Below are 230,686 nucleotides of genomic sequence, written 5' to 3'. Positions count from 1 at the left end.
GAAATACAGCAGCTGTTTGCTTTGTTTCTCCGCCAGAATTAGAAGCAACTGCTTCAATTTGATATAGCCCGTCAGTTAAAGGAGTGCCATCTGCTTTTGTACCATTCCATTTGAAAGGTTTATACCCAGGAGTTGCATTTTTAGCTTGATGGATAATCCCTTGATACGTTACATGTTCTTTCGTAACTAAATTTGCATGCAATGTGATATCATCCACAGGCGCAACTAAATAGTAGTTGATGAGATTATCATCTAGTACGTGGTCGCCATTTGGGCTAAAAGTAGAATTAATAATTTCAAGTCCATCGATACGTTTATAATCTTTAGGATCGATACTAAATGTGAATGGAATTCGAATTTCTTCTTTTGCCCCTTGTTCTTTTACATATACATTTCCAGTATATACACCTTGTTGTAGTGAGTTATCTACAGTGATAGTAAATGGTTTTTCGGTACTACTATTCGGTTGTATGCTAATCGATGAAGGGACAGAAGCTTTTACTTTTGTTTTTGTGTTTGCATCTAGTAATTCCACACGAGTTGAAAAACTTTTCTTTTTACTAGAAAGGTTTTGTAATGTAACATTTTGCGTCAGTTTTACTTTTCCGCTATTGGGCTTAATAAGACCGAAGCTGACATTGTTAGGTTTTACTAATATATTTGTTTGAGCTGCTTTCGGAATGTTAATTAAACCAGATCCTTGTGCCATAACAGGGTATGTATTTTCATTGACATCATGTAATGTTTTGGCATTGTTGGCAAGAGCCGCTTTCAATTGTTCTGTCGTCCAATCAGGATGCATTTGACGCAAGAGGGCAACCGCTCCAGCTACTTGCGGAGCAGCCATACTTGTTCCGTTATGCGATTCATAGCCGCCTCGCGGTACTGTACTAGTAATTTGTACTCCAGGTGCAACAACATCAGGCTTTATTAGCCAACTTCCTTGTGATGGTCCTCTTGAACTAAAGTTACCGATAAGTTCTGTTTGCTTTGGTTGTCCAATTTTTATGTTTTTCTTTCGTTTTGTAATTAAAGTTTTTAATTCTTCCCCATTTGTATTTGATAATTGCGTTACTGGGACAGCTAGATGTTCACGTGAAAAATATTCCGGCATCATATTAATTTCTTTTTCGCTAGAGATTAATAACACACCAAGTGCACCAGCTTGCTTCGCTTGTTCTGCTTTTACTAATGTACTAGAAGTACCTTGTAAAATAAGTGCGAATTTCCCTTTTACATCTTGTTTTGCATAATCACTTGGATTGCCATAACCAACATATACAAGAGGGGAATCATTTCCTATTGGAAAATCGGATTTTGATAACGGTAACCCTTGATATGTTTTGCTGGAACCAGCTACTTGGAATGTTGGAAACGGGATAGAAACCGTAGATGCTCCAACAGAAATGACACTACTTGCGTTACCGGGAGCATCAACAGACCAAGGTTTTGGTCCGTCATTTCCATTTGAAACGACAGCAGTAACACCAAGTTTCGCTGCTCGTTCTAACGTTAATGTTACAGGCTGATCAGGTACATTTAAATCCTGCCCAAGGGAGAGGTTTAACACATCCGCACCATCTTGAATCGCTCGCTCAATCCCTTGGATAATATCATCTGTTGTACCAGTTCCACCGTCATTCATTACACGATAGGCTAGAATAGAAGCGTTTGGAGCAACGCCTTTAATTTTTCCGTTACCTGCAATAATTCCAGCTACATGAGTACCATGTACGTTACCATCCATTGGATCGTTATCTTCATCAACCGTGTCATATCCACCGATATAATTTGCCTTTAAGTCAGGGTGTGTATAGTCTACGCCAGAGTCGATAATGGCTACTTTCATGCCTTTTCCATCAAGCGGTTTGCCAGATGGATCTTTTAAATTCCACGCTTCAGGTGCACCAATTGTCGGTCCACCGATATTTGGTGCTTCTTCGTTAGTAGCACTTTTTGATGTTTCATGCAATTTATATGTTAAGTTCGGATAGACTGCTTTTACTTCAGGTAAAGAGGCAAGAGAGGTAATTTGATCTCCAGGAACTGAAATAGAGAATCCGGAAAATAACGTATTATACACTTCTTTAATTTTTGCACCAGGTGCTTTTTCTTTTATTTTCTTAGTCGTATCTTCTTGTGCTTTTTTTAGCTCAGCATGATAAGACTGCGCATTACTATTTTGGAAATCTGGAGCATGCTGAATATTACTTTGAGCAGCGAGAGGTGCGTGTTGCAATTCTACAATTACTGATATTTCTTTTGTTGTTTTCGTTTCAACATTTTGAGCAATTTTATGTTCTCCCCACTGTTCAATCGTTGTTTTTAATTGTGGACTAAATTGCTTTTCCTTTTGTAGTGATTCAGCATGAGCGCTTAAAGCTCCAAAACTAGAAAAGACAAGCGCCATGCTTAATAGTGTAGATGTAGTTTTTTTCATTGATACTCCCCCTAATAAAAGTGCTAATATTCAGAAATAAAATCTTGCATTTTAGTTAAAAATTATAAATATAAATGTTGGATAAACTATACTTTCGACACAATTCATACCAATCCTCTATGAATTGAAAATTTCTTGGGAAATTTTTTCTGATTATGTCGAATCGATATTTTTCACATATTGTAGGGAGAAAGTGAGGAATGCTATGAGGGAAATGGAGTGATGGTATGAAAAGGCTAATAGTAAGTGGTAGTGTAGTGTTGTTTATGTTTTTATTTTCTATCACTATTACTAGTGCAGAAAATAATAGTGTGAAAGTTGCTTTTATTCGTCATCATAACCTTTGGATTAAAGTTGATGGGAAAGAAATACAGATTACAAAAGGAGAGTACATAACAGGGCCGAAGTGGTCACATGATGGAGAATGGCTAGCATATGTAAAAGGGAAGAAACAAAGTATTCTTGAGTTATATCGGATGAAAGATGGAAAGAAAGTTACGCCGTTTCACTCAGAAGCATCAAATTATCAATGGTCACCAACAGAAAATATAATTGCATTTATATTTACAGGTACATTAAATACATTTGATGTAGAAAAAAAGAATGCAGATTTTGAAAATGTATCGGCTGGTGTAGGGGATTATGCATGGTACCCCGATGGAAAGAACTTTCTTGTATCCTCTGAAGCGCACTTACTTCCAACAGGATGGACAGGTGCTCAGCTATATGAAGTGCAAAAAGATGCACATATGAATCCTCACAAAATGAAGCATTTGTATGCATTGCCAAATGAACATGATGATTTCCTAGCGCTAGTAGCAAGTGGCTTTAAGTGGTCACCAGACCAAAAGTGGATTTCATTTTTAGCAGTACCGACAGCTTCATGGTCAGCTGATAGTAATACGCTTTGCTTAGTTCGTGCAGATGGCAGTCGGTTTGAAAAAGTAGATCAAATGTTATTAAACGCACAATGGTTTCAATGGGCACCATCAAAAAATATATTAGCTTATATTGAAGGGAGCGGAAGAGTTGCATTAGAAAATAAGCATTTAAAAGTAAAGGAATTGCCAGCACTTCAGCAGAACATATTTACGCCGAAAGGATATGTTGATTGGGATTTTGTATGGAAGAACGATAGAGTAATTATCGTTTCACGAGCAAAAGAGGCAGGGATAGAAACTCCACCAGAAAAAAGGCCACTACCATCTTTGTATGAGGTCGATAGTACAAGTAATGCACAGCATCAAATCACAAAGAAAACGAACAAGCAAGGGGATTACCACCCGATCTTCATGAAGAAGAGTAATCAATTAATTTGGATACGTTCAGACCGTAAGAAAGCGGATGTATGGCTTGTTCATAAAGATGGGAAACAGGAAAAGAAGTGGATTGAAAATATAGATGTACCAGCGTGGTATTATGAGAAATGGAATTGGGAAAATGTCATCTCGGTGAAATAACAATAAAAAACTGCCTAAAAGATCATTTTAGGCAGTTTTTTATTGTTATTTATGCGTTTTATTTGGCTTTTTTTTCGCTGGGTTTCCGTTCCCTTGGCGCTTTCTATTTTGTTCATCTTTTGCTTGTTTTTCATGCAGTGTATCTAAAAAGTCATTCGAGTTACTCATTTTTCTATCGCTCCTTTCATTTCGTCCTAATTACTATAACCATTTAGGAGGATAATCATGAGTTAGAAGTTAGGCACTTAATTTTCTTCGATAATGTAAGTAAAATATTCCATACATAACAAATAGCATGAGTAAAACTTGTAACTCTACATTTTCCTTTAAAATAGCTGCGATAGGGTCTGGTAAGTACGGTGATTTATCGTTTGTGCTTAAACCTAACCATTTATTTAAGAGGCTAATGGTACAAAACATAAAAACACCGGACCAGCTTGCCGCAATTGCTTTTTGTTTAATTTTTGTTTCACGTTCATCATCTGTAATCCAAGGATTAGCAGTTTTATCACTACTAAAGAAGCCGTTTATATATCCCCATACAATCATTCCAATAAAGACAATTATCCATTTCATATATGTAATTCTCCTTTCGGTGTAAAAAGTATTTTACATGTGATATTGTAATATTTTACAAAGATTAGTGTCAAACCTTTTTTACATATCGTTTTTTATACAGCAGGAATAAAGAATGCAATAGGGAAGAAATATGTGTGAGGATTTTATAGTAAGAGGAGGCTGAATATGAAACTTGTTTTTGTTCGGCATGGTGAAGGTGAACATACAACGGATTTACCGGAAAGCTTGCAAATGTTGGATCCATCATTGACGAGAGTAGGAAGGGCTCAAGCTAAATTACTTCAACTTGATGTACCATTGCAAGAAACGGATATATTAATTGTTAGCCCTACACTTCGAACTTTGCAAACGGCGACAATATGGAGTGCGAAAGTTGCTTGTCAAAAAATCGTCCATCCATATGTATCTCCGCGTATTTTTCCTTATCGAGAAGGAGCGAAAACATTACCGTGCGATTATATAGTAGATCAGGGAATGATAACAAAGTTATTTCCGCATTTTTCGATAGAGAAAAGCTCAAATAATCAGTTATGGAAGGAAGGTATAAACACTATTTCAGAGAATAGTTTTCAGCAAATAGTAAATGAATTTCTTCTTTGGTGTTATGAACTGGGTGCTGAAAGAATTTGCATTGTATCTCACGATGGAACAATTACAGCATATAGGCAATATTTACAGAAAGTCGTTTTAACTAGATCAGATTTTTTGAAAGAAACGGGCATATATGAAATGGATTTATCCCATAAAATTCTGATTGATAAGGGCTGATTATAGGATGGGGGTTGTATGTTGAATATTGCATTAGTAGTTGGTTTTAATTCGGATTTAGAGGCGCAATCAATCCGAGCATCTCTTGAATATTTTGGTGCAAGGGTTGTGACATATTGGATTGGTAGACCGAAAGATTTTGTGGAAGTTCTTTCTGGAAAGAACTTATTTAACGATATTAATTATATTATTTTTTGCTTTCATGGTGAAGAAGGGAAGTTTGTCATGGAAGAGTTAGGCGAAGAAGTATATGAACAAGATGAACCGAGAGGGTATTTTGGTACAGAAGAAATTTATAAATATGCAAAATTGCATAATACACATATTGTAAATAGCGGGTGCACGTTAGGGGAGAAAAATCTAGCAAAATCTTTTTTACATAGTGGGGCGAAATCATATATTGGATCGATTGATTATGTAGATGGAAATGCAGCACTTATGTTTACTATACGCTTATTTTATGGGGTTATTAACCATGGGAAAACGTTAGAAGAAGCGTTTCAAGAAGCGAGTTTAATTGATGAGGAGACACATACATTTCGATTCTATAATTAGTGTGAAACACATTTATTCTATATTCGAATAAACGTGTTTCACATTTAACTCACATTTTTTTTACATTTTTTTCAATGAAAATGATTATCACTTGTGGTATGATATGTTCAAGTTTTTACAGGTAATAAAAGTTACTATATAAACATTAGTTTTTAATGTTTCATACGCATGTCACAGATTATTCATAATTAACATTTGAAAAATAAGTAACTAATGTTATTATATAATCTGTAACTAACTTAATTACAACTTTAGGAGGAAGATATGGTTATTCAATTTTTAAGAGAAAACAAAGCAGTTTCTTTTGTATTAGCAGTAATTCGAGTATATCTTGGTTACACATGGTTAATGGCAGGAATCGGTAAACTACAAGGAAAAGGATTCGATGCAACAGGTTATTTGCAAGGGGCAATTGAAAAATCTAAAGGTGCACAACCGGCTGTTCAATCTTGGTGGGCATCATTCTTACAAGAATTTGCAATTCCAAATGTAGATTTGTTTAATACACTTGTAACATGGGGAGAAATTTTAGTCGGAATTGGTTTAATTGTAGGCTGTTTAACAAAAACAGCGGTCTTTTTTGGCCTTGTAATGAACTTTTCCTATATGTTTAGTGGGTCAATTGGTGTGAACCCTGAGATGGTTATCTTATCTATGTTTGTTCTTGTTTCCGGTATGAACGCTGGGAAATTTGGAATGGATGGCTTCGTTATCCCGAAAGTATTAGGATCAAAAACTCAAAAACGCCAAAAGCAAGCTGCTTAATATATGAAAACGGGTATCTCAAAATGAGATACCCGTTTATGTTATTTTTCAACTTTGATCGGATTGTTCTTAAAGAAATCTTTTACATACCCGACAAATTCTTGTGGTTCTTGGCGAAATGGTGCATGATAACCTTTTTCAATAATATGTAAAGTGCTATTTTTTAAGAATTGATGATACGTTTCTCCTTCTTTCCAGGATACGCTACTATCATTTCTGCCCCATATAATTAAAGTTGGCTGTTTTATTTCATTTGCATTAATTTTAAGACGTCTAGGCCATAATTTCATTTTATTATAATGCTCTTCATCATTACGTTTGAATTTCACTTTGCTTTCATCATAATCTGTAATAGAAGAAACGGCATTTAAATCAGTCGACAATTGTAGTTTTGGTGAGCCTTGTTTATTAACGAATGTATGAGGGCCACCTGTAGCATCAGTTAAAATAAGGTGAGTAACTGCTTCAGGATATAAATATGTTAAATTTAGAGAAATTTCTCCCCCCATGGAATGCCCCAGTATTGCGAATGAATCATACCCAAGTTTTTTCATTAATTTATAATACAAATTTGCATGAGTTGGAAAAGAATAATAAAAATCCATTGGCTTAGATGAGCGCCCGAATCCTAAAGCATCTACAGAAATAATTGTATGATCTTTTGCTAAATCGGAATAAATCTTTTGAAAACCATCTGATGACCCTCCAAAGCCATGAATCATAAGTAAAGGTGGTTTTTCATTACCAATCTTTTTAAAGTAAATGGTTTGACCATCTATTTCTACCATTTTTTCCTCGGTAGCTAGTTTCGCTGTAATTGTATTTTTAACTTGTTTTACTTGTTCTACTGGCTTTTCTGCTGCACTACATCCTACTAATAGTGTAAGAGTAAGACAACCTACCATAAAATAGCTAAATCGCTTCAATTAGGTGTCTCCTTTCTAACATAACGCTGTATCTATCATAGCAAATAGCATATTACGATTTCCAGGAAGTTGGCTACCATTTTTTATCATAAGAGGTGAAAGGAGCGTTTCTTGGAAATTTTCTGTTTGAAGAAATTTACGGAATGTAAATTGTGAGTGTGGGACATCAATTCGTATTATACCATTCCAACATTCACATATCTTTTTTAATAATTGAATAGCATCTTCTTCTTGCTTGGCGATAAGTGGATTGATACATAATATATTGCCCTTTTGTATGCATAATGAAAAAGCTTCTATACAGTTATTTCTTTCAATTTTAAAAGAGTGTACGGCCCTTGGTAATAGCAAAGAGTAAAGTAGAGAACGATTCATACCAGTTGCAATTTGATCCAGAGAAGTAAGAGATATAAGGTCTTCTTCTTGTACTTGTTGTAAGTGAGAAGGGTACGTCTTAATAGTTTGCTTTTCAAAACGATGAATCGTTGTTGCTGTTTGAAATCCGCATGATGTGTATAGAGGTTCGCCAGCTTTTGTCGCAATAAGTGCAGTGGGTTGTTTTGGATGAATTTGTTCCAAGCAATGATTTAGCAACATGCGCCCTATTCCGCGTCCTTGAAAATTAGGGTGAACGATTAACATACCAATGGAAGCGAAGTTACTTGTAAAGGGAAATACTCCTCCAGTCGCAATGAGTTTGTTTTCATGAATGTAACCTACAAGTGTGCCGATAGAAAGATACATTTCGAATTGTTTTTTCATAAAAATTTCATCGTGTAACCATCCAACAGATTTGCAAAGATTAAGTAATTCAAAAATAAAAGACTCATTTAGCTTTACTATTTTCATAAAGGCTCACCGCATTTCTATTTATTTTCATAAACATAGAGTCAAAATGTAAAAAAAGAGATTTACGTTAAATGAAATCCAACTTGTTTATATTTAAATTGTAAAGGGCGGAATGATTGATACAAAAAGACAAACTTATACAAATTATAACTGATATTTACATAAGTTAACAAAAAATTTACATACAGCTAATTTTCTCTTAATAGTCTTCCATTAAATTTGATAGTGGGAAATGAATAACCTAATTAGGGGGACAAGACAGTGAAAAAGTTTGTGAAAAAAGCATGGCCATTTGCAGTTGTGGCATCATTAGCAGTTACTTCGGTAGCAACATGGAATTTTACTCGTTCTAGTGAGGTTAATGCAGATGAGAACGGAAGCAATGCAAAGATTAAAAATGTTATCGTATTAATTGGGGATGGTATGGGCCCTTCATATATGACGGCTCACCGTTATATGAAAGATAATCCAAAAACCTTTGAAATGGAATCTACAGAATTTGATAAGCATCTTGTAGGAACACAAAAAACATACCCAGAAGATGAACATGAAAATATTACAGACTCTGCATCGGCAGCAACAGCTATGTCAGCAGGAATTAAAACATATAATGCTGCAATTGCAGTTGATAATGATAAAGCGGAAGTGAAAACAGTTCTTGAGCAAGCGAAAGAAAAAGGGAAATCAACGGGACTCGTTGCAACTTCTGAAATTACACATGCAACACCAGCTGCTTTCGGTGCGCATGACATTAGCCGTAAAAATATGGACGCAATTGCAAATGATTATTTTGATGAGAAAATTAAAGGGAAGCATAAGGTAGATGTTATGCTTGGCGGCGGCGTAAAGAACTTTGTTAGAAAAGATCGTAATCTTACAGAAGAGTTTAAGAAATCTGGTTATAGCTATGTAACGGATCGAGATCAATTGTTAAATGATAAAAATGATCAAATTCTTGGTTTATTTGCACCAGGTGGATTAGATAAAATGATTGACCGCAATGAGAAAACACCTTCATTAGAAGAAATGACTAATGCAGCAATTGAGCGTTTGAACAAAAATAAAAATGGTTTCTTCTTAATGGTGGAAGGAAGTCAAATCGACTGGGCTGGACATGATAATGATATTGTTGGTGCAATGAGTGAAATGGAAGACTTCGAAAAAGCTTTCAAAGCAGCGATTGAGTTTGCAAAAAAAGATAAAAATACGTTAGTTGTTGCAACGGCAGATCACGCTACTGGTGGCTTATCTTTAGGTGCCAATGGCGAGTATAACTTTAAAGTAGATCCAATTAAAGCTGCAAAACGCACACCAGACTTTATGGCAAATGAGATTGCAAAAGGTGCAAATGTAGAAGAAACATTGAAAAAGTATATTGATTTACAATTAACTCCAGAAGAAATTCAAGCTGTAAATGATATAGCTCCGTCAAAAGATGTAACAAAGATTGATAATGCAATTGAAGATATTTTCAATAAGCGCTCGGTTACAGGCTGGACAACAGGTGGACATACAGGGGAAGATGTGAACGTGTATGCATTTGGTCCAGGTAAATACTTGTTCTCTGGCGTTCAAGAGAATACAAATATAGCGAAACGTGTCTTTGATATTGTTGGCGGTGGCGATCCGAATAAAGGAAGACGCTAATTAAGAGCGAAAGTGAGGCGGAATGCCTCACTTTTCTTTTTAGGAGTTGGGAATATGGGGAAAATATTTAGAAAATTAAGGTTAATTTTAGTGTTTGTAGTACTACTAGTTGGATGTCAACAAGAAGAGAATAATGTAGCACAAAAATCTACTACTAAAAAAACTGAGGAAAAGGTACAAATAACAAAAGAAGAAGAGAGATCTATTCAAGATGTTATTCATACATTTGTGCGAACGACGAATGAAAAAAATCTTGCAGAACATATGGAGTTATTTTCAAAGAAGATGCCTAGTGCTGAAGACTTAAAAACACAAAAAGAAGCCGCATTTCAAAAGGGAAATAAGAAAATTGAATTGGAACATATAGATATGAAAGTTAGTAAAGTAGGGTATGTTATTGTTGAAACGAAAGAAAAGGAAGTAGACGACAGTATTACTCTTCAAAAGAAAGTACAGTATGCTCTTGGAAAAGAAGAGGATAAATGGAAGATTGAAGAGGTTCGAACGATAGAGAAAAAATAATGTGAAACTTTAATAAGTGTGGAGTCGTACTTCCCAAAAATGATAGAAAAAAGGTTCTCATTGGCGAGAACCTTTTTTATAGTGGTAGCATAATTTGATTTGAGCATGCCTCAATATCATCAATATCTTGACGAATAGTGGCCATTTTATTATCCAGATCTTCAGCTTTCATTGCTGCATCATGTAGTTCATCTTTTAAATACTCCGGTATTTTCCCTTCATATTTATAATAAAGTTTGTGTTCTAAACTTGCCCAAAAGTCCATTGCCAGTGTACGTAACTGAATTTCTGCAAATACATCTTTTGTACCAGAATTTAGTGATAAAGGGTATTTAATGATCATGTGTAAACTTTTATATCCGTTTCGTTTTGGGTTAGCGATATAATCTTTTACTTCTATGACTTCCATATCTTCGCGTTTTTGAATGACTTCTTTCAAATGATAGATATCTTCTACGAAGCAACATGTAATACGAATACCAATAATATCTTGTAAATGTGTTTGAGCATTTTCAACTGTTGGTAATAAGCTTTTGCGCTCTAGTTTTTTAATAATACTTTCAGGTTGTTTTAGTCTTGTTTTTATATGTTCAAACGGGTTGTAATCCTCTAGAAATTGAGCTTCCCGGTTCATAATTTCAAATTTAGTTTTTAACTCTTCTAAAGCAAATGTATATGGTAATACAAAAGCTTTCCAGTAGTTAACTGTTGATTGATTATATTCCATTTATATACACACCTTTTCCTATTTGCAAGTGAGGTCGTTATTATACTAAATACCAAATCATATAAGCGCAAGCAGCAAATGATGAGATCATAAAGCGATATTTAGTTTTCATACTTTCAACTCCTTTCGAGTAAGATTTTATATAAATAAACGTGATTGTTAATAAGTTCACTATGTACAGTTTCTATAGTAATAGATTCGTGTGAATTTCGTATGAACTAATTGTTTCAGCTTTTTGTCTTTTTTGCTGTTAATCATAATTATTATTCGGATTTAAAGTGTTTTTATTTGATTTATCTATTTGGATAAATTAATGTATATTTAAATTTACAGTTATCGAGGAGGATATATGGTGAACTTTGAAGAATTAGCAATTGCTAGACGTTCTGCAATGAAATTTATACAAGGTATAGAAATCTCTGATGAGGATTTTAAAAAAATATTTGAGTTAACTAAGCTTTCTCCATCTTGCTATAATTTGCAGCACACACATTATGTTGTAATTCGTGATCAAGAGCGAAAAGAAAGATTAAAAGAATTAGCTTTTGGTCAATATAAAGTATCGAGTGCATCAGCGGTAGTGCTCGTTTGTGGTGATAAAAAAGCATACCAAAATGTTGAAAATATTTACTTCGGTATGAAAGTTTTAAAAATGATTGATGAATGTGAATATGAAGATACAATTAGGCAAACGAAAGGTTTATATGAAGGAAAAGGAGAGCGTTTCATGGAGGATGAAGCGATTAGAAATGCTTCGTTAAGCGCGATGACTTTTATGTACGCAGCTAAATATTATGGCTATGATACATGTCCAATGATTGGTTTCGATGAAAAAGCAGTACAAAGTGAATTGAATATGCCGGAGCATATAGTACCTGTTTTAATGATTACGATAGGAAAAAGTGATACGACTAAAACTCGCCCACGAGGATATCGAAAGCCGATTAGTGAGTTTGTTACATACGAATCGTTTTAATAAAGTGAAACTTTTAATCAGTGGGGGTCTTACTGCCCGTTAATGCGGGAGAAAATTTATTTAACTATAAAAACAAGGGGATTTTAAATGGAATCTTCTTGTTTTTGCAATTGACAAATAGAATGAAGTTTTATAATATATAAATCGTAATCATTACGTTTTAGTTGCGATCTTTGAAAGAAAGGAGAAATAAATATGCGTGTAAATATTACATTAGCTTGTACGGAGTGCGGCGATCGTAATTACATTTCTAAAAAAAATAAACGAAACAATCCAGAACGCATCGAACTAAAAAAATATTGTCCACGGTTAAAGCGAGTAACGTTACATCGTGAAACGAAGTAGAAGACTAGAGATATCTCTAGTCTTTTTTGTTAATAAATTTTAGTTTTCTTTGTTATAATTACCTTAAATTGTAAGATTGAGGAGGGGAATAATGAATCAAAAAGATAAAGAGAGAAAAGAGCGAGTGGCTCATATTATTGATATTCCAGGTGATTATAGGCTTGTTGTAGATGATCAAGAAGGGGTTGATGACCCGTATCATTTATTGTGGTGGGCACATAAAGATGATGAGGAGAAACAGATACAAATTACATTAAATAGACATACTGGTAATTTAATTGAATTTAGGATAGATGATGAAAATTCTTTTTCAAGTGGCAAGGAAGCGATAGAGGAGAAGAAGGCAAGAGAGATTGCAAATGCGTTCTTGAAAAAATATACAAAAGAAGGATATGAATTCTATACATATGTAACGGTTAAGGACGACAGGCGCGGTTGGAAAGAAGTAAATTATATGCAAGAAGTGAATAGCTATCCATTGCCGAATACAGGGTGCGTTGTGCGAGTGCACCCTTCAGGTAATGTTGTGCATTTTCATTACAATGGACAAAAAGCTATAGAGAAAAAAACGTTATGGCCAAGTGAAATTGTTGAGGAGAATATCGTTTTAGAAAATTTGAAAGCTAGACAAGATATGAGACTTGTATTTGTAGATTTAACATACTCTTCATGTGAGTATGAAAGCGGGGAAGAAGTAAAAGGGTACCATCTTGTATATGAACCAGAGCCTAGTCATGCGTTTATTGATGCAAGTACAGGTAAAGATTTATTTGGACCAGATCATTATAAATTACCTTCGGCTGTAGCTGTTGAAAAATCGAAAAAAGGTAACGAACGAGGTGACGTATTCGAATTATTTGACTGGAATAAAGAAGGTTTTACAAAAGTAGATGAGACAGAAAATGATGATGAAATAAGGATGGAATTTGTTCCGAAAGAGGAATTACAAAAACAGAAAGAAGAAAAGGATCCATATTTAATGAATGAATTCTTTAAAAAGCATTTACCGATGTTGAAATATAATAATTTAGTTAGCGTTAAAATTGATAAATTAACCAATGAATTAACTAGTTTTATAAAACTGACAGATGATAAAGAAGTAAAGCAAATACTGTCTAGAGAGGAATGTTTACAAAAAGCACTTCAATTTTTAGAACGAGTTATTCCAGATATCACACAATATCTGCGTCTTTGGGAGGAACGTGAAGAAGCAGAAGATGGGATTGAAAGATTTATCTTTTCTGTATATATAAATGATATTCCGGCAGAGTATAACCAATTTATGATTAACATCAATGCAGAAAATGGTGCTGTTATGCACTACTCGGGGGAGTCTAGCAACTTTATAAAAGAATTGCTCACATATGAAATAACACCAAAAGTAACTAAAGAAAAAGCGTTAGAAATATACAGAGAGGCTATCCGAGTTAAATTAGAATGGTTTTTAGATCATGATGCAGAGGAAACGAAATACAAACTACTTTACAAACAAACGACAGATGAAAAACATAAAGAACCTTTTAATTGTAGGCGGGAAATTCGTTATATTGATGCCCAAGCGGGGAGAAAGATTTGGAGTAAGTAAAATAAAAAGAGTTATTTTTCAAAGAAAATAACTCTTTTTATTTTTATACTTTGCCTGTTCGTTTTTCAAAAGTAAATGTGATAGGAAGATTGGAATGAGAACTATCACTTTTAAATATTACTTTCCATTCTTTAGTATGGGCTTTAATTTCAAAATTAAGAAGATTCATCGCTCTACGTTTATCTATTTCTAAAAACATATTATGAATCTCTGGTTCTTGCTGTAAATTAAGAGCCTTTAGTGTGACTGTAAATGTGAAAAAATTCTGCCCTTCATATACTATTTTTGATATTTTTGTTTTTTGTTTATTTAACAGCACATAAAAACGGTCTGATGGAGTTAATTGTACAGAGTCATCAGTAATTTCATTCTCGCTATTATGAAGTTCAACTAAGAAAGATGTACTATGGGAAGAATCTTTTTTGCTTGTAATCTGTAATTCAGTAGGAATCATCGGTATTTCATAAAAATCATTCCTTATTATGTTGTTGTAATCCTCTGAAAATTTACGAACTTCTTTTGGAAAAGAGTCTTCTTGTGTACTTAAAAAAGTTTTGTTTTGCTTTGGAATTTTTTTACTAAAATTTAATGTTTCTTTAAAGTAATAATTGGATCCAGTTAAAAATAAACAACTACAGATTAATAAAAAAATTCGATACGGATTTTGAAAGTGAAAGAATAATAGTATACATGTAATAATTCCAATTACATAGAAAATAAAGATAAGTAGTTCTAGTTTTGAGTGAAAGGAGAAACCATAGTTATGAAAAAATTTTATTCCAGTTATAATTTGAGCTCCAAAAAATAAAGAAATTCCAAATTGAAAAAATAATAAATCAGGCCCTCTTTTAATAACAAAAGTAATGAACGAAATGAAAAGTAAAAACACCCCTAAATAAATTGTTACATTTAATAATCGTTCTAATGTAATCATGAATAGTGTCCCCTTTAATAGCATATTCATATATAAATAACAATTTTATTTAATTATAATATAACGATAAAATATTTTAAATGTTAGAAGTGTTGAGTTTTATAAATAAACTGTACAGACACAAACAACCTCACGCCCACATACACATAATAAAGACCACTATTTTGGCGGAGGTGAAAGGTTTGAGTCTATTCGCCGCAATTGGATATATGGTTCGAGAAGTGTTTGTCTTTGTTTCTTATGTGAAGAACAATGCGTTCCCGCAGCCGTTATCATCAGATGATGAGAGAAAGTACTTAGAGTTAATGGAGCAAGGTGATGCTCAAGCGAGAAATCTTTTAATTGAACATAATTTACGGCTTGTAGCTCATATCGTTAAAAAATTTGAGAACACAGGAGAAGATGCAGAAGATTTAATTTCAATTGGTACGATCGGGCTCATTAAAGCGATCGAGAGCTATTCTGCAGGAAAGGGAACGAAGCTTGCGACGTATGCAGCACGCTGTATTGAAAATGAAATTTTGATGCATTTACGTGTACTAAAGAAAACGAAAAAAGATGTTTCACTTCATGATCCGATCGGGCAAGATAAAGAGGGCAATGAAATATCGCTTATTGATATATTAAAATCAGAGTCTGAAGATGTAATTGATATGATTCAGCTTAGTATGGAGTTAGAAAAAATTAAAGAGTATATCGATATTTTAGACGAAAGAGAAAAAGAAGTGATTGTGAAACGTTTTGGACTTGGGCTAGATAAGGAGAAAACACAGCGGGAAATCGCTAAGGCGCTTGGTATTTCTAGAAGCTACGTATCACGGATTGAAAAGCGTGCTTTAATGAAAATGTTCCACGAGTTTGTAAGGGCAGAGAAAGAGAAAAAAGCGAAAGAGTAAAGTGTATTAGAAGCAGCCATATTTAAAATGGGCTGCTTTTCTTATTGTAAATAAGAAAAGAAAACGCGTTATGCTAAGAAGAAATACATGTTCACTGTTGAAAATGACGGATTCTATCTGTAATATTAGAAGGTGCTAAATAATTTAAGAATAATACCATACTTAGTTTTCTGTATATATAATAAGGCTGCTTTATATGATATGTGGGAATAAGAACCAATTTTACATATGATATAGAAAGAAAAGAAGGGAAAACTAAAGTTATAGACTGATTAGGGGGTTTCGCAATTTGCGACGTACATTATATCGACTTATGATAGAACTTACAAATGGTCGCTTTACTTCTTATATATTACGTAAATTTGCACAATCTCGTTTGAGCTCTATCATTATTCCATCGTACGCGAAAGTTTTTCAAATTAATCAAGATGAGATGGAAAAGGGTTTGAAGGAATATAGAACATTGCATGAATTATTTACGCGTAAGCTAAAAGAAGGAAAGCGTAGTATTGATACAGATGCATCGAGTATCGTTAGTCCTGTTGATGGTGTTTTTGCAGATCATGGTCCTATTGAGGATGCAAAAACATTTGATATTAAAGGAAAGCGCTATTCAATTGTGGATATGCTAGGTAATGAAGAACGTGCAACGCGATATGCAGGCGGTACATATATGGTAATTTATTTGAGTCCAAGTCATTATCATCGCATTCATAGTCCGCTTTCTGGTTCTGTGACTGAAAGATTTGTACTCGGTAGAAAATCATATCCGGTAAATGCAGCTGGTATGGAATACGGGAAAGAACCACTGTCAAAAAATTATCGTTCTGTTACAGAAGTAAGCAGTGATGGCGAGCATATGGCTCTTGTAAAAGTAGGTGCTATGTTTGTTAATAGTATCGAGCTTTTGCATGAGAGAGACACTGTTCAAAAAGGTGAAGAAATGGCATACTTTACATTTGGTTCAACAGTTGTGTTATTGTTTGAAAAAGATATGATAGAAGTAGTGCAGGAATTAAAGAGTGGACAAGAGCTTCGTCTTGGTGAAAAAATAGCTACTCGCTTAGCTCATAAATAAAGAAAAGCTTTTATAACCGTAAGTAAGAGTTATGGGCAAAGATACTTAATGATGAAATCCCCTAGATGGGAGTACTTGTTTATTCGAGAGCCATCGTAGATGGCTCTTTTTACAAGGCATCTAATAATTTATCCTGTAACTGTTTGATTGGTAAGGGCTGATTAAACTTTCACTTTATATGTAATCAAGATGATTTGACAAGCTTGTCCTCTAATGAGCGTCTAATGATTTCTTGTTTTATAAGTAAAATGAAGTCGGGATTTAATTTTAGTTCTTTTGCTTTATAATAAGACTCAGTGAGTAACTCAGTGGATAACTGTTCCATATGTTTTGTTTTCAAGGTGAGTCACCTCCTAATAATATAAGGATTGATTCGTTGATGCATTTAATGTACCAAAAAAATATGACAGTCACAAACGAGTGGTTATCCACATAACTAGGTGGATAAAGTGTGTATAGTTTGTTAGTAAATTCCAAATTAACTGAAAAATTAATGTGGAAAATGTGTACAATTTTATCCACAGGTTATATATCGAAAAATGTTGTCGAAAAATTTTATGAAAAATCCTCAAAGAGGTGAAAGAAATTGAAACTATTTTTACCAAATGAATATGTGAAAAATGTATATCATGTTCAACCAGAAGATTTAAAAAAACGTGGGATTAAAGGCGTTATTACTGACTTAGATAACACTTTAATTGAATGGGATCGTCCCAATGCAACGCCACAACTTGAAAAATGGTTCTTGGAAATGAAAGAGCAAGGCATTCAAGTAACGGTCGTTTCAAATAATAATGAGCAACGTGTGAAAGATTTTGCTGATCCATTAGGTATTCCATTTATTCATAGTGCACGTAAACCATTTGTTCGCGCATTTAAGCGTGCGATACAAGAGATGCGTTTGCAGCCAGATGAAGTTGTAGTAATTGGAGACCAGTTACTGACTGACGTGCTTGGTGGAAACCGAGTAGGCCTTCATACAATTTTAGTTGTACCGGTAGCACAAACGGACGGATTAGTAACGCGCTTTAATCGAAAAATTGAACGAAGAATTATGAAAAATATGAAGAAAAAAGGTTTAATTAACTGGGAGGAATAAAGTTTGACTGAAACAATTAAATGTATTGGTTGCGGTGTAGAAATTCAAACAGAAAATAAAAACGAAGTGGGGTATGCTCCTGCCTCATCTTTAGAGAAAGAACAAGTCATTTGTCAACGTTGTTTTCGCCTGAAGCATTACAATGAAATTCAAGATGTATCGTTAACAGATGATGACTTCCTACGCATTTTAAATGGAATTGGAAAATCAGATGCATTAGTAGTCAAAATTGTAGATATTTTTGATTTTAATGGTAGCTGGTTACCTGGCTTACATCGTTTCGTAGGGAATAATAAAGTATTACTTGTTGGAAATAAAGCTGATTTAATTCCAAAGTCAGTAAAACATGATAAAGTAAAACATTGGATGCGCTATAGTGCAAAGCAGCTAGGATTAAAACCAGAAGATGTCTTTTTAATTAGTGCAGCGAAGGGACAAGGAATTGCTGAACTAGCAGATGCTATTGAGTATTATCGCGGCGGCAAAGATGTTTATGTTGTTGGATGTACGAATGTAGGGAAATCGACATTTATTAATCGTATGATTAAAGAATTTAGTGATGAGACTGAAAATGTAATTACAACATCTCATTTCCCGGGAACAACACTGGATTTAATTGATATTCCATTGGACGAAGAGTCTTCTTTATATGATACGCCAGGTATTATTAACCACCACCAAATGGCTCATTATGTTGGAAAGCAAAGCTTAAAGCTTATTACACCAACAAAAGAAATTAAGCCGATGGTATTCCAATTAAATGAAGAACAAACGTTATTCTTTAGTGGATTGGCACGTTTTGATTATGTAAGTGGTGGTCGTCGTGCATTTACTTGTCACTTCTCGAATCGCTTAACAATCCATCGTACAAAGCTTGAGAAAGCAGATGAATTATATAAAAATCATGCCGGGGATTTACTAAGCCCACCAACGCCAGAAGAATTAGCAAATATGCCTGAGCTAGTGAAATACGAATTTAATATTCGTGAACCTAAAACGGATGTTGTATTCTCTGGATTAGGATGGGTTACTGTGAACGAACCAGGAGCAAAAATTGTTGCACACGTACCAAAAGGAGTAAGTGTTTCACTACGTAAATCTTTAATTTAATATGGAGAGGGATTTATGAAACAATTATATGGTGTAATCGGAAATCCAATTGGACATTCATTATCACCCGTTATGCATAACGATGCATTTGAACACTTGAATATGGATGCCCATTATCATGCGTTCCTTGTTGAAGAGGAATTGCTAGGGGAAGCAGTAAGAGGTTTAAAAGCATTAGGTATTTCAGGATTTAATGTAACAACTCCGCACAAGGTTGCTATTATGGAGTATTTGGATGAGATTGACCCATTGGCAAGGAAAATCGGTGCAGTAAATACAGTGGTTCATAAGGATGGAAGATTAATTGGCTATAACACAGACGGGATTGGTTTTGTTCGAGCGCTGCAGTCAATTAGTAATGAACCACTTCAAGGGAAACGTATTTTGTTACTTGGTTCAGGTGGTGCTAGCCGAGCTATTTATTTTTCTCTTGCTGATGTAGGTGTAAAAGAGATTGATGTAGCCAATCGTACAGTAGATAAGGCGAAGGAACTTATTGCTGCACGTACGGCCGATGTTAATTCTGTTGCTTTGTCGTTAGAAAAAGCGACAGAAGAACAAGGAAATTATGATATTATCATTCAGACGACAACGATAGGTATGCATCCGCACGTAGAATATACGCCATTACAAATTTGTTCGTTAAAAAAAGGAACGATTGTATCAGATATAATTTATAATCCATTTGAAACGAAAATTTTATGTGAGGCAAAAGAGCAAGGTGCAATCATTCAAAATGGTATTGATATGTTTGTTTATCAAGGAGCACTTGCATTTGAAATGTGGACAGGACGCACGCCAAATATCGAGAGAATGAAACAATTAGTTATAGAAAAGCTTGGAGGCTAACATATATGTTAACAGGAAAACAAAAAAGATTTTTACGTGCACAAGCACATCATTTAACACCAATTTTTCAAGTAGGAAAAGGCGGAGTAAATGAAAATATGATTAAACAAATTGCAGATACTTTAGAAGCTCGTGAGTTATTTAAAGTAAGTGTATTACAAAACTGTGAATTTGATCGCCGTGAGGTTGCGGAAGAACTTGCAAAAGGTGCACGTGCTGAAATCGTTCAAGTAATTGGAAGCACAATCGTTTTATACAAAGAATCAAGAGAAAATAAACAAATTAAGCTTCCTCGATAAAAAGATTAGCATGCGCTATTTTTATCGCTGATGCGTAATGATGTAGAGAGCGAAACCAATTGAACTTTTATTAATAGCAACTCTCTTCATTCCTAACCGAGGAGAGTTGCTGTATATAAAAGGAAGGGGCGTTTCTTTTGAGGAAAATTGGCATCATTGGCGGTACATTTGATCCGCCTCACTATGGACATTTGCTAATTGCAAATGAAGTATATCACGCTTTGAACTTGGAAGAAGTATGGTTCTTGCCAAACCAGATTCCGCCACATAAACAAGGGCGGAATATTACAAGTGTAGAAAGTCGTTTACATATGTTGGAGCTCGCGACTGAGGCAGAAGAACACTTTTCTATTTGTTTAGAAGAGCTAAGTAGGAAGGGCCCATCTTATACGTATGACACTATGTTACAATTGACGAAGAAGTATCCGGATGTGCAGTTTCACTTTATTATTGGTGGGGATATGGTTGAATATTTACCGAAGTGGTATAACATTGAAGCTTTACTTAATCTTGTAACGTTTGTTGGAGTTGCAAGACCTGGGTATACATTGCATACACCATATAAGATTACTACAGTGGAAATTCCGGAATTTGCAGTTTCTTCATCCTTATTACGTGAGAGATATAAAGAGAAGAAAACGTGTAAATATTTACTTCCTGAAAAAGTACAGGTATATATCGAGAGGAATGGGTTGTATGAATCGTGAGAATGCACTGCATATTGTCAAACAACAAATGCATGAAAAACGTTATATACACACAATTGGTGTAATGGAGACAGCGATTGAGCTTGCTAAGTTATACGGTGTGGACGAGAAAAAAGCAGAGATGGCAGCTATATTCCATGATTATGCGAAATGTAGAGCAATTTCAGAAATGGAAGAGATTATTAAACGTGAAGATTTGCCGAAAGATTTACTTTGCTATAACAAAGAGTTATGGCATGCACCTGTTGGGGCATACTTAGTAGAAAAAGAAGTAGGCATTACGGATTCTGAAATTTTGCAAGCTATTACATATCATACAAGTGGTCATGAGAATATGACGATGTTAGATAAAGTGATTTATGTAGCTGATTACATTGAACCTGGGCGAAAGTTTCCAGGAGTGGAAGAGGCTCGTAAACTCGCATATACGGATATAAATCAAGCCCTATTATTTGCGTTAAAGAGAACAATTCAATTTTTAATGGAAAAAGATCAGACGATTTATCCATTAACATTCCAAACATACAATGCAGTTATCAAGGAGGAAATGAGTAAATGAACGATAAAGAATTATTAGTATTAGCGGCAAAAGCAGCTGATGATAAGAGAGCAGAAGATATGGTTGTCCTAAATATGCAAGGTATTTCACCAATTGCAGATTATTTCATTATTTGTCACGGAAATTCAGATAAACAAGTGCAAGCAATTGCACGTGAAATTAAATCAAAAGCACATGAGTTCCAAATCGACGTACAACGTATGGAAGGGTTTGACGAAGCACGTTGGGTATTAGTTGATCTTGGAGATGTAGTTGCTCATGTATTCCATAAAGATGAGCGTAATCACTATAATTTAGAGCGTCTATGGGGCGATGTGCCACGTGAAGATATTACAGAAGAGTTAGGCCAATGAAATACGAACAATTTGCATTGTTGTACGACGAACTAATGAATGATGTCCCTTATGATAAATGGGTGGAATTTACAGAGGGAAGTTTACAGCAGGCAGGTATGAAAGAGGCAAAAATTCTTGATGTAGCATGCGGTACAGGTAATGTAACCCTGCCGCTTGTGCAAAAGGGTTACGATTTAATAGGTGTCGATCTTTCAGAAGAAATGTTAACAGTCGCTCAGCAAAAACTAGGCGGAGAAGGGCATTTTATTCCTTTTTACCAACAAGATATGCGCGAGCTTGATGTTCCGGGTGAGTTTGACTGTGTAACGATTTTTTGTGATTCATTAAATTATGTATTGCAAGAAGATGGAGTACAAGAAACATTTAGAAGAGTATTTCACCATTTACGTCAAGATGGTTTGTTTTTATTTGATGTACACTCTTTATATAAAATACATCATGTATTTCAAAATGAAACGTATACAGTGAATGGAGAAGAAATATCTCTTATTTGGAATTGCTTCCCTGGTGAAGAATCAAATAGTGTAGAGCATGATTTAACATTCTTTGTTCAAGATCCAGAAGAAGATGTGTACCATCGGTTTGACGAATGTCACGTGCAACGTGCATATCAAGTGGAAGAGTTAACGAAATGGCTTGAAGAAGCAGGCTTTACAGTGCTTCGTGTAACAGGTGATTTTGAGCGACTTGAAGTTACAGAACAAACAGAGCGTATTTTCTTCATGGCGAAGAAAAACGGATAAAAACAAAAGCAACCGAGAAGGTTGCTTTTGTTTTATAAAGAAGATGTATTTTTAGTTCTAGCATAATCTAAAGATCGTATGCGTAAAGTGTGGGAATAGTAGTTGAAGTGAAAATGTATTGTAAAAAAGTAAGTATTTATAAAAAGGATTTGGAATGAAAATGACGTATTTATTATGTGTGTTTATTGAATTGCTGATCAACGCATTCTAAATCTTCATCAAATTTTTCATGTGTTCGCTCGATTAACTTATGGAACATATCTCCAACGTGTTCTTCTAAAACCCGAATGCCTTCCCCAGTAACGCCGCCTTTCACGCAAACCTTTTCTTGTAAGGTAGGTAATGTGAAGATTTCTTTTTCAAGTAATTTCCCCATCCCCACGACCATTTCACTTACTAAAGTAGTAGCCTCTTCGTGTGTAATATTTGTTTTATCTACAGCAGCGTTAATGAAGCATTGTAGTAAATAACTAAAGAAAGCAGGACCGCAACTTGCTATATCAGATGAAACGCGCGTTATATCTTCTTTTATTACAAGAGGTGTAGAAATGTTTTTGAATAGACGAAGTAGTTTTTGTTGCCATTCTTCAGAGCAATTATCTCCAAATGTAAATAGTGAGGCGCCAGAGAGCGCGCGATTTGTGATACTTGGAATGATACGCGCGACGTGGCAAGGTACGAGAGTCTCTAATTGTGATGGAGATATTGGACTTGTAATAGAAACTAAGCACGTTTCATCAGAAAAATGTTCAGCGTATTTTTTTAGGATAGGGTATATATCTATCGGCTTAACACAAATAAAAATAAGTTGTGATTGTTCGATTACTTCCGGGATTGTTTTTGCTATCTGAACAGAAGGGTATTTTTCTTTTATATGATATGCTTTTGCAGGCGTCCGATTAATGATTGTAAGGCAAGAAGGTTTGACAGCACGGGTTTCTAAAAATGCATCGATTAGTATATTTCCCATGTTTCCTGTCCCTATAATTCCTATGTTCAAAGTTTCATCCCTCCTTCGTAACAGCTTTCTCCTAAACAATATGAATGATGTTATAAATTTATGATTAGAGGTGTAAAATGATGTGGGATTTTCCGAAAAAGTGGTTAGGTTTAGTAGCTATTATTGGAACTTTACTTTTTCTTGTTTTTTGGAAAACGAATCAGAGTGTAGAACGAACGCCTATTACAATGAATGTACAAGAGAAGGAGATAGAAAAAAAGGGTAAACCGAAAATATCGGATACAAAGGAACAGAAAAGAACAATTATAATTGATGTGAAAGGAGCGGTTAGTAAAGAAGGGGTATATGAAATGAAGGAAGGAGATCGCGTAAAGGATGCGGTTCAAAAGGCTGGTGGTTTTTTATCAGAAGTAGATATGAAAAAAGTAAATTTAGCACAAATTGTACAAGATCAAATGCTTCTTTATATACCGAGTAAAAATGAGTCAGAACAAGGGGTGCTTACTTCTTCTAAGGAAGATGGCAAGATTCGAATAAATACAGCGGCGAAAGAACAACTAGAAAAAATTACAGGGATTGGCTCTCGAAAGGCAGAAAGTATTTTGAAATATCGAGAAGAACATGGTCCGTTTCAGAAAATAGAAGATTTATTAGAGATTGATGGGATTGGTGCGAAGTCTCTTGAAAAGATAAAAGATCAAATTATTATTCCGTAAAAGATTGACGAAGTTTTTCTTCTTTCGCTACACTACAAGTAGACAAAAAAGTAGGTGAAAAATATGGAACGAATTTCATGGGATCAATATTTTATGACGCAAAGCCATCTACTATCTTTGCGTAGTACATGTACAAGGCTTGCGGTAGGAGCGACAATCGTTCGCGATAAACGAATTATTGCTGGTGGGTATAATGGTTCAATTAAAGGTGGCGTACATTGTATAGATGATGGTTGTTACGTAATCGATAATCATTGTGTTCGGACAATTCATGCCGAAATGAATGCTTTATTACAATGTGCCAAGTTTGGTGCGAAAACAGAGGAAGCAGAAATTTACGTTACGCATTTCCCTTGTTTACAATGTTGTAAGGCGATTATTCAAAGTGGTATTACAGCGGTTTATTATGCACAGGATTATAAAAATCATCCATACGCCATAGAGTTATTTGAACAAGCGAACGTAACAGTGAAGCACGTTCCGCTAGAATATGATATTGCTGCATTAGAGGAGCAAAAACGTTATACAGAGTTGAAAGAATTATTTGCGTCTTTAGAAAAAGATAATTTATCAATGGAAGAATTACAGCATGTATTCACGAAAGCAAAAATGATGCTATAAGGAGTGAGTATAAGTTGCAGGAACAATGGGGGTATGTTGCAATCTCGTTTATAATAGGGGTTGCAATTGCTTTTTCCTCGTCACTTTTATTGATAGTTTTTTGCCTCTTTTTAAATGTTTTCTTCTGTTTATATCGCACTTCGCGTAAAACCTTCATTTTTTGTATTGTAGCGTGCTTTAGTAGCGCTATATACACTTCCTATGTTCAAACGTGGAATAAGCCTCTAGGGGAGTCCTATGGAGTTACAAGAGGGGTTATACAAAATACACCGCTTGTTAATGGGGATCGCCTATCTTTTCAATTTGAAGATCAGAATAAAAATATAGTGCAGTTAAGTTATAGAATCAAATCAGTCTTGGAAAAGAAAAAAATGCAACAATTATACGCAGGGATATCATGTGTATTCGAGGGTGAGAGGAAAGAACCGGAAACAGCTCGGAATTTTCATGGTTTTAATTACCGTGATTATTTATACAAACAACATATTCATTTCACATTTGAGGCTACATATATTTCTGAATGCTATAAAACATCACTGTCGCTCACGCAATGGATTCTTCTTTTGAGGCAACAAGCAATCTCGAAAGTTACAGAAATGTTTCCAGAGCAATCAGGTGCTTTTATGAATGCATTACTATTTGGTGATAGACAACAAATGACGTTTGAAGTGGAAGAGCAATATCAACAATTTGGTCTTGTACATTTGTTAGCAATTTCAGGTTCGCACATTGTATTGTTAATGGTGATAGTATATTTTATTTTGCTAAGAAGCGGTGTGACAAGGGAGGTAGCAACAATTTGCCTTATCGTTTGTATTCCTTTGTATATGGTTTTAGCAGGGGCGTCACCCTCTGTTATAAGAGCTTCTATAACAGGAGTTTTGATGTTGATTGCTTTTATGTGCTCGATTCGTTTATCTAGTTTAGATGCTTTAAGTGTAACAGCTATATGTATGCTTATATATGACCCTTATCTTGTTTTTAATATTGGATTTCAGTTTTCATTTGTAGGTAGCTTCGCTTTACTTTTGTCTGCTCCGTTATTGTTAGGGAGTAGCAACGGAGTAATCCGAAATTCTATTTATATTTCTATCATTTCACAGCTCGTTAGTACTCCGATTTTGTTATATCACTTTGGTTATTTTTCTCCATATAGCAGTCTCCTCAATCTCTTATACGTTCCGTTTTTATCTATCATTGTATTACCATGTAGCATTATTATTTTACTGTGTATGCCAATTGTCCCGTTTCTCGCAAAAGGATTTGCGGATGTATTATCAATAGGCTTGAGTATGTCTAATGATTTTCTAAGTTATTGTGAAAGTTTACCATTTACCCAGCTTATCTTCGGGGAAACGCCCTTCAATCTTGTAGCTGTATATTGCGCGAGTATTGTCAGTATATTGATGGTTTGGGAACGGAGAGCGCCGAAAAAAATAGTTTGTATAGTTGCGAGTGTATTTCTTTTTATTAGCACATGTCATTATATATATCCATATTTTAGAGGAAGCGGAAGTGTAACATTTATTGATGTTGGACAAGGTGATGCAATATTAATTCGCCTTCCGTATGATAAAGGGATTTATCTTATTGATACAGGTGGAACGCTTCGTGTGAATAAGGAAGAATGGCAACAAAAAAAGCATGAATTTTCTGTTGGAAATGATGTTTTAATACCCTTTTTACAAAAAGAAGGTATTAAAACAATTGATAAATTAATCGTAACGCATGGAGATGCAGATCATATAGGTGCTGCGCAAGAATTATTATCATATATACCTGTAAAAGAAGTGGTATTTGGTCGAAAGGGAAAAGATGCAGTATTAGAAAAAGTAGTAAAGAAACGGGCATTAGAAAAGGAAATGAAAATAACTGAAGTGGGGGAAGGGGAGAGTTGGAGTGTAAATGAAGCGGAATTTTTCGTTTTAGCTCCAAAAGGAAAAGAAAAAAGCGAAAATAACGCTTCAATTGTAATATGGGCAAAATTTGGAGGGTTGAAGTGGCTATTTACAGGCGATTTGGAAGAAGAAGGGGAAAAGATTTTAGTAGAGGCATATCCAGATTTACAAGTGGATGTTTTAAAAGTTGCTCATCATGGGAGTAATACGTCATCTATAGAGCCTTTTTTGAACGTCATACAGCCTCGTGTAGCGATTATATCTGTTGGTAAGCAGAATAGGTATGGACACCCGCATAAAGAAGTGATAGAGCGTTTTGAGAAGATGGGGAGTGCGATATGGCGCACGGACAAGCAAGGTGCTATTTCCTATGTTTTTAAAGGGGAAAATGGAACCTTTAAAAGTAAAATCACATATGATAAAACACATAATAGATGAAAAAGAGAAGACTGCCATGAAGTGGCAGTCTTTAAGAACCGATAAATTTAATAACAGTTGCAATGATGAAAAGTGTTGCGAAAAAACCAAATGAGACGATAAATCCTACCCCTGAATCAATAGCGTCATTGCGTTTACTTTGAACGTTTTGTTCAAAATCATTCATTTAGAATCCCTCCCCAACATTCCACTTTAGTATAAAATATTGTCAGAAAAAAATCTACAATTTCCATATGAAGAGAAAACGAGCTTTTTTGTTACTTGTAAATCATGAAGTAATGTGAGTTTTTCGTTTCCAAGCATGTTAACAGTTGGCACTTATACTCAAATTTTTATTGCGAATAATAAAGGGAAGGTGATTACCGCACACCAATAAGAAACCCGGGGCTTATTGCGTGGCGTTTAATATAAATAAAGGGACGGGTTATAAAGCCTGTTCCTTTGTACTTGTAAAACAACAGCTAGGGCATTAGTATAAATATATATTGCCAAGTTAGGGAGTAGGAAAAAGTATGAGTGATATACATAAAAAAATTAAAAAGAAACAGTTTGCTCCGTTATATTTAATATATGGAACGGAAGCTTTTTTTATAAATGAAACGATAAAGCTTATTACGACAGAAGCACTTGAAGAAGAAGATCGAGAGTTTAATGTTGTGACATACGATTTAGAAGAAGCGTATTTAGAAGATGTGGTTGAGGATGCGCGTACGCTTCCTTTCTTCGGAGAACGGAAAGTACTGTTAATAAAATCACCGCTATTTTTGACTTCGCAAAAAGAAAAGTTAGAGCAAAATATAAAAATTTTAGAAGAATACATTGGTGAACCTTCTCCATTTTCTATTCTTGTTTTTGTTGCGCCTTACGAAAAACTTGATGAGCGAAAAAAAATTACAAAACTATTAAAGAAAACAGCAGATGTAGTAGAAGCGAATGCGATGCAAGTACAGGATGTTCAGAAGTGGATTGTTGCTCGTGCAGATGAAGTGCATGTGCATATTGATAACGCGGCTGTTAGTTTGTTGCTAGAGCTTGTGGGAAGTAATGTAACGATGTTGGCGAAGGAAATGGACAAGTTAACGTTATACGTTGGTATGGGCGGAGAGATTACGACGAAACTTGTTGCAGAGCTTGTGCCAAAATCAGTTGAGCAAAATGTATTTGCTTTGACAGAAAAAGTGGTGAAAAAAGATATTGCAGGTGCAATGCAAATTTTGGATGGATTATTTACGCAGCAGGAAGAGCCGATTAAATTGCTTGCGTTATTAGTGAGTCAATTCCGCTTGTTGTATCAAGTGAAAGAGCTACAGCAACGTGGTTATGGACAAAATCAAATTGCGTCTCATATTGGTGTACATCCGTATCGTGTAAAGTTAGCAATGAATCAAACGAAGTTTTTCTCTTTTGAAGAATTAAAAAAAGTGATTATAGAATTAGCGGAAGCTGATTATAGTATGAAGACGGGAAAGATGGATAAGAAGCTTGTGCTCGAATTTTTCTTAATGCGATTAAATCATATGTGATGACACAAAAAAGTTCATGTATTTAGTGCATGAACTTTTTTGTATATAAAAAAACGATCCAAATGGATCGTTTTTTAAACGCCTTACGCGTTTACTTGTTTCGCTAAGCGAGATTTTTGACGAGCTGCAGCGTTTTGGTGGATAAGACCTTTACGAGCTGCTTTGTCAAGTTTTTTAGAAGCAGTTTTGAAAGCTTCTTTAGCATTTTCAAGATCGTTATTAGTAACTAAAGCTTCTACAGTTTTAACAGCAGAACGCATGTCAGACTTGATAGAAGCGTTATGTGCACGACGCTCTTCGCTAAGTTTAGCGCGTTTGATAGCAGATTTGATGTTTGCCATACTTTTCACCTCCCTGGTGCAATCGAATGACTCGATTCTTACATAGAACAAGTGATATTCTATCAAACGGTGAAGAGAATTGCAATAGTATATCCATGAAATTTCACGTAAAGGAAAGAATGACCTTATATAACTTTGGGAAATCTAACGATATTTACTATGAATTACGGAGGAGATACGATGAAAGAACCATTAGATTTAAGTAAATATAGCATTAGAACTGACCTTGCTGTAGAAGCTCATCAAATGTTGCAAGAAAGCCAAGAAGAACAAAAAGGGATACAGGGAGTTATTGTAAAAGAGAGAGAAGAAGAAGGTACTATAATTACAAAAGTAACGATTGATGAAGCTGCCTCTGAAGCGATGGGGAAAAAACCTGGAAATTATTTAACACTTGAAGTACAAGGGATACGTCAGCAAGATACAGAACTTCAACAAAAAGTGGAGCGTATTTTTGCAAAAGAATTTTCTTGTTTCTTAGAAGAGGTTGGAGTTACAAAAGAAGCAAGCTGTTTAATTGTAGGTCTTGGGAATTGGAATGTAACACCAGATGCTCTTGGACCGATAGTTGTAGAAAATGTATTAGTAACGAGACATTTGTTTCAATTGCAGCCTGAAAGTGTAGAAGAAGGATTTAGGCCTGTTAGTGCAATTCGGCCGGGGGTAATGGGGATTACAGGAATCGAAACGAGCGATGTTATTTATGGAATTATTGAGAAGACGAACCCGGACTTTGTAATTGCAATTGATGCATTAGCTGCCCGTTCTATTGAACGAGTAAATAGCACGATACAAATTTCTGATACTGGAATCCATCCTGGATCAGGGGTTGGGAATAAACGTAAAGAACTAAGTAAAGACACATTAGGTATCCCTGTTATCGCAATTGGTGTTCCGACTGTGGTCGATGCTGTTTCGATTACAAGTGATACGATTGATTTTATTTTGAAACATTTTGGTCGAGAGATGAAAGAAGGAAATAAACCTTCACGATCTTTGTTACCAGCGGGATTTTCATTTGGAGAAAAGAAAAAATTAACAGAAGAAGATATGCCGGATGAAAAGAGCAGAAATATGTTTTTAGGTGCTGTTGGTACGTTGGAAGAAGAAGAAAAAAGAAGGCTGATTTATGAAGTGCTATCTCCTCTTGGTCATAATTTAATGGTAACCCCAAAAGAAGTAGATACTTTTATTGAGGATATGGCGAATGTAATAGCGAGTGGTTTAAATGCAGCGCTACATCATCAAATTGATCAAGATAATACGGGAGCATATACACATTGAGGGGAACGAATGATTATGGTTTGAGTCGCTTTGCGCTTTTGTGTATATGTAGTGTAGCTTTATGTTTACTTATGATGATAGCAGGAGTGGCACTTGCTAATCATGGTTTGAAAAGTATGAAAGGCTATCAGCAATTGTCATATGAACAAATAGCTCATATGACAGGGACAGAAAGTACAGGTGCTGAATCAGAAATTTTGGGTAGCTCGTTTTCGGCCTCAGAAAAACAACAGCAATTAGAACGTTTAAGAAGTTTTAATGTTGTAGAAGGAATTGGGATGGCGGTAGCAAGTGTAGCTTATGAAATGACGAAGTTCGGGACGGATATAGTTGTTGGGAAAATAAAAGAAATTTTTAGCTAAGAGTAACATGGGAGGCGGTTGTTTTACTGATTTGTAGGACAGCCGTTTTAAAATTTGAAAAGGGTTTGTCTCTTATGGTTTATTCGCATAAGATATAGATAGAATGATTTGTATCGTAAGCAGCACGAGTTTTCATTGAATCTTTGTTGCTCTATTGATATAATCAGTGCTAGTGTATATTGGCGAGACTATTAGGAGTTGAGAACATAGATGAATAAAGAAGAAAGAGCAAAAAGACAGTCCAAAATTCGTAATTTCTCTATTATTGCTCATATTGACCACGGAAAATCAACGTTAGCAGACCGTATTTTAGAGAAAACAAACGCGTTAACACAACGCGAAATGAAAGCTCAGTTGCTTGACTCTATGGATTTAGAGCGTGAGCGTGGTATTACAATCAAATTAAACGCAGTACAATTAAACTATAAAGCAAAAGATGGTGAAGAGTATATTCTTCATTTAATTGATACACCAGGACATGTCGACTTTACGTACGAAGTATCTCGTAGTTTAGCGGCTTGTGAAGGCGCGATTCTTGTAGTAGATGCAGCGCAAGGTATTGAAGCGCAAACGTTAGCAAACGTATACTTAGCGCTTGATAACAATTTGGAAATTTTACCAGTTATTAATAAAATCGACTTACCAAGTGCGGATCCAGAACGTGTACGTCAAGAGGTAGAAGATGTAATTGGTTTAGATGCATCAGAAGCGGTACTTGCTTCTGCGAAAGCTGGAATTGGTATTGAAGAAATTTTAGAACAAATTGTTGAAAAAGTACCAGCTCCGTCGGGTGATTCAGAAGAGCCATTACAATGTATGATTTTCGACTCTTTATATGATCCGTACCGCGGTGTAATTGCTTATATCCGTGTTGTAAATGGAACAGTAAAAGTTGGCGATAAAGTACGTATGATGGCAACGGGTAAAGAATTTGAAGTAACAGAAGTAGGTGTATTTACACCGAAAACTACGCAACGTGACGAGTTAACAGTAGGTGATGTAGGTTTCTTAGCAGCATCGATTAAAAATGTTGGTGACACACGTGTTGGTGATACGATTACACATGCGAAACGTCCAGCTGCAGAGCCGTTAGCAGGTTACCGTAAGTTAAACCCGATGGTATTCTGTGGTCTGTATCCAATTGACTCTGCTCGTTATAACGATTTACGTGATGCATTAGAAAAATTAGAGTTAAACGATTCTGCTCTTGAGTTTGAACCAGAAACATCTCAAGCGCTAGGATTTGGTTTCCGTTGTGGTTTCTTAGGGCTTCTTCACATGGAAATCATTCAAGAACGTATTGAACGTGAATTTAAGATTGACTTAATTACAACAGCGCCAAGCGTTATTTATAAAGTTTATTTAACTAACGGTGAAGATGTTATTGTTGATAACCCATCTAATATGCCAGATCCACAGTCTATCGATCGTGTAGAAGAGCCGTTTGTGAAGGCTTCAATTATGGTTCCGAATGACTATGTTGGAGCTGTAATGGAGATTTGCCAAGGTAAACGTGGAACGTTTATTGATATGCAATATTTAGATGAAACGCGTGTTACATTAACATATGAAATCCCGTTATCAGAAATCGTATATGACTTCTTCGATCAATTGAAATCAAATACGAAAGGGTATGCATCATTTGACTACGAGTTAATTGGCTATAAACCATCTAAACTTGTGAAAATGGATATTCTTTTAAATAATGAACAAGTGGATGCTTTATCATTTATCGTACACCGTGATTCAGCGTATGACCGTGGTAAAGTAATCGTAGAGAAATTAAAAGAATTAATTCCGAGACAACAATTTGAAGTGCCAATTCAGGCGACTATCGGAAATAAAGTTGTAGCACGTTCTACAATTAAAGCGATGCGTAAAAACGTACTTGCAAAATGTTACGGTGGTGACATTTCTCGTAAGCGTAAACTTCTTGATAAGCAAAAAGAAGGTAAAAAACGTATGAAGTCTGTTGGTTCTGTAGAAGTACCGCAAGAGGCATTTATGGCTGTACTGAAAATGGATGACAACTAATATTTGAAATAAAAAAGAAGTCGTTTGTGCGGCTTCTTTTTTCTGTATAATTACTTTTTAGACATCTGAGCAGCTCTCATTTACAATAATGAGAGAGCTTTTTAGTTCATATAGAGTTAGGAGATTGTTAATGTCCGAAAATATTCGAAAAGATATTCAAGATAAAATACAAAATGGTAATTTTAATTGTGAAAAGGAATTGACGCTTTCTATTATTAGTGGAAAGTGGAAAGTTGTGATACTGTGGCATCTTGGTGTGGAAGGGCCACATCGTTTCAGTGAATTACAACGGTTATTCCCAAGCATTTCTCATAAAGTTTTGTCGAACCAATTAAAAGAGTTAATGGAAGATGGAATTGTTGATCGGACAGTATATCCCGAAATTCCTCCTCGCGTTGAGTATTATATGACGGAACTAGGCATGTCACTTTTACCGATCGTTGAAATGATGTATGATTGGGGAAAAATGCGAATGGAACAAATTCGTAATACGTTAGAGAAGTAGAGAACCCTCCGGAGTGCGGAGGTTTTCTTTTTAGAAAGGTAGGAGTTATATTTGGTACAAGCTGCATATATTCATATTCCGTTTTGTCAGCACATTTGTCACTATTGTGATTTTAATAAAGTGTTTATTGAACGCCAACCGGTTGATCAATATTTAGATTATTTAGAGAAGGAAATAATAAATACGGTTCAAAAAGTTCCGTTTGATAGTATAAAAACGATTTTTGTGGGCGGGGGAACTCCGACAGCGTTAAATATGGAACAGACAAAAAAATTACTCGAGATTATTAATCGTCATTTGCGTCCGTTCGCCCCAAATTGTGAATTAACATTTGAAGCGAATCCAGGAGATCTGCCGAAAGAGAAGTTGAATGTACTGCTAGAAGGTGGAGTGAATCGAATTAGTTTTGGTGTGCAAACGTTCCGTGATGAACTGCTTGAGAAAATCGGGCGCAAGCATACGAGGGAAGATGCATTCCTCGCGATTCGAGAAGCACAGGAAGTAGGATTTAAAAATATTAATGTAGATATTATTTATGCTTTGCCAGGACAGACGATAGAAGATGTAAAAGAAACATTAGATATTGCTTTTACGCTTGGTGTACAACATTTCTCTGCATATTCATTAATTGTGGAACCTAAAACAGTGTTTTATAACTTAATGAACAAAGGGAAATTGCGTCTTCCGGGTGAAGACCATGAAGCGAAAATGTATGAAATAGTAATGGATGAAATGGAGAAACACGGTTATAACCAGTATGAAATTAGTAATTTCTCAAAAGGTGACAATAAAAGTAGACATAATCTCACATACTGGAATAATGAAGAGTATTATGGATTTGGAGCTGGAGCTCATAGTTATGTGAACGGGGAACGTATTCAAAATGTAGGTCCGCTGAAGCAATATTTTAATAAAATTGATGAAACAGGATTTCCGTATTTAGATGTTCACAAAGTGACGGAGAAAGAAAGAATGGAAGAAGAGCTGTTCTTAGGGCTTCGAAAAACAAAAGGTGTTTCTAAAACGGCGTTCCGCAATAAATTTAATGTAGAGATGGATCAAGTTTTCGCGAAGCAGTTACAAAGCAACCAAGAGCAGGGATTGCTTGAAGAGGAAGATGGGCATGTGCGTTTAACGCGAAAAGGAAAATTATTAGGGAATGAAGTATTCCAATCATTTTTGATTGACTAATTAAATGTTCCATAGGCGTGAAAAAGTTTCATTATTTCGTGACGTTTCCGTTGACAATTGAATGTCAATTTTGGTAAGTTATTAATAGATTTAGCACTCAAAGACAAAGAGTGCTAACAGAGGTGATGATGAGATGCTTACGGAACGTCAGCTCTTAATTTTACAAACAATTATTGATGACTTTATTGGATCAGCGCAGCCCGTTGGGTCTAGAACGTTGGCTAAAAAAGATGAAATTACATTTAGTTCAGCTACTATTCGAAATGAAATGGCGGACTTAGAAGAATTAGGTTTTATTGAAAAAACGCACAGTTCTTCTGGACGTGTTCCTTCTGAGAAAGGCTACCGATTTTATGTAGACCATCTTTTAGCACCGCAAAACTTACCGAACGCTGAAATTGTACAAATTAAAGATTTATTTGCTGAAAGAATTTTTGAAGCGGAAAAAATTGCACAACAATCTGCTCAAATTTTATCAGAACTTACGAATTATACGGCCATTGTTCTTGGACCGAAGTTAAGTACAAATAAACTTAAAAATGTACAAATTGTGCCGCTTGATCGTCAAACTGCTGTCGCTATTATTGTAACCGATACAGGGCATGTACAAAGTAAAACGATTACCGTTCCGGAATCTGTTGATTTATCAGATTTAGAAAAAATGGTTAATATTTTAAATGAAAAGCTATCTGGCGTACCGATGGAAGAACTTCATAATAAGATCTTTAAGGAGATTGTTACAGTTTTACGTGGGTATGTTCATAATTACGATAGTGCAATAAAAATGTTGGATGGTACATTTCAAGTTCCGTTATCGGAAAAGATATACTTTGGAGGAAAAGCAAATATGCTTTCGCAGCCAGAGTTCCATGACATTCAAAAGGTTAGATCTTTACTTACCATGATTGATAATGAAGCCGAATTTTATGACATTTTGCGTCATAAACAAGTCGGGATTCAAGTGAAAATTGGTAGGGAAAACTCTTCGACGGCTATGGAGGATTGTAGTTTAATTTCTGCAACATATTCGATCGGCGAAGAGCAACTTGGAACAATTGCTATTTTAGGTCCTACGAGAATGCAATATTCTCGTGTAATTAGTTTGTTACAGTTATTTACGAGACAATTTACTGATGGACTTAAAAAGTAAATGAGAGTAATACATTCGCTCAAGTGATGAAATTTTCATTGCTGTGTGTAATATATAATGCTTAGGTAATCATGCTATGCATGATACCTAATACCTTTTAAGGAGGTGAATATTGTGGAAGAGCGTAACGAACAAGTGGTAGAAGAAGTAAAAGAAGCGCAAGTTGAAGAAGCTGTCACGCCAGAAAACAGTGAAGAAACTGTAGAAGAAAAAAGTGAGGCTGCTCTTTTACAAGAAAAAGTAGATGAGCTACAAGCGAAACTAACGGAAACGGAAGGTCGCACATTACGTCTACAAGCTGATTTTGAAAATTATAAGCGCCGTGTCCAAATGGATAAACAGGCTGCTGAAAAATATAGAGCACAAAGTCTAGTTTCAGACATCTTGCCAGCTCTTGATAATTTTGAAAGAGCAATGCAAGTGGAAGCGACTGATGAGCAAACGAAATCCTTGTTACAAGGTATGGAAATGGTGCATCGTCAATTGTTAGAAGCGCTGACTAAAGAAGGTGTGGAAGTGATTGAAGCTGTTGGTAAACAGTTTGATCCTAATGAACACCAAGCTATTATGCAAGTGGAAGATAGTGAATTTGAATCAAACGCGGTTGTGGAAGAATTCCAAAAAGGTTATAAACTAAAAGACCGTGTGATTCGCCCATCAATGGTAAAAGTAAATCAATAATTTACATAAAACTAGGAGGATTCGCCATGAGTAAAATTATCGGTATTGACTTAGGTACAACAAACTCTTGTGTAGCTGTTATGGAAGGTGGAGAACCAAAGGTTATCCCAAATCCAGAAGGAAACCGTACAACACCTTCTGTTGTAGCTTTCAAAAATGAAGAACGTCAAGTTGGGGAAGTTGCAAAGCGCCAAGCAATTACAAACCCAAATACAATCATGTCTGTTAAACGTCATATGGGTACAGACTACAAAGTAGAAGTTGAAGGTAAAGAGTATACACCTCAAGAAATTTCTGCAATCATTTTACAAAACTTAAAAGCTTCTGCTGAAGCATACTTAGGTGAAACAGTAACGAAAGCTGTTATTACAGTACCTGCATACTTCAACGATGCAGAGCGTCAAGCAACGAAAGATGCTGGTCGTATCGCTGGTTTAGAAGTTGAGCGTATCATTAACGAGCCAACAGCAGCAGCACTTGCTTACGGTTTAGAAAAACAAGACGAAGAACAAAAAATCTTAGTATATGACTTAGGTGGCGGTACATTTGACGTATCTATCCTTGAGTTAGCAGACGGTACATTCGAAGTTATTTCAACTGCTGGTGACAACCGTCTTGGTGGCGATGACTTTGACCAAGTTATCATCGATCACTTAGTAGCTGAGTTCAAAAAAGAAAATAACATTGATTTAAGCCAAGATAAAATGGCGCTTCAACGCTTGAAAGATGCAGCTGAAAAAGCGAAAAAAGATCTTTCTGGTGTAACACAAACTCAAATTTCATTACCATTCATTAGTGCTGGAGCTGCTGGTCCATTACACTTAGAATTAACGTTAACAAGAGCGAAATTCGAAGAGCTTTCAGCAGGTCTTGTTGAAAGAACATTAGAGCCAACTCGTCGTGCATTAAAAGACGCTGGTTTTGCTCCAAGCGAATTAGATAAAGTTATTCTTGTTGGTGGATCTACTCGTATCCCAGCTGTACAAGAAGCTATTAAACGTGAAACTGGTAAAGAGCCATATAAAGGTGTAAACCCTGATGAAGTTGTAGCATTAGGTGCTGCAGTTCAAGGTGGCGTACTTACTGGTGATGTAGAAGGCGTTCTATTATTAGACGTAACTCCACTTTCTTTAGGTATTGAAACTATGGGTGGCGTGTTCACGAAATTAATCGAGCGTAACACTACAATTCCAACAAGTAAGTCACAAGTATTCTCGACAGCTGCTGATAATCAACCAGCAGTAGACATTCACGTATTACAAGGTGAGCGTCCAATGTCGGCTGACAACAAAACGTTAGGTCGTTTCCAATTAACTGACCTTCCACCAGCACCACGTGGTATTCCACAAATCGAAGTAACATTCGATATTGATGCGAACGGTATCGTTAACGTACGTGCGAAAGACTTAGGAACAAGCAAAGAGCAAGCTATTACAATCCAATCTTCTTCAGGTCTTTCTGATGAAGAAGTAGAACGTATGGTACAAGAAGCGGAAGCAAATGCTGACGCTGACCAAAAACGTAAGGAAGAAGTTGAACTTCGTAACGAAGCTGACCAACTTGTATTCCAAACAGACAAAGTTGTAAAAGATTTAGAAGGTAAAGTAGATGCAGCTGAAGTTGCAAAAGCAACAGAAGCGAAAGAAGCATTACAAGCTGCAATTGAGAAAAACGAGCTTGAAGAAATTCGTGCGAAAAAAGATGCTTTACAAGAAATCGTACAACAATTAACTGTTAAATTATACGAGCAAGCTCAAGCAGCTGCTGGTCAAGCAGAAGGTGCGCAAGGTGCACAAGACGCTGGCGCAAAGAAAGACAATGTAGTTGACGCTGAGTTTGAAGAAGTAAAAGAAGACAAGTAATTCAACTGTAAACATAATAAGTAAGATGACAAAAAGTCAAAGTCAAGCGTGCCTTGACTTTGGCTTTTTTCACGAATGAGAAGCGATGTGTGAGGATCTTAAGTTTTTCGCTTTGCATACTGTAAGTGAGGAAACTTTGTTGCAAAGCACTTTCTTTCGGTGTTAAAATTACGTTTATGTGAAAGATTCGGGGGTTGTAAATTTATGAGTAAACGAGACTATTATGAGGTCCTTGGACTTAGCAAGGGCGCTTCAACAGATGAAATTAAAAAAGCGTATCGTCGTTTGGCTAAAAAATACCATCCAGACGTAAGCAAAGAAGAAAATGCAATTGAAAAGTTTAAAGAAGTACAAGAAGCATACGAAGTGTTAAGTGATGATCAAAAGCGTGCACAGTACGATCAATTTGGTCATGCTGGTGCAAATCAAGGATTCGGTGGATTTGGCGGCGGAGGAGACTTCGGCGGTGGCTTCGGTTTTGAAGATATATTTAGTTCTTTCTTCGGCGGTGGCGGTGGCAGACGTCGTGATCCAAATGCTCCGCGCCAAGGTGCTGACTTACAATATCAAGTCACTTTAGATTTTGAAGAAGCTATTTTTGGTAAGGAATTAAATGTGGAAATTCCAGTAGAAGATCCATGTGATACTTGTAAAGGTAGTGGAGCAAAACCAGGAACTTCAAAAGAAACATGTAAACATTGTTCAGGCTCTGGTCAAGTGAGTGTAGAACAAAACACGCCGTTTGGTCGTATCGTAAACCGTCAAGCTTGTGGTCATTGTTCAGGAACTGGACAAATTATTAAAGAAAAATGTACGACATGTCACGGTTCAGGTAAAGTTCGTAAACGTAAAAAAATCAATGTTAAAATTCCAGCGGGTATCGATAATGGTCAACAAATTCGTGTGTCTGGAAAAGGTGAAGCCGGCGTAAATGGCGGACCAGCAGGAGACTTATATGTTGTCGTTCATGTAAGAAATCATGAATTCTTCGAGCGTGAAGGAGATCACATTATTTGCGAAATGCCATTAACATTTGCGCAAATGGCGCTTGGTGATGAAGTGGAAGTTCCTACTGTTCATGGTAAAGTGAAGCTGAAAATTCCAGCAGGAACACAAACTGGAACAGAATTCCGCTTAAAAGGAAAAGGTGCTCCGAACGTACGTGGATACGGCCAAGGAGATCAATATGTAGTCGTTCGTGTTGTTGTACCGACGAAATTGACTTCGCAGCAAAAAGATTTATTACGTGAATTTGCAGGACAAGAAGAGCAGGATGATAGTTTATTCGGAAAGCTTAAACGTGCTTTCAAAGGGGAATAATGGAAATAAAAAATGGAGTTGGTAAATTGTGAAATGGTCAGAAATTAGTATTCATACAACAGAAGAAGCAGTAGAAGCTGTCTCTCATATTTTACATGAAGCTGGTGCTAGCGGAGTTGCGATTGAGGATCCAGCGGAGTTAACGAAAGAGCGCGAGCAACAATATGGTGAAATTTATGCATTGAACCCAGATGAATATCCGGCGGAAGGTGTATTAATAAAAGCGTATTTCCCGCAAACGGATTCTTTACATGAAACGATTGCAGGTGTAAAATCATCTATTGATGTGCTTCCATCTTACGACATCGAAATTGGTACTGGAAATATTACCGTTAACGAAGTCAATGAAGAAGATTGGGCTACTGCTTGGAAAAAATATTACCATCCAGTACAAATTTCTGATACATTCACAATCGTACCGACTTGGGAAGAATATACACCATCTTCTCCTGATGAAAAAATCATTGAATTAGATCCGGGTATGGCGTTTGGTACAGGAACTCATCCAACAACAACGATGTGTATCCGTGCTTTAGAAAAAACAGTACAGCCAGGTGACACTATTATTGATGTAGGAACAGGTTCTGGTGTACTTAGTATTGCGGCTGCAAAATTAGGTGCGTCTTCTGTTCAAGCATATGATTTAGATCCGGTTGCGGTTGAAAGTGCAGAAATGAATGTACATTTAAATAAAACAGATGATATCGTGTCTGTTGGACAAAATAGTCTTTTAGAAGGTATTGAAGGTCCTGTTGATTTAATCGTAGCTAACTTATTAGCAGAGATTATTCTATTATTCCCTGAAGATGCAGCAAGAGTTGTGAAGTCAGGTGGATTATTTATTACATCGGGCATTATTGCTGCGAAGGAAAAAGTAATTTCTGAGGCGTTAGAACAAGCTGGATTTACAATTGAAGAAGTGTTACGAATGGAAGATTGGGTAGCAATTATTGCACGAAATGCGTAATATAGATTTTAGTCTATAATGAAAAGGGGAGTCTCTCACTATAAGGTGAGAGACTTGCCGTTTGTTATATGAAAAATGATAACGTTTCGTTCTTTTCGTAAGTGTTGACTTACGAAAGGAACGAAACTCTACTAAGGTGATTATATGCAACGTTATTTTGTAGAAGAGAAATATGTAAATGAGACAAGTATTCGGATTGTAGGTGATGACGTACATCATATCGCAAGAGTGATGCGTATGTCAGCTGGTGATCATATTTATTGCTGTGTAAACGGAAAAACAGCAGTATGTTCAATTGATGAAATTACCAGTGAATTTATTAATACGGCTATTGTAGAATGGGTAGAGGCGTCAAGTGAACTTCCTGTTTTCGTGACGATTGCAAGTGGACTGCCAAAAGGAGACAAGCTAGAGTTAATTTTTCAAAAAGGAACTGAGCTTGGGGCAGCTGCATTCTTACCATTTCAAGCATCTCGCTCTATCGTAAAATGGGATGCGAAAAAAGCTGATAAAAAAGTTGAGCGTTTAAGAAAAATTGTGAAAGAAGCTGCGGAACAATCACATAGAAGTGAAATTCCAGAAGTACATGCTCCGGCATCATTTAAGCAATTGCTTTCAATGAGTGGTGAGTATGATGTTTGTCTTGTTGCTTACGAAGAGGAAGCAAAACAAGGTGAGAAATCTAATTTTGCGAAAGCTTTAACGACAATGAAACCAGGTCAAAAGCTATTGATTGTATTTGGCCCAGAAGGCGGTTTAGCTGAGGAAGAGATTACAGCGCTTCGTGAACATAAATTTGTACCATGTAGTTTAGGACCAAGAATTTTAAGAACAGAAACGGCGCCGTTATACGCGTTAAGTGCTGCTTCGTATCATTTTGAATTGATGGGGTGATGATCAATGTCAACTGTTGCGTTCCATACGTTAGGTTGTAAAGTAAACCACTATGAAACAGAAGCCATTTGGCAATTGTTTAAACAAGGTGGTTATGAAAGAACAGAATATGAAAAGAAAGCTGATGTATATGTTATTAACACATGTACAGTAACGAATACTGGGGACAAAAAAAGCCGTCAAGTAATCAGACGTGCTGTGCGTCAAAATCCAGATGCAGTTATTTGCGTAACGGGATGTTATGCACAAACATCTCCAGCTGAAATTATGGCGATTCCGGGTGTAGATATTGTAGTTGGTACACAGGATCGTGAAAAGATGTTAGGTTACATCGAAGAATTCCGTAAAGAGCGTCAACCAATTAATGCTGTCCGTAATATTATGAAAACACGTGTGTACGAAGAACTTGATGTACCTTATTTCACGGATCGTACACGTGCGTCTTTAAAAATACAAGAGGGTTGCAATAACTTCTGTACATTCTGTATCATTCCTTGGGCGCGTGGTTTAATGCGTTCTCGTGATGGAAAAGAAGTTATTAAACAAGCACAACAATTAGTGGATGCAGGCTATAAAGAAATCGTATTAACGGGTATTCATACAGGTGGATACGGCGAAGACATAAAAGATTATAACTTAGCTGGATTACTTCGTGATATGGAAGCGGAAGTAGACGGATTAAAACGTCTTCGTATTTCTTCTATTGAAGCGAGTCAAATTTCAGATGAAGTAATTGAAGTGTTAGATAAATCTGAAGTAGTTGTACGCCACTTGCATATTCCGTTGCAATCTGGTTCTAATACTGTATTAAAACGTATGCGTCGTAAATATACGATGGAGTTCTTCCAAGAGCGTTTAGATCGTTTGAAAGAAGCGTTACCAGGCCTTGCGATTACATCTGACGTAATCGTTGGTTTCCCAGGTGAAACAGAAGAAGAATTCATGGAAACATACAATTTCATTAAAGAGAACCGCTTCTCTGAGTTACATGTGTTCCCTTACTCAAAACGTACAGGAACACCTGCAGCACGCATGGAAGATCAAGTTCCTGAAGATGTGAAGAACGATCGTGTTCATCGTTTAATTGAGCTATCTAATCAATTAGCGAAAGAGTACGCATCAGCGTTTGAAGGTGAAGTGCTTGAAATCATTCCGGAAGAGCAATTTAAAGAGGGCGACCGTGAAGGGTTATATGTAGGGTATACAGATAACTACTTAAAAATTGTATTTGAAGGATCAGAAGAATTAATTGGTAAGCTAGTGAAAGTGAAAATTACGAAAGCTGGTTATCCATATAACGAAGCGCAATTTGTTCGTGTTCTTGAAGATGATGTAAAAAAAGAATCAGCTAGCGCATAAAAAGAGCGTGCAACCGGAAACGGTTTGCATGCTTTCTTTATTTGAAGCGGTTAAGTACTATAAGGTGGGGAGGCGTTTCATGCATCCCTGTATGAAAAAAGATGAAATGATAAAAATATAGTTGTCTTCATCAGTAAAGGATACTAGCTATTTGCATAACTTTTGAAAAGGAAATGCTTCTATTCTTCTTTTATTCTGCCAAATAGTTGACCTGAAGTGATAAAATGTATTATAATCGTAAAAGACATGCTGAAGAAGTGTTTCTTTTTGCATGCTGAAGTTAGTATGTAAGTGTGATGTTTCGGAGGGAGGGAAAGAGAATGTCAAAAACAGTCGTTCGTAAAAACGAGTCTTTGGAGGATGCACTTCGCCGTTTTAAAAGATCGGTTTCTAAAACTGGTACACTTGCTGAAGCAAGAAAGCGCGAGTTTTATGAAAAACCAAGTGTAAAACGTAAGAAGAAATCTGAAGCGGCAAGAAAGCGTAAATTCTAAGAGAGGGTGTAAGTTATGAGTCTTCTCGGTCGTTTAAACGATGATATGAAACAAGCGATGAAGAATAAACAAAAAGAAAAATTAACCGTTATTCGTATGGTTAAGGCTGCTTTACAAAATGAAGGTATTAAACTGCAACATACTCTTACTGAAGAAGAGGAAATAACAGTTTTAGCTCGTGAAGTAAAACAGTATAAGGACTCCCTCCTTGAATTTAAAAAAGCTGGTCGTGAAGACCTTGTTAATAAACTGCAAAGTGAAATTCAGATTTTAAGCGCATATTTGCCAGAGCAATTAACTGAAGAAGAACTAGTTGATGTAATCAAGCAAGTTATTTCTGAAGTTGGTGCGACTTCTAAAGCGGATATGGGTAAGGTGATGACTGCTGTTATGCCGAAAGTAAAAGGTAAAACAGACGGATCACTTGTGAATAAGCTGGTTATCCAGCTATTAGCGTAAAAAAACGTCTCATTTCGTATGAGACGTTTTTTTATTGTTCTTATTAAGGAGAAACGCTATATTGCTTAAAAAGGGTTTCTGTAAGTGATAGAAACCCCTCTAGTTAAAGTTTCAATTTATTATTTCCTTGTATAATTCCGATTCTACACCTGTTCTTACTTCCTTGACTAAAACTTCTTTCGCAAATAAAAGCTAAGTACCGAACCTTCTGAAACTCAGATTGAAGTTTTATAGCTTGCTCTTCAGCATAATCCTCAAAGGTAATGAAAGAGATTCTAACTATTTTAGATTTTGCATCAGTTGCATAAAATGGCCGGATATTACTGTCGGTAACTTGTTTTATAACATTCAAAATTTCTTGACCAAAGCCAATTTCCTTTCGTATTTCCTCATTTATTAATTCATTTTTTAATGAACCCTAATATTTTTTGAAATTCATATAACAACCATCTATAAAATATTCTTACTTAAAACGTAACATTCAGAGTGGAGAAATTTTCTTTTTTTGATTTTATCCCTCATTAACGGGCAGCCCGATTGGTGAGGGTTGATTAAAGTTTCACTTTATCTCATGTGTCCAATAAATGACAACTACTTATTCTATGGTCAGTATGTCACGTCCAGAACGAATTGTAACAGTTTTTTTCAAGTTTCCAACTTCTCGCTAGGCTTAATTTCTTAATGTAACTTGTACTGATATCCTGTAGGGGCGCATATTCTTGTATTAATACTTCTATTATTAAAGGTAACATCCTCTAATCCATCATTGTCCTGACAAATATGATTTCATATAGCGACTGTTTTAATTAACATGATATGAACTCTTACAGAATATAGTTATGTTAGTGAAGTCGTTATAACACGATAGGCGCTTGTGAAGAAATACATATATATGGGATGAGAGGGGGTCTTTCGAGATGAAGAAATTAGAACAAATGAAAAATTGGTTGACAAAACAAGTAGACCTACCAGTGGATGTATTAATGGATCTACCTCGGATTACTCTTGTTGGGCAAATACATATTTATATAGAAAATCATCGGGGGTTATTAGTGTTTTCAGATAAAGAAGTGCGATTGCTTTTAAAACACGGTCAATTATTAATTAAAGGACAATCCTTTGTTATTAAAACGATTCTTCCAGAAGAGCTTTTACTCGAAGGGATAATTGAGCAAGTAACATTTTTAGAAAATGAAAAAAAAGGTGATTGAAGTGAAACTTCCATTTGTGAAGTTTTTCTTCTTTATCCTGTAAAAGTTCCGTTGATAGAGACGGATTACAGTTTTACTCGGTTTCATTTTAGTACGAGCTATTTTAATGCTTCAAATAAAAAGTAGTATATCTACTTTTAGAAAGGTAGTGAAGGTGGTAAATGAAAAATAAATGGTTTATAAAGTGGCTTGGATATGTAAAAGTGCGAATTGAAGGTAGAGGAGCGGAACGGTTTGTTAATGAATGTGTACGGAGGAATTTATTAGTTTGGGATGTTAAAAAGATAGCTGATGAAACGTTAGTTTTTTGTATATTGTTACGCGATGTGAAAAAAATAAAACCAATTTATAGAAAAAATGAATGTAAATTATATTTTATTGGACGTTATGGTTTTCCTTTTTGGAATAAGCGTTTAATTAAAAATAGTGGATTTTTAATTGGTTTTTTAATTTTCTTTTTTGGTGTGATTGCAATGTCAAATATGGTTTGGAAAATTGAAATTACAGGAGCAAAACCTGAAACAGAATATATATTGATGAAAGAATTGGATAAAATGGGTATTAAAAAAGGGAAACTACAATTTCAAATGCCGAATGTAGAAGATGTACAACGCCATTTGACAGATAATATTAATGCCATTACTTGGGCGGGACTAGAAGTAAGAGGAACGACGTATCATTTTAAAATTGTTGAAAAAAACGAACCGAAGAAAGAAAAGGAACAAAGGCCGCAAAATTTAGTAGCAAAAAAAGAAGCGATTATTACAAAGACGTTCGTAGAAGTTGGAAAGCCGGTTGTACTGAAAAATGATCATGTAGAAAAAGGGCAGATTCTCGTATCAGGAATATATGGTAATGAGGAAAGTCCGACGATTGTTTCAGCGAAAGGTATTGTGTATGGAGAAACGTGGTATACATCTAAGGTGGATGTCCCGTTAAAGACGCAATTCCAAGTGTATACTGGTAATGTATACAATGAACATTTTCTTAAATTTGGGGATACGAAAATAAAAATATGGGGATTTCAGCATGATAAGTATAAACGCTCTCGTACTGAAAGTGTAAAGCATGATGTGAAATTATTTGGTTTTACACTGCCGATTGCATATGAAAAAGATGTTGTGAGAGAAGAGGAAGAAGCGAATCGAGAATATACAGAAAAGCAAGCGCTGAAAGTAGCGAAAGAGATGGCCGAAAAAGAACTAAAGAAAAAATTGGATGAACATGCTATGATTGTAAGTGACAAGATTTTGAGTAAAGAGGTTGAGGCGGGTCAACTAAAGGTCACATTGCATTATACTGTGGTTGAAAATATTGCAGAGCCACAACCAATATCCGAATCCGATATTCAAGGAGACTGAGTAATGGCAGAACAATTAGTAGAAATGAACCAACAATTGGAAAATACTAACGAAGCAATCGCTCTTTTTGGAGTCAATGATGCACATTTAAAAGTAATTGAACGAGAACTGAATGTATCGATCGTAACTAGAGGAGAAACTGTTCATGTATCTGGGGCAGTTGAAACGGTGACACTCGTAGAAAAAATCTTACAGCAATTACTTGTTGTAATTCGTAAAAGTATATCAATTTCAGAGAGAGATGTTGCGTATGCAATTCAGCTTGCACAACAAGGGAAAATTGCTCAATTTGAAGAGTTATATGAAGAAGAAATTTTCAAGACTGCAAAAGGTAAATCCATTCGTGTAAAAACAATGGGGCAAAGACGATATATTCATGCGATGAAGAAGAATGATATTGTCTTTGGGATAGGGCCTGCAGGAACTGGAAAAACATACTTAGCTGTAGTAATGGCTGTGAGGGCTTTAAAACAAGGGTATGTAAAGAAAATTATTTTAACAAGACCTGCTGTAGAAGCTGGAGAAAATTTAGGTTTTTTACCAGGGGATTTGAAAGAGAAGGTAGATCCATACTTACGCCCATTATATGATGCCTTACATGATATTCTTGGACAAGAATATACGCAGCGTATGATGGAGCGAGGAGTAATTGAAATCGCGCCGCTTGCTTATATGAGGGGGCGTACGCTTGATGATTCATTTGTTATTTTAGATGAGGCTCAAAATACAACGGGTGCTCAAATAAAAATGTTTTTAACAAGATTAGGTTTTAGTTCTAAAATGGTTATTACAGGGGACCCTTCACAAGTAGACTTGCCAAAAGGGGTAAAATCAGGGCTATCTATAGCTGCTAATATTTTATCTGGTGTATCAGGTCTGTCATTTATTACATTAGAACAAACGGACGTTGTGAGACATCCATTGGTGCAACGTATTATTGAGGCATATGATAAAATGGAATGATCCTATTTGTCAGGATCATTTCTTTTTGTATGATAAGGTTGGCGAACGTCATATTTTTTACTATCATGAAAGATAAGGAAAATAAACTATAGGTACTAGTGTATAAAATGTTACCTCAAAGTATCGTTTGGTAGAAGAAATGAAAGCTATAAATAGTTTCACTTTATTTCTGGAGAGGAGAAGGTATTGAAATCATGTCAAGATCTCAAGAAATTTCTAAGTGGTTTCGTAATTTACAACATTCGAAAAAACTAAGTTGGATTTCTTACGTTGTATTAGGAGCGGTGCTGTTTTTTGCGCTTATGAATAATGTAAAACCAGAGCAATTAGATGTTAATATGTATTCTATTGCGAAAAAGACAATCCATTCTCCTATAAAAATTGAAGATAAAGTTACAACGGATAAAAAGAAAAAAGAAGCCGCTACAAAAGTTGAAGATCAATATACATATAAAAGTGAGTATAAACAAAACAAAGTTGATATTGTGAATGACGTCTTTGCTAAAGTGGATGAAGTGGTGCAAGAGATTAAAGCTGTTGGACCGGATGATCAAAAAAAGATGACTGATGCTGAGAAAGTGGAGAAGTTAAAAAAGAAACTACCCGCTGACTTAACGAAAGAATTATCTGATTCAAACTTACTAAGTTTGATTAATGCAGATTCGAGTCAATTAGTATTAGCGAAAGATGCTGCGGTCACAGCAATTAATAGTATCATGACTGAGCATATTAAAATGGACGAATTGAAAGATGCGAAAGAACGATATGTAAGTGAGATGAATAGTGTTAATGTTGATAATGGTTTAAAAGAGTCGATTAAGGCGCTAGGAAGATATGCAATTTCAGCGAACTATTTTTATGACCCGATTTTAACGAAAGAGAAGAGAAAAGCAGAGGAAGATTTAGTTCCACCTGTTTATATTCTTCAAGGACAAGTTCTTGTTAGAGAAGGTGAAACAATTTCAAGTGATGTGTATAATCAGTTGAAATTAGTTGGTTTGTTAGAAAAAGGGAACGGCTTTCAACCTTATGTTGGATTAGCGGTACTCATTGGTGTGTTACTATACTTTATGCATAAACAATTTGAATTATTTTTAAAGAGAAAAAGAGAAGATAGACCGTATGTTTTAGCGTATATTACAATTTTGTCTATCACAATTGTCTTAATGAAAATCATTAGTTTGTTTCAAAAACTTGAATACGCGGGGATTGCATATGTTGTCCCAGTTGCGATGGGAACAATACTTGTAAAACTAATGATTGGTGATCGATTTGTCTTTTTAACGAGTATGATTTTTTCTGTATGCGGAAGTATTATGTTTAATGAAGGAGTAACGAGTACATTAAATTATAGTGTAGGGATTTACGTATTGTTAAGTTCATTATCGGTTAGTATTTTCTTGCGAGAAAAAAATCGTCGTACAATGATTTTACAAGCTGGTATACTCGTTTCTGTATTAAATGTAGTCGTATTGGCGGCGCTCTTATTATTACGTAATGGGAATTTTTCGCCTCTTGAAATTGGTACGCAATTATTAATGGCTTCGCTTTCAGGGATTATATCATCCGTTTTGGCTATGGGGATTTTACCATATTTAGAAAGTGGACTTGGAATCGTATCAAGTATGAAGCTTATGGAACTATCAAGCCCAAATCATCCGCTTTTACGCAGAATTTTGTTAGAAGCGCCAGGGACATATCATCATAGTGTAATGGTAGCGAATCTTTCTGAGGCTGCTTGTGAAGCAGTCGGGGCAAATGGTGTATTAGCGCGTGTAGGGGCATATTATCATGATGTAGGAAAAACAGTACAACCGCAATTTTTTATTGAAAACCAAATGGGAATTGAAAATCCGCATGATAAATTAGATCCTGTAACGAGTAAAGATATTATAATTGCTCACGTAACGGATGGAGTAAGAATGCTCGAAGAATATCATATTCCACAAGAAATTATTGATATCGCTGGGCAACATCACGGTACAACGTTACTGAAATATTTTTATTATAAAGCTATTAAAGAAGATAAAGAAAAATATACAGAAGAGATGTTCCGTTATCCAGGTTCAAAAGCAACTTCGAAAGAATCGGCAATTGTTGGTATTGCTGATAGTGTAGAAGCTGCGGTACGTTCTATGAATCACCCAACGCCAGAACAAATTAATAATTTGGTGCAAAGTATTATTAAAGATCGACTACAAGACGGTCAATTTAGTGAATGTGATTTGACGTTTAAGGAACTACAAATCGTTGGAAAAACGTTGTGTGAAACGTTAAATGGTATTTTCCATTCGCGTATTACATATCCGGAACTTCCGGAAGAAAAGGAGAAAGAATGAGTTTGTTAATTGATTTTATTGATGAAACAGAAGAAGTAAAAGAAGCGTATATGAGTTTAATTCGTGAAGTGTTAGAAAAAGCAGCTCAAATGGAAAATATCGAGGATGGTGCGGAGGTATCGGTGACATTTGTAGATAATGAGCGCATTAGAGAAATTAATCGTGATTACCGAGATAAAGATCAACCTACAGATGTAATATCCTTTGCCATGGAAGAAATGGGAGAAGGAGAAATGGAGATTGTTGGTGCAGAGATGCCGCGCATGTTAGGTGATCTTATTATCTCTATTCCAAGGGCGAAAGAGCAAGCTGAAGAGTACGGACATTCTTTCGATCGTGAACTTGGATTTTTGGCGTTACATGGCTTTTTACATTTACTTGGTTATGATCACATGACAGAAGAAGATGAAAAAGAAATGTTCGGAAGACAAAAAGAAATTTTAGAAGCTTTTGGATTAGGACGATGAAAAAAGGAAAACTTATAGATAGTTTTGGATATGCTATAGCTGGTATATTCTTTTGTTTTCGTCATGAACGAAATATGAAAATCCATTATTTAGCCGCAGTCATTGTTATATGCTGCGGCTTTTATTTCCATATTACGAGAACAGAGTGGATGATATTACTTATTGTAATAGGTAGTGTAATGAGTTTAGAAATGGTAAATACGGCTGTGGAAAAAACAGTAGATTTAGCGACTGCCGATATTCATCCATTTGCAAAAATTGCAAAGGATGTTGCGGCAGGAGCGGTTTTATTGTTTGCAATTATAGCTGTTATAATTGGTGCTATTATCTTTTTACCGTATATGGTATAGTTGCATTCCGAAGCTTTTATTAAGCTTTGGAAGTGCCGTAAGGGGCTTTAATGAGAGAGTGTACCTCTTCATAGCTGTGAACAGGAAGGATGCGGGAATATGAATAGTAAACAATTAATTCTAGAAGCAATCGAAGCGCGTAAACAAGCGTACGTACCATATTCTAAATTTCAAGTAGGTGCAGCACTATTAACGCGCGGTGGAAAAGTATATCGTGGATGTAATGTTGAGAATGCATCATATGGCTTATGTAATTGTGCTGAAAGAACAGCTTTATTTAAGGCGGTTTCTGAAGGAGATAAAGAATTTGTAGCCATTGCGGTTGTAGCAGATACAAAGCGCCCAGTACCTCCTTGTGGAGCATGTCGACAAGTTATGGTAGAATTATGTAAACAGGATACGAAAGTATACTTAACAAATTTACATGGTGACGTTCAGGAGACGACAGTCGGAGAATTGTTACCAGGAGCATTTTTAGCGGAGGATTTACATGAATAGAAAAGGTTATAAATCAGGTTTTGTCTCTATTATTGGCAGACCGAATGTTGGAAAATCTACATTTTTAAACCGTATTATCGGTCAAAAAATTGCTATTATGAGTGACAAGCCACAAACGACTCGTAATAAAATTCAAGGCGTATATACAGAAAATGATTCACAAGTAATTTTCATTGATACACCAGGAATACATAAACCTAAACATAAACTAGGTGACTTCATGGTGAAGATGGCGCAAACGACATTAAAAGAAGTTGATATCGTTCTGTTTATGGTTAATGCTGTCGAAGGCTTTGGTCGTGGTGAAGAATTCATCATCGAGAAGTTAAAAGAAACGAAACAACCAGTATTTTTAGTTATTAATAAAATTGACCAACTTCATCCAGAGCAATTACTAGAGTTAATTGATCAATATCGTAAACTACATGAGTTTGCAGAAATTGTACCAATTTCTGCGTTAGACGGTAATAATGTGGACGCTTTAATTGGAACAATTAAAAAGTATTTACCAGAAGGACCACAATACTATCCAGATAATCAAGTAACGGATCATCCGGAGAGATTTATTATTGCAGAGCTTATTCGTGAGAAAGTACTACATTTAACACGTGAAGAAGTGCCGCATTCTGTGGCTGTTGTTATCGATGCGATTCAAAAGCGTGAGGGCGGGGCAGTTTATATAAATGCAACGATTGTTGTTGAACGTGCATCACAAAAAGGAATCATCATCGGAAAACAAGGGAAAATGTTAAAAGAAGTTGGTAAGCGAGCTCGTTTTGATATTGAAGCGCTACTTGGTTCTAAAGTATTTTTAGAAGTATGGGTAAAAGTGCAAAAAGATTGGCGTAATAAAATGTCTCAGCTTCGTGACCTAGGTTTCCGCGAGGATGAGTACTAAAATAGAGTCAAGCTGTAATCAGTGGATGGTTGGTTCATCCACTGATTATTGGTTTTTATGAACTTTGATAAATTAGGAAAAATTTTTCTCACATGAAAATGGACAAAATGGGTCAATTTAATAACAACAAAGGAAATTGGTTTATAGGCTACGCTTATTGAGAAAGGTGGATTCTTATGCTAGATTTTACCTGGAAGTTTTTCTCCAAAACAGGAAGCATTGAAACGTACTTGCTTTTGAAAGAAATGGAAAAAGACGTAAACGATGAGATGGATCAACATGAAGAGGAGCTAGCGCATCTAGACTCTCCAATTTCTTGACCCGTTTTGTTCAAACCTTGGATGGTGACGAACATGTTTCAAAAAGTTGAGGGCATCGTTATCCGTACGACAGATTACGGAGAAACGAACAAGATTGTTACAATATTCTCAAGAGAACTTGGTAAGGTAAGTGCAATGGCAAGAGGGGCAAAAAAACCGAAAAGCCGATTAGCATCTGTGTCGCAATTAATGACACATGGCCAGTTTCTTATTCAAATGGGATCTGGGCTTGGAACATTGCAACAAGGCGAGATTATTTCAACTATGAAAGAAATTCGCGAGGATATATTTTTAACTGCTTATGCATCATTTATTGTTGAATTAACTGATAAAGCAACAGAAGATAAAAAACATAATCCGTATTTATTTGAAATGTTATATCAAACGTTGCATTATATGTGTGAGGGTGTTGATCCAGAAGTATTATCATTAATTTATCAAACGAAAATGCTTCCGGTATTAGGGATGCGCCCGTACTTTGATACATGTGCGATTTGTCATCAAGAAACAGACTTTGTCGCCTTCTCCGTTAGGGAAGGCGGTTTTCTGTGCTCACGTCATGCGGAGCAAGACCCGTATCGTATACCGGTAGGAGAAGCTGTTCATAAATTATTACGTCTTTTCTTCCATTTCGATTTACATAGGCTCGGAAATGTATCGGTAAAGGATAGCACAAAAAAACAAATGCGTTTAGTATTGAATACATATTATGATGAATATTGCGGAATTTATTTGAAATCAAGACGTTTTTTAGAACAACTTGATAAGTTTCAAATATAATTTTGGGCCGTATACGGTCCTTTTTACATACTTTCTTTTTCGAATAGCATATTTAGTATATAATATTTAAGAGATAGTATAACTTTTTTCGTTGTGCATTAAAGGTGGTGATTATCATAGAGCTGAATAAACGGCAAGAACATATAATTCAGATTGTAAAAGATCACGGTCCTATTACAGGGGAATCAATTGCAGCGCAATTGGGTCTAACACGTGCGACGCTAAGACCAGACTTAGCAATTTTAACGATGGCTGGTTATTTAGAAGCACGTCCACGCGTAGGTTATTTTTATACGGGTAAAACTGGGGGGCAGTTATTATCTGAAGCTGTTAAGAAAATTAAAGTACAAGATTATCAATCTAGACCGGTTGTAATTGATAAAAATGTTTCCGTGTACGATGCAATTTGTACGATGTTTTTAGAGGACGTTGGTACATTGTTCGTTGTAGATCAGATGACTCTATTAGTTGGTGTTGTGTCTCGTAAAGATTTATTAAGAGCGAGCTTAGGAAAGCAGGATTTAACCTCTCTTCCGGTTAATATTATCATGACAAGGATGCCAAACATTGCGATGTGTCGTAGAGAGGATTCTTTATATGATATTGCGATGGAATTAATAGAAAGACAGATTGATGCAATGCCAGTTGTAAAAGATACGAAACAAGGTTTAGAAGTGATTGGGCGAATTACAAAAACAAATATTACACGTGCGTTTGTAAATTTAGTAAATAACGAATAAGTGTAATTTGTTTAAAGTGAGGTAATGTAATGGATAATAAAATCGTATATGTCGTATCTGACTCTGTAGGGGAAACGGCTGATTTGGTTGTTCGAGCAGCAATGGGGCAATTCCCGTTTGCTCCTGATATTAGACGTGTACCGTATGTAGAAGATACAGGGACATTAAAAGAAGTGATTTCGATTGCTAAGAGTAATCAAGCACTTATATGTTTTACGTTAGTTAAGCCTGATATGCGCAAATATTTAGTAACAGAGGCTGCAAAAGAAGGGGTAGAGGCATACGATATTATCGGCCCTCTTATTGATCAAATTGAAGAAATTACGGGGCAAGTGCCGAGATGTGAGCCAGGCGTTGTCCGTAGGTTAGATGAAGAATACTTTAAAAAGATTGAAGCGATTGAGTTTGCTGTGAAGTATGATGACGGCAGAGATGCACGAGGTATTTTAAAAGCGGATATCGTGTTGATTGGTGTTTCGCGTACATCAAAAACACCACTTTCCCAATATTTAGCTCATAACAAACGCTTGAAAGTTGCGAATGTACCACTCGTGCCAGAAGTTGACCCACCTGAAGAACTATATCAAGTGGCAAAAGAAAAATGTTTCGGTTTGAAAATTACGCCAGATAAGTTAAATCATATTCGAAAAGAACGATTAAAGTCACTTGGATTAAGTGATGGAGCAACATATGCAAATATTAATCGTATTCAAGAAGAAATTGATCACTTTGAGGAAGTAATTAGTAAAATAAATTGTCAAGTAATCGATGTATCGAATAAAGCAATTGAAGAAACAGCAAATATTATTGTGAATGCAGTGCAAAACCAAAAAATGTTTTAGCACATTTACCAAAGGTGAATGTGCTTTTTTCGCTCGTGTGAAATATGGTACCTATGGATTTTGTAATAGATTGTAGTGTAATGGTTATACTTATACTCCTTTGTCTTTTAGTATATTCAAGGTGTGAGTTTGTCATCCTGAAATGTAAGATGAAAAAATAAAGGGATATGTAGCGTAGTTGAAGAAAATATATTATAATAAAAAATTGTGATAAAAACCTATATTTTACGTTTAGACTTTAATTTTTCAGAATAAACTAGGGATAGGATTTACGAAAAAGACATGTAATTACGTTAAATCGACAAAATCTATACAAGAAAACGCACATTATGGAAGGATTCACAGAAGGGATGTAGAATACAGAAATATGCAAAGCATTGACAACATATTAGTTGGTGTGGATGTATATCCCGTGAAGGCTGAAATTGTGCAAGTTGGAGCGGAATTTCATGTCGGAATTTTGTTTGTCGCATCATATGCTCATCCTTTAAGGAAATAGCAAGGCCATTGGATCTTTGTAGATACTGAACAAAATGGAGTTGATCGTTATATGGATCAACATGAAAAAGTTACAAATCTCAAGATCAAACGGTATATGTGGCTTGCTACTCTTCTTATAAAAAGGTGTATATGTATTGTTTCTAAGAGATACATTTGTAACAGATGAGCAAATGTATACAATTTTATATAGCAAGTATGTATATGCGATTTATGCAGATAAAGGACCTATAGGAAAGGTTTAAAATCGTTTATACAATGTAATCGGCAACACTTTTTAACAAGTTTAGAAAAATATTGTCGAATTATAAAGGAATTTTTTAATTTATATCGAATACAAAATACGACACGGAGATGGAGTTATGGGGAACAGAATTCCCGAAGAAGTTGTTGAACAGATTCGGACATCATCCGATATTGTAGAAGTCATTGGTGAATACGTTCAACTTAGAAAACAGGGGCGTAACTATTTCGGCCTTTGTCCATTTCATGGTGAGAATTCTCCTTCATTCTCTGTTTCATCTGATAAGCAAATTTTTCATTGCTTCGGATGTGGAGAAGGTGGAAATGTATTTTCCTTTCTAATGAAAATGGAAGGACTGGCTTTTACCGAGGCTGTTCAAAAGCTAGGCGAAAGAAATGGAATTGCGGTTGCAGAGTATACATCAGGGCAAGGACAACAAGAAGACATATCTGATGACACTGTCATCATGCAACAAGCTCATGAATTATTGAAAAAGTATTATCATCATTTATTAGTAAATACGGAAGAGGGAAATGAAGCACTTTCATATTTATTAAACCGTGGTATTACGAAAGAGATGATTGAGAAGTTTGAAATTGGTTATGCATCACCTGCTTGGGATGCAGCGACGAAAATTTTACAAAAAAGAGGTTTATCGCTGTCTAGTATGGAACAAGCTGGCCTTCTAATAAGAAGTGAGAAGGATGGTAGTCATTATGATCGCTTCCGTGGAAGAGTTATGTTCCCGATTTATACGTTACAAGGTAAGGTGATAGCGTTTAGTGGAAGGGCGTTAGGAGATGACACTCCGAAATATTTAAATAGCCCTGAAACACCGATTTTTCACAAAAGTAAATTGTTGTATAACTTCCACCAAGCAAGACCGTTTATTAGAAAACGTGGGCAAGTGGTTCTTTTTGAAGGATATGCCGATGTACTAGCTGCGGTAAAAAGTGGTGTGGAAGAAGCTGTTGCGACAATGGGAACAGCTTTAACTGAAGAACAAGCAAAACTTCTGCGACGTAACGTTGAAACTGTTGTTCTTTGCTATGATGGTGATAAAGCAGGGCGAGAAGCGACGATGAAAGCAGGGCAATTATTGCTAAAAGTTGGTTGCCAAGTGAAAGTCACATCCTTGCCAGATAAGCTTGATCCTGATGAATATGTGCAACAATATGGAACTACTGCTTTTGAAAATCTTGTGAAATCAAGTGTGAGTTTTGTTGGTTTTAAAATAAATTATTTGCGTTTAGGGAAAAATTTGCAAGATGAGTCTGGCAAAGAAGAATATGTGAAGAGTGTTTTAAAAGAGTTATCGTTGTTACAAGATGCGATGCAGGCAGAGTCATATTTGAAGTCATTATCGCAAGAATTTTCGTATTCAATGGAAACACTTTTGAACCAATTGCACCAATATCGCAAAGAACAAAAGGTACAGCAAAAACAAATAAAGCAGGTTGCTAAACCGTCTCAAGTCGTTCAAACAAAACCGAAGTTAACAGGTTTTGAAAGAGCGGAAAGAGAAATTATTTACCATATGTTGCAAAGTGCAGAAGTAGCTGTTCGTATGGAATCCCATATAGAAGATTTTCATACAGAAGAACATAAAGGGATTTTATATGAACTATACGCATATTATGAAAAGGGAAATGAACCTTCAGTCGGAACATTTTTAAGTTGGCTCTCTGATGAAAAGTTGAAAAATATTATCACTGATATTTCGACGGATGAATTTATTAATCCAGAATACACAGAAGAAGTGTTGCAAGGCCATTTGGAGACGCTTAGACGGCATCAGGAAAAACTTGAAAAGATGGAAATTATCTTTAAAGTGAAACAAATGGAAAAAACAGATCCTGTAGAGGCTGCTAAATATTATGTAGCATATTTACAAAATCAAAAAGCGAGAAAATAGCTTTTTTGATAAAGTTTTAGTATAATGAATGTTTGTATCTCGCGTAAGGAGGGGAACAGATGGCTGACAAACCAGCTCGTTCTAAACAAATTGAAACTGAAATGACCCTTGAGCAAGTGAAAGAACAACTCACTGAGCTCGGAAAAAAACGTGGCGTTCTTACATATGAAGAGATTGCAGAACGCATGAATGGATTTGAAATTGAATCCGATCAAATGGATGAATACTATGAATATTTAGGTGAACAAGGCATTGATTTAGTTGGTGATAATGACAACGAAGAAGGCCCTAATAATCGCCAAATTACAAAAACAGAAGAAGAGTTTGACCTCAATGATTTAAGTGTACCACCTGGGGTTAAAATCAACGATCCTGTTCGTATGTATTTAAAAGAAATTGGTCGTGTAGACTTACTATCTGCAGAAGAAGAAATTCGACTTGCAACGCGTATTGAAGAAGGCGATGAAGAAGCGAAACGTCGTCTTGCAGAAGCAAACTTACGTCTTGTAGTAAGTATTGCAAAGCGCTATGTAGGCCGTGGTATGCTTTTCTTAGACTTAATTCAAGAAGGTAATATGGGTCTAATTAAAGCTGTTGAAAAGTTCGATTATCGTAAAGGTTTCAAATTTAGTACGTATGCAACTTGGTGGATTCGCCAAGCTATTACACGTGCCATTGCAGACCAAGCGCGAACAATTCGTATTCCAGTTCATATGGTTGAAACGATTAATAAGTTAATTCGTGTACAACGTCAATTATTACAAGATTTAGGTCGCGAACCATCTCCTGAAGAGATTGGTGAGGAAATGGATCTTGCTCCAGAAAAAGTACGTGAAATCTTAAAAATTGCACAGGAGCCAGTTTCTCTTGAAACACCAATTGGTGAAGAAGATGACTCCCATTTAGGTGACTTTATTGAAGACCAAGAAGCAACATCGCCTGCGGACCATGCAGCCTATGAATTGCTAAAAGAACAATTAGAAGATGTGTTAGATACACTAACAGATCGTGAAGAAAATGTTCTACGTCTTCGTTTCGGTTTAGATGATGGACGAACTCGTACGCTTGAAGAAGTTGGGAAAGTATTCGGCGTAACGAGAGAGCGTATTCGTCAAATTGAAGCAAAAGCACTTCGCAAATTAAGACATCCAAGCCGTAGTAAGCGTCTTAAGGATTTCTTAGAATAGGTTATTTTTTAAGTTTACTTCACTTTTGTGAAGTAAACTTTTTTATTTTGTTAATTTTTGTTAAAATTTAGCTATGGGCAACGATTACAATTTCTTGTAATTTATTTTACAGAATTGTCTTTTGATTTGCAAATGCTCATTTTTCGATTTTTCGATTAATTTTGTTTATTATATACAAAAATATATGTAGAAAAGCGAAAAATATGATGAGAAACGTTAATAATTATCGAAATAATAAGCGATATGACAATAAAAAACAATAAACTGAATTTATGGAATATTTTTAACAAGTATTAGTTTGCTCTTTTCTGATAGAGCGTTTTCAAGTACAATATAAATGACTGAATCATCTAACTATTTAGGGGTATAGAGGGGGGAGAAGAGATATGAAACGTAATCCGCTGATTCCGTTCGCTCTTATTGCAGCATTGGGTATTATCGTTATGTTTGTATTTTCATTTCAGGGGCTAAATAAATCTAAAGAGTTAGCTGATGCAAAAAATGGCGGGAAGCCAGCACAAACAGCATCAAAGCCAGAGGATATTGTGAAGCAAAGCTGTACGAGCTGCCATGGTGATCAGTTACAAGGGGCAGTTGGACCTAACTTACAAAAAATTGGTGGGAAACTTTCAAAGGATGAAATTAAAGAAATTCTTTCGAAAGGAAAAGGCAATATGCCTGCCAATATAGTTCCAGCTGATCAAGCCGCTAAAGTAGCTGATTGGTTATCGAAGAAAAAATAAAGTTCCGTATGACAAGCCTTTTGCTTATGCAAAGGGCTTGTTTTTCTATATTTTCTAAAATACGATGAATGATAGAGCGGTGAATTGTTGTTATGGGCTTGCAACAACTACTATAAATTCATTATCATGGAGACAGACTGACAAGAGAAGGAGTAATGGAAATACATGAATGAAGTAAAGCTTTCAAAACGATTAGAAGAAGTTGTACGTGAAATACCAGTAGGGTCTACAGTTGCTGATATTGGATCGGATCATGCGTATTTACCGTGTTATACAATTATAAATAATATTGCTACAAAAGCAGTTGCAGGAGAGGTTGTAGATGGACCATTTCGCTCTGCGCAAGCAACTGTAGCTGAAAGTGGTTTACAAGATAAAGTAGATGTGCGTAAAGGGAATGGATTAGCTGTTATCGCACCAGGAGAAGTAGATGTAATTACGGTTGCCGGAATGGGCGGAGCGTTAATTCGTGACATTTTAGAAAGTGGTAAAGAGAAATTAGAAGGTGTAACACGTTTAATTTTACAGCCTAATATTGCAGCGCATCATATTCGTGAATGGTTTATTGAGAATGGTTGGGAGCTTATCCATGAAAAAATCGTAAAAGAAGATGGGAAAATTTACGAAATTTTAGTAGGGGAGCGCGGAAATGTTGTAGCGCCTTACTCTGAAAATAAACAAGCTGAATTGTTTATGGGACCATTTTTAATAACAGAAAAAAGTGAAGCCTTCGTTGAAAAATGGGAAGGAGAATTAAAAAACTTCCAAAATATTTTAAAACAGTTGGAACGTGCGGCTGATTCTGAAGAAACAAAAGCGAAGCGTGGGGAAGTAGAAGCGAAAATGAAAATGATAGGGGAGGTTTTATCATGAGTAAAATTCCAAACGGCCATGAAATTATTTCTTTATTTGAAAGTATGTATCCGAAGCATTTGGCAATGGAAGGAGATAAGATTGGTCTGCAGATTGGAGCGCTTAATAAACCCGTGCAGCACGTATTGATTGCGCTAGATGTAACGGAAGAAGTTGTGGATGAAGCAATTCAATTAGGGGCAAATGTCATTATTGCTCATCATCCTTTAATTTTTAACCCGTTAAAAGCGATTCATACAGATAAGGTGTATGGGAAAATTATTGAAAAGTGTATTAAAAATGATATTGCAATCTATGCAGCGCATACAAATGTGGATGTTGCTAAGGGCGGGGTAAATGATTTACTTGCTGAGGCGTTAGGATTGCAAAATACAGAAGTTCTAGCACCGACATATGCAGAAGAAATGAAAAAAGTTGTTGTGTTTGTGCCAGTCACTCATGCAGAAGAAGTAAGGAAAGCATTAGGAGACGCAGGTGCTGGTCATATCGGCAATTATAGCCACTGTACGTTTAGTAGCGAGGGTACAGGCACATTTGTACCTCAAGAGGGGACAAATCCTTATATCGGGGAAACTGGACAGTTAGAACGTGTAGAAGAAGTACGAATCGAAACGATTATTCCAGTTTCATTACAGCGGAAAGTGATTAAAGCAATGGTAACGGCACATCCATATGAAGAAGTAGCATACGATGTGTACCCGCTTGATAATAAAGGTGAAACGTTAGGCCTGGGAAAAATAGGATACTTACAAGAAGAAATGACGCTTGGTCAATTTGCAGAACATGTGAAACAATCATTAGACGTGAATGGGGCAAGAGTTGTCGGTAAGTTAGATGATAAAGTGCGTAAAGTAGCTGTACTTGGTGGAGATGGTAATAAATATATAAACCAAGCGAAATTTAAAGGAGCAGATGTATATGTAACTGGTGACATGTACTATCATGTTGCTCATGATGCGATGATGCTCGGTTTAAATATAGTTGACCCAGGACATAATGTTGAAAAAGTAATGAAACAAGGTGTACAAAAGCAACTGCAAGAAAAAGTGGATGCAAAGAAATTAAATGTTCAAATTCATGCTTCGCAGTTACATACAGATCCATTCACATTTGTATAAGAAAAATAAAAACCGTTGCTCCATTAGGGCAACGGTTTTTATTATTGTTCTTTCTTCACCTTTACGCGAGGTAATATCTTTTGAAGTGGTACTTTTCTAACTCTCTCCCACGTTGTTGGATTCATTGGGTCATATTGCTCTAAGAACGCGATAACTTCTTTTGTAATCGGCGTTGGAGTAGAAGCACCTGCTGTAACAGCTACGTTTTCTACACCTTGTAGCCACTCTAATTGAATTTCGCTTACATCAGCAACTCGATATGCTTTTGTACCCGCGATTTCTTGTGATACTTGTGCTAAGCGATTTGAATTGTTACTTTTCGGATCACCAACAACAATTGTTAAGTCTGCAACATCAGCTTGTTTAGCGACAGCTTCTTGGCGAACTTGAGTAGCTAAACAAATTTCTTTATGGAATTCTGCTGTTGGGAATTTTTTTTGAATGTCCTCCATTAAATGTTGAACATCCCATTGACTCATCGTTGTTTGATTCGTTACTAAAATTTTATCTGTTGGAATTTCTAATGTTTTTAAATCATCGGCTCTTTCGATAAGGTGAACGATGTCAGGTGCAATACCAACTGCACCTTCTGGCTCTGGATGATTTTTTTTACCGATATAAATGACATGATACCCTTCCGCTTTCTTAGCTTCGATAAGGTCATGCGTCTTGGTAACATCTGGGCAAGTGGCATCGATTGTTGTTAAACCTTTTTCTTTTGCGCGTTGTTTAACTTCTGGAGAAACACCGTGTGCTGTGAAAATAACAGTACCAGAATCAATTTTATCTAAAATTTCTAAGCGACTTGGACCGTCTAATGTGATGATTCCATCTTCTTCAAAAGCGTCTGTAACATGTTTATTGTGAACAATCATACCTAAAATATAAATGGGTCTCGGCAATGATTTATCTAATGCAGCGTTACGTGCAATTACCATTGCATCGACAACACCGTAGCAATAACCACGAGGGGAAATTTTAACAATTTTCATATGAGTAATCCTCTCCTTCTAAACAAGGGATACTTTTGTGCATAGTCTTTTACATTATAAAGGAGGAGTGGATAGAAAACAAAGGATTGTTACACATATAGTTTTGGTTTTGTTGCTGTTTGTTGAACTGGTTCTTTCGGTAACTCTTTTTCTATTACAGGTTCAATCACTATTTTCTTTCGTTTTCGTTTCTTTTTTTGAGGTGCAGGAGGCGGACTTTCTACCTCAACTGGCTCTGTTACATTTTCCGTTTGATTTTCTTCCGTACTTTTTCCAGAGGTGAGGATTTTAACAATGCTTGGTAGACTACGCATAATAGGACCATACTGTTCGACGACAGGACCTACAGATTGAACGACTTGGGATACTTTTTCGATGTTGTTTATCATATTAGTAGGATTCGAAATTAAGTTCGAAAAGAAACTGCCGATGCCACTGCTTGCTGTTGCGGCAGCTGTAGTTGCGCCGCCGCGCGTTTCATTTGATTCATACATTTGAGGCGGTATCATTTGCTCAGGATGTTGCTGCATGTATGGTTGATATTGTGGATGTTGCTGCTGATATTGTTGCTGGTATTGCTGCTGATATTGCTGTTGATATTGTGGCGGCGGTGGTGGTTGCTGATGCATCATCAGTTGCCCTTCCATTTGTCGGTAAGGTGGAACCATTTGCATAAAAGGCTCGGTTGGATCGTGTTTTTTAAAAAGCTTAGCAAGAAAACCTTTCTTTTTTTGTGCCATTGGTGGTAGTTGTGGAATTGGATATGGTGTATAAGGTTGCTGCCCTGGATTCGGATACATTTGCCTTGTAGGGGATTTCGGAAACATGTGAGAAATCCTCCTTTCTTCAGTTAGGTATATACACATACAATATGCAATAAAAGGGAAGAAGGTTAGTTTTTGAAGTGAAAACCTAAACTAAAGATGGATTTTACTTGTAGATTTCGATATAATGTAGACTTGACTGATTTGTGCGCGCAGTAGAAATTTTAGAAAGAAGGTGTAACTTATGACACAACAAACTTTTACACAGTATGATTTTAAACCATTTTTAATAGATGCAGTTCGTGAACTACGCTTTACAGAGCCGACAGGAATTCAGCAGAAAATTTTCCCGGTCGTGAAAAAAGGTGTAAGTGTAATTGGACAATCCCAAACAGGTTCTGGGAAAACACATGCATACTTACTTCCTACATTAAACAGAATTAATGCAAGTCGTGAAGAAGTACAACTTGTTATTACAGCGCCTACTCGTGAGTTAGCACAACAAATTTACGAAGAAATCGTGAAATTAACAAAGTTTTGTGCGGAAGACCAAATGATTACAGCACGTTGTTTAATTGGTGGAACTGATAAACAACGCTCAATTGAAAAGTTGAAAAAACAACCTCATATCGTAGTTGGAACACCAGGACGTATTAAAGATTTAGTAGAAGAGCAAGCATTATTTGTTCATAAAGCAAATACGATTATTGTCGATGAAGCAGACTTAATGCTTGATATGGGATTCATTCATGATGTAGATAAAATTGCAGCACGCATGCCTAAAAACTTGCAAATGTTAGTTTTCTCTGCAACAATTCCTCAAAAACTAAAACCGTTTCTGAAGAAGTATATGGAGAATCCAGAGCATATTCATATCAATCCAAAACAAGTTGCAGCTGGAAACATTGAACACTATTTAGTGCCTTCTAAACATCGTAATAAAATTGATTTAGTGCATAAAATGCTACTTCAATTTAAACCGTATTTAGCAGTTGTTTTCACGAATACGAAAAAGATGGCAGACCAAGTTGCTGATGGATTAATGGAACGTGGCTTAAAAGTTGGACGAATTCACGGGGATTTATCACCACGTGATCGTAAAAAAATGATGAAACAAATTCGTGACCTTGAATTCCAATATATTGTTGCGACTGATTTAGCAGCACGTGGTATTGATATTGAAGGGATTAGCCATGTTATTAACTATGAGCTACCATCAGATTTAGATTTCTTCGTTCACCGCGTTGGAAGAACAGCACGTGCGGGGCATTCTGGTATTGCAGTGACGATATATGATCCAGCAAACGAAGAAGCGTTAGATAGTTTAGAAAAACAACGTCATATTGAGTTCAAGCATGTAGATTTACGCGGAGATGAGTGGGCCGATTTAGGTGAGCGTCGTCGTCGTAAGAGCCGTAAAAAACCAAATGACGAACTTGATGTTATGGCAACGAAAGTTATTAAAAAACCAAAAAAAGTAAAACCAAACTATAAACGTAAACTTGCAACAGAACGTGACAAAGTGAAGAAAAAATATGGCAATAAAAAAAGATAAGGGGTTTCCCTTATCTTTTTTTTATCCCGCTATTTGTGGGAGGTGTAATCAATATGGATAGAAAAGTATTGATTAAAGTTTCACTTAATCCAGCTAATTTAAATGAAAAGTATAGTCTGTATAAATAGTCATATAAATTTGTGTAGTGCATCTTTTGTGAACAAACAATTCACTACATATTTCTACAAATTATGCTATCATTATATCTATTGTATATTGAAGAGGTGATTGTATGTTAAAGATTGGATCTCATGTTTCCATGAGTGGTAAGAAAATGTTATTAGCAGCAAGTGAAGAGGCTGTTTCATACGGTGCAACAACGTTTATGATTTATACAGGTGCACCGCAAAATACACGAAGAAAACCAATTGAAGAATTGAACATAGAAGCAGGAAGAAAACATATGGAGCTGAACGGAATTGAGGAAATTATCGTCCATGCGCCGTATATTATTAATGTTGGGAATACGACGAAGCCAGAAACATTCCAATTAGGAGTAGACTTTCTTCGCATGGAAATTGAAAGAACATCGGCATTAGGTGTAGCGAAACAAATTGTTCTTCACCCAGGAGCGCACGTTGGTGCTGGAGCAGATGCTGGTATTCAACAAATTATTAAAGGGCTTAATGAAGTATTAACGCCAGAACAGACGGTTAACATTGCGTTAGAGACGATGGCAGGAAAAGGAACAGAATGCGGTCGTAGCTTTGAAGAAATTGCAAAAATTATTGATGGTGTAAAATATAATGAAAAGCTATCTGTATGCTTCGATACATGTCATACGCATGATGCAGGATATGATATTGTAAATGACTTTGACGGCGTATTAAACGAATTTGATAAGATCGTTGGTATAGATCGTTTACAAGTACTTCATATTAATGATAGTAAAAATGTACGCGGAGCAGGAAAAGACCGTCATGAAAACATTGGATTTGGTCACATTGGGTATAAAGCATTGCATCACATTGTACATCATCCACAGTTAATGCATGTACCAAAAATTCTTGAAACACCGTATGTAGGGGAAGATAAAAAAGATAAGAAGCCACCATACAAATTGGAAATTGAAATGCTGAAAAACGGCACTTTTGATGAAGGGCTTCTTGAAAAAATTAAAGCGCAATAAGGAGGGGGAAATCCCCTCCTTATTTTAGTAGTTGCTGAAATAATGTATTTACTTGTTGGGCAGTGGCAGGGGAAGTTACTTTTGCGATTTGTTTTAAGAGCTCTAGTCGCTCGTTGTTATCGTAAATATTAATATTTTTACCCTTCATAAGTAAAACGATTTGATCAGCTTGTGCGGCTGTAATGGGAACTTCATATTCTTTGCTATATTTTAATAACTCTTTTGTAGAAATATGATTTAATTTTTTATTAACAATTTGTTTAATGAGGTTCATCTTATTATCCTCCTTCACGCGTTCTTCTATCGAAATATATGAGCATATAGCTTGTACATATTCGTATGGAGTTTCTTTTTTCATGAGGAAAAGAAGCGTATGTTATAATATAAGGACAAAACTACAGAAAAAGAGTAAAGGGAGGACTTATGGAGCAAAAGCAACATCGAAAAGAAAGTGTTATTCATCTCATTTATCGTTTAGTTATGATTATTTTTGGAGCAGCATGCGCGGCGGTAGCAATTGAACTATTTTTAATGCCAAATAAAATTATTGATGGTGGAATTATTGGTATTTCTCTTATATTAGATTATCTTACTCCTAACATTTGGTGGTTAAGTTTTTCTACTTTAGTCGTTGTTCTCAATATCCCATTTATGTATTCCGGTTATAAGCAAATTGGAAAAACATTTATGTTATCTTCGACATTTGGTATTGTAGCGTTAGCTTTCATTGAGTCAACGTTACATGCGGTACCACCATTTACAACAGAACCTATTTTAGCGACAGTGTTTGGTGGTCTTATTTTAGGTCTTGGTGTAGGACTTGTAATTCGTCATGGTGGATCGCTAGATGGAACTGAAATTATGGGGATTTTATTAACGAAGAAATTACCATTCTCTGTTGGTGAATTCGTAATGTTTGTGAACTTATTTATTTTTGCATGGGCAGCATTTGTGTTTGGTGTGGAACAAGCGATGTATTCTGTTATGACGTACTATATCGCATTTAAAACGATCGATACAGTAATTCAAGGGCTAGATGAAACGAAGGCGGTTTTAATTGTATCTGATCAATATGAGGAAGTATCAAACGCGATTTTGCATCGTCTTGGCCGTGGAACTACAAAGCTTGTAGCGAAAGGTGGTTACACGGATAAAGAAAAAGAAGTTATTTATGCAGTTGTAACGCGTCTAGAAGTGACGAAGTTAAAATCAATTGTGCATGAAATTGATGAAAATGCGTTTGTTACGATTATGAGCACGCAAGAGACAAATGGTGGTAAGTTTAAATCGGCTATTCACTAAAAAGTTTATAGGAATATTTTTCGAAAGCAGAGAATTTTTCTCTGCTTTTTGTTATAATAGTAAGGTTTCTTGAAAAAATAGATATATTTTAGGCAGATTGGTTTACAACTATAATAAGCTGTACTATAATTCAAATAGATATAAATCGGAATCATTCTGAATTAAAATAGGTGAGATGCTATGAATAATATATTAGAAATTGAAGGTTTAACATTCCGATACGAAGATCGGAATGTGTTAGAAAATATTAATTTGCAAGTTCCGAAGGGAGCTTTTTTAGGTTTAGTGGGACCGAATGGTTCAGGTAAATCAACTCTACTTAAGTGTTTATTAGGTGTTTTAAAGCCAAAAGAAGGAAGCATTCGCGTGTTTGGCGTTGATAGTAAGAAGTTTAAGGAATGGAACAAAGTTGGTTATGTATCCCAAAAGGCAAATAGTTTCAATTCTGGTTTTCCAGCAACTGTTTCTGAAGTTGTGTCAATGGGACTTGTTTCGAAAAAAGGGCTTTTTCGCTTTTTCACAAAAGAGGATAAGAAAAAGGTAGAAAAAGCAATTGCTGATGTAGGGATGAGTGAGTTTCAAGGTCGTAACATTGGAGAGCTTTCTGGTGGACAGCAACAGCGTGTATTTATTGCTCGTGCGCTCGTTAGTGATCCTGAATTGCTTATTTTGGACGAGCCTACTGTTGGAATCGATGTAAAAAATGTGGAAAGTTTTTACGAAATATTAGAGGATTTAAACAAAAGGCTCGGGATCACATTAATTCTTGTTACTCATGATATGGGAGCTGTTACTGAAAAAGTAACACATGTTGCATGCCTAAACCAACATCTACATTTCCATGGAAATGTAGAGAAGTTCCGAGAGTTAGAAGATGCAGAAATGTCCGTCTTATATGGACATCATGTTCATCGTTTAGAACACGAACATGAGCATCACGGGAGGATATAATGATACAAGATTTTTTACAATATGACTTTTTACGTAATTCTTTATACGCAGGTATTTTAATTGGACTTGTTGCACCGCTAATTGGTGTGTTTGTTGTTATTCGTCGTTTATCTCTTATTGCGGATGCATTAAGTCACGTGACGTTATCGGGTATTGCAGCAAGTTTATTACTTGAAAAAACCATTTTTACAGGTGGGTTTTTAAACCCCTTATATATGGGGATGATTTTCTCGATTGGTGGAGCGCTACTAATCGAAAAGTTACGAACTGTATATAAGCACTATCAAGAATTAGCAATTCCAATTATCCTTTCGGCAGGGATGGGGGTTGGAGTTATTTTCATTTCACTTGCAAATGGATTTAACACAGACTTATTTAGTTATTTATTTGGTAGTGTCAGTGCTGTAACAAGTACAGATTTAATTATTATTGGGATTGTAGCAATTGTTGTTGTTGCGACAATTATTTTATTATATAAAGAGCTGTTTCTATTATCATTCGATGAGGAATACGCAGTATCAACTGGTTTAAGAGCGAAATGGATTCACTTTATTTTCATTATATTAGTTGCTCTTGTCATTGCAGTATCAATGCGTGTAGTGGGGGTTCTTCTTGTATCATCATTAATGACGTTACCAGTTGCAGCAAGTATTCGTATTGCTAAAGGATTTAAACAAACAATTTTCTTTTCCATTTTATTCGGTGAAATTGCAGTAATTGGTGGAATGTTTGCTTCGTATCAACTTGATCTAGCGCCAGGTGGTACAATTGTTATGATAGCAGTTCTTATTTTAATCGGTGCGATTTTATGGAAGAAGAAAAAAACTGCATAAAGTAGGGATAGGTATGAATCTAACAGAAGCTTTACGCCTAATGAAAGAAAAAGGATACAAACATACTGGAAAAAGAGAAGAGATGCTCAGATTATTTGCAGCGCATAATCGTTATTTAACTGCGAAAGACGTTTTAGAGCATATGAAGGACGATTATCCAGGACTTAGTTTTGATACGATTTATCGTAACTTAACAGTTTTTGCTGAGATTGGTGTTTTAGAACAAACGGAATTAAATGGTGAAAAACATTTTCGTTTTACTTGTTCTATTATGGAACATCATCATCATTTTATTTGTTTGGATTGTGGGGGAACGAAAGAGATTACTTCCTGCCCAATGGATTTTATGAATAAAGATTTTACCGGTTATGAAGTAACGGGTCATAAGTTTGAAATATATGGTCGTTGTCCAAAATGTGCAAAGTAAAAGCTCGTCGGTTATATAACTGACGAGCTTTTTTACGTAGAAAAGAAGGTTGCTCACAAATATTGTGGCAACCTTCTTTTTATTGTTCTTGTGTCTCTTTTTCTTTTTCTCGCTCAGCAGCCATTTCAGCAGCAATTACGTCGATCTCTTTTTTCAGTTCTTCTACCATTGTTTCTTCTGGTACTTTACGAACGACTTGCCCTTTACGGAATAATAATCCCTCTCCACGTGCACCGGCAATACCGATATCAGCTTCACGAGCTTCACCAGGGCCATTTACAGCGCAACCAAGTACTGCAACTTTAATTGGTACTTGAAGTGTAGAGATGTATTCTTCCACTTCGTTAGCGATGCTAATTAAATCGATTTCAATACGACCACAAGTTGGACAAGAGATAAGTGTTGCTGCGTTAGACGCAAGACCGAATGATTTTAATAGTTCACGAGCAACTTTTACTTCTTCAACTGGATCAGCACTTAATGAAATACGTAATGTATTTCCGATACCTTTATTTAAGATTGCTCCAAGACCAGCAGCACTTTTTACAGTTCCGGCAAACAATGTTCCGGACTCTGTAATACCTAAATGTAATGGATAATCAAAAGCACGAGCAGCTTTCTCGTATGCTTCAATTGCTAAGTTAACATCAGAGGCTTTCATAGATACGATAATATCGTGGAAATCTAAGTCCTCTAAAATTTTAATATGATGTAGCGCACTCTCAACCATACCATCTGCAGTTGGGTACCCGTACTTTTCTAAAATGTGACGCTCTAATGAACCAGCGTTTACACCAATACGGATTGGAATACCGCGCTCTTTTGCTGCATTTACAACAGCTTCTACTTTATGGCGACGACCAATGTTACCTGGATTGATACGTACTTTATCAATGCCACCTTCAATTGCTTTTAAAGCAAGGCGATAATCAAAATGAATATCAGCAACAAGTGGAATGTTGATTTGTTTTTTTATATCAGCAATAGCATCTGCTGCGCGTTCATCTGGAACGGCAACGCGGACGACTTGACAGCCGGCTTCTTCTAAACGCTTAATTTCAGCAACTGTTGCTTCAACATCATGTGTTTTTGTTGTTGTCATACTTTGTATAATTAATTCATTATTACCGCCGATTGTTAAATTACCGACTTTAACTGGACGTGTTTTTGTACGATGAGTCATTTCATTCACGAATAGATCGCTCTCCTTATAAAAGAAGTTTCTTATTTAGTCCCTCATATCAATGATAGTATACGTGATATAGGGCTATAGAAACCGAAGTACTCGGTTTCACTTTTACTATTGTATCAGCGCCTTTATGTAATTGACAAGGATTAAGTGATAGCTTATTGATATAAGGGGAATTTATAAGACTTTCCAATTTGTATTTTTGTAGCAGATGTACTTTTGTTTAATTGTTTAAAGTCGTCAATGACTTTTTCTATGGAAGGAATTTTTTTCTTGTTAATTTGTTCTGTAATAGAAAGAACTGTCTCACCAGTTTTTACTTCAATTGTTTTATAAGATACATCCGTTTCTTTTTCTGTTTTGTTCTCTTTATTTTGTTGACTGTCTGTGTTTTCTTTTTTAATCGTTTGAGCAGCAGTTGTTTTTTTATATGAACTTAACATCGGTAAAGTACCGATTTTTATATCGTAATAAAATATATAACCGAGAACAAGCACGAATAGGAATATACCTAATCTCTTCATATTCTTCACTCCTTTGCTAGGAATATATGCTTGTCCAAAAAAAAAAATGCCTATTTAGGCATTTTTTTCGTTCTTATTTTTCTTTCGGTTTTGGAACTTCTTTAATCGTTAAGTACAGAACAATTAAAACAACTGCGATATAGATGAATGTTGATCCAGGTACGACAATCTTACATGCATCCATAATCATAAAGAAGATTGTTGGGATTGTGTAGCTGTATGCAGTTAGTGTCCAAACTTGTTTATAGGATAGTTTACGTTGACCGCTCATAGCAGAACCGATGAACGCAAGTAAAGTCACGCCTACAAAAGTGATGAATAATTGGAATAGGTACACTAAGAATCCAATAACAAATAATAAAATCGGATAAATATTATCGAATAAAGAAATAAATTCTTGTAGATCTTTTTTCTCAAGAGATGCACCTAACAAATCGTTATAAGAATACGTTTGTGTTTGACCATTTCCCATAGAGACTACTTTATCTTTTAAAACAAATAAACCTGTTTTATTTTGATATTTTTCTAGGTCTGTTGAATTTGGATCAAATACGAAAAGTGCATTTCCTTCTTCTTTTTCAATAGGTTGATCAATATCGGCTTTTAGTTCGCCATTTTCAATTTTAAAATCAGGTAAATCTTTATCGATGACTTGATTTACCATGCTTACACCATCTTGGATAAAACTACCGTACAAAAAAGTTCTTGGAATAGTAGTAATTAAGCAAAGTAGCATAATATACAAAATGGTTTTACCGATTTTTTGAAAACGGAATAGCGCCATATCTTTAGGCGAGTATATGCTTTTTACGAATTGGGTAAATATGGACATAGATTCACTTCCTTTATGTATGTATAAAATCATTGTAACGTAGTAATCTAGAGAATCTCAAGATATATTATATTTACATATAGTGGAGATAACTAAATTTCTTTTTATTAACTTTCTTCTTTTAAATAAGAAAAATACAATTGACACTTTTCTTTTCTATATGGTAAATTTATCTTACCTTTCTTAAAGGGCATATCCGATAGGAATTCCTTTATTTGATATGTTGTTACATACATAATTGTGGACCCTTAGCTCAGCTGGTTAGAGCAGACGGCTCATAACCGTCCGGTCGTAGGTTCGAGTCCTACAGGGTCCATATCCATTTCGCATGTTTATTATGTTAGCAGGAAGCTTCCTTGTAGAAGGAAGCTTTTTTTACGGAATATATGAGCATTTTAATTGAAAAGAAGTGGGAATTTTGCTACTTTAATGATAGCAAGACAATGTGATTTATTTGTTTGCACCCTATGGCAATTAGGGTAGAATGAAGTTGTATGTCACTTAAGTGGCAATACATAAACTGGGAGGAATATAACAATGGCAAAACACGAATTACCAAATTTACCTTATGCGTATGATGCTTTAGAGCCTCACTTTGACAAAGAAACAATGAACATCCATCATACAAAACATCACAACACGTACATTACAAACTTAAACGCTGCTTTAGAAGGTCATGCAGAATTAGCTGACAAAAGCGTAGAAGAATTAGTTGCAAACTTAAACGAAGTACCAGAAGCAATCCGTACAGCAGTACGTAACAATGGTGGCGGACATGCTAACCATACATTCTTCTGGACAATCCTATCTCCAAACGGCGGAGGACAACCTGTAGGTGAACTTGCAACTGCAATTGAAGCAAAATTCGGTAGCTTCGATGCATTCAAAGAAGAATTCGCAAAAGCTGGCGCAACTCGCTTCGGTTCTGGTTGGGCTTGGTTAGTAGTAAACAATGGTGAGTTAGAAGTAACAAGCACTCCAAACCAAGATTCTCCTTTAACTGAAGGTAAAACGCCAGTTATCGGTTTAGATGTTTGGGAGCATGCTTACTACTTAAACTACCAAAACCGTCGTCCAGACTACATCGGTGCATTCTGGAACGTTGTAGATTGGAACGCTGCTGAAAAACGTTACCAAGAAGCAAAATAATCGTAATAAATATAGAAAAAGCTAGGGGAGAGCCCCTAGCTTTTTTCTATGCTTTCCTTTTACATAATTGGGCTTGTCTTTGGAAGACTAGAACATGAAGTAAAGGAGAGTTGTGTATGAAATGGAAACATATAATTGGTGACGTTGAAGTGAATCGGGATTTAGTGTTATTGCTCCTTATAGGAGGTTTATACACGCTCGCAATTTCTTTATCGAATACGTTTGTAAATATTTATTTATGGAAACAAACACAAAATTATGTGAATCTTGGCTTGTATAATTTAGCCAGCGTGGTATTACAGCCTCTCACATTTCTTGTAGGGGGGAAATTAGCGAAACGTATCGATCGCTCGATTTTATTACGAATAGGGGTAGGAACGCTCGCAATTTTTTTTATCGTTGTCTTAGTAGCAGGAAAAAGTGCTTCTCAGTATATTTTATTAATGGGGGCTCTTTTAGGAGTAGGATACGGTTTTTACTGGTTGGCTTTTAACTTATTGACATTTGAAATTACGGAACCAGAAACAAGAGATTTCTTTAATGGGTTTCTTGGACTTCTTACATCCTTCTCTGGAATGATCGGACCAATAGCAGCAGGATACACAATTTCACGTATGGAGAAATGGAGTGGTTATACTGTTATATTCTTTCTTTCATTAGTTCTATTTGCAATTGCTGTCGTCTTAAGCTTCTTTTTATCTAAAAGAGAATGTGAAGGGCGTTATGAAATCGTGCAAGTATTGAAAGAACGACGGATTGATAAAAATTGGGGAAAGATTACACGAGCTCATTTTTTCCAAGGATTGAGAGAAGGAACGTTTATTTTTGTCATTTCAGTATATGTTTATTTAGCAACTAATAGTGAGTTCGCATTAGGGAAATACAGTTTAGTGAACTCTGCTGTATCCTTTGTATGTTATTACTTAGTTGCTCGTATGTTAAAGAAGGAGTGGCGAAAAAAAGCAATTTTACTTGGAGGCATTATTTTATATGCTGTCGTCTTTTTAGTTATTTTCAATGTTACATACACGAAATTACTTATTTATGCGGCATGTATTGCAATTGCATATCCTATTTTACTTGTTCCGTACGGATCAATGACATATGACGTAATTGGTAGAGCAAAAAATGCGAGAGAATGGCGTGTGGAATATGTCGTTGTTCGGGAGCTGTGGTTAAACGCCGGAAGAATCTGTTCCATTTTAAGTTTTTTATGTGCTGTACTATTCTTTCCACCTGAAAAAAGTTTACCTTACTTATTATGTATTTTAGGTGCTGGACATTTTCTTATTTATTTTGCAGTTAAAAATGTCAAATATGATGAGGGAAATGCGAGTAAAACAAGTGTTGTAACGCAAGGGAACGCGCAAAACCAAACTGAACCAGAAGGTTAACTTCTCGTTTGTTTTATGCTAGAATAGAAAAAGATGTAAGACAGCAGTGAGGACACCTGTATGAAGGTGTCCCTTTCACATTACATAGCTGTTGGTAGAGGGGGTTTGTATGAGCAAGAAGCAGAAGCAAAATAAGAAAAAGACCCACGTTCCTTTTCGATTAAACGTGTTGTTTTTCTGCGTGTTTTTAATGTTCTCCGCGGTTATTGTAAGGCTCGGATATGTACAAATTGTTCGCGGTGAAGAATATAAGAATGAAGTGGAGAAGAAAGAAAACTCAACGATAAGTAATCCTGTACCGCGTGGGAAAATATTTGACCGTTATGGGCGACCTGTAGTAGATAATGCAGCCGTTCGTACTATTACATTTACAAAAATGAAAGGATCAACTGCAGAAGATCGCTTAGAAACAGCGAAAAAGCTAGCAGATTTGATTGAAGTACCGACAGATAAATTAACAGATCGTGATAAAAAAGATTATTGGCTTGCTATGCATAAAGAGGAAGCTAAAGAAAAAATTACGAATAAAGATCGTCAAGAGTTTAAAGATAAAAAAATTGATGATAAAGAATTAGACGAGCGTCAGCGAAGTCGTGTAACAGAAGAAGAGATTAATCAATTATCCGCAAAAGATCTAGAAATACTCGCGATTAAGAGTAAGATGGACGGCGGATATGCAATGACACCTCAAGTTATTAAAAAGGATGCTACAGAAAAGGAATATTCGATTATTAGTGAAAACCTAGCAGCATTACCAGGTGTAGATACGAATGTTGATTGGGAGCGAAAATATACGTACGATGATTTATTCCGAAGTGTACTTGGTGGGGTGTCGACATCTGATGAAGGCTTACCGAGAGAAAGACTAGATTACTATCTTGTTCGTGATTATAATCGAAATGACCGAGTAGGAAAAAGTTATCTTGAACAACAGTATGAAGATAGCCTGCACGGTACGAAAGCAGAAGTTAGAAATGTTACAGATAAAAACGGTAATATTTTAGAAACGATTAATGTATCAAAAGGACAAAGTGGTAATGACCTGAACTTAACAATTGATATGGAATTACAAAAGCGCGTGGAAGATATTCTTGCGAAGAATTTAATGAGGTTTAAAGGAAGCGAACCTCTTTTAGATCGCGCATTTGTTGTAATGATGAACCCAAAAAATGGTGAAGTTTTATCTATGGCGGGGAAACAATTAGTTAACGAAGATGGCCAAACGAAAGTAAATGACTTTGCATTAGGTACCATGACAAGTTCTTATCCGATGGGATCAACTGTAAAAGGTGCAACAGTACTTACTGGATATCAAACTGGTGCGATTCAACCAGGGGCAGTACAATTGGATGAACCAATTAAATTAAAAGGTACACCTACGAAGTCGTCTTGGAAAACGATGGGATACATTAATGACCTTACAGCTTTAAAAATGTCTTCTAACGTTTATATGTTTAAAACAGCGATGAATATCGCCGGTGTTCCATATGTGAGAGGTGGTACGTTAGATATACCTCAAAAAGCATTTGATACGATGCGTTATTATTTCGGACAGTTTGGACTTGGTGTAAAAACAGGAATTGATTTACCGAATGAATCTGCTGGTCAGATGGGTAAGAGTAGTCAACCAGGTTTCTTACTAGATTTATCAATTGGACAGTATGATACGTATACACCGCTTCAATTAGCGCAATATATTTCGACGATTGCCAATGGTGGATATCGTATGCAACCACAAGTTGTAAAAGAAATTCGTCAACCGGCAGTGAAACCAGATGAAGTTGGGAAAGTTGTTCAATCTATGGAACCGAAAGTATTAAATCGTATTGATATGCCGGAATCGCAAATTAAACGTGTTCAAGAAGGATTTAGACAAGTGTATAATGATTCAGGTGGTACAGCTACAAAGTACTTTACAGGTGCAAAATATAAAGCTGCTGGGAAAACTGGTACAGCTCAAACTGTGTATGGTGGAGATAAAGAGATTGGTAGAAATGCAAAAGGTGAACGTGTGGAAACATATAACTTAACATTAGTAGGTTATGCGCCACTTGAAGATCCAGAAGTAGCATTCTCTGTTGTCGTTCCATGGGTACATGATGATAAGACTGGTATTAATGGATATATTGGTCGTGAAATTATGGATGCTTACTTTGATTTGAAAAACAAAGAAGTAAATGGTGAAGCTCCAAAAGATGATAAAGACAATAAAAATAAAGATCAAGATGATGAATAAAAAAGTTGTAAAAAAGCACACTATATGAAAAGATAGTGTGCTTTTTTTTATGGTTTATGCATATCGTGTAATAAATGTGGACAAGTATACAACATTAAAAAAAACGCAGCCGTATAAATGATACTTGTATATGATGGGATAGGGGATAACTGTTTTATAGGGAAATCATCAGAGGAAATGAATAGCTACTACTGAATTAAAATTGTATCGTATGTTGATTTTTGTGGAACTTTACAAAACTTTTACAAACAATTAAAACCGAATTAATAGTTTAGCAGTATTCTTATATCTGTAATCCTGTTATTTCCGGTTACTTCTAGGAGGAAGAACACGTGAAATGGATGCGTACACCGATTAAGATTTTCGTATTATCAATATGGTTCCTCTGTTTTGAAATGTCTACTGCATTTGCTTTAAATGATACGGGAGAAGTGAGAGTTGATGGATCCTCAACGGTTTTTCCTATTATAGAAGCAGTAGCGGAGGAATATACAAAGGTGCATCCAGACGTGAAAATTTCCATCAGTATTTCTGGAACTGGGGGAGGATTTAATCGTTTCAGTAAAGGAGAAGTAGATATAAATAATGCTTCGAGAGTAATGAAACAAGTCGAGAAAAATGAAATGAAGAAAAACTCTATTCAGTTCACACCATTTGAGGTTGCTAACGACGGTCTTACGATTGTTGTGAATCGCCATAATACATGGATAGACGATATGTCAGTAGACGAGTTACGACTACTTTGGAGTGAAGATGGAAGAGAGAAGCGATGGTCACAAATTCATTCAACATGGCCACGTGAACAAGTGAAGTTTTATGCACCAGGCGTAGACTCTGGTACGTATGATTATTTTCAAAATGTCATCTTACAAAATCATCGCATTGTAAAAAAAGTCTCTTTGTCTGAAGATGATCAAGTTATTATGCAAGGGGTAATGAATGATAAACATGCCATTGCTTTTGTAGGATATGCTTATTATATGGCTAATCGAGATAAGGTGAAAGCAATAAAAGTAAATGGTGTATTTCCGACGAAAGAGACCATTCAATCAGGTAAGTATAAGCCGTTATCTAGGCCGCTACTTGCTTATGTGAATAATGCATCTATCCGAAATAAAATGAATGTAGCAAACTATGTTGAGTTTATGATTCAGCATGTCGGTAACCTCGCTGAAGAGGTCGGGTATGTAAAATTACGAAAAGAAAAATACAATGAACAGCTACGTATGTTAACAGAAATAAAAAGGTAATGTCGGGGTGGAAAGGGGTTTTCATCTTTGGCTCATAATGACAAAAGTCAAATTACATTTTCTGTACAACATTTGATTGAAAGAAATATAAAGCAAAGAAAAAAAACGCAGCGAATCAATCGAATAGTGCCTTTATTACTAAAAATAATTGCTAGCGTTTCTATTGTGACGACACTTGGAATTATTTTTACGCTCTCTAATGAAACAATCATGTTTTTTCAAAAAATATCATTATACTCCTTTTTGACGGAGAAAGAATGGTTACCATTTTTTGAAGATCCTAAATTCGGTATATTACCACTTATATGTGGAACGTTCCTTGTAACAGCAATTGCTATGTTTGTAGCAATTCCTATCGGTTTAGCGTGTGCCGTATTTTTAAGCGAATATGCTTCAAATGGTGCACGGAAAATATTAAAGCCGATGTTAGAGCTATTAGCAGGTATCCCGACAATTGTATATGGTTTTTTTGCATTAACAATTGTTACGCCGCTTTTACAAAGGCTTATACCAGATTTACAGTTTTTTAATGCGATTAGTCCAGGAATCGTTATCGGATTTATGATGATGCCTACAGTTGCATCTCTATCTGAAGACGCGATGAGAGCTGTGGCGAAAGAGACGAAAGAAGCTTCATTAGCACTCGGAGCGACGCGGTTTGAAATGGTAAAACAAGTGGTGTTTCCGTCCGCTTTTACAGGGATTATGGCAGCGATTATATTAGCGGCTTCTCGTGCAATTGGTGAAACGATGATTGTTGTAATTGCAGCAGGATCCACACCGAATGTATCGCTTGATCCAACACATTCTATTCAAACGTTAACAGCCTATATTGTGCAAGTAAGTTTAGGTGATGCTCCGCATGGAACGATTACGTATTACAGCATGTATGCTGTAGGTGCAACGTTATTTTTGTTTACTTTTATTATGAACATCATTTCGCAGTCTATTATGCGCCGTTTTAGGAGGATGACATAATATGCGAATGTTGAATCATAAAAAAATACAAAAAAACATGGCATCACGCTTTTTAAAAGATCGAATTTACAAATTGTTATTTTATATAGCAATTTTATTTTCAATGGTAATTTTGTTTTTGTTACTTTTTCAAATTGTTGAAAAAGGTATAAGTTATCTTTCAATAAATTTCTTTACAAATTTCGCTTCACGTAATCCGAAAGAAGCTGGTATTGCTGCAGCTTTGTCAGGGACAATATTATTTATGAGTATTGTTATACCTGTTTCTTTTATATTTGGAGTTGGAACAGCGCTTTATTTAGAGCAATATGCGAAGGAATCTCTATTTAAAAAAATAATAGAGATTAATAATCAAACGTTAGCAGGAGTACCATCCGTTGTATTTGGATTGCTTGGTTTAACTATTTTTGTATATGCTCTTCATTTAGGAGAGAGTATAGTTGCAGCAGCACTGACGATGAGTTTACTCGTTTTACCAACAGTTGTTGTGGCGAGTCAAGAAGCAATTCGATCAGTACCAAGTGTATTATTAGAGGGTTCTTACGGATTAGGTGCTACGAAGTGGCAAACGATGTATCAAATTGTATTGCCATATGCTTTCCCAGGGATTATAACGGGCTGTACGTTAGCGATATCAAAAGCAATTGGAGAAGCTGCACCACTATTAGTTATTGGGGCACTTGCGTTTGCAAATTATGTTCCATTTAGTATGTTTGATAGATTTACAGTTCTACCAATTCAAATTTTTAATTGGATGAGTAGGCCACAAGAAGAATTTCAGTATGTAGCAGCAGCTGGGATGATTGTTTTGTTAGGTTTGTTGCTATTTATTAATATATTTGTTTTATGGTTACGAAATCGAAAATAAGTTGGAAGTGGATGAAAGGGGAATTCAAATGGTAGCAACAGTAGTAAATGTACAGGTGAAAAACGAAGAGAAAATCGAGACTGCGCCAAAGAAGGTAGTATTTGATACGAAAAACTTAAATTTATGGTATGGGGAAGACCATGCTTTAAAAGATATTAATTTAAGTATTCATGAGAATGAAGTTACAGCCATTATCGGTCCAAGTGGCTGTGGTAAATCAACTTATTTAAAAACATTAAATCGCATGGTAGAGTTAGTACCGATCGTTCGAACTACAGGTGTAATTGAGTATAGAGAACGCAATATATTTGATAAATCATATCCAGTTGAAGAATTAAGAACACATGTAGGAATGGTGTTCCAAAAGCCAAATCCATTTCCAAAATCTATTTATGAGAATGTAGCATACGGTCCAAAAATCCATGGTATTCGTGACAAAAAGACATTAGATGAAATTGTTGAAAAAAGTTTACGTGGAGCAGCGATTTGGGATGAGTTAAAAGATCGTTTGCACGATAATGCATACGGTTTATCTGGTGGACAGCAACAGCGTCTATGCATCGCGCGCTGCTTAGCTATTGAGCCAGACGTTATTTTAATGGATGAGCCAACATCGGCATTAGATCCAATTTCAACATTAAAAGTAGAAGAATTAATTCAAGAGCTAAAGAAAGATTTTAGTATTGTTATCGTAACGCATAATATGCAACAAGCAGCGCGTATTTCAGACAAAACAGCTTTCTTCTTAAGCGGGGAAGTTGTGGAGTATACAGATACAAACAAATTATTTACGACTCCTTCAGATAAGCGTACAGAAGATTATATTACAGGTCGATTTGGTTGATATCGTTTCAAAGCTAAGAGCAAATGCCCTCTTAACAGAGGGCATTTCTTATTTTATCTTACTGTTAATAGAGAAGTAATACTTCTCCTTATCTTAAGGTTTATTACAAGCATAAAAGCCCGATTGATGAGGGTTGATTAAAGTTTCACTTTTATATAATGGCACATAATATTGAGGGGGAAGAAAAATGGTAAGAGAACAGTTTCAAGGTGATTTAAAAGCGTTACAGCAAAAGGTGATCGAGCTTGGAGAATTAGCAAATGCGGCTTTATTGATTGCTATGGAAGGTCTGCATACAAGGGATGTAGAGAAAGCGTTAGAGGTCATTGATGGTGATTACCGCATGGATAATTTAGAAGAGGAAATAAACGATCTTGCGCTTATGCTCATTACGAAGCAGCAACCTGTAGCAAGTGACTTAAGAAGGATTTTTATTTCAATTAAAACAGCGACAGATTTAGAGCGTATTGCAGATCATGCTGTTAATATTGCAAAGGCTACAATTCGTCTTGGGGAAAAAGAAGTGGCTGTTAGTTTGCACAACCTGGATGAAATGTTTGCGGTTGCAAATGAGATGTTGCATTTAGCGTTAGAAGCATATGAACAAGAAAATTTAACTTTTGCGAAACAAATTGCTGAAATGGATGATTCCGTTGATGAAATATATGGAAAAGCAATTCGTGAGTTTATATCTTCGGTTCCGGAACAACCAGAAGCAATTACGCAAATTACACAATTATCATTTGTCGCGAGATATATTGAGCGTGTAGCAGATCATATTACAAATATTGCTGAAAATGTCTTTTATTTAGTAAAAGGAAAGCATTATTTATTGAATGAGTAGGAATTAAAGTAGGTGATGGGAAATCACCTGCTTTTTTTAGTCAAAACATGACAAAAAAAGCTCGTTGTTTCCTTTAGTTTATGATGATAAGATGTATCATAATGTAATGGAAAAATTAGTATATATGTTGGTCGTTAATAAGTATTATTTAACAATTAATAGTAAGCGCTTTCCTGTTGTTTGAAATGTACGTTTTTATAGGTGAGAAATTTAATTATATGGTCTTCTAAATGAGGATTTGTTTAACTAATCAAGTTTATGCTGCTAGTTCATGTGGGATAGGGAATATACATATGGTATATGGAGTTACTGAACATTATATAAGTGGAGGCTGAAGTATATGAAGGGGGTTATTTTAGCTGGAGGAAAAGGAAGACGCCTTAGACCATTAACATGTAATACTCCAAAGCCGATGTTACCATTATTAGAAAAACCAGTTTTAGAATATAATATTGAGTTATTACGTCAGCATGGTATTCGTGAAATTGCAATTACTGTTCAATATATGAGTACGACCATTAAGCAATATTTTGGTGACGGTAGTAAATGGGGAGTTAACTTGTATTATTTTGAAGACTCTCCTCCGCTTGGCACAGCAGGGAGTATTAAACAAGCAGAACAATTTTTAGATGAAACATTTGTTGTGATAAGCGGGGATGCATTAACTGACTTTCAATTATCAGAAGGAATTAGGTTTCATGAACAAAAGAAAAGAATGGTAACAATGTTTGTGAAAGAAGTAGAAAATCCACTCTCATTTGGATTGGTTGTAATGAATAAAGACCAGGAGGTTACACGATATATAGAAAAGCCGGGCTGGAATGAGGTAGTATCTAATGTTGTGAATACAGGCATATATATTATGGAGCCAGAAATCTTTTCTTACATACCGCCTAGACAATTTTTTGATTTCAGTCATGATGTGTTTCCGTTATTGGCAAACAAAAATGTATTATTCGCATATTTGTCAGAAGGTTATTGGTTAGATATCGGCACATTTAATCAATATCGACAAGCACAATTTGATTTGTTAACGAAAAAGTTACAAGTACCTATTCCTTATACGGAAGTATTACCGATGGTATGGATGGGAGAAGGGGTGACGATTGGTAAAGGGACGAAAATTCATGGCCCCTCTTTTATTGGAGAAGGAGTAAAGATTGGTACAGGAGCTGTAATTGAGCCATATTCTATTATTGGGAAAAATAGTATCGTTTCAAGTTATTCTCATCTTCAAAAAAGTATTGTTTTTGCGAATGCCCACATTGGGAAGTATTGTGAACTATTAGAAACGACAATAGGAGAGCGTACAATAGTTGAAGATGATGTTACACTGTTTCAAAAAAGCGTTGTAGCGGATCACTGTCATATCGGGAGAAGTACGGTAATTAAGCAAAAAGGAAAAGTATGGCCTTATAAGGCGATTGATAGTCATTCGATAGTAGGAGCGGCTGGTATTCAAGAGAGTGAAATGAGTGCAGGGTGGTTACAAAAAAGCCGCATTGTAGGAAGAGGGAATGTTGAAATTACTCCTCAGTTTATCGTAAAGATTGCGATGGCGTATGGTTCTCTTTTTACAAAAGGAGAAAGTATATTAATTGGAAGTCAAGAAAATATAGAAACAACCTCTTATAAAAATTTATTTTTACATGCTATTCATGGTATAGGGATTCATACGATGGAATGTAAAGAAATGAACGAGTCACTTTTTCAATATAGTGTTCATCATTTGCAATGTGCAGGTGGTGTTTTCATTCAAGTGGAGAATGAGAATGAGATTGTTATAAAGTTATACGGTCAAGCTGGCATGCCGTTAACGTATAAGCAGCAAAAAGAGATAGAACAAGTATATATGTCCGAATTGTTTTATTACGTGCATGAGAAAGAAATGGGGCGTAATAAGCTCGCTCATGTTTCTATGAATGAGTATATAGAAGTTATATTGGAGCATATTGATATCGAGAAAATACAGATGCAGAAGTTTCATCTTCTTATTAATAAGAGAAATGATACGTTGCAACATTTACTCATGCTCTTTCTGCAAAGACTTGGTTGTACAGTTACATGGATTTATGCAAGCGAACAAAAAGATCATGTGAAAGCTTTGATGAAATCAAGTAAAGCGAATATGGCTCTTATGTTTTCTGAGCAAGGAAATCATTTCGAGTTATACGATAAACATAGTAATATTTACCAAGGTACAGATTTGGAAGAGGTAGATATTCCAGATTTCTTACTCGAATCGACAGGAAATATTTACCCAATGTCTTTGAAGTTAGGGGAATGTTATCTTCTATTTTATACGCAGGATGAAAGAAAGTCGTTTCAAGTAAGGTGGAAGCGAGATATTTTATATCGGATTGGAAAATTATTTGAGCTAATAGCATTGCAAGGAAAAACGTTTCTCAGCATAGTGGAGCAATCACCTCCGCTCTATTTACTTTATGATGAAGTGGTATGTTCATGGAATGAAAAAGGGGAAATTATGAGGAAATTATTGGATGATATAGAAAGGAAGGGAGAAGGTATATTTGAAGGAGTACAGTTCAAATATACTGAAAAAGAGTGGTCTTATATCGTTTCTGACACAAAACAACCAAAATTTTTGGTGTATTCACATGCTAGAAACCCAGTAATAGCAAGGGAAAACATGAAAAATCTTATAGAAAAAATTAGACAATATCAAAAGGTGTAGAATTTTTATTTTAAAAGTGGTATTATAGTATAGTCTGATTTAAGTTATTAGTACTGGAGGGAAATAAGAATGCGTGTGAATATTACTCTAGCATGTACAGAATGCGGAGATCGTAACTATATCTCAAAGAAAAATAAACGTAACAACGCTGAGCGTATCGAGCTTAAAAAGTATTGCAAGCGTGACAAGAAGTCTACGTTACACCGTGAAACAAAGTAAGCAGTAGGAATATTTTCCTACTGTTTCTTTTTTTATTCGATTCCTATGTTAAAAGTGATACACTATCAGCATAGAGTAAAGTGTCACTGTAAGGGGGAGAGTGTGTGAAAGCAGAGAAAGTACGTTTGCGTAAACAAATAATAGAACACATGAATTCTTTATCAGAAGAACAGTATACAACTTTATCAGAACAGATTGCATTTTCGTTGTATGCGCAAAAAGAGTGGGTTGAAGCTAAAACAATTGGAATTACTCTTTCAATGGAAAATGAAGTGAATACATATCCTATTATCGAAAAAGCTTGGGAAGAAGGAAAGAAAGTTGTAGTTCCTAAGTGTAATAAAGGAACAAGAACGATGTCTTTCCGGCAAATTAATAATTTTGATCAATTAGAAACGGTGTATATGAATTTACGTGAACCGATTCCCGGGCTTACGGAAGAAGTGAATATGGATGAAATTGATCTTCAAATTGTCCCAGGCGTAGCTTATACAGAACGAGGAGAGCGAATTGGGTACGGCGGTGGCTATTATGATCGTTATCTCGTGCATTATAAAGGGAAAACGCTATCATTAGCGTATGATTTTCAAATGGTAAAACACATTCCGGTAGAGCCATTTGATAAAAACATAGAAAAAATTATTACAGAAAAAGGAACAATGCTTACAAATAAGCTTGTATAGACAAATAAAAATTGACGAGACTTTTTCTTCTTGATTATAATAAAATATGTGAACGTTTTCTTATTATAATTTTTTATAGTAAGTGAGCATAGAGGGTGATGAAATGGTATCCATTTATGATATTCAGCAATTGCTAAAGAAATTTGGTACGATTATTTATACGGGAGATCGAATTGCAGATTTACAATTAATGCAAGATGAATTGCGTGAATTAAATCAATCACAGCTAATCGATCCACAAGACTATCAAACAGCTTTATTTTTATTGAAGCAAGAAATTCAAAAAGAGCTAAATAAGAATTAGATAAAGGTAGGTAAGCAACATGGAAGAGAAATGGTTAGTTGGTGTTGACCTTGGTGGTACAACGATTAAATTAGCATTTATTAATGTATACGGTGAAATTTTACATAAGTGGGAAATCCCTACGAATACAGGTGAGCAAGGAAAACATATTACACTTGATGTTGCGAAAGCAATTGATAAAAAGCTAGAAGAATTAGGCGAATTGAAGAGCAAGTTAATTGGTATTGGTATGGGAGCTCCTGGTCCTGTACATGTGGCGTCTGGAATGATTTATGAAGCGGTTAATTTAGGGTGGAAAAACTATCCGCTAAAAGATTTATTAGAAGTAGAAACAGGATTACCTGTTGTTATTGATAATGATGCAAACTTAGCAGCGCTTGGTGAAATGTGGAAAGGTGCTGGTGAAGGTGCAAAAGATTTAATCTGTATGACACTTGGTACGGGCGTTGGTGGTGGTGTAATCGCCAATGGTGAGATTGTACACGGCGTGAGTGGTGCTGCTGGTGAGATTGGACATATTACAGTCGTTACAGAAAATGCTTTCCCATGTAATTGCGGAAAGTCTGGTTGCTTAGAAACAGTAGCATCTGCGACAGGTATTGTACGTGTTGCTATGCAAAAAATACAAGAGACTAATAAAGAGAGCATGTTGCGTTCTATGTTAGCTGAAGAAGGACGTATTACATCAAAAGATGTCTTTGAAGCACTTGGACAAGGTGATGAATTAGCAGGTGAAGTAGTAGAAAAAGTAGCTTCTTATTTAGGATTAGCTGTAGCAAACCTTTCTAGTACATTGAACCCAGAGAAAATTGTTATTGGTGGAGGCGTGTCTAAAGCTGGAGATGCGCTATTAGAACCAATTCAACGCTATTTCGAGCAATATGCTTTCTCACGTGCTGTAAAGAGCACGAAGTTAGCTATTGCAACACTTGGTAATGATGCAGGTGTTATCGGAGGAGCTTGGCTTGTAAAAAAGCACAAATACGAAGCGAAGATGATATAAGTTGTGAAATATGAAAAGAGGAAGGGGGGAACCCTTCCTCTTTTTTGTGTGAAATCTCGATGAAGAATAAAGTGTAAACGAATTAAGCTGCTGGTGGATACCCGTTATATAGAACAGTCATGATCGTAAACCATCCGAAAACGAGTACAGTTGCAATTGCAAAGCCGCTCGCGAAAAAGTTTTTTTCACGAAGTGTTCTAAGCGTAGCAAATACAGCTAACAGAGTGACAAGTGTAAAAATAATAACAAGGCCCATACAATATCCTCCTCTGTCTACCCATTTCTTATTATGAGTTTTTGGAATATTTACTCTTTTATATTGTACATGTTTTAAAAATGATTGTCGAGATAGCATCCTTTCTTTTCTTCAGAGAAAGAAATGTTGTATCATTAAAAGTAAGTTTAATAACTGGAGGAGATTTTCATATGAAATGGATACAAATGCCGTTAGGCCCATTACAAACAAATGCTTATATTTTAATGAACGATCAAAAAGAGTGCATTATCTTTGACCCTGGTCATGAAGGTGAAAAGCTCGTTACATATGTACAAGAAGAACAATTAAAACCATTAGCTGTTTTATTAACACATGCTCACTTTGATCATATCGGTGCTGTTGATGCGGTAAGAGACACTTTTCATATTCCTGTGTACGTACATAAAGAAGAAGCAGATTGGTTAGGAGATGCAACTGTAAACGGCTCTCAAATTTTTATGATGAACCGCAGTATTACAGCAAAACCAGCGGATCATATTATTGATGCAGAAGGTACATTAACAATTGGATCATTTAATTTTGAAATTTTTGAGACACCAGGACATTCTCCAGGAAGTATTTCTTATTATAGTAAAGAGGCGAATGCTGTATTCTCAGGAGATGTATTGTTCCAAATGAGCATTGGAAGAACAGATTTACCTGGTGGAAGTTTCGCTGAATTAATTGGAAGTATTGAAGAGAAATTATTTGTATTACCAGATGAAACAGCGGTTTTATGTGGACATGGTCCAGAAACAAGCATTGGCTTTGAAAAAGAAAATAATCCGTTTTTACAATAAGGAGTCATTATGGGAATGGAGCTCATTTTAAGAGAATGGATGGGGAAAGAAAAGGATTATTCAATTTCATATAGTACGTATATGAACCTTGTATTGTATACAGAAGGTCATGGATATTATATGAAAGAACGTGAAAAGATTGGAAGACAAGGGGATTTTTTTACAAGTAGCAACGTATCCTCTGTGTTTGCAAAAACTTTTGCTAAACTTTTTATTCGTCTTGTTGAAAATGGTGAAGTTGCTCCGAATATTTGTGAAATTGGCGGAGGAACAGGGAAGTTTGCCTATGATGTTTTACAAGAATGGAAGCAATTATCTCCAAAAACCTTTATTGATTTAAACTATTCAATGATTGAAGTGAGCCCCTTTCATAGAAAATTACAGCAGGAGCACCTTGGCTCATTTTCTAATGTATCGTACTATACCTCCTATAGTGAAATGGGAGATTCTTTCGAGGGAATTCTTTTTTCGAATGAGTTGTTTGATGCATTTCCTGTTGAAATAATTGAGAAAAGAAATGGTATGTTGTATGAAGTACGTATTACATATACAGAGGAAGGAAGCCTTTCAGAAGTATGTAGGCCGTTAGATAAAAGAATTGGTCGCTATTTATTGAAATATAATATTCATATTGCTGAAGGGCAACGTTTTGAAGTACCAATTGTGATGGAGGAGTATATAAAAGAAATTGCGAAATGGTTTCAAAAAGGTATATGTATTACAGTTGATTACGGATACACAAAAGAAGAATGGATGCATCCAGCACACCGTGAAGGAAGTTTGCGAGGGTATTATCAGCATAAGCTAATACGTAACCCACTAGCGCATCCAGGTGAAATGGATCTTACTACTCATATTCATTGGGACGAGCTAAAGGAGATGTTTAGTATGCAAGGAATGAATGCAGTATGGCATAAGAAACAATCTGAGTTCTTGTTAGCTGCAGGGATATTAGAACAGCTTACGAGCCATCAAGATACGAATCCTTTTTCTGAAACGCAAAAACAAAATCGAGCTGTTCGTTCTATGATTTTGAATGGAGGAGTAGGGAGTGCATTTGATGTTGTTATACATACAAAAGATATGCAACATTTACATTTGGATCGGTATGTAACAATATAAAAAACAAGACACAGTATATACTGTGTCTTGTTTTTTAATACGACTTATGTAGTATTATATATTTCCTCTCATGATATATATTTATATTAAAGATATGAGATGAAAAATATAGAATACGTTCTTTTTCTTCGATTATTAGTCCCTAACCTAATAATACGCGAACGAGTTGAATGATTGTTTCATTCTCTACTTTGTAATAAATTTCTAATCCTTTTCTTTCACTAGAAACGATTTTAGCGCTTTTTAATTTTGCTAAATGCTGTGAAATTGTAGATTGTGGCATGTTTAAGCCAGTATACATTGTAGAAACGTTGCTTGGACCGCGCTCGATTAATCCTTTTACGATACATAAACGAACAGGATGAGCTAGCACTTTTAATAATTCTGCATTACTTTCATATAGTTCTAATTCTTTTTGAAAGGTTTCTAACATGTTCTTTTCCACCTCCGTGTGAGCTATTATACCATACTATACATACCAAAAATTTAAAGAAAAGAAAATAGTTGTTGCAGAAAAAAAGTCCTAAAGTAAAGAAATTGTAAGAAAAGAGACCCTGATGTAAATAAAATAGGTAAATTAGCATGTTTTTGTAAAATGACATTTTTGGGTGAAAATTTCGATGCGTTTTAAAAATTGAAAGATATAGATATATTTGTAACACAATTTTATCATGATTTTCTTATTCTTTCAAATGAATATACGAAATTTTTAAAATAATATGACAAAGGAATTATAATGATATATATAGAATATAAAACAGGTTAAAAGAAAAGAAGCTGAATGTAATTCGCTTCTTTATGGTGATAATGAAATATTTGATTACGGCTGATAAATCTTAGGATGATCAATTCATTAGTCATTTATTCTAAAATTCATCTTTTAGCAACGTTAAAAATCTGTGATTCCATATGTTCTCATAAAAATCAATTGTCTCTTTTGCGGACATAAAAGGATTATTCAACGTAGAGGTTGTTTTCTGTACCATAAAGTTTTCGTATCCTAGTCCGTGGGCAAACTTAATCGTAGCATCCATACAGTACTCTGTTTGGGCGCCACAAAATTCAATGCAATTTACAGATAATCGATCTAAAATTTCTTTTAAGTTTGTTTTATAAAATGAATTTGCATGTGTTTTTCTTACAAAAAAATCTTGTTCTTGAACATCTAGATCGGTATGAATAGCCCAAAGTTCTTTCTCGGGTACTAAATCATCATCACAATGTTGAACAAAAAGGATTGGTTTATTTAATTTTCTGTATGAATAAATTCTTTTATTTACTTTTGTTAGTAAGTTCTGTAAATCAAATAAATGCTCCTCGCTATAACATACGCCATTTTGTAAATCGATAACGATTAAAATATCTGAACAAGTATCCATTATTTTCACCCCTTTTTATTTCTTAATATATCAATTAATCCATTATTTAGAAATAGATGATATACTTTTATTTTTTTATGGACTATAAGAAAAGAAGAAATTCAAATGAATATAACTAAAACGCAGAAAAAGAAGATATGAAAACCTAATCTCATATCTTCTTTTTCTCTATGCATTTACAGGTTCTTCTACATAAGAAAGGGCATTTTCAAAATCGGATATTAAATCGTTAACATTTTCAAGACCGACTGATAACCGAAGTAATGAATTAGAGATTCCTCTTTCATCACGAGCTTCTTGCGACAGTGCTGCATGTGACATTTTTGCTGGATAAGAAAGAATTGACTCTACAGCTCCTAAACTAACTGCAAAAACAGGTAATCTTACTTTTGATAAAAATTGGCGGAGTGCATCTTCTGACTGCAAAGTAAACGATAAGACCGCTCCAGCTGATGTTGCTTGAGATTGTTGAATATCAAATCCGAGATGTGTTTGTAATCCCGGATAATAGACATTTTGTACTTTAGCATGCTCTTGTAAATAATGTGCAATTTTATTCGCATTTTTAGCTGAATGCTCGAGGCGTACATGCAATGTTTTTAGACCGCGAAGTACGAGAGAACAATCTTGAGGTCCTAAAATAGCACCGAATGCATTTTGTAAAAATCCAAGCTTTTGAGCGAGTTCTGCATCCTTTACTACTGCTAATCCGGCAGTAACATCACTATGACCAGCAATAAATTTTGTAGCACTATGAAGAACGACATCAGCTCCAAGTTCAAGTGGTTTTTGGAATAGTGGTGTCAAAAATGTATTATCAACAAAAGTAAGAGCGCCAATAGATTTTGCGAGTTTAGAAACCTCGCGAATATCTGTCACTTTTAAAAGTGGATTAGAAGGTGTTTCTACATAAAAGAGCTTTGTATTTGGTTTCATGTTTTGTTTTATTTCTTCTAAATTGGTCATATCAACAAATGTATGTGAAACACCGTAACGGGAGAGTACCTCAGTCATCACTCGGTAAGTGCCTCCGTACACATCTTCTGAAATGAGTACGTGATCACCTTGTGAAAGAAGGAGGAATGCAGTGGAAATCGCTGCAATGCCTGATGCAAAGGCGAATCCTTTTGTTCCGCCTTCTAATAAAGCAATGATATCTTCAAGAGCTTCACGAGTTGGATTTCCTGACCTGCTATAGTCATATTTTCCGAACGTATCTACATCAAACTGGTGAAAAGTTGATGTGTTATAAATAGGAACGTTCACAGCGCCTGTTTGCGAGTCATGTTTATATTGGTTGTGTAGTAAGAGTGTATCTATAGAATAGCTCATATTCTTACACCTTCTTTTACGAGTTTAATGGCTTGCTTTAAGTCTTGAATTAAATCGTTACTATTTTCAATGCCAACTGAGAATCGAAGAAGACGATTGCATACGCCGTTTGCTGTTCTAATTTCTTCAGGAATATCAGCATGTGTTTGCGTTGCTGGATAAGTCATTAAACTTTCTACACCACCAAGACTTTCGGCAAATGTAATTAAGGATAAAGATTGTAAGAATGGATTAATCCAAGCTTCATCTTTAAGGCGGAATGAAATCATGCCGCCTCTTCCTGGATAAAATACATCTGTTACCCCGTCTTCATCGCTTAAATACGCAACAACTGCTTTCGCATTTTCTTCATGTTGTCTCATGCGAAGCGCTAACGTTTTCATACCGCGAATTAATAACCATGAGTCAAATGGGCTTAAAACTGCACCTGATGCATTATGATAATGAGCGATTTCCTCGCAAAGTTCCTTTCCTTTTGCAACGACAAGCCCGCTTAGTACATCGTTATGTCCCCCTAAATATTTCGTTGCGCTATGAAGTACAATGTCAGCACCTTCTGTTAATGGTTGCTGTATATAAGGTGTGTAGAATGTGTTGTCTACAATAAGAAGTAGTCCGTGCCTTTTCGCTACAGTTGCGACAGCAGCAATATCAGTAACTTGCATTAATGGATTAGTTGGAGTTTCTATGAAAATAGCCTTCGTTTCAGTTGTGATAGCTTGCTCAATTTGTTTAATAGACTGTGTATTTACGTATCTACATCGAACATTCCACTTTTTTTCATGCTCAGAAAATAATCGATACGTTCCCCCGTATAAATCTTCAGATACAATAAGTTCGTCTCCAGAGCGGAATAGAGAAAGGACGAGGAGAACAGCCGCCATCCCTGAACTACAGGCATAACCTTGTTCGCCATATTCTAAGTCTGCAATCGCCTGTTCTAAAAGACCGCGAGTTGGATTGCCAGTTCGTGAATAGTCAAAGCCAGTAGATTTACCAATTCCTTCGTGACGATAAGCGGTTGAGAAATAAACTGGTGGATTAACCGTTCCAGTTGTAGTTTCACTACGATTTCCGATTTGTGCTAGTTTGGTTTCGATTGTTGACATGTGAAAATTCCTCCTTTTTAAATTGAAACATTAAGTGAATATAAAATAAAAAAAGCCTTCTAAGAAGAAGGCTTTCGGTTTGAATAGAGTCTTCTTCTCATCTGTCAAATCTTTCACAATTTGCTGGAATTAGCACCTTATTAACAAAATGTTAATGGTTGCTGAGGCGTCACAGGGCCAGTCCCTCTACCTCTCTAGATAAGAATGTTCGTATGAAATTTTTATTATGTTTTTAACTTTACAATAAAAGATAATTGAATTGCAACTTTATTTTAAATAATTTTTATTTTTCCGCAAGTGTCATTGACTTTTACTTTTGTGCATGCTAAATTTATTAAAAAATTAACAAACATTGTTAAAAGGGGAACGCATTTCCTTTTAGCTACATAAATAAAATAATAAAGACAACTCTTATTGAGAGCGGTGGAGGGAAAGGCCCTGTGAAACCCGGCAACCTTCAAACGAAATGTTTGAAACGGTGCTAATACCTGCAAAACGAATGTTTTGCATAATAAGAGGAGGAACAATTATGTCCCCCTCTTCAAAGTGAAGAGGGGGTTTTTATATTGATAGAAATGAGGGAGATTCGTGAAATTACTAGATTTATTATCAAAAGGAATTGTAATAGGTGATGGTGCGGTTGGAACGTTATTGCATTCACATGGTTTGCAAAGTAGCTTTGAAGAATTGAACGTATCTGATCCAGATCTAATTATATCCATTCATAAACAATATGTAGCTGCTGGAGCAGATGTAATTCAAACGAATACGTATGGAGCAAATGAGGCGAAATTACGTATGTATGGTTTAGAAAATCAAGTTACAAAAATTAATAGAGCGGCAGTGAAATTGGCGAAAGCATCTGTGACAGATAAAAATGCAATTTTAGGAACAATTGGTGGTATGAAACATATCGGAGCTGTTACAACGACTGATATGGAAAGGGAGTTTATATTACTTGAACAGGCGGGGGCTTTACTAGAAGAACAGGTTGATGGATTACTATTAGAAACTTTTTATGATGAATTTGAATTACTTCATGCTGTTAAAGTGTTGCGTAAGCAAACGAATATTCCGATTGTTGCGCAATTAGCGTTACATGAAGCAGGTACGACTCAAAATGGAAATGATGTCAATGAAATATTAAAGCAGTTTATAGATTACGGTGCAAATGTTGTTGGATTGAATTGTCAACTGGGGCCGCTTCATATGACGGAAGCTTTCAAAATGATATCGATTCCGCAAAATGGCTATTTATCAGCATACCCAAATGCAGGTCTCCCGAATTATGTAGAGGGACGTTACGTATATGAGGGAAGCCCAGCTTATTTTGAAGCGATGACACCGAAATTTATTGAGCAAGGTATTCGGTTATTGGGTGGCTGTTGTGGTACGACTCCAGAACATATTCAAAGTATGAAGCGCGCTGTTGCGAATATTACCCCTGTAATAGAAAAAGAAACGATTCAAAGGCCAAAAGTCGTTCATACGCATGAGAAACGTTCGAAGGCTCACGTCACTCTAGCAGAGAAAGCAAAAAAACAAACGACAGTTGTAGTGGAATTAGATCCACCGAAAACGTTAGATACACAGCGTTTTTTTGAAGGAGCAAGAGCGTTAAAAAGAGCGGGAGCAGATGCTATTACTCTAGCAGATAATTCATTAGCATCGCCTCGTGTCTCTAATATGGCGATGGGTGCGTTATTAACGAAGCATGATATCCCAGTATTGACGCATTTAACGTGTAGAGATCATAACGTCATTGGACTACAATCTCATTTGTTAGGTTTATCGGCGTTAGGGATGGAAGAAGTGTTAGCTTTAACTGGTGATCCAGCGCGCGTTGGTGATTTTCCCGGTGCCACTTCTGTATATGATTTATCCTCTATTGAGCTTATTAAAATGATTAAAGAAATGAACGATGGACGTTCAATTTTAGGGAAATCAATTGGACCGGCGACAAGGTTTTCTGTAGGCGGCGCATTTAATCCTCACGTGAGGCACTTAAAAGCAGCGGTTAAGCGAATGGAGCGAAAAATAGATGCTGGAGCGGAGTATTTTTTAACTCAGCCAATTTACGATATCAAGTTAATTGAAGAAGTGTATGAAGCGACAAAGCATTTGGAACAACCTATTTTTATTGGAATTATGCCGTTAGTAAGTAAGCGGAATGCAGATTTTCTTCATTTTGAGGTGCCGGGTATTACTCTTCCTGAAGAAATAAGAGAGAGAATGGATGGACATGAAACGAAAGAGGCAGCAATTGAGGAAGGGATTCGCATTTCACAAGAATTGATCGATGCGGCGATGAAATATTTTAATGGTATTTATCTTATTACACCATTTTTAAAGTATGAAATTACAGAACATCTTGTTAAATATGTAAGAGAAAAGCAAGAAGTGAAAGAAGGTATTAATTGATGAAGTGTATAGAAGAAAAATTGAAAAATAGCATTTTAATATTAGATGGTGCAATGGGGACAATGATTCAGCAAGAGGATTTAACTGCTGAAGATTTCGGAGGAGAAGAGTACGAGGGCTGTAATGAATATTTAGTGGAAACAAGACCAGACGTTATTTTAAAGATTCATAAAGCTTATATTGAAGCTGGAGCGGATATTATTGAAACAAATACATTTGGGGCAACGAATATTGTACTAAGTGATTATGAGCTGTCTCATTTAGATGAAGAACTAAATGAAAAGGCAGCACTTTTGGCGAAGCAAGCTGTTAAAGAAAGCGGGAAGGAAGTATATGTTGCGGGAGCGATGGGACCAACAACGAAAGCAATTAGTGTTACTGGTGGTGTGACTTTTGAAGAATTGATTGAGGCTTATACAAGGCAGGCACGAGGATTATTAAAAGGAGAAGTTGATGTATTACTCGTTGAGACGAGTCAAGATATGCGTAACGTGAAAGCAGCTTATATTGGAATTCAAGCCGCTTTTGAAGAACTAAAAAAAACGGTTCCTATTATGATTTCAGGTACGATTGAGCCAATGGGAACGACTCTGGCTGGGCAAACAATTGAAGCTTTTTATTTATCAGTAGAACATATGAAACCATTATCTGTTGGGTTAAACTGTGCGACTGGTCCGGAGTTTATGAGGGACCATATTCGTTCACTATCTGATTTATCGGAGTGTTACATTTCTTGTTATCCAAATGCAGGTCTTCCTGATGAAGATGGACATTACCATGAATCTCCATCTTCTCTTGCTGAAAAGGTGAAGCGATTTGCTGAAGAAGGATGGGTTAATATTATTGGTGGTTGTTGTGGCACGACACCAGAACATATAAAAGCAATGAAATCCGCGCTAGCATCTCTTAAGCCTCGTGACCACCATGAGAGAGAAGGACATGGAATTAGTGGATTAGAAGCACTGCAATATGATGAGTCTATGAGACCGTTATTTGTAGGTGAAAGAACGAATGTTATTGGGTCACGTAAATTTAAACGATTAGTAGCAGAAGGGAAATTTGAAGAGGCTGCTGAAGTGGCAAGAGCGCAAGTGAAGAAAAATGCTCATATTATTGATATTTGTATGGCAGATCCTGATCGCGATGAAATAGAAGATATGGAAAACTTCTTAGCAGAAGTTACGAAAGTTTTAAAAGTACCGATTATGATTGATTCAACAGATGAAAATGTGATGGAACGAGCTCTTACTTATATTCAAGGAAAAGCTGTTATTAATTCAATTAATTTAGAAGATGGAGAAGAACGATTTAAAAAAGTGACACCGCTTCTTCAGAAGTATGGTGCTACTATAGTTGTAGGAACAATTGATGAAGACGGTATGGCGGTTAGTGCGGAACGAAAGATAGAAATTGCGAAAAGAAGCTATGAATTACTTACAAAGAAGTATGGGATACGCCCGTCAGATATTATTTTTGATGCACTTGTGTTTCCGGTAGGGACAGGTGATGAAGAATATATTGGTTCAGCGGCAGCGACTATAGAAGGAATTCGCCTTATTAAAGAAGCGTTACCAGAGTGTTTAACGATTTTAGGGGTAAGTAACATATCATTTGGTTTACCACCGGCTGGACGTGAAGTATTAAATTCAGTCTTTTTATATCATGCTACGAAAGCAGGATTAGATTACGCAATTGTGAATACGGAAAAATTAGAACGCTATGCGTCAATTCCACAGGAAGAAAAACGCCTTGCAGATGCATTACTGTTTGAAACGACGAAAGAGACGTTAGAAGAATTTACAAACTTTTACCGAGTTGCTAAAAAGAAAGATATCGTTGTGCAAGAAACGTTAACGCTTGATGAAAGACTAGCAAATTATATTGTAGAAGGTACGAAACAAGGATTACACGAGGATTTAAGTCTTGCGCTTGAAGAAGGAAGAAAACCTCTTGATATTATTAACGGTCCGCTTATGACAGGGATGGATGAGGTAGGACGACTATTTAATAATAATGAACTTATTGTTGCTGAAGTATTGCAAAGTGCTGAAAGTATGAAAGCTGCTGTAAGCTATTTAGAGCCACATATGGAATCTAGTGATAGTGCGAAAAAAGGGAAAGTATTATTAGCAACTGTAAAAAGTGACGTGCATGATATTGGGAAAAATCTCGTTGAAATTATTTTAGCAAATAACGGATATGAGATTATTAATTTAGGAATTAATGTACGTTCGGATCGAATTGTTCAAGAAGTACAAGAAAAGAAGCCGGATATTATAGGCCTTTCCGGTTTATTAGTAAAATCAGCGCAACAAATGGTAACGACTGCTGAAGATTTAAAAGCAGCAAATATTGATGTTCCGATTGTTGTAGGTGGTGCAGCGTTAACGAGAAAGTTTACAGATAATCGGATTTCACCATCATATAAAGGGCTCGTTTGTTATGCGAGTGATGCGATGACGGGGCTCGATATTATTAATAAGCTTCAAAAAGAAGAAGAGCGTGAGAAGATGAAACAGGATAAAAAAGAACGTCATCTTCATATCGTAAAAAAAGAGGAGAAGAAAGTAGAAATTCCAGCAGTAATTGAGCCATTACCGAAGGCTGAAGTTATCGTGCCTGATTCAACAAAACGAATTGTATTACGCGATATTCCGGCCTTTCATCTCGCTCCATTTTTAAATAGACAAATGCTACTTGGGCATCACCTTGGATTAAAAGGAAATGTGAAGAAGCTTTTGAAAGAGGGAGATAAGAGAGCACATGAATTAAATGATTTAATAGATGAATTATTGCAGGAAGGACAATCTTGGTTAAAGCCGAAAGCAGTGTATCAATTTTTCCCAGCGCAAAGCGACGGACAAAACATTGTAATATATGATCCAGAAGATCATACGCGTGTTATAGAGCGTTTCACATTCCCTAGACAAGGAAAGGCTCCCTATCGTACTTTAGGTGATTATTTGCGCCCAATAGGAGATGAGATGGACTATGTTGCTTTCTTATCTGTTACGGTTGGGGAAGGAGTTCGGGACATTGCTGAAGAGTGGAAGGTGAAAGGTGATTACTTACGTAGTCATGCCATTCAATCGTTAGCGCTTGAATTAGCGGAAGGACTTGCTGAAAAAACACATATGCTCATTCGTGACCGCTGGGGCATTCCGGACTCACCTGAACTGACGATGGAAGAACGTTTCCGTACGAAATATAGAGGAATACGAGTGTCATTTGGTTATCCGGCGTGTCCAGAACTTGCAGATCAAGAAAAGCTATTTCGCTTAATTCATCCAGAGGAAATAGGTATTTCATTAACAGAAGGATTCATGATGGAGCCAGAAGCGTCCGTAACGGCTATGGTATTTTCTCACCCTGAGGCAAGATATTTTAGTGTATTATAGTCTAGAAGGGGGAGACGTATGAAGAAAATAGTCTTTACAGGTGGCGGTTCGGCAGGACATGTAACACCTAATTTAGCCATTATCCCATATTTACAGGAAGACAACTGGGATATCTCTTATATTGGTTCTCATCAAGGTATTGAGAAAACGATTATAGAAAAGGAAGGCATTCCCTACTATAGTATTTCGAGTGGAAAGCTACGTCGTTATTTTGATTTGAAAAATATAAAAGATCCTTTTCTTGTAATGAAGGGTGTTATGGATGCGTATGTAAGGATTCGAAAACTAAAACCAGATGTGATTTTTTCAAAAGGCGGTTTCGTATCTGTACCAGTCGTAATTGGAGGATGGCTAAATAGAGTACCAGTTTTATTACATGAATCTGATATGACACCAGGACTAGCAAATAAAATTGCGCTTCGTTTTGCTTCGAAAATATTTGTTACGTTTGAAGAAGCAGCGAAACATTTACCGAAAGAAAAAGTAATATATACGGGATCTCCTGTACGTGAAGAAGTGCTGAAGGGAAATCGTGAAAAAGGTTTAGCGTTTTTAGGTTTTTCACGTAAAAAGCCAGTTATTACGATTATGGGAGGCAGCTTGGGCGCGAAAAAAATTAATGATACGGCTCGAGAAGCATTACCAGAACTTCTTAAAAAATATCAAATTGTTCACCTTTGCGGAAAAGGTAACCTTGACGAAAGTTTACAAAATAAAGAAGGATATAGACAATTTGAATATGTACATGGAGAACTGCCAGACATATTAGCGGTAACAGATTTTGTTATTTCACGCGCGGGCTCCAACGCAATTTTTGAATTTTTAACATTACAAAAGCCGATGGTTTTAATTCCATTATCGAAATTTGCAAGCCGTGGAGATCAAATATTAAATGCAGAGTCCTTTGAAAGGCAAGGGTATGCCTCCGTATTATATGAAGAAGATGTAACTGTAAAATCTCTTATAAAGTATGTCGAAGAATTGAATCAAAATAATGAAAAGTATAAAACAGCACTAAAAAAATATAATGGAAAAGAAGCAATTAAAACAATCATTCAAAATATTTCAGAGGCATGATGAAACAATCATGCCTCTTTTAGTAGGGTGAAAGATTCCAAGAATTGATATTTTTATGTTACAATAAAGTGAAACTTTAATCAGTTGGGTTCATCCCACATCTAACTTCTTTACTGTTACTAAATTTTGAGGAGGTAGTCTTACTGCCCTCAAATAGCGGGATAACAAATGGGTTAATAGGGAAATTCCAATTAATGAGGCGTGAAAATACGAATGGATTAGGAGTGACTGTGTTGGAGCTAAGTCTCTATGAAAATACTGCACTTATTATATGCTTTGTGTTGTACGTTGGTAGTGTTATTGTTTATATTTCAAGGAAATTTTCGCAAGAAAGAGAGCTTGAAAAGTCAGAGATAACAGCTGAACTAGAAATGTTAGCTGATGAAAGTTATAAAAAACAAAAAATAAAAGAAGACCATGAAGCATCCCATCATTTAAACGCAAATAAGTTTTAAAGATGGGGATTTTTTTTGAAGTTGTTCTTTATTATAGCTATAACAAATAACGCTAAAAAGGAGTTTCCCCATACACAATGAAGGAGTGTATATAAATGAATTTTTATATCGCCTCAGGTTTCCAAAATAAACATCTTGTACATTCCGTAGCAAATGAACTGAAACATGCAGGATGGCACCATACATATGATTGGACCAAAAATGAAAGAGCAGCGAATGAAGAACAATTAAGAGAAATTGGTCAGGAAGAACGAAATGCTGTAAAAGAAGCGGATGTATTTTTACTTATATTAGATGGCGGAAACGGGAGCCATACAGAGTTTGGAATGGCGATTGCACTAGAGAAAACGATATATGTATATCATGCAGGAAACCCGCTCCAAACAACGTTCTATCACTTGCCAGAAATAAATATTTTTGAAGGAGATGTAGCTGAGTTTGCATCTTTTGTTATGAATCATGTGAAATAATAGTAACTACCTAAAAGGTTATAAAAGTGATCTTTTGGGTACAGTGATGATAAGAAACGTATATAAAGGAGTACATAATATGAAATTAGAAAATGGATGGGAAACGAGCTTTTTAGAAGTCGTACAAAATAGTGAATTTAAGAAAGAGGCACTTCTTAGTCAATTGCTTTGTCAGGATAGTGAAGAAGTAGAAGAGCTTGTGGATGATTACGGCTACGAAGAACTTGTTGAACGTGAACATGATGATGAGTTAGCTGAAATCTTAGGAGAAGAACTTTTTAGTGAGATGGAACGCCAAGTATTCTTATCTTCAAACCCAGAAGAAAAACTTATTTCATTCGTCAATGGATTAGGTTTTCATGTGCTAGATTGGATCGTTCTTCTTGAAACAGAATTTGGCATTGATAGTGCAAACTTTACATCAGATGCTGTGAAGGTGTTAGAAAAGCGTTTCAGACAGTTTCCATACATAGAGGACAAGACAATTTTTGATATGACATTTGGAGAATCGATGGATGTATTAGAATCTGTTACAGGATTACAACTAAAGGAAAAGATGAACGTATAATGAAAAAAGAACGTGATTGGATCACGTTCTTTTTTTACATAATAATAATTTTATCATCTAGTTTTGTCTGCCCGGTAAGAAGTGCGTTTAAATATTCCACTTTTCTTATACAAGCTTGTATATGTCTTTCAATCTCTTGTAACTCTGCTTGGTGATGCGTTTCAATCGGATGAATTTGTACGTTGAATTTTTCAAATTGACTACTATATGTTATTTCTGCATAGCCGCTCATAATATCGGTTTCGTTATGAAATAAAAATTGCTTCGTTTTGTCACAGAATGATACATCCTGAAAGCCATATACTTTTAATGCTTCAATTACTTTTTTAATCATTTTTGTATTCATTTTTTAACCCTCTTTACGAAGTTCTACTTATATATTATAACATAAAAAATTACATAGAAAGCGCTTCCAAGTGTATTTTATTATAAACTTTACGTTTCAATCACAAAAATGAAACAAAGAAAAAATAATTGTAAAGAAGGAAGGACTCTTTTATTGTTTCGTCATATATATAGAGAAATAGTGCAATGAAAGGAAATTTTCCGAGGTGGAGATCGTATTTCCAATTTGAGCGCAGTAAAAGAGGTGAGAATTTTGAACTTTGATATTGTAGGACAAAAAGCATATATAAAAGATGGACCGCATCGGAACCGAATTGGAATTGTAAAGAAAAACGAGACAAAATTAGCATCGCAGTTTGCTATTGTAATTGGAGAACAAATCATTGATGTAGAGCTCAAGGATATCGTGTTAGTTGGAGTAGACGTAGGACAATTTCATAAATGGTGCGAACAAAATGGTTATTTGTGAAAAGGACGGGCTGTGAGATAATGAAATATATTTGAGGAAAGAGGATATGTTATTATATTCTCTTTTTCTATGTTTAAGGAGGCGAAAATGAAATATAAAGAACAGGAGTTTACGTTGGAGTTAAAAGAGAACATTCAATGTATGGAGAAGGAAATAGAGCGAATATCACTTAAACTGCATAAAGAGTATGCGCATTTATACATAGAAAAACACATGGAATTAGATATGGGATTTGCAAGAGAAAAAGAGAATCCCTTTGAGGTGGGTTATTATTCATCAGTTGCCATATCTATATTAGATGAAGAAAAAGAGATGATTGAATTTCACTATATTCCAATTTAGAAATGCGAAAGAATCTTGTTAGGAATGTCAATTCAATCAAACATTTTTGGGAGTAAGAAAGTAGGGGAACTTGTTGATGAATCTTGTTATGAGATTGAGGAGGAGTTAAAAGAGCAACTAGAAGAATACTTGGAGTAAGAATTCTCAAGATAAAATCTATAAAGAGGGAACGGAATAAAAAAGACGCTAACAATTGTATGTTAGCGTCTTTTTTTCATTATGAAGCAATTTCACCAGTTTTTGTATCATCTTGATTGTACGTATCTTGATCTAATTCACCAAGCCATTTACTTGAAATAAGACCTGCTGTCATAGAACCACTTACGTTAAGAGCTGTACGCCCCATATCGATTAATGGCTCAACCGAGATAACTAGAGCAACAATACCGATTGGTAAGTTCATTGTAGATAGTACGATTAAAGCTGCGAATGTTGCGCCGCCACCAACTCCGGCAACACCGAATGAGCTAATAGCGATAACAGCGATTAAAGTTAAAATAAATTGTGGTTGTAATGGATCAATTCCTACAGTTGGAGCGACCATCATTGCAAGCATTGCTGGATAAATACCTGCGCAACCGTTTTGTCCGATAGATACCCCAAATGAAGCTGCGAAGTTTGCAATTCCTTCGGAAATACCAAGCTTTTCTTTTTGAGCTTCAATATTTAATGGCATCGCACCAGCACTAGAGCGAGATGTGAATGCAAAAGTTAGTACAGGGAACACTTTTTTCAAATATTGAATTGGATTTAAACCAGACAATGCAATTAATAATAAGTGAATGATAAACATTACGATAAGTGCTACGTAAGAGGCTAACACGAAGTTACCAAGTTTTAAAATAGCATTTATATCGCTACCAGCAACTGTTTTTGCCATAAGAGCTAATACGCCGTATGGAGTAAGGCGTAAAATTAATGTTACCATACGCATTACGATTGCATATACAGCATCAAGCATTTTCTTAAATAGTTCTGCTTGTTCTGGATATTTTCGTTTTACACCTATAAAGGCAATGCCGATAAAGGCTGCAAATATTACGACAGAAATTGTTGATGTTGGACGAGCGCCTGTTAAATCAAGAAACGGATTTGTAGGTAATAGCTCTAATAATTTATCTGGAATTGTTGTCTTTTCAATAGAAGTAAATCTTTCTTCAACTAGTTTCAGACGAGCAGATTCTGCATCACCTTGTTGCAAGCCTGTTGCAGATACATCAAATCCTGCACTTGCAGCGATACCGACAGCTGCAGCGATTCCTGTAGTAAGAATTAAAATTCCGATAATAAGACCACTGATTTTACCAAGGTTTTTCGTTAACTGTAATTTTGTAAAGGCTGAAATAATAGATACTAAAATAAGTGGCATAACGATCATTTGAAGTAATTTCACATAACCGTTACCGATTAAGCCAAACCAAGTATTTGATTCAATAATTACTTTAGAAGTTGGTTCATAAATAAATTGTAATATAAGACCGAATATAATTCCGACTCCTAAAGCAGTAAATACACGTTTATTAAAAGATACATGCTTACGTTGCATATAATATAATACGCCAACTAAAATGAGCATGACTGCAACGTTAATTCCGACAAGCAGTGTATTCATGTTGATTCCCCCTAATTCCAATCTGTTATATAGAATATAAGGCAATAAAACCTATAAGTCAACTAGGAAATTCCGGAATTAAAAAAAGATGGCAAAATGCCATCTTTTAATGTCCAGCCCCAGGGACAAGTAAAAACGTCGTGTAGTATGTAAATCCTATGAAGAAAACAGTTAAATATGCCCCAAATACGTATATATACATACGCTCTGTTAATTTTAAATAGCTTAAAAGTACGAAGAAACCTGTTTGTCCTAAAAATAGTAGTGCGGTCTGTTGCATATCCCCTACGTAAAACATAACCGAGAAAATTCCAGTCCAAAAGCCGAGAACGCGAAACATGCGCTCCATGCCATCTCCCTCCTTTTCTAAAAAAAGTAAACCTCACCTCATTATAGTTTATTTTTCTTACTATTGTAAATATTCATTCATATAAAAAGAAGCCAATTATTATTGGCTTCTTTTTATATGAGAAATTAAATTGTTAGTTTATAATTACAAGATTTACATCCATCTAATAGACTATCATTTCGAGTTAATTCCATGTTAGGGAATAGGATTTCAAAAATTCCTTTCATCATATCTCCGTGCATGTTACAAATTTCAGTTGGATGATGAACAGCAACTTCTTTAAATGGACAATTGTGTACATCATAGAAAATTTTTGTTCCATCTGCACTTAATTCAAATGCAGGTGATAAGCCAGCTGTTGAGAAAGCTTCTTTTGCAATTTGAACTTTTTGTTCCACTGTTAAAGCATCTTCACTCACATTTAAACGTTGCATATGTTGTTGCATTAATTCAGCTCCGAATTGTTTTCCTGTTTCGTATAGCGCTTTCTCACCAGCAGCGCCAAGGCTAAGTAAAGAATTAAATGCGATTCTTGCTAATAATTGATAATCACGGAATGGAAATTGTAATTGGATAACATCTTCAGATAAGACATATAATCTGCTCGGTCTTCCGCCTTTTCCAGTTTTCTTCGTTTCCGATTTTAGCATATGAACATCTTCTAATTTAGATAAATGTAAACGCGCCACGTTTGGATGAATATCGAATTCATCTGCAATTTCTTGTACCGTTACGTAACTATGTTTTTGCGAAATATATTTATAAATGTAATAACGAGTTGGGTCAGATAATACACCTGTAATTTTTAAAGCTTGTTCCATGAGGATCTCCACCTTTATCACTTTATCCAAGATAATAACATTATAATACAGATAAACATGAGTATAGGTAATTTCAGACAATAATTCGGAAATTGTTCATAATTTCACAAACATATTTTTCCTTTTTTCTCTATTGAAAATACAAAAGTCCAAATTTTTATTGTGCATGTTTTCATGCTATATACATAGTGAGGAGGGAAAAGTGATGAATGGGATTGAAATTTTTGCGAATACAATTTTAAAAGAGGCGTGTAGGGTACAAGCGTCAGATTTACATATTGTGCCCCGGCAGAAGGATGTAGCAGTGCAACTACGTATAGGAAAAGATTTAATGACGAGACAGTGTATTGAAAAGGAGTTTGGAGAAAAACTTGTCTCACATTTCAAATTTTTAGCATCTATGGACATAGGAGAGAAACGGAAGCCACAGAATGGTTCGTTGTATTTGCAAATTGATGGACAAGAAGTGTATTTACGCCTTTCAACACTTCCAACAGTATATCAAGAAAGTCTCGTTATTCGCCTTCATTTACAAGCATCTGTTCAGCCCTTATCACATCTTTCGTTATTTCCAAGTACGGCAGCAAAACTACTCTCGTTTTTACGATATTCACAGGGGCTACTCGTGTTTACTGGACCGACTGGATCTGGGAAGACGACGACAATGTATGCATTATTAGAAGTAATTAGAAGAAAGAAAACACGTCGCATCATTACACTTGAAGATCCTGTTGAAAAAAGAAGTGACGATGTATTACAAATTCAAATAAATGAAAAAGCGGGTCTCACATATGAAACAGGATTAAAGGCTATTTTACGTCATGATCCAGATATTATTTTAGTCGGTGAAATCCGGGATGAGGAAACAGCAAAAATAGCTATAAGAGCAAGTTTGACAGGACATTTAGTAATGACAACGCTGCATACGAATGATGCGAAAGGAGCAATCATTCGTTTCATGGATTATGGTATAACGAGGCAAGAGATCGAACAGTCTTTATTGGCTGTAGCTGCACAGCGACTTGTCGAATTGAAGTGTCCGTTTTGCAGAGGAAAGTGCTCAACTTTATGTAAATCAATGAGGCAAGTAAGGCAAGCAAGCATTTATGAGCTACTATATGGACATGAGTTAAAACAAGCACTTAAAGAAGCAGATGGAGAATGTGTTACTTACAAACATGAGACTTTAGAATCGTCAATACGAAAAGGATATGCTTTAGGTTTTTTAGAAGAAGATGTTTATGTTTAAGAAAACTTGGAGTTTAAGTGATCAAGTAGTATTGTTGAAACGTTTAGGAGAATTATTAGAAAAAGGCTACTCTCTTTTACAAGCATTAGAATTTTTACAGTTTCAATTACCTGTAGAAAAGAAAGTACAATTGCAGCGCATGATTGAGGGGTTAAAAGATGGGGAAAGTCTACACGATTCTTTTCATCAGTTAAAGTTTCATCAGGACATGTTAAGTTATCTATTTTATGCCGAGCAACATGGTGATATTTCTTTTGCTTTGCAACAAGGAAGTGCACTTCTTTATAAGAAAGATAAGTATAGGAGAGACATGATGAAAATAATGCAGTATCCTATGTTCTTGATGTTTTTTCTACTAATCATGCTTTTTATTTTTAACCTCATTTTATTACCTCAGGTTGAAATGGTTTATAGTTCGTTCGGTTCTAATACACCACTACTTACAGAACAAATTTTAAGTGCAATAAAACTGCTACCATACATTATTTTAACCGCTATTTTAACTGTTATTATTGGATGTAGTTTATACATGTTGTATTTTAGGAAACTTCCACATATTAGACAGGTAAAAATCATGCTTCGTATTCCTCTCATCAAAACATTTCTTATTTTAAAGCATTCACATTATTTTGCTACTCAGTTGAGTGGTTTATTAAATGGTGGACTATCAGTATGCGAAGCTTTAACAATAATGATGGAGCAAAGATATCATCCGTTCTTTCAATATGAAGCGAATCGGATTGAAAGACAATTAATTGGAGGAGAACAGTTACAATCTATCATTGCTAAAAGTGGGTATTACGAGAAAGAACTTTCTTATGTTATTACGCATGGACAAGCAAATGGCAATTTAGGGATTGAATTAGGTGACTATAGCGATCTTATTATGGAAAAGATGGAACGAAAAATTAAACATATGTTAGTTATCATTCAGCCTATTTTATTTACATGTATTGGAGGAATCGTTGTCCTTATGTATTTAGCGATGATTATGCCGATGTTTCAAATGATGAATTCTATTTAGGAGGCATTTGTATGCAGAATGAGGAAGGATTTACTCTGTTAGAGATGCTATTAGTAATGGTTGTCATAACTATATTATTACTATTAATTATTCCAAATGTAGTTACACAGCGTTCATCGGTCCAAGGAAAAGGGTGTGCAGCTTACATGAAATCTATAGAAGCGCAAATACAAGTATATCAATTACAACATAATAAAATTCCATCGTTAAAAGAACTGGCAGATGAAAAGTATATTACAACTGATAAGTGTCCGAATGGCGAATCTATTCATATATCAGATGATGGCACAGTATCAATTAGGGCATTGTGAAACAACAAGGGTTTACTTTTTTAGAAATGTTACTCGTTTTATTTGTTATTTCTGTATTAAGTATAGTTACGTATTTTAGTGTTCATTCCTTATACGAGCGACAAAAAGTTGAACAATTTTTGAGACAGTTTTCAAATGATATTTTGTATATGCAGCAATTAGCGATAAACCGTCAAAAGCACTACACATTACGTTGGCATAAAGATAGAAATATGTATGCTATAAAAGAGTCAGGTACAAAGTATTATATCGTTAAGCGAGAGTATGAAGAAGATATACAAATTGATTTGCATACGTTTCCAAATCCGATGACATATAATCCAAGTGGAAATATTAATAGAGGTGGTACGATTATAATTTCGTATAGAAATTATAAATATGAAATTGTATTTCAGCTTGGAAGAGGGAGATTTACGTATCGTGAAATGTCAAAAAGGATCCATAATGGCTGAAATGATTGTATCGTTAAGTGTTTTAATGATGGCTGTATCGTTACTACTACCGCAAACAGTATTAGTTATGCAAGAAAGAAAAAATATACAAATTCGTTATAAGGCAACTGGATTATTAAAAAAAGAAGCAGCTATATATATGTATGGAAATGAAGAAAAGCGAATAATAGAAAAGAATATAAATGGAATTGTGTATTACACATATTGGGGAGGCAATGAAGTTTGTACCATGTGGAAAGATGTGAAAGACAGAATGATGGAACAATGCTTTTATGTAGGAGAAAAAATAAATTAGAATTTGGTTTTTCATTAATAGAAATGATTGTATGTCTGTTTCTATTATCAATATTTTTTTTGCTCTTTCCCCGCCTACATTTCATTGAAATGGAAAATAAACAGTCGAAAGGGTTAAATGATTGGGAGTGGGATGTGTATTTAGGGCAAATGCAATTGGAGTTTCGTGAAGTATCATCTGGAGAACAGCTAGCATTTGAAAATGGAGAAAGTATTTTACAATTCCGATCGCGTAATGGGAGTGAAGTATCGTATGAAAAAGAGAATAGTCGTCTTATAAGAAAGGTAAATAGGCGCGGGAGGGAAGTTGTTTTACAAAATATTGGAACGGTTTCTTACAAACTAACACCTCATGTACTCATTATAAATGTGAAAGATACTAGTGGGAAAATATATGAAGGTGTAGTTATGCGATATAGCGAAATAGGAATAAACGTATGAGAAAGCAAAAGGGATTTACAATGCCTGGAACGATTATCTTTCTTATTTTATTAACTTCTTTTTTTATATACGAAACAAATATGTTGTTTACAGATAAAAATTTTTATATAGGAATAGAACAAAAATTTTTATTGGATGAATTACTTAACCGATCTATTACAGATATAAAAAAAGACTTACAGCAAAAAGAAAAAGAAGGTACATTTTTCTTTCAGTATGAAAAGGGAGAAGCGAGTGGAAATTATGTCTTTGAAAATGATTTAATTCTCGTTGCTTTGCAGTGTACACTCAAACAGGAAGCTTTCTATACGGTGAGTTTTCGGTATAGAAAAAAGGATGGGAAAATAGTCGATTGGATAGAAGGATAATATGTAAAATATATATATAGATAAACCAGGATTTCCTATTGTAAATTGAATTGATTTTTTAGAAGAAATGGATAAATATAATGATTAAAAGTTTAAATTTTCTCAAAAAAGAGAAAGGTAGAAAGAATATGATATATTCATGCTATCCAATCATTATTTTTAGGGAGAATAGGGAAATGACAAACAACAATCAAATAGGTGAAAATAAGGAACAAACTATTTTTGATCATAAAGGAAATAAGATTATGACAGAAGATAGAGAAATACACATTATTTCAAAATTCGAAGAACCTCTTATTGTCGTATTAGCAAATGTAATAAGTGATGAAGAGTGTGATGAATTGATTGAAATGTCTAAAAATAAAATGGAGCGTTCTAAAATTGGTTCATCACGTGATGTAAATGATATTCGAACAAGTAGCGGTGCATTTTTGGAAGACAATGAACTTACTTCAAAGATTGAAAAACGAATTTCATCTATCATGAATGTTCCGGTGGCGCACGGAGAAGGATTGCACATTTTAAATTATGAAGTGGATCAACAATATAAAGCACACTATGATTATTTTGCGGAACATAGTAGATCAGCTGCTAACAATCGTATTAGTACGCTTGTAATGTATTTAAATGATGTAGAAGAAGGCGGAGAAACGTACTTCCCAAAATTAAATCTTTCTGTACACCCTAGAAAGGGAATGGCAGTATACTTTGAGTATTTTTATCAAGATCAATCACTAAACGAGCTTACGTTACACGGAGGGGCACCTGTAACGAAAGGCGAGAAATGGATTGCAACGCAGTGGGTGAGAAGAGGTACTTATAAGTAAAAGCGAGTGTTACGTTTTGTTCTTTATAGTATAAGAACAAAACGTTTTTTTATTAAACAAAGTAGCATCTTTCGTTATAATAACAATTAATAAATGACGATTGAGAGGACAAGAAATGAAATCTATATACATAACCGGCTACATGGGAGCAGGGAAAACAACAATTGGAAAAGCGTTAAGTAAAGAACTTCAAATGGATGTTGTAGATACTGATCAAAAAATCGAAGAGAAGCAAGAGAAGGCAATTCGAAAAATTTTTGCCGAAGAAGGCGAAATGGCTTTTCGGGAATATGAAAGCGAAATGTTACGTGCGCTACCAGTCCATAATGTTATTATTACAACTGGTGGGGGAATTATTGAACGAGCGGAAAATCGCAAGTGGATGAAAGAGAACGGAACTGTCGTGTATTTATATTGTGATCCGCATGTAATTGCAGAAAGGCTTCGGGAAGATACGACACGTCCACTATTTCAAAAGAAAGATATAGATGCATTCGTAAAGAAATTTGAATCACGCCGAGCTTATTATGAAGAGGCTCATATTCATATCGATACGACAAATAAGTCTGTAAAGCAAATTATGAATGAATTAAAGGAAAAGATTAATGTATAAAAAAGTGGACATACTAATCAAGTAGAGGTGATGATAATATGTCTACTAATGATTATGTTCGCTTTGTGACGCAGCAGTTTGTGTCGTATATGGATGCTCCAAAAGAAGATCGAAAACAAAAGAAAGAACAACGCCGTGCTGAAAAAGAGCCATTTATGAATAAGTGGTTTGGTGTTATGCCGCTGAGTGCTGCTTTGTTTTACCGAAATGTAAAAAGTAAAAGAAAAAAATCAAGTTAAATTTTAGTCATATGTTTAGCAAACCAAAAATCCCCTAGTGTCTTATTACACTAGGGGGTTTTTATTTACTGCACGGATTCTTGTTCTTCCGTAACGGCATGTATTTTATTATTTACCCAAACAAATCCAATTCCGATACAAATGGAAATGCCCCAGCCGACAGCGGTCATAATCGCTCTCATTTCACCATAGCCATCTACACCAAAAACAGAGATGAAATAAATTTTTAAAAAGCTTTTTAATATAAATTGCAGTCCGAAAAATAACGTTAAATATTGCAGTGCTGGATATATACGACTATCACGATAAAGCTCACGACTTTTATCGCGGTCATGGCCTTGCAGTGCGGCAATATCCGCAGCGAAATATAACATGAGTGGTTTTTTTATGAAAATTGTACAGATGACGATAATACCGAGTACGATGTGATAATATGCATCATTCCACAACATTCGTTCAGCTGACCCAGATAATAAATCTACCGTTGTATTAGAAATGAGTGTAATTAAAATAAAGAACCCTGTCACGTTAAACTGTTTTTCTTTTTTAAAGGTATACAGTGTATAAATAATCCCCGGAACAGAGGAAAGTAACATCGCGTAATAAGGATCGATATAAGGTTTTGCAAATTTCCAAATGAGGAATGGGATTACGAGATAAAAGACAAGATCTAATATAGCTTTTTTATTTTGATTCATACAAAGCCTCCTTAAGTCATACATATATTTTATAATATAATTTCTGAAAATTGTATAAGGTTTAATGGGAAAAGAAAAAATATATCAATTTTCGAGGGGTTAGTAGATTGAAAAAAATTGCCCCTAGCGTAGTAAGTTTTTTTAGTATATAATAAAGGAAACGCTTTCATTTTGATTTGTTCACAAAATGGACGGAAAATCACATATTTACTATCGATATGTTGCTTTATAATGAAACTAATTAAATATACATGCATACAATATTGTGAAATAAATAACATAAATAATCTATATAAATGTAAACGTTATCAAAAGAGAGAGGTGGAGACAATGAGTAAATTTTTCTTCAATCATAATCCAGCAACAGTAGAGGATGGAAGGCTTGTTAAATATGCTGAAATTATTTATGGAGAAGGTGGCCGTTCTGTATTAGAAAATTTAATGGTGAAGGCATCTATCAGATTGCGTGATCGTTATCCGAATAAATCTGACGAGCAGATCTCGAACCTAGTAAATAAAGGCATCCATGATATGTTTCAAAAATATGTGAGCGAGTAAGAGTGGCCAATGGCTGCTCTTATTTTTTTGTATAAGGATTGTAACTCTAGCTGAAAATAAACATGTATTCTGAAAAACGTAAAAAGGAGTGGGAAAGATGAGCAATGGAATTGGACGTTCGAAAGAAAATCTTCCAACTGATGCAAATCATGTGAGCGCGAAGGATCGTGCGTATCAAAAACGCATGGCAAAGCAAAAACAACAAGAGCGTAATGAGGATAGAGAGTAACTCGAAATAAAGCTCCTTCTAAAGCAGAAGGAGCTTTATTTTGATAGAAAATGATTCGCGGTAACATAAAAGAGTCCACCGTTAATAATTTGCACTGTAATACGTGGTTCATACTGTTCTTGCAGAGCTTGTTTTTCAATTTCATAGCTCTCAGGAAGTTCGTCACTTTCTTCATAAAAACGGTTTAAAAGGTCTAAATCATGATTCCAACGCACTCTTGCTTCTTTTGCCCACGTATGGTCATCTTCTGCAATTATATTTTTTAAAGCGTCTTCTATACGTTGTAAACCACTTTGCGGTTTAATGATAGGCGAGAGCGTAAAACAAAAATCAGGTATTTTTGGTGTAAGTTTAATGTTTGTTAATGTTTCATGAAAGTTTGCCATCATTGTTCCAGAAATGAGATGAATACCAATCGAGTGAAGGATGTCTTTTTTTCGATCACATTGATAGGAAACTTTTATATTAATACCGAGCCAAGGGTGGAGCGGTGTATGTGTTGCCCCATTATGTCTTACATCCTCATATAAACGTATGTATGAGCCTAATTCTTTTGTCGTTTGGAAAATTTGATGTAGACGTGGTGAACCGTAGTGAATAAGCTCACCATCATTTTCTTCATTTTCTGGATTTGTAATAAGAGTAAGGCGCATCGGATTCGGTACGCCTCCTGTTTTCTCAAGATAGTGCCAATAAAAAGGGCGATTCATTAATAATTTATCCATCTCAATTGTTAACTGTACATCTAATAAATGAGGAGAACGTTCTAAAATTTCACAGTTATTCGCCTCAAAGAAATTGTATAAGTAATTATGAATTTCATGTTGCTGCATAGCCTTGCACCTCAGCTTCATTTCGTTTCGCAAAGTCGATAATAGATGTTAAGTTTTCCATCTTAATTCTAATTTCACCTTCGCTTTTTGATTGCGCGAAAATTTCTTGAATGTGCGCGTCGATGTTTTTCATATTAATTCTCGTTAAAATTTCATCGAGTTCACCAATAACACGCTCGAATAAGTTGATTTTTTCATATAACAGTTTCAGAATATGTTCTTCAACAGTATGCTTTGTAGCTAAGTTATAAATATGAACATCATTTTTTTGACCGAGACGGTGAATACGTCCGATTCTTTGCTCAAGACGCATTGGATTCCATGGCAAATCATAATTGATCATATGGCTACAAAACTGTAAGTTAATCCCTTCACCACCAGCTTCAGTTGCAATTAATACTTGTGCGTGGTTTTGGAAAAGCTCCTTCATCCAATCTTTCTTCCCGCGTTTAAACCCGCCGCGGAATGGAACGGAAGAAATACCGTGTTGTTGTAAAAACCATTGTAAGTACATTTGTGACGCTCGATATTCTGTGAAGATAACGACTTTATCGTCAATTTCTTTTATAAGCTCAAGAGCTTTATTTGCTTTTGAGTTGAAAGGAATATGATTAATTTTGTCCATTAGCACATCGATATGTGGATCTTTTATATAATGTTCGTTTTCTTTCTGTCTTTTTTCTACATGCTTTTTCAATGAATAGTAAACAGCCTCACGACTACTACACGCTTCCCGTTTTAAAGTTAACGATGAGAAAGCAGATGTGAAGGCGTCTTGTCCTCGCCAATTCTCGATATCATTATATAGAGCTTGTTCTTGTTCATTAAACTCAACAAAAATTGTACGTACATGTCTCTTCGGCCAATCGATACCGGTATTATGTCGTCTATTTCGCACCATTACTTTATTAATGAGAGCTTTTAAGTCTTCATCTGATTCGGCTGAACGATTTTTGGAAGCGTAATATTCTTCAAAGTTGGATTGATTGCCTAAATGTCCTGGCTTTAATAAAGAAACAAGGTTAAAAATTTCATCAATCTTATTTTGAACAGGAGTAGCGGTTAGTAATAAACAAAACTTCTTTTTTAATCGTTGTGCAAATTCATAGTTTTTTGTTTTATTATTTTTCAGTTTATGTGCTTCATCGATAATAATAAGGTCATATTCTAAGTTCAAAACGATATCGCGATGTGGTGAACGTTTCGCAGTATCAATTGATGATACGATTACGTCAGCTTGTTCCCACGAGTAGCTTTTCTTTTGTGCTACAGCGGGAATGAAAAACTTTGTATTCAGTTCGTATGCCCATTGTGATACGAGAGAGGCTGGGACAAGTATAAGTACCTTTTTCACAAGCCCGCGGACCATGTATTCTTTCAAAATAAGTCCAGCTTCAATAGTTTTTCCAAGGCCTACTTCATCTGCTAGAATCGCTTTACCGTTCATTTGTTCAATCACATTTTGAGCGACTTCTAATTGATGCGGAAGCGGCGTGAAATGGGATAAATGTTTCGGTGCTTGTAGTCCATCAAAAGTAGGAACAAGTAACGATTTTTCTGTTTCATAAGCTAAGTGATATAAATCCCAGTTTGTCCAAGGACCATCTTCGTCAATTCTATTCAAAAAATTGTTTTGCCACGTCCGATCTACGGAAATATCGACATTCATTACGACTCTCCCACCTTTTATAAACTAAAGTAATTATTTTTTAATGTATGATGATTTGCCTTAAAAGAAGGCATAATTATCGTTATTAAAGGCTATATGATAGACAATAATAAAGTATTAAATCTCAAAAGCTGTATTTATTGTGTTTTAACATAAAAAATTCTAAATTATTTTTTATGCTAGAATATTGATGAAATATAGCGAATGATGTTAGGATAATGGTGTGAAATGTGTGGAATCTTTCGTATTTTATCCAAGAAAGTGATTTTTTATTTACGCTTTCATAAAAAAATATAATGAGATTCCGTATATCCTATCTTTTCAGAATGAAAATGTTTAGAAAAGGGAAGCAACTTTTATTGATTTGTCAAAGCATAAGGGGGAGAGAGCATGATTACATTACAACGTACACCGTTATTTGATGTATACGCGAAGTATGGTGGGAAAACAATCGACTTCGGTGGTTGGGAATTACCAGTTCAATTTTCAAGCATTAAAGAAGAACACGAAGCTGTACGTACAGCTGCAGGTTTGTTCGATGTATCTCATATGGGAGAAGTTGAAGTAAAAGGTGTAGATAGTTTAGCATTTTTACAACGTGTTGTTACAAATGACGTATCTACCTTAAAGGTAGGGGGCGCACAATATACAGCTATGTGCTACGAAAATGGTGGTACAGTAGATGATTTATTAATCTACAAACGTGGTGAAGAAGACTATTTATTAGTAATCAATGCATCAAATATCGAGAAAGATTACGAATGGCTAGCAAGTCATGTAATTGGCGATGCGACAGTAGTCAATGTTTCTAGTGAAGTTGCACAGCTTGCAATTCAAGGACCAAAAGCAGAAGGCATTTTACAAAAAGTTGTGTCAGAAGATTTGAAAGAAATTAAGTTCTTTAAATTTAAAAACGATATTCTTGTAGATGGAATTCCAGCACTTGTATCTCGTACAGGTTACACAGGTGAAGATGGATTCGAAATTTACTGTAAGAGTGAAGATGCTGCAAAACTTTGGGAGAAACTTCTTGAAGTTGGAGCAGAAGAGGGCTTAAAAGCATGTGGTTTAGGTGCTCGTGATACACTTCGATTCGAAGCAACATTACCACTTTATGGACAAGAATTATCAAAAGATATTACACCGATTGAGGCTGGAATTGGCTTTGCGGTAAAAACAAATAAAGAAGCAGACTTCTTTGGAAAAGCAACGTTAAAAGAGCAAAAAGAAAACGGTGCGCCTCGTAAATTAGTCGGCATCGAAGTAATCGAACGTGGAATTCCTCGTACGCATTACCCTGTATTTATTGGTGAAGAAAAAATTGGGGAAGTAACGAGTGGTACACAATCTCCAACGTTAAAGAAAAGCATTGGTTTAGCACTAATTGATGTAAAATACGCAGCAGTTGATACAGAAGTAGAAATTGAAATTCGTAATAAACGCGTCAAAGCAGTAGTTGTTCCAACACCATTTTACAAACGTTCAAAGTAACGGGGAGAGGGGTAGATTTCATGTTGCATCGTTATCTTCCAATGACAGAAGAAGACAAAAAAGAAATGTTACAAACGATCGGCGTTCAAACGATCGATGAATTATTCTCTGATATTCCAGAGAGTGTTCGTTTTAAAGGGGATTTAAAAATTAAAGAAGCAAAATCAGAGCCAGAGCTTTTAAAAGAGCTATCTCAAATGGCTAGTAAAAATGCTAACTTAAAAGAATACGCTTCTTTCTTAGGAGCAGGCGTATACGATCATTATGCTCCAGTAATTGTAGATCATGTTATTTCTCGCTCAGAATTTTATACAGCTTACACACCATACCAACCGGAAATTTCACAAGGGGAATTACAAGCAATCTTTGAATTCCAAACAATGATTTGTGAATTAACAGGAATGGATGTAGCAAACTCTTCTATGTATGACGGGGGGACAGCTTTAGCTGAAGCGGCAATGTTAGCAGCTGGCCATACTCGCAAAAAGAAAATTCTTGTATCTAGCGCGGTTCATCCAGAATCAAGAGCAGTGCTTGAAACGTATGCAAAAGGTCAAAATCTTGAAGTTGTTGAAATTAATCATAAAGATGGTGTAACAGATTTAGACGTATTACAAAGTGAAGTAGATGATACAGTTGCTTGTGTAATCGTTCAATATCCAAACTTCTTCGGACAAGTTGAAAAATTAGCTGATATTGAAAAAATCGTTCATCAACAAAAATCATTATTTATCGTTTCTTCAAATCCATTATCATTAGGCGCATTAACACCACCAGGGAAATTTGGTGCTGATATTGTAATCGGTGATGCACAACCATTCGGTATTCCAACGCAGTTTGGTGGACCGCACTGTGGTTACTTTGCAACAACGAAAGCATTTATGCGTAAAATTCCAGGACGTCTTGTTGGACAAACTGTAGATTCAGATGGTAAACGTGGATTTGTATTAACGTTACAAGCACGTGAACAGCATATTCGTCGTGATAAAGCGACATCTAACATTTGTTCAAACCAAGCGTTAAATGCATTAGCAGCTTCTGTTGCAATGACGGCACTTGGCAAACAAGGTGTGAAAGAAATGGCACGTCAAAACATTTCTAAAGCACAATATGCAAAACGTCAATTTGAAGCGAAAGGCTTCACAGTAACATTTGCTGGACCATTCTTCAATGAGTTTGTTGTAGATTGCAAACGTCCAGTGAAAGAAGTAAACGATGCATTATTACAAAAGAATATTATCGGCGGTTACGATCTAGGCCGTGATTATAAAGAGCATGAAAACCATATGCTTGTAGCAGTAACTGAGCTTCGTACAAAAGAGGAAATTGACACACTTGTAAACGAAATGGGGGCTATCCAATGAAGAACCAAGACCAAGCACTTATCTTTGAAGTGAGTAAAGAAGGACGCATAGGATATAGCTTACCCAAATTAGATGTAGAAGAAGTGAAACTAGAAGATGTGTTTGAGAGCGATTATATTCGAGTAGAAGATGCAGAGCTACCAGAAGTATCTGAACTTGATATTATGCGCCACTATACAGCACTTTCAAACCGTAACCACGGTGTGGATTCTGGATTCTATCCACTTGGATCTTGTACGATGAAATATAATCCGAAAATTAATGAGAGTGTAGCTCGTTTCGCAGGATTTGCAAATATTCATCCGTTGCAAGATGAAAAGACAGTACAAGGTGCAATGGAATTAATGTACGACTTACAAGAGCATTTAATTGAAATTACAGGTATGGATACTGTTACTTTACAACCAGCAGCTGGTGCACACGGAGAATGGACAGGTTTAATGTTAATTCGTGCATACCATGAAGCGAATGGTGACTTTAACCGTACGAAAGTAATTGTGCCTGACTCTGCTCACGGAACGAACCCAGCATCTGCAACTGTAGCTGGTTTTGAAACAATTACAGTAAAATCAAATGAAAATGGCCTTGTTGACTTAGAAGACTTAAAACGTGTTGTAAACGAAGAAACAGCAGCACTTATGTTAACAAATCCTAATACATTAGGTCTATTCGAAGAAAATATTTTAGAAATGGCAGAAATCGTCCATAATGCAGGCGGTAAATTATACTATGATGGTGCAAACTTAAATGCGGTATTAAGCCAAGCACGCCCAGGAGATATGGGATTTGACGTTGTGCATTTAAACCTTCATAAAACATTTACAGGTCCTCACGGCGGTGGTGGCCCAGGTTCTGGTCCAGTAGGTGTGAAAGCTGATTTAATTCCGTACTTACCAAAACCGATTTTAGAGAAAACCGAAAATGGTTATCACTTCAACTACGACCGTCCAGAAGCAATTGGTCGTGTGAAACCATTCTATGGTAACTTCGGAATTAACGTTCGTGCATACACGTATATTCGCTCTATGGGGCCAGATGGATTGCGTGCAGTAACTGAGTATGCGGTATTAAATGCGAACTATATGATGAGAAGATTAGCGCCATTCTACGATCTTCCATTCGATAGACATTGTAAACATGAATTTGTATTATCAGGTCGTCGTCAAAAGAAACTTGGTGTACGTACATTAGATATTGCAAAACGTCTGCTTGATTTCGGTTATCATCCACCAACAATTTACTTCCCATTAAATGTGGAAGAATGTATTATGATTGAGCCGACAGAAACAGAATCAAAAGAAACATTAGATGGTTTCATTGATAAGATGATTCAAATCGCTAAAGAAGTAGAAGAAAATCCAGAAGTTGTACAAGAAGCACCGCATACGACAGTCATTAAACGTTTAGACGAAACGATGGCTGCACGTAAACCAGTTTTACGTTATGCGAAGCCAGCTCCTGTACAAGTTTGATTAAAATAACAAAGGAAGAACTCGCTGAGGCGGGTTCTTTTTTTGTATGGATAAACTGTCCGTAAATGCCCGATTGGTTCAACTAATAATCAGTGGGGATGAACAAAAATCCCCACTGATTAAAGTTTCACTTTATGCAGAAATAGTGAAGAAAATGTTAAAAAAATATGTTTTTTGTTTCCTAATGGTGTAAAGGTGTAGTTTTATAGGTAGTTTTGTTGAAAAAGTCGGTTTGATAAAAGTATTTATTTTTGTTAGAATTTTATTGAAATTAAGAAGATGTGATGAGGCAAAGATTACTCATTTTTATGTATATGTGAAAAAACGAACAAGACGGGGGTGAAATTTTGGGATATCGATGTTATAGAATGGTATACCATTTAGAAAATGGAGAAACAATTAAAGATGTAAAAGAATTTTGCTATCGAGACCAAGGAAAAGTGTTAGAAAGAGTAGCAAATCGTGTAATGGATAATAGAGAAGTGACGGCGATTGATAAACAAGGAACAATCATTTCAATAGCATGTGAGGACATTGTAAAGGTGGAACTTGATTACATAACAGAAAGTTAACCTTGAGTCATATCGAATTATTCGATAAAATAAACTGTTGAATGGTGAAGTGAGAAGAGAGGAGTTTATCATGGGTAGTACAAGACACTTTTATATGTTTATCTTAGCGTTTGTTCTTGTTGTGGCATTAACGATTTACTTAATCGTTGACAGCAGCTGGTACAACACAGTTCATCCGGCATTCCTTCTGTTTATGTATATAGGAATTGCAGTAGTAAGTTTCGGAATGAGAGACGAGATGTTAGATCGCTTTGAAAAGTGATACATATACGAAAGACCAACAGGAAAATGTTGGTCTTTTTTTCTTGCTAAAAATAGGATGGTGTGTATATACTGTGTATATAAGGTATATACAGTATATACACAAACTGGAGGAAAACATGAATATTATTATTTCGAATTCTTCCCAAGACCCTATTTATGTGCAAATAAGAAAACAATTAAGCCAGCTTATTTTAAATGGCGGTTTAAAGGGTGGAGATCAATTACCGTCTATTCGTAGCTTAGCGAAGGAATTACAAATTAGTGTCATTACAACGAAGCGTGCATACGAGGAGCTTGAAAAAGAAGGATATATAGAAACTGTTGCTGGGAAGGGGACTTATGTTTCACGTAAAAATAATGAACTATTAAAAGAACAAAGGCTTCGCCTATTGGAAAGTAAAGCGGAAGAGATTGTGAATGAAAGTAAAGCGTTGCAGCTTTCACTTGAAGAATTACAGCAGATGATTGCGTTTTTATATAAGGGGGAATGAGAGAGATGTTAGAGTTAAAAAACGTTTGTAAAAGTTATGAAGGTTTCGCAGTGAAAAATATAAGTTTTACGTTACCACGCGGATATATTATGGGGTTTGTCGGACCGAATGGGGCCGGGAAAAGTACGACGATCAAAATGATTATGAATTTAATTAAAAAAGATAACGGAGATATAAAAATTTTTGGCAAGGACAATAAGAAAGCTGAAAAGGAAATAAAACAAAATATCGGCTTTGTATATGATGAAAATCATTATTACGAAGATTTAACGTGTGAACAAATGAAGCGTATTATTGCACCGTTATATAAAAAGTGGGACGAAGAGCAGTATCAATCGTATATGCATAGATTACAAGTTCCAAAGTATAAAAAAATTAAAGAATTATCAAAAGGAATGAAAATGAAATTTGCGATTGCAATCGCACTTTCGCACCACGCAGAGTTTATTATTATGGACGAACCGACAGCAGGGTTAGATCCAGTTGTTCGAAGTGAATTACTTGATATGTTGCAAGAAATTGTAATGGAAGATGAAGTATCCGTATTATTCTCAACGCACATTACAACAGATTTAGAGCGCATTGCAGATTATGTTACGTTCATCAATGATGGAGAAATTATATTTACTGGTGAAAAAGAAGACTTAATGGAGAACTACGTAATCGTAAAAGGCAGTAATGATTTATTAGACCGAGAAGGAAAAGAACTATTTGTTGGATTACGAAAAAGTAAGTTTGGTTTTGAAGGTTTAGCGAAGGATAAACAAGGAATCATCGATTGGTTTGGAAATGAGGTTGTACTAGAAAAGCCTACATTAGATGACATTATCGTTTACACTGCGAAAGGGAGAGGTGCCTATGCGTCAGCTCGTATATAAAGATTTGTTCTTTTTTCGGGTAATGTGGTTAGTGAATTTTGTTATGCCTCTTTTGTTTTTTATGTTAGAGCCAAGTGGTGAATTTTTATTTCCGATGAGTTGTCTATTTATAACCCTCTCCTCCGTTATGACGTTAACCTTTATGGATGAAAGAAATAAAAGTGACATTATTATAAATAGTTTACCAGTAAGTCGGAAGGATATCATTATTGCTAGATATATTTCCTGTGCAATATTTATTGTCGGTGCCATGGTTTCAACTATGATAATTGTATTCCTTTTAAGAGGTATTGCTGTTATTGATGATATTGGTGTATACCATCCTAATTTTTATATTGAAATTCCATGGTATGTAGTGGTAAGTGGAGTGATTTATTCTTTAGTATTTGTGGCGACATTTTTTCCTAGTTATTATGGTACAAAATCAAAGGGCATGAGAAGTATAGTATCAGCGGCAGCAATGGGGATTGGTGTACTTCTTTGGATGTTTATTAGTGATGATCTGAACAAAGCTACACCACCATTTATAAATTGGATTATGAATCCATTACATTTTGGCATATTTATAGTTGGATTAATCACACTAGCTAGTGTCTATATCGTTTCTATGCTTCTTACAATTAAAATTTATGAAACGCGTGATTTATAGAGAGGAGAATTCATATGCAACAGTTGATTTTGAAGGAGTTTTTTTTACAGAAGAAGATGTTTCCTTTCTATTTTTTAATCCCTATTTTATCTATTTTTAAGAATTCCGTTGAACCAATGGGGATTGCAATAGGAGTATTTATAACATGTAGTACGATTATATATATTTCTTTTTATTATGACGAGAAAAGTAAAGCAGAAAAAGTATTAGTGAGTTTGCCTATAACGAGAAAAGAGATAATTATAGCTAAATATATTTCAAGCACATTATTTATTATGGCTGGTTTGAGTGTAACTTTTATAGTCGTAATATTAGGGAATATTTTATTGAACAGAGATATAGTTATGCCTGGATATGCAATATTTTCAGCAATAGTAGCAACTTTGATTTATTGTGCAGTAACGATACCGACTAATTACATTGGGGGATATAAAGTTATTACTGTCTTGAATTTGATTATGCTTTTTCCTTTAATGGGTATGATTGGTCTTATGTGCAATATTTTTGGTGATAAAACAATTATGTTAAAAGTACTTCACTCTCAAGAGGCTACACAAGCAATGGGTGTTCTTAGTATCGGAGTATTAGTGAGTATATTCGTATCCATGTTCCTCTCAATGAAAATGTTTCAGGAGGCAGAGTTATAGAAGGGACATTTTCATATTAGGAGGTGTAATACATGATCAAGCAACTAATTTTAAAAGATTTCATCATTCAATGGAAATTTTTAATTTGGTACATACTGTATCCTGTTTTCTTTTATATGGCCTTAACAGATACGGAAAATTTATTCATCATTATGTCAGTAATTATTACAATTGGGGCAACAGTAAAAACATTTGAAGCAGATAGTAAAAATGAGAGTGAAGTTATAGTAAATAGTTTACCAATATTGAGAAAACAAATTGTGTATGCGAAATATATAGTAGCAATAATTATTCTTTTTATAAGTGTAACGGTCGGTTGTTTCACGATAGGAATGAAGAGCGAGGTTAACTTATTTGAATTTATTGAAACGACAATGGTTGCTAGTATTAGCTTTATTTTAGTGTATTTAAGCTTTGTTCTACCAATATCTTTTTGGTTAGGATATAAAAAAACTATTCTTATTACAATAGTAATATTCATGGCGCCGATTGTTATTTTAGAAACTTTGTTTCAAATCAACTTGGAACAAATTCAATTATATAACAGCATGTTATTCGTTAGTTCAATATGCATGTTCATAATATCTATCTTTGTTTCAGTAAAAATATATAAAAAAAGAGAATTTTAAAAGGTGCCTTAAAAAAAGGCACCTTCTTCAATAACGACAATACGAGAGCAGTAGTTTATAAAAAGAAACGCTATTTGGCACATCTTTCGGAGTATGTAATATAAAGCTGAAAACGATGATGAGAATAAGAAATAGGAAAAATAAAAATAGGATTTGCTTATGTATAGAATTTTGCATATTATCCACTCCTTTTTTTGGGTAGTATGTCCAAAAGAAAGGAATGTATGAAAAAAATTGGAGGGGGAACAATGGGGAAACGAAAATTGTTATTTGAAATAGGAGTATTATTTTTGTCAATAGGTCTTTTGTTATCAAATTTTTATTCAGACATACCATCACCGTTTCCTAATTTGCATAAAGGAATTGGTATAAGTATTGTTATAATTGGTCTGTTTTGTCTTATCACATCTAACTTCTACAGAAAGTCTGAATGAATATAAAAAAGGACAGTTACTCTTTTTCAGAAGTACTGTCCTTTTTAAATAACTTATTCCATAGTTTGGCGATACTCCATATAATGACGATTGCAATGGAGGCGATAATGGACCAAACAATCGATATAATTTCAAGTGTCATGTTAGGAAGGAATGTGAGAATGGATAATACTTTATGAAACAATGATTCTATTATATGAAAACTTATTTGTAATAGAATGACGATACAAAGTGTGATCCATGCTAATATTTTCTTTCCTTGTTCTTTCCACATGACATTCACCTCACGTTAGCTTAATAGTTTTAAGCCAACAGCGCCGCATAAAATGCAGCTTAAGAAAGCAAGACGACGCCAATCTGCTGATTCTCGGAAAATAAGGATGCCTAGAAGTGCGCTTCCGGCAGTTCCAATTCCAGTCCAAATCGCGTAAGCAGTTCCCATCGGTAATGTGTTCATCGCAAGAGATAAGAAGAAGAAGCTTACGCCGAAGTTAGCGATCAAGATAACTTTTGGTGCCCAGCCTTTCTTTTCAGTGGCTACTTTCATAAAGAGTACACCAATAATTTCACAAATACCAGCTAGAATTAAAAATACCCAAGCCATTTTATGCAGCCTCCTTCGCTTCTTTTTCTTCTGTTACTCGTTTTAAACCAATTACTCCGAAGAAGATTAAACCGATTAATAAAACTTTTACGATAGAGAAAGGTTCTCCGAAAACGAAAATCTCAGTAAGAACGATTCCACCAGCTCCAATACCTGTAAAGACTGCGTATACAGTGCCGACAGGTAAATCTTTATAAGCTCTAAATAATAAGACGAAACTAATTGTAATTAATAGAGCAACACCAGCCCATTCAAGTGGTGCTTCCGCGTGTTTTAATCCAATCACCCAAAAGATTTCAATAATACCAGCTAAGATTACATAAATCCATGCCATTTGTCATTTCTCCTTCCTACCAGTCGTTAGGTAAAGGGCTTAAAAACGACGCATTGCAAAGGAGCAATCCGTCAGTTTGAAAGGCCTCGCCAAAATACTTGCCAAGAGGCGTTTAAACGAGTCTCAAAGCGATTTAAACCTGCGAATAGTAGTTCAACCATAAGTCCGTCCAGTAAGCATAGGAAAGCTTCTAGAGCGTCTTTCACTTCAATGTTATGCAGTTCACTTTGCTCGTTTGCCTGTTTAAATACAGGGAATAAAAGTTTTCCGACGTTTTCAATGTGCGCATTCGCTTTTTCGATAATTTGTTCGCGAAATGCATCAGGCGGAAAATAAGAAGTTCGTAACCAAAACATTGATTCTTCACTTTCACCAAATCGTTTTGCGTAGCCCTTTAGTAATTGTAAGAGCAATTCTTCAGTAGACGAATTTGAAAATTTTTCGATATCGTCAGTGAAGCTTTGTAAATCTTTTTGAAGAGCGGATTCTAAGCATATAAAATATAGCTCTTCTTTTCCTTTAAAGTGTGCGTAAATCGATGGCTTTTTAATCCCAACTTCTTGAGCAATATTTGCTAATGAAGTTCCTTCGTAGCCGTAGCGTGCGAAATGAGAAAGTGCTACAGCTTTAATGCGGTTTGCTGTCATTTTAATCCCCTACCTACCGTTCGTTAGGTTCATTATATGAGATGGAAAATATAAAGTCAATAGGTGAAGAGCTGAAAAAGAGCGTTATAGGTAACGCTCTTTTTAGACAGTCTCTCGCTCAATTAAATGGAATGAAAGCTCTTTTGTACTGCCGACAATTTGCTCGCTTTGAATCTGCTTATGAAATAAAGAAAAAGCATGTGAGCCCATTGCGAGACCGGGATGTTCAATTGTGGAAATTTCTAATGCCTTTGAAATTTCATGATTATCAAATCCAAGGATAGCAAGGTCTTCAGGTACTCGAATACCATGTTTTCGAGCCTCTGTTAATAAACCAGCTGCAACTTGATCGTTCGCTGTGAAAATAGCAGTTGGACGATTTGTCATATTTAAAATACGATGGAGTATTTGTGCTCCGTCCTGCATTGTATAGCATTGGTGGAAAATCCATTCAGGATGCAACGTTTTCCCTTCGTTACGAAGTGTATCGGCGAACGCTTTTTCTCGCTCTATGGAATTTACACTTGTTTTTCTTGCTAAACAAATTCCGATTTTTTCATGGCCTCTACTTAGTAAATAGGCAGTACCGAGACGGAAACCTTCATAATGATCTACGTAGATGGATGAAATGAGGGGATGCTTCATTTTTTCACATGAAATAATAGGGGCAAATTTTGCAAAAGGTTCGATTTGTTCCCAAGAGCTCGTTCGGGAGCAAATAATCATCCCATCAAATTGTTTCATTTTCATCATTTCAAGAACACGAATTTCTTCAATTCTATCGTAGTTCGTTTGACATAAATTAATGTGATAGCCAGCAGCTAACGCTTCGTTTCCGATTCCTTCAATAATCGTACTGAAGTAGGGGAGGTTAATGAAAGGAAGCATAACGCCAATTGTATATGTTTTCCCTCTTATTAAATGGACAGCATTTATATTTTTTGCGTAGTTTAATTCTTCAACAGCATCTAGAACACGCTTACGCTTTTCTTCTTTTACGTAAGGGTGATTATTCAGGACACGAGAAACAGTTGATATCGATACACCAGCAGTTTTAGCAATTTGTTTTATATTGGCCATATGTATCACCTCTTTCCCTTATTATAAAGGGAAAATAATAAGAAAGAAAAAATCTTGACCTGAAAAGCTTTTCACAAACTATGGTATTAATAAGACTTCTTTTTATTCGCGTAACCTTTTCACTTGGGCGTAAGAATGATAGGGGTCTTTTTTGTTTGCAAAAAGTGTTGTCAAAATGTGTGAGAATAACGTGGAAAGTTTTCAAAGGTGGAGTTTGGTGACAAAGCGAATATGAAGAGAATATCAACGCTTCGTTCGTTAAGAGAGCGGTATGAAAGGGCGGAAACAAATTGAAAAAAAGAATCATTTGTTTCGTGTTTTCTAGTTTCATGCTTAGTTCGTGTTCGTTTCAGCAAACGATGCAAGAAGAAAAACACTTTGTGGGAACAACAGGAGGAGCTATGGATCGTGTTACGGATCCTATTCCGCTAAAGGAACTTCCAAAATATTTTCCGGTGAAGTTTAAAGTTCCAACGTTTTTACCGTACGACATTACAAGTGATGTGAAGGGGGAAGTAAGAACGCTTGGGAAAAAGAACACTGTCTTAACGATTAAATATAAACAGAAGGAGTCAGGTAGAAATGAGTATATTGAGTTAAATGTCGCGAACTTTCCTTATAGTTTTCCGGATCTTGTGGAAGAGAAGCGATTTCAAGAACAAATGAAACTGAATAATGGAACGTCTGCTTATTTTAAAAATAAAGATGATTATGAACGTGGTGACGAATTTGCTACGCTTATATGGAAAGAGAAAGGAATTGAATATCAACTGCTGTATCGGAATGTAGAAGAGAACGATGAAAAGGTAATCAAGCAGAATTTATTATACATTGCGAATAAGATGAAATGAAAAAACTAGCTGATTTATTCAGCTAGTTTTTTGTATGTTATTATTTCTTTTTAATTTTGCCTGTCCAAGATTTAAATCCACCTTGTAATTGGTAGAAATCTTTGTAGCCTTGTTTTTTTAAGTATTGCGCTGCACGACCTGTACGGAATCCGCTTTGGCAATATAAGTAAACAGGTTGATCTTGACGAAGTTCTTTATGGCGAAGGCGAATTTGTGATAACGGAATGTTACGTGCACCTAAAATATGCCCTGCGTTATATTCGTCTGCTTCACGAATATCGATAAGCTGTGCTTTACGGTAGCCAGCGCGAAATTCTTCTTCTGTAAGAGTTTTAATTAATTTTTTCTGATAGAAGTACATCCATACAGTGTAGCCGATAAATGCTACGATTACGGCTAATAAAATAATCCAAGTTGTTGACACGATTCTATCGCTCCCTTTTTTCTTATCCTACTTTCAATATTATAATGCCCTTATGTATTTATGCAACAGATTCATTTGCATATAAGAAGAAATTTCGTATTCTTTCACAAATTTTGTCGAATTTGGTAGACTAGAGAATGTGAAAAATAATTGGTTATATGAGGTGCAGGATGGGAAAAGAAAAATGGTGTTATATTAACTCTGGTCAATGTTCACCGGCATTTAATATGGCGTTAGATGAATGTTTATTAAATTGGCAAAGTGAAAAGAAAATGCCACCAACAATTCGTTTTTATGAATGGGAAGTACCAACATTAACAGTTGGGTATTTTCAACGTGTTGAAAAAGATATTAATATGGATGTAGTTAACGAAAAGAAATATGGATTCGTTCGTCGTCAAACAGGCGGCAGGGGTGTACTACATGACAAAGAGTTAACGTATAGTGTTATTGTGTCTGAAGATCATCCGAATATGCCGAAAACAGTTACAGAAGCGTATCGTGTTATTTCGCAAGGTTTATTAGATGGTTTTAAGGCATTAGGGTTAGAAGCATATTATGCAGTTCCAAAAACAGAAGCAGATCGTGAAAATTTAAAAAATCCACGTTCAGGCGTATGTTTTGATGCACCATCTTGGTATGAAATTGTAGTGGAAGGACGAAAAATTGCTGGTAGTGCTCAAACACGTCAAAAAGGTGTTATTTTACAGCATGGATCGATTCCATTAGAAATTGATTTAGATGAACTATATGATCTATTTTTATTCCCAAATGAACGTGTGAAGGAACGTATGAAGAGTATGTTCTCTTCTAAAGCAGTAGCAATTAATGAATTAACAGACCGTACATTTACGATAGAACAGTTAATTAAAGCGTTTGAAGTTGGCTTTGAAAAAGGATTGGATGTAGAACTTGTTCCATATGAATTAACAGAAGAACAGTTACATGAAGTTCAAACGTTAGCGAAAGAAAAGTATGAAAGTAATGAGTGGAATTATAAAAAATAAGAGGTGGCGATAGCCACCTCTTATTTTTTTATAGTAAATTAAGTACTTTTTCTACTTTGATTCCTTTATCTTGTAAAGAACGAAGGCGACTTACAACGTCCATAATTTCTTTGTCAAATGTAACGCTAATACCTTGGCTTTGTAGTTCTTCTTTTAAGCTTTCAATAGAATCATCTATGTCGATGCCAAGCTCGTAATCTTGACAAACTTCAATTGTCTTTTTCACGAGTTTAACATAATTTTCTTGTAGTTTTGAATTTGTTTCAGTCAAAGCAGGCTGCTTCGGTTTTGCAGGAGCAACCGGTGCTGTCTCTTGCTTTGTAACTGGAGTAGGGACTGCTTTTTTCACAGGCGCTGGAGTAACTAGTTCTACAGCTGCTTCTACGCTTACTGGCTTCGGTGTCGGTACCGGAGTAGGCTTAGGTGCCATAGCAGGTGTTTCCACACGCGTAACAGGCTTAGGAGCAGGCGTAATTGCTTTTGGAGCTTCTACAACTACTTCTTTTTTCGGTGCTGCTTCTACCTGTGTTTCTTCTTGCTCGGCAGCTTCTTTATTTTCTTTACTCCACATAACGCGTTCAATTTCTAGAGAAACATTGTTTTTGTTCATCGCTGTTAATGTAACTTTACCAACTTCAGCGTTTCCAGTGAAATCAACAATTTTATAAATAACACTCTTGTTCCAATCCACGTTTCCGCTCAAAAATAATTCTTCGTTACATTTCGGCGTTAAGCCCTCGATTTTAATTTCTGCGTTTACACCGTTTTCACTATATACCATAATTAGCGAAGCATTTACATCTTCGTCTGCTAACATTAGTTCACGTACCATTTTGCCGGTGCGTACTTGCGTTTTCTTCTTAACTGACATCTAATTTCTCCTCTCAAAAATTCAGTAATAATAAAAAAATCGTATAACGAAAAATAATTGCTCACGAAGATTTATGATACCGATAATAAAAGCATCACGTCAACAATTAACTTTAATTATTTTGCATTTTTCTTATTTTCTTTATGAAATTTTTCAATTTGTAAAATTAGACAGAAGAAAAAACAGCCTTTTGAAGGGCTGTTAAAAATTTGATTTTTTGTATAGTAGTTTATATAAAATAAAAAATAAGATTGCGATTAAGGCGTTTTGCCAAAAGGTTAGATGATAAATGAGATAAGGTTGCTTTTGGAAATAAATATTTAAGAATACAGCGGAACAAAATGGAGTAGCAAATGCGAATCCAAATAGAATTCTTCTTTTCCAATTCATTTTCTGATCAAAGGAGTAACGCTTTAATAAATATAAAATAAATAATATACCTAGTATAATTATTGAAACAGACAAAGTAGTTCCAAGGATGCTAAAAGGCGGACTTGATAATGTATTATTTTTTTCAAAGAGAAACATAAAAAATGAAATAATTGCATTTATGCCAAACTGTATAGCAAGAAGTAAGCTAACAGAAAATCCAATTAAAGAAGTTTTTTCTAACTTTGTTTGGGTTGGTAAAGCTGATATAAGTTCATCACAATAAGATTGTAAGTCATCACCAAAAATGTCATAAGCATTTTTATTTTCTACTTGTGCTTCGATAAGATGATCTAATATTTCTAACAAAAGTTCTTCTACTTGATGTTCGGGTACATTAGATAACCGAAGATATACTAGCATATCACCATAAGCAATTTCGTTTTCGGAAGTTAGAAGCTCACGTTTTTTATTATTCAATTCAATCATGTCTTGTGCATTCATCCCTATCACTCCCCCTGTAATAAGTTATTTACCGTAGTAGAAACCATTCCCCAGCTTTTTTTAAATTCTTCAAGTTGTTCTAGCCCTTTATCGGTTACGTGATAATATTTTCGCTTCGGACCGAGTGAGGAAGCTTTTAATGTGCCTTCGATCAATTTTTCTTTTTGCATACGTAATAATAATGGATAGATGCTTCCTTCGCTTACGAATGTAAAGCCATGTTTATTTAATTTTGTGCTCAGTTCATATCCGTACACTTCTTCTTGTGAAATGATGTATAGGATGCAACCTTCTAGTACACCTTTTAACATTTGGCTGTGCATGATTTCACCACCTTTTACTCAGGTAACTTGCGTTGCAAGGTAGCTGGTATCCAAATTATAACCCCCAGTAACTTGCAACGCAAGTTACTGGGGTGGAAAACTTTAATGTCCCCCATACTAACGAGAGGGCGAAAAGCATATGAGACCATTTATGCCAAAGCTCGTTTACTTTGAACGAAAGGCACTTGAATATCCACTTGGTTTTATAGTTGCGCCAATTTAAATGCATGAAGAATGGGAAGAAGGAACCGTAAACTATTTGAGCGACAAAGATATGACGATACCAAATTTAACGTTTGAATTGATTCAGCATCGTTTTCCAAAACCATCGGAAAATATGTATATAAAAAAGATGATGCAGCAGTATTAAAAGAAACGATAAGAGGTTATATAAATGAGTTTTTTCCTAATGCAGAAATACAATATTTTACTTAAGGGGGGTCTGTATGCAAATACAGATTCTTTTTTGTTTTATATATTTAGGCTCGTTTTCAACTTGTCACGTTATTCTTTCTGGTGTATCATTTTATTGATTGCTTCGTACGGAATAAGCAAAATGAACTTGGATGGAGGAAACCGATGCCTACCCCTAGTATGGAAGATTATATTGAACAAATTTATTTGTTGATTGATGAAAAGGGTTACGCCCGCGTATCTGATATTGCTGAAGCGCTTAGTGTACATCCATCCTCTGTAACAAAAATGGTGCAAAAATTAGACAAAGATGAATATCTAATTTATGAAAAATATAGAGGGCTTGTATTAACAACAAAAGGTAAAAAAATCGGAGAACGTCTCGTATATCGTCATGACTTGCTAGAGCAATTTATGCGTATTATCGGTGTGGATGAAAGTAAAATTTACAATGATGTAGAAGGAATTGAACATCATTTAAGTTGGGAAGCAATTGATCGCATTGGTGATTTAGTGGAATACTTTGAACAAGATGCAGTCCGAGTGGAAACACTTCGTGGTGTTCAAAGAGCAAATGAAGAGAAAAGTAATTAAGGGGAACGTATGGCGTTTCCTTTTTTATTTCAATTCGAAAAGGATGGGAGAATTATGAAAGCAATTATTTTTGATTTTGATGGATTAATTGTGGACACAGAAACGATATGGTTTCACTCTTTCAGAGATGCTGTTCGTGAATACGGCGGGGAACTACCTTTAGAGGAATTTGCGAAATGTATTGGAACAACAGATGAGGTACTTTATACATATTTAAATGATCAATTAAAAGAGAAGTTTAACAAAAGTGCATTAAAAGAAAAAGTGGCAACTTTACATAAAGAGAAAATGAGAATACCAGAAGCTCGTGACGGGGTAAAAGAATATTTAGAAGAAGCGAAAGAAATGGGATTGAAAATCGCACTGGCTTCTAGTTCGTCTAGAGAATGGGTTATTCATTTTTTAGAAGAGCTACAGATTCGAGAATATTTTGAAGTGATTAAAACGAGAGAAGATGTTGAGAAGGTAAAACCAGATCCAGCTCTTTATCGAGTTGCAATAGAAGAATTAGGAATTAAGCCGTCTGAAGCTGTTGTATTTGAAGATTCATTAAATGGATTGAGAGCAGCGGTTGCAGCGGGATTAACGTGCGTTGTTGTACCTAATGATGTGACACGGAATTTACCATTTGAAAATCATCATCTTCGAATTGAAAGTATGAGAGAGAAAAGTTTAAAAGAAGTGCTTCAAAGTATAAAAAAAGACCGTATTTCCTAAAAGGAAGCACGGTCTTTCTTTTTGCTTTTTTTGCCTTCAATGACAGTTAAATGAGACTGTTTTCTTTTTCGTTTCAAAGTGGGAGAATTCCCTTTTTTGCTTTTGTCATTAGAAGTATTTGACTTAAAGAAAGAATTGCCTAGGGGTGCTACATTTTGTTTCCCATGTTTGCGGTTCGATTGTTTTGCCGCACGCTTATATGAGCTTTGTGAATTTGCAGAACCATTGGAATTTGTAAACATCTTGTATAGCAAGTAAAAGATACCGACAACAAGTAACATGTACCCGATATTTCTTAATACACCCATGGGATTTGTAATAACAGATGAAACAAGGCCGAATATTGCCAATCCGATAATAAGCACAAATATAGCGAAAGTAAACGAACGACCGTTCATAAGGGACACCTCCTAAAAACGTATATTAAAATTAGTATATTAACGATGAGGAAAGGAGTTGAACACCATTTTTAAATAATTATTGTTTGTTCTCTAAACGTAATAATTCTTCAAACGATGCAATTGCTACTTCCACTTGATCATCTGTTGGTTCTTTCGTTGTTAATAGTTGTAGCCATAATCCAGGATATCCAAGTACGCGTAATACAGGAATATCTCGTAATCGATTTGTAAATTGCAATACTTCAAAAGAAATACCAAGTACAACTGGAATTAATAAAATTCGGTTTATAACTCGTGCCCAAAGAGGATCTGTAGGGACTAGGAAATAAACGAACATTCCAATAATGACTGTAAATATAATAAAGCTACTGCCGCATCTATAATGGAGACGAGTTTGCTTTTGAACGTTTTCTACAGTCAGAGGAAGGTTATTCTCGTAAGCATTGATTACCTTATGCTCTGCACCGTGATACTGAAATACCCGCTTAATAAGTGGGGTTAAAGAAATAAAGTATATATAGCTCAATAATAGCATGAGCTTAATGACACTTTCGACAATAATTTGCCCAGTATGAGATGGGAAAATCGGTCTCGTTAATTCAGCTAATAGTGCAGGAACTGCTGTGAAAATGACTTTACCGAATATAAAAGATAAAACGCCAACAGCTGCAACTCCTAATACCATCGTTAATTTTGATTGTTCTTCTTTTTTATTTGCAATTTGTTCATCATCTTCTGGGTGGACGTCAAATCGTTCTGAAGCGAAGTTTAAATGTTTTGCTCCATTCGCACTTGCATCCACAATAGCGGCAATCCCTCGTAAAAATGGAATTTTTTTTAGGGTAGATAGTACTTTATTACGAACGCGTGGTAATCGATAAAATTCAATCGATTTATCTTTACGACGAACCGCTGTAACAGTATATTCTCTACCGCCAAACATAACTCCTTCTATGACCGCTTGCCCGCCATATATTTGTTTTGACTCTTCTGTCATGTTAACACCAACCTGTATTTGTTTCTCTCTTATGTAGAAAAAGAGGCAATTGTCATACTGGGTTCTGTCGTTTTGAAATAAGACAATCACCGAGTTTCCTTTATTTTATCGGCAAATACAAGTAGATGACAAGGGAAAATGTTATGAGAGTCGGACATTTCTTATTCTTTTTATAGACAAATTTCGCAGGATTTAAACATGCTTCAAAATAGTTTCGGGCATACTATTGAGCGGAGGTGTCGATGTGAGTCAAGAACAATTAGGAACAAGGAATTTTGTGCAGATTGGTTTGTTTGGTGGAATCTTTTGGGGCGGGATATGGTATTTCCTTCATATATTTTCATTCACGGAGGCGGGCCCGAATTATTTCCTTTTACCATTTGCGTTTGGAAGTTGGAAAGAGGGTGTATGGGGCAATGTGTTCGGAATAGTGTGTATGGGACTTCTTTCAATTTTAATTGCCTTTTTGTATAAAGCATTTTTTGCAAAGTTTGAAGGGATTATAGCGGGAATTATTTATGGGCTATTTTGGTGGGCACTACTGTTTTTGGGGATGGGTTTAATGGCTCCTGTTATTAAAAGTGCGCTCCATTTACCAAAAGAGACAATTGTGACGACAATATGTATTTTTATATTGTATGGTGTGTTTATAGCATATTCTGTTTCTTACGCAGTAAATAGCAATAAAGCAGAACAAGAAGGGTAAGAGAAGACGAACTATTCAAATAAGTAACTCCTATGTTAAAATATTGTATAGATATTTAATATTAAGGAGTTTTAAGAATATGAAAAAGTTACTCCTCGTAAACGGTCCTAACCTAAATCGCCTCGGTGTTCGTGAGGTAAATGTATATGGAAAGGGCACGCTAACGACACTTGAAGCAGATATGAAGCAAGAAGCAGAAACAATGGGAGTGGAGTTAGAATGTTTCCAATCGAATCATGAAGGTGCCATTATCGACATTATTCATGAAGCGGAAGATATATATGAAGGGATCATTTTAAATCCGGGAGCATTTACGCATTATAGCTATGCGATTCGTGATGCCATTGCGAGCATTTCGATTCCTGTTATTGAAGTACATATTTCTAACATTCATCAGCGTGAATCGTTCCGTCATGAATCTGTGACGGCAGCTGTTTGTGCAGGTCAAATTGTAGGATTTGGTTTTTATGGCTATAAGTTAGCGTTATTTGCATTAATGGAGAAATTGAGGGAGGCATAAAGTAATGGAGAAAATTGAAAGATTACGAAGTGCATTTGATGAGGCTGGTATTGACGGTATTTTGTTAACAAATGAACATAGTCGTAGATATATGGCTAACTTCACAGGAACAGCAGGCGTTGTTCTTATTTCAAAAGATCGTGCTCAATTTATTACAGATTTCCGTTACGTCGAGCAGGCAAGTAAACAAGCGGTTGGATATGAGGTTGTACAGCACGCAGGATTGATCATTGATGAAGTGGCAAAGCAAGTGAAAGAGCTTGGAATTCAAAAGCTTGGTTTTGAGCAAGATACTCTTACATATAGTTCTTATTCAGTGCATAAGGAAGCGATTGATGCTGAATTTATCCCGACTTCTGGACTTGTAGAAAAGTTACGCTTGATAAAGACTGATTCAGAGATTAAGATATTAAAGGAAGCTGCACAGATTGCAGATGCTGCCTTTGAGCATATTCTATCATTCATTCGCCCGGGAGTATCTGAAATTGAAGTGTCAAATGAACTTGAATTTTTCATGAGAAAACAAGGAGCAACATCTTCTTCGTTTGATATTATCGTTGCTTCAGGTCTTCGTTCGGCATTACCGCACGGCGTGGCATCTGAAAAAGTGATAGAAACAGGAGATTTCGTTACATTAGACTTCGGCGCTTATTACAAAGGATATTGCTCTGATATTACTCGTACGATTGCAGTCGGTGAACCATCTGATAAATTAAAAGAAATTTATAATATCGTTTTAGAAGCACAACTACGTGGTGTGAACGGTATTAAAGCTGGTTTAACAGGTCGCGAGGCTGATGCGCTAACGCGTGACTACATAACGGAAAAAGGATATGGTGAATACTTTGGACACTCTACTGGTCATGGAATAGGTCTTGAAATCCATGAAGCACCAGGTTTAGCATTCCGTTCTCATACAGTACTTGAACCAGGCATGGCTGTAACAGTAGAACCAGGTATTTATATTCCAGGTATTGGCGGCGTACGTATTGAAGATGATATCATTGTGACAAGTGAAGGTAATGAAGTAATTACGAAATCACCAAAAGAACTTATTATTTTGTAATACACAGGAGGATTTTTTTACATGATTTCAGTAAACGATTTTCGTACAGGTTTAACAATTTCAGTGGACAATGCCCTTTGGCAAGTACTTGATTTCCAACACGTAAAGCCAGGTAAAGGTGCTGCATTCGTTCGTTCTAAACTACGTAATCTTCGCACAGGTTCTGTTCAAGAGAAAACATTCCGTGCAGGTGAGAAAGTAGAAAAAGCACACATCGAAAACCGTCGTATGCAATACTTATACGCAAGCGGTGAGGCTCACGTATTTATGGATAACGGAACTTATGAGCAAATCGAACTTGGTGAAAAACAAATCGAGCGCGAGCTTAAATTCCTAAAAGAAAACATGGAAGTAGCAATCATGACTTACCAAGGCGAAGTACTTGGTGTTGAACTTCCAAACACAGTTGAATTACAAGTTACAGAAACAGAGCCTGGTATTAAAGGTGATACTGCTTCTAACGTAACAAAACCAGCTACATTGGAAACTGGTCTTGTTGTACAAGTACCAATCTTCATTAACGAAGGCGAAATGCTTATCATCAACACTGGTGAAGGTAAATACGTTTCTCGTGCATAGTAAAAAAGCACTCGTGATAATTCACGAGTGCTTTTTTATAGGAAATAGGGTAGATAGTAAATAGCTGTTATTATAAAACTGACTAAAACAAGTGAAAGAGTACCCATAATAGATGGAGTCAAAACAATTTGAAATGGTTTTATTTCGCCAGTCTCAACGCCAGTTAATGTTTTACTTATTGCGTGATCTGTAATGTTATTTCTATGGTTACTCATAATAATTAACCACATAATTGCAAATATTGCTAAACTACCAAGGAAAAAGGTCTCTATAAATGACCAACCGACCAATAATGAAAAAAGATAAATAAGAGCTAATTCTACTACAACGGTTAAACTAACTTTCGATGCCTTCATATTTTTTCCCCTCATTCTTTAATTTCAACCAGTTTAAAAAATTTTCACGTGACACGACATGCAGAGAGCAAGGTGACTTTACTTCTTTCTCTAGTGCAGCGTGTTCGTCTGGAAACTTGTTTTCCACATGCAATGAAATATAAGGTAGTTTTTCTTGTGCTTTTAAAGAGCGGATATTATTCGTTTTAGCACCAGCAAATACGTAGGAAAGTTGTAAGTCTAAAAAGGCGATTTTAAAGATTTCTTTTTTAGCAGCCTCGTTATAGCCTTTTCCCCAGTACGGATAGCCGAGCCAACTACCAATGTGAGATTGCTTTTTCTCATTATTAATATGTTTAAGTGTGGTGAGGCCAATTATTTCATTTTCTTCATTCACAATCATTCTCGATAAGGATTTCTTTTGACGCTCTTCTTCTATTGCGAAAAGAAGAAATGTTTTCGTGTCTTCGATATTTTCTACCGTTATCCCCAATGCATTTTTTATATGTGGATCACTTGATAGCTCGAAAATCACATTTGTATAGCATAAATCTAGTGGTAATAAAGTGACGTGCTGCATGGTTTAAACCTCTTTTAAACTAAATATACCATAATATACCGTTAAATAATATGAATATTCAGATTTTAATTCAGACTTTAGAGAAAAATTATGTTTTTACTTCTGAAATAGACAACCTCTGCATATGGTTGTACAAATATATTCTTTTTTAGAATACGAAGTTAGTAACTGTTACGGGAGAAGGTGGAAGAATGAAACAGTGGCTAGCGGCAATGGAAACATCCGTGCTTGTTATGGGGGCACTTCGATTATTTTCAGGTAGTGCGGAGATATTTGCTGCTTTGCTTATGCTTTATGTGAATGATGCGAAGAAAGCGTTGTTTATAAATGGTATGTTGGCGTTTGTTGGACCTACCGTATTAATTTTAACAATGACAATTGGGATAGCGAGTGTAGCAAGTGAAATTTCTTTCTTGAAGCTCTTTTTTCTAGCGCTTGGAATTTGCTGTATTTTTATCGCATTACTGAAATAGTAAGTCGAGTATAGTGGGGAGAAGCCGATGAAAGAGGTATTAGAAGTTTTACCAAAAACGATGAAGTACTTAATTGAAGAATGTAAGCAATACGATGCTTTAGAGGAAATTCGTGTTCGAATTGGAAGGCCGCTAGAGTGTATTGCACACGGAAAGGTGTTTTTTTATGACTATATCACTACTGCAGAGGATGCTATTTACTTATTGAATAAGTTAAGTCAATTCTCAATTTATACGATGGAAGAGGAATTAAAACGTGGGTATGTGACGCTTCGCGGAGGGCATAGAATCGGGTTAGCAGGAAAAGTCATTACAGAAAAAAGCGCAGTGAAAATGATTCGTGATGTCTCTTCCTTTAATATTCGTATTGCTCGTCAAAAAATAGGGATTGCTGAACCGCTTTTGCCATATTTGTATGAAAAAAGGTGGTTAAACACGATGGTAATTGGCCCTCCCCAAACGGGAAAAACGACACTCTTAAGAGATGTAGCACGTTGCATGAGTCAAGGGGTAAGTGCTTCGGAAATTCCTTCCTGTAAAGTGGGGATCGTTGATGAACGGTCAGAAATTGCTGGTTGTGTGAAAGGGATCCCGCAATATGATTTTGGTACCCGAGTCGATGTGTTAGACGCATGTCCAAAGGCAGAAGGAATGATGATGATGATTCGTTCTATGAGTCCTGATATTTTGATCGTAGATGAAATTGGCCGTAAAGAAGATAGTGAAGCAATTATGGAGGCAGTGCATGCAGGTGTCCAGCTTTTTATAAGCGCACACGGATTTTCCTATGAGGATGTTGTGAGACGTCCATCGCTCAAGGCAGTGCTAGAGCTTGGTATATTTGATAGGTTTGTGGAGTTGTCAAAAGCGAGGGGTCCAGGAACGGTTATGCAGGTGAAAGATAAATATGGAAAACCAGTGTTATCAAATAGAAAGGCTGAGGGCGTATGGTGAAAATATTTGGTGCAGTGTTAATCGTTGCGGTCAGCACCTTTTTCGGGTTTTCGTACGCTAAAAGATACAGTGAGAGACCGAGGCAACTTAGGTTATTAAAATCAGCACTTCAATCATTAGAGGCAGAAATTATGTATGGACACACACCTTTATCTGAGGCTGCCGAGCGATTAGTTAAACAAATGCCAAAGCCATTAAATTGGATATTTCAAAGTTTCGCTAAAAAACTAGAAAGTGGAGAACAAACAGTAAGGGAAGCTTGGATAGATAGTTTGAAAGAGAATTGGAAGTTGACGGCTTTTCAACAAACCGAGTATGAAATACTGCAGCAATTTGGTGAAACGCTCGGGCAACATGATCGTGAATCACAACAAAAACATATTCGCTTATGTATTACACATTTGGAGAGAGAAGAAGAGGAAGCGAAAGCTTTACAACTGCAATACGAAAAAATGATTAAGAGCTTAGGGGTACTAGCAGGGCTACTTATTGTAATTTTACTGCTATAGGGGGGGAGAAAGGCGATGTCCATTGATGTTGGATTAATATTTCAAATCGCCGGAATCGGCATTGTTTTAGCTTTCATTCATACTGTACTAAAAGAATTGAAGCGTGAGGATATTGCAAATTGGGTTATCCTTGTCGGTTTTGTCGTCATTTTATTTCATGTTGCATTTTTAATTAATACGCTATTCGACAAGATTAAAAGTGTCTTTCTCTTCCAGTAAAGGAGGCGGTTCGAATCGAAATTATACAAATTGTCGGATTAGGCCTCGTTGCTACGTTTTTAGCTGCTGTTTTGAACCAGCATAAATCTAGTATTACATCTTTATTTATTGTGTTCGTAGGTAGCGTGATGTTTCTTATTTTAATCGATCAAATTCATTCTATTTTACAAATGATTGAGAGAGTAGCGAGTGAAGCGAAAGTTAGCAACGTCTACGTGGAAACGTTACTAAAAATTATTGGAATTGCTTATATTGCCGAGTTTGGAGCTCAAATTACAAAAGATGCTGGTCAAGGTGCCATCGCTTCGAAAATTGAACTTGCTGGGAAAATCTTAATTCTCGTTATGGCAATTCCTATTTTGACGGTTGTAATTGAAACTATTCTCGGATTTTTACCGACGGGATAAGGGGGAGTGAATGTTGAGGAGGTTTGGAGCTAAGCTGCTATTTGCTTGCTTCCTTTTCTTTTCTTTACCGGTTGTTGTACAAGCTTCTCCTGTAGAAACAAACGTCGTTGATCAACAATTGGATAAGCTCGGAATTGAAGATGTGAAGCAATTTTGGGACGGGCTTGTTACAAAATATGGTGGCTATTTGCCAGAGAGTCAAAAAGGGAGTTTTATGGAGTTTGTAAAGGGAGAAAAAGAATTCTCTCTAAAAGAGTGGATGATAGGGTTATTAAAATATTTATTTCATGAGCTTGCAGCTAATGGAAAACTGCTTGGCACACTCATTATGCTCACAATCTTTAGTGCATTGTTGCAATCACTGCAATCCGCTTTTTCAAAAAGTAGTGTAAGTAAAATTGCTGATGCTGTTGTATATATGGTACTTATTATTTTTGCTTTAAATAGTTTTTATGTCGTTATGACATATGCAAGAGAAACGATACAAACAATGGTAGATTTCATATTAGCGCTATTGCCAATTTTATTGGCGCTTATAGCGACTGGTGGCGGGGTTGTATCTGTATCTTTCTTTCATCCGATTATCATTTTCTTAATGAATACAAGCGGGCTTCTTATGAATTATATCGTTCTACCGCTTTTATTACTGGCAACGATATTAAGTATTGTAAGTACAATGAGTGATCAATATAAAGTTACAAAATTGTCCAAGCTTCTGCAAAACGTTAGCGTTGGGATTATCGGTATCTTCTTAACGATTTTTTTAGGGGTATTATCTGTACAAGGAACAGCGACAGCCGTTGCTGATGGCATAGCTGTGAAAACTGCTAAATTTGTAACAGGAAACTTCATTCCAGTAGTTGGAAGAATGTTTACGGAAGCGGCAGATACTGTTATTAGCGCATCAGGATTATTGAAAAACACAGTCGGAATTATTGGGCTCGTCATTTTATGCTTAATTGTTGCTTTTCCTGCGATTCAAATTTTCTGTATTGCATTTATTTATAAATTCGCAGCAGCAGTATTACAACCGGTTGGCGGCGGAGCAATTATTCAATGTTTAGACATTATTGGAAGAAGCATCATTTACGTATTTGCTTGCTTAGCTATCGTATCATTTATGTTCTTTTTAAGTATTACAATTATTATTGCTGCGGGGAATATTACACTTATGATGCGGTAGGAGGTGAAGAGTATGCAATTTGTTACAGAGTGGATCAGAAATATTATCGTTTTTTTGCTCTTAGCGACAATGCTTCATCTTATTCTTCCAAATTCGAATTTGCAAAAATACGTTAAATTCGTTGTAAGTCTTTTGTTAGTCGTATTAATTTTAACACCCCTTTTTAAACTATTGCAGACAGATGTAAATGAAGTAATTGCAAATTTTAATGAAGAAAAGTACGTAGCAGAAGGATCTGTAAAAAATTCAATAGATTCGAAGAAAAAAGAAATACAAGCTCTAACACGTGCATATAGTTTAGAAGAGATGGCTACCAAAATGAAAAAAGAAGTAGGAAAAGAGTTTGAGAAAAAGTATGGTATGACTGTCTCTGAAATACAAATAGTCGCAGCAGAAAATATAGAAGAAGTAAAGTCAGAGAAAGATATTCAATCTGTTGTTGTGACGTTGAAAGAAAAAGAACGTAGTAAAAATGATGCAATCGAAACAGTAAAGCCAATTGAAATTAACACGAAAGAGCCTCCAAAAAAAGTGGAAGAAACGAATGGAGAAATGAAAGATTTCTTTTCAAGCAGGTGGCAACTAGAGGGTAAACAAATCCAAGTTCAGATGGAAGGGAGGACAGGTAGAGTAAATGGACAATAAAGATAAAAATTCGAAGTTCTCATTTTTTCGAAACTTATTGAATGGGGATCAAAAAGAAAGCAACGAGAAGGGTAAAAAGGTAACACCTAAGTTTTTACTTGTCCTACTCATACTTGGAATTTTGCTTATGTTTTCTAGTAGTCTCTTTTCAAGTAAAAAAGAAGAAGTACCTGTATTTAAAGAACAAAAAACTCAAAACCAAGAAAAAGACGTACCAACTTTCGGACAAAAAAGTAATGATAGTATGTCAAATGTAGAAAAATATGAAAAAGCGTATGAACAAGAATTAAAAACTGCTTTAGAAGAAATAGCAGGAGTAAAAGACGTAACGATTAAAGTGAATTTAGATTCATCTGAAGAAAAAATTTTAGAAAAAAATACAGTGAAACGCTCACAAACAACAGGTGAAACAGATAAAACAGGCGGTAAGAGAGAAGTAGAGGACGAGTCTCTTGATGAAAAGACTGTCATTATACGTGAAGGGGATAAAGAAACTCCTGTTGTTTTACGAACAGAGAAGCCGAAAGTACGTGGTGTTCTTGTAGTAGCAAAGGGAGTGGATAATATACAAGTTAAAGCAATGGTAAAAGAAGCTGTGATAAGGCTGCTAGATGTACCGGCCCATCGCGTTTCAGTTTCACCGAAAAATTGATAGGGAGGAAATAAAGTGTTAAAAAAACAAACAGTTTGGTTATTAACGATGTTAAGTTTAGTTGTTGTACTATCTGTGTATTACGTGACAACTCCTGACAAAATGAATACAGCATCGCCAACAACAGGTGAAAAGATTGGACAAGAAAAACAAGGTACTGATAAAGCAGTAACAAACGAAGCGCCTAAAGAAACTCCGAAAAAAGAAAATACAAGCAAAGAAACAACAAATAAAGAAACAGACAAAAAAGAAAATGCAAAAAAAGAAACAAGTAAAAAAGAGGGCAATGTATCAGTTCAATCAAGCGATGAGAATTTCACAGCTTTACGTATGCAAATGGAAGATCAGCGTAGTGAACAAAAAGCAAAATTACAAGAAGTGATGAGTTCAACAAAAGCTTCAGCAACAGAAAAGAATAAAGCGAAAGAAAATTTTGATGCCATTACGACAATGGAAACGAAGCAAGAATTACTTGAGACAGTAATTAAATCTCAAGGAGGATATCCAGATGCTCTTGTAAGAGCTGATGGTACTGATATTAGAGTAACGGTTAAAGCGGCAAAACATTCACAGAAAGAAGCAAATAAAATTATTCAACTTGTAAGAAGTGAAGGTGGATCAAAAGATGTAGGTGTGAAATTTGATCCACCAGCGAAATAAGTGAAACCTTAATCCGTAGGGATTTCCCTACGGATTATTATCTTTTACTAAGCAAAGGGTATGCAAATAGTAAAATAGAGTATGTAAGTAAACGTGTGTATAGAAAAAAGCTATCATTTTCGATAGCTTTTTTCTATTTCGTCTTTGTAATTATTTTTACTATGTTCAACTCGGAATGGAGAAACACGTTGTGAGTAAAAGATTAATGGTTCATGGTACTGATGATTACTTTTTCCGGATTTGACGTGGATGCAAAGAACGCATGCCCAAACGATTACGGCAGGTAAAAAGAGAATGAGCCATATCATATTTCCACACCTCGACACAATATATTTTCTACACTTTGAACATACTATTCTTATATGAAGGAATGATGAATGGCGTGTAAACAAAAAAATAATATTTGGTAAAAATATGTTGTTGACTATAGATGTGTGAAGAGTGTAGAGGGGATGGCATGTTTGCTGTGTAACGTTTTGAAAAAGTAGTGAATGTTTTTTAAGAAGTGGTCTTGCCAATTTCGTGTGAAACTTGGTATTATTACTAGGTATTAAATTTTTGTTGGAATAATATTTTTACAGGAGTTTCGATTTATTATAAAGAAATATAAATTGGAATGTTTAAAAAATTTATCGTAAGATGGAAATAGTAAATATTTCTATTAGTTAATGAAATATATTTTCTAATAGAATACATCGTATTTTTACAGTCAATCTAGTTTTCGTGACGAGAATCTGTAAAAACGGGACAAACAAGAGTATGGGAGTGGATTTTACATGTTTAAAATTCAAGAAGTTCGCGAATTAATTAAATTAATTGATAGCTCTAATATTGATGAATTTGAATACAAAAAAGACGGTACAACAATCAAAATGAAAAAGCGTGGTAATGAAGTTGTTGCTGTGCAAGCACCTGCAGCAAAACAAGCTATGCAACCAGTAGCGCCTGTTGAAGTTGAAACGAAAGTAGCAGCAGCACAAGCAGAAGCGCCAAAACAAGAAGAGAAGAAGGTTGTTCAAAATGAAAACCTACATAAAATCACATCACCGATGGTAGGTACATTCTATTCTTCTTCTTCGCCTGATACACCTCCATATGTAAGTGTGGGGGATAGAGTATCGAAAGATTCTATCGTATGTATTGTCGAGGCTATGAAGTTATTTAACGAAATTGATGCTGATGTAGAGGGCGAAATTGTTGAAATTCTTGTTAATAACGGACAGCTTGTTGAGTATGGACAACCGCTATTTCTTGTAAAAGCGTAATAAGGGAGTCTTTGTGATGATAAAAAAAGTATTAATAGCCAATCGTGGGGAAATTGCTGTACGAATTATTCGTGCTTGTAAAGAAATGGATATTGAAACAGTTGCAATTTATTCAGAAGCAGATAAAGAGTCACTTCACGTACAGATTGCAGACGAGGCGTATTGTGTAGGACCAACGATTTCGAAAGAAAGCTATTTAAATTTGACAAACATTATTAGCGTTGCGAAGTTAACAGGCTGCGATGCTATTCATCCGGGATACGGATTTTTAGCAGAGAATGCAGATTTCGCGGAGTTATGCCGTGAATGTAACTTGATTTTTATCGGTCCAAGTCCAGAAGCTATTTCAAAGATGGGCACAAAAGACGTTGCTCGTGATACAATGAAAGAAGCAGGGGTTCCGATTGTACCAGGTTCACAAGGGATTATTAAAAATACCGAAGAAGCGATCGAGCTTGCTAATCAAATTGGATATCCAGTTATTATTAAAGCGACTGCAGGTGGCGGTGGAAAAGGTATTCGTGTTGCACGCCATGAAGAAGAGCTTATAAAAGGAATTCAAATTACACAGCAAGAAGCTAGTACCGCTTTTGGGAACCCTGGTGTATACTTAGAAAAGTACGTTGAAGATTTCCGCCATGTTGAGATTCAAATAATGGCAGATACACACGGAAATGCCATTCATTTAGGAGAGCGTGATTGTACAATTCAGCGCCGTTTGCAAAAACTATTAGAAGAAAGTCCATCACCTGCACTTGATGAAGATATTCGCAAGCAGATGGGTGAAGCGGCAGTTAAAGCGGCGGTAGCGGTTGATTATACAGGTGCTGGTACGGTTGAGTTTATTTATGAATATAAAACGAAAACCTTTTATTTCATGGAGATGAATACGAGAATTCAGGTTGAGCATCCGGTTACTGAAATGGTAACGGGAATGGACTTAATTAAAGAGCAAATTCTTGTTGCTTCAGGAGAAAAGTTATCGTTACAGCAAGAAGAAGTACAATTTAATGGTTGGGCAATTGAATGTCGAATTAATGCGGAAAACCCTGCCAAAAAATTTATGCCATCTCCAGGTAAAGTAGAAATGTACTTACCACCAGGAGGATTTGGTATTCGCGTCGATTCAGCTGTATATCCGGGATATTCAATCCCACCTTTCTATGATTCGATGGTTGCTAAATTAATTGTTCACGGAAAAACACGTGAAGAGGCAATTGCAAAAATGAAGCGCGCACTTAGTGAATTTGTCATTGAAGGCGTACATACAACAATCCCGTTCCATTTGCAATTGCTAGATCATCCTGATTTTGTAAAAGGTGAGTTTAATACGAAATTTTTGGAAGAGCATGAACTTGTGACGCAGTGATACATTAAAGGAGGTTTTTTTCATGGCTGAACATATGTTAGATATGGGTCAAGATACAACTCTTGGTAAAGTAGAAATTGCACCAGAAGTAATTGAAGTAATTGCAGGTATTGCAGCTGCTGAAGTAGAAGGTGTAGCGGCAATGCGCGGTAATTTTGCTACAGATGTTGTTGAGAAGTTAGGTAAGAAAAATCATGGTAAAGGTGTAAAGGTTGAATTAGCAAACGAAGATATTATCGTTGACCTTTATGTTGTAATGTATTTTGGTGTAGCAATTCCAGTTGTTGCACAAAAGATTCAAGACAATATTCGCCAAGCACTCTTTACAATGACAGGACTTGAGCCAAAAGAAGTGAATGTTCACATCGTTGGCGTAACATTCGAAACACAAAAAACAGAAATCGAACCAGTGTAAGAATGAAAAGGTGCCTAGTAACATAGGCATCTTTTTTATCGTTTCATTTCTTCACAAATTACAACCCTCTAATTATTATACTATTTCAAAAAATAAGAAATAAACAAGAAAATGTGTCGTTTTTCCAAAAAACGTACATTGTGATAAGATATGGAACTTGAAGTTAATCTTTTTATTATTTTTCAGCCTTGTAACCCGTGTGTGAAACGATAAATTGTGTTATTATCATTGTATTATAAGGTTGGAAAATCAATGAAAACTGTAAGAGTAAGTGAATTGACGGCTTATAAATTATAATAATATAACAAAGTATAAGGAAAGACTTGAAGCATAAAGGAGAGTTACAATGAAACGTAGGACGGCTAGAGAAAGAGCAATGCAGGCATTATACCAAATGGATATTACAGGTGAATTAGAACCGAAAGTAGCAGTGGAAAACACGCTGGATGAAGGCGAAGAAACAAATGAGTTTCTAGAGTCACTTGTAGTAGGTTTTGTAGAAAATAAAGAAGCAATCGATGAAGCGATTCGTCAAAACTTAAAAAAGTGGAAGCTTGAGCGTATTAGTATTGTTGATCGCAGTATTTTACGTGTAGCTGTGTATGAAATGAAGTACATGGAAGAAATTCCACACAACGTAACAATTAACGAAGCAATTGAAATTGCAAAAACATTTGGGGATGAGGAATCTCGTCGTTTTATTAACGGCGTTTTATCTAATATAAAAGATACACTGTAAATTCTTTAAGGGGGAATCTTAAAATGGTAGCAGTAATCATCAAAGGAAATGAAGTTGCGGAGAAAAAACGAGCACAATTAACAGAAGAAGTTGTGAAGTTGAAAGAGCAAGGTATTGTACCAGGATTAGCAGTTATTTTAGTTGGAGAAGATCCAGCATCTCGTTCTTATGTGAAAGGAAAAGAAAAAGGCTGTGAACAAGTAGGGATTTACTCAGAGCTAATTGAACTTCCTGAAACAATTACTGAGGAACGTTTGCTTGCTGAAATCGATCGCTTAAATGGAGATGACCGTATTAATGGCATATTAGTGCAATTACCTTTACCAAAACATATTGAAGAAAAAGCTATCATTGAAAGAATTTCACCAGAAAAGGATGTAGACGGATTTCACCCAATCAGCGTGGGACGTATGATGACGGGACAAGATACATTCCTTCCATGTACACCGCATGGTATTGTAGAATTAGTAAAAGAAACAAATCTTGATATTTCTGGAAAACATGTAGTAGTAATTGGAAGAAGTAATATTGTCGGTAAACCAGTGGGACAATTGTTTTTAAATGAAAATGCCACTGTAACATATTGTCATTCTAAGACGCAAAATATGAAAGAGTTATCGAAGTTAGCTGATATTTTAATCGTAGCTGTTGGACGACCTAAAATGATAACAGCGGATTATATTAAAGAAGGAGCGGTTGTAATTGACGTTGGTGTTAACCGTTTAGAAACAGGAAAACTTTGTGGTGATGTTGACTTTGACAACGTGTTAGATGTTGCGGGTTACATTACACCTGTGCCAAAGGGTGTTGGTCCAATGACAATCACAATGCTTCTTCATAATACTGTTGAATCTGCCAAACGTGCAGGTGTCGTTTGTAAATAATTTGAGTCGGCTATGAGGAGAGAGAAATGGAGAAGCAATATTTAACCGTTACAGCGTTAACACGCTATATAAAAACAAAAATAGAATATGATCCGCATTTGCAGTCTGTTTGGTTAAAAGGTGAAATTTCCAACTTTAAAAATCATAGCCGTGGCCACATGTATTTTACATTGAAAGATGAAAATGCAAGAATCGCAGCGGTTATGTTTGCGGGCCATAATCGTAATATTAAATTCAAACCTGAAAATGGGATGAAGGTACTCGTGAAAGGGAAAATCTCTGTTTACGAGGCGAGTGGTTCTTATCAAATTTATATTCAAGACATGCAGCCTGACGGAGTCGGGAATTTACATTTAGCGTACGAACAGTTAAAAGTTCGTTTAGAAGAAGAAGGACTTTTTTCTCAAGTTTATAAAAAAGCGATTCCTCCTTACGCTAAAACAATAGGTGTGATTACGTCGCCAACAGGAGCAGCGATTCGTGATATTATAACAACGATTAAACGTCGTTATCCAATTGGGAATGTTATTGTATTTCCGGTACTTGTACAAGGGGAGTCAGCGGCTCCCTCGATTGTACAAGCGATTCGTACAGCGAATGAAATGGGAGAGATAGATGTACTAATCGTTGGTCGTGGTGGAGGTTCTATTGAGGAATTATGGGCTTTCAATGAGGAAATGGTTGCAAGAGCAATCTTTAAGAGTGAAATTCCTATTATTTCGGCAGTAGGCCATGAAACGGATTTTACAATCGCAGATTTTGTTGCAGATTTACGCGCGCCAACACCGACTGCAGCAGCTGAGCTGGCAGCACCTAACATTATAGAGTTACAAGAAAAGGTATTACAAAGAACTCTGAGATTGCAAAGAGCAATGAGAGAGTTAGTACATAAAAAAGAAGAAAAACTACAAGTGTTGCAAAAATCGTATGCGTTCCGTTATCCAAGACAAGTATATGAGCAAAAGGAAGAGCAATTAGATAGAGCGCTAGAACAGCTTGTTTTAGCGAAAGAGCGCTATATTGATAAAAAGATGAATCAGTTAAAGCAACTTTCATTTTATTTAGAGAAGCACCACCCATCTCAAAAAATTATGCAAACGAAGGTAGCTGTTGAAACGTTGCAAAAGCAATTACAACGTGAAATGCAAACGTTACTTCAAACGAAAGAATTTGCCTTTGTAAGAGCTGCTCAAAAACTTGAAGCGTTAAGTCCGCTTAAAGTAATGATGAGAGGGTACGGGCTTGTATATGATGAAGAGAAGCAAGTGTTAAAAAGTGTGAAAGATGTAAGCCTTGGAGATGCTGTTTCAGTTCAATTACAAGATGGAATACTAGATTGTAGCGTATCAGGCATAGAGGAGCGTGAATTGAATAATGGAAAATAAATTAAGCTTTGAAGAGGCAATTTCGCAACTTGAGCATCTTGTTTCTAAGCTAGAACAAGGTGACGTACCTTTAGAAGAAGCGATTTCTTATTTTAAAGAAGGTATGGAATTATCTAAGCTTTGTGATGAGAAGTTGAAGAATGTACAAGAACAAATGGCAGTTATTCTTGGGGAAGATGGAGAGCTTGAACCGTTTACTGCTTTAGGAGATGAAGCATAGTGACGATTGCTTTTGATACTTTTTTGAAAGAAAGTAAAACTTTCGTAGAAGAAAAACTTGTAAGCTATGCAAATGAATTACAATGTCCAAGTGTACTTCGTGAAGCGATGGCATATTCTTTGGAAGCGGGTGGAAAACGTCTCCGCCCGTTACTTTTGTTTGCAACATTACAAGCGTTTGGGAAAGAAAGAAATCTTGGAGTAGGTGCAGCTTGTGCTCTTGAAATGATTCATACATATTCATTAGTTCATGATGATTTACCTTGTATGGATGATGATGATTTAAGAAGAGGAAAGCCCACAAATCACAAAGTATTTGGTGAAGCGATGGCAGTTTTAGCAGGAGATGGCTTATTGACGTATGCTTTTCAAGTTATTATGGCATATGAGCAAAAAGAAATTTCTGCCGAAAAAAAAGTAAGACTTGTACTTGAACTTGCAAAAGCAGCAGGACCAGAAGGAATGGTTGGCGGACAAGTGGCAGATATGGAAGCTGAAGGGAAACGCCTTACGATTGATGAATTGGAGTACATCCATAAACATAAGACCGGAAAACTGCTTGAATTTGCTGTACTTGCGGGTGCGATACTTTCTGATGCGACAGAAGAGCAAGAAGAAAAGTTGCTTACGTTTGCCAAATATATCGGTCTAGCTTTCCAAATTCGAGATGATATTTTAGATGTCGAAGGAACTGAAGAAGAGATTGGAAAACCGATTGGTAGCGATCTTTTTAATGAAAAGAGCACATATACAACGTTGTTTACTGTAGATAGAGCAAAAGATATTTTAGAAGAAACAATTGCAGAAGCAAAAGGTGCGATTAGTTCCTTGCAATTACAAGATGAATATTTACTATCTATTTGTGATTTGATTGCAAAACGTAATAACTAATATAACAGCGTTTTCATTTGTTGAGTCATTCATCATTTTATGATATAAATGTAGGAAAAGGTTTTTCTTTTCTTGTTATTGGCAAAAATATATGTAGATTACATTGCCGTTATCACTTCGTGTTAGCGGCTATTTTTTTCATCGCCTAAAGAAATATGGTTTATAATAGGATTAGGGCGCAATAGACTGGTTAATAGCGGGACAAGACGAAAAATAGAAAAGAGAATTTCTTGTTTTGTGTAAATGTTTTTTATAATATTTGACATGTTGACAGATTATGAAATGAAAGTGAGTGATCCATGTGGATCTAACGCAAATTCAAAACCCTAGTTTTTTGAAAGATATGTCTATCAGTGAACTAGAGGGATTGAGTGAGGATATTCGTAAGTTTTTAATTGAAGAGCTCTCTCAAACAGGTGGACATATTGCACCTAATTTAGGTGTAGTAGAACTCACAATTGCTCTGCACAAATTATTTGATAGCCCGCAAGATAAATTTTTATGGGATGTAGGACATCAATCCTATGTACATAAAATTTTAACTGGACGTGCGAAAGAGTTTGGTACATTAAGGCAATATCAAGGTCTATGTGGTTTCCCGAAACGTTGCGAGAGTGAGCACGATGTATGGGAAACTGGTCATAGCTCGACTTCGTTATCGGCTGCAATGGGAATGGCTCTGGCACGTGATTTAAAGAAAACGAAAGAATATGTTATACCAATTATTGGAGATGGTGCTTTAACAGGCGGAATGGCTTTAGAGGCATTGAACCATATTGGACATGAAAAAACAGACATGATTGTTATTTTGAATGATAATGAAATGTCAATTGCACCAAACGTTGGTGCGCTTCATAATGTGCTCGGTCGTTTACGTACCGCAGGAAAATATCACTGGGTAAAAGATGAATTAGAGTATATATTAAAGAAAATCCCAGCAGTTGGCGGGAAAGTGGCTGCGACAGCAGAGAAAATAAAAGATAGTCTTAAATATTTACTAGTATCTGGTGTCTTTTTCGAAGAGTTAGGCTTTACATATTTAGGTCCAGTCGATGGGCATGATTATGAAAAGTTATTCGAAACGTTGCAATATGCAAAGAAAACAAAAGGCCCAGTGCTTGTTCACGTTATTACGAAAAAAGGAAAAGGTTATAAACCGGCTGAGAGTGACGTTATTGGAACTTGGCATGGAACAGGACCTTATAAAATTGAATCAGGTGACTTCGTTAAGCCGAAAGAAGTTGCACCAGCATGGAGTGCTGTCGTTAGTGAAACAGTACTTAAGCTAGCGAGAGCGGATGAGCGTATCGTAGCAATTACACCTGCAATGCCTGTTGGATCAAAACTTGAGAAATTCCAAAAAGAATTCCCAGATCGTATGATTGATGTAGGTATTGCAGAACAGCATGCTACAACAATGGCAGCAGGTATGGCAACGCAAGGAATGAAGCCATTCTTAGCAATTTATTCAACATTTTTACAAAGAGCATATGACCAAGTTGTTCATGATATATGCCGCCAAAATTTAAATGTTTTCATCGGAATAGATCGCTCGGGATTAGTAGGAGCAGATGGTGAAACGCATCAAGGCGTATTTGATATCTCATTCTTACGTCACTTGCCGAATATGGTGCTTATGATGCCGAAAGATGAAAATGAAGGGCAACATTTAGTTTATACGGCGATGCAATATGAAGATGGACCAATCGCATTGCGTTATGCTCGCGGTAATGGACTTGGCGTTCATATGGATAAAGAATTAAAGGTGATTCCAATTGGTACGTGGGAGACGTTAAAAGAGGGTACACAAGCAGCTATTTTAACGTTTGGTACGACAATACCAATGGCAATGGAAGCAGCTGAGCGTCTTGAAAAAGCTGGGGTTTCAGTGAAAGTAGTGAATGCTCGCTTTATTAAACCAATGGATGAAGCATATTTACATGATCTTCTAGGAAAGAATATACCGATTTTAACGATTGAAGAAGCTTGTTTAATCGGTGGTTTTGGAACAGGAGTAGTTGAATTTGCATCTGAAAATGGTTACCATAGTGCATTAGTTGAACGAATGGGTATTCCAGACCGCTTCATAGAGCACGGAAGTGTAACAAAATTATTAGAAGAAATTGGTTTAACGACAGATGCTGTTATAGACCGTATTCATACAATGATTCCATCAAAACAAAAAAGGGCGTAACAAATGAGCGTAAAAAAAGAAAGAGTAGATGTACTATTAGTAGAGCGAGGACTTATAGAAACGCGTGAGAAAGCAAAGCGCGCCATTATGGCCGGACTCGTATATGCAAATGAGATGAGACTTGATAAGCCAGGAGAGAAAATCTCGCAAGATACTGAGATTACGGTGAAGGGACAAGTTATGCCGTATGTAAGTCGTGGTGGTTATAAACTTGAAAAGGCATTAGAGACATTTCATCTTGATTTACAAGATAAAGTTATGATAGATATTGGTTCATCAACTGGTGGCTTTACAGATTGCGCGCTTCAAAATGGAGCGAAATTATCTTATGCATTAGATGTAGGATACAATCAACTAGCGTGGAAATTACGTCAAGATGAGCGTGTTGTTGTAATGGAACGAACAAACTTCCGTTACGTGACACCAGCAGACTTAGAACGTGGTTTACCTCAATTTGCAAGTATTGATGTTTCATTTATATCATTAAAGCTTATACTGCCAGTTTTAAAAACAATGCTTATGCCTAACGGAGATGTAGCAGCGTTAATTAAACCGCAGTTTGAAGCTGGAAGAGAGCAAGTTGGGAAAAAAGGTATCGTTCGCGATAGAAAAGTACATGAAGCTGTTGTAGAAATGATTGTCGAGTTTGCTTTAAAAGAAGGCTATGATGTGGAAGGTTTAACATTCTCACCAATTACGGGTGGGGATGGTAATATTGAATTTTTAATTCATCTGAAATGGCATGGTGAACGTGAGAATGGCGAAAATCATTCTCCGATTTCTATAGAGCAAGTTGTTACAGAAGCGCATGACGTTCTAAAACAAAAAGGGAAAGGGGAATAACATATGTTGTTCCTCTTTTTGCTGTAATTGTATAATGATTGTAAAAACAATTGTGTACAAGAAACGAATTATAAGTTAACATAAATAAGTGAAGTATACCAATGTTTAAACTATGGTAAGAGATAGTGTGAGGTGCAAATGTATGAACAAAGGTCAGCGCCATATTAAAATCAGGGAAATTATTGCAAACAAAGAAATTGAAACACAAGATGAATTAGTTGATATTTTACGTAATGAGGGATTTAATGTAACGCAAGCAACAGTATCGCGCGATATTAAAGAACTGCACTTAGTGAAGGTGCCATTACATGATGGGCGCTATAAATATAGCTTGCCAGCAGATCAACGATTTAACCCGTTACAAAAATTAAAACGAAATCTAGTGGATTCATTTGTAAAATTAGACACGGCAGGACATATGCTTGTGCTAAAAACATTGCCTGGTAACGCTCATTCACTTGGAGCACTTATTGATCATTTAGAGTGGGATGAGATCATCGGAACCATCTGTGGTGATGATACTTGCTTAATTATTTGCCGTACACCTGACGATACAGGTGTTGTCTCTGATCGTTTCTTAAATATGCTGTAACAAAAAATCTTGTTTGCTTTCCATCGTAAAGTGGAAAGTGAACAAGATATTTTTATTGGTTAAAAATATGAATTTTCAATTGTAATATAATATTTTGTTTGCATAAAGTTAAAAAATAGATGGATTGACCCGTAAAACAAATGTTTGGTACAATGAAGCGGGTTAGAAGAGTATATACATACAAATATATAGCATGATTATTTGAATGAAGAACTGAGAAAATCCTTTAGTAAGGGATTATTTTATAACGAGGTGAATGGGGCATTGTTATCGGAATTATCGATTAGAAACTTTGCTATTATTGAAGCATTAAATATTTCTTTTCAAAAAGGTTTAACGGTTTTAAGCGGTGAAACAGGGGCCGGAAAATCGATTATTATTGATGCAATTAGTTTACTTGTAGGTGGCCGTGGGTCAGCAGAATTTGTTCGATATGGAACAGAAAAGGCTGAGATTGAAGGGCTATTTTATGTTGAAGATGAGAAGCATCCATGTATTGAAAAGGCAGAAGAGTTAGATATAGAAATAGAAGATGGTATGATTATTTTAAAGCGTGATATTGCTGCGAACGGGAAGAGTGTATGTCGTGTAAATGGGAAGCTTGTTACACTTAGCATATTAAAAGAAATTGGGAAAACACTTGTTGATATTCATGGACAGCACGAAACGCAAGATTTAATGAATGAAGAACGACATCTGTTTATGCTTGATCACTTTGATGGGGATCGAATCGTTAAACAATTAGACATATATCAAAACGTATACGCTGACTATGAAAAATTAAAAAAACAATTGAAATCGTTAAGTGAAAATGAGCAACAAATGGCACATCGCTTAGATTTAATTCAATTTCAGCACGAGGAAATTCGCAAGGCGGATTTAAAGATGGATGAAGAAAATGAATTAACTGAGGAACGATTGCAAATTTCTAATTTTGAAAAGATTTATAAAGCGTTAGGTGATGCATATCGTTCTTTAAGTGCCGACGGACAAGGATTAGATAATGTAAGAAGTGCAATGGGGCAAATGGAAAGTATTACACATTTAGATGAAGTGTATCAAGAGAATCATGATTCAATTGCAAATAGCTATTACTTATTAGAAGAGGTTGCCTATCAACTGAGGGAAAAGCTCGATATGATGGAATATGATCCAAATCGTTTAGATGAAATCGAAACACGTTTGAATGAAATTCGTATGCTAAAGAGAAAATATGGAAATAATGTAGAAGAGATTTTAGCGTATGCTGATAAAATTGAACAGGAAATTTTTACGATTGAAAATAAAGACGTTCATATTGAAACGACGAAGAAACAGTTGAAGGAATTAGAAAGTGTTATTATGAAAGAAGCAACGTTGTTAAGTAATATGCGTCATGAGCTTGCAGAACACCTTACAAATGCAATTCATCAGGAATTAAAAGAATTATATATGGAAAAAACGAAATTTGAAGTGAGAATTATGAAGAGAGAAGGAAATGCAGAAGAGCCCCTTGTGGAAGGTGCGCCGGTAAGACTTACGGCGGATGGTTACGATCATGTGGAATTTTATATTTCAACGAACCCAGGAGAGCCGCTAAAACCACTTTCAAAGGTTGCTTCTGGCGGAGAGTTATCTCGTATCATTTTAGCTTTAAAAAGCATTTTTTCTAAGCATCAAGGGGTTGCATCTGTTATTTTTGATGAAGTGGATACGGGTGTAAGTGGCCGGGTCGCACAGGCTATTGCGGAAAAAATTTATCGAGTATCAGTAAACTCGCAAGTACTTTGTATTACGCACTTACCTCAAGTAGCTTCAATGGCGGATTCACATTTATTTATTCGAAAACAAGTAGCGAATAATCGGACAATTACATCAGTTACTGTTTTAACTATGGAGGATAAAGTAACAGAAATAGCTCGAATGATTTCTGGTGTGGAAATCACAGATTTAACGACAGAGCATGCGAAAGAATTACTTACGCAAGCGCATCATTTTAAACAGACAGCAGAGGCTATCCAGTAATGGATAGCTTTTTTTCTCAAATGACGATTTCTTAATTCTTCCGGTTATAAATAAAGCACTGCAAGGAGAGATTAAAAAGTGAAGCCAAGAGGCTGAATGTGGGGTAGGAGCGAGGAGAGTGAACAAGTTGAAATTAGAAAAATTTCGAAAAATAATAGGTCTTTGTCTCCTTGTTTCTTTAGTTTTTATTGGATGTTTTAAACCGCTTCGAACGTTTATTTCATCACCGAAACAACTTGTTGTTTTTGAAGGGCAACAATCAGAAATATCATCATTACCAGTTTTCAAAGCTTCATCCACAAATCGTCATGTATTTACAGTGAGTTCGAATGAACAAAAACAAGGACTTATGGTAAATTCTCATCAAAATGGTGAAGCTGATATGGTATTTCAGCTTGCTGGTTTTCCAGTGAAAAAAGTAAATGTGAAAGTGTTAAAAGATTTTAAAGTGATTCCAGGTGGACAATCAATTGGTGTGAAATTAAATACAAAAGGTGTACTTGTTGTAGGCCATCATTTAATTCAAACTGAAAAAGGTAAAATATCTCCTGGTGAAACAGCAGGTGTACAAATTGGAGATATGATTACTGAAATTAATGGTAAAACAATTGAAAGAATGAGTGATGTAGCACCGTTTATTCATAATAGTGGAGAAACAGGTGAACCGCTTAATCTTGTATTGTTAAGAGATGGAAAATATATTCGTACGAAGCTAACTCCACAAAAAGACAACGGTGAATCGTCTTATCGAATTGGCTTGTATATCCGTGATTCGGCAGCTGGAATTGGAACGATGACATTTGTTCATCCAGATTCTATGAAATATGGGGCACTTGGTCATGTTATTTCTGATAATGATACGAAAAAGCCGATTCAAGTCGAAGATGGACAAATTATGCGCTCGACAGTTACATCAATTGAAAGAGGTAGTCATGGGAATCCAGGGGAGAAATTAGCAAGATTCTCACCAGACCGTGAAGTGATTGGCAATATTACAATTAATAGTCCATATGGTATTTTTGGAAAATTAAATACGAATATGAAAAACGGTATAATGGATAAAGCAATGCCTATCGCATTATCTCATCAAGTAAAAGAAGGACCGGCAAAAATATTAACAGTTATTGATCAAGATAAAGTAGAAGCGTTTGATATTGAAGTTGTTAGTACAGTGCAGCAAAAATTCCCAGCCACAAAGGGTATGGTAATAAAAGTAACAGATAAACGTCTATTAGCGAAAACGGGCGGTATCGTACAAGGAATGAGCGGAAGTCCAATTGTACAAAATGGAAAAGTAATTGGTGCTGTTACACATGTATTTGTAAATGATCCAACATCAGGATATGGTGTTCATATTGAATGGATGTTACATCAAGCTGGAATTAATATTTATGATCAAGAGAAAAAAGCGAGCTAATATATATTATTAGCTCGCTTTTTCTGTTGAAAAATTCGTTGAAATTTTGTAAAAGCTCCGCAAGAGGTGTTTTTTGTTGTAAAATAAAAGGAAAGGGTTGAACGTTTCGTTGTATTTCTATGATGGAATGTGTTGCGAAAGGGAATAAATGAACGATAAACATATTTTTTTGTGATTTTATCGGAAAGTAAGAAACTTTAAAAGGGAATTTTCACACAATTGTCGAACAATTCATGTAGCCTAGAAGGATACACATGTCGGAGAATCGATTCGGTAAGGGAGGAAAAGCTGTGGAGAAAATTAAAGTATGTCTTGTGGATGATAATAAAGAACTAGTATCAATGTTAGAGAGCTATGTAGCCGCTCAAGATGATATGGAAGTAATCGGTACTGCTTATAATGGTCAAGAGTGTTTAAACTTATTAACAGATAAGCAACCTGATGTACTCGTTTTAGACATTATTATGCCACACTTAGATGGTTTAGCTGTATTGGAGAAAATGCGACATATTGAAAGGTTAAAACAGCCTAGCGTAATTATGTTGACAGCATTTGGCCAAGAAGATGTGACGAAAAAAGCAGTTGACTTAGGTGCCTCGTATTTCATATTAAAACCATTTGATATGGAGAATTTAACGAGTCATATTCGTCAAGTGAGTGGTAAAGCAAACACTATGATTAAGCGTCCACTACCATCATTCCGATCAGCCACAACAGTAGATGGAAAACCGAAAAACTTAGATGCGAGTATTACGAGTATCATTCATGAAATTGGTGTACCCGCTCATATTAAAGGATATATGTATTTACGAGAAGCAATCTCCATGGTATACAATGATATCGAATTATTAGGATCGATTACGAAAGTATTGTATCCAGATATCGCAAAGAAATATAATACAACAGCAAGCCGTGTGGAGCGCGCAATTCGTCACGCAATTGAAGTAGCTTGGAGCCGTGGGAATATTGATTCTATTTCGTCCTTATTCGGTTATACAGTATCCATGTCAAAAGCAAAACCTACGAATTCTGAGTTTATCGCAATGGTTGCGGATAAGCTGAGACTTGAACATAAAGCTAGTTGAGAGTAAAAGTAGTAAGGGATTTAAGCTTTAGTAAAGCTTAATAATTCTTGAAATTGATACTCGATATCAAATTTAAAACCAATGAACTTTTTATTTAAAGACCAATGAATGTTATAATTCGTTGGTCTTTTTATTTTGTTGAGAAAAAGAGATTATTTGATAGTATGGAAAATAAAACCTATTTTTAGTAATATTACATGTAAGTGAGTTTTTTATAAGGCAATAAAATAGATATAGATAGGGAGAAGGGGAATGGAAAATAAAATTTCAACTTGGCTAGGAATAGTAGCAGCTATGGGAGTTCTTGCTATTGCAGTTACATTTGGAATGTTAGAACTTGCAGATAATCCCGTAGATAAAGAAGTGAGTGCTCAAATAGATAAAAAAGAAGACCAAACAATAGTAGGTAGAGAGGTAGATGGGGTCTTTGTTGATGTGTATGTTACTGAAAATTCTACTGAAAGCGAAGTCATTACAGCCATGCATCGCATGACTCATCAAAAAGTGGTGGCAGAACGAAAATCGGGCTCTATCCCAATGATTCAAAGTAATACTAAAAAATTAAAAGAAATTATAAATAAGAGTAGCTTTGCGAAGAAAAATGAACTTTTAGCAATTGCTGATAGATGGGCGAAAAAAGATTTTAGTAAAATTGTAGAAGATCACAATTATTTCTCAGATGCTCAAGAAGATAGCGTTTGTAAAGCAACTAGAGCAATGGATGCGTTAGAAGAGCAACATTATATTTTAACTACATTCGGGGAGGAAAAAGCGAAAGAACTATACGAATCAGGGGATGCTCCGCACGTTCAATAAAAACAATATAAAGGGCTTCTAGTTTTTTTATGATCGTGTTTTTAGGACGCAATGGGGACTTATAAATAAATGGTCTGCTTTCTTTATGACGTGTAACAAAAAAGAAAAGATGTGATTCATTATTAAATGATGAAGGAACGGCTAAATCACATCGTAGTACATCTGTTAAAGGATTTTAGTAGGAAAGGCATCCGTGATATAATAGAAAATAATAAAAAGTCCTGCAAAACAGGACTGTATTATTCTTCGTCTTTATTTTGTTTTTCTAATTCAACTAGTTTTTGAATTAAAATGTGCTGCGGCATATGCATGAGTTGTTCAAGTGGAACACCTAGTGCTTTTGATAAGCGGACTGCAGTATCTGGAGAGATTTGTAATGGTCTCATAGAAGTACCTCCTTTTTCGTATAGTATAGCATAAGATTGGGGGAGTGAGGATGACTCTTATATTTGCACATCGTGGTGCGGCTGGAACGTACCCAGAAAATACAATGATTTCATTTGAAGCAGCTGAGTCTTTTAGAGCGGATGGAATTGAACTTGATGTTCAATTAACGAAAGATGGAAAAGTTGTCGTCATTCACGATGAAACGGTGGACCGGACAACAAATGGAAAAGGTGCGGTTCGGAATTATGTATATGAGGACTTATGCAAGTTAGATGCAAGTTATAAATTTGGTGATAAAGTAGGTTTTTGTAAAATACCACTTTTAGAAGAGGTATTAGAATGGCTTGAACAAACGAGTTTGCTACTTAATATTGAACTTAAAAATAATAAAATTCCATACAGAGGTTTAGAGGAAGAAGTTATAACGCTTGTACGGAAATTTAGTCTAGAGGATCGTGTTATATTTTCTTCGTTTAATCACTACAGTATGAAACGGTGCCATATGATGGCCCCTGATATTCAAACAGCAATTTTATATCGCGAAGGTTTGCATAGTCCGTGGGCATACGCGAAAAAAATGGGGGCTACAGCAGTACATCCGAATTATCGTTATCTTCAAGATGCTATTGCCGAACTAACGATGGAAAGTGGTGTAGAAGTTCGCCCTTATACAATTAATGAAGAAACGCTTATGCGTAAATATTTTGATATGAATATATCGGCGATTATTACTGATTACCCTGAAACGGCAAGAACGTTATTGCCAATAAAAAAATGAGACCGCGTGTAACGGTCTCATTTTTTTATTTATAAATAGTGGGGTATTCCTATCTTCTAAAGCGAGCTTGTACTTTATTTCGTTTGCGATCTCGGTGCAAGACGAAGCCACCAAAGATATAAAACCCGAGCGCGAAGCAGAGAGCGCCGATTAAAAATTGTAACCACAGTATAGAAATTGGTGGAAATAGAATCCCGAATACAGTATCTCTCATTAACTTTATGCCAAACACAGCTAATGAAATAGGGATGAGTGCTAATAGTAGAGCAACGTAACGCTGCATACATAACGCTCCTTTTCAGATTATTTCGTATATTTTAATGATGTTATACGGAAAGGGGGTTTGTCAAGAGGGTGCTGAACGAGTAAGATAAGGGTGTGAAAAAATTTGCAGAGTTACTTCGAGAGGAAGTGTAATATATGAAACAAAAAGTATTAATTGTTGGTGCAGGTGAAGGCGGGAGCGCGCTGCTGAATCTGTTACAAAGTTCGAATATATTTCAAATTATAGGGATTATTGATATAAATCCGTTGGCAAAAGGACTACAAATTGCTAAGGAATACGGGATTGCAATTGGAGAAAGTGTAACTCCATTTCTTTCTATGCATATCGATGTAATATTTGATATGACAGGTGAAGATGATGTACATAAAGTTTTATTAGAAAAAAAGAAAAAAGACACTCTTCTTATACCAGGTGATATCGCAAAAATTGTTACAGGATTAGCGCATGAGAAGGAAGGGCTAATTGGGCGGTTAGAGGAACAGACGCAACAAGGAGAATTAATTTTAAATTCTACACATGACGGCATGATTGTAATTGATCGAGAGGGACAAGTTCGTCTTTTTAATAAAAGTGCAGAGCGTATTATCGGATATAAAAAAGAAGAGGCGATAGGAAAGTATATTTTAGAAGTCATTCCAACTAGTAAATTACTTCGCATTATACGTACGAAACAAATAGAAGTAAATTATGAACTGACATTAGAGAATGGAAAGAAAATTATTACAACGCGTATTCCAATATTAAAAGAAGGAGGAGAGGTACAAGGGGCATTTGCAATTTTTAAAGATATAACAGAAGTTGTAGATCTTGCGGAAGAAGTTACAGACTTAAAAGAAATTCAAACACTATTAGAGGCAATTATTAACTCATCTGAAGAAGCGATTTCGGTTGTGGATGAAAAAGGAAGAGGTTTAGTCATTAACCCAGCATATACGAAATTAACGGGTTTAACAGAAGAAGATATTATTGGGAAGCCTGCTACAACTGATATTGTAGAAGGCGAAAGTATGCATATGAAAGTACTTCGAACGCGTCGTGCGGTGCGCGGAATACATATGAAGATTGGGCAAAAAAAGCGAGATGTAATTGTAAACGTAGCACCAGTTATTGTGGATGGAATATTGAAAGGAAGCGTCGGTGTTATCCGTGACGTGTCGGAAATTCAAAAATTAACAAATGAATTGAATAGAGCAAGGCAAATTATTCGTACATTAGAAGCGAAATATTCATTTGATGATATTGTCGGAAATTCAGATGAAACAACGGCAGCTATCGAACAGGCGAAGCTAGGAGCGAATACACCAGCAACAGTACTGTTACGCGGGGAATCTGGGACTGGTAAAGAATTGTTTGCACATGCAATCCATAATGGAAGTAATCGAAAATACAATAAGTTCGTCCGTGTAAACTGTGCGGCCATTTCGGAGACGTTGTTAGAAAGTGAATTATTTGGTTATGAGGAAGGGGCGTTTTCTGGAGCGAAAAGAGGCGGGAAACGTGGGTTCTTTGAGGAAGCGAATAACGGTAGTATTTTTTTAGATGAAATAGGGGAGTTGTCTGCAAATACACAAGCGAAACTCCTTCGTGTATTGCAGGAAAAAGAAATTGTAAAAGTTGGTGGAACGAAAGCGATACCTATTAATGTTCGAGTAATTGCAGCGACACATGTGAATTTAGAAAAGGCTATTCTAGAAGGGAAGTTTAGGGAGGATTTATATTATCGATTAAATAAAATTCCAATTCAAATTCCATCTCTTCGTCAACGTAAAGGAGATATACCGACAATTGCGGACAGATTGATTCAAAAAATTAATCAAGATTACGGTCGTAATGTAGAAGGGCTCACTGATTCAGCCGTTTTATATTTACAATCATACGAATGGCCAGGAAATGTGAGGGAACTTGAAAATATTTTGGGGAGAGCTATTATCTTTATGAATTATAACGAGACCTATATTGATGTACACCATTTACCGCCATTACATAAAGAAGAGCAGGTGGAGTCAAAGCAATCTCATTTATTACCTGAATTAGAAGAAAAGCCACTTGAACATTTAGTGACAGAGTTTGAAGGGAATATTATTTATGAATATTTGGAGAGATTTGATGGGAATAAAACACAAACTGCAAAAGCGTTAGGAATTTCCGTTCGAAATTTATATTACAAGCTAGAAAAGTATGACCATGCAAAAAATAGCATGCAATAAATTGCGTACCGTGCAATTTATTGCATGGTATACAAAAAGCGACAAAATAAGACAGAATCTTTCGTTATTTTTCAAAGTATTGATTTTACTGCATTTTGAATGCGTTTTCATTATTGGTAAGACCACTTTTAAAAGTTGGCACGGTATTTGCTTTATAAATAGACGAGGGACGACGGAAAGGGTTGATTACAAAATATGAAGTTAGAATACTTAATTGATCAAGCAGCAGGAAAGCCTAAAAAAACTGTGGCTGTAGCAGTAGCTGAAGATCATGAAGTAATTGAAGCTGTAGCGAAAGCAATTAAATTACAGCTAGCTCAATTTCGTCTATATGGAAATCAAGAAAAAATAATGGGGATGCTACAAGAACATGGTTTACAAACTTCAGAACATGTTGAAGTGATTGCAGCAATGTCTAGTGCTGAAGCTGCAGAACTTTCTGTTAAAGCTGTGAGAAATGGTGAAGCAGATGTGCTTATGAAGGGGAACATCCCAACAGCGAATATTTTGAAGGCTGTGTTAAACAAAGAGTGGGGCCTACGTAAAGGTAGCGTACTTTCACATGTAGCAGCATTTGAAGTTCAAAATTACGACCGTCTTATTTTCGTTACAGATGCAGCGATGAACATCGCACCTGACGTAACACAAAAAGCTGCTATTATACAAAATACTGTAGAAGTTGCCCAGGCAATAGGAATCGACTTGCCCAAAGTGGCACCAATCGCAGCAGTAGAAGTTGTGAATCCAGCGATGCAGGCGACAATTGATGCAGCGATGTTAACACAAATGAATCGCCGTGGACAAATTAAAGATTGTATCGTTGATGGACCACTTGCTTTAGATAATGCAGTATCACAAATTGCAGCAGAGCATAAAGGCATAGTAAGTGATGTAGCAGGTAAGGCAGATATTTTACTCGTCCCAACGATTGAAGCTGGAAATGTGCTATATAAATCACTCGTATACTTTGCGGATGCAAAAGTAGGAGCAATGATTGCTGGCGCAAAAGCACCGATTGTTTTAACATCTCGTGCTGATTCAGCAGAAACAAAAGTATATTCATTAGCATTGGCAGTTGCGACTGCTTCAAAATAAACCAAAAAGGGTAAAACATTAGGGGGAAACGACAATGACATTAGAAATCTTCGAATACTTAGAAAAATATGATTATGAGCAAGTAGTATTTTGTCAAGATAAAGAATCTGGTTTAAAAGCAATTATTGCAATTCATGATACAACACTTGGACCGGCTCTTGGTGGAACAAGAATGTGGACATATGATTCTGAAGAAGCGGCGATTGAAGATGCATTGCGTCTTGCAAAAGGGATGACATACAAAAACGCAGCAGCTGGTTTAAACTTAGGTGGTGCGAAAACAGTAATTATCGGTGATCCTCGTAAAGATAAGAGCGAAGCAATGTTCCGTGCACTAGGACGTTATATCCAAGGACTAAACGGACGTTACATTACAGCTGAAGATGTTGGTACAACAGTAGATGATATGGATATTATCCATGAAGAAACTGACTTTGTAACAGGTATCTCACCATCATTCGGTTCTTCTGGTAACCCATCTCCAGTAACTGCATACGGTGTTTACCGTGGTATGAAAGCAGCTGCAAAAGAAGCTTTCGGTACTGATAATTTAGAAGGAAAAGTAATTGCTGTTCAAGGCGTTGGTAACGTAGCATATCACCTATGCAAACATTTACACGCTGAAGGAGCAAAATTAATCGTTACAGATATTAATAAAGAAGCTGTACAACGTGCTGTAGAAGAATTCGGTGCATCAGCAGTTGAACCAAATGAAATTTACGGTGTTGAATGCGATATTTACGCACCATGTGCATTAGGCGCAACAGTTAATGATGAAACTATTCCACAACTTAAAGCAAAAGTAATCGCAGGTTCTGCAAATAACCAATTAAAAGAAAATCGTCACGGTGACATCATTCATGAAATGGGTATTGTATACGCACCAGATTATGTAATTAATGCAGGTGGCGTAATTAACGTAGCAGACGAATTATATGGATACAATAGAGAACGTGCACTAAAACGTGTTGAGTCTATTTATGACACAATTGCAAAAGTAATCGAAATTTCAAAACGCGATGGCATAGCAACTTATGTAGCGGCAGATCGTCTAGCTGAAGAGCGCATTGCAAGCTTGAAAAATTCTCGTAGCACTTACTTACGCAACGGTCACGATATTATTAGCCGTCGCTAATCATTCATATATAACTTTTACAAAAGGCGTGGTTACCTCTTATGAGGTTTCCACTTCCTTTTGAATTTATTAGTGGAGGTAGCAACATTGTCTGTAAATCGAATTCTTGTTATTAACCCAGGTAGTACATCCACAAAAATTGGTGTTTTTGATAATGAAAGACCCGTTTTAGAAGAAACGATTCGTCATGACGTAGAACAGATTGGGAAATACAAGCGAATTATCGACCAATATGAGTTTCGAAAAGAAACGATTTTAGAAGTTCTACATTCTCATGGTATTAACATTTCAAAATTAAACGCTGTTTGTGGACGTGGTGGATTACTTCGTCCAATCGAAGGCGGTACGTATACAGTAAACGATGCGATGTTAGAAGATTTAAAAAATGGGTTTAGCGGTCATCACGCTTCAAACCTTGGAGGCATTTTAGCATATGAAATTGCTTCTGGATTAAACATTCCTGCATTTATTGTGGATCCTGTCGTTGTAGATGAGATGGAGCCAGTTGCTCGTATAAGTGGTATTGCTGGTATGGAACGTAAAAGTATCTTCCATGCATTAAATCAAAAAGCAGTTGCTCGTAAAGTAGCCGAACAGTTAAACCACAAATATGAGGATTTAAATTTATTAGTTACACATATGGGCGGTGGTATTACAGTTGGTGCTCATAAAAAAGGAAGAGTAATCGATGTGAATAACGGTTTAAACGGAGAAGGACCATTTAGTCCAGAGCGTGCTGGTACAGTACCAGTAGGGCAACTAGTAGAAATGTGTTTCTCTGGTGAGTATTACCGAGATGAAATGATTAAAAAGCTTGTCGGACAAGGTGGACTTGTAAGTTTAATCGGTACAAATGATGCGATTAAAGTAGAGAAAATGGTTGAAAAAGGTGATCCTGAAGCAACTCTTATTTATAAAGCAATGGCATATCAAGTTGCAAAAGAGATTGGCGGAGCTAGCGCTGTACTTCACGGGAAAATCGATGCAATCGTATTAACTGGTGGACTGGCATACAGTAAAATTCTTGTCGATGAAATAAAAGAGCGAGTGGACTGGATTGCAGATGTTATCGTACATCCAGGCGAAGATGAGTTAGAAGCGTTAGCAGAAGGAGCACTTCGTGTATTACGTGAAGAAGAAGCTCCAAAAGAATATGTTGTACGTGAAAAAGAAACGGTAGCTAGGGGTTGAGATAATGGCAAAAGAATATGATTTAGTCATCGTTGGCGGCGGTACTGGTGGATATGTTGCTGCAATTCGTGCATCACAACTAGGGTTAAAAACTGCACTAGTCGAAAAAGAAAATCTTGGTGGTACTTGTTTACACAAAGGATGTATCCCTAGTAAAGCTCTTTTACGTAGTGCGGAAGTATATGCAACTGCTAAAAAAAGCGAAGAGTTCGGAGTTATTGCAAGCAATGTAGAACTAAACTTTGCGAAAGTACAAGAGCGTAAAGAGAAGATTGTAACGCAGCTTCATAAAGGCGTTCAACACTTAATGAAACAAGGTAAAATTGATGTGTTTGAAGGTATTGGCCGTATTCTTGGCCCATCTATTTTCTCTCCGATGCCAGGGACAATTTCAGTTGAACTTGCAAGTGGAGAAGAGAATGAAATGTTAATTCCAAAAAATGTACTTATTGCAACAGGTTCTCGTCCAAATTCATTACCAGGTTTAGAATTAGACGGAGAGTACGTAATGTCTTCAGATCATGCCCTAAAAATGGAAACGCTTCCTAGTTCGATTATTATCGTTGGTGGCGGTGTAATCGGTATTGAGTGGGCATCTATGCTTGCTGACTTCGGTGTAGAAGTTACAGTATTAGAGTATGCAAAAACAATATTACCACTAGAAGATCAAGACGTTTCAAAAGAAATGCAACGTCTATTCAAGAAAAAAGGTATTAAAGTGGTAACTGGTGCAAAAGTATTACCAGAAACATTGGTAAAAGATAATGGAGTAACAATCCAAGCTGAACACAACGGTGAAAATAAAGAATTTAAAGCAGAAAAAATGCTTGTATCTGTAGGAAGACAAGCGAATACGCAAAATATTGGCTTAGAGAACACAGATATCGTTGTGGAAAAAGGATACATTCAAACAAATGAGTTTTATCAAACGAAAGAATCGCATATTTACGCAATTGGAGATGTAATCGGTGGCCTGCAACTTGCTCACGTTGCTTCTCATGAAGGAATTGCTGCAGTAGAACATATTGCAGGGAAAGAAGTTACACCAATTGATTACTCTATGGTATCAAAATGCGTATATAGCAGTCCAGAAGTTGCTTCTGTCGGTTTAACAGAACAAGAAGCGAAAGAAAAAGGCTATAAGTTAAAAGTAGGTAAGTTCTCATTCCGCGCAATCGGAAAAGCACTTGTATACGGAGAATCAGATGGTTTCGTAAAACTTGTAGTTGATGAAGAGACAAATGACATTCTTGGTGTTCATATGATTGGACCACATGTAACAGATATGATTTCTGAAGCGGGTCTTGCAAGAGTACTTGATGCAACACCTTGGGAAGTAGCACATACAATTCATCCGCATCCATCATTATCTGAGGCGATTGGTGAAGCAGCACTTGCTGTAGATGGAAGAGCGTTACACGCATAAAAATGTGGATTTAGGAGGTTATGAAAAATGGCAGAAGTAAAAGAAAAGCGCCATGAAGAGCTTGGCTTAAGTGATGAGCAAGTATTAGAAATGTTCCGTACGATGTTACTTGCACGTAAAATTGACGAACGTATGTGGTTATTAAACCGCGCTGGTAAAATTCCATTCGTAATTTCTTGTCAAGGACAAGAGGCTGCACAAGTTGGAGCGGCGTTCGCTCTTGATAGAGAGAAAGATTATGCATTACCATACTACCGTGATATGGGTGTTGTACTAGCATTTGGTATGACAGCTAAAGAGCTTATGTTGTCTGCTTTTGCGAAAGCTGGAGATCCAAACTCTGGTGGTCGTCAAATGCCTGGTCACTTCGGTCAAAAGAAAAATCGTATTGTTACAGGTTCATCTCCAGTAACAACACAAGTACCACATGCAGTTGGTATTGCACTAGCTGGAAAAATGGAGAAGAAAGATTTAGTAACGTTCGTTACATTTGGAGAAGGTTCTTCAAACCAAGGTGACTTCCATGAAGGAGCAAACTTTGCTGGTGTACACAAACTACCTGTTATTTTTATGTGTGAAAATAACAAATATGCAATCTCTATTCCAGTTGAAAAACAATTAGCATGTAAAAACGTATCAGATCGTGCGATTGGTTACGGTATGCCTGGATATACAATAGACGGAAACGATCCACTTGCAGTATATAAAGCTGTAAAAGAAGCAGCAGATCGCGGTCGTCGTGGTGAAGGACCAACTTTAATTGAAACAGTATCATATCGTTTAACAGCACATTCTAGTGACGATGATGATCGTGTTTATCGTGATAAAGAAGAAGTAGAAGAAGCAAAGAAAAAAGATTCAATTATAACATTCGCAGCTTATTTAAAAGAAGCTGGTGTGTTAACTGAGGAATCCGAAAAACAAATGTTAGACGAAATTATGCATATCGTAAATGAAGCAACAGAATATGCAGAAAATGCTCCGTATGCAGCACCTGAAGATGCATTGAAGCACGTATACGCAGAATAGGGGGGAACGTTTCATGGCTGTAATGTCTTATATTGATGCTATTACATTAGCAATGCGCGAAGAAATGGAACGCGATGAGAAAGTATTCGTTTTAGGAGAAGATGTTGGTAAAAAAGGTGGCGTGTTTAAAGCGACACACGGTTTGTATGATCAATTTGGTGAAGATCGTGCGCTTGATGCACCGCTTGCAGAATCTGCAATTGCTGGGGTAGCAATTGGTGCAGCAATGTATGGTATGCGTCCAATCGCTGAAATGCAGTTTGCTGATTTCATCATGCCAGCAGTAAACCAAATTGTTTCTGAGGCAGCAAAAATTCGTTATCGTTCTAATAATGATTGGACTTGTCCAGTTACAATCCGTGCACCATTTGGCGGGGGTGTTCACGGTGCATTGTATCATTCACAATCTGTAGAAGCGATGTTTGCAAACCAACCAGGTTTAAAAATCGTTATCCCTTCTACACCATATGATGCAAAAGGCTTATTAAAAGCAGCCATTCGTGATGAAGATCCAGTATTATTCTTCGAACATAAACGTGCATATCGTTTAATTAAAGGTGAAGTACCAGAGGATGACTACGTATTACCAATCGGAAAAGCAGATGTAAAACGTGAAGGTGATGATATTACAGTTATCACGTACGGATTATGTGTTCATTTTGCTCTTCAAGCGGCTGAAAAGTTAGCACAAGATGGCATCTCTGCACACATTCTTGATTTACGTACTGTATATCCATTAGATAAAGAAGCAATCATTGAAGCAGCTTCTAAAACAGGTAAAGTTCTTCTTGTAACAGAAGACAATAAAGAAGGAAGCATTATGAGTGAAGTGGCAGCAATTATCGCTGAAAACTGTCTATTTGATTTAGATGCGCCAATCGCACGTCTTGCAGGTCCAGACGTTCCAGCAATGCCATATGCACCAACAATGGAAAAATTCTTTATGGTAAATCCAGATAAAGTTGAAAAAGCAATGCGTGAACTTGCGGAATTTTAATCGGGGGGACTATACATGGCTGTAGAAAATATTACAATGCCTCAGCTCGGGGAGAGCGTTACAGAGGGCACAATTAGTAAATGGCTCGTTAATGTTGGCGATCACGTAAATAAGTATGATCCGCTTGCAGAAGTAATGACTGATAAAGTAAATGCTGAAGTACCATCTTCTTTCACGGGTGTTGTGAAAGAGTTAATCGCTGGTGAAGGTGATACGTTAGCTGTAGGTGAAGTAGTTTGTGTTATTCAAGTAGAAGGCGCAGATGAAGTAGCAGCAACAGCTGTTGAGGAAAAAACTAAAGAAGAATCAAAGGCAGAAGTAGCTACGTCTGAAAAAGCACCGAAAGTAAAACAACCAACTGATGGAAAACCACGTTTTTCACCAGCTGTGTTAAAGCTTGCAGGTGAGCATAACGTTGATTTAGATCTAGTAGAAGGTACGGGAGCAAACGGCCGTATCACTCGTAAAGATATTTTAAAGCTAGTGGAATCTGGAAATATCCCACAAGCAGGTGCGGCGAAGAAAGAGGAAGCTGTAGCGGCAGTAGTAGAAGCTCGCCCAGAAGCACCAAAAGCAGCACCAGTAGCGCAAAAAGTAGAAGCTGCGAAACCAGTTTCTGTACCTACAATGCCTGGAGATATCGAAATTCCAGTAACAGGTGTGCGTAAAGCAATCGCAGCAAACATGTTACGTAGTAAACACGAAGCACCACATGCTTGGATGATGATTGAAGTAGATGTGACAAACCTTGTGTCATACCGTAACTCAATTAAAGGTGACTTTAAGAAGCGTGAAGGCTTTAACTTAACGTTCTTTGCTTTCTTCGTAAAAGCAGTAGCACAAGCGTTAAAAGAGTATCCTCAAATTAATTCAATGTGGGCTGGCGATAAAATTGTTCAGAAGAAAGATATTAACCTTTCTATCGCTGTTGCAACAGAGGAAGAACTATTTGTACCAGTAATTAAGCAAGCGGACGAGAAAACAATTAAAGGTATCGCTCGTGAAATTACAGAACTTGCAGGAAAAGTACGTACGAAATCGTTAAAAGCAGACGAAATGCAAGGTGGAACATTTACAATTAATAACACAGGATCATTCGGTTCTGTTCAATCTATGGGTATTATTAATTACCCACAAGCGGCTATTTTACAAGTTGAATCAATTGTAAAACGCCCAGTAATTATGGATAACGGTATGTTCGGTGCTCGTGATATGGTTAACTTATGTTTATCACTTGATCACCGAGTACTTGATGGTTTAATTTGTGGTAAGTTCTTAGGACGTGTTAAAGAAATTTTAGAAAACATGTCAGAAAATAATACATCTGTATATTAATAAAAAGCTCGCTTATGCGAGCTTTTTATTATCTTATTTCTTCATCTACATCCTACTATATGTATAAATATCTTTCCCAGTAATCTTACAATAAACGATTATGTATTAGGAATTTACGAAAATACATTGCTGATATATGGTATATGGATATAAAATAAGAAAAGAATAATTTTTTTGGCAAATCTTACTGACGAAACTGTAGTATAATATATTGTATTGTATGAAAAAGAGAGTTATTCTATATAAGTGTTTTATAGATAATGTGTAATCAGTCGTCAAAACATGAAGAATGTTGACTCCTGGTTTTTTATTTTTGCCGTAACAATGTTTCAGGAGGATGTCATGAAAAGAAGTACCGAGTTTCTAAAAAGTTTAGATGTAAAATTAATTTTAATTTTGTGTGCACTATGTGTGACGAGTATAGCTGCTATATATAGCAGTCAGCAAACGGGACAGTATGGAGCTGCAAACTTTGCTATGAAACAAGGTGTTAACTACATAATTGGGGTTGTATTGTTACTTCTTGTTGCAAGCATCGACTTAGATCAATTGCAAAAATTATCTTGGCCACTTTATATTGCCGGGTTTGGTTCACTTATTCTTTTGAAAATACTACCGGTTTCCACCTTCACACCTGAAAAATTAGGTGCAAAAAGATGGTTCGTTTTTCCAGTACTTGGACAAATTCAGCCGTCTGAGTTTTTCAAAATTGCATTGCTTCTTGTAGTAGCAAGCATAGCTGTGAAACATAATGCGCAGTATATGGCGAGGACATTCCAAACGGATTTAAAATTAGTAGGTAAAATTATGCTAGTTTCTCTTCCGCCTATGGCTGTTGTATATAGCCAACCGGATACAGGTATGGTGTTCTTATATGCTGCTGCTATTGCATGTATTTTATTTATGTCAGGTATTCAAAAGAAATTGATAGCATTATGTACAGTTATTCCGTTGACCATATTATCTGCTTTAATATTTATTTTCTTTAAGTATCCAGATTTTTTCTATAATAAGTTAGTTACTTTACTAAAACCTCACCAACAGTCGCGTATTGTAGGTTGGTTAAATCCATTTGAAAATGCAGATCAAGGTTATCAAACACAGCAATCGATTTTAGCTGTAGGTAGTGGAGGAATGGAAGGTAAAGGATACGGTGGAGGAAGCGTCTATATCCCAGAGAAGCATACTGACTTTATTTTCGCTACAATTGCCGAAGAAGGTGGATTTATCGTAGCAGCCTTAGTTGTCTTCTTGTTCCTATTACTACTATATCGAACAATTATTATTGGTTATTCCGCTGATAATTTATTTGGTACATTATTATGCGCTGGATCAATCGGTATATTAACAGTTCAAATATTCCAAAACATCGGTATGATCGTTGGATTAATGCCTGTAAAAGGTATTGCATTACCTTTCTTATCGTATGGGGGAAGTTCCTTATTCTCAAATATGATTATGATGGGGCTCATACTATCGGTACGGAAAACGTATAAAAAATATATGTTTTCAGTTAAGTAAAAAAAGCTGGTTCGTTTTTAAACGAACCAGCTTTTTTACATATATGCTCATAAACGTTGCAAACTAAAACAGGATAGCAGTTTGAGACGGGTAAGGAGTGCAAAGTGATGCATATGCATATTTTTGAAGGAGCACGGCATCTTTCTAATAGTGAATGGGCTATTCGGGCTATTATAGCATACATATTTTTAATATTAGTTGCGAAAGCGATGGGGCAAAGGTCTATCGCACAACTTCGTTTTTTAGATGTTGTATTAGTGTTATTGCTTGGTGGGAATATTTCTAACGCATTGTCTGATGAAAAAGTAGGGTTACTGGGCTCGATGATTACAACGTTCATACTTGTTGTACTTCATATTATAAGCTCAGTTTTAATGCTGAAATGGGATAGATGGAGACGTTTTTTAGAGCCAGCACCTATTATTCTTATACATAATGGTTCCATTGATTTTAGCAATTTGAAAAAGGCGAGAATTACCGTGGAATATTTGTTTTCGGAACTTCGTATGCGAAATGTGAGCGATATTCAAACGATTAAATTAGCATTATGGGAAGCAAACGGTGTCGTTTCTATATTTCGGTATCCAGAATATGAAGCAGTTTCGCGGCTTGATCTTAAAGTGGCGGGAAAAAAATCTCCAGTTTCTTTTGTATTAGTAAAGGATGGGAGGATACAGAAAGATGTTCTTGCATTATTAGGAAAAACAGAAGCGTGGGCGAGAGAATTTCTAGAGGAGAGTACAGAAGTGGAATCTATTATGTTAGCTACAGTAGATGAATCACATAAAATAAATATTTTGTTAAAAAAATGAAAAATATACGCATTTTGTCGTTTCGAACATATGATACAATAGTGTGGACAACGAAAAAGGAGGCGATACGGTGGGATATGTAGAAGAATTACGAAAAATAGTTGGTCATCGCCCTTTAATTTTAGTTGGTGCTGTTGTACTCGTTATAAATGAAAATGGATATGTTTTATTGCAGCAGCGGACAGAGCCGTACGGAAAATGGGGGCTACCTGGCGGGCTAATGGAGCTTAGTGAATCACCAGAAGAAACAGCTTATCGTGAAGTATATGAAGAGACAGGAATAAAAGTGAAGAACTTGCGACTAATCAATGTATTTTCTGGAGCGAACTACTTTACAAAATTAGAAAACGGTGATGAATTTCAATCTGTAACAACCGCCTATTATACGGATGAATATGAAGGGGATTTTGTTATGAATAAAGAAGAAGCAGTTCAGCTTAAATTCTTTTCAGTAACAGAACTACCTGACTATATTGTAGGATCGCATAAAAAAATGATTGCTGAATATATGAAGATTATGGAAAAAAAGATATAATAATAGTGAAAGAAATACAAAAACACAGCTCTGGTTGGTAGTCCAGACGCATGATTTCATGTCAGTAACCTTCCCCTCCGGGATGTCCCGTATTTCTAATCTTTTAAAGGAGGGGCTGTCAATGGATTTGACAGTATATCACGATGGCCAATTTTTTGTTGGAATCATTACATGTAAAGAAAAAGGGAAATTGTATGGGGCGAGGTATATTTTTGGGGCGGAACCGTCAGATGAAGAAGTGCTTATGTTTGTGAATGGTTCACTTTTAGAGCATTTTCAGCACTTTGCAAAATGTGGTGTAGAAGTTAAAGAAAAACAGCGTTCTAAAAACATAAAGCGTATCATACGACAAGCAGCAAAAGAAACAACTATTAAACGTTTTACTAAGGCGCAAGAGGCGATTAGTTTATCTTATGAATTGCATAAACAAGAAAAGAAACTGCAGTCTAAAGAGAAGCGAGAAGCTGAAAAAGAAAGAAGACGTTTAATGAAAGTACAAAAAGCAAAGCAAAAACATCGTGGTCATTAAAGAAAAGGTGTTAGAGCAAGAGCTCTAACACCTTTTCTATACTTAAATACAAGTAAACTTACTTGTATTTCATAAACATTAACTGGTAAGATACAAATAGGTAGTTTTAGAGGAGGGAAAAGAGTGATTAATTTTAACTTTTTTATGAATGATGTTGTCCGCCAAGCGCGTGAAGAGATTGTCTCTGCTGGATATACAGAATTGACGACGCCGGAAGCGGTAGAAGAAGCGTTTAAAAGAAATGGAACAACACTTGTAATGGTAAACTCTGTATGTGGTTGTGCAGGTGGTATTGCTCGTCCTGCTGCTGCGCATTCCGTACATTATGATAAACGTCCTAACCACCTTGTAACGGTGTTTGCAGGTCAAGATAAAGAAGCGACAGCAAGAGCGCGTGAATATTTCGAAGGGTACCCACCTTCTTCTCCATCATTTGCTTTATTAAAAGATGGAAAAATTGTAACGATGGTAGAGCGTCATGAAATTGAAGGTCATGAACCGATGCAAGTTATTGCGAAACTACAATCATATTTCGAAGAGAATTGTGAAGAACTATAAAAAATAAGAGAAAAGGCGGCACGTCCACAATCAAGTGGATGTGCCGCCTTTTTTATTTATTATTAAAATTTCTGAGATATGCATAGTTGTGTTATTTTATGCATCATTTTATACATAACAAACAGCATTTATATTGTTTGATTATTTATTTTTATTTTATATATTGCATAAAAATAAAAGTGCTGATACAATACAAACATCGAATAAATATTCTATTAAACTTTTAAATATACATTATTAGGGGGAAGAAAGATGAAGAAGTTAGTATCAATATCGTTTGCACTTATTTTAATTGTAAGTATATTCAGCGCTTGTAGTAATGGGGAATCGAAAGAAACAAAAGGAAATAAAAAAGTACTCGTAATGGGAACTTCAGCAGATTATAAACCTTATGAATATGTAGATGCGTCAAAGAGCGATGAAATTATTGGCTTTGATGTTGATGTTGCTAAATATATCGGAAAAGAACTTGGGTATGAAGTGAAAGTGAAAGATATGGATTTTGGTGGTTTATTAGCATCTCTTAGTTCAGGAAAAGTTGATTTCGTAATGGCAGGTATGACGCCAACTGCAGAGCGTAAAAATAATGTTGATTTTACAGATATTTATTTTGTTGCGAAAAATATGATCGTTTCTAAAAAGGATTCTAACATTAAATCTGTAGAGGATTTAAAAGGGAAAAAAGTAGGGGTACAAACAGGGTCTATTCAAGAAGAGAAAGCTGCAGAATTTAAAAAACAAGTAGATTTCCAAGTTGAGGGACGTGACCGTATACCAGAAATCGTACAAGAAATTAAAGCTGGTCGTTTTGACGCTGCAATTATAGAAGATACAGTTGCTAAAAATTATTTAGAGAAAATGAAAGATTTACAAGGAATTGAAATTAAAGAAGCACCAGAAGAAGTTGGAGCAGCAATTGCCCTTCCGAAAAACAGTGATAAAACAGCTGAATTTAATAAAGTAATTAAAAAAATGCAAGAAAATGGAGAAATGGATAAATTAGTGAAGAAATGGTTTGGCAGCGGAAAATAAGCTGCCTTTCACTTTTCTGTGAGGGGAATGAAAAGAATGAACTTAGATTTTTCGGCGATTACGCCTTCGATACCATATATACTAAAAGGTTTAGAAGTTACTTTGAAAATTGTAGCAGTATCAGCTTTAGCAGGATTTATTTTAGGAACGCTATTAGCACTTTGTAAAATTGCTAGAATACGAGCATTAAATATAGCAGCAGATTTTTATACATCAATTTTTCGTGGTACACCCCTTGTATTGCAATTAATGATTATTTATTTCGGCGTCCCACAAATAATTGGTTATGAAATACCAGCATTCTTAGCTGCTGTACTTGCATTTAGCTTGAATTCAGGTGCATACATGTCAGAAGTAATTCGTGCTGGTATTCAAGCGGTTGATAAAGGACAAACAGAAGCAGCAATGGCTTTAGGGATACCGTACGGAAAAATGATGAGAAATATTATTTTCCCTCAAGCATTAAAAAATATATTACCAGCGCTTGTGAACGAATTTGCGACACTTACGAAAGAATCGGCTGTAGTAACAGTAATAGGCGCGACTGATTTAATGCGTCGTGCTTACATTGTAGGCGGTGAGACATTTAAATATCTTGAACCATTACTTTTTGTTGGACTGATTTATTATATGTTAGTCATTATTCTTACATTAGTCGGGAAGGCAATTGAAGGGAGAATGAAGAAAAGTGATTAAAATTGAAAACCTTCATAAATCATTTGGTAAAAACGAAGTATTAAAAGGAATTACAACAACAATTGAAAAAGGGGAAGTAGTCGCAATTATAGGGCCTTCTGGATCAGGAAAATCAACATTTTTACGTTGTATGAATATGTTAGAAGCACCAACGGATGGTCACATTTGGATTGGGACGGAAGAAGTAACGAATCCGAAAACGAATGTTATGCATGTTCGTGAAAATGTCGGTATGGTATTTCAGCATTTTCACTTATTTCCTCATATGACTGTATTAGAAAATATTACGTATGCTCCTATCAATGTAAAAGGGGTAACGAAGCAAGAAGCTGAAAAGAAAGCTGAGAAACTTTTAGAAAAGGTTGGATTAGTAGATAAAAAAGATACGTATCCAAATCGTCTTTCGGGAGGACAAAAGCAACGTGTAGCAATTGCAAGAGCGTTAGCGATGGAACCGGAAGTTATGTTATTTGATGAACCGACATCGGCGCTAGATCCAGAGATGGTGAAAGAAGTGTTAGAAGTTATGAAATCGTTAGTTACGACAGGAATGACGATGGCTATCGTTACACATGAAATGGGCTTTGCAAAAGAAGTGGCAGATCGTGTTCTTTTCTTGGACGGAGGAAAGCTTGTAGAAGATAGTGCGCCAGAAGAATTTTTTGCAGCGCCGAAAAGTGAACGTGCGCAACAATTTTTACAAAAAATATTGTAATATGAAAAGGTTATGTGAATAATAAGTAGAAAAGGATGACATTGTGTCATCCTTTTTTTATACTAGCTGTAAATACGTTTATACATATAGGAGTAATGATATGTTTAAAATTGGATATCGTACAGTAAAAACAGCAATAGGGACAGGTGCGGCAGTTTTTATTGCTCAGTTATTAGGGTTAGAATTTTATAGTTCAGCAGGCATTTTAGTTATTTTATGTGTACAAAATACGAAGCGCAAATCACTTCAAGTGTCGTTACATCGTTTTCTAGCGTGTGTATTATCAATGGCATTCGCGTTTTGTATTTTTGAAACGATTGGCTATACACCACTTGCAATTAGCATATTGTTGCTTACATTTATTCCGACTGCAGTAATGCTTAAAATTCAAGAAGGTATTGTCACGAGTTCAGTTATTGTTATGCATCTATATTCATTGAAGCAAATTACATGGCTTATAGTTGGAAATGAAATTGCTATATTAACGATAGGGATTAGCGTGGCGTTATTAGTAAATATGTATATGCCGAGTAGTGAAAATAAGCTAAAAGAGTATCAGGATAAAATAGAGAATAATTTTAAAACGATTTTGTTTGAAATGGTTGTGTATTTACGAAATCGAGAAAGTAGTTGGAGTGGAGCAGAACTCATTGAAACCGAGAATATGTTAAATGAAGCAAGAGATTTATCGTTTAAAAAACTTGAGAATGCATTTATGCGAGAAGATGATTATTACTATCGTTATTTTAATATGCGTATGCAACAATTCGAAATTTTAGAGCGAATGATACCACTAGCAGCTTCTTTATCGTGGACATATGAACAAGCTGACATGATTGCAGATGTTGTTGAAAACATTGGTAATGCTATTAGCCCTGAGAGTACTGGCGTTATTTCCTTAAGGCAGCTTCAAGAAATGAGGGGATTATTTAGAGACATGCCATTGCCAGCTACACGCGAAGAATTTGAGATACGTGCGAAACTTGTTCAACTTGTGTATGAAATGGAACAATATTTACTCATTAAAAGTCGCTTTAAGGGAAAGGATAATATAAAAGAACTTATATAGAAGGTAGGAATTATCTATGCCGTATCTTCTCTCTATCATATTATGTCTTTCTTTATCGCCGATTTGGCCTCTTGGGGATAATCCACGTGCCGGAGATACTTTTATTATTGTAAATAAAGCAACGAATAAATTAGCTTACATTGACGATGGAAAGATTCAAAAGGTTTTTCCAGTAGCGACAGGGAAAACGAATGAATTAACTCCAGAAGGAAATTTTGATGTTGTAATGAAAGCAAAGGATCCGTATTACATTGCGAAGGATATTCCAGGTGGATCGCCAAAAAATCCACTTGGGTCAAGGTGGATTGGATTTAATGCAAGAGGAACTGATGGAAGTAAATATGGAATACATGGAACAAACCAACCGAGTTCAATTGGAAAGTATATTTCACAAGGGTGTATAAGAATGAAGAAAAACGATGTGGAATATTTGTTTGATCGCATTCCAATTGGAACGAAAGTATGGATTGTGAAATCGAAAAAATCATTTCAGCAATTGGCAAAAGAAAAAGGAGCCGTTGCATATGAAAAAGCCAACGAAAAGGTTGGCTTTTTCTATTATAATAAGTTGTCTTGACATGTGTACATAACCGTGCGTTAATGAGAGTATAGAAAGATAAAATTAGATAAAGGGGTTGCTCATATGTACTTGAATCCAAAACTTTCGTATATGCAGTTTTTTATGGGATTTCTATTTGTTATTACATTCATATTGGCAACTTTTAATATATGTTCTTATCTTGTAGCAATTGTATGTATGGCATTACTTAATCTCACTTTTGTTATTGGGGCATTTCAGCAGAAACAATATACAAGTTTTGTAATAGCGCTTGTAATGTCATTTTCCTTTAGTATTGTAGCGATTGTGTTTTATATAAAATAAACCATCTCGATGTCGAGATGGTTTATTTTGTTATGTGTAAAAAGTAAAAAAAGGACGAACACATCGCCCTTTTTACCAAAACATACTCGCGCCAGCAAGTAATGTTGTTACAAGCATAGAAATTAGCATCACATAAACCATAACTTTTTGAGCTTTTTTATGCATCGTTATACCTCCTTGCAAATCAGTACAATTTCATTGTAACGAGAAATGAAATTATGGACAAGGGGAGAGTGAGGACAAAATTCGGGAGGGGATTGCAAAATATAACAGGAAATTTGAGAGTGTGTAGAGAATATAGTAAAAGGGTATATTGTTAATTTTTAGTTGGGCAAGCTGAAGAATGGAGATACGATGATGAAAATATACGAAACAGATCGTTTATACTTAAGGGAAATTGATGAGTCGTATGCTGAAACAGTTCTTCAATATTACGACAGAAATCGTGAATTTTTAAAAGCTTGGGAAGAGTATAGACCGGATGATTTTTTTACGCTAGATTATCAAAAGAAAAAGTTGCAAAAGGATAGAAAAGAGTTCGAAGAAGGGAAAATCATCAGACTATGGATTTTTAAAAAGGGTGATGATACGAAAATAATTGGGTGTATTTCATTTAATTTAATCGTTCGTGGCATTTATCAATCTTGTGTACTCAGTTATAAATTAGATAAAGCAGAGTTAAACAAAGGGTATACGACAGAAGCGCTTAGAAAAGCAATTCAAGTTGCTTTTGGGGAATTTCAGTTACATCGTATAGAAGCTCCGATTATGCCTCGTAATTTAGCATCTATACAAGTAGTAACGAAGATAGGTTTTCAATATGAAGGCGTGTCTAGGAAGATGTTAATGGTAAATGGCGTGTGGGAAGATCATATGCGCTGGGTATTGTTAAATGAGTAATAGAAAGCAGATGGTTATCTAGACATGTAAACCATCTGTTTTTTGTCTTGTATTTCGAAACTTTTGCGAAATTCTGTTATAATTAATAGTGTTACATACATAATGGTAGTGCAGGAGGCGCAGTCTTATGATTAATCAAGAACGTTTAGTAAATGAATTTATGGAATTAGTACAAGTAGATTCTGAAACGAAATTTGAAGCAGAAATCTGCAAAGTATTAACGAAGAAATTCACAGATTTAGGTGTAGAAGTATTTGAAGATGACACAATGGCTGTAACTGGTCATGGTGCAGGTAACTTAATTTGTACTTTACCAGCAACAAAAGATGGTGTTGATACAATTTACTTTACTTCTCATATGGATACAGTAGTTCCTGGTAATGGAATTAAGCCTTCTATTAAAGATGGATATATCGTATCAGATGGTACAACAATTTTAGGTGCGGATGATAAAGCTGGATTAGCATCAATGTTCGAAGCAATCCGTGTTTTAAAAGAGAAAAATATCCCTCATGGTAAAATTGAATTTATTATTACAGTCGGAGAAGAATCAGGTCTTGTTGGTGCAAAAGCATTAGACCGTGAGCGTATTACAGCGAAATATGGCTACGCATTAGATAGCGATGGAAAAGTTGGTGAAATCGTTGTTGCAGCTCCAACACAAGCGAAAGTGAACGCAATTATTCGCGGAAAAACAGCTCACGCTGGTGTAGCGCCGGAGAAAGGTGTATCTGCAATTACTATCGCAGCGAAAGCAATTGCGAAGATGCCACTTGGTCGCATTGACTCTGAAACGACTGCAAATATTGGACGTTTTGAAGGTGGTACACAAACGAATATCGTTTGCGATCATGTACAAATCTTTGCAGAAGCTCGTTCTTTAATCAATGAGAAAATGGAAGCACAAGTTGCGAAAATGAAAGAAGCATTTGAAACAACTGCAAAAGAAATGGGCGGGCATGCAGACGTTGAAGTAAACGTTATGTACCCAGGATTTAAATTTGCTGATGGCGATCACGTTGTAGAAGTTGCAAAACGTGCAGCTGAAAAAATTGGTCGTACACCTTCTCTTCACCAAAGTGGTGGCGGAAGTGATGCAAACGTAATTGCAGGACATGGTATCCCAACAGTTAACTTAGCAGTTGGTTATGAAGAAATTCATACAACAAACGAGAAGATTCCTGTTGAAGAATTAGCAAAAACAGCAGAATTAGTTGTTGCAATTATTGAAGAAGTAGCGAAGTAATGAAATAGAAAAAGCGTGTAAATCAATTGTGATTTACACGCTTTTTATTTTGATTCGATTGCTTTGACAAGACGTATAAGCCAATATAAGAAAACCTATGGAAGTATATACGTTGTTGCTACATGTACTAGACGAAGGAATAATCCTAACGTATTCATATTGAAAATCGGAAGTAGTAAATAATTAATTGCAATGATTAATATAACTACAAGGCATGTATAGTTGAGTTTATCCCGCTATTTGCCGGACAGTAAGCTCCCTACCTCAAAATTCTGCGAAAGTAAAGAAGTTAAGTGGGGGCCCTGCTGCCCGCAAAAACCCGATTGGTGAGGCTGATTAAAGTTTCACTTTATTAGTTGATCTCATCATAATCAGACCCTTTCACATATATATCCTCTTTATATCGATTATAAAAAAGAACAAGTAATTATTATAACTATTGTGCAAAATTTGATATAATGAAAGAACGAACGTTCTGATTAGGGAGTGAGTACTATGCGAGAAATGTATCCGAAAAATGGTCGTGTTATTTTACATGTAGATATGAATTGCTTTTTCGCATCTGTTGAAATTGCTCATGATCCATCATTACAAGGAAAGCCATTAGCGGTTGCTGGAAATGAAAAAGAGAGAAAAGGAATTATTATAACATGTAGTTATGAGGCGAGAGAATACGGAATACGTACGACGATGCCCCTTTGGGAAGCGAAAAGGTTATGCCCGCAATTAGTTGTAAGGCGTCCTAATTTTACATTATATCGCGAAGCTTCATTTCAAATGTTTCAAGTCCTTTCCCGTTTTACAGAAAAGATACAACCAGTCTCAATAGATGAAGGATATTTAGATATTACAGATTGCTACGCACTTGGTTCGCCTCTTGAAATAGCAAAGATGATTCAACAAGCACTATTAACAGAGTTGCAGCTTCCGTGTAGTATCGGAATTGCTCCAAATCTTTTCCTAGCAAAAACAGCTTCTGATATGAAAAAACCTCTCGGTATTACCGTACTTCGAAAACGTGATATTCCAGAAATGATTTGGACACTTCCAGTTGAAGCAATGCATGGGATTGGAGAAAAAACAGCTGAAAAATTAAATGAAATTCATATACATACAATTGAACAGTTAGCGAAGGGAGACGAGCATATCATTCGCGCTAAAATTGGGAAGCACGGTATTGATTTACAAAAGCGTGCAAAAGGTACGGATGATAGGGAAGTGGATCCGAGTCAAATGGGCCAACATAAAAGTGTCGGTAACTCGATGACTTTTTCAAAGGATATGGATGAAGAGAAAGAATTGCTTGATATGTTAGAACGTTTATCAAAATCAGTGAGTAAAAGATTACAAAAGCGAACCCTTGTCAGCTATAATATTCAAATTATGATTAAATACCATGATAGGCGAACAGTAACACGGAGTAAGCAATTGAAAAATGCAATTTGGGAAGAACGCGATATTTTTCAAGCAGCATCCCGTTTATGGAAGCAACATTGGGATGGTGATTCCGTTCGTTTACTAGGTGTTACAGCTACTGAAATAGAGTGGAAGACAGAATCGGTGAAACAATTAGATTTGTTTTCATTTGAAGAGGATGCGAAAAAAGAACCACTACTTGCTGTCATTGATCAAATTAATGATAAGTATGGAACACCGATTTTACAACGAGGTAGTCAACTACTACGTAAGCAAGAGAAGTCGTTTCAACAAAAGTTAGAAAATAAATTTATGTAGAAGGTGTCATGAAGTAGTAAAATCATGACACCTTTCCTATTATACAGGTACCAAGTGATACGAGAGCATTTGTCCGTAACCCAGCCATTCGGTGTCTCCATTGTCTTTCCATTCCAATGCAAGCTCCTACAATAATTGCGATAACTAATCTGAATACAATGTCGTACCATACCATCATGGTCACCTCCATATATAAATATGTGTTATGTTTTTTAGAATGAGCGGGGAATATCCACTCATTCTTATTTTTACAACCAGCTATGAAACTTTTTAATATAAAGCTTTTTTAGGAACTGTGTTAAAAAAGCGTAGCCTAATAGTATTCCTACTAACCAAGGGAAGTAGTTAAGTGGCAATGCTTGTAAACCAACGGCTGCACCAAGTGGTGAGAATGGAATATAAATCCCGATTGCCATAATAAGAGCGGTTAATAAAACGACTGGTGTTGATGCAGTGCTTTGAATAAATGGAATCTTTTGTGTTCTTATCATGTGAACAATTAAAGTTTGTGTTAACAATCCAACGACAAACCAACCGGACTGGAATAATGATTGCTCGCTCGGTGTATTTGCACCAAATACATTCCACATGACTACGTATGTGATAATATCAAATACGGAACTAATTGGGCCGATAGAAATAATGAAGCTTCGTAAGTTTGCAGTATCCCATTTTCGTGGTTTTTCTAGAAACTCTTTATCCATTTTGTCCCATGGAATAGAAAGTTGTGAAATATCATAAAGTAAGTTTTGAATTAAAAGATGAATGGCAAGCATCGGTAAAAAAGGAATGAAAGCACTTGCTACTAACACGCTAAACACATTACCGAAGTTAGAGCTAGCTGTCATCTTAATATATTTTAAAATATTTCCGAATGTAGTACGTCCTTCTAAAATACCTGCTTCTAATATAGTTAAACTTTTTTCGAGTAGAATAATATCGGAAGCTTCTTTCGCAATATCAGTAGCAGTATTAACAGATATTCCGACATCAGCTTCACGTAATGCTACAGCATCGTTAATGCCGTCTCCCATGTAACCTACAGTGTGTCCATTTCCTTGTAATGCGTGTATAATACGAGATTTTTGCATTGGATTAAGCTTCGCAAATACAGTCGTTTCTTCAGCAAGTTTTGCTAATGCTTTATCTGGTAAAGAATCAATCTCGTAACCGAGGATTGGTTCGCCGATATCTAATCCAACTTCTTTACAAACCTTTCTTGTAACAATTTCGTTATCGCCAGTTAAAATTTTCACTTGTACACCATGTTTTTGTAATGCTTGAATTGCAGCTGCTGCAGATGGTTTCGGTGGATCTAAAAAGCCGATATATCCACTGAGAATCATATCAGTTTCGTCTTTTACTGCGTACTCTGTATCATTTATTCTTCTATCTTTTTTATAAGCCACAGCAATAACTCGCATACCTTCACTATTTAGTGTCTCACTTAGTTTTTTGACATTTGAACGTATTTCCTCGGTGAGTGGAACGATTTTTTCATCCACTTCAGTGTAGTTACAAATTGATAAAATTTCTTCTACGGCAGCTTTACAAACCATTGTATGTTCACCTGAAATATCCTTTACAATAACTGACATACGCCGGCGGGCGAAATCGAATGGAATTTCATCTAGCTTTTGAAAAGCTGATGGATTAAATTTATTGTTTTCCTCTGTATGCTTAATAACAGCTTTATCTATTAAATTTTTCAATCCAGTTTGATAGAAACTATTTAAATAGGCAAATTGCAAGACGCGATTGCATTCATTTCCCTTGGGATCTAAGTGACGAACAAGGACCACTTTATCTTCTGTTAAAGTTCCGGTTTTATCTGTACAAAGAATGTTCATAGCACCTAAGTTTTGAATAGAATTTAGCTGTTTTACAATTACTTTTTGTTTAGACATGTTAACGGCACCTTTAGCTAAATTAGCAGTTACAATCATTGGTAACATTTCAGGTGTAAGGCCAACAGCAACGGCAATAGCGAAGAAGAAAGCTTCTTGCCAATCTCCTTTTGTGAATCCATTAATGAGAAGGACAATAGGTGCCATAATAAGCATGAATGTAATTAAGAGCCAGCTTACTTTGTTTACACCTTTATCAAAGCTTGTTTCTACACGCTTTCCAATTACCTTATTTGCTAAAGAGCCGAAATACGTATCGGTACTTGTTGAGATGACAACAGCTTTTGCGCTGCCACTTACAATATTTGTTCCCATGAAACAAAGGTTTTCCATATCGAGTGGATTGTAATTTTTTTTCATGTTTTTCGGTAAGATATGCTTATTTTCTGTATGGTAGCAGTGTTCGTATTTTTCTACAGGAAGTGCTTCCCCTGTCAAAGAAGATTGATTAACAAATAAATCTTTAGCGGATACAACACGCACATCAGCTGGAACGATATCACCAGCTGAAAGGGAAATAATATCGCCAGGTACAAGTTCCTCAATTGGAATTTCTGTTGTGTAATTTCGGTTTAAATTCTTTACATTTTTTGTTTCATGTACAAATCCATTTATTCTAAATACGCTCGCAGTTGTTCGAACCATAGCTTTTAACTTATCGGCAGCTTTTTGAGAACGAAATTCTTGGGAGAACCGAATCGTTGCACTAAGTAGGACCATTACAGATACGACAATCGTTCCTTGCATATCATCTGTGAAAAAGGAGAGTGCTCCAAGAGCTAATAAAACGAAAATAAATGGATTTTTAAATGCCAATAGAAATTGAATGTACCACGGCGCCATTTTATTATGAGCTATTTCATTCGGACCGTATAAAGAAAGTCTACGAGACGCTTCTTGTTTAGATAATCCATCTTGTGTTGTTTCTAAAAGTTTTAACGCAGAGCTTACATCTTGTGTTGCAACCTCCACTAATAATTCGTTATTTGTTTTCATGCTATCTTGCTCATAAGCATGCTTTGTTTCTTGTCTTTGTAAATTAAACATCGGTAGTTCCTCCTCTGTCATGAAGGAGGAAACAATCTGTTACCTAACTATTTGAAATGGTGAGGAACAGTTTCTTTCCTACCTACATGATGAAATATGAATGTAAAACGTATGGGTATCTGGGCCGAATCATCAATTGCCAACTGTTCCTCACCTCCGTACAATTTAGTAGTTTCTGAATATGCTATGTTTGTTTCATAGTAAGGTGCATATAGACGTAAAAAGACCTTTACTCAAAACGAGTAAAGGTCTGAATTCGCAGTTAAAAGAGTCCACAACAAAGACTGTTAGTAGATATAAATAAAAACAGTTTTTGTGTATGACAAAATACATGCACCTCTCCCTCGTTGAGTTTTAGCACTGTATAGCATAGGTACTGAAACCAGCTACGTTAAAAAAGGCCTTCATTCCGACCTTTCCTGTTGACCCATTGGCGTCTCTCGACATTTTTGGGCAGCAGCGTTTCTCTATACAGGAGCCTCACCTAACAGAGACCATATTCAATTACATGTTGATGTTAGCACTGTAAAATCTTAGTGTCAATATCTTTTTTATCTGTGTTTTTAAAATATTAAATGGATTTATAATAGATATATGGGATGAAATGCATGATATTGATTATAAATAATATGGAAAATAAATATTTTTATAAAAGGGGAATTTGTAATGGTACCACAAAATTTTATTATAAATATTGAGAATCAAAAATGGTTGTTTAATGAGCAGGAAGATTTATGTTCTCATGGAGAAATATATTTAAATATGGCTGGAACGATTATTACGCAGGCAGGTATGGATGAGGAATGGGGAATAAGTGAATCAGCTTTAGCTTTGTTACGAACTTTAGATAAAGAATATATTTGTGATATTGAAAATGAAGAGGGGCTTATTTTGCACGGATGTGGCACTATGCTAATGTTAGGATGCCCAATTTCAATTCATTGGACTATAAACCATATAGGTAAAAACGTGATTTTAAAGGACTTTGTCAAAGTTATTTCTACTGATCAAAAGGCTATATACTATGAAGGACTTCATATAGAATTGAATGAAAATGAATATAGAAGACAAATTGTTTCTTTTGCACTACAAGCAAAAGAATTATTTAATAAATCAAGTGAAAAGATAATTTCAAATGAGTTTGAGCGAAGTATGTATACCGACTTTTGGACGGAATATGATCATTTGTTAAATAAGTATAAATAAAAAAGCACTGTAACCAGTGCTTTTTTATTATAGATTACGAGATTGTAGGGTTTTCAAAAATAACAATTTCTGAACTGTTTGTAGTTGAAACACGTTGGGCGTAATATGTTAAAGCTGAAGAAATATATGCTGGTAACGTATCATTTGTATGTGATGTTGTATATTCATGGATTAATTCCTTTAAAGTTGTCCATTCTAATTGTGCTGGGTGATCAGACACGAAAGAACTTACCCAGCGATCAAATGAAGATGAAAAATCAGTTTGTAAACGAAATACTTCTTTCATAATAAAACGCTCCCTTAAAATGTAGTATAATCATTTTACCATAAAACACGAACAATGGCTAAATTTTTTAAGTATAACGTTCGTGTTATATAGTTGTCTAGATGATTGGTTATGTAAATTCAATTTGCCATTTGAAATAACATTCCGTAAGATGAGAGATAGAGTATATTTAGAGCTGGAGGAAAGAAAGTGGAATTTGTATTTTTAGGAACTGGTGCAGGTGTTCCTTCAAAAGGAAGGAACGTTTCAGCAATTGCTTTACAATTGTTAGAAGAACGAGGACAAACTTGGTTATTTGATTGTGGCGAGGCCACGCAACATCAAATATTACATACATCTGTACGTCCGCGCCGCATTGAAAAAATATTTATTACGCATTTACATGGCGATCATATTTTTGGATTGCCTGGTTTATTAGGTAGCCGTTCATTTCAAGGAGGAACTACGCCTTTAACGGTGTATGGACCGAAAGGAATTAAACAATTTATTGAAGTGGCATTATCGGTAAGTACGACACATGTGAAATATCCACTTGAAGTTGTGGAGATAACAGAAGAAGGTACCGTATTTGAAGATAATGAATTTTATGTAGAAACGAAAAGATTGTCACACGGTATAGAATGTTTTGGATATCGTATTGTAGAGAAAGATATACAAGGTGCTCTTTTAGTTGATAAGTTGCTTGAGATGGGTGTGAAACCAGGTCCAATCTTTAAACGTTTAAAAGATGGTGAAGCAGTTGAATTAGAGGATGGCACGATATTAAATGGAAATGAGTTTATCGGCCCACCTCAAAAAGGAAGAATTATTACTATCTTAGGTGATACGCGATATTGCGAAGCGAGTAGGGAGCTTGCGCAAGATGCAGATGTACTTGTCCATGAAGCGACTTTCGCAGCAGAAGATGAGCAACAAGCGTATGATTATTTTCATTCTACATCTAAGCAAGCTGCGAGCATTGCACTTCAGGCAAATGCGAAGCGACTAATATTAACTCACATTAGTTCTCGCTATCAAGGAGATACATATAAGGAATTATTGAAAGAGGCTAGAGAGTTGTTTTCTAATACAGAAATAGCGACGGATTTGAAATCATTCCCAGTAGAAAAATGATAATTTTATAAAAAATGGTAACGGCGGGTTACCATTTTTTTATGTCTAAAAAAATTTAAAAATAAAACTGTTATTATTTTATACTTATACTTGGATGATACAGAAAATTAGGATGGTTTGAATATATAGGATAAAAATACGAAATAATGATTATTTAGAAAAACTGTTATATAAGTCAGATGACATACAAGTGATACAAATAGCAGAAATGGACTTTTATTCAGAACTTTTAAAATTCAACAAAAGTAAGCGTTTTATAAAAAACAAGCTATAATGAGGGCAGATTATAATTTATGATAAGTCACATGTATTTTAGTCATTATCGTAACAAGTGAAGTTGACTAAATCATGAGAGAGTAACACGAGAATTATAATAGGAAAGATATTACTATTATTTGTCATAAGTCTTTTTCACTTTTTAGCTAAACGATATGATTAGCGAGTGTATCTATTGCAAGTTCCTTAGTAGAAGCTTTTTATTAATAAGGTGGTGGAGATTTAATTGGTACACCACTCTTTAAAAGAGTTCAGAACATCAGCAGGTAGTCTAGGCGGAATAGCGGGTGCAAATTTAGTTGCATTAGCAATGGTTATATCACTTGTTTATGCTATGCTTGCAATGGCTTCTGTGTTAAACTTTGGATTGCTACCAGACTTTATTGTGGATTATCTTATATCATTTTTTAATAAAAATAATACTAAGAATTTTATGTATTATGATAACTGGCATTATTTCAGGTTATATTGGATTACTTTTATTCAAAAACTATCCAATTCGTACAGCAGAACAAATTCGTGGTACAACTTGAAAAGCGACAGATGTAGCAGCTTAATAGAATAGTAGAATAAATTTTTTCATAGAGGTTTAGGGGGAGTTATGATGAAGTATCGCTCAGTATTTGATATTATCGGTCCAGTTATGATTGGACCATCAAGTTCACATACAGCAGGCGCGGCAAGAATGGGGCAAGTTGCTCGCCAGCTGTTTCGTCATGAACCAGAAAGAGTAAGCATTTCATTATATGGATCATTTGCAAAGACGTATCGTGGGCATGGTACGGATGTAGCGCTAATAGGTGGGATATTAGGATTTGAAACAGATGACTTACGTATTCCAGAGGCGCTAGAAATAGCAAAAGAGCGCGAAATTGAAGTAGAATTCATTGAAGAAGATGCCAATGCACCTCACCCAAATACAGCGAGAATTCGTTTGTATAAAGGTGAAGATGAAATTGAAGTTGTTGCTTGCTCAATTGGTGGCGGTAAAATTGAAGTTGTAGAATTAAACGGATTCGATCTTCAATTATCAGGCACGAGCCCAGCACTACTTATTGTAAATAACGATCGCTTCGGTGCTATTGCAGCGGTAGCTTCAATCCTTGCGAAACATGAGATTAACATTAGTACAATGAGTGTATCTCGTAAAGAAAAAGGAAGAAGAGCGCTTATGGTCATCGAAACAGATGAATTATTAGCAGATGAAGTAATTGAAGAAATAAAAGCGCAACAAAATATTTGTCAAGTAACTATTATGGAATAATTGCAGGGGGGACACACCATGTTTCGGAACGCAGCGGAACTAGTGGCGCAAGCTAAAGAACAAAATGTAAAAATCGCAGAAATTATGATTCAATGTGAAATGGAAACAAGAAGTATTTCACGTGAAGAAGTAATTGCTGGTATGGAAAAGAACTTAGTCGTGATGGAGCAAGCAGTAGAACGTGGTATTCGCGGCGTGAAATCACCAACTGGTTTAACTGGTGGAGATGCTGTAAAAGTTCAAGCGTATATGAAGAGTGGAAAAGGCTTATCTGGAGATACGATTTTGGATGCAGTAAGCAAAGCTGTTGCAACAAATGAAGTAAACGCAGCGATGGGAATTATTTGTGCAACACCAACAGCAGGGTCTGCTGGAACAGTGCCAGGTGTACTATTTGCACTAAGAGAAAAATTGCAGCCTACACGTGAAGAAATGATTGAATTCTTATTTACAGCAGGAGCTTTCGGTATGGTTGTTGCGAATAACGCTTGTATTTCTGGTGCGGCAGGAGGATGCCAAGCTGAAGTTGGTTCAGCAAGTGGAATGGCGGCTGCAGCTGCAGTTGAGATGGCTGGTGGAACACAAGATCAAGCAGCTACAGCGATGGCAATTTCATTAAAGAACATGCTTGGTTTAGTGTGTGATCCTGTTGCAGGACTTGTAGAAGTACCTTGTGTAAAACGTAATGCAGCAGGAGCTGCAAATGCGATGATCTCAGCAGATTTAGCATTAGCTGGTGTAACGAGTACAATTCCATGTGATGAAGTAATTGAGGCAATGTTTAGAATCGGACAAACGATGCCAGTAGCACTTCGTGAAACAGCAGAAGGTGGACTTGCAGCAACGCCGACTGGTCGTCGCCTGCAAGAAGAGATTTTTGGGAAGAACAATAACTAAGTGTAATTATAGAAAAAGGAGCTCAAATAAACTTGAGCTCCTTTTTCTATTTTTCTTTTGTTAGTTGTTCTAATGTTTTTCCAAGATTATGTGATCGTTTCGTTGCCTGTGTAATACAAGAAACAAGTGCTTGGTGAAATTTATGTTCTTGTAATACTTCAATACCTGCCTCGGTAGTTCCACCAGGAGAAGTAATTTCCTTTCGCAAAATAGAAGGATGTTTGTCACTTGCTTTTAACATTTCAGCAGCACCAATCATCGTTTGAAGAATAAGTGATTTTGCAACATCTTCTTTTAAACCAATTTTTGTTGCAGCTTCTTCCATAGCTTCCACTACGTAATAAATATAAGCAGGTCCACTTCCGGATAATGCAGTGACAGCATGCATATCTTCTTCCTCTACAACAGAGACGAGACCAATCGTTTCAAATAAAGATGTTGCAGTGCGAATATGTTCCGCTGTTGCATGTTTTGAAGGGGAGATAGCGGTAGCTGATTTTAAAATGGCTGCGGATGTATTTGGCATTGCACGAATAATTGGAACGTCTTTTTGAAGTAGTTTTCTAATTGAGTCAGTAGAAACACCTGCTAGTAATGAAATAATAAGCACGTTATTATTTATGTATTCTTTAAAAGGGGTAAGCGCCTCTGCAACATCCTTTGGTTTCATTGCTAGAAAAAGAATATTTGCATCAGTAAGCAATTCTTTTTTATTATGAGTACCTTTGACACCGTATTTTTTATGTAGCTCTTGTAATCTTGTCTCGTTAGAACGATTACTTACAGTAATTTGTTCACCTTTAACAACATTTGCATGTAACAAGCCACCAATAATAGCTTCGGCAATAGAGCCTGCACCGAGAAAGGAAATGTTTTGAATAGACATGATGTTCCTCCTTTAATTTTGGTTAGAAATTCTTATAAATGTACATACATTCGTTTTTTTATAGGAAACACCTCTTTTTATCTGAAAATAATGACAAATATATATAGAAGTTGTAAACTGAAGAAGTATTCATTTTTGAACCGGAAAGAGACAGGGGGGCTAAGCATGACGGCGATTCACCGAATGGAGATTCCTGTACCATTTGCAGTGGAAACTGTGAATGTGTTTTTAGTTGAGGGGGAGACATTAACATTAATTGATACAGGGACGAATACAGAAGAGGCAAGGAATGCGTTAGAAAGTCAATTAGGTGCATTAGGACATACGCTAGAAGATATTGAAACAGTAGTCATTACGCATCATCATGCAGATCATTGTGGACTTTTAAATATATTTTCTGAGAAGACGAATATTATTGGACATCCTTGGAATGAGCCTTGGATCACACAAAATCCAGAATTTTTAAAGCGGTATCATGAATTTTTTAGAGAGACGGCCTTACAGTTTGGTGTGCCAGCAGCATTTTTGAAAGACGAGTCGTTATTGACGACGAGGACACTTAAATATTCTTGTAATAGATCGTTAACGCATACTGTGAGAGAAGGAGATCGTATTGATTCTTTGCCTGGATTTATAGTACTTGAAACACCAGGTCATGCTTCTACTCATATTTCTTTATATAGAGAATCTGATGGAATATTAATTGGTGGAGATGCTCTCATCAGTCATATTTCTTCGAATCCAATACTAGAACCACCATATGAAGGGCAAACAGAACGGGCACGCCCATTACTACAATATAATCAAACATTACAGCGTTTAAGCGAAATGAATATTTCACGTATTTTATCAGGGCATGGGGAAGATGTTCTAAATGTGAAACAACTTATTGAAACGAGATTACAAAAGCAAGAAACACGTGCTTTTAAAGTGCTTGAGTTATTAAAGGAAAAACCAATGACAGCATTTGAAGTATGTGTAAAACTATTTCCGGTATTATATAAAGAACAATTACCACTTACTATTTCAGAAACGGTTGGACAATTGGACTATTTAGCATATAATCAACAAGTGATGATTGATGAGTCATCGCAACAATTGATTTATTATGCAAAGTAGGTGACAGCAATGACAGGACGTTTACAAAATAAAGTAATCGTCATTACAGGTGCTTCTAGTGGGATTGGTGAGCAAGTTGCAATGCAAGTTGCAGCACAGGGAGCGACTCCAGTATTAATGGCTCGAACAGAAGAGAAACTACAAGCGTTAGTAGACAAAATTAAAGAAACTTATAATACGCCTTGCTATTATTATGTATTAGATGTAAGTGAAGAGATGGAAGTACAGTCTGTTTTTTCAAAGGTATTACAAGAAGTGGGACGTATTGATATATTAGTAAACAATGCGGGATTTGGTATTTTTAAAACGTTTGAAGATGCGTCAATGGATGAAGTGAAAGATATGTTCCAAGTAAATGTATTTGGATTAGTAGCATGTACGAAAGCGGTACTACCTTATATGGTAAACAAGAACGAAGGACATATTATTAATATTGCTTCCCTTGCCGGAAAAATTGCAACTCCGAAATCAAGTGCGTATGCAGCAACGAAACATGCTGTATTAGGATTTACGAATAGTTTACGCATGGAATTAGCGAATACAGATATTTATGTTACAGCAATTAATCCAGGTCCGATAGATACAAACTTTTTTGAAATAGCGGATCAATCTGGTACATATGTAAAGAATATGGGACGTTACATGTTAAAACCAACATACGTAGCAGAACAAATCGTAAAGTCGATGCACACGAAAAAACGTGAAGTAAACTTACCGAAGTGGATGGGAATTGGCCCGAAACTTTATGCTTTATTCCCAGGTTTATTTGAACGTGTAGCAGGTAAATCATTAAGTAAAAAATAGGAGATTTCCACATGGAAATCTCCTATTTTTATTGTTTTCCAGTCACATAATCATAAACAATATCCTCAATCTCCTCGTATAAATCAATTTCAATATTTGAATGAGTCACCGTTTGAATATGTTTCACTAGCATTTCCTGATCTTCTTTTGATATTGGACTGCATTGATATTGCTGAAAACTTTTTATAATCATTTTCTCAATTAATTTTTCGTTCATATTTTTTCCCGCCTGTATGTACGTATGTATTGTTTTATTGTACTTGAAGTGAAATAAAAAAACTACCATGCACTATTTTTGTATAAAAATTCGGTTGTGTATATTATTTTTCTAGTAAAATTAAGTTTTTTAAGTTTGTAAAATTTATAAATATTTAATTGACTCTATAAATATACAATATTATAATCATACTTAATTTAAAGAATCGATTTGAGGAGGAACTTATGAAAGTCGCAATTATTGGAGCCACTGGATATGGGGGCATTGAGTTAATTCGTTTATTAGAACAACATCCATATTTTTCTATAGCATCTCTTCATTCTTTTTCACAAGTTGGTGAGTGTATAACAAATGTATATCCGCATCTTCGAAATGTCCTCGTTCATACGTTACAAGAAATTGATGTGGAGACAATAGGGAAAGAAGCAGAAATCGTATTTCTAGCAACACCAGCAGGAGTATCGGCGGAGTTAACTCCCAAGTTATTAGCTGAAGGTTTAAAAGTAATTGACCTATCTGGAGACTTTCGTATGATAGATCCTTCGTCATATGAATTGTGGTATAAAAGGCCAGCAGCGAAAGAAGAAATTCTTAGAAAAGCAGTGTATGGGTTAAGTGAATGGAAAAGGACTGAGATTCAAAAGGCAAATTTAATTGCAAACCCAGGATGTTTTGCTACAGCCACATTGCTAGCGATAGCACCGTTAGTACGTAGTAGCATGATTGAAGAAGATTCGATTATTATTGACGCGAAATCAGGGGTAACAGGAGCAGGTAAAACACCAACAACAATGACTCATTTTCCTGAGCTATACGATAACTTACACATCTATAAAGTAAACCAGCATCAGCACGTTCCAGAGATTGAGCAAATGCTTACAGAATGGAATAGTGAATTACAGCCAATTACATTTAGCACACATTTAATACCGATATCACGAGGAATCATGATTACACTTTATGCAAAAGTAAAACAAAAGATGGAAATAAAGCAACTTCAAAAATTGTATGAAGAAACGTATGAACAATCGCCTTTCATCCGAATTTGTACGCAAGGGAAATTTCCAAGTCCAAAAGAAGTGAGAGGCTCAAATTATTGTGATATTGGCATAGCTTACGATGAAAGAACAGAAAGAGTTACGGTCGTTTCTGTTATAGACAATATGATGAAAGGCGCGGCTGGGCAAGCGATTCAAAATGCAAACATAATAGCGGGACTAGAAGAGACAACAGGTTTACAACATATGCCGCTTTATCTATAAGGGGGACATGATGATTAAAGTAGCGTCTATTACAAAATTAGAAAATGGTTCGATTGTAACGCCGAAAGGCTTTTCGGCAATTGGTACTGCAAATGGTCTGAAAAAGGAGAAAAAGGATTTAGGGGCAATCGTTTGTGACGTACCAGCATCATGTGCCGCTGTGTATACAACGAATCAAATACAAGCAGCCCCTTTACAAGTAACGAAGGATAGTATAACGGCAGAAGGGAAGTTACAAGCAATTATCGTTAATAGTGGAAATGCAAATGCTTGTACTGGAATGAAAGGATTACAAGACGCATACGAGATGCGCGCATTAGGGGCGGAACATTTTGGATTGAAAGAAAATTACGTTGCAGTAGCTTCAACAGGTGTAATTGGTGTTCCGCTGCCGATGGATATAATCCGAAAGGGAGTTGCAACTCTTATACCGACGAAGGAAGAAAGTGAAGCATATTCTTTTTCTGAAGCAATTTTAACGACGGATCTTATAACGAAAGAAACTTGCTATGAAATGATTATTGATGGGAAGAAAGTGGCGATTGCGGGTGTTGCAAAAGGTTCAGGGATGATTCATCCGAATATGGCAACGATGCTTAGTTTTATTACGACAGATGCTCATATAGAGCATGACGTATTGCAAACGGCATTATCCCAAATTACGAATCATACATTTAATCAAATTACGGTAGATGGAGATACTTCTACGAATGATATGGTCATCGTTATGGCAAGTGGATTATCAGAAACAAGGCCGATAAATATGGAACATACAGATTGGGAAACTTTCGTATGTGCTTTACAGAAGGTATGTGAAGATTTAGCAAAGAAAATTGCGCAAGATGGTGAAGGCGCTACAAAGTTAATCGAAGTAAATGTGCTAGGAGCTCAAACGAATGAAGAGGCAAAAAAAATTGCAAAGCAAATAGTCGGTTCGAGTCTTGTGAAAACAGCAATACATGGTGAAGATCCAAACTGGGGGCGAATTATTAGCAGTATTGGACAAAGTGAAGTAGCTATTAATCCGAATACAATTGACATTACTCTTCAATCTATATTGGTATTAAAAAATAGTGAGCCTCAAACATTTTCTGAAGAAGAAATGAAAGAGAGATTACAAGAAGATGAAATAGTCATTAATGTGTACTTACACTTAGGAGAAGAGACAGGATCAGCTTGGGGCTGTGACTTAAGCTATGAATATGTGAAAATAAACGCTTGTTATCGTACATAAGGAGAGAGAAGATGAGCGAATATATTGTAGTGAAATGCGGCGGTAGTATGTTGAATCAATTAAATGATGTGTTTTTTGATTGTATAAAGAAATTACAGCAGAAGTATAAAGTAGTGATTGTCCATGGTGGTGGGCCAGAAATTGATGCCAAATTAAAAGATTGTAACATCAACGTAGAAAAAAGAGATGGATTACGCGTAACACCAAAAGAAGTTATGGATGTTGTTCAAATGGTGCTATGCGGAAGTACGAATAAAAAACTCGTAATGAATTTACAAAAGCATAATTTACTTGCGGTAGGTTGTTCAGGGTGTGACGGCAATTTACTTCAAGTTCAACCTGTCAGCGAAGAGATAGGATATGTGGGGGAAGTAAGTTATGTAGAAACAGCCTTATTAAAAGGATTAATAAATATGGAGTATATTCCTGTTATTGCTCCAATCGGGATAAATGGTAATGAAATTTATAACATAAATGCGGACAATGCTGCAGCTGGGATTGCGGCTGCGTTAGGGGCAAAAGAGCTTATTTTTATTACGGATGTAGATGGAATATTACATGAAGGGAATTTGGTAAAGGAAACGGATGAATCTGAAATTGCTACTTTTATAGAAACAGGTGTTATTACAGGTGGGATGATTCCGAAAGTACAGGCGGCACTAGCATCATTAAAAATGGGAGTGCAAAAGATAAGTATTGTGAATGGTACAAAAGATTTTACTGAGGTTACGGGAGAGTGTATTGGAACGACGGTAACGAAAGGTGTGAGTATTGCATGACGAGTCATCTTTTTCAAACGTATGGCAGAAGAACTATTGAGTTTGTAAAGGGAACTGGAACGAAAGTTATTGATAATAACGGTAAGGAATATTTAGATTTTACATCAGGAATTGGCGTATGTAATCTAGGACATTGTCACCCTACTGTTCTCAAAGGTGTACAAGAGCAACTTGATGATATATGGCATATATCTAACCTGTTTACAAACAGCTTGCAAGAAGAAGTTGCGTCATTATTAACAGAAAATAGAGAATTAGATTATGTGTTTTTCTGTAATAGTGGGGCAGAGGCAAATGAAGCGGCTTTAAAGTTAGCACGTAAGCATACTGGAAAATCTCTCGTCGTAACATGCCAGCAGTCTTTTCACGGTAGAACATTTGGAACGATGAGTGCAACGGGCCAAGATAAGGTAAAAGAAGGATTTGGTCCATTACTTCCATCTTTTTTACATATCCCTTTTAACGATATTAAAGCATTAGAGGAAGTAATGAATGAAGAAGTTGCGGCGGTAATGGTAGAAGTTGTTCAAGGAGAGGGAGGAGTAATACCTGCTGATCTATCTTTTTTGAAAGAGATTGAAACATTATGTAATAAGTTCGGTTCCTTATTTATTATAGACGAAGTACAAACGGGGATAGGAAGAACTGGAACACTATTCGCTTATGAACAAGTGGGAATAGAGCCTGATATCGTTACCGTTGCAAAGGCGCTTGGGAATGGGATTCCTGTCGGAGCGATGATTGGCCGGAAAGAGCTCGGAGCGTCGTTTACTGCAGGATCACACGGTTCAACTTTTGGCGGGAATTACATCGCGATGGCTGCAGCGAAAGAAGTATTGCAAGTAAGTGAAAAACCATCGTTTTTAAAAGAAGTACAAGAAAAAGGCGAGTACGTATTAGAGAAGTTGCAAGAGGAATTACAGCATGTCGAATGTATTCAAAATATACGTGGTAAGGGGCTTATGATTGGGATTGAGTGTAAGCATGAAGTTGCAAGTTTTATAGAACAACTAGAAAACGAAGGACTTCTCGTATTACAAGCAGGTCCTAATGTGATAAGACTATTACCGCCACTCATTGTCACGAATGAAGAGTTAGAACAGGCAGTATATATAATAAAAAAAGTAGTTTGTACAAAAAACGTATCAATCATATAAGGGGGAAGTTTCATGTCAACTGTACAAGTACCGAAATTAAATACGAAAGATCTTTTAACACTAGAAGAATTAACGAAAGAAGAAATTATTTCTTTAATTGAGTTCGCTATATATTTAAAAAAGAATAAGCAAGAGCTTTTATTACAAGGCAAAATATTAGGGCTTATTTTTGATAAGCATTCCACTCGTACTCGTGTATCTTTTGAAGCAGGAATGGTACAGCTCGGGGGACATGGTATGTTTTTAAGTGGGAAAGAGATGCAAATGGGAAGAGGAGAAAGCGTTTCAGATACTGCGAAAGTATTATCGCAGTATATTGACGGGATCATGATACGTACATTCTCACACGCGGATGTAGAAGAGCTTGCAAAAGAATCGAGTATTCCTGTTATTAACGGTTTAACGGATGATCATCATCCTTGTCAAGCATTGGCAGACCTTATGACGATATACGAAGAAACAAATACATTTAAAGGAATAAAATTGGCTTACGTAGGTGACGGAAATAATGTATGTCATTCATTGTTGCTAGCGAGTGCAAAAGTCGGAATGCATATGACTGTGGCAACGCCTGTAGGGTATGAACCGAATGAAGAGATTGTAAAAAAAGCGTTAGCAATTGCCAAGGAAACAGGAGCTGAAATTGAAGTTTTGCATGATCCTGAATTAGCAGTGAATGAAGCAGATTTCATTTATACTGACGTTTGGATGAGCATGGGGCAAGAGGGCGAAGAAGAGAAGTATACTTTATTTCAACCTTACCAAATCAATAACGAACTTGTTAAGCATGCGAAGCAAACATATCGTTTCTTACACTGTTTACCTGCCCATCGTGAAGAAGAAGTAACAGGAGAAATTATAGATGGACCGCAGTCTATCGTCTTTGAGCAAGCTGGTAATCGATTGCATGCTCAAAAAGCGTTATTAGTGAGTTTATTTAAAAATGTAGAAGAGCCTTCCTAAAAGGGAGGTTTTTTTATATTAAAATGTCGGATGTATATTTGGTTAACCATTTCGATATCATTTATAATAAAAGAGAAAACTAAATTTGTTTTTCAGAGTGTGTAAGGACATACTACATATAAAAATATAGTTAAAGAGATGATGAGGGTGAAAACAACTAAGAAAACATATTCGTTTTTCCAGCGGATGTGGAGAATATTAAAGTTTCAATATTATAAGTTGCTTCGATCGCCAGAAGGCGCAAAGAAAGTATCGTTAGGGTTTGCTATAGGATTCGGCTTAGAAATGTTAGTCATTTATACGGCATCGCTCGTATATGTAATATTTTATCCAATCGTCAGGTTAGCAAAGGGATCTTTTCCTGCGGCAGTTATTGGCAATATTATTGGGAAAATATCGTTTCTCCCAGTATTTTTATTTCCGCTTGCGTATGCGCTAGGAAAAATGATTTATCCATTTCATGTACAGAAAATTCATCATGAACCATTTACGATATCGGACTTGTTTTCAAGTCACATTTTTACGATATTAAAGAGCTTATTACAAAGTGAAGTGTATGTATTAATTGGAATGACGATTTTAGGAGTTGTGTTTGGTCTCATTTCATATTTCGTTGTGCATTATTTATACGAAAAGAACCGTAAGTTACGTTTGAAGAAAAGGAAGAAACGAGTGAGAGAACCACTTGTACAATTATAAACAATGTCACATTCATTTTCTCCTTTGAATATGTTTAAGAAAAAGGAGGAGAGGATAATGTATTATTATTACGTGCCTCAAGTATATCCATATGTAAATTATTATCCGGTTTATGATACGAGTAGACAATACGAATTATATCGGCAACAACAATTACAGCAATTATCACAAATACCACAATTACCAACACAACAGCCTACACAGGAAAAAAAACCATATTTAACAACATGGCCATATTCCAATGTATACTATGGTAATTATTACGAATCATAAAGCTGCTTCTATTTAGAAGCAGCTTTATACGTTTGTTTTCAAAATTAAATTTTGAATGGTTTGAAGAGAATGAATGAGCTTTTCGCGCTCTTCCTCAGATAATGTTTGGAAATTTTCTTTTAGTTTGTCTAAAATGAATTGCTGATACTGATTTACTAATAATTTCCCTTCAGCTGTTAGAGAAATTAAAATGACCCGTCGATCTTTTTCGCTATAATGACGCTCTATTAGTTCTTCTTGAATAAGTTTGTTTAATAGAGGTGTCATGTTAGGCCGTGAAATCGCTAGCCGCTTGCCGATTTCGGAAACTGCTAATGTGCCGTTTTCATGCAAAAGCAGTAATACTTGTGTATGTGATGGCGGCATATGTCTTTGAGAAGAAAATTCTCCAGGAAGCATAAATTTGCGATAAAAAAGAGGCACTAGCGAAAGAAGATGATCAACAATACGTTCCCACTCGCGTGATTCCATATAAAGGCCCCCTTCCACTATCATTGTAACAAAAAAGACATGTTATAAAAATAGAATTGTTTCATGGTCGCTTTAATATTTGTAGGATAACACTTGCTTTGTAAATGTGTTGGCAATAATTGCATAGCCGTTATCATTTGGGTGTACTTGGTCAAATAATAACTCTTTTTTATCATTTGATATTAATTTGCGAATTGGTAAAACAATAGATGGTTGATTTGCTTTGGAAATGGAATAAACAGATTCATTCCAGCCATCTAAAAACATATCTGCATAACTTGCGATGGATTCATCGAGTTGTAACGGGTTATAGAGTTCTGAGAGAATGAGTAAAGCGTCCGGATTTTGATCTCGAACTGTCTTTACAATACTTTTTATATCCGCTTCAAAATGGGCTTTTTCTTTATTTAACATTTTTATACCATCTATAACACCAACATCACGATTTAAACGAAATAAATTATTTCCTCCAATATTAATTGTAATTATATTTGCTGCTCTAATTTTTTCCTTTACATCTTCTGATTGAACTTTTTTAGCGAGACGATCTGTTGTAAGACCGTTTACCCCAAGGTTTTCTACTGTAATTGGTTTATGAATTTGTGCTTCTATTTGCTTAGAAGCTAATTCAGCAAATCCACCTTGTGTCGATCCATATCCTTTAGCGAGTGAATCACCTAATACAAGATGATAAAAAGATTCGTTTGTTTGCTTATCAATCCAATTTGGGGCAGATGTTTTTTCTGTTTTTTCTTCAGATTCATTTTGTTTTGTCTCGTCGTTCTTTTCAAAATAAGAATAAGAAATGATCAGAAGGAGGAGACAAACAATTGTTAAGATGACTTTTTTCATAAATTCATCCTCCTTGTAATTGGTAATTGTATCATATTCAGCAGTATTAGCAATGTAAGGGCATATTATATGTTTATGAAAAGTTTATAATAACTTTACAGAAAATTTGTTGAAGTTTGTCAAAAAATATTGACGATAGGAAAGAACTTTATATATGATAATGTCAGATAAGGTGAAACTTTAATGAGTGGGAGCTTTATTTCCTATTAATTAATAGTCTTCATCAATCGGGCGTTTAAGGGGACTACTCGTTAGCGCAGGGTGAAATGAAAATTGTGTCTCTAATAGAAGAAAAAAGGTATGTGGTTAGAGACAGATAGGGATTCATTTCATTATTTCTGGTAATTGTATAAGGGGGATTTTTTGTGAAAAAGTCAAAAAAAATGCTAGCTGGAGCAACTCTTGCGATTGGTGTTATAGCACCGCAAGTATTGCCAGCAACAGCTCATGCAGATGAGAACACTGGGGAGAGTACAGTTAACTTACGAATTCTAGAAACATCAGATATTCACGTTAACTTAATGAATTACGATTATTATCAAACGAAAACAGATAATAAAGTAGGTCTCGTGCAAACTGCAACACTCGTTAATAAAGCACGTGAAGAAGCGAAAAACTCTGTCCTATTTGATGATGGAGATGCATTACAAGGGACACCGCTTGGAGATTATGTAGCAAATAAAATAAAAGATCCGAAGAATCCTGTGGATCCTAGTTATACACATCCATTATATCGTGTAATGAATTTAATGAAGTATGACGTCATCTCTCTTGGGAATCATGAATTTAACTACGGCTTAGACTATTTAAACAAAGTAATTAGTAAAACGGAATTCCCGGTTATTAACTCGAATGTTTATAAAGATGATCATGATAATAATGAAGCGAACGATGAAAATTATTTTAAACCATATCATATTTTAGAGAAAGAAGTAGTGGATGAAGCAGGCCAAAAACAAATAGTAAAAATTGGTGTAATAGGATTTGTCCCACCTCAAGTTATGAACTGGGATAAGGCAAATTTAGAAGGAAAAGTAAAAGCGAAAGATATTGTCAAAACAGCGAATAAATTAGTACCGAAACTGAAAAATGAGGAACATGCAGATATTGTCGTTGCACTAGCGCATTCAGGTGTTGATAAGAGTGGATACAACGAAGGAATGGAAAATGCATCATATCATTTAGCAACACAAGTTCCTGGCGTAGATGCAGTATTAATGGGACATTCACATACTGAAGTGAAGGATGTATTTAATGGTGTTCCAGTTGTAATGCCTGGTGTTTTTGGTAGTAACTTAGGTATTATTGATATGCAATTGAAAAAGGTAAACGGAAAATGGGAAGTACAAAAAGATCAATCTAAGCCACAACTTCGCCCGATTGCTAATAGTAAAGGTACCCCATTAGTAGAATCTGATCAAAAATTAGTTAATGAAATTAAAGATGAGCATCAAGCGACAATCGACTATGTAAATACACCTGTAGGTGAAACGAAAGCACCAATTAATAGTTATTTTTCATTAGTACAAGATGATCCTTCCGTACAAATTGTGACAAATGCGCAAAAATGGTATGTAGAACAAGAACTTAAAAAACCAGAGTACGAAAAGATTAAAGATATTCCGGTTTTATCTGCAGGCGCACCATTTAAAGCAGGTGGCCGAAACGGTGCTACATATTATACGGATATTCCAGCTGGAACGTTAGCAATTAAAAACGTTGCAGATTTATACGTGTATCCAAATACGTTATATGCTGTAAAAGTAAATGGGGCACAAGTGAAAGAATGGCTTGAAATGTCTGCAGGTCAGTTTAATACAATTGATCCAAAGAAAACAGAAGAACAGCCATTAGTAAATATAGGCTATCCTACATATAACTTCGATATTTTAGATGGCTTAAAATACGAAATTGATGTAACACAACCGGCGAAATACGATAAAGATGGAAAAGTTGTAAATGCAAATACGAATCGTATTGTAAATATGACATATGAAGGTAAGCCAGTAGCTGATGATCAAGAGTTCATCGTCGCTACAAATAACTATCGTGGAAGTAGTCAAACGTTCCCAGGTGTAAGTAAAGGGGAGGTTGTATACCAATCACAAGATGAAACACGTCAAATCATTGTGAAGTATATGCAAAAAATAAAAAATATTGATCCAGCAGCTGATCAAAATTGGACGTTTAAACCGATTGTTGCAGATAAATTAAATACAACATTTGATTCTTCACCAAATGCACAAAAGTATATAAAGAAAGATGGGAACATATCATATGTTGGACCATCTGAAAATGAATTTGCTAAATATGCAATTGATATAACGAAGAAAAATGATGATAAAGAAACTGGTGAAGGAAATCCAACGACACCGCCAACAGGTGGGGGAGAAAATCCAACAACACCGCCAACAGGTAATGGAGAAAACCCAACACCACCAACAGAAGAAGGTAATAATGGTAATGAACCAAAACAAGATGGAAACAATACTGGATCTGGACAAACTACAACAGATGATCAAAATACAAAAGAAACAACAACAACTGTAAGTGAAAATAAAGAAGCTGAAAAAGATGAACGTGATTTACCGAAAACAGGTGCAAGTATTGCTTCTACAATTGGAGCGGGTCTTGCGTTTGTTGGAGCGGGATTACTTATGTTATTTAGAAGAAAGAAAGCGAATAGATAGTCGAGAAATATAAAAAGGATTACCGATTTGGTAATCCTTTTTATTATATTATGAAACTGGTACTGCTTTTTCTTTTTTCCATGAAAGGCCGAATCCAGTAAAGCCGACGATAATGGTTACGACTGGACATGCTAAACAGAAGATTGCGTATGGCAGGTAATCGAATGTTGGAACGCTAAGAACGTTTGTTAAGAATACGCCACTTACACCCCATGGTACGAGTGGATTAATTACTGTACCAGCATCTTCTAATACTCGTGATAAATTACGACGTTCTAAACCGACTTCATCGTATTTATTAGCAAATGCTTGTCCTGTTAAAACGATGGATAAGTACTGCTCACCGAGTAAGAAGTTTACACCAATTGCAGTTGAAGCAGTAGAAATAATTAAGCGTGTACTAGTTTTTACGAAGCTAGAGATAATATTCATCAGCTGCGCTATAATACCCATTCCTTGTAATAATCCTCCCATACAAAGAGCTAGGAAAATAAGAGCAATTGACATCATCATACTTTGCAGGCCACCGCGAGATAATAAGCTATCAATATCTTTGATACCAGTTTTAGAAACGTAACCGTCTTGCATAATTTTTATTAAATCAGCTAAAGAAGTGCTAGGTTTAAAAATAAAGAGAATAATAATCCCTACCACAATTCCTGCAAGTAATGTTGGAACTGCGGGTACCTTTTTAAATGCGAATAGGAACAGTAATAAAATAGGAATCAGTGTAACGATAGAAATCGTTGCATTTTTTTCTAATGTGTTAATAAATGCTGAGAAATCAACGTTTCCACCAGATCCGCTTCCTAAAATGAAAAATGCGATAAAAGCAATAATGAAAGCTGGCACTGTTGTCCAAAGCATGTTACGAATATGTTCAAATAAATCTACACCCGTTACAGCAGGCGCTAAGTTTGTTGTATCAGATAAAGGAGACATTTTATCTCCGAAGAATGCCCCAGAAATAATTGCACCAGCAATTAGAGCTGGATCGTATCCAAGGGCAGTACCCATTCCCATAAAGGCAAGTCCTACAGTTGCAGCAGTTGTAAATGCACTACCGATACTCGTTCCAACAATTGCACAAACAACAAAAACAGTTGGAACGAAAATTTTTGGAGATACAAGTTGGAAGCCGTATACCATTAAAGTTGGAATAGTTCCAGCTGCGATCCAAATGCTAATTAATACGCCTACAAGTAAGAAAATAAATATAGATGGAATACCAGCTGAAATACTACTTATCATTCCTTTTTCCATAGTAGACCAATCAATTTTTTTCATAAATCCAAACGCTAATAAAAGAACGATGCCAAATAAAATCGGGATGTGTGGTGAAACTTCTAATTTGATAACACTAAAGCCAATGCAGAAAAAGATAAAAATTGTTAAAAGAACAGACTCAATTTTTGAAACCATTGTTTTCCCCTCCTAAGTAATATGAAATAGCTCTTTTTTATATAAAATTCGCCAATATTGTATATTTCCTTCTAAAATTTAGAATTTTGTGACAAATTACCGGTAATTGTTTGTTCTTCTATATGATACGGAAATGATTGGATAAAAAAACGTCCCTGCATATAATTATGCAGGGACGAAGAAATCGCGGTACCACCCTAGCTTGTGAAATGAATGTATCACAAAATAAAGGGTCATATGATATGCGCTTATAAAATAAAAAACGCCCCTGCAATATATGCAGGGACGAAAAATTCGCGGTACCACCCTAAATTGTGAAACAGTGTCGTTTCACCACTCTTTAGACATAACGGTCTATAACCGTCTTTCACTACTCCTCACGTTTCGTAAAAGAAGCTCCAGGGGGTAATTCATAATTCGCTCTGTACTGGTTCGCACCGACCACCAGCTCTCTGAAATCAGAAATCGAAATACTACTAAATCCTATCAACGCCGATTCATATGATGTTAGTTAAATTTTTATCATATTTTCATCTTACATGTCAATAAAAATATTAAATGTTTTTTTAGGGAAATAAAGGATAATTGTTTTTAATGCTGTAAAAATGTACGTTATAATGAATTTGAAAGGGGGAGGAAAGAGTGAAGAAAAAAATAATTCTTTTTACCACTTTATTAGTTATTGGAGGAAGTGCTGGAATTTACACAGCTTTTGCGGCTGAATCAGAGCAACTGAAACAAAAGCAAATACAACAATCAGAAGTGAAGAAAGTAAAAGAAATAGAAGAGAAGAAATCAATGGAAAAAGCAGCAGAGAAACTAGGAGTTTCTACAGAGGGAAAAACAAAAGAAGAGGTTACGAAAGAAGTAAATACCGCTAGGTTTGAGAAGCGTCATGATTTATTAATTGAGCACGCTAAGCAACTTGGAATTGATACAGAGGGGAAAAAAGATGAAGAAATTATTTTAGAAATTGGAAAGATACAGCATGGAAAGTAGAACAACTTATCGTATGATAAGTTGTTCTTTTTTAAGAACTATTTGATTTTAAAATAATTGACAGTCATTCGGATTTAATGTTAACTATATTTATAAACAAGTTAACATTAGGGGTGACAATTGTGACAATAAATAGTAAAACGATTGAAAAATCATCTTATACATATGAAGAATTAGCAGAGAAAAATAAAGCTTACGTATGGCACCCATTTACACAAATGAAAGATTATTTAGAAGAAGATCCTGTCATTATTGAACGTGGAGAGGGAAGAAAGCTATACGATGTAAATGGTAATGAATATTGGGATGGTGTTTCATCTATATGGTTAAATGTTCACGGACATCAAGTACCGGAATTAGATGAAGCAATTCGTGAGCAATTAAATAAAATTGCTCATTCTACTATGTTAGGACTTGCTAACGTTCCATCTATTTTATTAGCAGAAAAAATTATTGAGGTTGTACCAGATGGATTGAAGAAGGTATTCTATTCTGATTCAGGTTCTACCGCTGTTGAAATTGCAATTAAGATGGCTTTCCAATATTGGCAGCATAAAGGGAAACGAAAGAAACAAAGATTCGTTACATTAAAAGAAGCATATCACGGTGATACAATTGGAGCTGTTTCGGTAGGAGCAATAGACTTGTTTCACCAAGTGTATAGTTCGCTCTTATTTGATGCGATTAAAATGCCGTATCCATATACATATCGTTCTCCTTACGGAAATAATAGGGAGGAAATTGTAAAAAGCCATTTAGAAGAAATGGAAGAATTGTTGAAAGAAAAGCATGAAGAAGTAGCTGCCATCATTGTGGAGCCATTAATGCAAGGTGCTGGCGGGATGATTACAATGCCAAAAGGATATTTAAAAGAACTGCGCGATTTATGTACTAAGTACAATGTATTATTTATTACAGATGAGGTAGCGACTGGATTTGGGCGTACAGGGAAAATGTTTGCGTGTGAACATGAAAATGTGACGCCAGACATTTTAACTGCTGGGAAAGGTTTAACAGGTGGATATTTACCAATTGCAGTTACGGTAACGACGGATGAAATATATAATGCCTTCTTAGGAGAATATGAAGAACAAAAAACATTTTTCCATGGACATAGCTACACAGGCAATCCGTTAGGGTGTGCCGTAGCAATCGCTAATTTAGAGCTATACGAAAAAACAAATTTAATAGAAGAAGTGGCACATAAAACGGATTATGTGGCAGCGCAATTAGAAAAGCTCTTTGCGTATAAACATGTAGGTGATATTCGTCAGTGCGGATTAATGGTTGGTATTGAGCTTGTGAAGAATAAGGAAACGAAAGAAGCGTTTGACTGGACAGAAAGAGTCGGTGTTCAAGTATGTAAACGCGCAAGAGAGCTGGGTATGATCTTGCGACCGCTCGGTAATACGATTGTATTTATGCCACCTCTTGCTTCTACAATTGAGGAGATTGATGATATGTTACGTATTTTGTATAAAGCAATCTCGGATGTTACGGAGGGAGAATAATGCGCGGTTTTTTTATAACAGCAACAGATACTGAAGTGGGGAAAACTGTCGTTGCCGGTGCATTAGCCGGTGTATTTAGAGAATTGGGATATAACATCGGAGTATATAAACCGTTGCAAAGTGGGCATGTTGCATCAAACCCTGAGGGAGATGCGGCAAGGTTAAAAGCATTATCAGGTGTGCCGACACAAGAAAATGAAATTTGCCCTTATTCTATTGAAGCACCACTTGCTCCGAGACTTGCCATGAAAAGAGCTGGAAGAGTAGTAAAGTTAAAAGAAATTACTGATTACTATAATGAACTATTAAAAGAGTTTAATAGCTTATTTGTAGAAGGGGCAGGTGGGCTTGCTGTCCCATATACAGAAGATGCTTTAGTAATTGATTTTGCAAAAGAATTACAGTTGCCTCTTATTGTAGTAGCTCGTCCTACATTAGGAACAGTAAATCATACAGTGTTAACGATTGCTTATGCAAAGGCGCATGGCTTAACCGTAGCGGGTGTCATTTTATCAGGTTGCAAAGAATGTGAAATGGAAAGAGTGCAAGAAAATAAAGAGATGATTGAAGAGCTGAGCGGGGTACCAGTTTTAGGATTATTACCATTCTTTGAAGGTGAGTTTACGAAAGAAGAAGTATTAGAATCTGCAAAAGAACATATTATGATTTCAAAATTAGAGGAGTTTATCCAAAATGAATCAAACGTGGCGGGCGCACCTTCAATGTAAATTACAACAATTACATGAGCAAGGGCAGTATCGTGATTTGCATGTAACAGAGAAGGCAGAAGAGACTTGGCTTATTCGAGATAAAAAAAGGATGTTAAATTTAGCGTCAAATAATTATTTAGGGTTAGCTGGAGATGAAAGGTTAAAAGAAGCTGCTATTGCCTGTACAAAAAGATATGGAACTGGAGCGACTGCCTCTCGTCTCGTTGTAGGAAATCATCCATTATATGAAGAGGTTGAGAGAAGCATATGTGACTGGAAAGGTACTGAAAGAGCTTTAATTGTAAATAGTGGGTATACGGCAAATATAGGTGCCATATCTTCTTTGGCCTCTCGGCACGATATTGTTTTTAGTGACAAGTTAAATCACGCAAGTATTGTTGATGGAATCATATTAAGCGGGGCAGAGCATAAAAGGTATCGTCATAATGATTTGGATCATTTAGAGAAGCTGTTGAAAATGGCTTCGCCTGAAAGCAGAAAATTAATCGTAACAGATACCGTTTTTAGTATGGATGGTGATACTGCGTATTTGAGAGATTTAGTACAGCTGAAAGAGAAATACGGGGCAATCATTATAGTCGATGAAGCACATGCGAGTGGAATATATGGAATCGGCGGAGCTGGGTTATCTCATATTGAAAAAAATCTTGCTCAAAAAATTGATATACATATGGGGACGTTTAGCAAGGCTTTAGGGTGTTATGGTGCGTATTTGACAGGTGATGAAATTTATATAGAGTATTTACAAAATATGATGAGAAGCTTTATTTTTACTACAGCTTTACCACCAAGTACGTTAGGAGCAGTGCAAAAAGCAATTGAAATTGTAAAAGAAGATAACGAAAGAAGAGAGAACCTTATAGCAAACGGAGAATACTTCAGAACTAAATTAAGGGATGCTGGTTTTGATATTGGGAATAGTTCAACTCATATTGTACCGATTGTAGTCGGTTCAAATGAACATGCTTTACGATTTAGTAAAAGGTTGCAAGAGGCAGGGATTGCGGCCATTGCAATTCGTCCGCCAACTGTGCCGGTTCATAGTTCTCGAATTCGCTTTGCAGTTACATCGCAACATACAATAGCTGATTTAAAATGGGCTATTGACCGAATTATTCACATTGCGAAAGAAGAGGAGATTTTCGTATGAACGAGCTAAAGATTATTTTTATCCCCGGATGGGGAATGGAAGAGAATATTTGGGATTTAGTACTTCCGTATTTTAAAGGATATCTTGTTGAATGCGTAGATTGGCGTAATGTGAGAGAACGAAGTGAATTTGCGGAACGAATTATAGATGTAGCGCATAACGACAACGTAATTTTAGTTGGATGGTCACTAGGAGCGTTAGCAGCAGTTGAAGCTTATACAAAGATTCAGGCAAAAGGCATCGTATTAATTGGTGGGACTGCTAAATTTACAAATACGAGCGACTATAGTAATGGATGGAATGCTTTGCATGTAGAACGGCTGAAAAGGAATTTGGCGAGAAGGAGAGAGGATACGCTCAAGCGGTTTTATGAAAATATGTTTACGAAAGATGAGCTAAAAGGGAATAAAAACTTTGAAGACATTGTAGACCGTTTTAAAGGTGATTCTATTCAGTCTTTACAACTAGGTTTGGATTATTTAATAGAAACAGATATGAGAGAAGAACTAAAAGAAATTAAAGTACCTATACTACTTATTCACGGAGAACAGGATGTAATATGCCCATTGTCTGCGGCACGTAGTATGACGGAGAATAGCAGCAGCGAGCTGAAAGTAGTAAGTGAAGCAGGGCATGCATTATGTGTAACGAATTTTGAATATTGTGCAAATGAGATAATTCAATTTGTAGAGGGGATACGACATGATCAACAAAACGTTACTACAAAAACGGTTTAATGGGGCAGCCGTATCTTACGATCGATATGCAAATGTACAAAAAAAGATGGCACATTCATTACTTTCAATCTTAAAGGAACGATATAGTGAAACGGCATCAATACGTATTTTAGAACTGGGATGCGGGACGGGGTATGTAACAGAACAATTATCAAAGTTATTTCCGAAAGCACATATTACAGCAGTTGATTTTGCTGAAAGTATGATTGCGATTGCGCAAACTAAACAAAATGTAAAAAATGTAACGTTTCACTGTGAAGATATTGAGCAATTACGATTAGAAGAATCATATGATGTCATTATTTCAAATGCTACATTTCAATGGTTAAATAATTTACAACAAGTGTTAAGAAATTTATTTCAACATTTGTCTATAGATGGGATATTACTCTTTTCAACGTTTGGACATGAAACATTTCAAGAATTGCATGCTTCGTTCCAACGTGCGAAAGAAGAAAGAAATATAAAAAATGAAACATCGATTGGTCAACGTTTTTATTCAAAAGATCAGTTGCTTCATATATGTAAGATAGAAACAGGGGATGTGCATGTTTCTGAAACATGTTACATAGAGAGTTTTACAGAAGTTAAGGAGTTTCTGCATTCTATTCGAAAAGTAGGAGCAACTAATAGCAATGAAGGATCATATTGTCAAAGTCTCTCACTCTTTCGTGCGATGCTACGCATATACGAAAGAGACTTCACGGGAAATGAAGGGATAATGGCAACGTATCATGCTTTATTTATACATATAACAAAAGAGGGGAAGAGATGAAATGAAACAAGTACAAACAAAAAGGGATTGGAAAAAACTTGCATACGACGTAGTGGAAGAAAAGATGATTACGAAAGAAGATGCAATAGCGATATTAGAAGCTGATGATACAGAAGTTTTAGAAATTATGAATGCAGCTTACATTATTCGCCATCATCACTTTGGTAAGAAAGTAAAATTGAATATGATTATTAATACGAAATCTGGATTATGTCCTGAAGATTGTGGATATTGCTCACAGTCTATTATTTCAGAAGCACCGATTGATAAATATGCATGGTTAACGCAGGAGAAGATTGTAGAAGGGGCACATGAAGCAATACGCCGTAAAGCAGGTACATATTGTATTGTAGCGTCTGGTCGTCGTCCGACGGATAAAGAGGTAAATCACGTAATTGGAGCAGTTAAGGAAATTCGTGAAACGACAGACTTGAAGATTTGTTGTTGTTTAGGTTTCTTAAATGAAGATCAAGCAGGACGTTTAGCGGAAGCAGGCGTGCACCGTTATAATCACAACTTAAATACACATGCAAATAATTACGATAGTATTTGTTCAACTCATACGTATGATGATCGTGTTGATACAGTTCAAAAAGCAAAACAAGCTGGTATTTCACCATGCTCTGGAGCAATTTTTGGCATGGGAGAAACAATTGAAGAGCGTGCTGAAATTGCATTTGAATTACAACGTATAGATGCAGATTCTATCCCTTGTAATTTCCTTGTTGCTGTAAAGGGGACACCTCTTGAAGGGCAAAAAGAGTTAACGCCAGTAGAATGTTTAAAAGTACTTGCAATGATGCGTTTTGTAAACCCAACAAAAGAAATTCGTATTTCAGGAGGACGTGAAATCAATTTACGTTCTGTACAGCCAATCGGTTTATTTGCAGCAAATTCTATTTTTGTCGGGGACTACTTAACGACAGCTGGACAAGAGCCGACTGCGGACTGGGGTATGATTGCAGATTTAGGATTTGAGATTGAAGAATGTGCATTATAAGATAGATGAAAAAGCAAACTTGTAAAAGGGTTTGCTTTTTTTGTAAATAAAATGTAATAAATAGTTGTGAACGCTTGATATTATTGGTTTTTGAGCGAAAAAAAGAATTTTTGTGGACGAATTTTCCAAGCCCTAGTTGTACATAGTAAATATGTAATTTATATTGGGTTGGAGGATTTTACATGTACAAATACATATTAGCGATTATGACTTGTTTAATTTTAATAAAAGCAATAAGTTCTGATCCAGTTAAGGCTGCTGAAAATCCTGAACAAAAAGAGATGCAACAAAGAATCGAACAACACTTTCGAACGAAAGCTGAACATTTTGGATTGAAAACGGAAGGAAAAGATTTAAAGGAAGTTAGAAAAGAAATTACTATTATAGAAGAAGCGAAAAAAAGAGAGAATGTATGGAGAACAGCACAAGCTCTTCATATAAAAACAGAAGGAAAAACGATGAATGAATTAATAAAAGATGTACAAAAAAAGGTGAAAAAATAAAAAGAGGCCGCAGCCTCTTTTTTTTATGCCCATTGTTTTGATAAGTGAGCCATTTCAATTGCAGCAACAGCTGATTCATATCCTTTATTACCAGCTTTCGTACCTGCGCGTTCAATCGCTTGTTCAATTGTTTCTGTCGTTAATACGCCGAAAATAACTGGGATGTCCATTTGTAGTGATAAAGACGCAACACCTTTTGCTACCTCATTACAAACGTAATCGTAGTGTGTTGTAGCACCTCGGATTACAGTACCTAATGTAATAACAGCATCATACTTTCCGCTACTAGCCATCTTTTTAGCGATTAAAGGAATTTCAAATGCACCAGGAACCCAAGCAACATCAATATCACTTTCTTCTACACCGTGACGCTTTAATCCGTCTAAAGCTCCGCCAAGTAACTTACTTGTAATAAATTCGTTAAAACGTCCAACAACAACTCCAACTTTTAATCCTGTACCAACTAAATGACCTTCGAATACCATAATAAATCTCTCCTTTAATTATAAGTTTAGTAAGTGTCCTAATTTATTTACTTTCGTTTGTAAATACGATTTATTTTCTTCTTTTGCCGGCATTTGCAACGGTACACGCTCGACTACTTCTAAATCGTAACCTTGTAAGCCAGCAATTTTTCTTGGGTTATTCGTTAATAATCGTAAGCTTTGTAAACCTAAATCTTTTAATATTTGAGCACCGATACCGTAATCACGAAGATCAGCAGGGAAGCCGAGTTTTTCATTTGCTTCTACAGTATCGAATCCTTCTTCTTGTAATTTATAAGCGCGAAGCTTATTAAGAAGCCCAATGCCTCTTCCTTCTTGTCTCATATAAAGAAGAACACCTTTTCCTTCACGCTCAATTTGAGCAAGTGCTGCATGGAGTTGTGGTCCGCAATCGCAGCGATGTGAACCGAATACATCTCCTGTTAAGCATTCAGAATGAACACGTACAAGTACCGGTTCACCTGTTGAAATATCACCTTTTACAAGTGCGATATGTTCTTTCGTATCTAATGAGTTAGAATAGCCAATTGCGTGGAAAGTACCGAAATCTGTAGGTAATGTAATTTCCACTTCTCTCGTCACAAGTGTTTCATGATGGCGGCGATAAGCAATTAAATCTTCTATTGTAATCATTTTTATATCAAATTGTTTTGCACATTCTATTAAATCAGGTACACGTGCCATCGTGCCGTCCTCATTTATAATTTCGCAAATAACTCCAGCTGGTTCGGCACCGCATAGCTTTGCTAAATCAACAGCAGCTTCTGTATGACCTGCACGACGCAGGACACCGCCTTCTTTCGCAATTAATGGAAAGATATGTCCAGGTCGATTGAAATCAGCGCCTTTTGATGCGGGGTTTAACAATTCTTGTATCGTAGTTGCACGTTCGTGAGCGCTAATCCCTGTTGTTGTAGAAACATGGTCAATGCTCACTGTAAACGCAGTATGATGTGAATCTGTATTATGAGATACCATTGGTTCTAATTGTAGACGTTCTGCGTACCCTGCTGTAATCGGTACACAAACGAGACCACGGCCATGTGTAATCATAAAATTAATTGTTTCTGGTGTAATGTACTCTGCTAAAGCAATAAAATCGCCTTCATTTTCTCGGTTTTCATCATCACATACGATAACGACTTTACCTTGTTTTAAATCTTCTAGAGCTTCTTCAATACGATGAAACATTGTGCTTCCCCCTTATAGAAATCCGTTTTCTTGTAAAAAGCTTTCAGTCATTGAACCTACTCGTTTTGTAGGTTTAGTAATAAAGCGTTCGATATATTTACCAATCATGTCACACTCAATGTTTACGATATCTCCGGCATTTTTTTCTCCAATGACAGACTCGCTTACTGTGTGCGGGATGAGTGAAATCGTTATGGAAGATTCGTCTATATCAAATATCGTTAAACTCGTTCCATCAACAGCAATGGACCCTTTCTGCAAACAATAGCGCAGCAGTTCATCAGAAATTGCTATTTTGTAATAGACGGCATTGTAATGTTGTTTTTTATTTAAAATCGTTCCGATGCCATCAATATGTCCTGAAACGAAATGTCCACCGAATCGTCCATTTGCAGCCATTGCTCGCTCTAAATTTACTTTAGAGTGCGGTTTAAGCATGCGAAGTGATGTCGACTGCATCGTTTCAGGCATTGCATCAACTGTAAATGAAGTAGTTGTAAAGCTTGTTACAGTTAAGCAAATGCCGTTAACAGCGATACTATCACCTAAGTGAACATCTGATAAAATTTTGTTTGCATGAATCGTTAATTTCATCGCTTCTCCGCTTTGTTGCATGTTTGCTATCGTTCCTAATTCTTCTACAATTCCTGTAAACATTTCGTCACCTCGTTTCGGGCATTCGCAACGATTTTTATATCATCACCAATTTGTTTCATCTCTTGAATTTTCAAGGAAAGCGCATCTTGTAATTTTGAAAAACCATTTCCTCCAAATAAAGTAGGAGCATCTTTCCCACCAATTAATTTCGGACTTATATAGGTTACAATTTCATTAAAATTGTTTGTTTTTAAGAAACTTGCATGAATCGATTGGCCACCTTCAACGAATAGAGAAAGAATTTGTTTCTCTCCAAGAAAGGAAAGAAGGTCCTCGATTTCTATATACTTCGTTTCCATTTGGAATATAGCTATATTTTTAGATTCATAAGAAGATATCTTCTCTTTCTTTACATCCTTACCGACAATAATCCACGTCGGTGCTAAACCATCTGTTATGACATGAGAAGATGGTGGCGTTCGTAAATGGGTATCTAAAATAACGCGAATAGGATGTTTCCCACCATTTGGAATTCTTGTTGTTAAATGAGGATTATCAGCTATAACTGTATTCACTCCAATAAGAATTGCATCATGTGTATGGCGATATTGGTGAACATCAGCACGTGCTTGTTCACCTGTAATCCACTTACTTTCACCAGTTACAGTTGCTGTTTTTCCATCTAAGCTCATCGCTGTTTTGATTGTTACAAAAGGGCGTTTCGTTTTCATGTAGTGAAAAAAGTAGCGATTTAATAAAACTGCTTCTGCTTCAAGAACACCGGTAGTTACTTCAATTCTAGCTTCCTCTAATCTTCTTTTTCCGTTACCAGAAACGAGCGGATTACAATCGAGAGTAGCAATTACAACACGCTTAACTCCTCTTTCGATGAGCAATTCACAGCAAGGTGGTGTTTTTCCAAAGTGGCTACACGGTTCCAGTGTTACATAAACGGTAGCGTCTTTGGCGTTCTGACCAGCCATTTGAAGGGCATGAACTTCTGCGTGTTCTTCACCAGCTCGTAAATGAGCCCCTATACCAACGATGTTTCCATCTTTTACAACAACAGCACCAACCATAGGATTTGGACTTGTTTGTCCTGATGTTCCTTCTGCTAACTGCAGGGCAATCCTCATATATTCTTGATCTGTCATTTTCTTCACCTCTCCAAAAAAAATCAAAAAACCCCAAGGATTTAATATCCTTGGGGTTTGGGAGACGTGATTTCTAGAAATATAGTTTGAATACGAAAGCATAGGAAAGAAACCTAACGATAATTGATATTTCTGCATAAGGAAAAAACCTAGCAAAATATCGAATTTTTAAACGCTAGTTGTCTCTTTTTATTTCAGTATAAAAAATAAGTATAGAAAATTAAACATATATAAAGAATCAAAATGAATCTTTAAAAATATGCATACTGAAATAAAAGTGTATTCACTATATAAAAAACTAGAAACATATCCTTCTCCCATCCAGACTATACTGTCGGCCCTAGAGTTTCACTAGATCCACCGTTTTCGAGTTGAAAACGGGTCACGGACTTAGAAGTTTTCACTTCATCACCGCCGGTTGGGAATTTCACCCGACCCCGAAGGATGCTGTTTGCTCAAATTATAGCACAAAAAAAATAAAAGGCTAGTAAAAAATATTCGAATGTGAAGAATTGTGTGAAAATATATGCAGGCTGGAATGGAAATAAAAGTATTAGAAATGTTGTAAAGACAAGGGATATAACGGAGTTCCTAAAAAGAAAAAACATGCACAAAAAAATGTGCATGTCACATGTAAAATTATTCTGCCTCTGGTGCTCTAACAACAGACTCGAATTTACCTTTATGCGAAGCGTCGCAATAAGGCATATTTTTTGATAAACCACAACGGCATAAAGAAAATGCCGGTTTTGCTGGGAATGCATTCCCTTGTGAGTCGACTAATTCCACGTCCCCTGTAACGCGAAAAGAGCCATTATCATTTACTTTAATTTGTACTTTTGCCAACGTTATCCCTCCTTCCCAAACGCTTAATTTCATCATATAATCAAGGGAAGTGCTTGGCAATATAAAGTGAAACTTTAATTAGTGGGGGAGGCATCCCCCACTAATTATTAGTTGACCAATCGGGCTTTTAGGGGCAGTTAATCTCCCACCTAACTTCTTTGTTTCAGCCGAATTTTGAGGTGGGAGTTTTACTACCCGCAAATAGCGGGGAAAAAAGAGCACTTTGTTTGAGAAAGAAGAGAGTGTTATAATAGTTTTCATAACTGACTAGAGTAAGGTGACGAGAGATGGATAAACAATTACATACATTACGAAACATTGCAAATGAGCGCACGTGGGCATCATTTTTGAATGATAATCATCCATATAGTTTGTTACATTGGTCCATTGCAGGTGTAGGGCAAGAGGCAAAGGATGTTTGGTTACTGCAAGATGAAGTAACATTTCAAACGACAGAATTCCCAACGTTAGATGATGCAATGCAATGGATTTCTGAAAATATGGAACAAGTTACAGACGTTTTAGCGCAATAAAAAACAGGCTTATGCAAGCCTGTTTTTTGTTTCTTTCACATATGTGTTTAAAAATTGATCGACGGCTGCTTCGTACTCTTCTTTATTTTCGTTATAAGAGCAAGCGTGTGCACCGTGTTCTGCAATATAAAGTTGCTTATTATTTTCTTTCGCTTCATATAGTGCTTTTGTCATATCAGCTAAAATATAGTCGTCATCTTTACTATGAATAAAGAGAACGGGATTGTTAATGTTTTTTATACAATCGATTGGTGAAACTTCATGAATTGTATAACCGTCACGAACTTTCAAAAATGCGTTTGCTAAAGGTAATAAAGGCCATTTTGGTAAATGGAATTCAACCTTTAAACGGTGCTGTAATTGTCCGTGAAAATCAGAGAAAGGACAATCTGCAATATAGAAATCAGCACCATCTTCTACAAATCCTGCGTATTGAAGAAGTGTTGCAGCTCCCATAGATTCACCATGAATACCAAGTGTAATATTGGTGCCAAAACGGTTTTTTAGCCAGTCAACTACGGATTTTAAATCATGTTTTTCATAGTATCCATAGCTTGTTGTTTTTCCGCCAGTTTTACCATGACGACGATGATCGTAAATGAGGACGTTATATCCCCTTTTTAAGAATAAGTTTGCATATTTTACAGAGTTTATTTTATTTACAGTTACACCGTGGCAAAAAACCATAAACTTATTGGTGGAATGACCAGCAGGAATGTAATATCCGTGAAGGTCGTATCCAAATTGTGAAGGGATATGAATTTCTTCTTTATGAAGAGCATCAAAATCCTCTATACGAAAATGTTTTTTCGTTTCTCTTTCGAGTACTTCTTCCTCTGTTTTTTTCTTTAAGTACATCACTTTATTTGTAAAGAAAATCCCAAGCGCAGTTATTGCACCTAGTATAGTAAACAATGCTGCAAAAAAACGTTTCATACTTTACCTCATCCTCCAAATACCGTTACATGTGATACACTTATATTGTATCACAATGATATAAAAGGGGAGAAATAGGAAATGCTGCATATACAAAAAATTACGCCAGCGATGAAAGAAACAATCCGAATGTTCATGTGTGAGAATTGGGGAAGTTCATTGATGGTTTCACGTGGTAAGGGACATCAGTTAGAAGAGTTGCCAGGATTTGTTGCGCTCTCAGATGACAGAATAATCGGAATTATAACGTATGAAGTGACCGGAAATATGTGCGAAATTGTATCGCTAGATAGCTTTGAAGAAAGAAAAGGAATAGGGACGAAACTTGTGGATTGTGTATTACAAGTTGCAGAAGAAGAACGGTGCAGACAGGTTTGGCTTATTACAACTAATGATAATATGAATGCGTTACGATTTTACCAAAAACGTAATTTTGTAATGACTAATTTATATTTGAATGCGGTAGAGGAGGCACGAAAAATAAAGAAAGAAATTCCACGTATTGGATATGATAATATCCCAATTTTACATGAAATTCAGTTGGAGTATCGTTTAGTGAAGTGATGTAACAATTTTCAGAAATGTGAGTTATTAATCTTGACGGATAGTGTAATTTAGGTTACCGTAAAATTGTAATCTATTACCATATTAAGGGGTGACGATGTGGCAACTATACGTGATGTTGCAAAATTGGCAGGTGTTTCAGTCGCAACCGTTTCACGAGTTATTAATGAAAAAGGATACGTTCATGAGGACACAGTAAAACAAGTAAAGGAAGCAATTGAAGAATTACGTTATAGGCCAAACAGTGCAGCGAAGCCACTATTTAAAGAGAATTCAACGATAATTGCATTACTTGTAGATAATTTATGTAACCAATCAAACATCACTTTGCTACATTGTATTGAGGAAATAGCATATAAAGAAGGTTATCAAATCATTATTTGTAATATAGAGAATAAAGATAGATACATACATATGCTGAAGCAAAATAACATTGCAGGTGTTATTTTGACAAGAGCAGTTTTTAAAAGTGTAGGAGAAATTCCATTTCCGTTTGTTGTGATTGATGAGCAACAATTACATGGAAATTATTATGAAAGTGGACAGAGAGCTGTTTCTTTATTAAAAGAGAAAGGGTGTCACTTTCTTGCATATTTCGGTGAGGGAGAAGAAAGTGAAGAAATGGAAGATCATATAGCAGGGTTTTTAGACGCTGTTTGGGATGAAGGAATCTCTTATCGAGAAGAATGTGTACAAGGGTATACAAATAAACAATTTATTACATTATTGCAAAACAATCCATATATAGATGGAATTGTAGCCTCAAGTGATCAGATTGCTATTGAGTTAATTCGGTCAGCGAGATTTCTAAATATACATATACCAGATAAATTAAAAATTGTTGGACCGAATGGGAGCATAGAGTGTGAATGGATAGGTTCATCACTACCGACAATTGAAAGCTGTGTCAAAGATAACGGAAAAGTAGCTTTTCAACAATTAAAAGGAAAAATGAAAAAGTAAAAGGTGCGTTTTATACGCACCTTTTTATAATGTAATTGCGGCAATAAAGCCAAATATAAGTAACGGTATATTGTAATGTAGAAAAGTGGGTACACATGTATCCCATATATGATGGTGCTGACCATCAGCATTTAAACCGGATGTTGGTCCAAGGGTACTATCCGATGCTGGAGATCCTGCGTCACCTAGCGCTCCGGCTGTACCGATAATAGCAATTGTGGCCATTGGACTAAATCCAAGCTGAATGCAAAGAGGTACAAAAATGGTTGTTAAGATAGGGATGGTTGAAAAGGATGAACCAATTCCCATCGTAACGAGAAGTCCAATAACGAGCATAAGAAATGCAGCGAGTGGTTTGTTATTTCCAATTATATGTGCACTCGTTTGCACTAGAGATTCAACATGTCCTGTTTTTCGAAGAACAGCGCCGAATCCGGCGGCAGCAATCATAACAAAGCCAATAAAGGACATCATACGCATTCCGCTTGTTAATATCGCATCTGCTTCTTTAAGTGGTAGACTGCCACTAACTGATAAGACGATAATACCTGCTAAAGCACCGAAAATCATTGATTCTGTTGTTAATTGAACAGTTAATGTAGCAATAATAGATAATAACCCGAAAGTAATACTACGTTTTGTATAGGGAACGATTTCATTTTCGGTAGTATGAATTTGTTCTGTTTCATACGTACGAGGTTTTCGGTACGTAATGAATACTGCTACACATAATCCAATAATCATACCGATTGCTGGAATAGTCATTGCTTTTGGAATAAGTGTGACATCAAATGTAAGGCCGCTTTGCGCAGCGTTGGTTTGCAATACGTCATGATAAATTTTTCCGAACCCTGCAGGGATCCACATATAAGGAGTAATCAATCCAAATGTAATAATACATGTGACAAGTCTGCGATCCACTTTCAGCTCATTTAATACTTTTAAAAGTGCTGGAATTAAGATGGGGATGAAAGCAATGTGAACAGGAATCACATTTTGCGAGAAACAAGCCATCGTTAAGATAATGAATAAAATAAGTATTTTAGAATAAACTTGTTTTTTCGTGTCTTGTTCATTGCCAATCCATTTTAATGCAGTTTGAATCATAGCATCTGGAAGTCCTGTTTTGGAAAGGGAAATAGCGAAACCACCAAGCATTGCATAACTTAAAGCGATTGGAGCACTGTTTCCAAGACCAGTTGTAAAAGTGTTAATCGTTTCTGAAATACCGAGTCCGCCGATAATTCCGCCTGTTAAAGCTCCAACAATGATGGCGACAATGACCTGGACACGTAACAAACTAAGCAATAGCATAATTGCTACTGCGACGAGTACAGCGTTCATAATAAATGTAATCTCCCTAAATTTTTATTCTGTTAAGACAAGTAAATATGAAACATTTTGCTATGTTTATACATACTTGCGACATATTATTATAAAATGTTTTCTATGAAATGTAAAAGAGCCTTTTGTTACTAATGCTGAAAAGCTAGCTCTTGTTTAATTGATTGCAAAGAATTAGCGAATAATTCTGGTTCTTCTAAATCAGGAGAATGTGCTGAATTTGGGAACCAAATCATCTTTTTTATAGGCGCTTCAATAATATCGCAATATTCCTGAACGAGTGCATAAGGAGTTTGATAATCATAGCGACCAGAACAAAAATAAACTGGAATAGATAAACTTGAGATAGAAGAAAAGAAATCGATTGTCAGCATTTCTTCCCATAAAACGCCAGATTTTAAATTTCCTGCGAGAAACTTGAACCAATCTAATAGCGTATACTCAGGAGAAAAGAAACCTTTTCGTATGAAAGAAAAGGAAGATCCGTTTTGGATTGCGCCTCCAAATGTGCCAAGCCACTTTCTTTGAATAATGAGACGTCTCGTATCTAAAAATGGTGGTTTGCCTAATTTTAAAAGGGAAGCTAATGCCTTTTTATGATCATGTTTTTTTGCAGAATGAATTAAATGTTGATATAGCAATTCTTCATTTTGTTTCATATGTACAATTTGCCCAATACCGATGTAAGCCTCGATATACTTTGGATATTGATGTGCTATGTTAAGCCCAATAATACTTCCCCAAGAATGACCAGCGAGAAATAGTTTTTGTTTGTTGAACCTTTTAAGTACATATTGAATCACTTCTTTTGCATCGGAAACGAATTGTTCGATTGTGAAATTTGCTCCGAAATCTTTCAGTGAAAAGGATTTACCAGCCCCGCGCTGATCCCAATTAATAACAATAAATTGCTTCTCTAATTCTTTTTGAAAATGGCGAATAAATCCGATTTGTGCCATCCCAGGTCCGCCGTGACAGCATAATAAAATAGGTTGCTCTACGTTTTGTCCACGCATAAGGAGAGTTTGTTTTCGATTATTAATCATAACGCTTTCTATCGTAGCGATACTATTAGGAATGAGTTGTTTGTTTTCATTATAGAACTGAGGGGTGTAGCTACGAAAAAGCATATTGAAAACCTCCTTTTGTGAAATCGTATGAATCGCACAGGCTATTCATTTTGCATATACTGTTAGAAAATCATTGTAACATACCATACTAGTGTCATTTCAACACGGGAGGAGGGAAATTGTGACGATTGGAGAAATTATAGATGGTTTAAATAGACGTGAATCCATCGCTATTATAGCAAAACGTCTTGAAATAAGCCCGTATACATTATCGAAGAAATTAAGATTGATTGGATACGAATATGATGGAGAGCAGAAGAAACGTATTTTTGTAGGAGATGGAGAAGAACCACGTCACTTACAACTCCAAGAAGCGACCGCCCTTCAATATGAGAAAACAGATTATCAATTATTAATTTATGAGCAATTACAAAGTATTTATGAGTTATTAAGAAAAAGAGAAGAAGTAATTGCACCAATTGTGAGTAAAAGTACAGAGAAAAAGAGACGAACTTTTTCTATTAATACAGAAATATTAGCAAGATTGGACCTTATATCAGAATCGAAAGGAATTCAAAAATCTAAACTTGTAGAAGAAGCGTTGCAACAATTTTTACAGCAATATGAAGTTGACAAAACATCACATTTTGATAACTAAAGAAAAGGATACTATGTTCATTGGAAGAACGAGTATCCTTTTTATGATGTATATTACGTATAAAATAGAGGATCAGTACAAATCCTTTATGGTGTGAAAAATGAAATTTATTATTAGAGAAACACTTAATTTACTTTTTGAATTCTTCCATCAATAACTGGCTGAATTGGTTCTTTTAATTGTTTTACGTAATCGACTAACGCTTCAAAGTCGTTTGGACCAGTTTCTGCATTTGTACCATTTTTAAATGATACAAATCCGTCACCGCCAGAAGCTAAGAAGGCATTTGCAACTACGCTATACGTTGTAGATGGAGATAATTCTTCTCCGTTTGTTAAACGTATATTTGTAATTTTTTCACCGTTTGGTTTATTTGCATCCCACGTATATTGAATACCTGAAATTTGAAGCATTCTTGTTGTTCCTTTTTGCCATTGCTGATTTAAAATATCGCGAATGTCTTGACCTGTTAAATCTACTTTAATCAATTGATTTCCAAAAGGTTGAATGCCGTATAACTCACCCCACGTAATATCACCAGCATCTAAGTCATTACGAATGCCACCAGGATTCATGAGGGCAATTTGAGTTTGCATCGTTTGACGCTGAGCATCGGCAACTAAATTTCCAAGAGTGGACTCACCAGCATCATTTTGTTTACGGTCGATAGGTGCTGTAGATTTTCCGACCACTTCATTTACAAGTGGTGCGATTTTTTCTTTATATTGATCTAGTTTTTTCTTTACTTGTTTATCAGGTTCTACACCTTCATGATACGTTGTAACAACTTCAGCTTTTTTCTTTACAATATCCTTTGTTTTACGATCAATTGTTACATCCACGTCTGAGAAAGCCGTTCCGTATGAATTTGCTTGGACAATTAGTTTATTATTTACTGTACCATTTACATACGTATGACTATGTCCACCGAAAATAACATCAACTTCTGGGTCTGTTTCATTTGCAATTCGAGTAAGATCGCCATTTGTTACTCCAGACTCATCGGTTGTTCCACCGACATGAGCAAGAACGACGATAGATTTAACGCCGAGACGTTTTAATTGTTGTGTTGATTTATTAATTGCTTCTACTTCATCAGTAATTTGTACATTTTTAAGCATCGTAGGCATAACGACATTTGGTGTATCAGTTGTAACAACCCCAATGAATCCTACAGGAACACCATCTACCATTTTTACAGTAAACGGTGGTAAAAATAAGCGGCCAGTTGATTTGTTGTAGAAGTTAGCAGCTACATAGGGGAAGTTAGCTCCTTTGAAATTTCCTGTTTTTTCATGATATCCACCGTAAATGAGGCGTTGCATTTCATCAATACCTTCATCAAATTCATGGTTTCCGATTGTACCAACATCAAATTTTAAGTCATTTAAAAATTCAATTGTCGGTTCATCTTGTAATAATGCTGAAACTGGTGGACTAGCTCCGACGATATCACCAGCATGTACGAGAAGTGTATTAGGGTTTTGTTTTTTATGTTCTTTTAAATAAGTAGCTAAGTAATCAGCGCCACCAGCTTCTTTATTATTGATTTTTTTAACAGTATCTAGTTGTCCATGGAAATCATTAATACCAAGCATTTGTACGTCTATGTAGCGGTTTTGTTCAGCTGGATTCTGAGATGGGGGAGCGGCAAATACGCTTGAAAAAGTAATGGTGCTTAAAACAGCAACGGCAGGAATAATTTTTTTCCACATAATATAATTCTCCTTTTTTTATAATCTGACATCATACGACATAATTTTAATAGATTCATAGGATTATAGCTACATAAAAATTTAGTCTTTTCGAAAAATTAACATATTTACAAAAAGTGAATAATAGAGTAAAGACCCTTTTTTATTGTCGATTTCATCGTGTATCTACTATAATGGAGAAAAAAGTAAAAGGTGAGTAGCATGAAGAAAAAGAAACAAAGACAAATACAAAGACAATCACAAGTGAATCAACCAAAGAAAGAAACACTTACATTAGGCGATCAATTAAATGATTCACTCATGCAACAATTAAAGAGTAAGAAGATAGAGTTGCAAGTGAGGGAAGAGGAAAAAGAGGCAGCTGAACTGGAAAGAAAGCGCCAAGAACAAAAAGAACGTGAAAAGAATAAATCATTTGAAGAACTGCTAAGTGAAAGTAACCTTACTTGGAAAGACTTTAAATAATAAAAAATGATCAGTGAAATACCACTGATCATTTTTTGACGAGCTTGTAAGAAAAGGGGAGTTAGAATGAGAAAAATTGTCGTTGTTCCACATGAAAACCATTGGAGTGAAAAATTTCAAATGGAGGCTAAAAGATTAAAATCAGCGATGCCAGAAACGGTAAAAATTCATCATATTGGAAGTACGTCAGTTCCTGGACTGGCAGCTAAACCTATTATTGATATGATCATGGAAGTAGAAAATATCGAAAGAGTAGATGGGTGGAATGAACGATTTATAGAGCTTGGTTACATCGTAAAAGGGGAAAATGGTATTTCAAGACGCCGATATTTTATTCATGGAACTGAAGAAAAACGTTCGTATCATTTACACGTGTTTGAAAAAGGAAATCCAGAGATAGTAAGGCATTTAGCATTTCGTGATTATATGATGGCTCATTGTGAAGAAGCAGAGGCATATGCAACCTTAAAGAAAGAATTAGCCGAAAAGTATACATATGATGGCGCGTTATATACGGAAGGAAAAAATGAGTTTGTGCGCAATGTGGATGAAAAAGCGAAAGAATGGAGAAAAAATAACGTGAATGAATTCACGTTATTTTTTAACTATATAAAAGTGTTATGTAAACTGTACGTATGTTTTGACTTTTGGGATGAATCTTGTTGAAATAAAGTTGTGGCTTATAAAAAATGTAACAATGAAAGGGAGACGACTGTGCATATTCCAACAACTACACTTCATAATGGCGTGAAAATGCCGATGATTGGTCTAGGCGTATATAAAGCGAAAGAAGGAGACGAAGTAAAGCAAGCAGTAAAAACAGCGTTAGAAGTTGGATACCGTTCGATTGATACAGCAACTGTATATGAAAATGAAAGCGGTGTCGGAGAGGCGATACGTGAATCAGGAATTCCAAGAGAAGATCTATTTATTACAACAAAAGTATGGAACGACGATCAAGGATATGAGGAGACACTCGAGGCATTTGAAAAGAGTTTGAAAAAATTACAAATGGACTATGTAGATTTATATTTAATACATTGGCCGGTAAGAGGGAAGTATGTTGATACGTACCGAGCTTTGGAAAAATTGTATGAAGAAGGTAAAGTGCGCGCGATTGGTGTTTCTAATTTTCATAAACATCATTTAGAACTATTATTACCAAATTGCAAAGTGAAGCCGATGGTAAACCAAGTGGAACTTCATCCGATGTTGACGCAATTTGAGTTGCGCAATTATTGTCAAGATGAGCAAATTCAAATGGAAGCATGGAGTCCGTTAATGAGGGGCGGAGAAGTATTCCAGCATCCAATCATTCAGGCTATTGCTAACAAATATGAAAAAACACCTGCACAAGTTATATTAAGGTGGGATATTCAAAGCGGGATTGTTACAATTCCTAAATCTGTTACACCATCTCGTATTAAAGAAAACTTTACTATTTTTGATTTTGCACTAACTGAAGAAGAGATACGTCAAATTAACACGTTGAATCGTGATTTACATGTAGGAACGAATCCTGATAAATATGATACGTTATAAAAAAGACTGTCTCCTAATACTGGAGACAGTCTTCTATTTATCGGTAATTCGATATTTTTAACGATGCAAAGCATATGTGTCATATTTAGCAATCTTTTGAAGTTGTATATATTCTTCTTTCGTTAAAGGTAACTGTTGGCTAGCTCGTATATTTTCCTGTAATTGTTGAAGCGAGCTTGCACCAGGTATAACAGCTGCAACAGTCTTATTATGTAAGCAATATTGAATAGCTGTTCCTGTTAAAGAGCGTTCTCCAATCGTTTCTTTTACACTCGCTAGAGTTGTATGTAATTCATCGTAAGAATAAGAGTGATAATCCTTTTCCTTTACTCTTTCTATTTTTCTTGCATTGTTGTCAGTTAAAATTCCTTTTGCAAGTGGCCCGCGGGCAATGACGCTAATTTGGTGTTCATTCAGAAGGGGGAACCATTCTTCTGGACGACGATTTAAAAGGCTATATTCCATTAGTACACTAACGATGTTTGAGCGTTTTGCATACTCACGAACGACATTTGGGCGTATAGAAGAAATACCGTAATGGCGAATAATACCTTCCTTTTTCAATTCTTCAAAAGCTTCAATTGTTTCATCTATTGGATCTTCAATCGTTCCGCCATGAAGTTGGTAAAGGTCAATATAATCAGTTTGAAGTCTACGTAAACTTTCCTTTACTTCAGTCTTTATGTAAGCTTTAGAAGGATCCCAAGACCAGCCATTTTTTTCTTCTGTCCAACGATTTCCAACCTTCGTTGTAAGTACAATTTGGTCTCTTCTTCCCTTCAAGGCTTTTCCAACAAATTCTTCATTTAATCCGTAATCATATAAATCTGCTGTATCAAAAAAATTAATTCCTAAATCGATCGCTTCATCGATAATATGCATAGCTTCTGTTTCAGATGTACCGAGAGACATACAGCCAAGGCCCATTTCTGTAACAAACAAATCTGAGTTTCCTAATTGACGTTTTTTCATAGGTCAACCTCCTTACCTTTATTGTACGAGAGGGAAAAGAGGTTGACAAACGTTTACTTTTCGCTGCGCATTAACTGCCCGTAAAAGCATGATTAATGTTTCACTTTATTTGCTGTAATCCACTCTTGTACAGTTGTATACTCTTTGCTATATTGCTTTAGCTTATGGCGAATTTGCCATGCTTTTCCGACTAAAGTGACGCGATTTGGTAAAATATAAACTTTCATTTCTATCACGCTCCTTTCAATGTGGTAAAATGTATGAGGAAAGAATAGGAAATAGAACAGGGAGATGAAGTAGTGTGAGTAATCTTGCAGAGAGAACAGTAAAAACTGAGCCGATTTTTGATGGTAGAGTTATAAAAGTTCGTGTTGATGATGTAGTATTACCAAATGGAGCAATGAGTAAACGTGAAATTGTAAATCACCCTGGTGCAGTTGCTATTATTGCTATTACTGATGAGGGGAAAATTGTGCTTGTTGAGCAGTATCGTAAAGCACTTGAAAAGGCGATTATAGAAATTCCGGCTGGCAAGTTAGAACCTGGTGAAAAACCTGAGGTAACAGCAGTTCGTGAATTAGAAGAGGAAACAGGATATGTATGTGAAAATATGGAGCTCATTACTTCTTTCTATACATCTCCAGGATTCGCAGATGAAATTTTATATGTATATAAAGCGACAGGTTTGACAAAAAAAGAAAATAAAGCTGAGTTAGATGAAGATGAGTTTGTGGAATTAATGGAAGTATCGTTAGAAGAAGCGATTACTCTTATGAAAGATCTTCGTATTCATGATGCGAAGACGATGTTTGCAGTACAATATTTACAACTACAAAAATAAACACTCGCCAAAGGCGAGTGTTTTTTAATTGATTTTTGCATATACACGTGCATCACGTAAGCTACCATCTGGTGCTAGGAAATCATTTTCCATTGTACCTTCTAGAATGAATTCTAGACGTTCTGCTAAGCTACATGCATTTATATTTGTTGCATCAGTACGAATTTCAATTCTTCTAGCGCCTAGTTTATCAAAGGCGAACTGAATTGCACCTTTAACAGCTTCGGTCATATAGCCTTGTTTTGTATAGGCACTATGTAGCCAGAAGTGAAGTGAAAACTTTGGAATATCCCAGTTTTCAGGCTTTAGTGTAATTGCTCCGATGAATGTACCAGATACTTTATCGTATAAGTGAAAATCAAGTGTTTCACGAAGTAAAAACTGTCCGTGAGCTTCGCGAACAATTTCTTCAGCACTCTCTTCTGTTTCAGCGTTAATTGGTATCCACGGTACTAAGTCTTCTAGAGAAGCTTGGATTGCTTCATATACTTCTGCACCATCACCTGGAAATGGTTTACGAACTTGCAAGCGTTCAGTTTGAAATAATGTTGGAAAATCTAATAATAATGGTTTCAAGAGAAATCCCTCCTATTCTCTACTTTTTAGTTTAGCAAAGTAGAGCGGAATTTCAATGTTAATTCGTCATACTTTTTTCTTTCTTTCATACATTTTTAATAAGAGTGTGAACGGAGGGAAGAAAAATGTGGCGAAAAAATTGGCAAGACCGTGTAATGTCTCACATACAGGAAAACTCTTCATTATATATATTTAACGCCGTTTTATTATTGATGGGAGTAATATTCGGAGCCATTCTGGTGAATAGTTTACAAATCAATCAAAAACAAGATTTATCATTTTATTTACAACGTTTTTTTGGACAAGTCTCTAAAGGAGAATTTGCTATTGCGGGCGAAATGTTTCGAGAAAGTTACTTTTCGCAATTAAAATACATCGGGTTTATTTGGATTTTAGGGATTTCAATTATTGGATTACCACTTATTTTTATTTTATTATTTGTAAAAGGAGTTGTCGTTGGATTTACAGTTGGTTTTTTAGTAAGTCAGCATGGATGGAATGGACTATTATTAGCATTTGTATCTGTTTTGCCACAAAATTTAATTATCATTCCAGTCTTTCTCGTTATGACAACTATTGCTGCAAGTTTTTCTTTACGGATGATTAGGCATCAATTTATTAGAAAAATAACCGAGCCACTATTACCATTATTAATCCGTTATACATGCTTCTTTCTTGTAATTGGAGTAGTGTTAGCACTTGCTTCTAGTGTGGAGGCTTACGCATCACCAGTTTTAATGAAAGAAGTCGTTGAGGCTATTAATAAAAAATAAATACTTTTTGAGAATAATTATCAATTTGTTTTTATTGTTTTTTCTTTTGACAGAAGCCCTTCTTCTGATATAATGGTGTAAGAGTGGCGAGGAGGGAGTAGTACCGAATGGAAGAAAGAATTGAACGAATTAAGAAGCAATTACATGCAGCGAGCTACAAATTAACACCGCAACGTGAAGCAACAGTTCGTGTGCTGCTAGAAA

258 protein-coding genes, 1 tRNA gene, 4 pseudogenes, 4 riboswitches and 1 other annotated feature (2 of these 268 only partly in view) are annotated in these 230,686 nt (G+C 35.8%); of the genes and pseudogenes, 196 read left to right on the top strand and 67 right to left on the bottom strand.

The window, feature by feature from the left end; all coding sequences use genetic code 11:
- Positions 1-2,440, bottom strand: partial view of a S8 family peptidase gene (locus tag EBQ15_RS02345; RefSeq protein ID WP_000754149.1) — the 5' portion only. It extends 314 nt beyond the left edge of the window; 2,440 of the gene's 2,754 nt are visible here — the first part of the coding sequence; the start codon lies at positions 2,438-2,440; its stop codon lies off the left edge, out of view.
- Between the two features lie 227 nt (positions 2,441-2,667).
- On the opposite strand from EBQ15_RS02345, the gene EBQ15_RS02340 reads away from it, so the two are divergent.
- On the top strand, positions 2,668-3,900 hold the full coding sequence (locus EBQ15_RS02340; RefSeq protein WP_000825728.1) for a TolB family protein: 1,233 nt from the start codon (positions 2,668-2,670) through the stop codon (positions 3,898-3,900).
- A 45-nt stretch (positions 3,901-3,945) separates the two neighbouring features.
- Here the strand turns inward: EBQ15_RS02340 and EBQ15_RS02335 are convergent, their stop codons facing one another.
- Together EBQ15_RS02335 and EBQ15_RS02330 are read right to left on the bottom strand one after the other, a co-directional pair.
- The gene (locus EBQ15_RS02335) at positions 3,946-4,068 is read right to left on the bottom strand and encodes a DUF4023 domain-containing protein (protein WP_000071861.1); all 123 of its coding nucleotides are present in this window, start codon (positions 4,066-4,068) and stop codon (positions 3,946-3,948) included.
- A gap of 69 nt (positions 4,069-4,137) precedes the next feature.
- Positions 4,138-4,476, bottom strand: a complete 339-nt coding sequence (locus EBQ15_RS02330) for a hypothetical protein (RefSeq protein ID WP_000871145.1) — start codon at positions 4,474-4,476, stop codon at positions 4,138-4,140.
- Positions 4,477-4,644: 168 nt separating this feature from the next.
- Between EBQ15_RS02330 and EBQ15_RS02325 the strand changes: the two genes are divergently transcribed.
- The 3 genes from EBQ15_RS02325 to EBQ15_RS02315 all read left to right on the top strand — a co-directional run bounded on the left by EBQ15_RS02325 (position 4,645) and on the right by EBQ15_RS02315 (position 6,567).
- Positions 4,645-5,247: a histidine phosphatase family protein gene (locus EBQ15_RS02325; protein ID WP_000779739.1), complete on the top strand. Its 603-nt coding sequence runs from the start codon at positions 4,645-4,647 to the stop codon at positions 5,245-5,247.
- An 18-nt stretch (positions 5,248-5,265) separates the two neighbouring features.
- Complete coding sequence (locus EBQ15_RS02320; protein WP_000931924.1) at positions 5,266-5,802, top strand: hypothetical protein; 537 nt, start codon at positions 5,266-5,268, stop codon at positions 5,800-5,802.
- A 264-nt stretch (positions 5,803-6,066) separates the two neighbouring features.
- Complete coding sequence (locus EBQ15_RS02315; protein WP_000236612.1) at positions 6,067-6,567, top strand: DoxX family protein; 501 nt, start codon at positions 6,067-6,069, stop codon at positions 6,565-6,567.
- A gap of 41 nt (positions 6,568-6,608) precedes the next feature.
- Here the strand turns inward: EBQ15_RS02315 and EBQ15_RS02310 are convergent, their stop codons facing one another.
- Positions 6,609-7,493 carry an alpha/beta fold hydrolase gene (locus tag EBQ15_RS02310; protein WP_000819808.1) on the bottom strand — a complete coding sequence of 295 codons (885 nt, stop codon included), beginning with the start codon at positions 7,491-7,493 and terminating at the stop codon, positions 6,609-6,611.
- Between the two features lie 15 nt (positions 7,494-7,508).
- Complete coding sequence (locus EBQ15_RS02305) at positions 7,509-8,342, bottom strand: GNAT family N-acetyltransferase (protein WP_000706698.1); 834 nt, start codon at positions 8,340-8,342, stop codon at positions 7,509-7,511.
- 261 nt (positions 8,343-8,603) lie between these two features.
- On the opposite strand from EBQ15_RS02305, the gene EBQ15_RS02300 reads away from it, so the two are divergent.
- Entirely contained in the window at positions 8,604-9,989 is a 1,386-nt protein-coding gene (locus tag EBQ15_RS02300; RefSeq protein WP_000714912.1) for an alkaline phosphatase, read from the top strand.
- 54 nt (positions 9,990-10,043) lie between these two features.
- Positions 10,044-10,511: a hypothetical protein gene (locus EBQ15_RS02295; RefSeq protein ID WP_000516024.1), complete on the top strand. Its 468-nt coding sequence runs from the start codon at positions 10,044-10,046 to the stop codon at positions 10,509-10,511.
- Positions 10,512-10,587: 76 nt separating this feature from the next.
- On the opposite strand, the gene EBQ15_RS02290 is transcribed toward EBQ15_RS02295, so the two are convergent.
- Entirely contained in the window at positions 10,588-11,238 is a 651-nt protein-coding gene (locus EBQ15_RS02290; RefSeq protein WP_000456230.1) for a GTP pyrophosphokinase, read from the bottom strand.
- Between the two features lie 349 nt (positions 11,239-11,587).
- Between EBQ15_RS02290 and EBQ15_RS02285 the strand changes: the two genes are divergently transcribed.
- The 3 genes from EBQ15_RS02285 to EBQ15_RS02275 all read left to right on the top strand — a co-directional run bounded on the left by EBQ15_RS02285 (position 11,588) and on the right by EBQ15_RS02275 (position 14,144).
- A complete protein-coding gene (locus tag EBQ15_RS02285; protein WP_000245985.1) occupies positions 11,588-12,214 on the top strand; it encodes a nitroreductase family protein in 627 nt (208 codons plus the stop codon).
- Positions 12,215-12,409: 195 nt separating this feature from the next.
- Positions 12,410-12,559, top strand: a complete 150-nt coding sequence (rpmG, locus tag EBQ15_RS02280; RefSeq protein WP_001265617.1) for a 50S ribosomal protein L33 — start codon at positions 12,410-12,412, stop codon at positions 12,557-12,559.
- A gap of 91 nt (positions 12,560-12,650) precedes the next feature.
- Positions 12,651-14,144, top strand: a complete 1,494-nt coding sequence (locus tag EBQ15_RS02275; protein WP_001072091.1) for a YcdB/YcdC domain-containing protein — start codon at positions 12,651-12,653, stop codon at positions 14,142-14,144.
- A gap of 43 nt (positions 14,145-14,187) precedes the next feature.
- Here the strand turns inward: EBQ15_RS02275 and EBQ15_RS02270 are convergent, their stop codons facing one another.
- On the bottom strand, positions 14,188-15,108 hold the full coding sequence (locus EBQ15_RS02270) for a hypothetical protein (RefSeq protein ID WP_002000984.1): 921 nt from the start codon (positions 15,106-15,108) through the stop codon (positions 14,188-14,190).
- A 152-nt stretch (positions 15,109-15,260) separates the two neighbouring features.
- Between EBQ15_RS02270 and sigK the strand changes: the two genes are divergently transcribed.
- Positions 15,261-15,974, top strand: coding sequence for an RNA polymerase sporulation sigma factor SigK (gene sigK, locus EBQ15_RS02265; protein WP_000051382.1), 714 nt, complete (start codon positions 15,261-15,263; stop codon positions 15,972-15,974).
- Between the two features lie 289 nt (positions 15,975-16,263).
- Positions 16,264-17,052, top strand: coding sequence for a phosphatidylserine decarboxylase (locus EBQ15_RS02260; protein WP_001254992.1), 789 nt, complete (start codon positions 16,264-16,266; stop codon positions 17,050-17,052).
- A 184-nt stretch (positions 17,053-17,236) separates the two neighbouring features.
- Here EBQ15_RS02260 and sda read toward each other — a convergent pair whose 3' ends face one another.
- Positions 17,237-17,392, bottom strand: coding sequence for a sporulation histidine kinase inhibitor Sda (sda, locus tag EBQ15_RS02255; RefSeq protein WP_000850094.1), 156 nt, complete (start codon positions 17,390-17,392; stop codon positions 17,237-17,239).
- Positions 17,393-17,638: 246 nt separating this feature from the next.
- Between sda and EBQ15_RS02250 the strand changes: the two genes are divergently transcribed.
- The 8 genes from EBQ15_RS02250 (at position 17,639) to EBQ15_RS02215 (ending at position 22,774) form a co-directional block, all read left to right on the top strand.
- Complete coding sequence (locus EBQ15_RS02250) at positions 17,639-18,151, top strand: YqeG family HAD IIIA-type phosphatase (protein ID WP_000765314.1); 513 nt, start codon at positions 17,639-17,641, stop codon at positions 18,149-18,151.
- A 3-nt stretch (positions 18,152-18,154) separates the two neighbouring features.
- Positions 18,155-19,261, top strand: a complete 1,107-nt coding sequence (yqeH, locus tag EBQ15_RS02245) for a ribosome biogenesis GTPase YqeH (RefSeq protein ID WP_000140799.1) — start codon at positions 18,155-18,157, stop codon at positions 19,259-19,261.
- A 15-nt stretch (positions 19,262-19,276) separates the two neighbouring features.
- Positions 19,277-20,110 carry a shikimate dehydrogenase gene (aroE, locus tag EBQ15_RS02240; protein ID WP_000812077.1) on the top strand — a complete coding sequence of 278 codons (834 nt, stop codon included), beginning with the start codon at positions 19,277-19,279 and terminating at the stop codon, positions 20,108-20,110.
- Positions 20,111-20,115: 5 nt separating this feature from the next.
- On the top strand, positions 20,116-20,409 hold the full coding sequence (gene yhbY / locus EBQ15_RS02235) for a ribosome assembly RNA-binding protein YhbY (protein WP_000955224.1): 294 nt from the start codon (positions 20,116-20,118) through the stop codon (positions 20,407-20,409).
- A 137-nt stretch (positions 20,410-20,546) separates the two neighbouring features.
- Positions 20,547-21,116 (top strand): nicotinate-nucleotide adenylyltransferase, encoded by a 570-nt coding sequence (gene nadD, locus EBQ15_RS02230; RefSeq protein ID WP_001226048.1) that lies wholly within the window; start codon positions 20,547-20,549, stop codon positions 21,114-21,116.
- Positions 21,106-21,675: a bis(5'-nucleosyl)-tetraphosphatase (symmetrical) YqeK gene (gene yqeK / locus EBQ15_RS02225; RefSeq protein WP_001078477.1), complete on the top strand. Its 570-nt coding sequence runs from the start codon at positions 21,106-21,108 to the stop codon at positions 21,673-21,675. The genes nadD and yqeK overlap by 11 nt, the downstream gene beginning before the upstream one ends.
- The gene (gene rsfS, locus EBQ15_RS02220) at positions 21,672-22,028 is read left to right on the top strand and encodes a ribosome silencing factor (RefSeq protein WP_000998193.1); all 357 of its coding nucleotides are present in this window, start codon (positions 21,672-21,674) and stop codon (positions 22,026-22,028) included. The genes yqeK and rsfS overlap by 4 nt, the downstream gene beginning before the upstream one ends.
- Complete coding sequence (locus EBQ15_RS02215) at positions 22,025-22,774, top strand: class I SAM-dependent methyltransferase (RefSeq protein WP_000873080.1); 750 nt, start codon at positions 22,025-22,027, stop codon at positions 22,772-22,774. Before rsfS ends, EBQ15_RS02215 begins: the two co-directional genes overlap by 4 nt.
- A gap of 172 nt (positions 22,775-22,946) precedes the next feature.
- On the opposite strand, the gene comER is transcribed toward EBQ15_RS02215, so the two are convergent.
- Positions 22,947-23,774, bottom strand: a complete 828-nt coding sequence (gene comER, locus EBQ15_RS02210; RefSeq protein WP_001020560.1) for a late competence protein ComER — start codon at positions 23,772-23,774, stop codon at positions 22,947-22,949.
- Between the two features lie 77 nt (positions 23,775-23,851).
- Here comER and EBQ15_RS02205 point away from each other — a divergent pair, with 77 nt between their 5' ends.
- From EBQ15_RS02205 to EBQ15_RS02195, 3 genes are all read left to right on the top strand, one after another.
- Complete coding sequence (locus EBQ15_RS02205; protein ID WP_000989937.1) at positions 23,852-24,451, top strand: helix-hairpin-helix domain-containing protein; 600 nt, start codon at positions 23,852-23,854, stop codon at positions 24,449-24,451.
- A gap of 63 nt (positions 24,452-24,514) precedes the next feature.
- Complete coding sequence (locus tag EBQ15_RS02200; RefSeq protein WP_000439773.1) at positions 24,515-25,072, top strand: ComE operon protein 2; 558 nt, start codon at positions 24,515-24,517, stop codon at positions 25,070-25,072.
- A gap of 14 nt (positions 25,073-25,086) precedes the next feature.
- Entirely contained in the window at positions 25,087-27,408 is a 2,322-nt protein-coding gene (locus tag EBQ15_RS02195; protein WP_033683359.1) for a DNA internalization-related competence protein ComEC/Rec2, read from the top strand.
- A 31-nt stretch (positions 27,409-27,439) separates the two neighbouring features.
- Here EBQ15_RS02195 and EBQ15_RS02190 read toward each other — a convergent pair whose 3' ends face one another.
- Complete coding sequence (locus EBQ15_RS02190; protein ID WP_000997609.1) at positions 27,440-27,574, bottom strand: YqzM family protein; 135 nt, start codon at positions 27,572-27,574, stop codon at positions 27,440-27,442.
- Positions 27,575-27,920: 346 nt separating this feature from the next.
- On the opposite strand from EBQ15_RS02190, the gene holA reads away from it, so the two are divergent.
- Positions 27,921-28,931: a DNA polymerase III subunit delta gene (holA, locus tag EBQ15_RS02185; RefSeq protein WP_001279908.1), complete on the top strand. Its 1,011-nt coding sequence runs from the start codon at positions 27,921-27,923 to the stop codon at positions 28,929-28,931.
- Positions 28,932-29,014: 83 nt separating this feature from the next.
- Here the strand turns inward: holA and rpsT are convergent, their stop codons facing one another.
- Entirely contained in the window at positions 29,015-29,272 is a 258-nt protein-coding gene (gene rpsT / locus EBQ15_RS02180; protein ID WP_001274011.1) for a 30S ribosomal protein S20, read from the bottom strand.
- Between the two features lie 180 nt (positions 29,273-29,452).
- Here rpsT and gpr point away from each other — a divergent pair, with 180 nt between their 5' ends.
- The 31 genes from gpr to EBQ15_RS02020 all read left to right on the top strand — a co-directional run bounded on the left by gpr (position 29,453) and on the right by EBQ15_RS02020 (position 61,181).
- Entirely contained in the window at positions 29,453-30,556 is a 1,104-nt protein-coding gene (gene gpr, locus EBQ15_RS02175; RefSeq protein ID WP_000662616.1) for a GPR endopeptidase, read from the top strand.
- On the top strand, positions 30,553-30,918 hold the full coding sequence (locus EBQ15_RS02170; RefSeq protein WP_001215048.1) for a YqxA family protein: 366 nt from the start codon (positions 30,553-30,555) through the stop codon (positions 30,916-30,918). Before gpr ends, EBQ15_RS02170 begins: the two co-directional genes overlap by 4 nt.
- A 210-nt stretch (positions 30,919-31,128) precedes the next feature.
- Positions 31,129-32,952 (top strand): elongation factor 4, encoded by a 1,824-nt coding sequence (gene lepA / locus EBQ15_RS02165; RefSeq protein ID WP_001030951.1) that lies wholly within the window; start codon positions 31,129-31,131, stop codon positions 32,950-32,952.
- Between the two features lie 130 nt (positions 32,953-33,082).
- The gene (locus EBQ15_RS02160) at positions 33,083-33,457 is read left to right on the top strand and encodes a winged helix-turn-helix transcriptional regulator (RefSeq protein WP_001293539.1); all 375 of its coding nucleotides are present in this window, start codon (positions 33,083-33,085) and stop codon (positions 33,455-33,457) included.
- A gap of 51 nt (positions 33,458-33,508) precedes the next feature.
- Positions 33,509-34,648, top strand: coding sequence for a radical SAM family heme chaperone HemW (hemW, locus tag EBQ15_RS02155; protein ID WP_000249427.1), 1,140 nt, complete (start codon positions 33,509-33,511; stop codon positions 34,646-34,648).
- 133 nt (positions 34,649-34,781) lie between these two features.
- Positions 34,782-35,798, top strand: coding sequence for a heat-inducible transcriptional repressor HrcA (gene hrcA, locus EBQ15_RS02150; RefSeq protein ID WP_000954941.1), 1,017 nt, complete (start codon positions 34,782-34,784; stop codon positions 35,796-35,798).
- Positions 35,799-35,912: 114 nt separating this feature from the next.
- Positions 35,913-36,479 carry a nucleotide exchange factor GrpE gene (gene grpE, locus EBQ15_RS02145; RefSeq protein ID WP_000392711.1) on the top strand — a complete coding sequence of 189 codons (567 nt, stop codon included), beginning with the start codon at positions 35,913-35,915 and terminating at the stop codon, positions 36,477-36,479.
- A gap of 26 nt (positions 36,480-36,505) precedes the next feature.
- A complete protein-coding gene (gene dnaK, locus EBQ15_RS02140; RefSeq protein ID WP_000034706.1) occupies positions 36,506-38,341 on the top strand; it encodes a chaperone protein DnaK in 1,836 nt (611 codons plus the stop codon).
- A gap of 204 nt (positions 38,342-38,545) precedes the next feature.
- Positions 38,546-39,661, top strand: a complete 1,116-nt coding sequence (gene dnaJ, locus EBQ15_RS02135; protein ID WP_000043947.1) for a chaperone protein DnaJ — start codon at positions 38,546-38,548, stop codon at positions 39,659-39,661.
- Between the two features lie 28 nt (positions 39,662-39,689).
- Positions 39,690-40,628, top strand: coding sequence for a 50S ribosomal protein L11 methyltransferase (prmA, locus tag EBQ15_RS02130; protein WP_000872102.1), 939 nt, complete (start codon positions 39,690-39,692; stop codon positions 40,626-40,628).
- 144 nt (positions 40,629-40,772) lie between these two features.
- Positions 40,773-41,522: a 16S rRNA (uracil(1498)-N(3))-methyltransferase gene (locus tag EBQ15_RS02125; RefSeq protein WP_001190159.1), complete on the top strand. Its 750-nt coding sequence runs from the start codon at positions 40,773-40,775 to the stop codon at positions 41,520-41,522.
- Between the two features lie 6 nt (positions 41,523-41,528).
- Entirely contained in the window at positions 41,529-42,881 is a 1,353-nt protein-coding gene (gene mtaB, locus EBQ15_RS02120; protein WP_000108676.1) for a tRNA (N(6)-L-threonylcarbamoyladenosine(37)-C(2))-methylthiotransferase MtaB, read from the top strand.
- 320 nt (positions 42,882-43,201) lie between these two features.
- Positions 43,202-43,375 (top strand): 30S ribosomal protein S21, encoded by a 174-nt coding sequence (gene rpsU / locus EBQ15_RS02115; protein ID WP_000048061.1) that lies wholly within the window; start codon positions 43,202-43,204, stop codon positions 43,373-43,375.
- Between the two features lie 15 nt (positions 43,376-43,390).
- Positions 43,391-43,834, top strand: coding sequence for a GatB/YqeY domain-containing protein (locus EBQ15_RS02110; protein ID WP_000054562.1), 444 nt, complete (start codon positions 43,391-43,393; stop codon positions 43,832-43,834).
- Positions 43,835-44,751: 917 nt separating this feature from the next.
- Positions 44,752-45,045, top strand: coding sequence for a sporulation protein YqfC (yqfC, locus tag EBQ15_RS02100; protein ID WP_000732269.1), 294 nt, complete (start codon positions 44,752-44,754; stop codon positions 45,043-45,045).
- A gap of 161 nt (positions 45,046-45,206) precedes the next feature.
- A complete protein-coding gene (gene yqfD, locus EBQ15_RS02095) occupies positions 45,207-46,406 on the top strand; it encodes a sporulation protein YqfD (protein WP_000792493.1) in 1,200 nt (399 codons plus the stop codon).
- Positions 46,407-46,409: 3 nt separating this feature from the next.
- Entirely contained in the window at positions 46,410-47,369 is a 960-nt protein-coding gene (locus tag EBQ15_RS02090) for a PhoH family protein (RefSeq protein ID WP_000840520.1), read from the top strand.
- 194 nt (positions 47,370-47,563) lie between these two features.
- On the top strand, positions 47,564-49,708 hold the full coding sequence (locus EBQ15_RS02085) for an HD family phosphohydrolase (RefSeq protein WP_000091514.1): 2,145 nt from the start codon (positions 47,564-47,566) through the stop codon (positions 49,706-49,708).
- Positions 49,705-50,175, top strand: a complete 471-nt coding sequence (gene ybeY / locus EBQ15_RS02080; protein ID WP_000054679.1) for an rRNA maturation RNase YbeY — start codon at positions 49,705-49,707, stop codon at positions 50,173-50,175. The genes EBQ15_RS02085 and ybeY overlap by 4 nt, the downstream gene beginning before the upstream one ends.
- Positions 50,172-50,525 (top strand): diacylglycerol kinase family protein, encoded by a 354-nt coding sequence (locus EBQ15_RS02075; RefSeq protein WP_000715469.1) that lies wholly within the window; start codon positions 50,172-50,174, stop codon positions 50,523-50,525. Before ybeY ends, EBQ15_RS02075 begins: the two co-directional genes overlap by 4 nt.
- 99 nt (positions 50,526-50,624) lie before the next feature.
- A complete protein-coding gene (locus EBQ15_RS02070; RefSeq protein WP_001086286.1) occupies positions 50,625-51,023 on the top strand; it encodes a cytidine deaminase in 399 nt (132 codons plus the stop codon).
- Positions 51,016-51,921, top strand: coding sequence for a GTPase Era (era, locus tag EBQ15_RS02065; protein WP_001080237.1), 906 nt, complete (start codon positions 51,016-51,018; stop codon positions 51,919-51,921). Before EBQ15_RS02070 ends, era begins: the two co-directional genes overlap by 8 nt.
- A 176-nt stretch (positions 51,922-52,097) precedes the next feature.
- Entirely contained in the window at positions 52,098-52,241 is a 144-nt protein-coding gene (locus EBQ15_RS02060; RefSeq protein WP_000883924.1) for a YqzL family protein, read from the top strand.
- 33 nt (positions 52,242-52,274) lie between these two features.
- Positions 52,275-53,021: a DNA repair protein RecO gene (gene recO, locus EBQ15_RS02055; protein ID WP_000487013.1), complete on the top strand. Its 747-nt coding sequence runs from the start codon at positions 52,275-52,277 to the stop codon at positions 53,019-53,021.
- A gap of 107 nt (positions 53,022-53,128) precedes the next feature.
- A complete protein-coding gene (ccpN, locus tag EBQ15_RS02050; RefSeq protein ID WP_000583756.1) occupies positions 53,129-53,761 on the top strand; it encodes a transcriptional regulator CcpN in 633 nt (210 codons plus the stop codon).
- Positions 53,762-53,790: 29 nt separating this feature from the next.
- Positions 53,791-54,603, top strand: coding sequence for a pyruvate, water dikinase regulatory protein (locus EBQ15_RS02045; RefSeq protein WP_000368935.1), 813 nt, complete (start codon positions 53,791-53,793; stop codon positions 54,601-54,603).
- Between the two features lie 860 nt (positions 54,604-55,463).
- Positions 55,464-57,260: a DNA primase gene (dnaG, locus tag EBQ15_RS02040; protein ID WP_000528221.1), complete on the top strand. Its 1,797-nt coding sequence runs from the start codon at positions 55,464-55,466 to the stop codon at positions 57,258-57,260.
- A gap of 59 nt (positions 57,261-57,319) precedes the next feature.
- A complete protein-coding gene (rpoD, locus tag EBQ15_RS02035; RefSeq protein WP_000764066.1) occupies positions 57,320-58,447 on the top strand; it encodes an RNA polymerase sigma factor RpoD in 1,128 nt (375 codons plus the stop codon).
- Positions 58,448-58,833: 386 nt separating this feature from the next.
- Positions 58,834-59,190: a cytochrome c550 gene (gene cccA, locus EBQ15_RS02030; protein ID WP_000828141.1), complete on the top strand. Its 357-nt coding sequence runs from the start codon at positions 58,834-58,836 to the stop codon at positions 59,188-59,190.
- A 165-nt stretch (positions 59,191-59,355) separates the two neighbouring features.
- Positions 59,356-60,063 carry a tRNA (adenine(22)-N(1))-methyltransferase gene (locus tag EBQ15_RS02025; RefSeq protein WP_001006545.1) on the top strand — a complete coding sequence of 236 codons (708 nt, stop codon included), beginning with the start codon at positions 59,356-59,358 and terminating at the stop codon, positions 60,061-60,063.
- Entirely contained in the window at positions 60,060-61,181 is a 1,122-nt protein-coding gene (locus tag EBQ15_RS02020; RefSeq protein ID WP_000036234.1) for a Nif3-like dinuclear metal center hexameric protein, read from the top strand. Before EBQ15_RS02025 ends, EBQ15_RS02020 begins: the two co-directional genes overlap by 4 nt.
- Before the next feature lie 41 nt (positions 61,182-61,222).
- Here the strand turns inward: EBQ15_RS02020 and EBQ15_RS02015 are convergent, their stop codons facing one another.
- Positions 61,223-62,173: a 4-hydroxy-3-methylbut-2-enyl diphosphate reductase gene (locus EBQ15_RS02015; RefSeq protein WP_000706660.1), complete on the bottom strand. Its 951-nt coding sequence runs from the start codon at positions 62,171-62,173 to the stop codon at positions 61,223-61,225.
- 89 nt (positions 62,174-62,262) lie between these two features.
- Entirely contained in the window at positions 62,263-63,000 is a 738-nt protein-coding gene (locus EBQ15_RS02010) for a YqfQ family protein (RefSeq protein ID WP_000484162.1), read from the bottom strand.
- A gap of 181 nt (positions 63,001-63,181) precedes the next feature.
- Here EBQ15_RS02010 and EBQ15_RS02005 point away from each other — a divergent pair, with 181 nt between their 5' ends.
- Both EBQ15_RS02005 and EBQ15_RS02000 read left to right on the top strand, forming a co-directional pair.
- Entirely contained in the window at positions 63,182-64,492 is a 1,311-nt protein-coding gene (locus EBQ15_RS02005; RefSeq protein WP_000194015.1) for a DEAD/DEAH box helicase, read from the top strand.
- Between the two features lie 232 nt (positions 64,493-64,724).
- A complete protein-coding gene (locus EBQ15_RS02000) occupies positions 64,725-65,621 on the top strand; it encodes a deoxyribonuclease IV (RefSeq protein WP_000912460.1) in 897 nt (298 codons plus the stop codon).
- Positions 65,622-65,640: 19 nt separating this feature from the next.
- On the opposite strand, the gene EBQ15_RS01995 is transcribed toward EBQ15_RS02000, so the two are convergent.
- Positions 65,641-65,895, bottom strand: a complete 255-nt coding sequence (locus tag EBQ15_RS01995) for a DUF2624 domain-containing protein (RefSeq protein ID WP_001048954.1) — start codon at positions 65,893-65,895, stop codon at positions 65,641-65,643.
- 149 nt (positions 65,896-66,044) lie between these two features.
- Between EBQ15_RS01995 and EBQ15_RS01990 the strand changes: the two genes are divergently transcribed.
- From EBQ15_RS01990 to EBQ15_RS01975, 4 genes are all read left to right on the top strand, one after another.
- Positions 66,045-66,923 (top strand): YitT family protein, encoded by an 879-nt coding sequence (locus EBQ15_RS01990; protein ID WP_000435963.1) that lies wholly within the window; start codon positions 66,045-66,047, stop codon positions 66,921-66,923.
- A 180-nt stretch (positions 66,924-67,103) separates the two neighbouring features.
- On the top strand, positions 67,104-67,874 hold the full coding sequence (locus tag EBQ15_RS01985; protein WP_001059662.1) for a metal ABC transporter ATP-binding protein: 771 nt from the start codon (positions 67,104-67,106) through the stop codon (positions 67,872-67,874).
- The gene (locus EBQ15_RS01980; RefSeq protein WP_000613815.1) at positions 67,874-68,707 is read left to right on the top strand and encodes a metal ABC transporter permease; all 834 of its coding nucleotides are present in this window, start codon (positions 67,874-67,876) and stop codon (positions 68,705-68,707) included. The genes EBQ15_RS01985 and EBQ15_RS01980 overlap by 1 nt, the downstream gene beginning before the upstream one ends.
- Positions 68,708-68,720: 13 nt before the next feature.
- The gene (locus tag EBQ15_RS01975) at positions 68,721-69,134 is read left to right on the top strand and encodes a Fur family transcriptional regulator (RefSeq protein ID WP_001054516.1); all 414 of its coding nucleotides are present in this window, start codon (positions 68,721-68,723) and stop codon (positions 69,132-69,134) included.
- A gap of 79 nt (positions 69,135-69,213) precedes the next feature.
- Here the strand turns inward: EBQ15_RS01975 and ispG are convergent, their stop codons facing one another.
- The 3 genes from ispG to yqgB form a co-directional block, all read right to left on the bottom strand.
- Entirely contained in the window at positions 69,214-70,317 is a 1,104-nt protein-coding gene (ispG, locus tag EBQ15_RS01970; RefSeq protein WP_153577907.1) for a flavodoxin-dependent (E)-4-hydroxy-3-methylbut-2-enyl-diphosphate synthase, read from the bottom strand.
- Between the two features lie 164 nt (positions 70,318-70,481).
- Entirely contained in the window at positions 70,482-70,847 is a 366-nt protein-coding gene (yqfZ, locus tag EBQ15_RS01965) for a protein YqfZ (protein ID WP_000825416.1), read from the bottom strand.
- A gap of 73 nt (positions 70,848-70,920) precedes the next feature.
- Positions 70,921-71,679 carry a protein YqgB gene (gene yqgB / locus EBQ15_RS01960; RefSeq protein WP_000021900.1) on the bottom strand — a complete coding sequence of 253 codons (759 nt, stop codon included), beginning with the start codon at positions 71,677-71,679 and terminating at the stop codon, positions 70,921-70,923.
- 242 nt (positions 71,680-71,921) lie between these two features.
- Here yqgB and EBQ15_RS01955 point away from each other — a divergent pair.
- The 14 genes from EBQ15_RS01955 (at position 71,922) to glcK (ending at position 86,146) form a co-directional block, all read left to right on the top strand.
- Positions 71,922-71,995: transfer RNA gene (locus tag EBQ15_RS01955), tRNA-Ile, on the top strand.
- A 221-nt stretch (positions 71,996-72,216) separates the two neighbouring features.
- Positions 72,217-72,828 (top strand): superoxide dismutase [Mn], encoded by a 612-nt coding sequence (gene sodA, locus EBQ15_RS01950; RefSeq protein WP_001052031.1) that lies wholly within the window; start codon positions 72,217-72,219, stop codon positions 72,826-72,828.
- Between the two features lie 116 nt (positions 72,829-72,944).
- A complete protein-coding gene (locus EBQ15_RS01945) occupies positions 72,945-74,222 on the top strand; it encodes an MFS transporter (RefSeq protein WP_000871386.1) in 1,278 nt (425 codons plus the stop codon).
- Between the two features lie 109 nt (positions 74,223-74,331).
- Entirely contained in the window at positions 74,332-76,458 is a 2,127-nt protein-coding gene (locus tag EBQ15_RS01940; RefSeq protein WP_000038989.1) for a peptidoglycan D,D-transpeptidase FtsI family protein, read from the top strand.
- 332 nt (positions 76,459-76,790) lie between these two features.
- The gene (locus EBQ15_RS01935) at positions 76,791-77,708 is read left to right on the top strand and encodes a PstS family phosphate ABC transporter substrate-binding protein (RefSeq protein ID WP_000871821.1); all 918 of its coding nucleotides are present in this window, start codon (positions 76,791-76,793) and stop codon (positions 77,706-77,708) included.
- A gap of 27 nt (positions 77,709-77,735) precedes the next feature.
- Entirely contained in the window at positions 77,736-78,686 is a 951-nt protein-coding gene (pstC, locus tag EBQ15_RS01930) for a phosphate ABC transporter permease subunit PstC (RefSeq protein ID WP_000940892.1), read from the top strand.
- Between the two features lies 1 nt (position 78,687).
- The gene (pstA, locus tag EBQ15_RS01925; RefSeq protein WP_001242563.1) at positions 78,688-79,554 is read left to right on the top strand and encodes a phosphate ABC transporter permease PstA; all 867 of its coding nucleotides are present in this window, start codon (positions 78,688-78,690) and stop codon (positions 79,552-79,554) included.
- Between the two features lie 28 nt (positions 79,555-79,582).
- The gene (gene pstB / locus EBQ15_RS01920) at positions 79,583-80,398 is read left to right on the top strand and encodes a phosphate ABC transporter ATP-binding protein (protein ID WP_000226681.1); all 816 of its coding nucleotides are present in this window, start codon (positions 79,583-79,585) and stop codon (positions 80,396-80,398) included.
- A gap of 187 nt (positions 80,399-80,585) precedes the next feature.
- Positions 80,586-81,242, top strand: coding sequence for a phosphate signaling complex protein PhoU (phoU, locus tag EBQ15_RS01915; protein WP_000251240.1), 657 nt, complete (start codon positions 80,586-80,588; stop codon positions 81,240-81,242).
- Between the two features lie 340 nt (positions 81,243-81,582).
- Complete coding sequence (locus EBQ15_RS01910; protein ID WP_000679341.1) at positions 81,583-83,937, top strand: sugar phosphate nucleotidyltransferase; 2,355 nt, start codon at positions 81,583-81,585, stop codon at positions 83,935-83,937.
- A gap of 69 nt (positions 83,938-84,006) precedes the next feature.
- Positions 84,007-84,156 carry a 50S ribosomal protein L33 gene (gene rpmG / locus EBQ15_RS01905; protein ID WP_001265616.1) on the top strand — a complete coding sequence of 50 codons (150 nt, stop codon included), beginning with the start codon at positions 84,007-84,009 and terminating at the stop codon, positions 84,154-84,156.
- A gap of 104 nt (positions 84,157-84,260) precedes the next feature.
- On the top strand, positions 84,261-84,839 hold the full coding sequence (locus tag EBQ15_RS01900; RefSeq protein ID WP_000642752.1) for a 5-formyltetrahydrofolate cyclo-ligase: 579 nt from the start codon (positions 84,261-84,263) through the stop codon (positions 84,837-84,839).
- A 103-nt stretch (positions 84,840-84,942) separates the two neighbouring features.
- The gene (locus EBQ15_RS01895) at positions 84,943-85,143 is read left to right on the top strand and encodes a YqgQ family protein (RefSeq protein ID WP_000253699.1); all 201 of its coding nucleotides are present in this window, start codon (positions 84,943-84,945) and stop codon (positions 85,141-85,143) included.
- Between the two features lie 19 nt (positions 85,144-85,162).
- On the top strand, positions 85,163-86,146 hold the full coding sequence (glcK, locus tag EBQ15_RS01890; RefSeq protein ID WP_000391701.1) for a glucokinase: 984 nt from the start codon (positions 85,163-85,165) through the stop codon (positions 86,144-86,146).
- 82 nt (positions 86,147-86,228) lie between these two features.
- Here the strand turns inward: glcK and EBQ15_RS01885 are convergent, their stop codons facing one another.
- On the bottom strand, positions 86,229-86,402 hold the full coding sequence (locus tag EBQ15_RS01885; RefSeq protein ID WP_000524852.1) for a DUF2759 domain-containing protein: 174 nt from the start codon (positions 86,400-86,402) through the stop codon (positions 86,229-86,231).
- A 170-nt stretch (positions 86,403-86,572) separates the two neighbouring features.
- On the opposite strand from EBQ15_RS01885, the gene EBQ15_RS01880 reads away from it, so the two are divergent.
- Both EBQ15_RS01880 and EBQ15_RS01875 read left to right on the top strand, forming a co-directional pair.
- On the top strand, positions 86,573-87,202 hold the full coding sequence (locus EBQ15_RS01880; RefSeq protein ID WP_000871238.1) for an MBL fold metallo-hydrolase: 630 nt from the start codon (positions 86,573-86,575) through the stop codon (positions 87,200-87,202).
- Positions 87,203-87,211: 9 nt separating this feature from the next.
- A complete protein-coding gene (locus EBQ15_RS01875; protein ID WP_000525141.1) occupies positions 87,212-88,324 on the top strand; it encodes a class I SAM-dependent methyltransferase in 1,113 nt (370 codons plus the stop codon).
- A gap of 142 nt (positions 88,325-88,466) precedes the next feature.
- On the opposite strand, the gene EBQ15_RS01870 is transcribed toward EBQ15_RS01875, so the two are convergent.
- The 4 genes from EBQ15_RS01870 to metI form a co-directional block, all read right to left on the bottom strand.
- A complete protein-coding gene (locus tag EBQ15_RS01870; protein ID WP_000894377.1) occupies positions 88,467-88,757 on the bottom strand; it encodes an ArsR/SmtB family transcription factor in 291 nt (96 codons plus the stop codon).
- Between the two features lie 433 nt (positions 88,758-89,190).
- Positions 89,191-89,703 (bottom strand): cysteine hydrolase family protein, encoded by a 513-nt coding sequence (locus EBQ15_RS01865; protein ID WP_000379179.1) that lies wholly within the window; start codon positions 89,701-89,703, stop codon positions 89,191-89,193.
- A gap of 168 nt (positions 89,704-89,871) precedes the next feature.
- Positions 89,872-91,035 carry a cystathionine beta-lyase gene (metC, locus tag EBQ15_RS01860; RefSeq protein WP_000122306.1) on the bottom strand — a complete coding sequence of 388 codons (1,164 nt, stop codon included), beginning with the start codon at positions 91,033-91,035 and terminating at the stop codon, positions 89,872-89,874.
- Entirely contained in the window at positions 91,032-92,144 is a 1,113-nt protein-coding gene (metI, locus tag EBQ15_RS01855) for a cystathionine gamma-synthase/O-acetylhomoserine thiolyase (protein WP_000103892.1), read from the bottom strand. The genes metC and metI overlap by 4 nt, the downstream gene beginning before the upstream one ends.
- 94 nt (positions 92,145-92,238) lie before the next feature.
- Positions 92,239-92,349: riboswitch (SAM riboswitch) on the bottom strand.
- Between the two features lie 203 nt (positions 92,350-92,552).
- Positions 92,553-92,662, top strand: a riboswitch (SAM riboswitch).
- A gap of 70 nt (positions 92,663-92,732) precedes the next feature.
- Here metI and EBQ15_RS01850 point away from each other — a divergent pair.
- The 6 genes from EBQ15_RS01850 to EBQ15_RS01825 all read left to right on the top strand — a co-directional run bounded on the left by EBQ15_RS01850 (position 92,733) and on the right by EBQ15_RS01825 (position 100,533).
- Entirely contained in the window at positions 92,733-94,565 is a 1,833-nt protein-coding gene (locus tag EBQ15_RS01850; RefSeq protein ID WP_000770356.1) for a bifunctional homocysteine S-methyltransferase/methylenetetrahydrofolate reductase, read from the top strand.
- On the top strand, positions 94,565-97,963 hold the full coding sequence (metH, locus tag EBQ15_RS01845) for a methionine synthase (RefSeq protein WP_000649680.1): 3,399 nt from the start codon (positions 94,565-94,567) through the stop codon (positions 97,961-97,963). The genes EBQ15_RS01850 and metH overlap by 1 nt, the downstream gene beginning before the upstream one ends.
- Positions 97,964-97,981: 18 nt before the next feature.
- On the top strand, positions 97,982-99,040 hold the full coding sequence (gene murG / locus EBQ15_RS01840) for an undecaprenyldiphospho-muramoylpentapeptide beta-N-acetylglucosaminyltransferase (RefSeq protein ID WP_000724777.1): 1,059 nt from the start codon (positions 97,982-97,984) through the stop codon (positions 99,038-99,040).
- Between the two features lie 194 nt (positions 99,041-99,234).
- The gene (locus EBQ15_RS01835; RefSeq protein ID WP_001250699.1) at positions 99,235-99,495 is read left to right on the top strand and encodes a DUF3966 domain-containing protein; all 261 of its coding nucleotides are present in this window, start codon (positions 99,235-99,237) and stop codon (positions 99,493-99,495) included.
- A gap of 95 nt (positions 99,496-99,590) precedes the next feature.
- Entirely contained in the window at positions 99,591-99,965 is a 375-nt protein-coding gene (locus EBQ15_RS01830; RefSeq protein WP_001012334.1) for a nucleoside 2-deoxyribosyltransferase, read from the top strand.
- Positions 99,966-100,044: 79 nt separating this feature from the next.
- Positions 100,045-100,533 carry a hypothetical protein gene (locus tag EBQ15_RS01825; RefSeq protein WP_000764267.1) on the top strand — a complete coding sequence of 163 codons (489 nt, stop codon included), beginning with the start codon at positions 100,045-100,047 and terminating at the stop codon, positions 100,531-100,533.
- A gap of 34 nt (positions 100,534-100,567) precedes the next feature.
- Here EBQ15_RS01825 and EBQ15_RS01820 read toward each other — a convergent pair whose 3' ends face one another.
- On the bottom strand, positions 100,568-100,879 hold the full coding sequence (locus EBQ15_RS01820; protein WP_001093237.1) for a hypothetical protein: 312 nt from the start codon (positions 100,877-100,879) through the stop codon (positions 100,568-100,570).
- Between the two features lie 252 nt (positions 100,880-101,131).
- Between EBQ15_RS01820 and EBQ15_RS01815 the strand changes: the two genes are divergently transcribed.
- Positions 101,132-101,347 (top strand): DUF3912 family protein, encoded by a 216-nt coding sequence (locus tag EBQ15_RS01815; protein ID WP_001008326.1) that lies wholly within the window; start codon positions 101,132-101,134, stop codon positions 101,345-101,347.
- Between the two features lie 87 nt (positions 101,348-101,434).
- Positions 101,435-101,827 (top strand): annotated as a pseudogene (locus EBQ15_RS31490) (hypothetical protein).
- Positions 101,828-101,906: 79 nt separating this feature from the next.
- Here EBQ15_RS31490 and EBQ15_RS01805 read toward each other — a convergent pair.
- From EBQ15_RS01805 to EBQ15_RS01795, 3 genes are all read right to left on the bottom strand, one after another.
- Complete coding sequence (locus tag EBQ15_RS01805) at positions 101,907-103,301, bottom strand: L-cystine transporter (RefSeq protein WP_001094336.1); 1,395 nt, start codon at positions 103,299-103,301, stop codon at positions 101,907-101,909.
- 106 nt (positions 103,302-103,407) lie between these two features.
- The gene (locus EBQ15_RS01800) at positions 103,408-103,650 is read right to left on the bottom strand and encodes a DUF2626 domain-containing protein (RefSeq protein WP_000440721.1); all 243 of its coding nucleotides are present in this window, start codon (positions 103,648-103,650) and stop codon (positions 103,408-103,410) included.
- Positions 103,651-103,775: 125 nt separating this feature from the next.
- The gene (locus tag EBQ15_RS01795) at positions 103,776-104,471 is read right to left on the bottom strand and encodes a helix-turn-helix transcriptional regulator (protein WP_000434125.1); all 696 of its coding nucleotides are present in this window, start codon (positions 104,469-104,471) and stop codon (positions 103,776-103,778) included.
- A 205-nt stretch (positions 104,472-104,676) separates the two neighbouring features.
- Between EBQ15_RS01795 and comGA the strand changes: the two genes are divergently transcribed.
- From comGA to EBQ15_RS01745, 10 genes are all read left to right on the top strand, one after another.
- Complete coding sequence (gene comGA, locus EBQ15_RS01790; RefSeq protein ID WP_001013182.1) at positions 104,677-105,720, top strand: competence type IV pilus ATPase ComGA; 1,044 nt, start codon at positions 104,677-104,679, stop codon at positions 105,718-105,720.
- A complete protein-coding gene (gene comGB, locus EBQ15_RS01785) occupies positions 105,713-106,744 on the top strand; it encodes a competence type IV pilus assembly protein ComGB (RefSeq protein WP_000475182.1) in 1,032 nt (343 codons plus the stop codon). Before comGA ends, comGB begins: the two co-directional genes overlap by 8 nt.
- An 11-nt stretch (positions 106,745-106,755) precedes the next feature.
- Positions 106,756-107,055, top strand: a complete 300-nt coding sequence (comGC, locus tag EBQ15_RS01780) for a competence type IV pilus major pilin ComGC (RefSeq protein WP_001178683.1) — start codon at positions 106,756-106,758, stop codon at positions 107,053-107,055.
- Positions 107,052-107,507, top strand: coding sequence for a competence type IV pilus minor pilin ComGD (gene comGD, locus EBQ15_RS01775; RefSeq protein WP_000813143.1), 456 nt, complete (start codon positions 107,052-107,054; stop codon positions 107,505-107,507). Before comGC ends, comGD begins: the two co-directional genes overlap by 4 nt.
- Entirely contained in the window at positions 107,500-107,802 is a 303-nt protein-coding gene (locus EBQ15_RS01770) for a hypothetical protein (RefSeq protein ID WP_000829473.1), read from the top strand. Before comGD ends, EBQ15_RS01770 begins: the two co-directional genes overlap by 8 nt.
- Positions 107,772-108,242, top strand: a complete 471-nt coding sequence (comGF, locus tag EBQ15_RS01765) for a competence type IV pilus minor pilin ComGF (RefSeq protein ID WP_000923099.1) — start codon at positions 107,772-107,774, stop codon at positions 108,240-108,242. The genes EBQ15_RS01770 and comGF overlap by 31 nt, the downstream gene beginning before the upstream one ends.
- A complete protein-coding gene (comGG, locus tag EBQ15_RS01760; RefSeq protein WP_001231273.1) occupies positions 108,239-108,610 on the top strand; it encodes a competence type IV pilus minor pilin ComGG in 372 nt (123 codons plus the stop codon). The genes comGF and comGG overlap by 4 nt, the downstream gene beginning before the upstream one ends.
- Before the next feature lie 176 nt (positions 108,611-108,786).
- Complete coding sequence (locus EBQ15_RS01755; protein ID WP_000183852.1) at positions 108,787-109,437, top strand: 2OG-Fe(II) oxygenase; 651 nt, start codon at positions 108,787-108,789, stop codon at positions 109,435-109,437.
- 115 nt (positions 109,438-109,552) lie between these two features.
- Positions 109,553-110,050, top strand: coding sequence for a shikimate kinase (locus tag EBQ15_RS01750; RefSeq protein WP_000836650.1), 498 nt, complete (start codon positions 109,553-109,555; stop codon positions 110,048-110,050).
- A gap of 38 nt (positions 110,051-110,088) precedes the next feature.
- Positions 110,089-110,289 (top strand): YqzE family protein, encoded by a 201-nt coding sequence (locus tag EBQ15_RS01745; RefSeq protein WP_000106083.1) that lies wholly within the window; start codon positions 110,089-110,091, stop codon positions 110,287-110,289.
- 65 nt (positions 110,290-110,354) lie between these two features.
- Here the strand turns inward: EBQ15_RS01745 and EBQ15_RS01740 are convergent, their stop codons facing one another.
- Both EBQ15_RS01740 and EBQ15_RS31485 read right to left on the bottom strand, forming a co-directional pair.
- Positions 110,355-110,987, bottom strand: coding sequence for a VC0807 family protein (locus EBQ15_RS01740; RefSeq protein WP_001073111.1), 633 nt, complete (start codon positions 110,985-110,987; stop codon positions 110,355-110,357).
- Between the two features lie 141 nt (positions 110,988-111,128).
- Positions 111,129-111,244: pseudogene (locus EBQ15_RS31485) on the bottom strand (GTP pyrophosphokinase).
- A gap of 73 nt (positions 111,245-111,317) precedes the next feature.
- Between EBQ15_RS31485 and EBQ15_RS01730 the strand changes: the two are divergent.
- Together EBQ15_RS01730 and EBQ15_RS31780 are read left to right on the top strand one after the other, a co-directional pair.
- Positions 111,318-111,545, top strand: coding sequence for a hypothetical protein (locus tag EBQ15_RS01730; RefSeq protein WP_000032702.1), 228 nt, complete (start codon positions 111,318-111,320; stop codon positions 111,543-111,545).
- A 97-nt stretch (positions 111,546-111,642) separates the two neighbouring features.
- Entirely contained in the window at positions 111,643-111,774 is a 132-nt protein-coding gene (locus EBQ15_RS31780) for a hypothetical protein (protein ID WP_000064668.1), read from the top strand.
- A gap of 35 nt (positions 111,775-111,809) precedes the next feature.
- Here the strand turns inward: EBQ15_RS31780 and EBQ15_RS01725 are convergent, their stop codons facing one another.
- Both EBQ15_RS01725 and EBQ15_RS01720 read right to left on the bottom strand, forming a co-directional pair.
- A complete protein-coding gene (locus EBQ15_RS01725; protein WP_001183964.1) occupies positions 111,810-112,607 on the bottom strand; it encodes a YqhG family protein in 798 nt (265 codons plus the stop codon).
- Complete coding sequence (locus EBQ15_RS01720) at positions 112,594-114,276, bottom strand: DEAD/DEAH box helicase (protein ID WP_001100037.1); 1,683 nt, start codon at positions 114,274-114,276, stop codon at positions 112,594-112,596. The genes EBQ15_RS01725 and EBQ15_RS01720 overlap by 14 nt, the downstream gene beginning before the upstream one ends.
- A gap of 390 nt (positions 114,277-114,666) precedes the next feature.
- Here EBQ15_RS01720 and gcvT point away from each other — a divergent pair, with 390 nt between their 5' ends.
- The 11 genes from gcvT to EBQ15_RS01660 all read left to right on the top strand — a co-directional run bounded on the left by gcvT (position 114,667) and on the right by EBQ15_RS01660 (position 123,167).
- Positions 114,667-115,767, top strand: coding sequence for a glycine cleavage system aminomethyltransferase GcvT (gene gcvT, locus EBQ15_RS01715; protein WP_000631769.1), 1,101 nt, complete (start codon positions 114,667-114,669; stop codon positions 115,765-115,767).
- A 20-nt stretch (positions 115,768-115,787) separates the two neighbouring features.
- Complete coding sequence (gene gcvPA, locus EBQ15_RS01710) at positions 115,788-117,131, top strand: aminomethyl-transferring glycine dehydrogenase subunit 1 (protein ID WP_000903240.1); 1,344 nt, start codon at positions 115,788-115,790, stop codon at positions 117,129-117,131.
- Complete coding sequence (gene gcvPB, locus EBQ15_RS01705) at positions 117,128-118,603, top strand: aminomethyl-transferring glycine dehydrogenase subunit 2 (protein WP_000795702.1); 1,476 nt, start codon at positions 117,128-117,130, stop codon at positions 118,601-118,603. The genes gcvPA and gcvPB overlap by 4 nt, the downstream gene beginning before the upstream one ends.
- A 368-nt stretch (positions 118,604-118,971) precedes the next feature.
- On the top strand, positions 118,972-119,175 hold the full coding sequence (locus EBQ15_RS01695) for a DUF3929 family protein (RefSeq protein ID WP_000262496.1): 204 nt from the start codon (positions 118,972-118,974) through the stop codon (positions 119,173-119,175).
- A gap of 70 nt (positions 119,176-119,245) precedes the next feature.
- Positions 119,246-119,437, top strand: a complete 192-nt coding sequence (locus EBQ15_RS01690; RefSeq protein WP_000535933.1) for a hypothetical protein — start codon at positions 119,246-119,248, stop codon at positions 119,435-119,437.
- 118 nt (positions 119,438-119,555) lie between these two features.
- Complete coding sequence (locus EBQ15_RS01685; RefSeq protein ID WP_001021353.1) at positions 119,556-119,930, top strand: GntR family transcriptional regulator; 375 nt, start codon at positions 119,556-119,558, stop codon at positions 119,928-119,930.
- Between the two features lie 5 nt (positions 119,931-119,935).
- The gene (locus tag EBQ15_RS01680) at positions 119,936-120,808 is read left to right on the top strand and encodes an ABC transporter ATP-binding protein (RefSeq protein WP_000891308.1); all 873 of its coding nucleotides are present in this window, start codon (positions 119,936-119,938) and stop codon (positions 120,806-120,808) included.
- Positions 120,789-121,457 (top strand): ABC-2 transporter permease, encoded by a 669-nt coding sequence (locus tag EBQ15_RS01675; protein WP_001249565.1) that lies wholly within the window; start codon positions 120,789-120,791, stop codon positions 121,455-121,457. The genes EBQ15_RS01680 and EBQ15_RS01675 overlap by 20 nt, the downstream gene beginning before the upstream one ends.
- A 14-nt stretch (positions 121,458-121,471) precedes the next feature.
- The gene (locus tag EBQ15_RS01670; RefSeq protein WP_001186566.1) at positions 121,472-122,104 is read left to right on the top strand and encodes an ABC-2 transporter permease; all 633 of its coding nucleotides are present in this window, start codon (positions 121,472-121,474) and stop codon (positions 122,102-122,104) included.
- A gap of 32 nt (positions 122,105-122,136) precedes the next feature.
- A complete protein-coding gene (locus tag EBQ15_RS01665; RefSeq protein ID WP_000595338.1) occupies positions 122,137-122,733 on the top strand; it encodes an ABC-2 transporter permease in 597 nt (198 codons plus the stop codon).
- A 248-nt stretch (positions 122,734-122,981) separates the two neighbouring features.
- Complete coding sequence (locus EBQ15_RS01660) at positions 122,982-123,167, top strand: hypothetical protein (protein ID WP_000518066.1); 186 nt, start codon at positions 122,982-122,984, stop codon at positions 123,165-123,167.
- 16 nt (positions 123,168-123,183) lie between these two features.
- On the opposite strand, the gene EBQ15_RS01655 is transcribed toward EBQ15_RS01660, so the two are convergent.
- The 5 genes from EBQ15_RS01655 to EBQ15_RS01635 form a co-directional block, all read right to left on the bottom strand.
- Positions 123,184-123,441 (bottom strand): DUF3975 family protein, encoded by a 258-nt coding sequence (locus EBQ15_RS01655; protein WP_000265427.1) that lies wholly within the window; start codon positions 123,439-123,441, stop codon positions 123,184-123,186.
- Positions 123,442-123,456: 15 nt separating this feature from the next.
- Positions 123,457-123,771, bottom strand: a complete 315-nt coding sequence (locus tag EBQ15_RS01650; protein ID WP_000312623.1) for a DMT family transporter — start codon at positions 123,769-123,771, stop codon at positions 123,457-123,459.
- A 1-nt stretch (position 123,772) separates the two neighbouring features.
- A complete protein-coding gene (locus EBQ15_RS01645; RefSeq protein ID WP_000312349.1) occupies positions 123,773-124,105 on the bottom strand; it encodes a DMT family transporter in 333 nt (110 codons plus the stop codon).
- A 71-nt stretch (positions 124,106-124,176) separates the two neighbouring features.
- On the bottom strand, positions 124,177-124,758 hold the full coding sequence (locus EBQ15_RS01640) for a TetR/AcrR family transcriptional regulator (protein ID WP_180235241.1): 582 nt from the start codon (positions 124,756-124,758) through the stop codon (positions 124,177-124,179).
- A 96-nt stretch (positions 124,759-124,854) separates the two neighbouring features.
- Positions 124,855-125,832 (bottom strand): LacI family DNA-binding transcriptional regulator, encoded by a 978-nt coding sequence (locus EBQ15_RS01635; protein ID WP_001273978.1) that lies wholly within the window; start codon positions 125,830-125,832, stop codon positions 124,855-124,857.
- Positions 125,833-126,146: 314 nt separating this feature from the next.
- Here EBQ15_RS01635 and EBQ15_RS01630 point away from each other — a divergent pair, with 314 nt between their 5' ends.
- A complete protein-coding gene (locus tag EBQ15_RS01630; protein ID WP_025966335.1) occupies positions 126,147-126,683 on the top strand; it encodes a hypothetical protein in 537 nt (178 codons plus the stop codon).
- 40 nt (positions 126,684-126,723) lie between these two features.
- On the opposite strand, the gene EBQ15_RS01625 is transcribed toward EBQ15_RS01630, so the two are convergent.
- Positions 126,724-127,107, bottom strand: coding sequence for a rhodanese-like domain-containing protein (locus tag EBQ15_RS01625; RefSeq protein WP_000108653.1), 384 nt, complete (start codon positions 127,105-127,107; stop codon positions 126,724-126,726).
- A gap of 170 nt (positions 127,108-127,277) precedes the next feature.
- On the opposite strand from EBQ15_RS01625, the gene EBQ15_RS01620 reads away from it, so the two are divergent.
- Positions 127,278-128,114, top strand: coding sequence for a lipoate--protein ligase family protein (locus tag EBQ15_RS01620; protein WP_000514081.1), 837 nt, complete (start codon positions 127,278-127,280; stop codon positions 128,112-128,114).
- A gap of 28 nt (positions 128,115-128,142) precedes the next feature.
- On the opposite strand, the gene EBQ15_RS01615 is transcribed toward EBQ15_RS01620, so the two are convergent.
- From EBQ15_RS01615 to EBQ15_RS01605, 3 genes are all read right to left on the bottom strand, one after another.
- Positions 128,143-128,985, bottom strand: a complete 843-nt coding sequence (locus EBQ15_RS01615; protein WP_000111900.1) for a hypothetical protein — start codon at positions 128,983-128,985, stop codon at positions 128,143-128,145.
- A 201-nt stretch (positions 128,986-129,186) separates the two neighbouring features.
- Positions 129,187-129,858 carry a DUF1129 family protein gene (locus EBQ15_RS01610; protein ID WP_000993591.1) on the bottom strand — a complete coding sequence of 224 codons (672 nt, stop codon included), beginning with the start codon at positions 129,856-129,858 and terminating at the stop codon, positions 129,187-129,189.
- Between the two features lie 5 nt (positions 129,859-129,863).
- Positions 129,864-130,181: a PadR family transcriptional regulator gene (locus tag EBQ15_RS01605; RefSeq protein WP_000556081.1), complete on the bottom strand. Its 318-nt coding sequence runs from the start codon at positions 130,179-130,181 to the stop codon at positions 129,864-129,866.
- Between the two features lie 190 nt (positions 130,182-130,371).
- Between EBQ15_RS01605 and EBQ15_RS31480 the strand changes: the two are divergent.
- The 3 genes and pseudogenes from EBQ15_RS31480 to EBQ15_RS01590 form a co-directional block, all read left to right on the top strand.
- Positions 130,372-130,616, top strand: a pseudogene (locus EBQ15_RS31480) (spore photoproduct lyase family protein); the annotation flags it as partial.
- 144 nt (positions 130,617-130,760) lie between these two features.
- Entirely contained in the window at positions 130,761-131,189 is a 429-nt protein-coding gene (mntR, locus tag EBQ15_RS01595) for a transcriptional regulator MntR (protein ID WP_001143083.1), read from the top strand.
- A gap of 54 nt (positions 131,190-131,243) precedes the next feature.
- Complete coding sequence (locus EBQ15_RS01590; protein ID WP_025966333.1) at positions 131,244-131,906, top strand: HAD family hydrolase; 663 nt, start codon at positions 131,244-131,246, stop codon at positions 131,904-131,906.
- Here the strand turns inward: EBQ15_RS01590 and EBQ15_RS01585 are convergent.
- Complete coding sequence (locus tag EBQ15_RS01585; RefSeq protein ID WP_001014459.1) at positions 131,903-132,304, bottom strand: SA1362 family protein; 402 nt, start codon at positions 132,302-132,304, stop codon at positions 131,903-131,905. The two genes, EBQ15_RS01590 and EBQ15_RS01585, sit on opposite strands and share 4 nt — an antisense overlap.
- Before the next feature lie 79 nt (positions 132,305-132,383).
- A complete protein-coding gene (locus EBQ15_RS01580; RefSeq protein ID WP_000134186.1) occupies positions 132,384-133,304 on the bottom strand; it encodes a DUF1385 domain-containing protein in 921 nt (306 codons plus the stop codon).
- 244 nt (positions 133,305-133,548) lie between these two features.
- Between EBQ15_RS01580 and EBQ15_RS01575 the strand changes: the two genes are divergently transcribed.
- From EBQ15_RS01575 to efp, 4 genes are all read left to right on the top strand, one after another.
- Complete coding sequence (locus EBQ15_RS01575; RefSeq protein ID WP_000076880.1) at positions 133,549-134,010, top strand: YqhR family membrane protein; 462 nt, start codon at positions 133,549-133,551, stop codon at positions 134,008-134,010.
- A 79-nt stretch (positions 134,011-134,089) separates the two neighbouring features.
- Complete coding sequence (aroQ, locus tag EBQ15_RS01570) at positions 134,090-134,530, top strand: type II 3-dehydroquinate dehydratase (RefSeq protein ID WP_000735147.1); 441 nt, start codon at positions 134,090-134,092, stop codon at positions 134,528-134,530.
- Between the two features lie 4 nt (positions 134,531-134,534).
- Positions 134,535-135,596 (top strand): Xaa-Pro dipeptidase, encoded by a 1,062-nt coding sequence (gene pepQ / locus EBQ15_RS01565; protein ID WP_000411041.1) that lies wholly within the window; start codon positions 134,535-134,537, stop codon positions 135,594-135,596.
- Positions 135,597-135,617: 21 nt separating this feature from the next.
- Positions 135,618-136,175, top strand: a complete 558-nt coding sequence (gene efp / locus EBQ15_RS01560; RefSeq protein ID WP_000626516.1) for an elongation factor P — start codon at positions 135,618-135,620, stop codon at positions 136,173-136,175.
- A gap of 35 nt (positions 136,176-136,210) precedes the next feature.
- On the opposite strand, the gene EBQ15_RS01555 is transcribed toward efp, so the two are convergent.
- On the bottom strand, positions 136,211-136,531 hold the full coding sequence (locus EBQ15_RS01555) for a hypothetical protein (protein WP_000647828.1): 321 nt from the start codon (positions 136,529-136,531) through the stop codon (positions 136,211-136,213).
- Complete coding sequence (locus EBQ15_RS01550; RefSeq protein ID WP_001164988.1) at positions 136,512-137,090, bottom strand: GNAT family N-acetyltransferase; 579 nt, start codon at positions 137,088-137,090, stop codon at positions 136,512-136,514. The genes EBQ15_RS01555 and EBQ15_RS01550 overlap by 20 nt, the downstream gene beginning before the upstream one ends.
- 191 nt (positions 137,091-137,281) lie before the next feature.
- Between EBQ15_RS01550 and EBQ15_RS01545 the strand changes: the two genes are divergently transcribed.
- Genes EBQ15_RS01545 through EBQ15_RS01505 form a run of 9 tightly spaced genes read left to right on the top strand, consistent with a single transcriptional unit; the run spans position 137,282 to position 142,792 of the window.
- On the top strand, positions 137,282-137,563 hold the full coding sequence (locus EBQ15_RS01545; protein ID WP_000816050.1) for a YqhV family protein: 282 nt from the start codon (positions 137,282-137,284) through the stop codon (positions 137,561-137,563).
- A gap of 27 nt (positions 137,564-137,590) precedes the next feature.
- On the top strand, positions 137,591-138,517 hold the full coding sequence (spoIIIAA, locus tag EBQ15_RS01540) for a stage III sporulation protein AA (RefSeq protein WP_000665905.1): 927 nt from the start codon (positions 137,591-137,593) through the stop codon (positions 138,515-138,517).
- Positions 138,511-139,026, top strand: coding sequence for a stage III sporulation protein SpoIIIAB (spoIIIAB, locus tag EBQ15_RS01535; RefSeq protein WP_000238702.1), 516 nt, complete (start codon positions 138,511-138,513; stop codon positions 139,024-139,026). Before spoIIIAA ends, spoIIIAB begins: the two co-directional genes overlap by 7 nt.
- A 15-nt stretch (positions 139,027-139,041) precedes the next feature.
- Positions 139,042-139,245 (top strand): stage III sporulation protein AC, encoded by a 204-nt coding sequence (gene spoIIIAC, locus EBQ15_RS01530; RefSeq protein ID WP_000020914.1) that lies wholly within the window; start codon positions 139,042-139,044, stop codon positions 139,243-139,245.
- A 23-nt stretch (positions 139,246-139,268) separates the two neighbouring features.
- Entirely contained in the window at positions 139,269-139,652 is a 384-nt protein-coding gene (spoIIIAD, locus tag EBQ15_RS01525; protein WP_077393170.1) for a stage III sporulation protein AD, read from the top strand.
- A 10-nt stretch (positions 139,653-139,662) separates the two neighbouring features.
- Entirely contained in the window at positions 139,663-140,835 is a 1,173-nt protein-coding gene (gene spoIIIAE, locus EBQ15_RS01520; RefSeq protein ID WP_000946110.1) for a stage III sporulation protein AE, read from the top strand.
- 12 nt (positions 140,836-140,847) lie between these two features.
- A complete protein-coding gene (spoIIIAF, locus tag EBQ15_RS01515; protein WP_001161036.1) occupies positions 140,848-141,480 on the top strand; it encodes a stage III sporulation protein AF in 633 nt (210 codons plus the stop codon).
- Complete coding sequence (gene spoIIIAG, locus EBQ15_RS01510; RefSeq protein WP_000368890.1) at positions 141,470-142,132, top strand: stage III sporulation protein AG; 663 nt, start codon at positions 141,470-141,472, stop codon at positions 142,130-142,132. Before spoIIIAF ends, spoIIIAG begins: the two co-directional genes overlap by 11 nt.
- Before the next feature lie 15 nt (positions 142,133-142,147).
- Positions 142,148-142,792 (top strand): SpoIIIAH-like family protein, encoded by a 645-nt coding sequence (locus tag EBQ15_RS01505; protein ID WP_000914723.1) that lies wholly within the window; start codon positions 142,148-142,150, stop codon positions 142,790-142,792.
- A gap of 113 nt (positions 142,793-142,905) precedes the next feature.
- On the opposite strand, the gene EBQ15_RS01500 is transcribed toward EBQ15_RS01505, so the two are convergent.
- On the bottom strand, positions 142,906-143,100 hold the full coding sequence (locus EBQ15_RS01500) for a hypothetical protein (RefSeq protein ID WP_002000935.1): 195 nt from the start codon (positions 143,098-143,100) through the stop codon (positions 142,906-142,908).
- A gap of 468 nt (positions 143,101-143,568) precedes the next feature.
- Here EBQ15_RS01500 and accB point away from each other — a divergent pair, with 468 nt between their 5' ends.
- The 15 genes from accB (at position 143,569) to EBQ15_RS01420 (ending at position 158,910) form a co-directional block, all read left to right on the top strand.
- Positions 143,569-144,057 (top strand): acetyl-CoA carboxylase biotin carboxyl carrier protein, encoded by a 489-nt coding sequence (gene accB / locus EBQ15_RS01495; RefSeq protein ID WP_000472861.1) that lies wholly within the window; start codon positions 143,569-143,571, stop codon positions 144,055-144,057.
- A gap of 16 nt (positions 144,058-144,073) precedes the next feature.
- Positions 144,074-145,426 (top strand): acetyl-CoA carboxylase biotin carboxylase subunit, encoded by a 1,353-nt coding sequence (accC, locus tag EBQ15_RS01490; protein ID WP_000592870.1) that lies wholly within the window; start codon positions 144,074-144,076, stop codon positions 145,424-145,426.
- 22 nt (positions 145,427-145,448) lie between these two features.
- Complete coding sequence (locus EBQ15_RS01485) at positions 145,449-145,841, top strand: Asp23/Gls24 family envelope stress response protein (RefSeq protein WP_000807630.1); 393 nt, start codon at positions 145,449-145,451, stop codon at positions 145,839-145,841.
- Between the two features lie 346 nt (positions 145,842-146,187).
- Positions 146,188-146,580, top strand: a complete 393-nt coding sequence (nusB, locus tag EBQ15_RS01480) for a N utilization substance protein NusB (RefSeq protein ID WP_000830247.1) — start codon at positions 146,188-146,190, stop codon at positions 146,578-146,580.
- 23 nt (positions 146,581-146,603) lie between these two features.
- Positions 146,604-147,464, top strand: a complete 861-nt coding sequence (gene folD / locus EBQ15_RS01475; RefSeq protein ID WP_000226732.1) for a bifunctional methylenetetrahydrofolate dehydrogenase/methenyltetrahydrofolate cyclohydrolase FolD — start codon at positions 146,604-146,606, stop codon at positions 147,462-147,464.
- 26 nt (positions 147,465-147,490) lie between these two features.
- Positions 147,491-148,849, top strand: a complete 1,359-nt coding sequence (gene xseA / locus EBQ15_RS01470; protein ID WP_000415246.1) for an exodeoxyribonuclease VII large subunit — start codon at positions 147,491-147,493, stop codon at positions 148,847-148,849.
- A complete protein-coding gene (gene xseB / locus EBQ15_RS01465) occupies positions 148,839-149,069 on the top strand; it encodes an exodeoxyribonuclease VII small subunit (protein ID WP_000428423.1) in 231 nt (76 codons plus the stop codon). The genes xseA and xseB overlap by 11 nt, the downstream gene beginning before the upstream one ends.
- The gene (gene ispA / locus EBQ15_RS01460; RefSeq protein WP_000150376.1) at positions 149,069-149,959 is read left to right on the top strand and encodes a (2E,6E)-farnesyl diphosphate synthase; all 891 of its coding nucleotides are present in this window, start codon (positions 149,069-149,071) and stop codon (positions 149,957-149,959) included. The genes xseB and ispA overlap by 1 nt, the downstream gene beginning before the upstream one ends.
- 301 nt (positions 149,960-150,260) lie before the next feature.
- Positions 150,261-152,153, top strand: a complete 1,893-nt coding sequence (dxs, locus tag EBQ15_RS01455) for a 1-deoxy-D-xylulose-5-phosphate synthase (RefSeq protein WP_000366455.1) — start codon at positions 150,261-150,263, stop codon at positions 152,151-152,153.
- A 3-nt stretch (positions 152,154-152,156) separates the two neighbouring features.
- Positions 152,157-152,996, top strand: a complete 840-nt coding sequence (locus EBQ15_RS01450; RefSeq protein ID WP_000111874.1) for a TlyA family RNA methyltransferase — start codon at positions 152,157-152,159, stop codon at positions 152,994-152,996.
- Between the two features lie 142 nt (positions 152,997-153,138).
- The gene (gene argR, locus EBQ15_RS01445; RefSeq protein WP_001032580.1) at positions 153,139-153,588 is read left to right on the top strand and encodes an arginine repressor ArgR; all 450 of its coding nucleotides are present in this window, start codon (positions 153,139-153,141) and stop codon (positions 153,586-153,588) included.
- Positions 153,589-153,852: 264 nt separating this feature from the next.
- Complete coding sequence (recN, locus tag EBQ15_RS01440; protein ID WP_000947766.1) at positions 153,853-155,592, top strand: DNA repair protein RecN; 1,740 nt, start codon at positions 153,853-153,855, stop codon at positions 155,590-155,592.
- A 118-nt stretch (positions 155,593-155,710) separates the two neighbouring features.
- Complete coding sequence (gene spoIVB / locus EBQ15_RS01435) at positions 155,711-157,009, top strand: SpoIVB peptidase (RefSeq protein ID WP_002000940.1); 1,299 nt, start codon at positions 155,711-155,713, stop codon at positions 157,007-157,009.
- A 290-nt stretch (positions 157,010-157,299) separates the two neighbouring features.
- Entirely contained in the window at positions 157,300-158,094 is a 795-nt protein-coding gene (gene spo0A / locus EBQ15_RS01425) for a sporulation transcription factor Spo0A (protein WP_021727703.1), read from the top strand.
- 252 nt (positions 158,095-158,346) lie between these two features.
- Positions 158,347-158,910, top strand: a complete 564-nt coding sequence (locus EBQ15_RS01420) for a PRK06770 family protein (protein ID WP_000428232.1) — start codon at positions 158,347-158,349, stop codon at positions 158,908-158,910.
- A gap of 239 nt (positions 158,911-159,149) precedes the next feature.
- On the opposite strand, the gene EBQ15_RS01415 is transcribed toward EBQ15_RS01420, so the two are convergent.
- Positions 159,150-159,296: a YycC family protein gene (locus EBQ15_RS01415; protein WP_001247671.1), complete on the bottom strand. Its 147-nt coding sequence runs from the start codon at positions 159,294-159,296 to the stop codon at positions 159,150-159,152.
- Positions 159,297-159,346: 50 nt separating this feature from the next.
- Here EBQ15_RS01415 and EBQ15_RS01410 point away from each other — a divergent pair, with 50 nt between their 5' ends.
- Positions 159,347-160,075 carry a glycerophosphodiester phosphodiesterase gene (locus EBQ15_RS01410; protein WP_000172580.1) on the top strand — a complete coding sequence of 243 codons (729 nt, stop codon included), beginning with the start codon at positions 159,347-159,349 and terminating at the stop codon, positions 160,073-160,075.
- Between the two features lie 49 nt (positions 160,076-160,124).
- Here the strand turns inward: EBQ15_RS01410 and EBQ15_RS01405 are convergent, their stop codons facing one another.
- On the bottom strand, positions 160,125-160,358 hold the full coding sequence (locus EBQ15_RS01405; protein WP_001190210.1) for a DUF2627 domain-containing protein: 234 nt from the start codon (positions 160,356-160,358) through the stop codon (positions 160,125-160,127).
- A gap of 137 nt (positions 160,359-160,495) precedes the next feature.
- On the opposite strand from EBQ15_RS01405, the gene EBQ15_RS01400 reads away from it, so the two are divergent.
- The 19 genes from EBQ15_RS01400 to EBQ15_RS01305 all read left to right on the top strand — a co-directional run bounded on the left by EBQ15_RS01400 (position 160,496) and on the right by EBQ15_RS01305 (position 179,126).
- Positions 160,496-162,568, top strand: a complete 2,073-nt coding sequence (locus EBQ15_RS01400) for a sigma-54 interaction domain-containing protein (protein ID WP_000810973.1) — start codon at positions 160,496-160,498, stop codon at positions 162,566-162,568.
- A gap of 195 nt (positions 162,569-162,763) precedes the next feature.
- On the top strand, positions 162,764-163,663 hold the full coding sequence (gene yqiS / locus EBQ15_RS01390) for a phosphate butyryltransferase (RefSeq protein ID WP_000764670.1): 900 nt from the start codon (positions 162,764-162,766) through the stop codon (positions 163,661-163,663).
- A 34-nt stretch (positions 163,664-163,697) separates the two neighbouring features.
- Positions 163,698-164,798: a leucine dehydrogenase gene (locus EBQ15_RS01385; RefSeq protein ID WP_000171357.1), complete on the top strand. Its 1,101-nt coding sequence runs from the start codon at positions 163,698-163,700 to the stop codon at positions 164,796-164,798.
- Between the two features lie 87 nt (positions 164,799-164,885).
- Positions 164,886-165,989: a butyrate kinase gene (gene buk, locus EBQ15_RS01380; protein ID WP_000115780.1), complete on the top strand. Its 1,104-nt coding sequence runs from the start codon at positions 164,886-164,888 to the stop codon at positions 165,987-165,989.
- 4 nt (positions 165,990-165,993) lie between these two features.
- Positions 165,994-167,415: a dihydrolipoyl dehydrogenase gene (gene lpdA, locus EBQ15_RS01375; RefSeq protein WP_001051289.1), complete on the top strand. Its 1,422-nt coding sequence runs from the start codon at positions 165,994-165,996 to the stop codon at positions 167,413-167,415.
- 27 nt (positions 167,416-167,442) lie between these two features.
- Positions 167,443-168,444, top strand: coding sequence for a 3-methyl-2-oxobutanoate dehydrogenase subunit alpha (gene bfmBAA, locus EBQ15_RS01370; protein ID WP_000852551.1), 1,002 nt, complete (start codon positions 167,443-167,445; stop codon positions 168,442-168,444).
- A 13-nt stretch (positions 168,445-168,457) separates the two neighbouring features.
- On the top strand, positions 168,458-169,441 hold the full coding sequence (gene bfmBAB / locus EBQ15_RS01365; RefSeq protein ID WP_000290071.1) for a 3-methyl-2-oxobutanoate dehydrogenase subunit beta: 984 nt from the start codon (positions 168,458-168,460) through the stop codon (positions 169,439-169,441).
- A 15-nt stretch (positions 169,442-169,456) separates the two neighbouring features.
- Complete coding sequence (locus EBQ15_RS01360; RefSeq protein WP_000257681.1) at positions 169,457-170,776, top strand: dihydrolipoamide acetyltransferase family protein; 1,320 nt, start codon at positions 169,457-169,459, stop codon at positions 170,774-170,776.
- A 342-nt stretch (positions 170,777-171,118) separates the two neighbouring features.
- Positions 171,119-172,297 (top strand): FtsW/RodA/SpoVE family cell cycle protein, encoded by a 1,179-nt coding sequence (locus tag EBQ15_RS01355; RefSeq protein WP_000831182.1) that lies wholly within the window; start codon positions 171,119-171,121, stop codon positions 172,295-172,297.
- Positions 172,298-172,404: 107 nt separating this feature from the next.
- Entirely contained in the window at positions 172,405-173,109 is a 705-nt protein-coding gene (locus tag EBQ15_RS01350) for a DUF421 domain-containing protein (protein ID WP_000550953.1), read from the top strand.
- Between the two features lie 70 nt (positions 173,110-173,179).
- Positions 173,180-173,644: an NUDIX hydrolase gene (locus EBQ15_RS01345; RefSeq protein ID WP_000542555.1), complete on the top strand. Its 465-nt coding sequence runs from the start codon at positions 173,180-173,182 to the stop codon at positions 173,642-173,644.
- A 121-nt stretch (positions 173,645-173,765) separates the two neighbouring features.
- Positions 173,766-174,173, top strand: coding sequence for a YjdF family protein (locus EBQ15_RS01340; protein ID WP_000366586.1), 408 nt, complete (start codon positions 173,766-173,768; stop codon positions 174,171-174,173).
- A 144-nt stretch (positions 174,174-174,317) separates the two neighbouring features.
- On the top strand, positions 174,318-174,731 hold the full coding sequence (locus EBQ15_RS01335) for a BrxA/BrxB family bacilliredoxin (protein WP_001979317.1): 414 nt from the start codon (positions 174,318-174,320) through the stop codon (positions 174,729-174,731).
- A gap of 252 nt (positions 174,732-174,983) precedes the next feature.
- Positions 174,984-175,763, top strand: a complete 780-nt coding sequence (locus EBQ15_RS01330; RefSeq protein ID WP_000737671.1) for a transporter substrate-binding domain-containing protein — start codon at positions 174,984-174,986, stop codon at positions 175,761-175,763.
- A gap of 36 nt (positions 175,764-175,799) precedes the next feature.
- Positions 175,800-176,459, top strand: coding sequence for an amino acid ABC transporter permease (locus EBQ15_RS01325; RefSeq protein WP_001046915.1), 660 nt, complete (start codon positions 175,800-175,802; stop codon positions 176,457-176,459).
- Positions 176,452-177,174, top strand: coding sequence for an amino acid ABC transporter ATP-binding protein (locus EBQ15_RS01320; protein WP_000590202.1), 723 nt, complete (start codon positions 176,452-176,454; stop codon positions 177,172-177,174). The genes EBQ15_RS01325 and EBQ15_RS01320 overlap by 8 nt, the downstream gene beginning before the upstream one ends.
- A gap of 100 nt (positions 177,175-177,274) precedes the next feature.
- Entirely contained in the window at positions 177,275-178,243 is a 969-nt protein-coding gene (locus EBQ15_RS01315; protein ID WP_000472666.1) for an aromatic acid exporter family protein, read from the top strand.
- Positions 178,244-178,259: 16 nt separating this feature from the next.
- Positions 178,260-178,820, top strand: coding sequence for a L,D-transpeptidase (locus EBQ15_RS01310; RefSeq protein ID WP_001146570.1), 561 nt, complete (start codon positions 178,260-178,262; stop codon positions 178,818-178,820).
- Positions 178,821-178,886: 66 nt separating this feature from the next.
- Positions 178,887-179,126, top strand: coding sequence for a DUF3894 domain-containing protein (locus EBQ15_RS01305; protein WP_000281167.1), 240 nt, complete (start codon positions 178,887-178,889; stop codon positions 179,124-179,126).
- 72 nt (positions 179,127-179,198) lie between these two features.
- Here EBQ15_RS01305 and prli42 read toward each other — a convergent pair whose 3' ends face one another.
- Complete coding sequence (prli42, locus tag EBQ15_RS30995; RefSeq protein ID WP_000549040.1) at positions 179,199-179,291, bottom strand: stressosome-associated protein Prli42; 93 nt, start codon at positions 179,289-179,291, stop codon at positions 179,199-179,201.
- A gap of 189 nt (positions 179,292-179,480) precedes the next feature.
- Between prli42 and EBQ15_RS01300 the strand changes: the two genes are divergently transcribed.
- The 3 genes from EBQ15_RS01300 (at position 179,481) to EBQ15_RS01290 (ending at position 183,006) form a co-directional block, all read left to right on the top strand.
- Positions 179,481-180,026 carry a GNAT family N-acetyltransferase gene (locus tag EBQ15_RS01300; protein WP_001987197.1) on the top strand — a complete coding sequence of 182 codons (546 nt, stop codon included), beginning with the start codon at positions 179,481-179,483 and terminating at the stop codon, positions 180,024-180,026.
- Positions 180,027-180,153: 127 nt separating this feature from the next.
- A complete protein-coding gene (locus tag EBQ15_RS01295; protein ID WP_000609803.1) occupies positions 180,154-181,272 on the top strand; it encodes a tripeptidase T in 1,119 nt (372 codons plus the stop codon).
- Positions 181,273-181,767: 495 nt separating this feature from the next.
- Positions 181,768-183,006: a DNA polymerase IV gene (locus tag EBQ15_RS01290; RefSeq protein ID WP_001208860.1), complete on the top strand. Its 1,239-nt coding sequence runs from the start codon at positions 181,768-181,770 to the stop codon at positions 183,004-183,006.
- A 40-nt stretch (positions 183,007-183,046) separates the two neighbouring features.
- Here the strand turns inward: EBQ15_RS01290 and EBQ15_RS01285 are convergent.
- A pseudogene (locus tag EBQ15_RS01285) lies at positions 183,047-183,181 on the bottom strand (MgtC/SapB family protein); the annotation flags it as partial.
- 73 nt (positions 183,182-183,254) lie between these two features.
- Positions 183,255-185,960 carry a magnesium-translocating P-type ATPase gene (gene mgtA / locus EBQ15_RS01280; protein ID WP_000482688.1) on the bottom strand — a complete coding sequence of 902 codons (2,706 nt, stop codon included), beginning with the start codon at positions 185,958-185,960 and terminating at the stop codon, positions 183,255-183,257.
- Between the two features lie 331 nt (positions 185,961-186,291).
- A riboswitch (M-box (ykoK) riboswitch) is annotated at positions 186,292-186,459 on the bottom strand.
- A gap of 167 nt (positions 186,460-186,626) precedes the next feature.
- Between mgtA and EBQ15_RS01275 the strand changes: the two genes are divergently transcribed.
- On the top strand, positions 186,627-187,166 hold the full coding sequence (locus EBQ15_RS01275) for a hypothetical protein (RefSeq protein ID WP_000249057.1): 540 nt from the start codon (positions 186,627-186,629) through the stop codon (positions 187,164-187,166).
- A gap of 34 nt (positions 187,167-187,200) precedes the next feature.
- On the opposite strand, the gene EBQ15_RS01270 is transcribed toward EBQ15_RS01275, so the two are convergent.
- On the bottom strand, positions 187,201-187,452 hold the full coding sequence (locus EBQ15_RS01270; protein ID WP_000665709.1) for a DUF3932 family protein: 252 nt from the start codon (positions 187,450-187,452) through the stop codon (positions 187,201-187,203).
- 189 nt (positions 187,453-187,641) lie between these two features.
- Between EBQ15_RS01270 and rnz the strand changes: the two genes are divergently transcribed.
- From rnz to sdaAA, 4 genes are all read left to right on the top strand, one after another.
- Positions 187,642-188,565 (top strand): ribonuclease Z, encoded by a 924-nt coding sequence (gene rnz, locus EBQ15_RS01265; RefSeq protein WP_000397453.1) that lies wholly within the window; start codon positions 187,642-187,644, stop codon positions 188,563-188,565.
- 556 nt (positions 188,566-189,121) lie between these two features.
- On the top strand, positions 189,122-189,406 hold the full coding sequence (locus tag EBQ15_RS01260; RefSeq protein WP_044585103.1) for a hypothetical protein: 285 nt from the start codon (positions 189,122-189,124) through the stop codon (positions 189,404-189,406).
- 39 nt (positions 189,407-189,445) lie between these two features.
- A complete protein-coding gene (sdaAB, locus tag EBQ15_RS01255) occupies positions 189,446-190,105 on the top strand; it encodes an L-serine ammonia-lyase, iron-sulfur-dependent subunit beta (protein ID WP_000877445.1) in 660 nt (219 codons plus the stop codon).
- Between the two features lie 18 nt (positions 190,106-190,123).
- Positions 190,124-191,002, top strand: coding sequence for an L-serine ammonia-lyase, iron-sulfur-dependent, subunit alpha (gene sdaAA / locus EBQ15_RS01250; RefSeq protein WP_000489461.1), 879 nt, complete (start codon positions 190,124-190,126; stop codon positions 191,000-191,002).
- A gap of 46 nt (positions 191,003-191,048) precedes the next feature.
- Here sdaAA and proI read toward each other — a convergent pair whose 3' ends face one another.
- Positions 191,049-191,888 (bottom strand): pyrroline-5-carboxylate reductase ProI, encoded by an 840-nt coding sequence (gene proI / locus EBQ15_RS01245; protein WP_000027251.1) that lies wholly within the window; start codon positions 191,886-191,888, stop codon positions 191,049-191,051.
- A gap of 165 nt (positions 191,889-192,053) precedes the next feature.
- Between proI and EBQ15_RS01240 the strand changes: the two genes are divergently transcribed.
- A complete protein-coding gene (locus EBQ15_RS01240; protein WP_000125122.1) occupies positions 192,054-193,007 on the top strand; it encodes an MBL fold metallo-hydrolase in 954 nt (317 codons plus the stop codon).
- A gap of 9 nt (positions 193,008-193,016) precedes the next feature.
- Positions 193,017-193,811: an SDR family NAD(P)-dependent oxidoreductase gene (locus EBQ15_RS01235; protein ID WP_000147791.1), complete on the top strand. Its 795-nt coding sequence runs from the start codon at positions 193,017-193,019 to the stop codon at positions 193,809-193,811.
- 28 nt (positions 193,812-193,839) lie between these two features.
- Here the strand turns inward: EBQ15_RS01235 and EBQ15_RS01230 are convergent, their stop codons facing one another.
- A complete protein-coding gene (locus EBQ15_RS01230; protein WP_001003222.1) occupies positions 193,840-194,028 on the bottom strand; it encodes a YqzH family protein in 189 nt (62 codons plus the stop codon).
- Between the two features lie 224 nt (positions 194,029-194,252).
- Here EBQ15_RS01230 and argC point away from each other — a divergent pair, with 224 nt between their 5' ends.
- The 7 genes from argC to EBQ15_RS01195 all read left to right on the top strand — a co-directional run bounded on the left by argC (position 194,253) and on the right by EBQ15_RS01195 (position 200,395).
- Entirely contained in the window at positions 194,253-195,290 is a 1,038-nt protein-coding gene (gene argC, locus EBQ15_RS01225) for an N-acetyl-gamma-glutamyl-phosphate reductase (RefSeq protein ID WP_000861250.1), read from the top strand.
- A gap of 10 nt (positions 195,291-195,300) precedes the next feature.
- On the top strand, positions 195,301-196,524 hold the full coding sequence (gene argJ, locus EBQ15_RS01220; protein WP_000598380.1) for a bifunctional glutamate N-acetyltransferase/amino-acid acetyltransferase ArgJ: 1,224 nt from the start codon (positions 195,301-195,303) through the stop codon (positions 196,522-196,524).
- Positions 196,525-196,535: 11 nt separating this feature from the next.
- Positions 196,536-197,303 (top strand): acetylglutamate kinase, encoded by a 768-nt coding sequence (gene argB, locus EBQ15_RS01215; RefSeq protein ID WP_000006081.1) that lies wholly within the window; start codon positions 196,536-196,538, stop codon positions 197,301-197,303.
- Positions 197,300-198,460, top strand: a complete 1,161-nt coding sequence (locus tag EBQ15_RS01210; RefSeq protein ID WP_000200560.1) for an acetylornithine transaminase — start codon at positions 197,300-197,302, stop codon at positions 198,458-198,460. The genes argB and EBQ15_RS01210 overlap by 4 nt, the downstream gene beginning before the upstream one ends.
- Before the next feature lie 12 nt (positions 198,461-198,472).
- A complete protein-coding gene (gene argF / locus EBQ15_RS01205) occupies positions 198,473-199,423 on the top strand; it encodes an ornithine carbamoyltransferase (RefSeq protein ID WP_000108846.1) in 951 nt (316 codons plus the stop codon).
- Positions 199,424-199,561: 138 nt separating this feature from the next.
- Positions 199,562-200,122 carry a DUF2062 domain-containing protein gene (locus EBQ15_RS01200; RefSeq protein ID WP_002005691.1) on the top strand — a complete coding sequence of 187 codons (561 nt, stop codon included), beginning with the start codon at positions 199,562-199,564 and terminating at the stop codon, positions 200,120-200,122.
- A gap of 57 nt (positions 200,123-200,179) precedes the next feature.
- Positions 200,180-200,395, top strand: a complete 216-nt coding sequence (locus EBQ15_RS01195; protein ID WP_000291957.1) for a hypothetical protein — start codon at positions 200,180-200,182, stop codon at positions 200,393-200,395.
- A gap of 24 nt (positions 200,396-200,419) precedes the next feature.
- Here EBQ15_RS01195 and EBQ15_RS01190 read toward each other — a convergent pair whose 3' ends face one another.
- Together EBQ15_RS01190 and EBQ15_RS01185 are read right to left on the bottom strand one after the other, a co-directional pair.
- On the bottom strand, positions 200,420-200,866 hold the full coding sequence (locus EBQ15_RS01190; RefSeq protein WP_000445819.1) for a MarR family winged helix-turn-helix transcriptional regulator: 447 nt from the start codon (positions 200,864-200,866) through the stop codon (positions 200,420-200,422).
- Positions 200,867-200,938: 72 nt separating this feature from the next.
- Entirely contained in the window at positions 200,939-201,718 is a 780-nt protein-coding gene (locus tag EBQ15_RS01185) for a GDSL-type esterase/lipase family protein (RefSeq protein WP_000755852.1), read from the bottom strand.
- Positions 201,719-202,083: 365 nt separating this feature from the next.
- Between EBQ15_RS01185 and cpdB the strand changes: the two genes are divergently transcribed.
- Positions 202,084-204,408, top strand: coding sequence for a bifunctional 2',3'-cyclic-nucleotide 2'-phosphodiesterase/3'-nucleotidase (gene cpdB / locus EBQ15_RS01180; protein ID WP_000748606.1), 2,325 nt, complete (start codon positions 202,084-202,086; stop codon positions 204,406-204,408).
- Positions 204,409-204,456: 48 nt separating this feature from the next.
- On the opposite strand, the gene nhaC is transcribed toward cpdB, so the two are convergent.
- Complete coding sequence (gene nhaC, locus EBQ15_RS01175) at positions 204,457-205,830, bottom strand: Na+/H+ antiporter NhaC (protein WP_000253716.1); 1,374 nt, start codon at positions 205,828-205,830, stop codon at positions 204,457-204,459.
- Between the two features lie 278 nt (positions 205,831-206,108).
- Positions 206,109-206,329 (bottom strand) — a binding site (T-box leader).
- Between the two features lie 143 nt (positions 206,330-206,472).
- On the opposite strand from nhaC, the gene EBQ15_RS01170 reads away from it, so the two are divergent.
- The 8 genes from EBQ15_RS01170 (at position 206,473) to EBQ15_RS01135 (ending at position 213,236) form a co-directional block, all read left to right on the top strand.
- Positions 206,473-206,829, top strand: a complete 357-nt coding sequence (locus EBQ15_RS01170; RefSeq protein ID WP_000726902.1) for a hypothetical protein — start codon at positions 206,473-206,475, stop codon at positions 206,827-206,829.
- 77 nt (positions 206,830-206,906) lie between these two features.
- Positions 206,907-208,340, top strand: coding sequence for an adenosylmethionine--8-amino-7-oxononanoate transaminase (gene bioA / locus EBQ15_RS01165; protein ID WP_050427516.1), 1,434 nt, complete (start codon positions 206,907-206,909; stop codon positions 208,338-208,340).
- Positions 208,340-209,068 (top strand): dethiobiotin synthase, encoded by a 729-nt coding sequence (gene bioD, locus EBQ15_RS01160; protein WP_001213931.1) that lies wholly within the window; start codon positions 208,340-208,342, stop codon positions 209,066-209,068. Before bioA ends, bioD begins: the two co-directional genes overlap by 1 nt.
- A complete protein-coding gene (gene bioF / locus EBQ15_RS01155) occupies positions 209,034-210,221 on the top strand; it encodes an 8-amino-7-oxononanoate synthase (RefSeq protein ID WP_001077288.1) in 1,188 nt (395 codons plus the stop codon). Before bioD ends, bioF begins: the two co-directional genes overlap by 35 nt.
- On the top strand, positions 210,218-210,958 hold the full coding sequence (locus tag EBQ15_RS01150) for an alpha/beta fold hydrolase (protein WP_001004160.1): 741 nt from the start codon (positions 210,218-210,220) through the stop codon (positions 210,956-210,958). The genes bioF and EBQ15_RS01150 overlap by 4 nt, the downstream gene beginning before the upstream one ends.
- Positions 210,924-211,733: a malonyl-ACP O-methyltransferase BioC gene (gene bioC / locus EBQ15_RS01145; RefSeq protein WP_000608902.1), complete on the top strand. Its 810-nt coding sequence runs from the start codon at positions 210,924-210,926 to the stop codon at positions 211,731-211,733. The genes EBQ15_RS01150 and bioC overlap by 35 nt, the downstream gene beginning before the upstream one ends.
- 1 nt (position 211,734) lies before the next feature.
- Complete coding sequence (gene bioB / locus EBQ15_RS01140; protein WP_000815856.1) at positions 211,735-212,733, top strand: biotin synthase; 999 nt, start codon at positions 211,735-211,737, stop codon at positions 212,731-212,733.
- A gap of 182 nt (positions 212,734-212,915) precedes the next feature.
- Positions 212,916-213,236, top strand: a complete 321-nt coding sequence (locus EBQ15_RS01135; protein ID WP_000280032.1) for a hypothetical protein — start codon at positions 212,916-212,918, stop codon at positions 213,234-213,236.
- 23 nt (positions 213,237-213,259) lie between these two features.
- On the opposite strand, the gene ribH is transcribed toward EBQ15_RS01135, so the two are convergent.
- The 5 genes from ribH to EBQ15_RS01110 form a co-directional block, all read right to left on the bottom strand.
- Positions 213,260-213,721, bottom strand: a complete 462-nt coding sequence (ribH, locus tag EBQ15_RS01130) for a 6,7-dimethyl-8-ribityllumazine synthase (RefSeq protein WP_000230899.1) — start codon at positions 213,719-213,721, stop codon at positions 213,260-213,262.
- An 18-nt stretch (positions 213,722-213,739) separates the two neighbouring features.
- A complete protein-coding gene (ribBA, locus tag EBQ15_RS01125) occupies positions 213,740-214,933 on the bottom strand; it encodes a bifunctional 3,4-dihydroxy-2-butanone 4-phosphate synthase/GTP cyclohydrolase II (RefSeq protein ID WP_000468983.1) in 1,194 nt (397 codons plus the stop codon).
- A gap of 12 nt (positions 214,934-214,945) precedes the next feature.
- Positions 214,946-215,590, bottom strand: a complete 645-nt coding sequence (gene ribE / locus EBQ15_RS01120) for a riboflavin synthase subunit alpha (protein WP_000493915.1) — start codon at positions 215,588-215,590, stop codon at positions 214,946-214,948.
- Positions 215,572-216,684 (bottom strand): bifunctional diaminohydroxyphosphoribosylaminopyrimidine deaminase/5-amino-6-(5-phosphoribosylamino)uracil reductase RibD, encoded by a 1,113-nt coding sequence (gene ribD / locus EBQ15_RS01115; RefSeq protein ID WP_000131968.1) that lies wholly within the window; start codon positions 216,682-216,684, stop codon positions 215,572-215,574. The genes ribE and ribD overlap by 19 nt, the downstream gene beginning before the upstream one ends.
- A 305-nt stretch (positions 216,685-216,989) precedes the next feature.
- A riboswitch (FMN riboswitch) is annotated at positions 216,990-217,133 on the bottom strand.
- Between the two features lie 190 nt (positions 217,134-217,323).
- Entirely contained in the window at positions 217,324-217,530 is a 207-nt protein-coding gene (locus tag EBQ15_RS01110; RefSeq protein WP_001151579.1) for a CDGSH iron-sulfur domain-containing protein, read from the bottom strand.
- Positions 217,531-217,817: 287 nt separating this feature from the next.
- On the opposite strand from EBQ15_RS01110, the gene EBQ15_RS01095 reads away from it, so the two are divergent.
- Positions 217,818-218,063, top strand: coding sequence for a DUF2552 family protein (locus EBQ15_RS01095; protein ID WP_000360793.1), 246 nt, complete (start codon positions 217,818-217,820; stop codon positions 218,061-218,063).
- A 9-nt stretch (positions 218,064-218,072) separates the two neighbouring features.
- On the opposite strand, the gene EBQ15_RS01090 is transcribed toward EBQ15_RS01095, so the two are convergent.
- The gene (locus tag EBQ15_RS01090; RefSeq protein WP_000819233.1) at positions 218,073-218,999 is read right to left on the bottom strand and encodes an alpha/beta hydrolase; all 927 of its coding nucleotides are present in this window, start codon (positions 218,997-218,999) and stop codon (positions 218,073-218,075) included.
- An 81-nt stretch (positions 219,000-219,080) separates the two neighbouring features.
- On the opposite strand from EBQ15_RS01090, the gene EBQ15_RS01085 reads away from it, so the two are divergent.
- Complete coding sequence (locus EBQ15_RS01085) at positions 219,081-219,563, top strand: GNAT family N-acetyltransferase (RefSeq protein ID WP_000902436.1); 483 nt, start codon at positions 219,081-219,083, stop codon at positions 219,561-219,563.
- Positions 219,564-219,662: 99 nt separating this feature from the next.
- Positions 219,663-220,526: a LacI family DNA-binding transcriptional regulator gene (locus EBQ15_RS01080; RefSeq protein ID WP_000201344.1), complete on the top strand. Its 864-nt coding sequence runs from the start codon at positions 219,663-219,665 to the stop codon at positions 220,524-220,526.
- A gap of 24 nt (positions 220,527-220,550) precedes the next feature.
- Here EBQ15_RS01080 and EBQ15_RS01075 read toward each other — a convergent pair whose 3' ends face one another.
- A complete protein-coding gene (locus EBQ15_RS01075; protein WP_000994810.1) occupies positions 220,551-221,870 on the bottom strand; it encodes a Na+/H+ antiporter family protein in 1,320 nt (439 codons plus the stop codon).
- Positions 221,871-222,001: 131 nt separating this feature from the next.
- The gene (locus EBQ15_RS01070; RefSeq protein ID WP_000898966.1) at positions 222,002-223,000 is read right to left on the bottom strand and encodes an alpha/beta fold hydrolase; all 999 of its coding nucleotides are present in this window, start codon (positions 222,998-223,000) and stop codon (positions 222,002-222,004) included.
- A 121-nt stretch (positions 223,001-223,121) separates the two neighbouring features.
- On the opposite strand from EBQ15_RS01070, the gene EBQ15_RS01065 reads away from it, so the two are divergent.
- A complete protein-coding gene (locus tag EBQ15_RS01065; protein WP_000151931.1) occupies positions 223,122-223,598 on the top strand; it encodes a ribbon-helix-helix domain-containing protein in 477 nt (158 codons plus the stop codon).
- A gap of 125 nt (positions 223,599-223,723) precedes the next feature.
- On the opposite strand, the gene EBQ15_RS01060 is transcribed toward EBQ15_RS01065, so the two are convergent.
- Positions 223,724-225,313: a bifunctional metallophosphatase/5'-nucleotidase gene (locus tag EBQ15_RS01060; RefSeq protein ID WP_033692998.1), complete on the bottom strand. Its 1,590-nt coding sequence runs from the start codon at positions 225,311-225,313 to the stop codon at positions 223,724-223,726.
- A 201-nt stretch (positions 225,314-225,514) separates the two neighbouring features.
- Here EBQ15_RS01060 and EBQ15_RS01055 point away from each other — a divergent pair, with 201 nt between their 5' ends.
- From EBQ15_RS01055 to EBQ15_RS01045, 3 genes are all read left to right on the top strand, one after another.
- Positions 225,515-225,778, top strand: a complete 264-nt coding sequence (locus EBQ15_RS01055) for a YqkE family protein (protein ID WP_000727547.1) — start codon at positions 225,515-225,517, stop codon at positions 225,776-225,778.
- Between the two features lie 66 nt (positions 225,779-225,844).
- Complete coding sequence (locus tag EBQ15_RS01050; protein ID WP_001227187.1) at positions 225,845-226,444, top strand: GrpB family protein; 600 nt, start codon at positions 225,845-225,847, stop codon at positions 226,442-226,444.
- 48 nt (positions 226,445-226,492) lie between these two features.
- Positions 226,493-227,320, top strand: coding sequence for an aldo/keto reductase (locus EBQ15_RS01045; protein ID WP_000547994.1), 828 nt, complete (start codon positions 226,493-226,495; stop codon positions 227,318-227,320).
- A gap of 57 nt (positions 227,321-227,377) precedes the next feature.
- Here EBQ15_RS01045 and EBQ15_RS01040 read toward each other — a convergent pair whose 3' ends face one another.
- Together EBQ15_RS01040 and mciZ are read right to left on the bottom strand one after the other, a co-directional pair.
- The gene (locus EBQ15_RS01040) at positions 227,378-228,292 is read right to left on the bottom strand and encodes an aldo/keto reductase (protein ID WP_000747212.1); all 915 of its coding nucleotides are present in this window, start codon (positions 228,290-228,292) and stop codon (positions 227,378-227,380) included.
- Between the two features lie 92 nt (positions 228,293-228,384).
- A complete protein-coding gene (mciZ, locus tag EBQ15_RS01035; protein WP_000870302.1) occupies positions 228,385-228,519 on the bottom strand; it encodes a Z-ring formation inhibitor MciZ in 135 nt (44 codons plus the stop codon).
- A 74-nt stretch (positions 228,520-228,593) separates the two neighbouring features.
- Here mciZ and EBQ15_RS01030 point away from each other — a divergent pair, with 74 nt between their 5' ends.
- Positions 228,594-229,133, top strand: coding sequence for an NUDIX hydrolase (locus EBQ15_RS01030; protein WP_000067041.1), 540 nt, complete (start codon positions 228,594-228,596; stop codon positions 229,131-229,133).
- Positions 229,134-229,157: 24 nt separating this feature from the next.
- Here the strand turns inward: EBQ15_RS01030 and EBQ15_RS01025 are convergent, their stop codons facing one another.
- A complete protein-coding gene (locus tag EBQ15_RS01025; protein ID WP_000803479.1) occupies positions 229,158-229,709 on the bottom strand; it encodes a GNAT family N-acetyltransferase in 552 nt (183 codons plus the stop codon).
- 155 nt (positions 229,710-229,864) lie between these two features.
- Here EBQ15_RS01025 and spoIIM point away from each other — a divergent pair, with 155 nt between their 5' ends.
- Positions 229,865-230,482, top strand: coding sequence for a stage II sporulation protein M (spoIIM, locus tag EBQ15_RS01020; RefSeq protein WP_013142149.1), 618 nt, complete (start codon positions 229,865-229,867; stop codon positions 230,480-230,482).
- A 107-nt stretch (positions 230,483-230,589) separates the two neighbouring features.
- A protein-coding gene (gene fur / locus EBQ15_RS01015) for a ferric iron uptake transcriptional regulator (protein WP_000392657.1) crosses the window boundary here: on the top strand, positions 230,590-230,686 show its beginning. 359 nt of this gene lie beyond the right edge of the window; 97 of the gene's 456 nt are visible here — the first part of the coding sequence; it begins with the start codon at positions 230,590-230,592; its stop codon lies beyond the right edge, outside the window.

This window comes from Bacillus sp. 2D03, assembly GCF_003946765.1.
GTDB classification, from domain to species: Bacteria; Bacillota; Bacilli; order Bacillales; family Bacillaceae_G; genus Bacillus_A; species Bacillus_A cereus.
This window is presented reverse-complemented; position numbering and strand designations above follow the sequence as displayed.

Bases quoted from the DNA above. Each gene is read 5' to 3' on its own strand.
- EBQ15_RS02340 (WP_000825728.1), top strand. From the start codon at position 2,668: ATGAAAAGGCTAATAGTAAGTGGTAGTGTAGTGTTGTTTATGTTTTTA.
- EBQ15_RS02335 (WP_000071861.1), bottom strand. From the start codon at position 4,068: ATGAGTAACTCGAATGACTTTTTAGATACACTGCATGAAAAACAAGCA.
- EBQ15_RS02330 (WP_000871145.1), bottom strand. From the start codon at position 4,476: ATGAAATGGATAATTGTCTTTATTGGAATGATTGTATGGGGATATATA.
- EBQ15_RS02325 (WP_000779739.1), top strand. From the start codon at position 4,645: ATGAAACTTGTTTTTGTTCGGCATGGTGAAGGTGAACATACAACGGAT.
- EBQ15_RS02320 (WP_000931924.1), top strand. From the start codon at position 5,266: ATGTTGAATATTGCATTAGTAGTTGGTTTTAATTCGGATTTAGAGGCG.
- EBQ15_RS02315 (WP_000236612.1), top strand. From the start codon at position 6,067: ATGGTTATTCAATTTTTAAGAGAAAACAAAGCAGTTTCTTTTGTATTA.
- EBQ15_RS02305 (WP_000706698.1), bottom strand. From the start codon at position 8,342: ATGAAAATAGTAAAGCTAAATGAGTCTTTTATTTTTGAATTACTTAAT.
- EBQ15_RS02295 (WP_000516024.1), top strand. From the start codon at position 10,044: ATGGGGAAAATATTTAGAAAATTAAGGTTAATTTTAGTGTTTGTAGTA.
- EBQ15_RS02290 (WP_000456230.1), bottom strand. From the start codon at position 11,238: ATGGAATATAATCAATCAACAGTTAACTACTGGAAAGCTTTTGTATTA.
- EBQ15_RS02285 (WP_000245985.1), top strand. From the start codon at position 11,588: ATGGTGAACTTTGAAGAATTAGCAATTGCTAGACGTTCTGCAATGAAA.
- rpmG (WP_001265617.1), top strand. From the start codon at position 12,410: ATGCGTGTAAATATTACATTAGCTTGTACGGAGTGCGGCGATCGTAAT.
- EBQ15_RS02275 (WP_001072091.1), top strand. From the start codon at position 12,651: ATGAATCAAAAAGATAAAGAGAGAAAAGAGCGAGTGGCTCATATTATT.
- EBQ15_RS02270 (WP_002000984.1), bottom strand. From the start codon at position 15,108: ATGAATATGCTATTAAAGGGGACACTATTCATGATTACATTAGAACGA.
- aroE (WP_000812077.1), top strand. From the start codon at position 19,277: ATGAAACAATTATATGGTGTAATCGGAAATCCAATTGGACATTCATTA.
- yhbY (WP_000955224.1), top strand. From the start codon at position 20,116: ATGTTAACAGGAAAACAAAAAAGATTTTTACGTGCACAAGCACATCAT.
- yqeK (WP_001078477.1), top strand. From the start codon at position 21,106: ATGAATCGTGAGAATGCACTGCATATTGTCAAACAACAAATGCATGAA.
- rsfS (WP_000998193.1), top strand. From the start codon at position 21,672: ATGAACGATAAAGAATTATTAGTATTAGCGGCAAAAGCAGCTGATGAT.
- EBQ15_RS02215 (WP_000873080.1), top strand. From the start codon at position 22,025: ATGAAATACGAACAATTTGCATTGTTGTACGACGAACTAATGAATGAT.
- EBQ15_RS02205 (WP_000989937.1), top strand. From the start codon at position 23,852: ATGATGTGGGATTTTCCGAAAAAGTGGTTAGGTTTAGTAGCTATTATT.
- EBQ15_RS02200 (WP_000439773.1), top strand. From the start codon at position 24,515: ATGGAACGAATTTCATGGGATCAATATTTTATGACGCAAAGCCATCTA.
- EBQ15_RS02190 (WP_000997609.1), bottom strand. From the start codon at position 27,574: ATGAATGATTTTGAACAAAACGTTCAAAGTAAACGCAATGACGCTATT.
- holA (WP_001279908.1), top strand. From the start codon at position 27,921: ATGAGTGATATACATAAAAAAATTAAAAAGAAACAGTTTGCTCCGTTA.
- rpsT (WP_001274011.1), bottom strand. From the start codon at position 29,272: ATGGCAAACATCAAATCTGCTATCAAACGCGCTAAACTTAGCGAAGAG.
- gpr (WP_000662616.1), top strand. From the start codon at position 29,453: ATGAAAGAACCATTAGATTTAAGTAAATATAGCATTAGAACTGACCTT.
- lepA (WP_001030951.1), top strand. From the start codon at position 31,129: ATGAATAAAGAAGAAAGAGCAAAAAGACAGTCCAAAATTCGTAATTTC.
- EBQ15_RS02160 (WP_001293539.1), top strand. From the start codon at position 33,083: ATGTCCGAAAATATTCGAAAAGATATTCAAGATAAAATACAAAATGGT.
- hrcA (WP_000954941.1), top strand. From the start codon at position 34,782: ATGCTTACGGAACGTCAGCTCTTAATTTTACAAACAATTATTGATGAC.
- dnaK (WP_000034706.1), top strand. From the start codon at position 36,506: ATGAGTAAAATTATCGGTATTGACTTAGGTACAACAAACTCTTGTGTA.
- dnaJ (WP_000043947.1), top strand. From the start codon at position 38,546: ATGAGTAAACGAGACTATTATGAGGTCCTTGGACTTAGCAAGGGCGCT.
- EBQ15_RS02125 (WP_001190159.1), top strand. From the start codon at position 40,773: ATGCAACGTTATTTTGTAGAAGAGAAATATGTAAATGAGACAAGTATT.
- mtaB (WP_000108676.1), top strand. From the start codon at position 41,529: ATGTCAACTGTTGCGTTCCATACGTTAGGTTGTAAAGTAAACCACTAT.
- rpsU (WP_000048061.1), top strand. From the start codon at position 43,202: ATGTCAAAAACAGTCGTTCGTAAAAACGAGTCTTTGGAGGATGCACTT.
- EBQ15_RS02110 (WP_000054562.1), top strand. From the start codon at position 43,391: ATGAGTCTTCTCGGTCGTTTAAACGATGATATGAAACAAGCGATGAAG.
- yqfC (WP_000732269.1), top strand. From the start codon at position 44,752: ATGAAGAAATTAGAACAAATGAAAAATTGGTTGACAAAACAAGTAGAC.
- yqfD (WP_000792493.1), top strand. From the start codon at position 45,207: ATGAAAAATAAATGGTTTATAAAGTGGCTTGGATATGTAAAAGTGCGA.
- EBQ15_RS02090 (WP_000840520.1), top strand. From the start codon at position 46,410: ATGGCAGAACAATTAGTAGAAATGAACCAACAATTGGAAAATACTAAC.
- EBQ15_RS02085 (WP_000091514.1), top strand. From the start codon at position 47,564: ATGTCAAGATCTCAAGAAATTTCTAAGTGGTTTCGTAATTTACAACAT.
- ybeY (WP_000054679.1), top strand. From the start codon at position 49,705: ATGAGTTTGTTAATTGATTTTATTGATGAAACAGAAGAAGTAAAAGAA.
- EBQ15_RS02075 (WP_000715469.1), top strand. From the start codon at position 50,172: ATGAAAAAAGGAAAACTTATAGATAGTTTTGGATATGCTATAGCTGGT.
- EBQ15_RS02070 (WP_001086286.1), top strand. From the start codon at position 50,625: ATGAATAGTAAACAATTAATTCTAGAAGCAATCGAAGCGCGTAAACAA.
- era (WP_001080237.1), top strand. From the start codon at position 51,016: ATGAATAGAAAAGGTTATAAATCAGGTTTTGTCTCTATTATTGGCAGA.
- EBQ15_RS02060 (WP_000883924.1), top strand. From the start codon at position 52,098: ATGCTAGATTTTACCTGGAAGTTTTTCTCCAAAACAGGAAGCATTGAA.
- recO (WP_000487013.1), top strand. From the start codon at position 52,275: ATGTTTCAAAAAGTTGAGGGCATCGTTATCCGTACGACAGATTACGGA.
- EBQ15_RS02045 (WP_000368935.1), top strand. From the start codon at position 53,791: ATGGATAATAAAATCGTATATGTCGTATCTGACTCTGTAGGGGAAACG.
- dnaG (WP_000528221.1), top strand. From the start codon at position 55,464: ATGGGGAACAGAATTCCCGAAGAAGTTGTTGAACAGATTCGGACATCA.
- rpoD (WP_000764066.1), top strand. From the start codon at position 57,320: ATGGCTGACAAACCAGCTCGTTCTAAACAAATTGAAACTGAAATGACC.
- cccA (WP_000828141.1), top strand. From the start codon at position 58,834: ATGAAACGTAATCCGCTGATTCCGTTCGCTCTTATTGCAGCATTGGGT.
- EBQ15_RS02025 (WP_001006545.1), top strand. From the start codon at position 59,356: ATGAATGAAGTAAAGCTTTCAAAACGATTAGAAGAAGTTGTACGTGAA.
- EBQ15_RS02020 (WP_000036234.1), top strand. From the start codon at position 60,060: ATGAGTAAAATTCCAAACGGCCATGAAATTATTTCTTTATTTGAAAGT.
- EBQ15_RS02015 (WP_000706660.1), bottom strand. From the start codon at position 62,173: ATGAAAATTGTTAAAATTTCCCCTCGTGGTTATTGCTACGGTGTTGTC.
- EBQ15_RS02010 (WP_000484162.1), bottom strand. From the start codon at position 63,000: ATGTTTCCGAAATCCCCTACAAGGCAAATGTATCCGAATCCAGGGCAG.
- EBQ15_RS02005 (WP_000194015.1), top strand. From the start codon at position 63,182: ATGACACAACAAACTTTTACACAGTATGATTTTAAACCATTTTTAATA.
- EBQ15_RS02000 (WP_000912460.1), top strand. From the start codon at position 64,725: ATGTTAAAGATTGGATCTCATGTTTCCATGAGTGGTAAGAAAATGTTA.
- EBQ15_RS01995 (WP_001048954.1), bottom strand. From the start codon at position 65,895: ATGAACCTCATTAAACAAATTGTTAATAAAAAATTAAATCATATTTCT.
- EBQ15_RS01990 (WP_000435963.1), top strand. From the start codon at position 66,045: ATGGAGCAAAAGCAACATCGAAAAGAAAGTGTTATTCATCTCATTTAT.
- EBQ15_RS01985 (WP_001059662.1), top strand. From the start codon at position 67,104: ATGAATAATATATTAGAAATTGAAGGTTTAACATTCCGATACGAAGAT.
- EBQ15_RS01980 (WP_000613815.1), top strand. From the start codon at position 67,874: ATGATACAAGATTTTTTACAATATGACTTTTTACGTAATTCTTTATAC.
- EBQ15_RS01975 (WP_001054516.1), top strand. From the start codon at position 68,721: ATGAATCTAACAGAAGCTTTACGCCTAATGAAAGAAAAAGGATACAAA.
- ispG (WP_153577907.1), bottom strand. From the start codon at position 70,317: ATGACTCATCGTACAAAAACACGTCCAGTTAAAGTCGGTAATTTAACA.
- yqfZ (WP_000825416.1), bottom strand. From the start codon at position 70,847: ATGAAGAGATTAGGTATATTCCTATTCGTGCTTGTTCTCGGTTATATA.
- yqgB (WP_000021900.1), bottom strand. From the start codon at position 71,679: ATGTCCATATTTACCCAATTCGTAAAAAGCATATACTCGCCTAAAGAT.
- sodA (WP_001052031.1), top strand. From the start codon at position 72,217: ATGGCAAAACACGAATTACCAAATTTACCTTATGCGTATGATGCTTTA.
- EBQ15_RS01945 (WP_000871386.1), top strand. From the start codon at position 72,945: ATGAAATGGAAACATATAATTGGTGACGTTGAAGTGAATCGGGATTTA.
- EBQ15_RS01940 (WP_000038989.1), top strand. From the start codon at position 74,332: ATGAGCAAGAAGCAGAAGCAAAATAAGAAAAAGACCCACGTTCCTTTT.
- pstA (WP_001242563.1), top strand. From the start codon at position 78,688: ATGCGAATGTTGAATCATAAAAAAATACAAAAAAACATGGCATCACGC.
- pstB (WP_000226681.1), top strand. From the start codon at position 79,583: ATGGTAGCAACAGTAGTAAATGTACAGGTGAAAAACGAAGAGAAAATC.
- phoU (WP_000251240.1), top strand. From the start codon at position 80,586: ATGGTAAGAGAACAGTTTCAAGGTGATTTAAAAGCGTTACAGCAAAAG.
- EBQ15_RS01910 (WP_000679341.1), top strand. From the start codon at position 81,583: ATGAAGGGGGTTATTTTAGCTGGAGGAAAAGGAAGACGCCTTAGACCA.
- rpmG (WP_001265616.1), top strand. From the start codon at position 84,007: ATGCGTGTGAATATTACTCTAGCATGTACAGAATGCGGAGATCGTAAC.
- EBQ15_RS01895 (WP_000253699.1), top strand. From the start codon at position 84,943: ATGGTATCCATTTATGATATTCAGCAATTGCTAAAGAAATTTGGTACG.
- glcK (WP_000391701.1), top strand. From the start codon at position 85,163: ATGGAAGAGAAATGGTTAGTTGGTGTTGACCTTGGTGGTACAACGATT.
- EBQ15_RS01885 (WP_000524852.1), bottom strand. From the start codon at position 86,402: ATGGGCCTTGTTATTATTTTTACACTTGTCACTCTGTTAGCTGTATTT.
- EBQ15_RS01880 (WP_000871238.1), top strand. From the start codon at position 86,573: ATGAAATGGATACAAATGCCGTTAGGCCCATTACAAACAAATGCTTAT.
- EBQ15_RS01875 (WP_000525141.1), top strand. From the start codon at position 87,212: ATGGGAATGGAGCTCATTTTAAGAGAATGGATGGGGAAAGAAAAGGAT.
- EBQ15_RS01870 (WP_000894377.1), bottom strand. From the start codon at position 88,757: ATGTTAGAAACCTTTCAAAAAGAATTAGAACTATATGAAAGTAATGCA.
- EBQ15_RS01865 (WP_000379179.1), bottom strand. From the start codon at position 89,703: ATGGATACTTGTTCAGATATTTTAATCGTTATCGATTTACAAAATGGC.
- metC (WP_000122306.1), bottom strand. From the start codon at position 91,035: ATGAGCTATTCTATAGATACACTCTTACTACACAACCAATATAAACAT.
- metI (WP_000103892.1), bottom strand. From the start codon at position 92,144: ATGTCAACAATCGAAACCAAACTAGCACAAATCGGAAATCGTAGTGAA.
- metH (WP_000649680.1), top strand. From the start codon at position 94,565: ATGAAGTGTATAGAAGAAAAATTGAAAAATAGCATTTTAATATTAGAT.
- murG (WP_000724777.1), top strand. From the start codon at position 97,982: ATGAAGAAAATAGTCTTTACAGGTGGCGGTTCGGCAGGACATGTAACA.
- EBQ15_RS01835 (WP_001250699.1), top strand. From the start codon at position 99,235: ATGAGGCGTGAAAATACGAATGGATTAGGAGTGACTGTGTTGGAGCTA.
- EBQ15_RS01830 (WP_001012334.1), top strand. From the start codon at position 99,591: ATGAATTTTTATATCGCCTCAGGTTTCCAAAATAAACATCTTGTACAT.
- EBQ15_RS01825 (WP_000764267.1), top strand. From the start codon at position 100,045: ATGAAATTAGAAAATGGATGGGAAACGAGCTTTTTAGAAGTCGTACAA.
- EBQ15_RS01820 (WP_001093237.1), bottom strand. From the start codon at position 100,879: ATGAATACAAAAATGATTAAAAAAGTAATTGAAGCATTAAAAGTATAT.
- EBQ15_RS01805 (WP_001094336.1), bottom strand. From the start codon at position 103,301: ATGAATACACTGCTTGTCGGAATTAACGTTGCAGTCATGCTCATTTTA.
- EBQ15_RS01800 (WP_000440721.1), bottom strand. From the start codon at position 103,650: ATGGAGCGCATGTTTCGCGTTCTCGGCTTTTGGACTGGAATTTTCTCG.
- EBQ15_RS01795 (WP_000434125.1), bottom strand. From the start codon at position 104,471: ATGGAACAAGCTTTAAAAATTACAGGTGTATTATCTGACCCAACTCGT.
- comGA (WP_001013182.1), top strand. From the start codon at position 104,677: ATGAATGGGATTGAAATTTTTGCGAATACAATTTTAAAAGAGGCGTGT.
- comGB (WP_000475182.1), top strand. From the start codon at position 105,713: ATGTTTAAGAAAACTTGGAGTTTAAGTGATCAAGTAGTATTGTTGAAA.
- comGC (WP_001178683.1), top strand. From the start codon at position 106,756: ATGCAGAATGAGGAAGGATTTACTCTGTTAGAGATGCTATTAGTAATG.
- EBQ15_RS01770 (WP_000829473.1), top strand. From the start codon at position 107,500: ATGGCTGAAATGATTGTATCGTTAAGTGTTTTAATGATGGCTGTATCG.
- comGF (WP_000923099.1), top strand. From the start codon at position 107,772: ATGCTTTTATGTAGGAGAAAAAATAAATTAGAATTTGGTTTTTCATTA.
- comGG (WP_001231273.1), top strand. From the start codon at position 108,239: ATGAGAAAGCAAAAGGGATTTACAATGCCTGGAACGATTATCTTTCTT.
- EBQ15_RS01755 (WP_000183852.1), top strand. From the start codon at position 108,787: ATGACAAACAACAATCAAATAGGTGAAAATAAGGAACAAACTATTTTT.
- EBQ15_RS01750 (WP_000836650.1), top strand. From the start codon at position 109,553: ATGAAATCTATATACATAACCGGCTACATGGGAGCAGGGAAAACAACA.
- EBQ15_RS01745 (WP_000106083.1), top strand. From the start codon at position 110,089: ATGTCTACTAATGATTATGTTCGCTTTGTGACGCAGCAGTTTGTGTCG.
- EBQ15_RS01740 (WP_001073111.1), bottom strand. From the start codon at position 110,987: ATGAATCAAAATAAAAAAGCTATATTAGATCTTGTCTTTTATCTCGTA.
- EBQ15_RS01730 (WP_000032702.1), top strand. From the start codon at position 111,318: ATGAGTAAATTTTTCTTCAATCATAATCCAGCAACAGTAGAGGATGGA.
- EBQ15_RS31780 (WP_000064668.1), top strand. From the start codon at position 111,643: ATGAGCAATGGAATTGGACGTTCGAAAGAAAATCTTCCAACTGATGCA.
- EBQ15_RS01725 (WP_001183964.1), bottom strand. From the start codon at position 112,607: ATGCAGCAACATGAAATTCATAATTACTTATACAATTTCTTTGAGGCG.
- EBQ15_RS01720 (WP_001100037.1), bottom strand. From the start codon at position 114,276: ATGAATGTCGATATTTCCGTAGATCGGACGTGGCAAAACAATTTTTTG.
- gcvT (WP_000631769.1), top strand. From the start codon at position 114,667: ATGATTACATTACAACGTACACCGTTATTTGATGTATACGCGAAGTAT.
- gcvPA (WP_000903240.1), top strand. From the start codon at position 115,788: ATGTTGCATCGTTATCTTCCAATGACAGAAGAAGACAAAAAAGAAATG.
- gcvPB (WP_000795702.1), top strand. From the start codon at position 117,128: ATGAAGAACCAAGACCAAGCACTTATCTTTGAAGTGAGTAAAGAAGGA.
- EBQ15_RS01695 (WP_000262496.1), top strand. From the start codon at position 118,972: ATGGTATACCATTTAGAAAATGGAGAAACAATTAAAGATGTAAAAGAA.
- EBQ15_RS01690 (WP_000535933.1), top strand. From the start codon at position 119,246: ATGGGTAGTACAAGACACTTTTATATGTTTATCTTAGCGTTTGTTCTT.
- EBQ15_RS01685 (WP_001021353.1), top strand. From the start codon at position 119,556: ATGAATATTATTATTTCGAATTCTTCCCAAGACCCTATTTATGTGCAA.
- EBQ15_RS01680 (WP_000891308.1), top strand. From the start codon at position 119,936: ATGTTAGAGTTAAAAAACGTTTGTAAAAGTTATGAAGGTTTCGCAGTG.
- EBQ15_RS01675 (WP_001249565.1), top strand. From the start codon at position 120,789: ATGCGTCAGCTCGTATATAAAGATTTGTTCTTTTTTCGGGTAATGTGG.
- EBQ15_RS01670 (WP_001186566.1), top strand. From the start codon at position 121,472: ATGCAACAGTTGATTTTGAAGGAGTTTTTTTTACAGAAGAAGATGTTT.
- EBQ15_RS01665 (WP_000595338.1), top strand. From the start codon at position 122,137: ATGATCAAGCAACTAATTTTAAAAGATTTCATCATTCAATGGAAATTT.
- EBQ15_RS01660 (WP_000518066.1), top strand. From the start codon at position 122,982: ATGGGGAAACGAAAATTGTTATTTGAAATAGGAGTATTATTTTTGTCA.
- EBQ15_RS01655 (WP_000265427.1), bottom strand. From the start codon at position 123,441: ATGTGGAAAGAACAAGGAAAGAAAATATTAGCATGGATCACACTTTGT.
- EBQ15_RS01650 (WP_000312623.1), bottom strand. From the start codon at position 123,771: ATGGCTTGGGTATTTTTAATTCTAGCTGGTATTTGTGAAATTATTGGT.
- EBQ15_RS01645 (WP_000312349.1), bottom strand. From the start codon at position 124,105: ATGGCATGGATTTATGTAATCTTAGCTGGTATTATTGAAATCTTTTGG.
- EBQ15_RS01635 (WP_001273978.1), bottom strand. From the start codon at position 125,832: ATGGCCAATATAAAACAAATTGCTAAAACTGCTGGTGTATCGATATCA.
- EBQ15_RS01620 (WP_000514081.1), top strand. From the start codon at position 127,278: ATGGGAAAAGAAAAATGGTGTTATATTAACTCTGGTCAATGTTCACCG.
- EBQ15_RS01615 (WP_000111900.1), bottom strand. From the start codon at position 128,985: ATGTCAGTTAAGAAGAAAACGCAAGTACGCACCGGCAAAATGGTACGT.
- EBQ15_RS01610 (WP_000993591.1), bottom strand. From the start codon at position 129,858: ATGAATGCACAAGACATGATTGAATTGAATAATAAAAAACGTGAGCTT.
- EBQ15_RS01605 (WP_000556081.1), bottom strand. From the start codon at position 130,181: ATGCACAGCCAAATGTTAAAAGGTGTACTAGAAGGTTGCATCCTATAC.
- mntR (WP_001143083.1), top strand. From the start codon at position 130,761: ATGCCTACCCCTAGTATGGAAGATTATATTGAACAAATTTATTTGTTG.
- EBQ15_RS01590 (WP_025966333.1), top strand. From the start codon at position 131,244: ATGAAAGCAATTATTTTTGATTTTGATGGATTAATTGTGGACACAGAA.
- EBQ15_RS01585 (WP_001014459.1), bottom strand. From the start codon at position 132,304: ATGAACGGTCGTTCGTTTACTTTCGCTATATTTGTGCTTATTATCGGA.
- EBQ15_RS01580 (WP_000134186.1), bottom strand. From the start codon at position 133,304: ATGACAGAAGAGTCAAAACAAATATATGGCGGGCAAGCGGTCATAGAA.
- aroQ (WP_000735147.1), top strand. From the start codon at position 134,090: ATGAAAAAGTTACTCCTCGTAAACGGTCCTAACCTAAATCGCCTCGGT.
- pepQ (WP_000411041.1), top strand. From the start codon at position 134,535: ATGGAGAAAATTGAAAGATTACGAAGTGCATTTGATGAGGCTGGTATT.
- efp (WP_000626516.1), top strand. From the start codon at position 135,618: ATGATTTCAGTAAACGATTTTCGTACAGGTTTAACAATTTCAGTGGAC.
- EBQ15_RS01555 (WP_000647828.1), bottom strand. From the start codon at position 136,531: ATGAAGGCATCGAAAGTTAGTTTAACCGTTGTAGTAGAATTAGCTCTT.
- EBQ15_RS01550 (WP_001164988.1), bottom strand. From the start codon at position 137,090: ATGCAGCACGTCACTTTATTACCACTAGATTTATGCTATACAAATGTG.
- EBQ15_RS01545 (WP_000816050.1), top strand. From the start codon at position 137,282: ATGAAACAGTGGCTAGCGGCAATGGAAACATCCGTGCTTGTTATGGGG.
- spoIIIAA (WP_000665905.1), top strand. From the start codon at position 137,591: ATGAAAGAGGTATTAGAAGTTTTACCAAAAACGATGAAGTACTTAATT.
- spoIIIAB (WP_000238702.1), top strand. From the start codon at position 138,511: ATGGTGAAAATATTTGGTGCAGTGTTAATCGTTGCGGTCAGCACCTTT.
- spoIIIAC (WP_000020914.1), top strand. From the start codon at position 139,042: ATGTCCATTGATGTTGGATTAATATTTCAAATCGCCGGAATCGGCATT.
- spoIIIAE (WP_000946110.1), top strand. From the start codon at position 139,663: ATGTTGAGGAGGTTTGGAGCTAAGCTGCTATTTGCTTGCTTCCTTTTC.
- spoIIIAF (WP_001161036.1), top strand. From the start codon at position 140,848: ATGCAATTTGTTACAGAGTGGATCAGAAATATTATCGTTTTTTTGCTC.
- spoIIIAG (WP_000368890.1), top strand. From the start codon at position 141,470: ATGGACAATAAAGATAAAAATTCGAAGTTCTCATTTTTTCGAAACTTA.
- EBQ15_RS01500 (WP_002000935.1), bottom strand. From the start codon at position 143,100: ATGATATGGCTCATTCTCTTTTTACCTGCCGTAATCGTTTGGGCATGC.
- accB (WP_000472861.1), top strand. From the start codon at position 143,569: ATGTTTAAAATTCAAGAAGTTCGCGAATTAATTAAATTAATTGATAGC.
- accC (WP_000592870.1), top strand. From the start codon at position 144,074: ATGATAAAAAAAGTATTAATAGCCAATCGTGGGGAAATTGCTGTACGA.
- EBQ15_RS01485 (WP_000807630.1), top strand. From the start codon at position 145,449: ATGGCTGAACATATGTTAGATATGGGTCAAGATACAACTCTTGGTAAA.
- nusB (WP_000830247.1), top strand. From the start codon at position 146,188: ATGAAACGTAGGACGGCTAGAGAAAGAGCAATGCAGGCATTATACCAA.
- folD (WP_000226732.1), top strand. From the start codon at position 146,604: ATGGTAGCAGTAATCATCAAAGGAAATGAAGTTGCGGAGAAAAAACGA.
- xseA (WP_000415246.1), top strand. From the start codon at position 147,491: ATGGAGAAGCAATATTTAACCGTTACAGCGTTAACACGCTATATAAAA.
- xseB (WP_000428423.1), top strand. From the start codon at position 148,839: ATGGAAAATAAATTAAGCTTTGAAGAGGCAATTTCGCAACTTGAGCAT.
- EBQ15_RS01450 (WP_000111874.1), top strand. From the start codon at position 152,157: ATGAGCGTAAAAAAAGAAAGAGTAGATGTACTATTAGTAGAGCGAGGA.
- argR (WP_001032580.1), top strand. From the start codon at position 153,139: ATGAACAAAGGTCAGCGCCATATTAAAATCAGGGAAATTATTGCAAAC.
- EBQ15_RS01420 (WP_000428232.1), top strand. From the start codon at position 158,347: ATGGAAAATAAAATTTCAACTTGGCTAGGAATAGTAGCAGCTATGGGA.
- EBQ15_RS01415 (WP_001247671.1), bottom strand. From the start codon at position 159,296: ATGAGACCATTACAAATCTCTCCAGATACTGCAGTCCGCTTATCAAAA.
- EBQ15_RS01410 (WP_000172580.1), top strand. From the start codon at position 159,347: ATGACTCTTATATTTGCACATCGTGGTGCGGCTGGAACGTACCCAGAA.
- EBQ15_RS01405 (WP_001190210.1), bottom strand. From the start codon at position 160,358: ATGCAGCGTTACGTTGCTCTACTATTAGCACTCATCCCTATTTCATTA.
- EBQ15_RS01400 (WP_000810973.1), top strand. From the start codon at position 160,496: ATGAAACAAAAAGTATTAATTGTTGGTGCAGGTGAAGGCGGGAGCGCG.
- yqiS (WP_000764670.1), top strand. From the start codon at position 162,764: ATGAAGTTAGAATACTTAATTGATCAAGCAGCAGGAAAGCCTAAAAAA.
- EBQ15_RS01385 (WP_000171357.1), top strand. From the start codon at position 163,698: ATGACATTAGAAATCTTCGAATACTTAGAAAAATATGATTATGAGCAA.
- lpdA (WP_001051289.1), top strand. From the start codon at position 165,994: ATGGCAAAAGAATATGATTTAGTCATCGTTGGCGGCGGTACTGGTGGA.
- bfmBAA (WP_000852551.1), top strand. From the start codon at position 167,443: ATGGCAGAAGTAAAAGAAAAGCGCCATGAAGAGCTTGGCTTAAGTGAT.
- bfmBAB (WP_000290071.1), top strand. From the start codon at position 168,458: ATGGCTGTAATGTCTTATATTGATGCTATTACATTAGCAATGCGCGAA.
- EBQ15_RS01360 (WP_000257681.1), top strand. From the start codon at position 169,457: ATGGCTGTAGAAAATATTACAATGCCTCAGCTCGGGGAGAGCGTTACA.
- EBQ15_RS01355 (WP_000831182.1), top strand. From the start codon at position 171,119: ATGAAAAGAAGTACCGAGTTTCTAAAAAGTTTAGATGTAAAATTAATT.
- EBQ15_RS01350 (WP_000550953.1), top strand. From the start codon at position 172,405: ATGCATATGCATATTTTTGAAGGAGCACGGCATCTTTCTAATAGTGAA.
- EBQ15_RS01340 (WP_000366586.1), top strand. From the start codon at position 173,766: ATGGATTTGACAGTATATCACGATGGCCAATTTTTTGTTGGAATCATT.
- EBQ15_RS01335 (WP_001979317.1), top strand. From the start codon at position 174,318: ATGAATGATGTTGTCCGCCAAGCGCGTGAAGAGATTGTCTCTGCTGGA.
- EBQ15_RS01330 (WP_000737671.1), top strand. From the start codon at position 174,984: ATGAAGAAGTTAGTATCAATATCGTTTGCACTTATTTTAATTGTAAGT.
- EBQ15_RS01325 (WP_001046915.1), top strand. From the start codon at position 175,800: ATGAACTTAGATTTTTCGGCGATTACGCCTTCGATACCATATATACTA.
- EBQ15_RS01315 (WP_000472666.1), top strand. From the start codon at position 177,275: ATGTTTAAAATTGGATATCGTACAGTAAAAACAGCAATAGGGACAGGT.
- EBQ15_RS01310 (WP_001146570.1), top strand. From the start codon at position 178,260: ATGCCGTATCTTCTCTCTATCATATTATGTCTTTCTTTATCGCCGATT.
- EBQ15_RS01305 (WP_000281167.1), top strand. From the start codon at position 178,887: ATGTACTTGAATCCAAAACTTTCGTATATGCAGTTTTTTATGGGATTT.
- prli42 (WP_000549040.1), bottom strand. From the start codon at position 179,291: ATGCATAAAAAAGCTCAAAAAGTTATGGTTTATGTGATGCTAATTTCT.
- EBQ15_RS01300 (WP_001987197.1), top strand. From the start codon at position 179,481: ATGATGAAAATATACGAAACAGATCGTTTATACTTAAGGGAAATTGAT.
- EBQ15_RS01295 (WP_000609803.1), top strand. From the start codon at position 180,154: ATGATTAATCAAGAACGTTTAGTAAATGAATTTATGGAATTAGTACAA.
- EBQ15_RS01290 (WP_001208860.1), top strand. From the start codon at position 181,768: ATGCGAGAAATGTATCCGAAAAATGGTCGTGTTATTTTACATGTAGAT.
- mgtA (WP_000482688.1), bottom strand. From the start codon at position 185,960: ATGTTTAATTTACAAAGACAAGAAACAAAGCATGCTTATGAGCAAGAT.
- EBQ15_RS01275 (WP_000249057.1), top strand. From the start codon at position 186,627: ATGGTACCACAAAATTTTATTATAAATATTGAGAATCAAAAATGGTTG.
- EBQ15_RS01270 (WP_000665709.1), bottom strand. From the start codon at position 187,452: ATGAAAGAAGTATTTCGTTTACAAACTGATTTTTCATCTTCATTTGAT.
- sdaAB (WP_000877445.1), top strand. From the start codon at position 189,446: ATGAAGTATCGCTCAGTATTTGATATTATCGGTCCAGTTATGATTGGA.
- sdaAA (WP_000489461.1), top strand. From the start codon at position 190,124: ATGTTTCGGAACGCAGCGGAACTAGTGGCGCAAGCTAAAGAACAAAAT.
- proI (WP_000027251.1), bottom strand. From the start codon at position 191,888: ATGTCTATTCAAAACATTTCCTTTCTCGGTGCAGGCTCTATTGCCGAA.
- EBQ15_RS01240 (WP_000125122.1), top strand. From the start codon at position 192,054: ATGACGGCGATTCACCGAATGGAGATTCCTGTACCATTTGCAGTGGAA.
- EBQ15_RS01235 (WP_000147791.1), top strand. From the start codon at position 193,017: ATGACAGGACGTTTACAAAATAAAGTAATCGTCATTACAGGTGCTTCT.
- EBQ15_RS01230 (WP_001003222.1), bottom strand. From the start codon at position 194,028: ATGAACGAAAAATTAATTGAGAAAATGATTATAAAAAGTTTTCAGCAA.
- argC (WP_000861250.1), top strand. From the start codon at position 194,253: ATGAAAGTCGCAATTATTGGAGCCACTGGATATGGGGGCATTGAGTTA.
- argJ (WP_000598380.1), top strand. From the start codon at position 195,301: ATGATTAAAGTAGCGTCTATTACAAAATTAGAAAATGGTTCGATTGTA.
- argB (WP_000006081.1), top strand. From the start codon at position 196,536: ATGAGCGAATATATTGTAGTGAAATGCGGCGGTAGTATGTTGAATCAA.
- EBQ15_RS01210 (WP_000200560.1), top strand. From the start codon at position 197,300: ATGACGAGTCATCTTTTTCAAACGTATGGCAGAAGAACTATTGAGTTT.
- argF (WP_000108846.1), top strand. From the start codon at position 198,473: ATGTCAACTGTACAAGTACCGAAATTAAATACGAAAGATCTTTTAACA.
- EBQ15_RS01200 (WP_002005691.1), top strand. From the start codon at position 199,562: ATGATGAGGGTGAAAACAACTAAGAAAACATATTCGTTTTTCCAGCGG.
- EBQ15_RS01195 (WP_000291957.1), top strand. From the start codon at position 200,180: ATGTATTATTATTACGTGCCTCAAGTATATCCATATGTAAATTATTAT.
- EBQ15_RS01190 (WP_000445819.1), bottom strand. From the start codon at position 200,866: ATGGAATCACGCGAGTGGGAACGTATTGTTGATCATCTTCTTTCGCTA.
- EBQ15_RS01185 (WP_000755852.1), bottom strand. From the start codon at position 201,718: ATGAAAAAAGTCATCTTAACAATTGTTTGTCTCCTCCTTCTGATCATT.
- nhaC (WP_000253716.1), bottom strand. From the start codon at position 205,830: ATGGTTTCAAAAATTGAGTCTGTTCTTTTAACAATTTTTATCTTTTTC.
- bioA (WP_050427516.1), top strand. From the start codon at position 206,907: ATGTTAACTATATTTATAAACAAGTTAACATTAGGGGTGACAATTGTG.
- bioD (WP_001213931.1), top strand. From the start codon at position 208,340: ATGCGCGGTTTTTTTATAACAGCAACAGATACTGAAGTGGGGAAAACT.
- bioF (WP_001077288.1), top strand. From the start codon at position 209,034: ATGAATCAAACGTGGCGGGCGCACCTTCAATGTAAATTACAACAATTA.
- EBQ15_RS01150 (WP_001004160.1), top strand. From the start codon at position 210,218: ATGAACGAGCTAAAGATTATTTTTATCCCCGGATGGGGAATGGAAGAG.
- bioC (WP_000608902.1), top strand. From the start codon at position 210,924: ATGATCAACAAAACGTTACTACAAAAACGGTTTAATGGGGCAGCCGTA.
- bioB (WP_000815856.1), top strand. From the start codon at position 211,735: ATGAAACAAGTACAAACAAAAAGGGATTGGAAAAAACTTGCATACGAC.
- EBQ15_RS01135 (WP_000280032.1), top strand. From the start codon at position 212,916: ATGTACAAATACATATTAGCGATTATGACTTGTTTAATTTTAATAAAA.
- ribH (WP_000230899.1), bottom strand. From the start codon at position 213,721: ATGGTATTCGAAGGTCATTTAGTTGGTACAGGATTAAAAGTTGGAGTT.
- ribBA (WP_000468983.1), bottom strand. From the start codon at position 214,933: ATGTTTCATCGTATTGAAGAAGCTCTAGAAGATTTAAAACAAGGTAAA.
- ribE (WP_000493915.1), bottom strand. From the start codon at position 215,590: ATGTTTACAGGAATTGTAGAAGAATTAGGAACGATAGCAAACATGCAA.
- ribD (WP_000131968.1), bottom strand. From the start codon at position 216,684: ATGACAGATCAAGAATATATGAGGATTGCCCTGCAGTTAGCAGAAGGA.
- EBQ15_RS01095 (WP_000360793.1), top strand. From the start codon at position 217,818: ATGGATAAACAATTACATACATTACGAAACATTGCAAATGAGCGCACG.
- EBQ15_RS01090 (WP_000819233.1), bottom strand. From the start codon at position 218,999: ATGAAACGTTTTTTTGCAGCATTGTTTACTATACTAGGTGCAATAACT.
- EBQ15_RS01085 (WP_000902436.1), top strand. From the start codon at position 219,081: ATGCTGCATATACAAAAAATTACGCCAGCGATGAAAGAAACAATCCGA.
- EBQ15_RS01075 (WP_000994810.1), bottom strand. From the start codon at position 221,870: ATGAACGCTGTACTCGTCGCAGTAGCAATTATGCTATTGCTTAGTTTG.
- EBQ15_RS01070 (WP_000898966.1), bottom strand. From the start codon at position 223,000: ATGCTTTTTCGTAGCTACACCCCTCAGTTCTATAATGAAAACAAACAA.
- EBQ15_RS01060 (WP_033692998.1), bottom strand. From the start codon at position 225,313: ATGTGGAAAAAAATTATTCCTGCCGTTGCTGTTTTAAGCACCATTACT.
- EBQ15_RS01055 (WP_000727547.1), top strand. From the start codon at position 225,515: ATGAAGAAAAAGAAACAAAGACAAATACAAAGACAATCACAAGTGAAT.
- EBQ15_RS01050 (WP_001227187.1), top strand. From the start codon at position 225,845: ATGAGAAAAATTGTCGTTGTTCCACATGAAAACCATTGGAGTGAAAAA.
- EBQ15_RS01040 (WP_000747212.1), bottom strand. From the start codon at position 228,292: ATGAAAAAACGTCAATTAGGAAACTCAGATTTGTTTGTTACAGAAATG.
- mciZ (WP_000870302.1), bottom strand. From the start codon at position 228,519: ATGAAAGTTTATATTTTACCAAATCGCGTCACTTTAGTCGGAAAAGCA.
- spoIIM (WP_013142149.1), top strand. From the start codon at position 229,865: ATGTCTCACATACAGGAAAACTCTTCATTATATATATTTAACGCCGTT.